Source organism: Corynebacterium sp. MSK204 (assembly GCF_030229885.1).
In the GTDB taxonomy this organism is placed as follows: Bacteria; Actinomycetota; Actinomycetes; order Mycobacteriales; family Mycobacteriaceae; genus Corynebacterium.
This window is the reverse complement of the sequence record NZ_JASPGQ010000004.1, coordinates 1-193,590: the sequence shown is the minus strand read 5'-3', so window position 1 is coordinate 193,590 and position 193,590 is coordinate 1. Positions and strand designations below refer to the sequence as shown.

164 protein-coding genes, 2 tRNA genes and 3 pseudogenes are annotated in these 193,590 nt (G+C 60.8%); 79 read left to right on the top strand and 90 right to left on the bottom strand.

Going from position 1 to position 193,590, the window contains the following annotated elements:
- Positions 1-57: 57 nt before the first annotated feature.
- The 7 genes from QP908_RS04355 to purS form a co-directional block, all read right to left on the bottom strand.
- Positions 58-294, bottom strand: a complete 237-nt coding sequence (locus QP908_RS04355; protein ID WP_284771749.1) for a hypothetical protein — start codon at positions 292-294, stop codon at positions 58-60.
- A 96-nt stretch (positions 295-390) separates the two neighbouring features.
- Entirely contained in the window at positions 391-1,116 is a 726-nt protein-coding gene (locus QP908_RS04350; protein WP_023023847.1) for a type IV toxin-antitoxin system AbiEi family antitoxin domain-containing protein, read from the bottom strand.
- Positions 1,117-1,272: 156 nt separating this feature from the next.
- A complete protein-coding gene (locus QP908_RS04345) occupies positions 1,273-1,524 on the bottom strand; it encodes a hypothetical protein (protein WP_156904628.1) in 252 nt (83 codons plus the stop codon).
- A gap of 105 nt (positions 1,525-1,629) precedes the next feature.
- Positions 1,630-2,913 carry a glycosyltransferase family 87 protein gene (locus tag QP908_RS04340; protein WP_023023850.1) on the bottom strand — a complete coding sequence of 428 codons (1,284 nt, stop codon included), beginning with the start codon at positions 2,911-2,913 and terminating at the stop codon, positions 1,630-1,632.
- A gap of 145 nt (positions 2,914-3,058) precedes the next feature.
- Positions 3,059-5,368 carry a phosphoribosylformylglycinamidine synthase subunit PurL gene (gene purL / locus QP908_RS04335; RefSeq protein ID WP_023023852.1) on the bottom strand — a complete coding sequence of 770 codons (2,310 nt, stop codon included), beginning with the start codon at positions 5,366-5,368 and terminating at the stop codon, positions 3,059-3,061.
- 13 nt (positions 5,369-5,381) lie between these two features.
- Positions 5,382-6,065 carry a phosphoribosylformylglycinamidine synthase subunit PurQ gene (gene purQ / locus QP908_RS04330; protein ID WP_023023855.1) on the bottom strand — a complete coding sequence of 228 codons (684 nt, stop codon included), beginning with the start codon at positions 6,063-6,065 and terminating at the stop codon, positions 5,382-5,384.
- The gene (gene purS / locus QP908_RS04325) at positions 6,066-6,308 is read right to left on the bottom strand and encodes a phosphoribosylformylglycinamidine synthase subunit PurS (protein ID WP_005279580.1); all 243 of its coding nucleotides are present in this window, start codon (positions 6,306-6,308) and stop codon (positions 6,066-6,068) included.
- Between the two features lie 246 nt (positions 6,309-6,554).
- On the opposite strand from purS, the gene QP908_RS04320 reads away from it, so the two are divergent.
- Both QP908_RS04320 and QP908_RS04315 read left to right on the top strand, forming a co-directional pair.
- Entirely contained in the window at positions 6,555-6,752 is a 198-nt protein-coding gene (locus tag QP908_RS04320) for a hypothetical protein (RefSeq protein ID WP_023023857.1), read from the top strand.
- Positions 6,718-9,318: an ExeM/NucH family extracellular endonuclease gene (locus QP908_RS04315; RefSeq protein ID WP_284771748.1), complete on the top strand. Its 2,601-nt coding sequence runs from the start codon at positions 6,718-6,720 to the stop codon at positions 9,316-9,318. Before QP908_RS04320 ends, QP908_RS04315 begins: the two co-directional genes overlap by 35 nt.
- A 6-nt stretch (positions 9,319-9,324) precedes the next feature.
- Here the strand turns inward: QP908_RS04315 and QP908_RS04310 are convergent, their stop codons facing one another.
- From QP908_RS04310 to purD, 6 genes are all read right to left on the bottom strand, one after another.
- Positions 9,325-9,558, bottom strand: coding sequence for a helix-turn-helix domain-containing protein (locus tag QP908_RS04310; RefSeq protein ID WP_023023861.1), 234 nt, complete (start codon positions 9,556-9,558; stop codon positions 9,325-9,327).
- Positions 9,559-9,585: 27 nt separating this feature from the next.
- Positions 9,586-10,269 carry a DUF2334 domain-containing protein gene (locus QP908_RS04305; protein ID WP_023023862.1) on the bottom strand — a complete coding sequence of 228 codons (684 nt, stop codon included), beginning with the start codon at positions 10,267-10,269 and terminating at the stop codon, positions 9,586-9,588.
- An 89-nt stretch (positions 10,270-10,358) separates the two neighbouring features.
- The gene (locus tag QP908_RS04300; protein ID WP_023023864.1) at positions 10,359-12,482 is read right to left on the bottom strand and encodes a S9 family peptidase; all 2,124 of its coding nucleotides are present in this window, start codon (positions 12,480-12,482) and stop codon (positions 10,359-10,361) included.
- Between the two features lie 106 nt (positions 12,483-12,588).
- Entirely contained in the window at positions 12,589-13,482 is an 894-nt protein-coding gene (locus QP908_RS04295) for a phosphoribosylaminoimidazolesuccinocarboxamide synthase (RefSeq protein WP_198010514.1), read from the bottom strand.
- A gap of 53 nt (positions 13,483-13,535) precedes the next feature.
- Complete coding sequence (gene purB / locus QP908_RS04290) at positions 13,536-14,975, bottom strand: adenylosuccinate lyase (protein WP_198010518.1); 1,440 nt, start codon at positions 14,973-14,975, stop codon at positions 13,536-13,538.
- A gap of 33 nt (positions 14,976-15,008) precedes the next feature.
- Positions 15,009-16,283, bottom strand: a complete 1,275-nt coding sequence (purD, locus tag QP908_RS04285) for a phosphoribosylamine--glycine ligase (protein ID WP_034659601.1) — start codon at positions 16,281-16,283, stop codon at positions 15,009-15,011.
- Between the two features lie 34 nt (positions 16,284-16,317).
- Here purD and QP908_RS04280 point away from each other — a divergent pair, with 34 nt between their 5' ends.
- The gene (locus tag QP908_RS04280; RefSeq protein ID WP_023023872.1) at positions 16,318-16,746 is read left to right on the top strand and encodes an HIT family protein; all 429 of its coding nucleotides are present in this window, start codon (positions 16,318-16,320) and stop codon (positions 16,744-16,746) included.
- Here the strand turns inward: QP908_RS04280 and QP908_RS04275 are convergent.
- From QP908_RS04275 to QP908_RS04265, 3 genes are all read right to left on the bottom strand, one after another.
- The gene (locus tag QP908_RS04275; RefSeq protein WP_023023874.1) at positions 16,743-18,272 is read right to left on the bottom strand and encodes a sensor histidine kinase; all 1,530 of its coding nucleotides are present in this window, start codon (positions 18,270-18,272) and stop codon (positions 16,743-16,745) included. The two genes, QP908_RS04280 and QP908_RS04275, sit on opposite strands and share 4 nt — an antisense overlap.
- A gap of 14 nt (positions 18,273-18,286) precedes the next feature.
- The gene (locus tag QP908_RS04270; RefSeq protein ID WP_005279568.1) at positions 18,287-18,991 is read right to left on the bottom strand and encodes a response regulator transcription factor; all 705 of its coding nucleotides are present in this window, start codon (positions 18,989-18,991) and stop codon (positions 18,287-18,289) included.
- Positions 18,992-19,207: 216 nt separating this feature from the next.
- Complete coding sequence (locus QP908_RS04265) at positions 19,208-20,953, bottom strand: pyruvate dehydrogenase (RefSeq protein WP_284771747.1); 1,746 nt, start codon at positions 20,951-20,953, stop codon at positions 19,208-19,210.
- Between the two features lie 159 nt (positions 20,954-21,112).
- Here QP908_RS04265 and QP908_RS04260 point away from each other — a divergent pair, with 159 nt between their 5' ends.
- Positions 21,113-22,636, top strand: coding sequence for an MFS transporter (locus tag QP908_RS04260; protein ID WP_284771746.1), 1,524 nt, complete (start codon positions 21,113-21,115; stop codon positions 22,634-22,636).
- 67 nt (positions 22,637-22,703) lie between these two features.
- Here the strand turns inward: QP908_RS04260 and QP908_RS04255 are convergent.
- Positions 22,704-22,776 (bottom strand) — tRNA-Thr (locus QP908_RS04255).
- Between the two features lie 152 nt (positions 22,777-22,928).
- On the opposite strand from QP908_RS04255, the gene thrE reads away from it, so the two are divergent.
- The 5 genes from thrE (at position 22,929) to otsB (ending at position 27,850) form a co-directional block, all read left to right on the top strand.
- Positions 22,929-24,659: a threonine/serine exporter ThrE gene (gene thrE / locus QP908_RS04250; RefSeq protein WP_284771745.1), complete on the top strand. Its 1,731-nt coding sequence runs from the start codon at positions 22,929-22,931 to the stop codon at positions 24,657-24,659.
- Positions 24,660-24,721: 62 nt separating this feature from the next.
- Positions 24,722-25,078, top strand: coding sequence for a hypothetical protein (locus QP908_RS04245; RefSeq protein WP_023017948.1), 357 nt, complete (start codon positions 24,722-24,724; stop codon positions 25,076-25,078).
- Between the two features lie 14 nt (positions 25,079-25,092).
- Positions 25,093-26,562 carry an alpha,alpha-trehalose-phosphate synthase (UDP-forming) gene (locus tag QP908_RS04240; protein ID WP_284771744.1) on the top strand — a complete coding sequence of 490 codons (1,470 nt, stop codon included), beginning with the start codon at positions 25,093-25,095 and terminating at the stop codon, positions 26,560-26,562.
- Positions 26,562-27,080 carry an META domain-containing protein gene (locus tag QP908_RS04235; RefSeq protein ID WP_284771743.1) on the top strand — a complete coding sequence of 173 codons (519 nt, stop codon included), beginning with the start codon at positions 26,562-26,564 and terminating at the stop codon, positions 27,078-27,080. The genes QP908_RS04240 and QP908_RS04235 overlap by 1 nt, the downstream gene beginning before the upstream one ends.
- An 11-nt stretch (positions 27,081-27,091) precedes the next feature.
- Positions 27,092-27,850, top strand: a complete 759-nt coding sequence (gene otsB / locus QP908_RS04230; RefSeq protein WP_284771742.1) for a trehalose-phosphatase — start codon at positions 27,092-27,094, stop codon at positions 27,848-27,850.
- Here the strand turns inward: otsB and QP908_RS04225 are convergent.
- Positions 27,822-28,961, bottom strand: a complete 1,140-nt coding sequence (locus tag QP908_RS04225; protein ID WP_239268390.1) for a LacI family DNA-binding transcriptional regulator — start codon at positions 28,959-28,961, stop codon at positions 27,822-27,824. The genes otsB and QP908_RS04225 overlap by 29 nt on opposite strands.
- Positions 28,962-29,000: 39 nt before the next feature.
- Here QP908_RS04225 and QP908_RS04220 point away from each other — a divergent pair, with 39 nt between their 5' ends.
- The 5 genes from QP908_RS04220 (at position 29,001) to QP908_RS04200 (ending at position 33,616) form a co-directional block, all read left to right on the top strand.
- On the top strand, positions 29,001-30,008 hold the full coding sequence (locus QP908_RS04220) for a metal ABC transporter solute-binding protein, Zn/Mn family (protein WP_502868867.1): 1,008 nt from the start codon (positions 29,001-29,003) through the stop codon (positions 30,006-30,008).
- A complete protein-coding gene (locus QP908_RS04215; protein ID WP_239268395.1) occupies positions 30,008-30,709 on the top strand; it encodes a metal ABC transporter ATP-binding protein in 702 nt (233 codons plus the stop codon). The genes QP908_RS04220 and QP908_RS04215 overlap by 1 nt, the downstream gene beginning before the upstream one ends.
- Entirely contained in the window at positions 30,702-31,601 is a 900-nt protein-coding gene (locus QP908_RS04210) for a metal ABC transporter permease (RefSeq protein ID WP_239268397.1), read from the top strand. Before QP908_RS04215 ends, QP908_RS04210 begins: the two co-directional genes overlap by 8 nt.
- Positions 31,602-31,612: 11 nt before the next feature.
- Positions 31,613-32,443, top strand: a complete 831-nt coding sequence (locus tag QP908_RS04205) for a CE1 family esterase (RefSeq protein WP_284771740.1) — start codon at positions 31,613-31,615, stop codon at positions 32,441-32,443.
- Between the two features lie 69 nt (positions 32,444-32,512).
- Positions 32,513-33,616, top strand: a complete 1,104-nt coding sequence (locus QP908_RS04200; RefSeq protein WP_284771739.1) for an HNH endonuclease signature motif containing protein — start codon at positions 32,513-32,515, stop codon at positions 33,614-33,616.
- Positions 33,617-33,804: 188 nt separating this feature from the next.
- Here the strand turns inward: QP908_RS04200 and rlmB are convergent, their stop codons facing one another.
- The 5 genes from rlmB to QP908_RS04175 are packed head-to-tail and all read right to left on the bottom strand — an operon-like array spanning position 33,805 to position 38,061.
- Entirely contained in the window at positions 33,805-34,755 is a 951-nt protein-coding gene (gene rlmB, locus QP908_RS04195) for a 23S rRNA (guanosine(2251)-2'-O)-methyltransferase RlmB (RefSeq protein WP_237792359.1), read from the bottom strand.
- Positions 34,756-34,815: 60 nt separating this feature from the next.
- Entirely contained in the window at positions 34,816-36,267 is a 1,452-nt protein-coding gene (locus QP908_RS04190) for a cysteine--tRNA ligase (RefSeq protein WP_284771738.1), read from the bottom strand.
- Positions 36,268-36,298: 31 nt separating this feature from the next.
- Entirely contained in the window at positions 36,299-36,787 is a 489-nt protein-coding gene (gene ispF / locus QP908_RS04185; RefSeq protein ID WP_284771737.1) for a 2-C-methyl-D-erythritol 2,4-cyclodiphosphate synthase, read from the bottom strand.
- Positions 36,780-37,505: a 2-C-methyl-D-erythritol 4-phosphate cytidylyltransferase gene (gene ispD / locus QP908_RS04180; RefSeq protein WP_284771736.1), complete on the bottom strand. Its 726-nt coding sequence runs from the start codon at positions 37,503-37,505 to the stop codon at positions 36,780-36,782. Before ispD ends, ispF begins: the two co-directional genes overlap by 8 nt.
- The gene (locus QP908_RS04175) at positions 37,477-38,061 is read right to left on the bottom strand and encodes a CarD family transcriptional regulator (protein WP_005279544.1); all 585 of its coding nucleotides are present in this window, start codon (positions 38,059-38,061) and stop codon (positions 37,477-37,479) included. Before QP908_RS04175 ends, ispD begins: the two co-directional genes overlap by 29 nt.
- Positions 38,062-38,253: 192 nt before the next feature.
- On the opposite strand from QP908_RS04175, the gene QP908_RS04170 reads away from it, so the two are divergent.
- Complete coding sequence (locus tag QP908_RS04170; protein ID WP_284771735.1) at positions 38,254-38,853, top strand: hypothetical protein; 600 nt, start codon at positions 38,254-38,256, stop codon at positions 38,851-38,853.
- Between the two features lie 80 nt (positions 38,854-38,933).
- Positions 38,934-40,298, top strand: a complete 1,365-nt coding sequence (radA, locus tag QP908_RS04165; RefSeq protein ID WP_284771734.1) for a DNA repair protein RadA — start codon at positions 38,934-38,936, stop codon at positions 40,296-40,298.
- 151 nt (positions 40,299-40,449) lie between these two features.
- On the opposite strand, the gene QP908_RS04160 is transcribed toward radA, so the two are convergent.
- Positions 40,450-41,160 carry a hypothetical protein gene (locus QP908_RS04160; RefSeq protein WP_284771733.1) on the bottom strand — a complete coding sequence of 237 codons (711 nt, stop codon included), beginning with the start codon at positions 41,158-41,160 and terminating at the stop codon, positions 40,450-40,452.
- Between the two features lie 10 nt (positions 41,161-41,170).
- The gene (locus QP908_RS04155) at positions 41,171-41,830 is read right to left on the bottom strand and encodes a carbonic anhydrase (protein ID WP_284771732.1); all 660 of its coding nucleotides are present in this window, start codon (positions 41,828-41,830) and stop codon (positions 41,171-41,173) included.
- A gap of 35 nt (positions 41,831-41,865) precedes the next feature.
- On the opposite strand from QP908_RS04155, the gene QP908_RS04150 reads away from it, so the two are divergent.
- The gene (locus QP908_RS04150; protein WP_284771731.1) at positions 41,866-42,720 is read left to right on the top strand and encodes an HhH-GPD family protein; all 855 of its coding nucleotides are present in this window, start codon (positions 41,866-41,868) and stop codon (positions 42,718-42,720) included.
- A 40-nt stretch (positions 42,721-42,760) separates the two neighbouring features.
- Here QP908_RS04150 and QP908_RS04145 read toward each other — a convergent pair whose 3' ends face one another.
- Positions 42,761-42,931 (bottom strand): DUF4236 domain-containing protein, encoded by a 171-nt coding sequence (locus tag QP908_RS04145; protein ID WP_081443674.1) that lies wholly within the window; start codon positions 42,929-42,931, stop codon positions 42,761-42,763.
- Positions 42,932-43,212: 281 nt separating this feature from the next.
- Positions 43,213-46,077: an ATP-dependent Clp protease ATP-binding subunit gene (locus QP908_RS04140; protein ID WP_284771730.1), complete on the bottom strand. Its 2,865-nt coding sequence runs from the start codon at positions 46,075-46,077 to the stop codon at positions 43,213-43,215.
- A gap of 216 nt (positions 46,078-46,293) precedes the next feature.
- Here QP908_RS04140 and QP908_RS04135 point away from each other — a divergent pair, with 216 nt between their 5' ends.
- Entirely contained in the window at positions 46,294-47,586 is a 1,293-nt protein-coding gene (locus tag QP908_RS04135) for a serine/threonine protein kinase (protein WP_284771729.1), read from the top strand.
- 97 nt (positions 47,587-47,683) lie between these two features.
- On the opposite strand, the gene QP908_RS04130 is transcribed toward QP908_RS04135, so the two are convergent.
- Positions 47,684-49,105, bottom strand: coding sequence for an MDR family MFS transporter (locus QP908_RS04130; protein ID WP_284771728.1), 1,422 nt, complete (start codon positions 49,103-49,105; stop codon positions 47,684-47,686).
- A gap of 97 nt (positions 49,106-49,202) precedes the next feature.
- Between QP908_RS04130 and QP908_RS04125 the strand changes: the two genes are divergently transcribed.
- The 3 genes from QP908_RS04125 to crtI are packed head-to-tail and all read left to right on the top strand — an operon-like array spanning position 49,203 to position 53,168.
- The gene (locus QP908_RS04125) at positions 49,203-50,639 is read left to right on the top strand and encodes a GuaB1 family IMP dehydrogenase-related protein (protein WP_284771727.1); all 1,437 of its coding nucleotides are present in this window, start codon (positions 49,203-49,205) and stop codon (positions 50,637-50,639) included.
- Positions 50,640-50,670: 31 nt separating this feature from the next.
- The gene (locus tag QP908_RS04120) at positions 50,671-51,540 is read left to right on the top strand and encodes a phytoene/squalene synthase family protein (RefSeq protein WP_284771726.1); all 870 of its coding nucleotides are present in this window, start codon (positions 50,671-50,673) and stop codon (positions 51,538-51,540) included.
- A gap of 53 nt (positions 51,541-51,593) precedes the next feature.
- On the top strand, positions 51,594-53,168 hold the full coding sequence (gene crtI / locus QP908_RS04115; protein WP_284771725.1) for a phytoene desaturase family protein: 1,575 nt from the start codon (positions 51,594-51,596) through the stop codon (positions 53,166-53,168).
- Positions 53,169-53,174: 6 nt separating this feature from the next.
- Here the strand turns inward: crtI and QP908_RS04110 are convergent, their stop codons facing one another.
- Both QP908_RS04110 and lysS read right to left on the bottom strand, forming a co-directional pair.
- Positions 53,175-54,098 (bottom strand): hypothetical protein, encoded by a 924-nt coding sequence (locus QP908_RS04110; RefSeq protein ID WP_284771724.1) that lies wholly within the window; start codon positions 54,096-54,098, stop codon positions 53,175-53,177.
- Positions 54,099-54,543: 445 nt separating this feature from the next.
- On the bottom strand, positions 54,544-56,121 hold the full coding sequence (gene lysS / locus QP908_RS04105; RefSeq protein WP_284771723.1) for a lysine--tRNA ligase: 1,578 nt from the start codon (positions 56,119-56,121) through the stop codon (positions 54,544-54,546).
- 1,523 nt (positions 56,122-57,644) lie between these two features.
- On the opposite strand from lysS, the gene QP908_RS04100 reads away from it, so the two are divergent.
- From QP908_RS04100 to QP908_RS04075, 6 genes are all read left to right on the top strand, one after another.
- Entirely contained in the window at positions 57,645-58,136 is a 492-nt protein-coding gene (locus tag QP908_RS04100) for an ASCH domain-containing protein (RefSeq protein WP_284771722.1), read from the top strand.
- A gap of 433 nt (positions 58,137-58,569) precedes the next feature.
- A complete protein-coding gene (locus QP908_RS04095) occupies positions 58,570-60,282 on the top strand; it encodes a carbon starvation CstA family protein (protein WP_284771721.1) in 1,713 nt (570 codons plus the stop codon).
- Positions 60,266-60,523, top strand: coding sequence for a cory-CC-star protein (locus QP908_RS04090; protein ID WP_284771720.1), 258 nt, complete (start codon positions 60,266-60,268; stop codon positions 60,521-60,523). Before QP908_RS04095 ends, QP908_RS04090 begins: the two co-directional genes overlap by 17 nt.
- On the top strand, positions 60,514-61,455 hold the full coding sequence (locus tag QP908_RS04085) for an ArsA family ATPase (protein WP_284771719.1): 942 nt from the start codon (positions 60,514-60,516) through the stop codon (positions 61,453-61,455). Before QP908_RS04090 ends, QP908_RS04085 begins: the two co-directional genes overlap by 10 nt.
- Before the next feature lie 78 nt (positions 61,456-61,533).
- A complete protein-coding gene (locus QP908_RS04080; RefSeq protein WP_284771718.1) occupies positions 61,534-62,853 on the top strand; it encodes a C1 family peptidase in 1,320 nt (439 codons plus the stop codon).
- A gap of 13 nt (positions 62,854-62,866) precedes the next feature.
- The gene (locus QP908_RS04075; RefSeq protein ID WP_284771717.1) at positions 62,867-64,168 is read left to right on the top strand and encodes a C1 family peptidase; all 1,302 of its coding nucleotides are present in this window, start codon (positions 62,867-62,869) and stop codon (positions 64,166-64,168) included.
- 154 nt (positions 64,169-64,322) lie between these two features.
- On the opposite strand, the gene QP908_RS04070 is transcribed toward QP908_RS04075, so the two are convergent.
- The 13 genes and pseudogenes from QP908_RS04070 to dacB form a co-directional block, all read right to left on the bottom strand.
- Positions 64,323-64,934 (bottom strand): GNAT family N-acetyltransferase, encoded by a 612-nt coding sequence (locus QP908_RS04070; protein WP_239268440.1) that lies wholly within the window; start codon positions 64,932-64,934, stop codon positions 64,323-64,325.
- Positions 64,934-65,875 (bottom strand): pantoate--beta-alanine ligase, encoded by a 942-nt coding sequence (locus QP908_RS04065; RefSeq protein WP_284771716.1) that lies wholly within the window; start codon positions 65,873-65,875, stop codon positions 64,934-64,936. The genes QP908_RS04070 and QP908_RS04065 overlap by 1 nt, the downstream gene beginning before the upstream one ends.
- Positions 65,872-66,546, bottom strand: coding sequence for a Rossmann-fold NAD(P)-binding domain-containing protein (locus QP908_RS04060; protein ID WP_284771715.1), 675 nt, complete (start codon positions 66,544-66,546; stop codon positions 65,872-65,874). The genes QP908_RS04065 and QP908_RS04060 overlap by 4 nt, the downstream gene beginning before the upstream one ends.
- The gene (locus QP908_RS04055) at positions 66,547-67,647 is read right to left on the bottom strand and encodes a DUF6779 domain-containing protein (protein ID WP_023023949.1); all 1,101 of its coding nucleotides are present in this window, start codon (positions 67,645-67,647) and stop codon (positions 66,547-66,549) included.
- 5 nt (positions 67,648-67,652) lie between these two features.
- The gene (locus QP908_RS04050) at positions 67,653-68,126 is read right to left on the bottom strand and encodes a DUF3180 domain-containing protein (protein ID WP_023023950.1); all 474 of its coding nucleotides are present in this window, start codon (positions 68,124-68,126) and stop codon (positions 67,653-67,655) included.
- Entirely contained in the window at positions 68,123-68,608 is a 486-nt protein-coding gene (gene folK / locus QP908_RS04045) for a 2-amino-4-hydroxy-6-hydroxymethyldihydropteridine diphosphokinase (protein WP_023023952.1), read from the bottom strand. Before folK ends, QP908_RS04050 begins: the two co-directional genes overlap by 4 nt.
- A gap of 83 nt (positions 68,609-68,691) precedes the next feature.
- Positions 68,692-69,066, bottom strand: a pseudogene (folB, locus tag QP908_RS04040) (dihydroneopterin aldolase); the annotation flags it as partial.
- 2 nt (positions 69,067-69,068) lie between these two features.
- Positions 69,069-70,028 (bottom strand): dihydropteroate synthase, encoded by a 960-nt coding sequence (folP, locus tag QP908_RS04035; RefSeq protein ID WP_023023957.1) that lies wholly within the window; start codon positions 70,026-70,028, stop codon positions 69,069-69,071.
- A gap of 41 nt (positions 70,029-70,069) precedes the next feature.
- Complete coding sequence (gene folE, locus QP908_RS04030; protein WP_023023959.1) at positions 70,070-70,678, bottom strand: GTP cyclohydrolase I FolE; 609 nt, start codon at positions 70,676-70,678, stop codon at positions 70,070-70,072.
- Positions 70,679-70,689: 11 nt separating this feature from the next.
- Positions 70,690-73,065 carry an ATP-dependent zinc metalloprotease FtsH gene (ftsH, locus tag QP908_RS04025; protein ID WP_284771714.1) on the bottom strand — a complete coding sequence of 792 codons (2,376 nt, stop codon included), beginning with the start codon at positions 73,063-73,065 and terminating at the stop codon, positions 70,690-70,692.
- Between the two features lie 12 nt (positions 73,066-73,077).
- Positions 73,078-73,665 carry a hypoxanthine phosphoribosyltransferase gene (gene hpt / locus QP908_RS04020; RefSeq protein WP_005284864.1) on the bottom strand — a complete coding sequence of 196 codons (588 nt, stop codon included), beginning with the start codon at positions 73,663-73,665 and terminating at the stop codon, positions 73,078-73,080.
- Positions 73,666-73,677: 12 nt separating this feature from the next.
- On the bottom strand, positions 73,678-74,658 hold the full coding sequence (gene tilS / locus QP908_RS04015; RefSeq protein ID WP_284771713.1) for a tRNA lysidine(34) synthetase TilS: 981 nt from the start codon (positions 74,656-74,658) through the stop codon (positions 73,678-73,680).
- Positions 74,659-75,945: a D-alanyl-D-alanine carboxypeptidase/D-alanyl-D-alanine endopeptidase gene (gene dacB, locus QP908_RS04010; RefSeq protein ID WP_284771712.1), complete on the bottom strand. Its 1,287-nt coding sequence runs from the start codon at positions 75,943-75,945 to the stop codon at positions 74,659-74,661.
- Between the two features lie 82 nt (positions 75,946-76,027).
- On the opposite strand from dacB, the gene QP908_RS04005 reads away from it, so the two are divergent.
- Together QP908_RS04005 and QP908_RS04000 are read left to right on the top strand one after the other, a co-directional pair.
- Positions 76,028-76,501 (top strand): inorganic diphosphatase, encoded by a 474-nt coding sequence (locus QP908_RS04005; protein WP_035108560.1) that lies wholly within the window; start codon positions 76,028-76,030, stop codon positions 76,499-76,501.
- Between the two features lie 412 nt (positions 76,502-76,913).
- The gene (locus QP908_RS04000; protein ID WP_284771711.1) at positions 76,914-77,627 is read left to right on the top strand and encodes a putative endonuclease domain-containing protein; all 714 of its coding nucleotides are present in this window, start codon (positions 76,914-76,916) and stop codon (positions 77,625-77,627) included.
- Between the two features lie 74 nt (positions 77,628-77,701).
- On the opposite strand, the gene QP908_RS03995 is transcribed toward QP908_RS04000, so the two are convergent.
- Both QP908_RS03995 and QP908_RS03990 read right to left on the bottom strand, forming a co-directional pair.
- Complete coding sequence (locus QP908_RS03995) at positions 77,702-79,102, bottom strand: FtsX-like permease family protein (RefSeq protein WP_284771710.1); 1,401 nt, start codon at positions 79,100-79,102, stop codon at positions 77,702-77,704.
- Positions 79,099-79,785 carry an ABC transporter ATP-binding protein gene (locus tag QP908_RS03990; RefSeq protein ID WP_284771709.1) on the bottom strand — a complete coding sequence of 229 codons (687 nt, stop codon included), beginning with the start codon at positions 79,783-79,785 and terminating at the stop codon, positions 79,099-79,101. Before QP908_RS03990 ends, QP908_RS03995 begins: the two co-directional genes overlap by 4 nt.
- Between QP908_RS03990 and QP908_RS03985 the strand changes: the two genes are divergently transcribed.
- From QP908_RS03985 to QP908_RS03965, 5 genes are read left to right on the top strand one after another with little or no spacing between them, the layout of a single operon-like run.
- The gene (locus QP908_RS03985; protein WP_284771708.1) at positions 79,784-80,593 is read left to right on the top strand and encodes a sensor histidine kinase; all 810 of its coding nucleotides are present in this window, start codon (positions 79,784-79,786) and stop codon (positions 80,591-80,593) included. The genes QP908_RS03990 and QP908_RS03985 overlap by 2 nt on opposite strands.
- Positions 80,590-81,258, top strand: coding sequence for a response regulator transcription factor (locus QP908_RS03980; RefSeq protein ID WP_005279481.1), 669 nt, complete (start codon positions 80,590-80,592; stop codon positions 81,256-81,258). The genes QP908_RS03985 and QP908_RS03980 overlap by 4 nt, the downstream gene beginning before the upstream one ends.
- A gap of 24 nt (positions 81,259-81,282) precedes the next feature.
- A complete protein-coding gene (locus QP908_RS03975; protein WP_284771707.1) occupies positions 81,283-81,579 on the top strand; it encodes a rhodanese-like domain-containing protein in 297 nt (98 codons plus the stop codon).
- Between the two features lie 37 nt (positions 81,580-81,616).
- Positions 81,617-82,075 (top strand): MarR family winged helix-turn-helix transcriptional regulator, encoded by a 459-nt coding sequence (locus QP908_RS03970; protein ID WP_284771706.1) that lies wholly within the window; start codon positions 81,617-81,619, stop codon positions 82,073-82,075.
- Positions 82,076-82,077: 2 nt separating this feature from the next.
- Positions 82,078-85,989 carry a Pls/PosA family non-ribosomal peptide synthetase gene (locus QP908_RS03965; protein ID WP_284771705.1) on the top strand — a complete coding sequence of 1,304 codons (3,912 nt, stop codon included), beginning with the start codon at positions 82,078-82,080 and terminating at the stop codon, positions 85,987-85,989.
- A 1-nt stretch (position 85,990) separates the two neighbouring features.
- Here the strand turns inward: QP908_RS03965 and QP908_RS03960 are convergent, their stop codons facing one another.
- From QP908_RS03960 to groL, 6 genes are all read right to left on the bottom strand, one after another.
- Positions 85,991-87,511 (bottom strand): metallophosphoesterase family protein, encoded by a 1,521-nt coding sequence (locus tag QP908_RS03960; RefSeq protein WP_284771704.1) that lies wholly within the window; start codon positions 87,509-87,511, stop codon positions 85,991-85,993.
- A 247-nt stretch (positions 87,512-87,758) separates the two neighbouring features.
- Entirely contained in the window at positions 87,759-88,907 is a 1,149-nt protein-coding gene (locus QP908_RS03955; RefSeq protein WP_239268481.1) for an alpha/beta hydrolase, read from the bottom strand.
- A gap of 264 nt (positions 88,908-89,171) precedes the next feature.
- The gene (gene ppk2, locus QP908_RS03950; protein WP_023023989.1) at positions 89,172-90,071 is read right to left on the bottom strand and encodes a polyphosphate kinase 2; all 900 of its coding nucleotides are present in this window, start codon (positions 90,069-90,071) and stop codon (positions 89,172-89,174) included.
- Between the two features lie 150 nt (positions 90,072-90,221).
- The gene (locus QP908_RS03945) at positions 90,222-90,353 is read right to left on the bottom strand and encodes a hypothetical protein (protein WP_023023991.1); all 132 of its coding nucleotides are present in this window, start codon (positions 90,351-90,353) and stop codon (positions 90,222-90,224) included.
- 45 nt (positions 90,354-90,398) lie between these two features.
- Positions 90,399-90,578 carry a hypothetical protein gene (locus tag QP908_RS03940; protein WP_023023993.1) on the bottom strand — a complete coding sequence of 60 codons (180 nt, stop codon included), beginning with the start codon at positions 90,576-90,578 and terminating at the stop codon, positions 90,399-90,401.
- Positions 90,579-91,209: 631 nt separating this feature from the next.
- Positions 91,210-92,853 (bottom strand): chaperonin GroEL, encoded by a 1,644-nt coding sequence (gene groL / locus QP908_RS03935; protein ID WP_284771703.1) that lies wholly within the window; start codon positions 92,851-92,853, stop codon positions 91,210-91,212.
- Between the two features lies 1 nt (position 92,854).
- On the opposite strand from groL, the gene QP908_RS03930 reads away from it, so the two are divergent.
- From QP908_RS03930 to QP908_RS03890, 9 genes are all read left to right on the top strand, one after another.
- Positions 92,855-92,998 (top strand): hypothetical protein, encoded by a 144-nt coding sequence (locus QP908_RS03930; RefSeq protein WP_156904629.1) that lies wholly within the window; start codon positions 92,855-92,857, stop codon positions 92,996-92,998.
- Between the two features lie 211 nt (positions 92,999-93,209).
- Entirely contained in the window at positions 93,210-94,577 is a 1,368-nt protein-coding gene (locus tag QP908_RS03925) for a dipeptidase (RefSeq protein ID WP_284771702.1), read from the top strand.
- Between the two features lie 248 nt (positions 94,578-94,825).
- Positions 94,826-97,834 carry a Na+/H+ antiporter subunit A gene (locus tag QP908_RS03920; protein ID WP_284771701.1) on the top strand — a complete coding sequence of 1,003 codons (3,009 nt, stop codon included), beginning with the start codon at positions 94,826-94,828 and terminating at the stop codon, positions 97,832-97,834.
- Positions 97,835-98,335, top strand: a complete 501-nt coding sequence (locus tag QP908_RS03915) for a Na(+)/H(+) antiporter subunit C (RefSeq protein WP_284771700.1) — start codon at positions 97,835-97,837, stop codon at positions 98,333-98,335.
- Positions 98,328-100,163, top strand: a complete 1,836-nt coding sequence (locus tag QP908_RS03910) for a Na+/H+ antiporter subunit D (protein WP_284771699.1) — start codon at positions 98,328-98,330, stop codon at positions 100,161-100,163. The genes QP908_RS03915 and QP908_RS03910 overlap by 8 nt, the downstream gene beginning before the upstream one ends.
- Positions 100,156-100,683, top strand: a complete 528-nt coding sequence (locus QP908_RS03905) for a Na+/H+ antiporter subunit E (protein ID WP_284771698.1) — start codon at positions 100,156-100,158, stop codon at positions 100,681-100,683. The genes QP908_RS03910 and QP908_RS03905 overlap by 8 nt, the downstream gene beginning before the upstream one ends.
- Positions 100,683-100,958 carry a monovalent cation/H+ antiporter complex subunit F gene (locus tag QP908_RS03900; protein ID WP_005279460.1) on the top strand — a complete coding sequence of 92 codons (276 nt, stop codon included), beginning with the start codon at positions 100,683-100,685 and terminating at the stop codon, positions 100,956-100,958. Before QP908_RS03905 ends, QP908_RS03900 begins: the two co-directional genes overlap by 1 nt.
- Positions 100,955-101,335 carry a monovalent cation/H(+) antiporter subunit G gene (locus tag QP908_RS03895; protein WP_005279458.1) on the top strand — a complete coding sequence of 127 codons (381 nt, stop codon included), beginning with the start codon at positions 100,955-100,957 and terminating at the stop codon, positions 101,333-101,335. The genes QP908_RS03900 and QP908_RS03895 overlap by 4 nt, the downstream gene beginning before the upstream one ends.
- 15 nt (positions 101,336-101,350) lie before the next feature.
- On the top strand, positions 101,351-102,853 hold the full coding sequence (locus tag QP908_RS03890) for a glycosyltransferase 87 family protein (RefSeq protein WP_284771697.1): 1,503 nt from the start codon (positions 101,351-101,353) through the stop codon (positions 102,851-102,853).
- A 128-nt stretch (positions 102,854-102,981) separates the two neighbouring features.
- Here the strand turns inward: QP908_RS03890 and QP908_RS03885 are convergent, their stop codons facing one another.
- From QP908_RS03885 to QP908_RS03875, 3 genes are read right to left on the bottom strand one after another with little or no spacing between them, the layout of a single operon-like run.
- Positions 102,982-104,121 carry a glutamate--cysteine ligase gene (locus QP908_RS03885; protein WP_284771696.1) on the bottom strand — a complete coding sequence of 380 codons (1,140 nt, stop codon included), beginning with the start codon at positions 104,119-104,121 and terminating at the stop codon, positions 102,982-102,984.
- Between the two features lie 44 nt (positions 104,122-104,165).
- Entirely contained in the window at positions 104,166-105,098 is a 933-nt protein-coding gene (locus QP908_RS03880) for a LytR C-terminal domain-containing protein (protein WP_239268502.1), read from the bottom strand.
- 23 nt (positions 105,099-105,121) lie between these two features.
- Positions 105,122-105,397 (bottom strand): DUF3263 domain-containing protein, encoded by a 276-nt coding sequence (locus tag QP908_RS03875; RefSeq protein WP_239268504.1) that lies wholly within the window; start codon positions 105,395-105,397, stop codon positions 105,122-105,124.
- Here QP908_RS03875 and QP908_RS03870 point away from each other — a divergent pair.
- Together QP908_RS03870 and QP908_RS03865 are read left to right on the top strand one after the other, a co-directional pair.
- Positions 105,396-106,019: a peptide deformylase gene (locus QP908_RS03870; RefSeq protein WP_239268507.1), complete on the top strand. Its 624-nt coding sequence runs from the start codon at positions 105,396-105,398 to the stop codon at positions 106,017-106,019. The genes QP908_RS03875 and QP908_RS03870 overlap by 2 nt on opposite strands.
- A gap of 2 nt (positions 106,020-106,021) precedes the next feature.
- Positions 106,022-107,023, top strand: coding sequence for an N-acetylglutamate synthase, CG3035 family (locus QP908_RS03865; RefSeq protein ID WP_284771695.1), 1,002 nt, complete (start codon positions 106,022-106,024; stop codon positions 107,021-107,023).
- Here QP908_RS03865 and QP908_RS03860 read toward each other — a convergent pair.
- The gene (locus QP908_RS03860; protein ID WP_284771694.1) at positions 106,973-107,107 is read right to left on the bottom strand and encodes a hypothetical protein; all 135 of its coding nucleotides are present in this window, start codon (positions 107,105-107,107) and stop codon (positions 106,973-106,975) included. The genes QP908_RS03865 and QP908_RS03860 overlap by 51 nt on opposite strands.
- On the opposite strand from QP908_RS03860, the gene QP908_RS03855 reads away from it, so the two are divergent.
- Both QP908_RS03855 and QP908_RS03850 read left to right on the top strand, forming a co-directional pair.
- Positions 107,106-107,915 carry an exodeoxyribonuclease III gene (locus QP908_RS03855; protein ID WP_284771693.1) on the top strand — a complete coding sequence of 270 codons (810 nt, stop codon included), beginning with the start codon at positions 107,106-107,108 and terminating at the stop codon, positions 107,913-107,915. The genes QP908_RS03860 and QP908_RS03855 overlap by 2 nt on opposite strands.
- Positions 107,916-109,379 (top strand): phospholipase D-like domain-containing protein, encoded by a 1,464-nt coding sequence (locus tag QP908_RS03850; protein ID WP_284771692.1) that lies wholly within the window; start codon positions 107,916-107,918, stop codon positions 109,377-109,379.
- 346 nt (positions 109,380-109,725) lie between these two features.
- On the opposite strand, the gene QP908_RS03845 is transcribed toward QP908_RS03850, so the two are convergent.
- From QP908_RS03845 to QP908_RS03830, 4 genes are all read right to left on the bottom strand, one after another.
- On the bottom strand, positions 109,726-110,253 hold the full coding sequence (locus QP908_RS03845) for a CAP domain-containing protein (RefSeq protein WP_239268516.1): 528 nt from the start codon (positions 110,251-110,253) through the stop codon (positions 109,726-109,728).
- A gap of 317 nt (positions 110,254-110,570) precedes the next feature.
- On the bottom strand, positions 110,571-111,347 hold the full coding sequence (locus QP908_RS03840; protein WP_284771691.1) for an ABC-2 transporter permease family protein: 777 nt from the start codon (positions 111,345-111,347) through the stop codon (positions 110,571-110,573).
- Positions 111,348-111,353: 6 nt separating this feature from the next.
- The gene (locus QP908_RS03835) at positions 111,354-112,364 is read right to left on the bottom strand and encodes an ABC transporter ATP-binding protein (RefSeq protein WP_284771690.1); all 1,011 of its coding nucleotides are present in this window, start codon (positions 112,362-112,364) and stop codon (positions 111,354-111,356) included.
- 30 nt (positions 112,365-112,394) lie between these two features.
- Positions 112,395-112,889 carry an NUDIX domain-containing protein gene (locus QP908_RS03830; RefSeq protein ID WP_023024031.1) on the bottom strand — a complete coding sequence of 165 codons (495 nt, stop codon included), beginning with the start codon at positions 112,887-112,889 and terminating at the stop codon, positions 112,395-112,397.
- A 70-nt stretch (positions 112,890-112,959) separates the two neighbouring features.
- On the opposite strand from QP908_RS03830, the gene QP908_RS03825 reads away from it, so the two are divergent.
- Genes QP908_RS03825 through QP908_RS03815 form a run of 3 tightly spaced genes read left to right on the top strand, consistent with a single transcriptional unit; the run spans position 112,960 to position 118,336 of the window.
- Entirely contained in the window at positions 112,960-114,405 is a 1,446-nt protein-coding gene (locus QP908_RS03825) for a GlnX family signal transduction membrane protein (protein WP_284771689.1), read from the top strand.
- Positions 114,405-115,424 carry a glutamate ABC transporter substrate-binding protein gene (locus QP908_RS03820; RefSeq protein ID WP_284771688.1) on the top strand — a complete coding sequence of 340 codons (1,020 nt, stop codon included), beginning with the start codon at positions 114,405-114,407 and terminating at the stop codon, positions 115,422-115,424. The genes QP908_RS03825 and QP908_RS03820 overlap by 1 nt, the downstream gene beginning before the upstream one ends.
- On the top strand, positions 115,421-118,336 hold the full coding sequence (locus tag QP908_RS03815) for a serine/threonine protein kinase (protein ID WP_284771687.1): 2,916 nt from the start codon (positions 115,421-115,423) through the stop codon (positions 118,334-118,336). Before QP908_RS03820 ends, QP908_RS03815 begins: the two co-directional genes overlap by 4 nt.
- Before the next feature lie 16 nt (positions 118,337-118,352).
- Here QP908_RS03815 and QP908_RS03810 read toward each other — a convergent pair whose 3' ends face one another.
- Positions 118,353-119,576, bottom strand: a complete 1,224-nt coding sequence (locus QP908_RS03810; protein WP_284771686.1) for an acetate kinase — start codon at positions 119,574-119,576, stop codon at positions 118,353-118,355.
- Entirely contained in the window at positions 119,577-120,944 is a 1,368-nt protein-coding gene (pta, locus tag QP908_RS03805) for a phosphate acetyltransferase (protein WP_284771685.1), read from the bottom strand. It abuts the gene before it with no gap.
- A gap of 235 nt (positions 120,945-121,179) precedes the next feature.
- Between pta and QP908_RS03800 the strand changes: the two genes are divergently transcribed.
- A complete protein-coding gene (locus QP908_RS03800) occupies positions 121,180-122,541 on the top strand; it encodes an FAD-dependent oxidoreductase (RefSeq protein ID WP_284771684.1) in 1,362 nt (453 codons plus the stop codon).
- Here QP908_RS03800 and purT read toward each other — a convergent pair.
- The 3 genes from purT to QP908_RS03785 form a co-directional block, all read right to left on the bottom strand.
- A complete protein-coding gene (gene purT / locus QP908_RS03795) occupies positions 122,538-123,890 on the bottom strand; it encodes a formate-dependent phosphoribosylglycinamide formyltransferase (RefSeq protein ID WP_284771683.1) in 1,353 nt (450 codons plus the stop codon). The genes QP908_RS03800 and purT overlap by 4 nt on opposite strands.
- A gap of 157 nt (positions 123,891-124,047) precedes the next feature.
- Positions 124,048-124,785, bottom strand: a complete 738-nt coding sequence (locus tag QP908_RS03790) for a class F sortase (RefSeq protein WP_284771682.1) — start codon at positions 124,783-124,785, stop codon at positions 124,048-124,050.
- 135 nt (positions 124,786-124,920) lie between these two features.
- A complete protein-coding gene (locus QP908_RS03785) occupies positions 124,921-127,458 on the bottom strand; it encodes a VaFE repeat-containing surface-anchored protein (RefSeq protein WP_284771751.1) in 2,538 nt (845 codons plus the stop codon).
- Between the two features lie 1,835 nt (positions 127,459-129,293).
- On the opposite strand from QP908_RS03785, the gene QP908_RS03780 reads away from it, so the two are divergent.
- A complete protein-coding gene (locus tag QP908_RS03780; protein WP_239269991.1) occupies positions 129,294-129,740 on the top strand; it encodes a hypothetical protein in 447 nt (148 codons plus the stop codon).
- A 136-nt stretch (positions 129,741-129,876) separates the two neighbouring features.
- Here QP908_RS03780 and QP908_RS03775 read toward each other — a convergent pair whose 3' ends face one another.
- Positions 129,877-131,169, bottom strand: a complete 1,293-nt coding sequence (locus tag QP908_RS03775) for an adenylosuccinate synthase (protein ID WP_239269992.1) — start codon at positions 131,167-131,169, stop codon at positions 129,877-129,879.
- 88 nt (positions 131,170-131,257) lie between these two features.
- On the opposite strand from QP908_RS03775, the gene QP908_RS03770 reads away from it, so the two are divergent.
- Complete coding sequence (locus QP908_RS03770) at positions 131,258-132,073, top strand: hypothetical protein (protein WP_284771681.1); 816 nt, start codon at positions 131,258-131,260, stop codon at positions 132,071-132,073.
- 52 nt (positions 132,074-132,125) lie between these two features.
- Here the strand turns inward: QP908_RS03770 and QP908_RS03765 are convergent, their stop codons facing one another.
- Complete coding sequence (locus QP908_RS03765; RefSeq protein ID WP_284771680.1) at positions 132,126-133,340, bottom strand: FUSC family protein; 1,215 nt, start codon at positions 133,338-133,340, stop codon at positions 132,126-132,128.
- 179 nt (positions 133,341-133,519) lie between these two features.
- On the opposite strand from QP908_RS03765, the gene QP908_RS03760 reads away from it, so the two are divergent.
- A complete protein-coding gene (locus QP908_RS03760; protein WP_284771679.1) occupies positions 133,520-134,578 on the top strand; it encodes an HNH endonuclease signature motif containing protein in 1,059 nt (352 codons plus the stop codon).
- A gap of 230 nt (positions 134,579-134,808) precedes the next feature.
- Here the strand turns inward: QP908_RS03760 and fbaA are convergent, their stop codons facing one another.
- The 8 genes from fbaA to QP908_RS03720 form a co-directional block, all read right to left on the bottom strand.
- A complete protein-coding gene (gene fbaA / locus QP908_RS03755) occupies positions 134,809-135,843 on the bottom strand; it encodes a class II fructose-bisphosphate aldolase (protein ID WP_023024081.1) in 1,035 nt (344 codons plus the stop codon).
- Between the two features lie 189 nt (positions 135,844-136,032).
- Positions 136,033-137,238 carry a glycoside hydrolase family 76 protein gene (locus QP908_RS03750; protein ID WP_284771678.1) on the bottom strand — a complete coding sequence of 402 codons (1,206 nt, stop codon included), beginning with the start codon at positions 137,236-137,238 and terminating at the stop codon, positions 136,033-136,035.
- A 53-nt stretch (positions 137,239-137,291) separates the two neighbouring features.
- Positions 137,292-137,900, bottom strand: coding sequence for a TrmH family RNA methyltransferase (locus tag QP908_RS03745; RefSeq protein ID WP_284771750.1), 609 nt, complete (start codon positions 137,898-137,900; stop codon positions 137,292-137,294).
- Positions 137,901-138,204: 304 nt separating this feature from the next.
- Positions 138,205-138,759, bottom strand: coding sequence for an orotate phosphoribosyltransferase (pyrE, locus tag QP908_RS03740; protein ID WP_005279411.1), 555 nt, complete (start codon positions 138,757-138,759; stop codon positions 138,205-138,207).
- 77 nt (positions 138,760-138,836) lie between these two features.
- The gene (locus QP908_RS03735) at positions 138,837-140,900 is read right to left on the bottom strand and encodes a TtfA family protein (protein ID WP_284771677.1); all 2,064 of its coding nucleotides are present in this window, start codon (positions 140,898-140,900) and stop codon (positions 138,837-138,839) included.
- Between the two features lie 73 nt (positions 140,901-140,973).
- Positions 140,974-141,831 (bottom strand): sulfurtransferase, encoded by an 858-nt coding sequence (locus QP908_RS03730; protein WP_284771676.1) that lies wholly within the window; start codon positions 141,829-141,831, stop codon positions 140,974-140,976.
- Between the two features lie 44 nt (positions 141,832-141,875).
- Positions 141,876-144,431 carry an ATP-dependent chaperone ClpB gene (gene clpB, locus QP908_RS03725; RefSeq protein ID WP_023024094.1) on the bottom strand — a complete coding sequence of 852 codons (2,556 nt, stop codon included), beginning with the start codon at positions 144,429-144,431 and terminating at the stop codon, positions 141,876-141,878.
- Between the two features lie 298 nt (positions 144,432-144,729).
- On the bottom strand, positions 144,730-146,106 hold the full coding sequence (locus QP908_RS03720) for a sodium/glutamate symporter (RefSeq protein WP_284771675.1): 1,377 nt from the start codon (positions 146,104-146,106) through the stop codon (positions 144,730-144,732).
- 131 nt (positions 146,107-146,237) lie between these two features.
- On the opposite strand from QP908_RS03720, the pseudogene QP908_RS03715 reads away from it, so the two are divergent.
- Positions 146,238-147,564, top strand: a pseudogene (locus tag QP908_RS03715) (NAD(P)-binding domain-containing protein).
- Positions 147,565-147,621: 57 nt separating this feature from the next.
- Positions 147,622-148,860 carry an FAD-binding oxidoreductase gene (locus QP908_RS03710; protein ID WP_284771674.1) on the top strand — a complete coding sequence of 413 codons (1,239 nt, stop codon included), beginning with the start codon at positions 147,622-147,624 and terminating at the stop codon, positions 148,858-148,860.
- On the opposite strand, the gene QP908_RS03705 is transcribed toward QP908_RS03710, so the two are convergent.
- On the bottom strand, positions 148,857-149,672 hold the full coding sequence (locus QP908_RS03705; protein ID WP_284771673.1) for a carbon-nitrogen hydrolase family protein: 816 nt from the start codon (positions 149,670-149,672) through the stop codon (positions 148,857-148,859). The genes QP908_RS03710 and QP908_RS03705 overlap by 4 nt on opposite strands.
- 91 nt (positions 149,673-149,763) lie before the next feature.
- Here QP908_RS03705 and QP908_RS03700 point away from each other — a divergent pair, with 91 nt between their 5' ends.
- Positions 149,764-150,027, top strand: a complete 264-nt coding sequence (locus tag QP908_RS03700; RefSeq protein ID WP_284771672.1) for a hypothetical protein — start codon at positions 149,764-149,766, stop codon at positions 150,025-150,027.
- Positions 150,024-151,202, top strand: coding sequence for an alpha/beta hydrolase (locus QP908_RS03695; RefSeq protein WP_284771671.1), 1,179 nt, complete (start codon positions 150,024-150,026; stop codon positions 151,200-151,202). The genes QP908_RS03700 and QP908_RS03695 overlap by 4 nt, the downstream gene beginning before the upstream one ends.
- A gap of 14 nt (positions 151,203-151,216) precedes the next feature.
- Here the strand turns inward: QP908_RS03695 and exaC are convergent, their stop codons facing one another.
- The 5 genes from exaC to dnaK form a co-directional block, all read right to left on the bottom strand.
- Entirely contained in the window at positions 151,217-152,737 is a 1,521-nt protein-coding gene (gene exaC, locus QP908_RS03690; RefSeq protein WP_284771670.1) for an acetaldehyde dehydrogenase ExaC, read from the bottom strand.
- A gap of 333 nt (positions 152,738-153,070) precedes the next feature.
- Entirely contained in the window at positions 153,071-153,607 is a 537-nt protein-coding gene (locus QP908_RS03685; protein WP_284771669.1) for a heat shock protein transcriptional repressor HspR, read from the bottom strand.
- A gap of 20 nt (positions 153,608-153,627) precedes the next feature.
- Positions 153,628-154,833 carry a molecular chaperone DnaJ gene (dnaJ, locus tag QP908_RS03680; RefSeq protein ID WP_284771668.1) on the bottom strand — a complete coding sequence of 402 codons (1,206 nt, stop codon included), beginning with the start codon at positions 154,831-154,833 and terminating at the stop codon, positions 153,628-153,630.
- 99 nt (positions 154,834-154,932) lie between these two features.
- Positions 154,933-155,655 (bottom strand): nucleotide exchange factor GrpE, encoded by a 723-nt coding sequence (gene grpE, locus QP908_RS03675; RefSeq protein ID WP_284771667.1) that lies wholly within the window; start codon positions 155,653-155,655, stop codon positions 154,933-154,935.
- On the bottom strand, positions 155,655-157,517 hold the full coding sequence (gene dnaK, locus QP908_RS03670) for a molecular chaperone DnaK (RefSeq protein ID WP_284771666.1): 1,863 nt from the start codon (positions 157,515-157,517) through the stop codon (positions 155,655-155,657). Before dnaK ends, grpE begins: the two co-directional genes overlap by 1 nt.
- Positions 157,518-157,977: 460 nt before the next feature.
- On the opposite strand from dnaK, the gene QP908_RS03665 reads away from it, so the two are divergent.
- From QP908_RS03665 to QP908_RS03640, 6 genes are all read left to right on the top strand, one after another.
- Entirely contained in the window at positions 157,978-158,163 is a 186-nt protein-coding gene (locus QP908_RS03665; RefSeq protein WP_023024121.1) for a hypothetical protein, read from the top strand.
- A gap of 205 nt (positions 158,164-158,368) precedes the next feature.
- Complete coding sequence (locus tag QP908_RS03660) at positions 158,369-159,547, top strand: sensor histidine kinase (protein WP_284771665.1); 1,179 nt, start codon at positions 158,369-158,371, stop codon at positions 159,545-159,547.
- 91 nt (positions 159,548-159,638) lie between these two features.
- Positions 159,639-159,794, top strand: a complete 156-nt coding sequence (locus tag QP908_RS03655) for a hypothetical protein (RefSeq protein ID WP_284771664.1) — start codon at positions 159,639-159,641, stop codon at positions 159,792-159,794.
- Positions 159,779-160,453 (top strand): response regulator transcription factor, encoded by a 675-nt coding sequence (locus tag QP908_RS03650; RefSeq protein WP_284771663.1) that lies wholly within the window; start codon positions 159,779-159,781, stop codon positions 160,451-160,453. Before QP908_RS03655 ends, QP908_RS03650 begins: the two co-directional genes overlap by 16 nt.
- 606 nt (positions 160,454-161,059) lie before the next feature.
- Positions 161,060-164,500 carry a bifunctional proline dehydrogenase/L-glutamate gamma-semialdehyde dehydrogenase gene (locus tag QP908_RS03645; RefSeq protein ID WP_284771662.1) on the top strand — a complete coding sequence of 1,147 codons (3,441 nt, stop codon included), beginning with the start codon at positions 161,060-161,062 and terminating at the stop codon, positions 164,498-164,500.
- A gap of 143 nt (positions 164,501-164,643) precedes the next feature.
- The gene (locus QP908_RS03640; RefSeq protein ID WP_284771661.1) at positions 164,644-166,104 is read left to right on the top strand and encodes an AI-2E family transporter; all 1,461 of its coding nucleotides are present in this window, start codon (positions 164,644-164,646) and stop codon (positions 166,102-166,104) included.
- Positions 166,105-166,171: 67 nt separating this feature from the next.
- Here QP908_RS03640 and QP908_RS03635 read toward each other — a convergent pair whose 3' ends face one another.
- Positions 166,172-166,762: a nucleosidase gene (locus QP908_RS03635; protein WP_284771660.1), complete on the bottom strand. Its 591-nt coding sequence runs from the start codon at positions 166,760-166,762 to the stop codon at positions 166,172-166,174.
- Between the two features lie 216 nt (positions 166,763-166,978).
- Between QP908_RS03635 and QP908_RS03630 the strand changes: the two genes are divergently transcribed.
- Both QP908_RS03630 and QP908_RS03625 read left to right on the top strand, forming a co-directional pair.
- The gene (locus QP908_RS03630; RefSeq protein WP_284771659.1) at positions 166,979-167,617 is read left to right on the top strand and encodes a hypothetical protein; all 639 of its coding nucleotides are present in this window, start codon (positions 166,979-166,981) and stop codon (positions 167,615-167,617) included.
- A 206-nt stretch (positions 167,618-167,823) separates the two neighbouring features.
- Positions 167,824-168,453, top strand: a complete 630-nt coding sequence (locus tag QP908_RS03625; protein ID WP_284771658.1) for a hypothetical protein — start codon at positions 167,824-167,826, stop codon at positions 168,451-168,453.
- 140 nt (positions 168,454-168,593) lie between these two features.
- On the opposite strand, the gene QP908_RS03620 is transcribed toward QP908_RS03625, so the two are convergent.
- Genes QP908_RS03620 through QP908_RS03610 form a run of 3 tightly spaced genes read right to left on the bottom strand, consistent with a single transcriptional unit; the run spans position 168,594 to position 171,561 of the window.
- Positions 168,594-169,877, bottom strand: coding sequence for a sulfate adenylyltransferase subunit 1 (locus tag QP908_RS03620; RefSeq protein ID WP_284771657.1), 1,284 nt, complete (start codon positions 169,875-169,877; stop codon positions 168,594-168,596).
- Complete coding sequence (cysD, locus tag QP908_RS03615; RefSeq protein ID WP_284771656.1) at positions 169,877-170,776, bottom strand: sulfate adenylyltransferase subunit CysD; 900 nt, start codon at positions 170,774-170,776, stop codon at positions 169,877-169,879. The genes QP908_RS03620 and cysD overlap by 1 nt, the downstream gene beginning before the upstream one ends.
- The gene (locus tag QP908_RS03610; RefSeq protein WP_284771655.1) at positions 170,776-171,561 is read right to left on the bottom strand and encodes a phosphoadenylyl-sulfate reductase; all 786 of its coding nucleotides are present in this window, start codon (positions 171,559-171,561) and stop codon (positions 170,776-170,778) included. The genes cysD and QP908_RS03610 overlap by 1 nt, the downstream gene beginning before the upstream one ends.
- Before the next feature lie 173 nt (positions 171,562-171,734).
- Between QP908_RS03610 and QP908_RS03605 the strand changes: the two genes are divergently transcribed.
- The 3 genes from QP908_RS03605 to QP908_RS03595 all read left to right on the top strand — a co-directional run bounded on the left by QP908_RS03605 (position 171,735) and on the right by QP908_RS03595 (position 175,968).
- The gene (locus QP908_RS03605; RefSeq protein WP_239269254.1) at positions 171,735-172,151 is read left to right on the top strand and encodes a methylenetetrahydrofolate--tRNA-(uracil-5-)-methyltransferase; all 417 of its coding nucleotides are present in this window, start codon (positions 171,735-171,737) and stop codon (positions 172,149-172,151) included.
- Positions 172,152-172,261: 110 nt separating this feature from the next.
- Positions 172,262-174,004, top strand: coding sequence for an ABC transporter ATP-binding protein (locus tag QP908_RS03600; protein WP_239269255.1), 1,743 nt, complete (start codon positions 172,262-172,264; stop codon positions 174,002-174,004).
- Positions 174,004-175,968 (top strand): ABC transporter ATP-binding protein, encoded by a 1,965-nt coding sequence (locus QP908_RS03595; protein WP_284771654.1) that lies wholly within the window; start codon positions 174,004-174,006, stop codon positions 175,966-175,968. The genes QP908_RS03600 and QP908_RS03595 overlap by 1 nt, the downstream gene beginning before the upstream one ends.
- Before the next feature lie 20 nt (positions 175,969-175,988).
- Here QP908_RS03595 and QP908_RS03590 read toward each other — a convergent pair whose 3' ends face one another.
- The 3 genes from QP908_RS03590 to QP908_RS03580 all read right to left on the bottom strand — a co-directional run bounded on the left by QP908_RS03590 (position 175,989) and on the right by QP908_RS03580 (position 177,950).
- Positions 175,989-176,516, bottom strand: a complete 528-nt coding sequence (locus tag QP908_RS03590; protein ID WP_239269257.1) for a hypothetical protein — start codon at positions 176,514-176,516, stop codon at positions 175,989-175,991.
- A gap of 98 nt (positions 176,517-176,614) precedes the next feature.
- On the bottom strand, positions 176,615-177,382 hold the full coding sequence (locus QP908_RS03585) for a DUF6114 domain-containing protein (RefSeq protein WP_239269258.1): 768 nt from the start codon (positions 177,380-177,382) through the stop codon (positions 176,615-176,617).
- Positions 177,372-177,950 carry a DUF6230 family protein gene (locus tag QP908_RS03580; RefSeq protein ID WP_200288567.1) on the bottom strand — a complete coding sequence of 193 codons (579 nt, stop codon included), beginning with the start codon at positions 177,948-177,950 and terminating at the stop codon, positions 177,372-177,374. Before QP908_RS03580 ends, QP908_RS03585 begins: the two co-directional genes overlap by 11 nt.
- A 410-nt stretch (positions 177,951-178,360) precedes the next feature.
- Here QP908_RS03580 and QP908_RS03575 point away from each other — a divergent pair, with 410 nt between their 5' ends.
- The 9 genes from QP908_RS03575 (at position 178,361) to QP908_RS03535 (ending at position 190,689) form a co-directional block, all read left to right on the top strand.
- Positions 178,361-179,437 (top strand): oxygenase MpaB family protein, encoded by a 1,077-nt coding sequence (locus QP908_RS03575; RefSeq protein WP_284771653.1) that lies wholly within the window; start codon positions 178,361-178,363, stop codon positions 179,435-179,437.
- Positions 179,438-179,515: 78 nt separating this feature from the next.
- Complete coding sequence (locus tag QP908_RS03570; RefSeq protein ID WP_239269261.1) at positions 179,516-181,102, top strand: succinic semialdehyde dehydrogenase; 1,587 nt, start codon at positions 179,516-179,518, stop codon at positions 181,100-181,102.
- A gap of 167 nt (positions 181,103-181,269) precedes the next feature.
- Positions 181,270-182,076 carry an NAD(P)-binding protein gene (locus tag QP908_RS03565; protein ID WP_239269262.1) on the top strand — a complete coding sequence of 269 codons (807 nt, stop codon included), beginning with the start codon at positions 181,270-181,272 and terminating at the stop codon, positions 182,074-182,076.
- Positions 182,076-182,975 carry an oxygenase MpaB family protein gene (locus QP908_RS03560; RefSeq protein ID WP_239269263.1) on the top strand — a complete coding sequence of 300 codons (900 nt, stop codon included), beginning with the start codon at positions 182,076-182,078 and terminating at the stop codon, positions 182,973-182,975. The genes QP908_RS03565 and QP908_RS03560 overlap by 1 nt, the downstream gene beginning before the upstream one ends.
- 106 nt (positions 182,976-183,081) lie before the next feature.
- Positions 183,082-185,952 carry a (Fe-S)-binding protein gene (locus tag QP908_RS03555; protein ID WP_284771652.1) on the top strand — a complete coding sequence of 957 codons (2,871 nt, stop codon included), beginning with the start codon at positions 183,082-183,084 and terminating at the stop codon, positions 185,950-185,952.
- 34 nt (positions 185,953-185,986) lie between these two features.
- The gene (locus QP908_RS03550; RefSeq protein WP_284771651.1) at positions 185,987-187,294 is read left to right on the top strand and encodes a cation:proton antiporter; all 1,308 of its coding nucleotides are present in this window, start codon (positions 185,987-185,989) and stop codon (positions 187,292-187,294) included.
- 75 nt (positions 187,295-187,369) lie between these two features.
- Positions 187,370-188,020, top strand: coding sequence for a DUF1707 SHOCT-like domain-containing protein (locus QP908_RS03545; RefSeq protein ID WP_239275409.1), 651 nt, complete (start codon positions 187,370-187,372; stop codon positions 188,018-188,020).
- A gap of 55 nt (positions 188,021-188,075) precedes the next feature.
- The gene (locus QP908_RS03540; protein ID WP_239275407.1) at positions 188,076-189,305 is read left to right on the top strand and encodes a pyridoxal phosphate-dependent aminotransferase; all 1,230 of its coding nucleotides are present in this window, start codon (positions 188,076-188,078) and stop codon (positions 189,303-189,305) included.
- A gap of 256 nt (positions 189,306-189,561) precedes the next feature.
- Entirely contained in the window at positions 189,562-190,689 is a 1,128-nt protein-coding gene (locus tag QP908_RS03535; protein WP_239269341.1) for a YibE/F family protein, read from the top strand.
- Here the strand turns inward: QP908_RS03535 and QP908_RS03530 are convergent.
- On the bottom strand, positions 190,686-192,002 hold the full coding sequence (locus tag QP908_RS03530; RefSeq protein WP_239269268.1) for a UDP-glucose dehydrogenase family protein: 1,317 nt from the start codon (positions 192,000-192,002) through the stop codon (positions 190,686-190,688). The genes QP908_RS03535 and QP908_RS03530 overlap by 4 nt on opposite strands.
- 42 nt (positions 192,003-192,044) lie before the next feature.
- Positions 192,045-192,614 carry a dCTP deaminase gene (gene dcd, locus QP908_RS03525; RefSeq protein WP_023018083.1) on the bottom strand — a complete coding sequence of 190 codons (570 nt, stop codon included), beginning with the start codon at positions 192,612-192,614 and terminating at the stop codon, positions 192,045-192,047.
- A 63-nt stretch (positions 192,615-192,677) separates the two neighbouring features.
- Here dcd and QP908_RS03520 point away from each other — a divergent pair.
- Positions 192,678-192,751: transfer RNA gene (locus QP908_RS03520), tRNA-Gly, on the top strand.
- Between the two features lie 96 nt (positions 192,752-192,847).
- On the opposite strand, the pseudogene QP908_RS03515 reads toward QP908_RS03520, so the two are convergent.
- A pseudogene (locus QP908_RS03515) lies at positions 192,848-193,521 on the bottom strand (integrase core domain-containing protein); the annotation flags it as partial.
- Positions 193,522-193,590 lie beyond the last annotated feature (69 nt).

Below are 193,590 nucleotides of genomic sequence, written 5' to 3'. Positions count from 1 at the left end.
AAACCGGCTACCGGGCGGCTACCGCCACCCCGGTACCTGGTACCGCCTTACCGGTCCCTAAAACAAGCCCGCGTCACCTGGCACGTAGAAGCTGCGGGAGCCGAACCTTCCTAGCACCGCAAGGACTAGGAGAAATAGGGAAAAGATAACAACCGGACCGACATACTGCGGGCCGATGAGCGCACCCGCGCCCCAATAGGGAATATGCGGCGTAAACGGCGCCACCGCAAGCCACAGTGCGAGGAAAGCGACAAGCGCAAGCGGGACGGACAGCAACCGGGCAACGATCTTCATACCGGCAACGTTAGTCCTCGTTTCTGGGAATTCGTGGTGGTGATTGCAGCTCCAGTGGGCGCATTTTCTTCTATGCCGTTTCACTGCACTCTGCGGCTAACGAGAGTCTCTAAAACTCCTTGTCTCCACACCAGTGCCCGCGCTGATGAAGAAGCGATCTCGGAACTCTTCATTATCTTCGTCAGCCCCTGCTTCTTCCCAACACGCAGCCAAAAGATCGTTACCAGAATTGAATCCATAGGCTGCTGACACTGGTTCAAGCCGCTTTGCCAAGCTCTTTAATCGAACGCCTTCTTTTCGCAAGGAGTCTACGACGAGAGTCGCCAAATAATTGAATTCCATTATTTGGGAGGCCAGGTCCTCCACCGTCTTTTCTACTGAGGTTACGAGCAATCCGTCGATATTTTCTATATCCCCGACCCCTATTTCACGATCGTCATAAATGTGGATATCATTCTGACTGGTTTGTTTCCGCAAAGAAGCCGAGAAAGTCTGTGTATTCGGAATCAAATCACCAATGCTATGGATAAGTGCTGCGGACTCATGAGACACAACGATCTTATTGTCGGCTTCTATACGTTCTACCGCAAATAGATTTGGTTCAAGGGATATCCAAGCTTCCCTGACATCCGTTAATGGACCAAGCTGAACTGAGGGAAGAAGGTAGATGCCTCTGCGTGCGCGCGTTAGGATCTCGCTCCCTGCCAAGCGATTTATGTGGAGGCGAGAAATACCTTCGCGTTGAGCCTGAGCCGTAGTGATAATGCCCCACTGATTTGCCGCTAAGGATTCTAGCCACGCCAGAATTTCTACAGCTTTCATTTCGGCACCGAACCCCTCTACCCTTGGCCTCTTTCTTTACTTGTATCAACCAGAGGGATACAAGTAAAGACGGATTGAGTACCTACGTTGCACAGGCTTGAAAGCAAAAAGCCCGGCTTAAAGCCAGGCTTGAGCTAGGCGATGCTAGAGGCCGGCTTACCCCACAACAGAATTAGCGCCCACGACGGCGTAGCCGAAGAGCTCACGCAAGGTGGAGAACCATGCCTCAACCAGCTGGGAGATGGCCACGGATTCGCTGCCTAAGGAAAGCGCCTCGGTTTCAGAAGTCTCACCCACGATGGCCGCGATGGAGGCATCCTCGTCCACGGCGGAGAGATCGAGGCCGAGGCCGGCGGCATCGGCAAGCGCATTCAGCACCGCCTGACCGCCGCGGACATACACCATCACTGAGTGGGTGCCACCATCATCGGGCGGAGAGCAGCCGGGCAACGATCTTCAAGTCCTCGGTTCCGGAGGTGCGTGGTGGCGGATTTAGTGGAGAAAAGCCGCCTACTAACTCGCCTTTTTGAAGGAAAGGCGGCGGTCCCGCAGAGGCAGGGCGTCCTTCCGGCTTAGCTCCGCGATACACAGTGCGATGACAAAACCCACCAAGACGATCAACGAGGACCACGACAACCACATATCAGAATCTGCCTTGGCCAGTGGTGGGAAGAAGAAGAGCCCCAAGACCGGCACAACATAAATGATACGATTCTGCCCGCGGGCCAGAACGCCTAGCAGTGGCAATACGGCACACAAGACGTAATGGTCCCACAAGATATTGGCGGTAGCCGTAAGAACCGTAAAGATGCCGACGGCAGCAATGCGCCACGGCTCCTGTGACCGCAAAGCGGTAACAATAACCAGCGCAATCAATGCCAGGGCTACAAAAGGCGGAATAAGGCTGGCAGCCAGTGAAGGATCATGGACGATGGTGACAAGAATGCTGTCATCTTCAACGCGGTTGGTACTCAATTGGGAAGCAATCGATCCGTTGACAGGAGCGACCATTATTGCCGCCTTGATGTCCTGAAGGGTATCCCACCACGAGGTAAACACGTTCCAGCCAGAAACGACGATTGAGTAGAGCACAGCAACGGCTCCTGTCCCGAGTGCTACCACTCCCGTTTTGCGCGCCCGCGGGAAAACCACGCAGATGAGCACGAGGATAATGGGGGTTAGCTTCACTGCAGATACAAGTCCTAGTGCAATTCCCGCGCGCACTGGGTGCACGCGAGCAGCAGCAAGGCCGTAGGCAACTCCCGCAAAAATCAGCGGGCTCGTCTGGCCAAGTAGCAACGATGATTGAAAAGCTACCGATGCCCAGCCCAAGAGGATTCCAAAAAGCAAGGCCATGGTTGGTATCTCTTCTTCAAACCACAAGAACCAGGCGGAGACTATCAGCACCACCAACGCCCAACCGGAAGCAATCGCGAGCAATATCACGGAGACATCAAAACTCATGACCCGCACGACCAAGCTCATCACATCCGCGAGAAATGGGATGTGAACATAAGGGTGCGGGAACTCAGTGACATCAGAGTGGGCGATGGTGTCTAACCACACATCACCACGTGGCAGTGCGAAATCGCGTTCATCGATTCTATATAAATGCTCCCGATTTCCATCGCGAACGAGCAATCCAGCAATCCATAGCGCACCCCAGTCACCGTAATTCAGTTTTCCGGCAGAAATTACGGCAACCACGAGGCCAAACACCAACCCAATACAATGGTGATACCACCGCAGCACTGTTGATGCGGGCGCGGAGGCTTGATGGCGGGAATGCGCGCTCATGGGACTCCTAATATAAAAATTTCGATTCGAGACAGAGAGAAAGGGCGATGCTCATTGGGCAACGGCCCCGATCACCGAAGATAGTCTAAATGCTCCTCAAGCCCGGCCAAAGCCGGGCTTGAGCTAAGCGGTGACAGGGGCTGGCTTACTCCACAACGGAGTTGGCACCCACGGCGTGACCGAAGAGGTCAGGCAAGGTGGCAGACCATGCCTCAACCAGCTGGGAGATGGCCACGGATTCGCCGCCCAGGGTAAGGGCACCGGTTTCGGTGGTCTCGCCCACGATGGCCGCGGGGATGCCGAGCTCTGCCGCACGGGCAAGCACCTTATCGGCGCGGTCAGCGGTGGTGGCCACGAGCGCGCGGGAAGCGGACTCGGAGAAGGCCGCGGTGAAGGCGTCCTCGTGCACGGCGGTGAGATCGAGGTCGAGGCCGAGGCCGGCGGCATCGGCAAGCGCACCGGCGCGCTTGGCCATCTCAAAGGCGGCGACGGCAAGGCCACCCTCGGAGACATCGTGTGCGGCGGTGAGCAGATCGTTGCCGTGGAAGAAGTCCGCGAGGCGCTTCTCATTGGCCATGTCCACCTGGGGTGGCAGGCCGTTGAGGTTGTCCTTGTCGGCGCCCTCGGCGCTCACCAGCTGCCAGATGGAACCGCCGAACTCATCCTTGGTCTCGCCCAAGGCGATGAGGACTTCCTTCTCATTGACGGTGCCCAGGTTATTGCCAATGGCCTGGTGCACATCGTCGATAACGCCAAGCACGCCTACGACCGGGGTGGGCAGGATGGGCTCGGAGCCGGTCTGGTTGTAGAAGGAGACGTTGCCGCCGGAGACGGGGATGGACAGTTCCACGGCGGCATCGGCAAGCCCATGCACGGATTCGCGGAATTGCCACATCACGTCCGGGTTTTCCGGCGAACCGTAGTTCAGGCAATTGGTAATCGCGACGGGCTTGGCGCCGGTGACCGCGACGTTGCGGTAGGCCTCCGCCAGGGCCAGGCGCGCGCCCATGTTCGGGTCCAGCTTGGTGTAGCGGCCAGAAGCATCGGCGGAAACGGCGACGCCGCGGCCGGTCTCCTCATCGATGCGCAGCACGCCCGCGTCCGCGTGATGGGACTGGACGGTATTGCCGCGCACGTAGCGGTCGTACTGATTCATGATGAAATCGCGCGAGCACAGCGAAGGCGAAGAGACGAGCTTCTGCAGGGATTCCACCAGGCCGCGCTTGTCCGTGCCCTGGTATTTCTGCAGCTCATCCTGCCACTCGGGGCGGGCGTAGGGGCGCTCGTAGACGGGCGCTTCATCTGCGATGGTGCCAGCTGGGGCATCGACGACGACCTCGCCCTGGTGGCGAATGACCAGGTGGTCACCCTCACTAACCTCACCGATTTCGGCACAGGTGACCTCCCAGTGCTCACAGATTTCGCGGAACTTCTCCACGTTTTCCGGTGCCACGACGGCGCACATGCGCTCCTGGGACTCGGAGGCGAGGATTTCCGCGGCGGTCATGTTTTCCGCGCGCAGCGGCACGGCATCGAGGTTGACCTCCATGCCGCCATCGCCGGACGCGGCCAGCTCAGAGGTGGCACACGCCAGGCCGGCACCGCCCAAGTCCTGGATGCCCACCACAACACCGGCGTGGTAGAGGTCCAGGCAGCATTCGATAAGCACCTTTTCCGCGAAGGGGTCGCCCACCTGCACGGCAGGAAGCTTGCGCTCCGCGCCGTCTTCAAAGGTATCGGAGGCCAGTACGGATACGCCGCCGATGCCATCCAGGCCGGTGCGGGAACCGAAGAGCATGACCTTATTGCCAGTGCCGGAGGCGAAGGCGAGCTTGAGGTCATCGACCTTGAGCGTGCCCACACACAGGGCATTGACCAGCGGGTTTCCCGCATAGGTTTCATCAAAGACGGTTTCTCCGCCAATATTGGGCAGGCCCAAGGAGTTGCCGTAGCCGCCCACGCCGGAGACGACGCCGGGTAGCACGCGCTTGGTATCGGGGGCATCGGCAGGCCCAAAGCGCAGCTGATCCATCACGGCAATCGGGCGCGCACCCATGGCCATGATGTCGCGGACGATGCCGCCCACGCCGGTGGCCGCGCCTTGGTAGGGCTCCACGTAGGAGGGGTGGTTGTGCGATTCCACGCGGAAGGTCACCGCATTGCCATCGCCGATGTCCACCACGCCGGCGTTTTCACCAATGCCGGCGAGGATCTTCTCCCCCATCTCCTCCGTCATGGTCTCACCAAAGTAGCGCAGGTGCGTCTTGGAGGACTTATAGGAGCAGTGCTCGGACCACATCACGGAGTACATGGTCAGCTCCGCGTCGGTGGGGCGCCGGCCCAGAATATCGTGGATGCGCTGGTATTCGTCATCCTTCAGGCCGAGCTCAACGTACGGCTGCTGCTCATCCGGGGTGGACTGCGCCTTGTCTACGGTGTCATTAGAAACGGTCATGTAGGTGGCCTCCTTAAACCGCCGGCGCTTCCGCGACGGCCTTGATGGCGGATACGAATAGTCCCAATCCGTCGGTGGATGGGCCGGTCAGCGGGTCAATGGCGTGCTCGGGGTGCGGCATGAGGCCCACAATCCGGCCGGTCTCATCGCTTACCCCAGCAATGCCATTGATGGAGCCGTTGTAGTTATCGGTATAGCGGAAGACCACGCGGCCTTCGCCCTCGATGCGGGCGATATCGTCATCGCCTGCTTGGAAGCGGCCCTCACCGTGCTTGGCGGGCACCAAAATCTTTTGGCCCTTTTCAAACTCGCTGGTCCAGGCCGTGGTGGAGTGCTCCACCTCCAGGTAAGTATCGGTGCAATGAAAATGCAGGCCCTTATTCCGGGTCAATGCGCCCGGTAAGAGGCCTGCTTCAGTCAAGATTTGGAAACCATTGCAAATGCCGAGCACCGGCATTCCCGCCTTGGCGCGGTCGATGACGCTGCGCATGACGGGGGCGAGCGCCGAAATAGCGCCCGAGCGCAGGTAGTCACCATAGGAAAAACCGCCCGGCACGACTACCGCGTCCACGCCGTGCAGATCAGCATCTGCGTGCCAGAGGTTAATGACCTCGGCGCCGGCGGTGCGGGCCGCGCGGGCGGCATCCACATCATCCAGGGTGCCGGGGAAGGTGATTACTCCGATTTTTGCGGTCACTTACTTGACCTCCAGCTGCGTAACCTCGTAGTCCTCGATGACGGTATTAGCCAGCAGCGTTTCTGCCACCTTATCCAGTTCCTCTGCGGTAACGGAATCATCTACCTCGAGTTCGAAGCGCTTTCCTTGGCGCACATCGCTGACACCGGATACTCCGATGCGACCCAATGCGCGGACGACAGCTTGGCCCTGCGGATCCAGAATTTCCGCCTTGGGCATGACATTGACAACTACACGAGCCATGAAATTTTTGCCTTACTGTATGGGGCTTAGGTCTGCCCGATTCAGTGTAGTCATACCCCCGCCCAATCCCTAGATATACCCCCACTGCAGGGTTTTCACCCCGGTAATGCAAACTCCGCGTAAATTACGACCAACAGGAAAACGAATTTTGCGCGGCACCCAGGTTTCACCGCCTGCTCGCGCACACCCCACCGATTGCGACCCTGGGTACACCGATTGTTCAGCGAGTAAAAATAAAAGGCGTCCATGACAACTTTCTCTATGATTAAGGTGACTTCTATGGCTCTTCGCCGCCTTGGCAGGGTAGCCCTCGCTGCCAGTTTCTCCACCCTCTCCCTATCCGTCGCGGTGCCTACCGCCTTGGCCGCCCCGGATAATTCCACCGCGGTCATCTCTGAGGTCTACGGCGGTGGCGGAAATAAGGGGTGCGAGCTTTTCCAATGATTTCATCGAGCTTTATAACCCCACCGATGCTGCAATCGATCTCACCGGCTGGTCCGTGGAGTACTTCGCCTCCAACGGCAGTAGCGGCGGCAAGATAACCCTGTCTGGCACCATTGCTCCCCACGGTTACTACCTGGTGCAGGGTGCGGCCGGCAATGGTCAGGCCCAGGCTCTTCCCACCCCGGATGCGCAAGGCAAGGTCAATATGTCCGGCACGAAGGGCTCGGTGCAGCTTGCCGATGCCACCGGCAACACCATTGACCTAGTAGGTTACGGCGCCGCCTCCAAGTCTGAAGGAGCTGCCACCGGCTCGCTGTCTAATGACACCTCTGCTTCCCGCAACGCGGCGGGCGCCGATACCGATGACAACTCCGCAGACTTCACCATCGGTGCACCGTCTCCTACCAACTCTGGCAACGAGTCCCCGGCCCCGCAGCCGGGTGGCTCCGATAATTCCGCAGGTTCTGAGAATCTTCCCGCGCCCGAAGGCATAACCCCGATTGCGGAAATCCAAGGCCCCGGCGATACCTCCCCGCTCGAGGGCCAAAACGTTGCTACCCAGGGCGTTGTCACCGGCGTGTGGAGCGAGGGCGGGCTCAACGGCTTTACCATCCAGACCGGCGGCACCGGCAAAGAAGCCACCGATGCCTCCCAGGCGCTATTTGTCCACATGGGTAAAAAGGGCGCCGATAAATACCCCAGCATCGGTGATTCCGTAGAGGTCACCGGCCAGGTTTCCGAGTATTACGGCGCCACCCAGGTCAGCGCTTCTTCCCTCAAGCAGCTCGATACCGCGCTGGAGGAGGTCACCCCGCTCGCCGTGGATGAGCTGCCCCAGGGCGACAGCGCCCGCGAGTCCTTTGAGCACATGCTCATCCAGCCCGGCACGCACACCGTGACCAATAACTACTCGCTCAACCAATACGGCGAGGTCGGCCTCGCCCCGGGCGATGAGGCCTTCCGCCAGCCTTCCGATGTCCACTCCCCTTCCACCGACCCCAATTCCGATCTGCAAAAACTGGCCAAGGACAACGCGGAAAAGCTCGTTACCTTAGATGATGGCCGCACCCGCGATTATTTAAGGACCGATAAGGACACCCCACTGCCCTATATCGCCCAAGATGGCGGCAAGACCATCAAGTCCCTGCGCACCACCGATACCGTGGAATTCCAGCACCCAGTCATCGTGGGCTACTCCCACGATCAGTGGCGCTTCCAGCCCACCGAGCCGGTCACAGGTGAGACCGCCGGCACCGATCTCCCCATCTCCTGGGAAGAATCCCGCGGTGCGGAGCTGCACGCCGTTGATGACGTCAAGGGCGAATACACCATTGGCGCCTTCAACGTGCTGAATTACTTCACCTCTTTGGGCGAGGAATTCGGCGGCAGCGCCTATACCGACCGCGAAGGAAATAAGGTCACCGTCAACCGCGGCAAGACCCGCGGCGCCTATACCGAATCCGCCTTAAAGGACCAAGAGCGCAAGATCGTCGCCGCCATCAATGGCCTCGATGCAGATGTCATTGGCCTTTCCGAAATCGAAGATGGCTACGCGGTTACCGGGGACTTTAACCAGCGCGATAAGGTACTGAAACGCCTGACCGAAAAACTCAACGAGGCCGCGGGCTCCGAGAAGTGGTCCTTCGTTCCCTCCCCGTCCAAGGATCAGGTCCCCGCGCACCCCGATGTCATCCGCACCGCGTTCATTTATCACAAGGACGTGGTCAAGCCCGTGGGCGAATCCCGCATCTTCCAGGATCCGCGCTTTTCCGGCACTGCCCGCGAGCCGCTGGCCCAGGAATTCCAGCCGCTCAATAGCGATGACGAGTCCTTCGTCGCCGTGGCCAACCACTTCAAGTCCAAGGGCTCGGTGGCCAAGAGCGACGAGGATTCCGGCGATGGCCAGGGCAATAACCCCAACGTCCGCAATGCCCAAGCCCAGGCCGTGCTCGATGCCCTGCACAAGCAGGACGATTGGAAGGATAAGCCGCTTTTCGCCCTGGGTGATTTCAACACCTACACCCACGAAACAGCGCTCGATGTCTTCCGCAACGATGGCTTTACCGTGCCTGCGGAAAAGTACGGCGCCGATACCTCCTACCAGTTCGGCGGCCTGCTCGGCACCTTGGACCACGTCCTGGCCAATGAGATTGCGTCGGGCGCGCTTGACGATGCCCAAGTGTGGAACATCAACGCCGACGAGCCCGTCGCCTTTGAGTACTCCCGCCGCAACTACAACGCCGTAGATTTCTACGACGATTCCCCCTTCCGCGCCTCTGACCACGACCCCGTCAAGGTCGGTTTCACCTTGGGAGAGGACGAATCCACTGACGCTCCCAGCGGAGACGACCAAGGAAACGATGACAACACCGATGACCCAGGCTTCGGGTTCGGCCCCAGCTCCTGGGGCACCGGCACCATTATTGGCTTTGCCATCCTGGCCGGCCTGCTCGCTATCCCCGGCTTCATGGCGGCCACCGGCAACCTGCAGAAGATCATCCCCGCTGGTATCTGGGGCATGCTCCCCCAGCAGGCGAAGGACTTCATCAACGGCCTGAGCAAGTAGGAGCGCCTACTCGTATAAGCCCATCTCGTCAGAAAGCACCGCGAGCTCGTCTGCAGCAGCACGCTGCTCAAGGTCTCTCTGGCGTTTATAGCCCTGCACGCTGGAGGCATACAGATGCCGGTGGGCGTATTCTGTATGTCCCTCCAGGGCTCCTTCGTCCATGAGCTCGATGACTCGCGGCCGAGAGACATTCAGAAGGTCTGCCGCCTGTTGCGTTGTTAGTTCATCTGTTCGTTTCATGTGATCTACTATGAGGCCTCCACCGGACTAACGCGGCAGGTAAATGCTGTAATCAGCGGGAGTAGCGCCCGCGTCGAGGGCGCGGCGGGCTGCCTTTACAAAGTCCTTGATGACCTTGCGGTCATCTAGGTTGCGGGCGGAGACGGAAAGACGCACGGTATTGCCGCGCTCGGCGGAGCGCTCGGCCGCGCGGATGATGTTTTTACGCCACCACTTGGCGGAACCGAAGCCCTCACCAAAAGAAAGGTTGCGGGCTTGGTGGAATTTGCCGGTGGGCACCTCCAGGATGCCGCGGGTAGAAGCCGCCGCCTCAAAGGGGAATTTGGGCAGGACCTGCAACGTTCCGGGAGACATGCGCCAGCGCGGGGGCGCGAAGATGGTAGGTTCGAAACCAATCTGCGCCATCTGCCGGGTCGCACCGGCTAGGCGCAGCTTCGCCTCATGCGAATTGAGGTTGGCAAACTCCGCGCGGCGGCCTTGGACTGCCTGGTCAAAACCATTGAGGATAAGCGGACGGCCCGCGGCCGCCTGATCCTTCAGCCACTGTTGAGTGTCCTTGTCCTTGGCCAGGTGCCAATTGCCATCAATGTGCGGGGCGATGAGCAGGGAGACGGGAATTTCCTCCCGGTCCAGAACCGACAGGAAGCTTGTAGCCTGCTTCCGAGTGTCCTCAAAAATACTGGAGATAGAAACCAGAAGGTGGCTAGTCATAGCTCAAATTATCGCACAGTACCGCCAGATCCGCGCGCTGGCCAGAACGCAGGCCAGGGTGCCGGCCAGCGCGTGACCGTGCTGCGCGGTTATTCCGTAAGACCGGTGGCCTTATTGATGGTCCAGGCGTATTCGAAGGCGTTTTGGCGCCACTTATCGTAGCGGCCGGATACGCCACCATGCCCGGCGGCCATTTCCGTCTTGAGCAGGAACTCGCCGCCGGTGGCGGTAGCGCGCAGCTGCGCAATCCACTTCGCCGGTTCCACATACAGCACGCGGGTATCATTCAGCGAGGTGATAGCCAAGATGTCCGGATAGTCCTTGGCCTCAACATTCTCGTAGGGAGAGTAGGACTTCATGTAGTCGTAGTATTCCGGATCGTGGTACGGATCGCCCCACTCTTCCCACTCGGGAACGGTAAGGGGAAGCTCTGGCATGAGCATCGAGGTCAGCGGGTCCACGAAGGGGACCACGGCTTGGATAGCGGTAAAGCGGTCAGGTGCCATATTCGCCACGGCGCCCATGAGCATGCCGCCGGCGGATCCACCTTCGGCCACCATTTGGTCCGGGGTGGTCACGCGGCGCTCGATGAGGTCATCAGCCACAGCGATGAAATCGGTGAAGGTGTTTTTCTTCTGCAGCATCTTGCCGTCGTCGTACCACTGACGGCCCATCTCGCCGCCGCCGCGCACGTGGGCAACCGCATAAATCATGCCGCGGTCCATGAGCGATAGCCGGGTCGCGGAGAAGTACGGGTCCATGCTGGCCTCGTAGGAGCCGTAGCCATACAGCAGCGTCGGATTGGGTTTGGTGCGGTCCAAGTCAGAACGGTGCACCACGGAGACTGGGATCTTGGTGCCATCGCTGGCGGTCGACCAGATGCGGTAGGCCACGTAATCATCCGGAACATAGCCGCCGGGGACTTCCTGTTCCTTTAGCAGCGTGTACTCGCCGGTATCCACGCGGTAATCAAAAAGCTGCGCGGGCTGGATATAGGACACGTAGTTCACGCGGACTACCGGCGCGTCCCATTCCGGGTTGCCGTCCACGGCGACGGTAAAGAGTTCCTCGTTGAAGTTGAGTTCTTCGAATTCCCCGAAGTCATCGCCAACGCGCATGATGGCGGCGCGGCCGATGCCACCGCGGCGGTAGCCCACCACCATGTGGTCGCGGTAGGTGTCCACGCCCTCGATTCGGGTGGTGTCATCGTGTGCCAAAAGCTCCGGCAGTTCGCGCAGGGCGGGAAGATCCTCATCGACCTTGGCATAGCCCACCGCGAAGTTCGGGCCGGTGGCATTGTGGGTGACAATCCAGTAGTCTTCGCCGCCCACCACGGCATGGTCTACGTCGTAGTCAACGCCGGTCTCGCGCGTCCACAGCGGGCGGAATTCGCCTTCTGGGTTGTCCGTATCTAGCACCCAGGCTTCCGAGGTAATCTTCGACCCCACCCCAATGAAGAGGTATTTATCGGAGCGGGCACTGCCGATGCCCACGTTAAAGTGCTCATCCTCCTCATGGAAGACGCGCACATCCGCGGATTGCTCGGTGCCTACCTTATGGCGCCACACCGCATCCGGGCGCCAGGCATCATCCACCGTGGAGTAAAAGATATAGCCGTCGCCTGCCCAGGTAGCGCCGTAGAAAATGCCGGTGAGGTGATCGTCCAGCAGCTCTCCGGTATCGAGGTCCTTAATGGACAGTTCAAAGCGCTCATCGCCAGCGAAGTCCACGGAATAGGCCAAGTAGCGGCCGGAATCTGAGATGGAGGCCGCACCAAGGGCGAAGAAGTCCCTTCCCTCTGCCAGGGCATTGGCGTCCAAGATAATTTCTTCGCCTTCTGGGCTTCCTTCTTCCGGAATCACCGGTGCGGTCCAGGGATCGCTGCCTTCTTCTACCGGGATGCGGCAGGAATAGCCGTAGTTCTTGCCCTCCTCGGAGCGGCCGTAGTACCAGTACTTACCGCGGCGGGCTGGCACGGACATATCGGTTTGTTTAATGCGGGATTTAATCTCTTGGAAGATATTCTCCGTCATCGCATCCAAGTGCCCGGTATGCGCCGCCGTGTAATCGTTTTCGGCATTGAGGTAATCCAGGGTTTCCTGCGATTGCTTATCGCGTAGCCACTCGTAATTATCCACGAATTCGCGGCCGTGAAATTCGCGCTTTACGGGGTGGACTGGGGCTACCGGTGCGGTCGTCTTTTCATCACTCATGCCCTACCACTGTACGCGTCACCGGTTATGCCCCAGCGGCGGGCAACAGCCGTGGGCAACCAGCTAACGCGCGGTTGCCCTATCCGGCCTAGACCGGCCTGGGCGGCTAGGAACGCGGCGCAAGGAAGTCCGCGAAGCGCTCACCCGATAGCTTTTCGTAGGCCTCGATATAGCGCAGGCGGGTGGCGGAAACGACGTCATCGGGAAGCGCGGGCGGGGTGGTCTCAGAGGACTTATCCCAGCCGGAGGCATCAGAAGTCAGCCAATCGCGCACGTACTGCTTATCAAAGGAGGGCTGGACCTCGCCTTCCACGTAGGAATCTGCGGGCCAGTAGCGGGAGGAATCGGGGGTGAGGACTTCATCGGCAAGCACGAGCGTGCCATCCGCATCGAGGCCGAACTCGAATTTGGTATCGGCCAAGATGATGCCCTTCTCCTCCGCCAGCTGGGCTGCCTTGGCGTAAATGCGCAAGGTAGCCGCGCGTAGCTCCTCGGAGCGCTCGCGGCCGAGCTTATCTGCCACGTGTTCGAAAGAGACGTTCTCATCGTGATCGCCCTGCTCCGCCTTCGTAGCAGGGGTGAAAATGGGTTCGGGCAGGCGGGAGGCCTCGACAAGGCCTGCGGGCAGCTCGATGCCACAGACGGTGCCGTCTGCCTGGTATTCCTTCAAGCCGGAGCCGGTAAGGAAACCGCGCGCCACGCACTCGAAGGGCAGCATGTCTAGCTTCTTGACCACCATGGCGCGACCCAAGCATTCTTCCGGAATGCGCTCATCATCGAGGGGCCCGGCGAGGTGGTTGGGAAAGTCGATGGCATCGAAGAAGAACTTCGAGGTAGCCGTGAGAACTCGGCCCTTATCAGGGATGGCCGGTTCCAAGGCAAAGTCGTAGGCGGAGATGCGGTCAGAGACCACCATCAGCAGGGTGGTGTCATCCACATCGTAAATATCGCGGACTTTACCGGAGGCTACATGGGTATAAGAAGAAAGCTCAGGACGCATGGTCTTCATCATAACGCGCGGGCGTGCGCGGGAACGTAAGCCCGCGCACAGCGCTAAAGGATTTCGCCCGGTGTATAAGCCGCGGCCTTGGGGTGCTCGCCCACAAGGGCCTTGATGCGGTTTAGGACCTGGGAGACTTGGGATTCGGCGGCGCCGATGAAGGCGTGCTTATCCTCGAGGACCCTTTCGAGCTCGGCCTCGTCCATGGGCAGGCGGTCATCTGCGGCAAGGCGCTGGACCAAGTCCTGGTTGCCGCCGTTTTCGCGCATATTCAGGGCCACGGCCACGGCGTTTTCCTTGATGACCTCGTGGGCGGTCTCGCGGCCCACCCCGGCGCGCACCGCCGCCATGAGGATGCGGGTGGTGGCGAGGAAGGGCAGGTAGCGCTCCAGCTCGCGGTCGATCATGGCGGGGAAGGCTCCGAATTCATCGAGCACGGTAAGGAAGGTTTCGAATTGGCCGTCGATGGCAAAGAAGGCATCGGGAAGCGCCACGCGTCGCACCACCGAGCAGGAGACATCGCCCTCGTTCCACTGGCTGCCGGCGAGGTCTGCGGCCATGGTGAGGTAGCCACGCAGGATGACCTGCAGGCCGGTCACGCGCTCGCAGGAGCGGGCGTTCATCTTATGCGGCATGGCGGACGAGCCCACCTGGCCTTCCTTGAAGCCCTCGGTGACGGTCTCGTTGCCGGCCATCAGGCGGATGGTGGTGGCAAGCGATGCCGGGGCGGTGCCCAGGGAGACGAGGCAGGAGATGGCATCGAAATCCAGCGAGCGCGGGTACACCTGGCCCACGGAGTTGAAGATGCGGCGGAAGCCCAGGTAATCCGCAATATTGGTCTCTAGGGAGGCGAGCTTATCCTCGGAACCGCCCATGAGATCCAGCATGTCCTGCGAGGTACCCATGGGGCCCTTGATGCCGCGCAGCGGGTAGTGCGACAGCAGGTCTTCCACGCGCTCGATGGCCAGCAGCATTTCATCGCCGGCGGTGGCAAAGCGCTTGCCCAGCGTGGTGGCCTGCGCGGCCACGTTGTGCGAGCGCCCGGCCATGACCAGGGATTGGTACTCGGCGGCGTGGCGGCCGATGCGCGAGACCACGGCGATGGCCTTATCCCGGATGATTTCCAGCGAGGTGTGGATCTGCAGCTGCTCCACGTTCTCGGTGAGATCGCGGCTGGTCATGCCCTTGTGGATGTGCTCGTAGCCGGCCAGCGCATTGAATTCTTCGATGCGGGCCTTCACATCGTGGCGGGTGACGCGCTCGCGCTCAGCAATGGATTCGAGGTTCACGTCCTCGATAACGGCTTCATACGCGCTAATGGCCTTGGCGGGGATGTCCACGCCCAGGTTCTTCTGGGCGTGCATCACGGCGATCCACAGCTTGCGCTCGAGGATGATTTTATGCTCCGCGCTCCAAATATTGGCAAGCTCCGCAGAAGCATAACGGGAGGACAGGACGTTGGGGATATTCTTCTTCTCAGCCACGTGGCTTATTATTCCATGCCTGCCCTCCCCCGTGGCTACTTGCTAGATAGAAATTTCACCGGCTGCCGCACGCTTGCCGATGTCCCCACGGACAAACCCTCCCGCAAATTCAATGCCCTGAGCGGTGGCGTAGGCATTCTCGCGCGCGGCATCTAGCGTGTCTCCCTTGCCCAGCACGTTGAGCACGCGGCCACCATTGCTTTGGAATACCCCATTGGAGCGTTTCGTGCCGGCGTGCAGCACGCGCTCTGGATCCTCGAGGCCCTCGCCCGTGATGGCATCGCCCTTGCGGGGCGAGGCGGGGTATCCCTCGGCTGCCATGACCACGGTGATGGCATAGCCATCTTCCCACTGAAGGGGCTCGAGTTCTGCCAGCGTGCCGGTGGCAGTGGCGTTGAGCGCTTGCGCCAGCGGGGACTGTAGGAGCGAGAGCACCGCTTGGGTTTCTGGGTCACCAAAGCGACAGTTAAATTCCACCACCGCTGGGCCCTCGTCGCCCCAAGCTAGCCCGGCATAGAGCAGGCCGGAATAGGGGGTGCCGCGGCGCACCATTTCCTTGGCAACCGGGGTACATACCTCGTCGACGATGCGCTGCACGTCGTCCTTGCCCAGCCACGGCAGCGGTGTGTACGCGCCCATGCCGCCGGTATTGGGGCCTTCGTCGTTATCGTAGGCGCGCTTGTGGTCCTGGGCGGGCAACAGCGGCACGACGGTCTCGCCATCGACAAGGCAAAATAGCGATACCTCGGGGCCGTCGAGGAACGATTCCAAGAGCACCGGATTGCCGGCGCCTAAGACCGCATCTACATGCGCGCGGGCGGCGGCGCGCTCGCCGGTGACTACCACGCCCTTGCCACCTGCCAGCCCATCATCTTTGACCACGAACTGCGGGCCAAAATTATCCAGCGCGGCCTCAATATCGGTATCGCTAGCGCCTGGGCGCAGCTGCTCCGCGCGGGCCGTCTTGACCCCAGCGGCTTCCATGACTTCCTTGGCAAAGGCCTTGGAGCCTTCAATTTGGGCCGCGTCCTTATTCGGCCCAAAGACGGCGATGCCTGCTGCGCGCAGCGCATCCGCCACGCCGGCGACCAGCGGCACCTCAGGGCCGATGACCACGAGCTCGGCAGCGATCTCCCGGGCCAGTTCCACCATGCGTTCTGGATCATCTACCTGGGAGTATTCCGGGTGCAGGGTAGCCAGCGGTTCCATGGCCGCGCTGCCGGGCGCGACGTGGATCTCCGTAGCCTGTGGATCAGCGTGCAGTCCTTTCACGAGGGCGTGTTCACGGCCGCCCGAGCCAATTACGAGAATGCGCATGCCCACTATCATAGCTGGGGGTAGCCTGGCAGCTATGGCTTCTGTATTTAGCAAAATCATCACTGGTGACCTACCCGCCCGCTTTGTCTACCGCGATAAGACCTGCGTGGCATTTCTCTCCATCGAGCCGCTGCGCTACGGCCACACCCTGGTCGTGCCCGTAGAGGAAGTGGATAAGTGGACCGACCTGGATCCGCAGACCTGGGCGCACCTGAACGAGGTGGCCCTGGAAATCGGTGAGGCCATCAAGAACGCGTACGACACCCCGCGCACCGGTTACGTCATCGCCGGCTTCGATGTGCCGCACACCCACATCCACCTCTTCCCCACCGAGAAGATGGAAGAGTACGACTTTTCCAAGGCCTATGCCGCCGAGGACACCGACGATGCCGCCATGGATGAGGCGGCCGCGCGCATCCGCCAGCACCTAGGCACCAACGAGGATGGCTACCGCGAGGACTAATCCTCTGGTTCCTCCAGCGCGGGCAGGCGCACCGTAAAGGTGGTGCCCTGGCCCAACTTGGAGTCCACGCTGATGCTGCCGCCGTGCTGTTCCACCAAGGAATGCACGATGGCAAGGCCCAAACCGGATCCGCCGGTATCGCGCGTGCGCGAGGAATCCGCGCGGTAGAAGCGCTCGAAGATGTGGGCGGCGTCCTCGGACGACATTCCCTTGCCGTCATCGATGACATCCACAAGGATGTCCTTGTTGTCGCGGCGCAACTGCAGGGTGACCGTGGCATCCTCGCCGCCGTGGCGCAGCCCATTGGTAATCAAGTTGAGCAGAACTTGGTGGAGGCGGTCTGCATCGCCATTGACCACGGGGATGGACTGCGCATTATTGACCACCTTGACCTCGCGCTCGGGGAAGGCAGCGCGCGCGGACGATCCCACCGAAAGGGAAAGTTCCAGAAGGTCCACCGGCCGCAGGTCTAGACGCGTTCCTTCCGCGCGGGTAAGCGCAAGCAGATCCTCTACCAGCAGCGACATGCGCTTGGATTCCTTATCGATCTTGGAAAAGACCAGATCGACATCGTTTGTCGCCCCGGAGCGATAGAGCTCCGTGTAACCGCGCAGGCTGGTCAGCGGGGTGCGCAGTTCGTGGGAGGCATCGCCGACAAAGCGGCGCATCTGTTCCTCTTTTTCCTGCGCCGTAACGACCGAGCGCTGCAGGTGGCCCAGCATGATATTGAGCGCGGCGGCCAATTGGCCAACCTCCGTATGCAGCGGCCATTCAGGCACGCGCTTGTCCAGATCGCCGGCCGCGATTTCCGATGCCGTCGATTCCACCACCCGCAGCGGCCGCAACGCCCTACGGATAAACCAGAAGCCCACGCCGGCCATGGCTGCCAAGGCAATCGCTGCAATGGATACCTGCACCATGGCAAGGCCGTGCAGGATCTCCTTTTCATGGGTCATGTCCTTGGCAATGACGGTGATAACGCCATTGGAATCCGCAAAGGCCAGCGCGCGCCACTTGGTGTTATTTTCAATCGAGCCCACCGTCGTGGGGTACCCGCCCAAGGGAACGCCCTCCACGTCCGGGGTGGTGGACGTGGGCCCCGAATAGCGAATGGTGCCATCCGGAAGGTAATTGAGCACCACGTATTCCGTGGGCGGGCGCTTGGTGTGATCACCTAAAAAGAAGTCATTGCCCACATCGCGTGCCCAGGAAGACGACGCTGAGCGCAGTTCGCTATCGACGTTGTTATACAGCACGTTGCGCATGATCGAGTTCACGGCAAAGGACGAACCCGTCAACCCGAGGCCGGAGATGACCACGAGGAGAACCACAAGCCAGGTACGCAGGGGCATCGCCTGCGGAATCTGCTTGATGTAGTCGCGCTTGGAGCGCTTCTTTTTCTTTCCCTGCCCCTGCTGTGGCAGCTGATCCAGCTGCTCATGCCACTTCTTTGGCGGCTGCTGCGGCTGCTGGGGCTGGGACTGCGCGGTCCTTCCCGCAGCGGGGTTCTCCTGTGAATCTGCCATTATAAAACGTCAGTTTAGGATCGCGGAGTGCGCAGCACATAGCCAACGCCGCGCACGGTGTGGATAAGCTGCGTATCGCCGGTATCGATCTTGCGGCGCAGGTAAGAAATATAGGATTCCACGACGTTGCCATCGCCGCCGAAGTCATAGTGCCAGACGTTGTCCAGGATCTTGGACTTGGAGAGCACCACTTCCTTGTTTTGCATGAGGTAGCGCAGGAGGTTGAATTCCGTGGGAGAAAGCTCAATGAGCTCGCCGCCCTTGGTGACCTCGTGGGTATCGTCATTCAAGGTCAGATCGGCATAGCTCATGGTGGCGTCGTTAGAAGACTCCTCGGCAGCACCGCCGCGGCGCATGATCACGCGCAGGCGGGTGATGACCTCTTCGAGGCTAAAGGGTTTGGTGACGTAATCATCTGCGCCGATGGTCAGGCCGTGAATGCGCTGATCCACGCCGTCCTTGGCGGTCAGGTACAGCACTGGGCCATCCAGGCCTTCCTGGCGCAGCTTGCCCAAGAGCTCAAAACCGTCCATCCCCGGCATCATGACGTCCAAAATGTAGGCATCCGGGTTGACCTCGCGCGCCACGCGCAGGGCCTCATTGCCCGAGTTGGCGCTGTAGACCTCAAAATTTTGGAACTTCAACGATACCGTCAAAAGCTCCACGATATTCGGCTCGTCATCAACGACGAGGACTTTGGCAAGTTTATTGTCTTCCATGCGTCCTGTAGCTCCTATTACTTCCTGTCATCTGCACACCTGCGTGCGTGCAAGCTTCACTAAACCATCATGGCAAACCCAGTTTCTAGCCTACTGATAAGTTTCTGACTGAAACCTGTGAAAGCAAAAAAGCCACGCTTCCCCTTCCCAACCGTGGAACGGAATCCGCGGTAAGAAAAAGGAAGCGTGGCTAGCGCGCTATTTGGCAGTTATAGCTTAGAAGTCCTGCGGGCGCGGGATATTGCGCAGGTTGGACTTGGCCATGGACAGCATGGAGCCCACGCCGCCGCCGAAGACGGTGCGGGTAGCGGCCTTGGAGAAGCCCAGGAGCTGATCGAAGGTCAGCGTCGGTGGCAGGGACAGGGCGTTGGGGTCAGTGACGACATCGATAAGCGCAGGGCCGTTATAAGCCAAGGCCTTCTTGATCTGCTTCGGAGCCTGCTTCGGATCCTCGATTCGGAAGGTCTTGATGCCGGCGGCTTCTGCGATCTTGGAAAAGTCCACGGACTCGTGGTCGGTCTCGTGCTCTGGGATGCCGCCTACCAGCATCTCCAGCTTGACCATGCCCAGCGAGGAGTTATTGAACACGAACATCTTGACCGGCAGCTGGTGCAGCTTGACCGTCAGCAGCTCGCCCATGAGCATGGACAGCCCGCCGTCGCCAGAGAAGGTAATGACTTGGCGGCCAGGATTAGCCTGCTGCGCGCCGATGGCCTGCGGCAGGGCGTTTGCCATGGTGCCGTGGCGGAAGGAGCCGATCTGCTCGCGCTTGCCATTCGGGGTGATGTAGCGCGCGCCCCAAACGTTGCACATGCCGGTATCGACGGTGAAGATGGCGTCATCGTCGGCCTCTTGGTCAATGAGATCCGCAATGTACTCGGGGTGGATCGGGGTGTGCTTTTCCACGTTGGAGGTATAAGCCTCCACGACGTGCTCCAGCTTGTCGTAGTGCTTCTTCAGCATCTTATCCAAGAAGGAGCGGTCCTTCTTCTCCTCCACGTGCGGCAGGATGTTGTCGATGGTGGCGGCAACGTCACCGGTCACGGGGTAGGAGATCTTGGTGCGGCGGCCGATATGGGCACCGTTGATATCCACCTGTGCCACATTGCCCTTAGGCAGGAAGTCGTTATATGGGAAGTCCGTGCCCAAGAGGATCAGCAGGTCTGCCTCATGGGTGGCCTCATGCGCGGCGCCGTAACCCAAAAGGCCGGACATGCCCACGTCAAACGGGTTATCGTACTGGATGTACATCTTGCCGCCGAGCGCGTGACCGATGGGGGCCTTGACCTTTTCCGCCAGCTGCAGCACCTGCTCACGGGCATTTTTCGCGCCGGCGCCGACAAAGAAGGCGACGGACTCGGCTTCATTGATGGCCTGGGTCAGCGCTGCGGCCTCGGCCGGGTCCGGGTAGACCACGGGGCGGCCGGAGGAGATCTTGGATTCTACGAAGGTGTCATCATCAACCTCTTCGGTAGAAACGTCGCCAGGGATAACCAGCACGGACACGCCGTTGCCGGCCATGGTGGACTGGATGGCGTGGTGGAGCACTACCCCGCCCTGGTCACCGGACATGACCATTTCGCAGTAACCGGAGCACTCCTGGAAGATCTGCTCTGGGTGCGTTTCCTGGAAGAAGTGGGAACCAATCTGGCGGGAAGGAATGTGCGATGCCAGGGCCAGCACCTTGGCGCCATTGCGGTTGGCATCATAAAGGCCCTGGATGAGGTGGGTATTGCCCGGGCCACAGGAGGCCGCGCAAACGGCCAGCTTGCCGGTGGTCAGCGAGTCCGCCTCGGCGGCAAAGGCCGCTGCTTCCTCATTGCGCACGTGGATCCACTCGATGGAGGAGCGGCGCACCGCGTCCACGATCGGGTTGAGGGAGTCTCCCACGAGGCCATAAATGTGCTCGACGCCCTGCTTTTCTAGCGTCTCAACAAGTTGTTCTGCGTAATTGCGTGCCATTAAACATCATCCTTAACTCTTTAACTGTTCTAGTACCACTGTGCTACTAAACGTGCAGGAAAGTCCAGCAATTCCTGCATACTCACACCACCGGCCTATCTGTGAGGAAGGCAATACTAACCTGAATTATCACACACTGATTCGCTACGGTTTCTAGCGATGAGCATCGAGTCACCTGATACTGCCACTAAGCCCCCGCACCGCGCGGCCGCGGCGCCCTCCACCCCAGCACAGCGGTGGTCCTTCTTTGCCGTGGTGTCCTTGGGGCTGCTCATGGTGGGCCTGGATAATTCCATCCTTTATACGGCACTGCCTCAGCTAACGCAGCAGCTGCACGCGACAGACATGCAGCAATTGTGGATCATCAATGCCTATACGCTGTTTTTATCGGGCTTGCTCCTCGGTACCGGCACGTTGGGCGATCGCATTGGCCACCGCCTGATGTTCCTCATTGGCCTGGCCACCTTTGGCACCGCCTCCCTCGTTGCGGCTTATTCGCCCAATGCCTGGTTGCTCATCGCCGGCCGGGCTTTATTGGGCTTGGGCGCTGCCATCATGCTGCCTTCTACCCTGGCGCTTATCCGCCTGACCTTCCCCAATGAGGTAGAGCGCAATAAAGCCATCGGTATCTGGAGTTCTGTCGCCGTCGTGGGCGCTGCCGCTGGGCCCACCGTGGGCGGATTCCTCCTAGAGCATTTCTGGTGGGGCTCCGTCTTTTTGATCAACGTGCCCATCGTGGCCCTCGCCATCATCCTTACCTTCCTCCTTGGCCCACCCAACCTGCCGAATCCGCACAAGCACTGGGATTTCCCCTCCTCGTTCTATGCGCTTATCACCCTGTCCAGCCTGGTCCTAGCTATTAAGACGGCGGCGGCCACCCAGATCAATGTCGCGCTGCTGGTCTGTTCCATTGCCGCTTTCTTACTCGGCGCCGCAGCCTTTGCCCACCGGCAAAGCCGGCTTAATGATCCGCTTTTGACCTTTGACATCTTCCACTCACCCACTTTTACCGGCGGCGTGCTTACCGCCGGTGGCGCCATGTTTGGCCTTACGGGGCTTGAACTGCTTACCACCCAAAAGCTCCAGCTTGTCGATGCCCTCTCGCCCCTCGACGCCGGCCTTTTCATCTCCGCCATGGCGGTTGCGGCCATCCCCACCGCCATTGTGGGCGGCACCATCTTGCACCGCGTGGGCTTTTTGCCCATCATCAGCGGCGGTTTCCTGAGCATGTCCATCGGCATGCTGGGCATCATCTGGGCCGACCGCGCCGATAACCTCGCGGTATTTATTACCGGCCTCATCCTTACCGGCTTAGGTGCTGGCTCCTCGATGTCTGTTTCTTCCACCGCCATCATCAATGCCGCCCCGTCCCACCGGGCGGGCATGGCCTCTGGCGTCGAAGCCGTCTCCTACGAATTCGGCACGCTGCTTTCCATCGCCATAACCGGCTCCCTCGTGCCGCTACTGATGACGCACAAGCTTCCCGATGCCCTCGCCCCGCAAGGCACCGACGCACTCCTATCACCCGCCACGCACGACACCGCCGCGGCGGCGTATGACTCCGCGTATTTCCTGACCGTCGGCGGGCTTGCCTGCACCACCTTCATCTTCGCGGTGCTTACTGCGTGGTGCTTCCGCGGTAACCCGAGGTCCGGGGCGCTGTCTGCGCAAAGTGGCGGGTAAATGGAGACCTAGCTAACTTGTAAACTTTTACCCCCTAACTGTTTGTGCAGTTAGGGGGTGGTTTTTGAGCTGGAGACGAGACTTGAACTCGCAACCTACGCATTACAAGTGCGTTGCGCTACCAATTGCGCCACTCCAGCACCGCGGATTTTCTTCCGCTCGTTGCATGGTACCCGAGGACCTCTCCCAAGTGGAAAGCTGGTCCCCCTTGTATGCATTTGCGCCCCACAAGAGTTAGAGTTCAGGCTGAAATTATTACTAGTGTCCCACCGCTTTTTCGAGGGTTATTTTCGTGTCACTACTGTCCGCTATGCGGGAGCGCCTGCGCGTATCCGCAGGCCAAGTCGCCATCATTGACGCGGCCAAAGCCGCACCCCCACCATCGCCACTCGCCCCGGTCGATCTGACCGATGCCGCCCAGGTCACGGGCGTGATGGAGATTGCCGCGCGCATCGGCGAGCTGCTCATTAGCGCAGGATCCGCCAACTCGGATGCCCGCGCGCAGGTGCACCTGGCGGCGTCGTCGTATGGTCTGCACTACTGCCACGTGGATATTTTGATGAATACCATCACCATCCACACCGCGATTGGCACGGGCGATAAGCGCCAGAACCTCCACGTCTTTCGCGTGGTGCCGGATGTGGGCGTGAACTTTTCCAAGCTTTCGGAAGTAGACCGCCTCATCCGCGATATCCACTCCGGTAGGGTGCCGCCCGCGATGGCGGAAAAGCGACTGGATGACATCGACCGCATGCCAGCGCCTTATAAGCCGTCCACGGTGATGCTCGGCTGGGGCGGCATGGGTGGCCTGATTTCCATGATGCTCGGCGGCGATCTCCTCGTCGGCCTCGTTGCCTTCGTGGTTTCCGCGCTGATTATGGGGCTCAATGATTGGTTGGCCAATTACCGCCTGCCGCCCTTTTATCAAAACGTCGTCGGCGGCTTCTTGGCCGTCTTCCCAGCAGCGATTTTGTATAACGTAGCCGCCGCCTTTGGCATTAGTATGTCGCCGGCGCAGATTATTGCGTCCGGAATCATCGTGCTGGTGGCGGGGCTGACGCTGGTGCAATCGCTTGTCGATGGCATCACTCGCTCCCCCGTGACCTCTTCCGCGCGTTTTTTCTCCGCGCTGTTATCAACGGGCGCGATCATCGCCGGCGTGGGTGTGGGCATCCAGCTGGCCTCCGCCATGGGCTTTGACCTGCCCCCAATGGGTACCTTGGCGCCGCCGGTCTATCACAAGATTCCCCTCTTGGTGCTGCTCGGCGGCACGGGTTCGGCCGCCTTCGCGCTGGCCTGCGGGGCTAATTGGATAGAAATTACCCTCTCAGGCCTCACGGCGGCCGCCGGTATGATTTTCTACTACTTCGTGGTCGTACCCTTCGGCGTCGGCCCGGTGATTGCCTCCGGTATATCCGCCATCGTGGTGGGCCTGGCCGGCGGTTTGATGTCGCGCCGGTGGGGCATCCCGCCGCTCATTACGATGATCGTGGGCTATACGCCCATGCTGCCGGGCCTCATGCTGTACCGCGGCATGTACGCCTCCATCAACGAGCAGATGATTACCGGCTTTACCAACCTAGCCACCGCGCTGGCCATCTCCGGCGCGCTGGCAGCCGGCGTCGTTTTTGGCGAGCGCGTCGCCCGCCGCCTGCGCCGCCCGAAGTACTTCCGCCCGTACTCCGCCTTCAAGCGCATCGGCCGGTTCTCCTTCCACAAGGCAACTCACCTGGCGCGCAGGGCCCCGCGCATCCCGCGCGTGCCGATGTCCCCCTTTGCTCCCCGCGTCAACCGCCCCGAATTGCCGCCCACGCTGGGGCCAAAGCCACCACAACACGCGCAGGCTCAGCAGCACGCGCCGGGGACCACTCCGGCGGAAGATTTGTGGCCGGCAGACTCCCAGTGGCCGGCCCAGCCGCAAGAAACTGAGCGCACCACCTATACGGTGCCCGGGCAGAAATCGCCCACTCCGGAGGAATCCGATCACACCAAGCCCGGCGGGGAGGAACCCAAGGAGCCCTAAACGCCGCCGGTAGCGTACAATATTCAGCCTGATAGCTTTCCCAACATTCAGGAGGACTCGCCGTGCCACCCAAGGTCCAAGACACGCACCCACAGGCAGAACAAGACATTGCCCTGGCAGAGGAAACCGCCCGTGCCGCCCGCCGCGTGGTGGCCACCTACTCCCAAGACTTCTTGGACGGCGTGACCTTGATGTCCATGCTGGGTGTCGAGCCGAAGGGCCTGGTGCACAAGAAGGTATTGGCGGAACAAGCCGATGCCGCGCCGAAAAAGTCCACGAAGAAGGCCACCAAGAAGTCGACGTCCAAGGCCTCGAAGAAGTCCACTAAAAAGTCGACCAAGAAGACCACTAAGGCGGCCAAAAAGTCCACCAAAAAGTCGACAAAGAAAGCAACAAAGAAGTCGACCAAGAAGTCTTAAGCTAGTCTTGGACTATGAGTGAGCGCGGCAATGACTTCGTAGTAGTGGCAAACCGCCTGCCGGTAGATTTAACTACCGCGGCCGATGGCAGTCAGGAGTGGACGGCCTCGCCGGGCGGTCTGGTCACCGCGCTCTCACCGGTGCTCGAAGCGCACCAGGGCTGCTGGGTGGGGTGGCCCGGCGTCGCCGATGCCGCGCCCGAGCCCTTCCGCACCGAGGCCGGGGTGTTATTGCACCCGGTCAAACTTACCGAGGCCGATTTTGAGGCCTTTTACGAGGGCTTTTCCAATGCCACGCTGTGGCCGCTCTACCACGATCTCATCGTCACCCCTGCCTATCACCGCGACTGGTGGGATGCCTACCGCGAGGTCAACCTCCGCTTCGCGGACGAGGTAGCCCACGTGGCCGCAGAAGGCGCGACGGTCTGGGTGCAGGACTATCAGCTGCAATTATTACCGGGCATCCTGCGGCAAATGCGCCCCGATCTCACCATTGGGTTCTTCCTGCACATCCCGTTCCCCTCCCCCGATCTTTTCCGGCAGCTGCCTTGGCGGGAGGAAACGGTGCGCGGCATCTTGGGGGCAGACCTGATCGGCTTCCACTTGGAGGCCAATGCCCGCAATTTCTTGGAATTGGCCCGCCGCCAGGGCCTCGAGGTGCGTGGCGAGGCCACCACCCGCGATGTCACCGCCCATATCCGCCTCCCCGGTGGCCGCACCGTGGGCGTGGGCGCGTTCCCCATTTCCATCGCCGCGCAGGATTTCGGCCAGTTTAGCGACGAGGATAAACGCCGCGTGGCCCAATTGCGCAAGGATTTGGGCAGCCCCAAGCGCATCATTTTGGGCGTGGATCGCCTCGATTACACCAAGGGCATCCTGCAGCGCCTGACCGCCTTCGAGGAGCTCTTGGAAACCGGCGCCCTGGATCCGGAGGAGGTCACCTTGGTGCAGCTGGCCACGCCCTCGCGTGAGCGCCTCGACCACTACAAGGCCACCCGCTCCCAGGTGGAAGAGGCCGTCGGCCGCATCAATGGCCGCTTTTCCCGCATGGGCCACCCCGTGGTGCACTACCAGCACCGCGGTGTGCCCAAGGATGTGCTGCGCTGCTATTACCGCATGGCCGATATCATGCTGGTCACCCCCTTTAAGGACGGCATGAACCTCGTAGCCAAGGAGTTCGTGGCCTGCCACGACGACGGTTCTGGCGCCCTAGTGCTCTCGGAATTCGCCGGCGCCGCCGCGGAGCTGGATGAGGCCTACCTGTGCAACCCCTTCGATATCGAGTCCGTCAAACGCGCCTTGCTTAACGCAGTGCGGGCGCTTTCCGATGCCCCCTCCACCATGACCCAGCGCATGCTCACCATGCACGATCAGGTCATAAGCCACGATGTGCAGCTGTGGTCGCAGTCCTTCCTGGGCTGCCTGCGTACTACCCGGACCGACACCACCTCGCACGCTCCCGACCCACACGGAAAGGACTCCTAATGCTTCCTTCCCACCCCCGCGCACGCACCGCTGCAGCGGCCGCGCTGGGCGCCGTTATGCTGCTTACCGCCTGCGGTTCCGAAGACGACGCCCCGCAGCCTGCGGGCGATGAGCGGATTGTGGACAAGCAGTGGCAGGTCGTCTCCATCAATATCGCGCCGGATGCGGCGTCCACCATCCCGGAGTCGATTCCCCACGCGCCGGAATTTAGCTTCGGCGAATCCACCATGGTGGGCACCACCGGCTGCACCCGACTTGCGGCCCGGCTGAGCTACACCGCCGATGACGAGCGCGAAAATATCCGCGATGGCAACAAGCTGCACTTCGATGAGGTCAAGTACGACGACACCGATGAGGACTGCGAGGGCGGTTCCGTATGGGCCGATAACCTGCTGCGCAACCTGATTAGCTCGGATAATGATTTTATCTACACCGTCAACAGCAATAACCAGCTCATCCTGGAGCTGGATACCGATGAGGTAGATTCACCCTCCATCAAGCTAGTCTCCCGCGGGTAGCATGTGAGGCTATGACGCTTTCTACCACCATTAAGGCCCTGGCCGCGGCAGAAGAGCTCGCCGTGGTCTCTGATTTTGACGGCACGCTGTCCCCGTTTGCCACCGCCATTTATGACGTGGAAATCAACGCTGATGCCGCCCGCGCCCTCGACCACTTGGCCCACCTGCCGCGCACCACGGCCGCGGTGCTGTCCGGGCGCCACCTCGAGGGCCTCCAGCGGGTGTGCCCCCTGCGCGAGCCCGTCCTCTTCGGCGGCTCCCACGGCGCCGAATCCTCCTGGCAGCAGACCGAACTCACCCCCGCCATGCACGAGCACCTTGCGCGCAAGGAGGAAGAAATCCGCGGCATCGTAGACCGCTTCCCCGGCGCAGAGCTGGAGGTCAAGCCCTTCCAGCGCGTGCTGCACCTGCGCTCGCTCGAGCTGGGCAACCCGGAGCAGGCCGCGGCCGCCTATGAGGCGGGTCTGGCGCTAGATACCGCCGGTTTCCCGCGCACCGCCGGCAAGTCCGTGATCGAGTTTTCTGCCACCACCGCCACCAAGGGCACGTGGCTGGAGGCCCTTCGCGAGCGCACCGGCGCCACCGCCATGGTCTTCTTGGGCGATGACGTCACCGATGAGCACGGCTTCCGCGCCCTCCACCAGCCGCCAGACGTGGGCGTCAAGGTGGGCGAGGGCGACTCCATCGCCGCCGTGCAGCTTGCCGATGTCGACGCCGTCGCCCACTTCCTCACCGAGCTGGCTACCGCCCGCGCGGCCGCGGTGCAATAACCGACTTACCCGGCGCGAACCGCGTCTGCAACACCCGCCGCGGCACCTCCTCCGCTTCTTCGGCGCCGACCTTCGCGCTGCCTGCACCGGCAGAATCACTTGTCGCGCTAGCGATGAGCTTTTCCAGCATGTGGCCGGCCGCGGCGCCCTTCGCCTTATTGGGCTGGATAACGGTAGCCAGGTCGAGGCGCTGCGCCGCATCGATGCCGTCAAAGCCGGTCACGGATAAATCTTCTGGCACGCTCAGCCCGCGCTCGCGGGCATAGGCCAGCACGCCGAGCGCCATGGAGTCGGTCGTGCACAGCACGGCCGTAAGCTCCGGGTGCGCCTCGAGCAGGAGCTCGGCGGCGGCGCGGGTGGTGTGGGCATCGTTAATGTGCTGCGTGACCACGGGCACGGACTCGGGCGCGATGCCCGCCTCGGCGAAGACGTCGAGCGCGCCCATCACCCGCGAGCGCTGCACGTGCATCTCCGCATCCTGGACTTCCTGCCAGGAAATCGGGCCGTCGTGGCGCTGCAGGCGCAGGCGGATGGCGAGGATGCCGATGTGGCGATGCCCGGCATCGATAAGCGCACGCGCCGCCGGGGCAATCGCCGCGCGATCATCAATGCCCACGAACGGCAGCCCCGCATCGGTGGGCTGATCGCAGACCACCAGCGGCAGGCCCCGGCCCCGCGCGGCCGCGAGGTAGGCATCGCCCGCGGCGACCGAATAGACCACGAAGCCATCGACCGCGGCCGAACCCACCAGGCTGGTCGCCTCCGCCTCGCCTTCTGGGCCGGCGGGAATCAGCGTCAGCGTAGTCTGAGCGCCTGCCGATGCCTCCGCCATGCCCGCCAAGAAATCCACCGACGCCATGTCTTCGAAGGCATAGGACAGGTGCTCGGTCAGCAGCACTCCCACCGACCCGGCGCGGCGGGTACGCAGGCTGCGCGCCGTGGGATCGGGCCCCGGGTAACCGCGCGCCTTGGCCGCCGCCAAAATGCGCTGCCTCGTCGCCGAGGAGAGCTGGTCAGGGCGGCTATAGGCATTGGATACGGTTGTGCGCGAAACGCCCAACTCCGCGGCGAGGGAGGCCAATGTCTTCCGGGTGGGGCTGCGTTTAACCATGCCTGTTACCTTACCCTGCACCCCACCGCCCGATTTTCAGTGCATGTTCAATTGACAACGATTGCCAGCAAACGCACACTGGAGGGTATGCACACGTCATTACGCGCAACAACAGCCCTACTCGCAGCAAGTGGCCTCCTATTTACCGCCGCATGCTCTACAGATTCTGATTCCGACTCCGGCGACTCCGGTGATAAGAAGATTTCCATCGTCGCCTCTACCTCCATCTGGGCCGATGTTGCCCAGGCCGTGGCCGATACCGCCTCCGGCATCGACATCGAGGTCGAGCCCATCGTGGAGGGCAATGACACCGACCCCCACCACTTCGAGCCCACCGCGGCCGATGTAGCCAAGGCCAACGACGCCGACATGCTCGTGGTCAACGGCGGCGGCTACGACGCCTGGATCTACCAGGCCGTCTCCGATCAGGACAACATCATTTCCGCCCTGCCGCTGACGGACCACGGCAAGCTGGACGAGGACCCCGATGTCATGACCATCGATGCCGCGAAGGCCACCGCCAAGGATGACCCGGACAAGGTCACTAATATCGAGGGCAACGAGCACATCTGGTACGACCCCGCCGCCCTGGAGGAGGTCGCCGGATCCATCGCGGACCAGATCAACGAGAAGTACTCCGACGCCGGTGCCACCACCGAGAAGATCGACTCCCACGTGGACCAGCTGCGCGATAAGCTCAAGGAGCTTCCCGATGGCCTGAATTACGCCCAAACCGAGCCCATCGCCGATTACCTCATGAAGTACACCGACGGCAAGGACGTCACCCCCGAGGGCTACCGCAAGGCCACCATCTCCGAGGGCGAGCCCGCTACTGCCGATGTCGCCGCCTTCATCAAGGCCATCGACGATGGCGAGGTCGATCTCCTCATCTTCAACCCCCAGACCGAAACCGATACCGCCGGCCGCATCAAGTCCGCCGCAGAGGACAACGACGTCGATATCGTAGAAATCGGCGAAACCCCGCCGGATGGCAAGAAGTTCTGGGAATACTACGACGAAGTCACCAGCAAGCTGGGGAAGCACTAGTGCTCGTTGAATTCCATGAGGCCGCAGTAGACCCACTGTGGTCGCAGCTTAACCTCGCCGTGGACCGCGGCGAGTTTATCGCCGTTTTAGGCCCCAATGGTGTGGGCAAGTCCACCCTGCTGGGCACCATCCTCGGCACCCGCACGCTCACCAGCGGCCGCGTCGATGTCAACTGCCGGGTCGGGTTCATCCCCCAGCAGCGCATGTTCCCCGCTGACCTTCCCCTGCGCGCCCGCGACTTGGTTTCGCTCTCCGTGGCGCACGGGGTATTTCGGCACCGGCACCCACCCCGTGGACGGGTGGACGAGCTTTTGGAAGAGGTGGGGGCCACGGGGCTGCGGGACCGGCGCGTCGGCCAGCTATCCGGCGGCCAGCAGCAGCTCATCCGCCAGGCCCAAGCCCTGGCCAATGACCCAGACCTCATTCTTGCCGATGAGCCCCTGCTCTCTCTCGACCCCGCCCGGCAAAACGCCACGGTCAACAAGCTGGACTCGCTGCGCCGCGAGCGCGGGACGTCCATCGTCTTTGTCACCCACGGCATCAACCCCGTGCTCGGGGTGACGGATAAGGTCCTCTACATCGCGCCCAATGGCCACACCTTCGGCCCAGTCGATGAGGTCATGCGCTCCGAGGTGCTTTCAGAGCTGTACGGTTCCAAGGTCAATGTCTTAAACGTCGACGGGAGGCTCATCGTTGTCTAATTACTGGGAAGATACCCAATACCTGCTCAGCGTGGACTTCGTGCAGTCCTCGCTCATCGCCTCCGCGCTGCTGGGCATCTTGTCTGGCGTGATGACCTCGCTCATCGTGCTGCGCCAGATGTCCTTTTCCGTCCACGCCACCTCTGAGCTGGCGCTCATGGGCGCCTCCGCGGCGCTGCTCTTCGGCCTCAACCTGGGCTTCGGTGCGGTCGCCGGCGCCATCGTCGCCGCCATCATCCTGGCCATGCTGGGCTTTAAGGGCCAACAAGACAGCGCCATCGGCGTGGTCATGAGCTTTGGCCTGGGCCTCTCGGTGCTGTTTTTACACCTCTACCCCGGCAATTCCAATACGGCGATGACGCTTCTGACCGGCCAAATCGTCGGCGTATCCTCCGCCTCGGTATGGCTGCTAGCCGCCACCACGGTCATCATCGTCGCCGCCGTCGGCTTCCTCTGGCGGCCCATGCTCTTTGCCTCCGCCGATCCTGATATGGCCCGCGCCGCCGGCGTGCCCACCCGCGCCATCTCCGTCGCCTTCGCCGTCCTCGTCGGCCTCGCCGCAGCGCAGTCGGTGCAAATCGTCGGCTCGCTGCTCGTCATGGCGCTGCTTATCACCCCCGGCGCGGCGGCGGTACAGATCACCTCCTCGCCCCTGCGCGCGGTGCTGTGGTCCACCATCTTCGCCGAGGTCTCCGCCGTGGGCGGTTTCATCCTCTCCCTCGCCCCAGGCCTGCCGGTTTCCGTCTTCGTGACCACCATTTCCTTTGTGATCTACCTGGTGTGCCGGTTCATCGGCTGGCGGCAGGGCAAGCGCGCCATCCGCGATGAGGTAGCGGCCAAGCATTTCCACGCCGATAACCGCACCGCCGCAGAGGCCCACCACGCCGACTAAACTCGGCGGGCATGCATATTCATCGCCGCACCGCGGATGTGGCTGGCCACACCCGCCGCTTCATCGTCATCGAGCCCGAGAACCTCGGACCCCAGCCGGATCTGCTGCTGTTTTTCCACGGCTCCCACCAGTCCGCCAACGTTATTCGCCGCTTTACCAACGGCACGGTGGACGCGCTTGCCGATGCCACCAATACCCTCATCGTCTACCCCGATGGCATCGACCACCATTTCAACGACACCCGCGCCAACCTGCCGGTCCGCGCCCGCGAGCTCGGGGTGGATGACGTTGCCTTTAGCACCTTCCTCATCGAGACCATGCAGCGCGAGTACTCCACCGCGCGCACCTTCGCCGCCGGCTATTCCAATGGCGGGCAAATGGTGCTGCGCCTGCTTTACGATGCCCCCTTTACCCTCACCGGCGCCTGCGTCTTCGCCTCCACGCTGGGCGAGGGCTCCAATCACGCCCCCACCCACCCCGATGGCTACCGGCCTACCCCGCTGCTGTTTATCCACGGCACCGAAGATCCGATTGCGCCCTATGCTGGCGGGCTTGCCGCCATCGATGGGCAGCAAACCCGCGGGTGCGTGATTTCTGCCCCCGCCACCGCGGAACACTTCGCACTCGCCAATGGCTGCCGCCCGCCCCGCGAAACCCAGCCCATCCCCGGGATAACCTCCATCTACTACGACGGCGACTACCCCGTGGAACTGTGGACCATGGAGGGCCTCGGGCACGTCATTCCCTCTAGCAAAGAAACGCCGGCGAGCATAGGGCCAAATACGGATTCCTTCAATGCTGTGGATAAAGTCCGCGATTTCTTCGGCTTAGGTGACGCTTAAGGGTAGTTGTCCACAGGGAGGTGGGGCATCGGCAAGCGCGGGCTTGCGGGGCCCTTTAGTCTCTGGGTCATGAACGCGCTGCAGACATTTCTCAAGGGCCTGGCACCCGGCATGGATATCATCGCCGACTGCCACGGCCTCTCGCTGCGCGCGCTGATTGCGGCCGGGTGCCCCGATACCACCGCCACCCGCTTGCTCACGCTTGCCGATACCTACTTCGGCACCACCGCCTTCCGCCGCCAGCAGCGCGACTCCATCGCCGCCAGCCGCGCCAACGGGCACAGCCTGACGGCCCTGCTCACCATCGAGCGCCACGCCGCCAAGCTGAAGAAAAAGCGCGATGCTTGGGCGCTGCGGCGCGAATTGTGTGGGATGAAGGGGAAAGTCTCGGATATTGATAAGCGGGGCCGCGCCCGCGTCAAGGAGCTCAAAGGCCCCGTGAAGCGCCAGCCCGGCGTGAAGATTTATCGCCGCGCCGACGGACCGTGGACCATGTCCATTACCGGCCCGTCCGCCGATATCGCCGATATGCACGCCGCGATTGATAAAGATGCCCCGCTTGCTTCCGTGCAGAATATCTTCCACGGCGAGGCCGCCGCCCGCCCCAGCGTGACAACCAATGTCGTGCTTCGCCTCGACGAGCTCGATCGCATCGTCGATTTCGGCTCCGGTTCCTCCCCTGCCGGTTCCGGCTCCACCGCTGGTTCACACTCCAACGTCAGCGCTGGCTCTGGCCCAGGCTCTACCCGTAGCGCTGACTCCCAGGGCGATGTCGTGGTCCAGCTGACCAATGGCGCCACGATGACCGGCGCCGAGCTGGTGCGACGGGCGTTTACCGAGCACGGATACGTCACGCTCATCCACCCAGTGGAAGGTCCGGTCAACCTCTACCGCACCTCGCGCTTTGCTTCTGCAAAGCAACGCCTGATGGCGGCGGCCGAAAACCCGGTCTGCCCGTGGCCGGAGTGTCGTTATCCCGCCGATGAATGCCAGGTTCACCACCTCAATGCCTGGAAAAATGGCGGCGAGACTAACCCGCGGAACTTAACCATCGCCTGTCCGTACCACAATGGCGTGAACGACGATGATCCCAACGCCCCGCCCCTGCGCGGGCACTTAGCCCGGGTCAACGGAACCATCCGGTGGCTGCCACCCTGGGCAGATAATGGTTAATTGTTGCGGGCCACAACGATTCGCACCCAGAACGTTGTGTCGCCTCAAAGGGCCCAACGCGCCTTTGACGCTAGCTGCGCCGATAACCGCACCGGCGGCTGGGGAGGCGGTTCTGCGCGCTCGACGTTGCCAGCACCGAACGTGGGTGGCGCTTATCCGTCGCGGCGAGCTGGCGCGGCGGGAACGGGTTATTTTTCGGCGGCGCGGCGTTGGCGCGCGAACTCGGATAGCACCGAGCCCGCGGCGACAGAGGCGTTGAGGGATTCGACCCACCCGGTCATGGGGATGGACATGAGGACATCGCAGGTCTCGCTGACCAAACGCGAAATGCCCTTGCCCTCGGAGCCGATGACGATGACGACGGGATCCGTGCCGCCTTCATAGGTATCCAGCGTGTGATCGCCGCCGGCATCAAGGCCGACGACCTGGTAGCCGTTTTTCTGGAATTCCTTCACTGTGCGGGTGATATTCGTGGCGCGGGCGACCGGCAAACGGGCAGCGGTGCCAGCCGAGGTGCGCCAGGCCACCGCGGTGACAGAAGCCGAACGACGCTCTGGAATGATCACGCCATCGCCGCCGAAAGCGGCCACGGAACGGATGACGGCACCCAGGTTGCGCGGATCGGTGATGTTATCCAGGATGACGAACATGCCGGGGCGCGGGTTCTCGGCGGCGTTGGCGATCAAATCCTCCACCGCGGCGTACTTATATGGCGGGATCTGCAAGCCGATGCCCTGGTGCATGCCATTTCCCGTCATGCGGTCCATCTCGTGGCGTTGAACCTCGATGATGGGGATATTGCGGGTATTGCACATGGACACGGCCTCGGAAAGCCGCTTATCGTTGCGCGTTCCGGCGGCGATGTAGAGCGTGGTGGCCGGCACCTTGGCGTGCAGACACTCGATGACCGGGTTGCGGCCCACCACCATCTCTGCGGTTTCTTTCTGGTGGCGGCCAGAGTTGCGGCGCTCGCGCTCCAGCTTCGCCTTGTGCTTGGCGTGGTAAACGCGGTCCTCGGCCTTCGGGGTGGGACCCTTGCCTTCTAGGCCCTTGCGGCGCTGGCCGCCGGAACCTTTGGTAGCGCCCTTCTTATTCGTCTTGCGGATGCCCGCGCCACCGCGGCCATGGGTTCGTGCCATCGTTTCAGTCCTTTCGAGGAAACCGTTCAATAACCAGCGAAAATAACAGCGGAAAGCTGTCTAGCGCTGGGTCAACGACCACGTGGGGCCGTCTGGGGTATCGGTAATGGTGATGCCGGCGGCGGTGAGGCGGTCACGCACGGCATCGGCAGTAGCGAAGTCTTTTTCCGCGCGGGCCTGCGTGCGCCGTTCCAGTTCTGCCTGGACCAGCGCATCGAGCGCCGCGTCTGCTCCGCTAGCTTCGCCTCCATCTTCCCACTCCAGCGGGTCAAATCCAAGTACGTGCGCCATCCCGCGCACCTGAGCGGCCTTCGCGCGGGCGGCGTCCTCGTCCCCGGCGGCCAGGTCCTTATTGCCCGCGCGCACGGTGGTGTGAATGGCGGCCAAAGCCTTCGGCACGGCGATATCATCGTTCATGGCGTCCTCAAAGTCCGGCGTCCAGTCGCCGCGTTCGACACCTGCAAAGCGCTTGACGAAGCCCTCAATACGCCGGTAGCCCGCCGCCGCCTCCGTCAGGGCGGATTCGGAGTATTCCAATACGGAGCGGTAATGCGCAGAACCCAGGTAGTAGCGCAGCTCTACCGGGCGCACGAGCTCCAGCATGTTGGAGATGGAAAGCACATTGCCGAGCGATTTCGACATCTTCTCGCCGGCCATGGTGACCCAGTGGTTGTGCATCCAGTAATTGGCGAACTTATCACCGGCCGCGTGCGATTGCGCGATCTCGTTTTCGTGGTGCGGGAATTGCAGGTCCAAGCCGCCGCAGTGGATATCGAAATTGGAGCCCAGGTAGTACGTCGACATGGCGGAGCACTCGAGGTGCCAGCCCGGGCGGCCGCGGCCCCACGGGGTGGGCCAACTCGGCTCGCCCGGCTTGGCGGCCTTCCACAGGGCGAAGTCGAGCGGGCTGCGCTTGCCCGCGTTGTCTGATTCGCCCTGTTCCATCTCCTCGACGCGGTTGCCGGACAGCGCGCCGTAGTCGGATCCCTCCGCCTTGGTCCAGGCCTCGACATCAAAGTACACGGAACCAGCCGTGTCAGCTGCGGTGCCAACCGCTTCATCCGCCGTGGCTTCGGTGCCCTGGGCGGGCGCGGGGACGGGGTAGGCAAAGCCGGCATCGATAAGCCGCTGCATGTACTCGACCATCTGGGTAACAAAGCCCGTCGCGCGCGGCTCCACGGACGGCGGGAGCACGCCGAGCAGGTTATAGGCCTTGGTAAACTCGCGCTCGTAGGTGGACACCCACTCCCACCAGGGGCGATTGTTCTCGGCGGCCTTGGTGAGGATCTTGTCATCGATATCGGTGACATTGCGCACGAGCGCGACGTCATAGCCTTGCGCGAGCAGCCAGCGGCGCAGGATATCGAAAGCCACGCCGGAGCGCAGGTGGCCGATATGCGGCTGCGCCTGCGGGGTGGCGCCACACAAGTAGATGGAGGCGTGGCCGGGGCGAATCGGCTCGAAGTCGCGTTGGCTGCGGGTGGCTGTGTCAAAAATGCGCAAAGTACTCACGCCACCCAGTCTAAATCACCCGTGCGCGGGGTTAGTGTTGGCGCCGCCAGACAACGGCCGTTGCCACCGCCGCGCGGCCCTCTTTGCGGCCGGTAAAGCCCAAATGGTCGGTCGTCGTGGCGGAAATGGACACGTCGGCACCGAGGATTTCCGAAAGCACGGCCTCGGCCTCCTCGCGGCGCGGGCCCATCTTGGGTGTCTGGCCAATGAGCTGGGCGGCGGCGTTGCCGATGATAAAACCTTCCGCTTCCAGCAGCTCGCGGCACTCGAGCAGGAGCTGGGCGCCGGACACGCCATCGTATTCGGGGCGGCCCACCCCCACGAAGGAGCCGAGATCGCCGAGGTGGGAGGCGGAGAGGAGGGCATCGACAAGCGCGTGGGCTACGACGTCGCCGTCGGAGTGGCCTTCGCAGCCGGGGGCGCCATCGAAAAGCAGCCCGGCAATCCAGCAGGGCTTGCCGGCTTCGATCTGGTGGGCGTCGGTCGCGATGCCGACGCGGGGGATGATGGGCTCAGTCATGCTGCTCCTCTGCAAGGGCGCGGGCCAGGGTCAGGTCCGTGGGGGTGGTGATTTTGAAGGCGAGGATATCGCCGGACACGGTCTCCACGCGCTGGCCGTGCCATTCCATGAGGCTGGCATCGTCCGTGGCGGTGAAATCCGGCTGCTTGCGCCAATAATCCAGGTTGGCCTGGCGCAGCGCGGCGAGGCGGAAACCCTGCGGGGTCTGCACAGCGCGCAAGCGGGCGCGATCGGGGGTGCCCACCACAGCGTTACCGGCGACTTCCTTGATGGTATCGGTCACGGGAACCACCGGAATGACGGCGGGCGCGCCCGCAAGAACGCGCCGCGCCACGCGCTCGACCATTGCGGTGGGCGTGAGCGCGCGGGCGGCATCGTGAATGAGCACCACGGCATCCTCGTCCGGAATGGCCTGCAGCCCGGCCCAAATGGAATCGGCGCGCTCGCCGCGCCCATGCACCAGGCGCACCGGGATATCTGCGCCCACGCGCTTGACGATGCCCTCAGCTTCCCCCTCCATAGCCGGGCTCACCACCGCGATGACCTCGTCCACGAGGCCGGAGTTGGCCATGGTGCGCACGGACCGCTCCAAAAGGGTGCGGCCGCGCAGATCGACGTAGGCCTTGGGCACCTCGGCGCCGAGGCGGGTGCCTTGCCCGGCCGCGGCGATTAAGGCGATAACGCGGGGTTTAGTCTTCGTCGTCGAAGGAGAGGTCATCGAGATCGATGTCGTTGTCGATATCGGTGGTGATGGACTGGTCATCGACTAGACCTGCGGCGCGGTGGCGCTCGATGGTGGCGTCGATTTCTTCCATCATGGTATCGGCCTTTTTATCATCGACCGGCTGCGCCAGCGCCAGCTCGCCCACCAAGATGGTGCGGGCTTTGCCCAGCATGCGCTTCTCGCCGGCGGATAGGCCGCGGTCCTGATCGCGGCGCCACAGATCGCGCACTACCTCTGCGACCTTGTTGATATCGCCGGAGGCCAGGCGCTCCTGGTTGGCCTTGTAGCGGCGGGACCAATTGCCGGCCTCTTCCACGTCTTCATCGCGCAGCACGGAAAAGACCTTTTCCAGGCCCTCCTTGCCCACGACATCGCGCACGCCGACGTTATCCGCATTCTTCTTGGGCACGCGGACGACGAGATCGGATTGGTTAATGTGCAGCACGAGGTATTCCAGCTCTTCGCCGCCCATTTCGCGGGTTTCGATATCCTCGATGACCGCCGCGCCGTGGTGCGGGTAGACGACGACCTCGCCGACCTTATATTCCATTGCCACTCCTTATAATCCCGTGAATATGCCGATAACTAAGGCCGCCATTTTATCACGCGCGGCACGCCTACCACCGGATGCCCCCGATTACCCCCACGGACTACCCGCTAGGTTAGCGAGAAACTGTGTACTTTATATCGAAAGGGACTAAGCTAAAGATTTGATAAGCCCTGAGATCGCAATTGATGGAGGATGCTCAACGTGCAGTCCCTGAAGTCCGCCGCCCGCCGCGGTGCCATTATTTCCGTTACCGCCGTCTCCGCTTTGGCGCTGGCTTCTTGCTCGGCAGGCCACATCGCCCAGACCGCAGAGAAGGTAGCTGCGGTTGATGGCGCTTCTGCCAGCACCGATGACGATAAGATTGCCGTCCGCGATGTCACCATCCTGACAGAGCCTGACGGTGGCGCCGCGTTGAAGTTCAACGCCGTCAACCAGGGCTATGAAACCGATGTCATCACCTTGAAGTCCGTGAAGGTGGACGGCCAGACCGTCGAGATGAAGCAGACCCAGCCGCTTAAGCGCGATCACTCCATCGTGGCGGACTCCCAGAAGAACCTAGACGCAACCCCGGATCACGATTCCGAGACCGTGCAGTACGTGGCCACCCACCTGGATAACGATGACTTTGGATACGCTGGCCACCGCCCGGTTACCTTCGAGTTCTCCAACGGCACCATCGAGATCGACGCCACCGTCGCCGCCTCCCAGATGGAGTCCGGTAAGTACGACCGCGACGTGGAATCCCCAGAGGGCTACACCACCGACGCGAACACCGGTCACTCGCACCACTAATAGCTCGCCGCATCCGCGCCCTACTCTGCGGAGTACGGGCGCGTTCGTCGTTTTTGCCGCCACGTTCTAGGCTCTACACCATGGCCAAAAAATCTCGCCCCATCCACACCTGCTCCGAATGCGGTTATGTCTCCCCCAAATGGCTCGGGCGCTGCCCGGATTGCGGTTCGTGGGGGACGATGGAGGAAAAGGCGCCGGTGGTGGCGGGGGCATCGGCAAGCGGTGGGCATGCGAGCGTGGCGCCTGCGAACCCGGTGCAGCCCATCACGCAGGTGGGCGCGCAGGCGACGAAGACGGTGGGCACGGGCATCGGCGAGCTCGACCGCGTGCTAGGCTCCGGCATCGTGCCAGGCTCGGTGGTGCTCATGGCCGGCGAGCCCGGCGTGGGTAAATCCACGCTGCTTCTCGAGGTCGCCTCCCGGTGGGCCCAGCTCGGCCGCACCGTCCTCTACGCCACCGCCGAGGAATCCGCTGGTCAGGTCCGCGCCCGCGCCGAGCGCACCGGGGCACTGCAGGAATCGCTGTACCTCGCGGCCGAATCCAACCTGGACGCCGTCTTTGGGCACGTCGATGCCGTAAAGCCCGGCCTCAGCATCGTGGACTCCGTGCAAACCATGCATGCAGTGGGGGTAGAAGGCGTACCCGGCGGCGTCGCGCAATCGCGCGCCGTGACCGCGGCGCTGACCTCGCTTGCGAAATCCACCGGCATCCCCGTACTGCTGGTGGGGCACGTGACCAAGGACGGAAACGTGGCGGGACCGCGGGTTTTGGAGCATCTTGTCGATGTCGTCTTAAACTTCGAGGGCGACCGCCAGTCCAGCCTGCGCATGCTGCGCGGGATGAAAAATCGCTTCGGCGCGACCGATGAAGTGGGCTGTTTCGAGCAAACCGCCGGGGGTATTAGGGAGGTCGCGGACCCGTCGGGGCTCTTCCTTTCCCACCGGGGCACGACGCCGGATGGCTCCGCGGTAACCGTCGCCATGGACGGTGTGCGGCCCATCCTCGCCGAGGTCCAAGCGTTGACCGTGGACCCCGTGGCGAAGAACCCGCGGCGCGTGGTCACGGGGCTCGATGCCAACCGCGTGCCCATGGTGCTGGCCGTGTTGCAGGCGCGCGCTGGCCAGCGCACGAACGATAAGGATGCGTATGTGGCCACGGTGGGCGGCATGCGGATTACCGAAACCGCCACCGACCTCGCGGTGGCGCTGGCCACGTGGTCATCGCTGCACGAGCAGCCACTGCCTGCGAAGACCGTGGTCATCGGCGAGGTCGGCCTGGCCGGCGAACTGCGGCCCGTGCCGAATATTGAGCGGCGCCTGCAGGAGGCGGCGCGGCTGGGCTATAAGCGGGCGATTGTTCCGCGCGGGGAAATCAACCCCGTGGACGGCATGCAGGTGCGCCAAGTCGCGACGCTTGGCGAGGCCCTCGCCGCAGTCCAGCTGTAGTTCAACCGTAACCGGTGGCCGGTTCTAGCCCGGCTGGTGACGAGGAGACGGGTGATCCAGCGGCGCGGGCTGCTTCTGCCCGAGTTGGTTCCGCGTGGCCTGCTTCCGCCCGGGCTGCTTCCGCGCGGCCGACTGCAAGGAGGCCGCGCGCTTAGCGAAGGGTGAAGTCCTGCGGCGGGGAGGAATTATCGCCGATGACCGTGTGGGCGAAGTAAGCGCCCGGATCGGCGGTCGGGCGGTCGGTGCACTTGCCCGGCTCGGACGCCTGGCGGGACCATTCGGCCTCGAATTTCAGGTCCTTGCCCGCGGGGAAGGTCTGCTCGCCGGTCTGCACGGAGGCGTAGCAATCGGTATCGGACCACACGCGCTGGTTATCGGCCATCTTGTAGACCTCGAAGCGCAGCGAGTTCTCATCTAGGTCGATCTTGCAATCCGCGGCGGTGGGGTTGGTGACGGTCATGAAGAACTTCGGCAGTTCGCCGTCCGGCACGGAGTAGTTAAGCATGGAGGTGCGCACCTCCAAGTCCTCAAGCGAGCAGGTGTCCTTCGCGGCGTGCACGGATTCCTCGGGTTCCTTGCTTTCCGATGCCCCATCCTTAGCTTCCGACTCCGAGGCAGATTCGGATTCGGACTCGGATTCGCTCGTCGAATCCGCGGACGTGGTGGAGGATTCGCTGGTGGATTCCGAAGATGTGGTCGCCGCCGAAGATTCTGAGGACGCGGCAACGGAATCGTCGCTTTCACCGCCGAAGGCGGCCACCGCCGCCCAGATCAGCACCACGGCCAGGACGATCACGATGATAAGCGCGGCGACCCGGCGGCGCTTATAGATCTCTTCTGGAAGGGGCTTATTCTGGTTCACGCACTCAATTTTAAGTGGTAGACGCGCCAGGATCCGCTAAGCGGGCTCCGCGTGTCAACTCAACGCCGTAAGAGTGCAACGGCTCCACGCGCGAATCCTCGAGAAGGTAGCGGGCGCCGACGATGCCGAAGGAGCCATCGTCAAGCTGCTTGCGCACGTTGGGAATGCTGGCCACGACCTGGGTGACGGTTTGGAGGGTGTGTTGGCGCTCGACATCGGCAAGCGTAGCGTCAGGGCCCGCAGTCCAGGCGGACGTCGCGACTTTCTCGATGATGGGGCGCTGCAGGCCGATGGGCAGCTCGCCGCCGCGGACAAAATCCACCGCGGCCGCCACCGCACCGCAGGACTGGTGGCCCAGGACCACCAGCAGGTTGGGGTGCAGGTGGTCGAGCGCATAATCCAAGGAAGCCAGCACGGAGGCGTCGAGGATGTGGCCGGCGGTGCGGATGACGAAGGCATCGCCAAAGCCGATATTGAAGATGTGCTCGATGGGCGCGCGGGAATCCGAGCAAGCCAGGACCACCACGCGGGGATCCTGGCCCTTGGTGAGCCCGTCGCGCTCATAAATCTTGTTGAGATCCATGATGGTGCCGTCGATGACGCGCTGGTTTCCGGCTTGGAGGGCCTCCCAGACGGCCTGCGGCTCGTGGGCAACGTTACTTAATGGCATGAAGTATATTTTAATGCCCTAGACTGTCCTGCGAGATGGATACGCACGCACTTCTTTCCTGGTTTGACGCCAATGAACGCGATTTGCCCTGGCGGCGCCCCGGCACCTCCGCCTGGGGAGTGCTGCTTTCCGAGGTCATGAGCCAGCAGACCCCCGTAGCCCGCGTCGCCCCCGTGTGGGAGGAGTGGATGCGGCGCTGGCCCACCCCCGCGGACTTCGCCCAAGCCTCCCGCGCCGAGGTGCTGCGCGCCTGGGGCAAGCTCGGCTACCCGCGGCGCGCGCTGCGGCTCTGGGAGTGCGCGGGGGTAATGGACGAGGTTCCGTCAGACGTGGATGAGCTGCTGGTGCTGCCTGGAATTGGCGACTACACCGCCCGCGCCGTGGCGTGCTTTCACTTTGGCCAGAACGTGCCGGTGGTCGATACCAACGTGCGCCGCGTCTATGCCCGCGCCGAGGACGGCAATTTCCTCGCCCCGCCGCCCTCCAAGCGCGAGCTCGCTGCGGTGGCAGCGCTGTTGCCCGAGCGCAACGGGCCGCGGTTTTCTGCCGCGCTCATGGAGCTCGGCGCGCTGGTGTGTACTGCGAAAAATCCCGATTGTAAGCGCTGCCCCCTGCGCCCGACGTGTGCCTGGCAGCTCGCCGGGTGCCCCGAGCCTTCCGCCGCGGAACAAACGCGCGCCAAAAAGCGCGTGCAAAAATTTGCCGGGACCGACAGACAGGTGCGCGGCAGAATCCTAGACGTGCTGCGCACCGCCGATCACCCGGTGCCGCAGTCCGCTATCGACGTGGTTTGGCCCGATGCCGCGCAGCGTTCCCGCGCGTTGGCTTCGCTGCTTGACGATGGCCTCGCCGAGCAAAACACCGCCGGCCTCTTCCACCTGCCGGACTAACTGGCCGCCGGGCCTGTCAGCGTTAAAACGCAGCGGCTCGCTAACGCCAGCGTCCGCGGAAGTTCAGCCCGCCCGGGAGGTTTACCCACATGCCGCCGCGGGAGTTAAAGGTCACCGGCCCAATCTTCGTGGACATAGAGGCACCGGATCCGGAAATATTAATCCAGCTATTCTTGCCGGTCTTCTTGCGCGAACGATATTGAAGTCCCATAACCGGTCATTCTAGCAATACCCCCGTGCACCACGCTGCGCCGCAGAACCAGCGGGCCGCTGTACCGCCATACCGCCGGAAAGAGATATTCCCCCGCCCCGGCTGGTGAGCAAATTGACCATGGCTGGGCGCATACGAAAACCACCCAGGGTTCGCGGTGGAACCGTGGGTGGTTATGTGGCGTCGCGCGCGGCCGGTAGGCGCGGAGTTGGCGGGCACGGGCCGGGCTAGAGCGCGGCGGGACGAGCCGAGCCCGAGCCGGGGCGGGGCAAGCCGATTAGTTACATCGGCTGGCCAGCGCCTGCTGGCGGCGGGTTCTTGCCATCGTCGTCGGAGTTGCCGAGGCCCGGCTTTTCCGAAGGCACGTCCGGGGAAATGACGTCTGGCTCGCCGTTGGTGTCGATGCCGTCATTGTCAGAACCGGAACCGCCGTCCTTTGGGCCACCATCCTTCGGATCGTCGCCCTCTGGGCCGCCGTTGCCGTCGCCGTTGTCACCGTCGGAATCGGAATCCGAATCGGAACCGTCGGCGGCGTCTTCGGAGGGGTTGTTGTCGCGCACGGAGGCATCGGCAAGCGAGGGCTCATCGATGTCATCCGGCAGCGGCTTCGGGCGCGGGGTGAAGGTGAAGGTAGCGCCGGAGTCGTCCTTGGACTCGCCGTCCCAGCCTTCGACGTCGACTGAGATGATCTCGCCGGCGCCAATCTCGCCGAAGAGGATCTTCTCCGAGAGCTGGTCCTCGATATCGCGCTGGATGGTGCGGCGCAACGGGCGGGCACCAAGAACCGGGTCGAAGCCGCGCTGGGCCAGGAGGTTCTGGGCCTTATCGGTGAGCTCGATGCCCATATCGCGCTCCTCCAGCTGGGTGCCCACGCGGTCAATGAGCAGGTTAACCATCTGCACGATCTGCTCGCGGGTGAGCTGGTGGAAGACCACGACGTCATCGATACGGTTCAGGAACTCGGGGCGGAAGTGCTTCTTCAGCTCGTCGTTGACCTTCGCCTTCATGCGCTCGTACTGAGCGTCCGAATCGTTCTCGCTGGCGCCGGTAAAGCCCAAGCCCACCGGCTTCGAGATGTCCTGGGTACCCAGGTTCGAGGTGAAGATGAGGACGGTGTTCTTGAAGTCGACGACGCGGCCCTGGCCATCGGTAAGCCGGCCATCTTCCAGCACCTGCAGCAAGGTGTTGTAGATCTCCTTGTGGGCCTTTTCGATCTCATCAAAAAGCACCACGGAGAACGGCTTGCGGCGAACCTTCTCGGTCAACTGGCCGCCCTCTTCGTAGCCAACGTATCCCGGAGGGGCACCGAAGAGGCGGGAGGCGGTGAAGCGGTCGTGGAACTCGCCCATATCGATCTGGATGAGGTCATCATCCGAACCGAAGAGGAAGTTAGCCAGCGACTTCGACAGTTCGGTCTTACCCACACCGGACGGGCCGGCGAAGATGAAGGAACCGGAAGGACGGCGTGGATCCTTGAGGCCTGCACGGGTGCGGCGGATGGCGCGGGAGACGGACTTGACCGCCTCGTCCTGGCCAATGATGCGCTTGTGCAGCTCTTCTTCCATGTTGAGCAGGCGGGAAGATTCCTTCTCCGTCAGCTTCAGCACGGGGATGCCGGTCCAGTGCGCCAGGACCTCAGCGATTTGGTCCTCGCCCACCTCGGCGATTTCCTCCAGGTCACCGGAGCGCCACTGCTTTTCCTTCTCGGAGCGCTCCTCACCCAGCTTGCGCTCGTCATCGCGCAAGCCGGCGGCCTTTTCGAAGTCCTGGGCATCGATAGCCGCTTCCTTTTCTCGGCGAACCTCGGCAATGCGGTCATCGACCTCGCGCAGGCCCTTCGGGGCGGTCATGCGCTTGATGCGCATGCGGGCACCGGCCTCATCGAGGAGGTCGACGGCCTTATCCGGCAAGAAGCGGTCATTGATGTAGCGGTCCGCCAGCTGCGCGGCGGCGTGCAGCGCCTCATCGGTGTAGGACACGCGGTGGTGCGCCTCGTACTTATCGCGCAGGCCCTTCAGGATGAGGAAAGTATCATCCAGCGAAGGTTCATCGACCTGCACCGGCTGGAAACGACGCTCCAGCGCGGCATCCTTTTCGATGTGCTTGCGGTACTCATCCAGGGTGGTAGCACCGATTGTCTGCAGCTCGCCGCGGGCCAGCTTGGGTTTTAGCAGCGAAGCGGCGTCGATGGCACCTTCGGCAGCACCGGCACCGACGAGGGTGTGGATCTCATCGATGAACAAGATGATGTCGCCGCGCTGGTTAATTTCCTTAAGAACCTTCTTCAGGCGTTCCTCAAAGTCACCGCGGTAGCGGGAACCGGCAACCAAAGAGCCCAGGTCAAGCGAGTACAGCTGCTTGTCCTTGAGCGTTTCTGGGACCTTGCCGTTGACGATGTCCAGCGCCAGGCCTTCTACCACGGCGGTCTTACCAACGCCGGGCTCACCGATGAGCACTGGGTTGTTCTTGGTGCGGCGCGAGAGCACCTGCATGATGCGCTCAACCTCGGACTCGCGGCCCACGACGGGGTCTAGCTTGCCGTCCTTGGCTGCTTGGGTGAGGTTGCGGCCGAACTGGTCTAGCACGAGCGAGTTGGAGCGCTCGCCCGAGCCGCCGGAACCACCGCGCCCACCGGCACCGGCACCTGCGCCCGCGCCGATGGGGCCTGGGGCCTGGTTCGAGTCACCGCCGCCTTCTTGCTGGCCGCCCTCGTAGCCGGACAGCAGCTGGATAACCTGCTGGCGCACGCGCGGCAGATCAGCGCCGAGCTTCGTCAGCACCTGTGCGGCAACGCCGTCGCCCTCACGGATAAGTCCGAGCAGGAGGAACTCCGTGCCGATGTACTTGTGACCCATCTGCAGGCCCTCGCGCAAGGACAGCTCGAGGACCTTCTTAGCGCGCGGGGTAAAAGGAATGTGGCCGGTGTGCGGCTGGCTACCCTGGCCGATGATCTCCTCTACCTCACGGCGCACGTCCTCCAAGGAAATGCCCATGGACTCTAGAGCCTTGGCAGCTACACCTTCTCCCTCGTGGATAAGGCCGAGCAGGATGTGCTCGGTTCCGATGTAGTTGTGGTTAAGCATGCGTGCTTCTTCTTGCGCCAAAACGATGACGCGACGAGCACGGTCTGTAAACCTCTCGAACATGACTCCCCTAAACTTTCGCTTCTAATGTGGTACCCACTGTAACGCCGCACGCCCCAAAGGATTTCCCCTTTTTGGCCCCCATCGCCCTATAAACGCCCCAAACCGCCCATACTCGCAGCTCACATAGGTGTACGCCGGTAGCGAACAGGCCTTATTTAGCCTAGAATCTTCTTCATTCTCCCTGCCGTCTCGTAGATACAAAGGAATAAAATAGCCGTGCCGCACCTTCCCGAATTCTTTGCCTCCCAGCACAACCTGCATGAAAAGGCAGTGCTGGATGAGGGCCCCACTTCCACCCTTTTTGCCGTGGAGGATGGCTCCACGCACGAGGAATTTACGGTGGAGATCTTCGCGGCGGGGGTAGAGGGCATCGTCAAGGCCTCTACCGCCCTGCACGGCCTGCACCACCCCGCGCTCGCCGCCCTAGTGGGCTCTGGCACCACCGCGGATGGCCAGGAATTTTTGGTCCGCAAGGGCTGTAAGGGCACAGCCTTGCCCGCGCTTGCCGATGCCCCCACCAAGCCCCACACCCAAGAAATCCTCACCCCCGTGGCAGGCGCCGTGGATTTCCTGATCAGCCGCAACCATGCGGATTTCGCCGTCCATGGGCTCAAGGCCGGTCGCGTATTTGTGGATGAGGATAATAAGGTCGCCGTCCTTGCCGCCGCGGGTCCAGGTGGTGCCAGCACGGCGGAGGAATCGGCGGATTCCTCCGCCGAGAACGATGGGGAGAACATAACCGGCGCCGATGCCGTCCACGCCTTCCAAAAACTCGTTGCCGCCACGTGCCCTTCCTTCACTCCAGAGAAGGATTATTCGAGCGCCAAAGAGGTGGTGGCAGCGCTGCGCCCCGAGCGCGATCTCGATACTTCGCAGTTCCCGCCGGTGCAGGCCGAAGAGCCCGAGTCCCAGCCGCAACAACAGTTCCCACCGCAACCGCAGCAGCAGTTCCCGCCGCAGAACCAGGCGGGCCCCCAGTATCAACAGCAATACCAGCAACAGCCGGTACCACCGATGAATGCGGCCCCGCCAAAGAAGAAGGGCAAAGGCGGGCTCATCGCGCTCATTTCTGTTTTGGCCGTCATCGCAGTGGCTGCGGCGGGAGCGTTGTGGTATTTCCTGTCCTACCCCAGCTGGGATGACAAGGAAAAGAACCTAGCGGATGCGTATCCGAGCCTGATTGGCTCGCGCAGCGGCCAAGACGGCGCGCTCGGCGCGGAATGTTCCTCCCGCGCCCCAGAGGATGGTCAAGAAGCGAAGATCACCTGCTCGGGAGACGGTTTCGACTACACCGCCGCCTACTACCCCAGCGTGGAAGAACGCGATGCCGTCCTCCCAGACGCTGACCCAGTAGAGCTGTCTAACGATAGGTGCACCATCCAAAGCTACGAGGCCTCAACGGATCCGCAGACCTACGTTATGGCCGTGGAAGGCACCCAATCCATCTTCATGGTGTGGGGCGACGATGCCGAAGCCGCGCGGCTAAAGCTGCCGCTGTGTGCGCAGTAGGCGCCGCAAGATAACCGGCGGCGGGATGGCCCGGAACGCCCGCGCGGAGGCCACTCCGTCGGCGCGTCGGGCGACGTGCAGCTTCCCGGCACGGGGACTAGTCTTCGGCGGGCACGCGCTTGAGCAGCGGCGCTAGCACGAGCACGAAAACCGAGAGCACGCCGGCGAAAAGGAAGGCCCAGTGCGCGCCTTGGGCGGTGGCGGCGGCCTCGCTCATGCCCTCGGCCAGGCCGGATTTGGTACCGCTGGTCAAAAAGGCCACGAGGAAGGCGGTACCCGCCGCGCCGGCGAGCTGCTGCAGCGTATTTAGAATGGCAGAGCCGTGGGAGTAGAGGTCATCGGGAAGCGAGGACAGCGAGACCGTCATCAGCGGGGTCATCATGAGCGCGATGCCCACGGCGAACAGGATATGCATGCCAATGACCATCCACACCTCGCTATTTTCTGTCAGCAGGGTCATCAGCCAGATGCCGGTAGAAAACATGACTGCGCCGGGAATCAACAGCGGCCGAGGCCCAAGGGCGTCATAAATCCGTCCCACAATCGGGGAAATCCCGCCCTGCAAAAGGCCGCCGGGCATCACCACGAGGCCGGTGACCAGCGAGGATACCGCCAGCGAGGTCTGTAGATAAATGGGCAGGATATTCACCGTGCCCAGCAGCAGGGCGAACATGAGCAGCATGGCGATGACCGCGAGGGTGAAATTGCGGACCTTAAACGGGCGCAGGTCCAAAAGCGCGCGGTTTACCTTAGCCAGCCGGAGTTGGCGCACGGTAAAGGTAATGAGGGTGAGGACGCCGAGGAGGAGCACGAGGGCATCGGCAAGCGAACCACCCTCCACCATCTTCTCGATGGACGATAGGCCATAAATGAGCCCGCCGAAGGCCAGGGCGGATAAGAATACCGACGGAATATCGAGCGGGGTATCCCTGCGCTCGCCCACATTGACCAGGCGGAAGTAGCCGGCGATGCAAATGGCGGCGATGAGCGGGACCATGGTCCAGAAGATGACGTGCCAGGTCGCCATGCTCAAAATGAACCCGCCGACGGTGGGGCCCAGGGCCGGCGCCACGGAGATGACCACGGTGATAATGCCCATGACGGTGCCGCGGCGTTGCGGTGGAACGAGCGTCATGGCCACGGTCATAAGGGTAGGAATCATCAGGGCGGTACCGGCGGCCTGCAGCACGCGGCCGGCAAGCAGCAACCCAAAGGCCGGGGCGAGGGCCGCCAGCACCGTGCCCGTGAGGAAAACGCCGGTGGAGGCGCCAAAAATCTGCCGGGTGGTGAATTTATCCATCAGGAACCCGGTGGTGGGAATGACCACACCCATGGTGAGCAAGAAGCCGGTCAGCAGCCACTGCGCGGAGGTCGCCGGGATGGAGAAATCCGCCATGATGGTGGGCAGCGCCACCGAAAGGGCGGTTTCATTCAAAATCATCACCATCGCGGAGAGCACCAAGATGGTGAGGTTGACTATGACCTCTGCGGAGATTTTCGGAGCGGGATTCTGAGACACCAAATCAGGATACTGACTTGGCTAAACCTGCAAAACTTGGGGCGTATGATTTAGATGTCTTTTCCTGCACCCTCGATTCACGTTAGGCAATCTCACAGTGCATTTCCTCAATGATTCCCGCCCGCCCTACGAGCTGACCTACTCGGATGTATTTATGGTGCCGAACCACTCAGATGTTGGCTCGCGGCAGGCGGTCGACCTCACCGCGGCCGATGGCACGGGCAATACCATCCCGCTCATCGTGGCGAATATGACCGCTGTGGCCGGCCGCCGCATGGCAGAAACCATCGCCCGGCGCGGCGGCATGGCCATCCTGCCGCAGGACCTCAGCCTGGAGGCCGCGGCGGAGACGATCGCCTCGGTAAAGGCCGCCGACCTGGTCTATGACACCCCTATCACCATCAAGCCGCACCATACGGTGGGCTATGCCAGCAACCTTTTGCACAAGCGCGCCCACGGCGCGGCCATCGTGGTCGACGGCGCGCTGCCGGTAGGCATCATCACGCCAAAGGATCTGCGCGGGCAGGATAATTTCACCGCCGTGGGCGAGCTCATGACCACTGATTTGGTCACTTTGCCTGTGGGCATCGACCCGCAGGAGGCCTTTACCCGCCTGCGCGCAACCTCGCGCAAGCTCGCCCCAGTGGTCAATCCGGATGGCACGCTGGCGGGCATTTTGACGCGCAAGGGTGCGCTGCGGGCGACGATGTATAAGCCGGGCATCGACAAGCAGGGGCGCCTGCACATCGGTGCTGCGGTGGGCATTAATGGCGACGTTGAGGACAGGGCGCGGGCGCTTGCCGATGCCGGCGCTGACGTCCTCGTCATCGATACCGCCCACGGGCATCAAGACAGCATGCTGGCGGCGCTGCGCAAAGTCAAGGCCCTGGATCTGGGACTGCCGATTGCCGCCGGTAACGTGGTCACGGCCGCCGGCGTGCGCGAGCTGGCCGCGGCGGGCGCGGATATTATCAAGGTCGGCGTGGGCCCCGGCGCGATGTGCACCACCCGCATGCAAACCGGCGTGGGCCGCCCGCAATTTTCCGCCGTGCTGGAGTGCGCGTCCGCGGCCCGCGAGGTCGGCGCGCACGTGTGGGCCGATGGCGGCGTGCGCGATCCCCGCGACGTGGCCCTAGCACTGGCTGCGGGCGCGTCCAATGTGATGATTGGTTCCTGGTTCGCCGGCACCTTTGAATCCCCCGGTGACCTGCACAAGGACGCTGATGGCTCGTTCTATAAGGAATCGTTCGGCATGGCCTCGCGCCGGGCGGTGCGCGGGCGCAATTCCGCCACCGAAGCCTTCGAGCGCGCCCGTCGGGAGATGTTTGAGGAAGGCATTTCCACCTCGCGCATCTACCTCGATCCGGAGCACGGCGGCGTGGAGTATTTGGTAGACCGCATCATCTCCGGCGTGCGCTCATCCTGCACCTACGCCGGGGCCGATTCGCTGGCTAGCTTCCACGAGCGCGCCACCGTGGGCGTGCAATCGGCAGCCGGTTTTGCCGAGGGCCAGCCGCGGGCCACCAACCGCTAGGGCGCTTTGGGCGCGTGCTACTTTTGCAAGTATGTTGACTCGCTATGACCAGGCGGCCTCGCGCGCGGCCGCGCGGGTTATGGGGCAGTATTCCACCAGTTTTTCCCTGGCCACGCGCCTGTTGCGCGGGCGGGTGCGCGAAGACATCCGCCACCTTTATGCCGTGGTGCGCATCGCAGACGAGCTTGTCGATGGCACCGCACATCAAGCCCGCATCGATGCCGCCGCCGCGCTCGATACCTACGAGGCCGCTATCTTGGCGGCGCCGGAGAAAAGGCTGCACACCGATCCCATCGTGCATTCCTATGCCATTACCGCCAGGCGCTGCGGCTTCCAGCGCGATCATCTCGTGGCTTTTTTCGATTCCATGCGCGCAGATCTCACCCATCGGGAGTATTCCGCTTCCGAGCTCGCCGAGTATATCTACGGCTCCGCCGAGGTCATCGGCTTATTGTGCGTGCAGGTCTTCTTGGCGGAAGAGACCGTCTCCGCCGCCGATCGCGCCACGATGGACCGCGGTGCGCGCTACTTGGGTTCCGCGTTTCAAAAGATTAACTTCCTGCGGGATCTGGGCGAGGACTCCTCGGTCCTGGGCCGGGCCTATTTCCCGCAGGCCGCTGGTGGCGAGCTTTCCGAGGCCGCCAAGTCCGCCCTCATCGCCGAAATCCGCCGCGAGCTCGCCGCCGCCGAAAAAGCTATACACCTCTTGCCGCTATCCGCCCGCGTTGGCGTGCGCGCGGCCGCCGATATCTTTGCCGAGCTCACCAACCAGCTCGCCGCTACCCCCGCCGCGGAGTTAAAAACCACCCGCATATCCGTGCCGAATCGCACCAAGGCGTGGCTGGCCGCCCGCGCGGTGCGTGCGGTGCGTGCGGTGCGAGAGCGCACCGCACGTAGATGAACCCGCACGTAGATGAAGAACCCCGCCGAAGACTGAATACTAAGGAGAACATCATGCACGCTGTCGTCATCGGGGCCGGCATCGCCGGCCTTGCCACCGCTGCCCTCCTCGGAAAAGAGGGCTATGAAGTTACCGTCGTAGATTCCTTAGACGAGGTAGGCGGACGCGCAGGCAGCTATACGGAGGCGGGGTTCCGCTGGGATACCGGACCGTCCTGGTACCTCATGCCGGATGCCTTCGACCACTTCTTTTCCCTCTGCGGTACCTCGACAGAAAAGGAACTGGATCTGGTGGGACTCTCACCCGATTACCGCGTCTATACCGGCGGCCCCGCCGAATCCGCTCCTGGCACCGGCTCGCGCCCTACCCCCGTGGATATTCACTCCGGGACCGATAACGTGGCCCACCTCTTCGAATCGATTGAACCAGGTGCCGGCAGCCAGGTGCGCACTTATTTAGCAGATGCCAGCGACGCCTACCACGTAGCGTTCGATCACTTTTTGTACACCACATTTTCGGCGCCGTTGAACCTGGTGCATGCAGATATTCGGCATCGGCTAGCGCGGATTGCAGCGCTGCTGACTACCAGCTTGCAAAAGCACGTCAACGGGCAATTTTCGGATACGCGCCTGCGCCAGATTCTGAGCTACCCAGCGGTTTTTCTCTCTTCCGAGCCCGCCGCGGCCCCAGCACTGTATTCCCTTTTAAGCCATACCGACCTGGTGGAAGGCGTGTGCTACCCCCTCGGCGGATTCCACGCAGTGGTGCAGGCCATTTACCGCCAAGCAGAAAAATTCGGCACCACATTCCGCTTGGGCGAAGAGGTCACCGCCATCACCACCGCCAGCGGGTCTTCCACACGTGCCACCGGCGTCCGCACGACAACCGGGCATATCGATGCCGATATTGTGGTCTCCGCCGCGGATTTGCACCATACCGAAAATCAGCTGCTTCCCCGGAAACTGCGCACCTATCCGGAGCGCTACTGGGCCCGCCGCAATCCGGGGCTGGGCACCGTGGTGGTACTTGCCGGTGTGCAGGGCAAGCTCCCGCAGCTAGCTCACCATACCTTTTTGTTCAGCCAGGACTGGGACCCCGATTTCCGCGCGGTCTTTTCCGCACCGGACCCAGAACGTCCCCTCGGCGCCTCTGAGTCCATCTACGTTTCGAAGGTTTCTGCCACCGACGCGAATGTCGCACCGGAAGACCACGAAAACCTGTTCTTCCTCATCCCCGTACCCGCTGCAGAAGCCTACGGGCACGGCGATGCCTACCACTCCGAGGCTTCCCCGCGCGTTGCTGCTATTGCCGATGCCGCCCTCGACCAGCTTTCCCGCACCGCCGATATTCCTGACCTCCGCGAGCGACTCACCATCACACGCAGTCTCGGACCAGCCGATTTTGCCGAGCGCTATCACTCCTGGTCAGGTGGAGCTTTGGGGCCAGCGCATACGCTATTTCAATCTGCATTCTTCCGCGGGCGCAATGCCTCGCGCAAGGTGGCCGGCCTCTACTACGCTGGTGCGACCACCGTGCCGGGCGTCGGCGTGCCTATGTGCCTGATTTCTGCAGAAAACATCATCAAGCGCCTGCGCGGCGATACCTCCGCTGGGCCCCTGGCAGGCTAATCGAGGTTACGCGTCGAGCAGCACGACGCGGCTAATCCCGCTCCGGTCCTGACAATTGGGCAATCTGTTGCTTGGCTCAGTGTCATCGAGGAATTTCGGTGCAGCAAAGCTGCATTCCCACTCGCCGATATTCAGGATGCCACGCGTATTGACCTCTTTAGGCTTGAACTCATAGTGCACATAGTAATCCACCACTTCCATTGCCTTGGGACAGTTGGTGCCATCTACCTGCGCATAGACATTCTTAAGGCCCCATTGAGTGTCCATCTGTCCACAGATGGTGCCTGGCGCCGCATAGCCGTTGGAATCCGGTTCTAATGGATAGGTATCGGCGGAGAACTGACCGTTATCTTTAAGAGTGAAGTGATGACCTTTGACGGTGACCGTAAATTCATCCTCATGTGGGGCCGAAAAGGTCACGCCACTGATTTCTACCTCTTCGCCGGCCTTGAGAGGTTGTGCTGGAACAAGATCGCCCGGCTCGACTACAGCCGCAGGAAAGAACCCTGCGCCTTTCTTGTAGCTAACCATATTGGCCTCCCATTGCGGGATTTCCGGGTCCGGCAGAATTGGTGGGTCGGAGAATTGTACGGAGCACCACGGGCCTTCAGATTGCTCATTCAAGGAACACTGAACCTTTCCATCGGGGCTTTTTACTCCCCAGGAGTTCATCTGCTCGTATGCGGGACCGGTCGCGAGAAAGTCTTTGGCATCGCGCTGTTTAAGACCGTGAGAATCTTTCTCCTCCTCCGTCTGCTTAGTCGTTGTGGTTGTCTCTTCCGTTGACTCAGGAGCGGAGGTTTCTTCCGAGGATGCCTGCGTTGTGGGCGAACTAAAGGCCTGGTTCTCCGCGTCATCGTCGGGCGAAGAGCACGACGCGAGGCCGACTGCTAATAAGGGGACGGATAGGAGAGATACGATTCTTTTCATATATTCAGTTTCGCACAGTATGTGCACCATCACATGAGTTTGCAAGCCCTACCGGCGCCGCTGCCTGCGATTGCGAAAACAAAATCCGCCGACCCCAGTGAAGTCGGCGGATTCGGTGATTGCAGCAGCGTTGCGGGCTACTTCTGTTCCTCCAGCAAAGTGCGACCTCCGATGCACAACGTCTGATGCAATAGGTCCTCGGTGATAACTGAGCAAACTCGGCCCTGAAATGTAGCATTTTCCGCTCAGATATCACCGAGGAGGTTGCACTTTTGTGAAGTCGATAGAAGTAGGCAGAAGTAGGCGTGCGACTCGGGCTGCGAGGCACACGCGGCGGGTGCAATGGGCAAACAAAAAGGCTGCAGCCAAAGGAAGGCTGCAGCCGGTGTCGTTGCGCTAACGGTGCCCGCGCAGGTGGGCACCGAGTGGGAGCGCCGGGTATGGACTACTTCTGTTCCGGCTTTACCAGTGGGAAGAGCACGGTCTCGCGGATACCGAGGCCGGTCAGGGCCATGAGCAGGCGGTCCATGCCCATACCGGTACCGGCCGTGGGCGGCATGCCCTGTTCCATCGCGGCGAGGAAGTCCTCGTCCAAGACCATGGCTTCCTCATCGCCGCCGGCGGCAAGGCGGGCCTGATCCTCGAAGCGCTCGCGCTGGACAACGGGATCGACAAGCTCCGAGTAGCCGGTGGCCAGCTCGAAGCCGCGCACGTAGAGGTCCCACTTTTCGGTCACGCCGGGTTCGGAACGGTGCTGGCGGGTTAGCGGGGAGGTCTCCACCGGGAAGTTCTTCACAAAAATGGGGCCTTCCAGTTGGTCCTCGCACAGGACCTCCCAGATTTCCTCCACCAGCTTGCCGTGGCCCCAGCCCTCGCCCTGCGGCACGTCGAGGCCGATGACCTTGGCAATGCCCTTCAAGGTCTCCACGTCGGTATCGATGGTGACCTCCGGCTGGCCGGGGAACTTGCGCTGCAAGGCCTCGTTCAGGGAAGGATACATCTCGATTTCGGGCCATTGCTCGCCGCCGAAGTCGAAATCGGTGCCGTCAGCAAGCGTGACGGTAGTGGAACCAAAGACCTCGCGGGCCACGGACTGGATGGATTCGCGGGTCATGCGGGCGCAATCGTTGTAATCGCCCCAGGCGGCGTAGGTCTCTAGCATGGCGAACTCCGGCGAGTGGGAGCGGTCCACGCCCTCGTTGCGGAAGTTGCGGTTGATTTCAAAGACGCGGTCGATGCCACCGACGACGGCGCGCTTCAAGTACAGCTCCGGGGCAATGCGCAGGTAGAGGTCAATATCGAGCGCATTGGAGTGGGTGATAAACGGGCGAGCGGCCGCACCACCGTGCAGGGTCTGCAGCATCGGGGTTTCGATCTCTACAAAGTCCTGGCCTTCCAGGTAATTGCGCAGCGCGCGCATGACCTTCACGCGCACCATGGCGTTCTTGCGGGCCTCTTCGCGGATAATGAGGTCGTTATAGCGCTGGCGCACGCGGGTATCTTCAGCCATTTCCGCGAAGGACACCGGCAGCGGGCGCAGGGACTTAGCCGCCATGGTCCATTCCTCAGCCATGATGGACAGCTCGCCACGGCGGGACGCAACCACGTGGCCGCTAACGGAGATGAAGTCGCCCAAGTCCACATCGGACTTCCAGGCATCGAGGCGCTCCTTGCCCACCTTGGCCTGCGAAAGCATGGCCTGCATTTGGGTGCCATCGCCGTCCTGCAAGGTGGCAAAGCACAGCTTGCCGGTATTGCGCATGAAGATAAGGCGGCCAGCGATAGCGTGGGTGACCTCGGTTTCCTCACCAGCGGCCAAATAGGTCACGCCCTCTTCATTGCCCGGCTCCTCACCCTCGGCCACTACGCGGAAATCATGGCGCAGATCCTTTAGGGAGGTGGTGCGCTCGACGGATACCGGGTAGGCCTCTACGCCGGATTCCAGCAGGCGGTCGCGCTTTTCGCGGCGGATGCGCAGCTGCTCAGGGACATCATTTACTTCAGTATTCTTCTGCTCGCTCACGTTAGCCTAGGGTAGTCGATCCCAGCTGCTACCCGCGATTTGGCCCAGCTATGTCTACCAAAGCAGCGAAAGGGCGCACAGACCGCAAGCACACACCATGACGTTGTATCGACTGAGAACACTAACGATTCCTACAAAATATCGTTTAAGCCTGCGCTTCCCCACCTATAAAAAAGAATCCGGCCCTGAGATAGTTTCTCAGCGCCGGTATTCTGTAGCTGCGGGTGCTGTCCCGCTTTATAGCTAAGATTTTATACCTATTCTAAAAGAAAGACAAGTGTGTGATGCCTAAACTGACATATCGTGCGGCTAGGCAAATAGAACGGGCTATCCCTCCTGCGCGCTTCCAGACATATAAGCAAGCCACGGTAGGGCTTGTTGAGGCAGCTCAGCTTTATCTATGGAATATACAAGCCTCCAGCGCGGTTACCGAGCTGACGGGGATAGTTGAAGTCTTGCTTCGTGACACAATCGATATGCGTCTCCGTCAATGGAATGCTGCTCTCGGAGGTCATGAAGATTGGATTGTGAATCCGGCTCCAACGATTTTGCAACATCTAGTTCGTCCCAATGTCCCCGCTTCATGGCAGCCCCGAAATGATTCAGACCTATATCCAAGGTGGTGGGAGAAGAAGGCACTAGATAATTATGCTAAGCCCCATCCCGGTAGCCGTTCTGTGAGGTCCGTTCCACCAACTCACGATGATTTGGTGGCGAGTTTGAACTTCGGTTCATGGACTAGCATTCTTCCTTCCCCGAATGCTGGTCCTCGAAACAAACGAGTCGAAATATGGAACTCAGCACTGTCATCAGGATTTCACGGCGTTCGACATGAAGCGGTATATCGCTATGCCCATGAACTACGGTGGATGAGAAACCGAGCTGCTCATCTACGGCCAATGCTTGATATTAATCGTCTCTGGTCTACGCATCGCTACGCGATACGCTTACTTAGGTCTATGGATACTGATTTTGCACAGATCATTGCAGGCCAAGCTACTCTTCCGACCGTTATTAAGGCCAAGCCCCATACTCTATGAAGAAGCCAATAAATCCAAGGGCGAGTGACATGCCTGAATGCCCTGGGCTTGCCTAGCATTTTCTGCGACCCAGCCTTTGAGCATCGGTTTCGAGGTACTTATATCGGGCCACTTTAATTGCACTCTGCTCAGCCAAAGAAGAATAAACCAAGTGATGCCTCGGAGCTAAGGTTTCCTGCGATCAAGCAAACCCAGGAAATCCAGGTTTGATTGGCCCCTGTCTTTAAATAGATCGACGCTGCTAGTAGTTACTACCATTGAAGCGTGATTACTAACGAACTTCGGGAATTAACAGCCAAAGCAACCGCCCATGCGCAGCGTTTCCAAGACTGAGGCGACCACACCGTCGCCGCAGCCCTCCTGACCAAATCAGGAAAACAGGTTCTCGGTTTAAACGCACACCATTTCCTTGGTGGCCCCTGCGGTGAAGTCTCTGCTTTAGCAAACCATGCCGCTAGTTACCCAGAGGATCCCATCCAAGCAATGGTCGCCGTATATGGACCTACCGGACAAGTAATTTCACCCTGTGGTAAATGCCGCCAGGTACTTTTTGATGTCGATCCATCCATCCAGTGTATTGTGCGCGGAAGCAACGGCCTTGAAGCGCTCACCGTGGAAGAGCTTCTTCCATTCGCGTTTAACTGGCGAGATATGGAAAAAGAGCAGCGTATCTACATGTGGGAAGGCTACGAGGATTCCATTCGGAGCGGAGAAAAGCAACAAACAATCCGAGTAGATGATCCCTTCTATGAAGGAAAAGCCCAAATAGTCTTTGAGAAGGAAACCGGAGAAGTTGTCACGCTACCCGCACAGGTCACAGCCGTTGTATCTACCCAGCGCGGGCTACTGTCGGAAAAGCAAGCTAAAAATGACGGGTTCAATTCTCTATCCGAGCTTCACGAAGCTTTAGATACCCACTACCCCGGATTAGCGGATACAGACGAAGTTGACGTTGTAGAATTCGAGCTCCAGTAGACTATCCAGACCGAAAATCGGATCATTCGCTACCTAACCAAAAAGCTGCTGTTCGGAAATTTTTGAGATATTTCGTCAAGATTTACAAGTGCCGCCACCAAAGGGCTCCCAACTGTAGGAAGCGAGCTAACGACTCCTCCATAAGTCCAGTCGATTGAGCCTTCGCCGTTAACCACGGTACTTCGGCACGACTGGCTCCATGCCGCGCCAGCAGAGTCCTTTAATCCCGGCCGCTACCCGCGATTTGACCCAGCCATGTCTCCCAAGCGGCGTCGAGCACGCATAAGCCCCTGCGATCCACTCCCGCGCGTCCACATAGTGGAACACCACCCCCTTAATTTACCCGCACTGCAAGAATTTGTGTGAACCGTGACATACTGTTCAGACCTGTGATACACAACACCTCACCTTCGACGCGCAAGGAGACACAGCCATGAACTCTCTCATCCTTGTCATCATCGGCGTGGCGATGATGCTGGCCGGCTACCTGCTCTATTCCAAATTCCTGGGCAAGAGCATCTTCCGGATATCAGAGAACTACACCACCCCGGCGCACCACCTCAAAGACGGCGTGGATTATGTTCCCACCAATAAATACGTGCTGTGGGGTCACCACTTCACTTCCGTGGCGGGTGCGGCACCGATTATCGGCCCGGCAGTGGCCGTCATTTGGGGCTGGCTCCCGGCATTCCTGTGGGTCACGTTAGGCACCTTCTTCATCGCCGGCATGCATGACCTGGGTGCGCTGTGGGCATCGCAGCGGCACAAGGGTCAGTCGATTGGTACGTTGTCGGGGCGCTACATCGGCAAGCGCGGGCGCAACCTCTTCCTCATCGTGATCTTCTTGCTGCTGCTCATGGTCAATGCCGCGTTCGCCGTGGTGATTTCGAACCTGCTTATTTCTACACCCTCGGCGGTCATTCCCACGTGGGGTGCAATCGCCGTCGCGCTGCTGATTGGCCAGGCCATCTACCGCCTGAACTGGAACCTGCCGCTGGTGTCCCTGGTGGGCGTGGTGGCCCTGTATTCGCTGATGGTTCTGGGTGACCGCTTCCCGGTCGTGCTGCCAGAGACGGTCCTGGGCATTCCCGCCAACGGCGTGTGGATCATCCTGCTATTCATCTACGCCTTCATTGCTTCGCTGCTGCCGGTGTGGGTGCTGCTCCAGCCGCGCGATTACATCAATGGCCTGCAGCTTTTCGTAGGTCTTATCATCTTGTACGGCTCCTTCCTCATCACCCGTCCGGAACTCGCCGCCCCTGCCGTGCGCGAGAATGTTCCTGAGGGCACCCCCGGGATTTTCCCGCTGCTTTTTGTCACCATCGCCTGCGGCGCCATCTCTGGTTTCCACGGCATCGTGGCCTCGGGTACCTCGTCCAAGCAGATTGATAAGGAAACCGACGTTCGCTTCGTGGGTTACTTCGGCGCTGTGGGCGAGGGCCTGCTGGCGCTCGGCACCATCATCGCCACGACCGCCGGCTTTAAGACCCTGGCGAATTGGGAGGAAGTCTACGCCGAGTGGAACGCCGGCGGCGTCAATGCCTTCGTACAGGGCGGCGGCGCGCTGATGAACGAGGGCTTGGGCATTCCCACCTCGCTGTCTGCCACCATCCTGGCAACCATGGCCGTGCTCTTCGCCGCCACCACCATGGACTCCGGCGTGCGCCTGCAGCGCATCGTGGTCCAGGAAATCGGCGAGATCATGGGCATCCGCATCACGGCGCTGGTTTCCACCATCATCGCGGTGGGCCTGGCCTTCGGCCTGACCTTCTCGGCGGGCGCGGACGGGTCCGGCGGCATGACCATCTGGCCGCTCTTCGGTACCACCAACCAGCTCATGGCCAGCCTGTCCTTGGCCATCGTCGTGGTCATCCTTACCCACCTGCGTCGGCCCACCCTGCCGGTTATCATCCCGCTCATCTTTGTCACCATCATGTCGCTGTGGGCAGCGCTGCTACAGCTCAAATCGCTGTTTGCGGATCAGAACTGGCTGCTCTTCGGCATGGACGTCGTCATCGTCATCGCCTCCATCTGGGTCATCGTGGAGTCGATCGGCGCCATCTCCAACGCGCGCAAGGAACCGCCGCTGGAGTGGACCGATGACGATACCGACGCTCCCCTTCCCCAGCATGCTCGACAAGCTTAAGGCCTTCGGCGCGGGGCTCAATGAGTTCTACCAAGCCCCGTACCGCGCCGTATTTGCCAAGGCCCAGCAGCAAGAAGATGACCTATTTATGATGCTGGTGGTCTCGGAGGCACTCGGCATCCCCAACCCCGCCAGCTACTACACGCTGGAGCTATTGCCGCTGGTCTACGAAGATTTCCACGCCTGGCATACGCGCATGGGCATGGATAAATCACCCCTGGAGAATATTCAATGCTGCTAGAAACCGCGCCCATCATGTTCTTTGGCGGCAAGGGCGGCGTAGGCAAGACCACCCTCGCCACCGCCACGGCCCTGTCTCTTTCTCAGGACCACAACGTGCTGTTGGTCTCCACGGATCCGGCGCACAACCTGGGGCATATCTTTGATGCCACGCTTTCCGATGCCCCCACTCACCTCACCCCCTCCCTCTCCGCCATCGAGCTCGATCCTGCCCGGGCCACCGAGGAACACCTTGCGACCGTAGGCGCCTCGATGCGCCGTTTCATGCCGGAGCACCTGCACGGCGAGGTAAAAAAGCACCTGGATTTGGCCCGCCAATCCCCCGGCACGCAGGAGGCGGCGCTCTTAGAACGCATGGCCGCCCTGGTCGCCGCCGCGGACGAGTATGACTACCTCATCTTCGATACCGCCCCGTCCGGGCACACCTCCCGACTGATGGCCCTGCCGGAAATCATGGCGGCCTATACCGATGGGCTGCTTGCCCGGCGCGAAAAGTCCGATAAATTCGGCTCACTGGTGCGCGGGATGTCCGCGGAGTCCGGCGCCGATAATGACCCGGTGGACCGGCGCAATCAGGAAATCCGCGCCACGCTCTTCCAGCGCCGCGAGCGCTTCGAGCACCTGCGCGCTGCGCTGACCTCTCAGCGCACCGTGTTTCATATCGTGCTTACCGCCGAGCGCCTGCCCGTCCTAGAGTCCTCCGAGTTCCACGCGGATCTCACCGGCAATGGCGTGCGGGTGGGCTCCATGCTGGTCAATCGCCGCACCCCGGCGGACCAAGGCGAGTTCTTGGCCTCCCGGCGCGCCGCCGAGGACGAGGCTCTGGCGCTCTTGCACGATAAGCTTCCCGATACCCCAGTCCATGAGATTCCCTGGCTCCCAGAAGAGGTGGGAAGCCCCGAAGCCGTGGCGCGGCTCGCGCGGCATCTATAGCGATCTGTAGCGATCTCTAACGGCCCATCCAGCCCCCAGCGGCCTCGCGTGAGATCGCCGTCTGCTAAAACGGTGAGTATGACTTTGCTCACCAATGACTTCCTGTCCCAATTGCGCGAGGAGGCCGCGGCGGACTCCCAGCTGCGCGTCGCGCGCAATGCCATTACCAGCGTAGGGGTGGCCAAGGCGGCCCTTGACCGCGACCGCATTACCGCGCTCTACCCCACCACCGAGGTAAAGCTCGACAGCCTCGGGGTCACCGACCAGATGCGCTCCGGGCGCTGCTGGATGTTTGCCGCGCTCAACGTGTTCCGCCACCGCGCGGCCAAGGAGCTCAACATCGATGACTTTGAGTTTTCCTTTACCTACCTGCAGTACTTCGACAAACTCGAGCGCGCCAACTTCGCACTCAGCCAGCTGCTGGATCTCACCGAAGACGGCACCGACTGGGATGACCGCGACGTGGCTACTTCCCTCGAGCTCACAGGCGACGACGGCGGCTGGTGGTCATTTTTCACCAACCTCGTGGACAAGTATGGCGTTGTCCCGGCCGAGGTCATGCCGGAGGTGCACTCGTCCGGCCACACCGCGCAGATGAACCGCGATATCGCCACGATCATCCGCCGTGCTGCGCACCGTGCGGTGGAAGGCGAGGGGGATCGAGGGGACATTATCAAGCAAGCCCGCACCGATATCCAACGCGTACTCGCCATTCACCTGGGCACCCCGCCCGAGGAATTTACGTGGAGCTACCGCACCAAGGACGATCAATTCTTCCGTGTGCACTCCACCCCGCGCGAGTTTGCGGATAAGTACCTGCCAAAGTTGGACGAGTACGTCGTGCTTGCCGATGACCCCCGTACCACCAACGACAAGCACCGCCTCTACACCAGCGCCGGCGTGAACAACGTCGCTGGCGGCGCGCCCGCCGGCTACCTCAACGTGGATGTGGACGAGCTGCGCTCCGCCGCGCGCGCCAGCATCGAGGCCGGCGAACCGGTGTGGTTTAGCTGCGATGTCTCCCGCCAGTTCTCCTTCCAGAACGCCGTGTGGGACGAGGGCCTCGTCGATACCGATGGCCTCTACGGCATCGATTCCACCATGAGCAAGGAGGAGCGCTTTACCTCCGGCGAATCTGCGCCCACCCACGCGATGGCGCTGACCGGAGTTGATGGTGCGCCGCGGGCATGGCGCGTGGAGAACTCCTGGGGCACCAAGCCGCCGCGCAAGGACGACGCCGACGAGGTACCCGGCAAGGGCTTTGCCACGATGTCGGATAAATGGTTCGGCGAAAACGTCTTCCACATCGCCGTGCGCAAGGAATTCCTCACTCCCCAGCAGCAGCAAGCGCTAGAGACCGAGCCCATCGAGCTTCCCTTCTGGGACCGGATGAACTAAGGAGCATCGAAAAATGAATGAGATCAATCCACAGGAAGTTCACACCACCAACGCCACGCTTGCCAGCGAGCCGGCCATCAGGGCGGCGCGGAATGCGGTGGCGCAGGAGGGCATCGATAAGCTGAGCGTCGACCGCGACCTCGTGCGCGAGCTCACCACGGCGACCAGCCACAAGCTCGATAAGTGGGGCGCGGCCAACCAGAAGGCCTCTGGCCGCTGCTGGATTTTTGCGGGCCTGAATTCTCTGCGCGGTGGCATCATGGACCGCACCAACATCAAGGATTTCGAGCTTTCGCAGACCTACCTGTACTTCTACGACAAGCTGGAAAAGGCCAATTGGTTCCTCACCGCGGTAGATGAGCTCAAGGACCGCGATATTACGGACCGCACCTTGACCAAGCTCATGGATGACCCCATCGGCGATGGCGGCCAGTGGTCCATGTTCGTCTCCCTGGTGGAAAAGTACGGCGTGGTGCCCAAGTACGCCATGCCGGAGACCGCGTCCTCCGAGGCCAGCGCCATGCTCAACCGGAACCTGGAGACCGTCCTGCGCCGCGCCGCCCACCAGATCCGCGCGGGCAAGTCTGGGGCACAGGAGCAGGCGCTTGCCGATGTCTACCGCATCCTCACCGCCAACCTCGGCCTCCCGCCCACAGAGTTCCAGTGGCAGTACCGCGATAAGGACGATAATTTCTACCGCGAGGGCACTTTTACCCCGCAGGATTTCGCCCGCGAATACCTCACGAAGGACTTGAGCGAGTATGTCTGCGTGGTCAATGACCCGCGCAATTCCTACGGCGAGCTCTACACCGTGGACTACCTGGGCAACGTCGCCGGTGAAAAAGTCACCTACCTCAACGCCCCGGTCGAGGTATTGCGCGATGCCACCCGCTCTGCCGTCGAGGATGGCCAGCCCGTCTGGTTCGGCTGCGATACCAGCCAGCAATCCGATGCCGATAGCGGCGTCTGGGCCAAGCAATTGCACGATTATGAGGGGCTGTATGGGGTTGATATGGGCATCGATAAGCCAGATCGCCTCCGCCTGCACGAGTCCCTGATGACGCACGCGATGGTCTTTACCGGCGCAGATATTGCCGAGGGCGGCGACGTCACCCGCTGGCGCGTGGAAAATTCCTGGGGCACCGAGAAGGGCGACAAGGGCTTTTGGACCATGGCCGATGACTGGTTTGACGAGTACGTCTTCGAGATCGCCGTCCACCCGTCCCGCCTGCCTGAGCAGTACCAAGAGGCGCTCAAATCCTCCGATATCACCACCCTGCCAGCGTGGGATCCGATGGGCGCACTGGCGAATTAGCGCGGCGCGGGTGGCGCGGGGAGGACCCGCGCCGCGAGAGTTCGTGCCGCGAAGTCTGTAGCGTTCGCCGATGTGGCTGCGTTGCGTGGCGTGACGCTCCGTTCGTTTGCGTAGCGTGAAGCTGCGCTCGTTTGCGTGGCGTGACGCGGTAGCCTCACGCCACGTGGCGCACGTACAGCATGCAGGTAAGGTCGCGGTCCTTATCGATGGAGATTTGCTTCTCCCCCACCCGCTCAAAACCGCGGGAATCGTAGAACTGATAGGTGCAGCCATCGTCGGTGTAAAGGTAAATATCCTTGCCGGGGTGGCGCTCCTCAAAGGCCTCAATGAGCGCGGTGCCCACGCCTTTTACACCCGAGTTCGGGTCAGCGACGAGAAAGCCGATCTCTCCGTCCACGGTATTTTCGGCCAGGTAGCTGACCAACATGTCCTCGTTCGCGGCATCATAGTCACCGCGGTGCCCGCCAGGGCGCAGGCTATTGAAGAGATCCACGGCCTTGACATAAGCCTTGCGCCACCACGGATACGGCAGCGCTGGTTCGCCTTTAATCGATGCCAGAATCACGCCGAGGAAACGCCCATCATCGGCATAGGCGGCCAAAATATCGGTGGCCTGGGCCCGCTCTAAATCCCAAAAGTAACGGCCGTAGGCGCGCTCGAAGCGCGGGTTCTTCACAAACCAATGCAGGTGCATGCCTTCGATGGCAAACTCAATCGCCTTGGGCTCATCGCGCGGGTCGAGGTCGCGGATGTGGATTTCGGTCATTAGCCCTCCGGGGATTGGTCTTGTTCGCGCTGCTTTTCGCGCTCGAGCTCGGCCTTAGCCTCGTGCTCTTCAATATTAGTGAAACCAATCCCCAACGGCAGGCCAACGTTGTCAATTAATCTAACTCCGCCAATGGTGGCCGCAACGAGCAGGCGGGCATCGCCCTCGGCGGGTGGCTCGCCCAGATCGCGGCCGCGCACCTCTAAGTATTCCGGTTCAACGCCGGCGGCTTCTAGGACACCTGCGGCAACCTCGCGAACCTTGTCTGCCCCCGCCTCTGCGGCATGTGCCCCGGCGGTAAGCGCGGCGGACAGGGCGGCTACGTCCTCCCTCTTATCTTCGGGCACGCGGGTATTGCGCAGGCTCATCACCACGCCATCGGGCATGCGCACGGCGGGTACGCCCTGCACGCGAACCCCGAGGTGCAGGTCCTGCACCGCATGGTGAATGGCCAAGAGGAGCTCGTAGTCTTTTTCCCCGATGAGGACATCGGTGGGCGACAGTGCCATCATCAGCGTGAGGTAGAGGGTGAGCTCGCCTGATAGATCGGGCTCTAAGCCTTCAGGTGCAGATTCAGCATCAGGCGTCTGCTCGGCAGCGGCGGAGTTCGCGGCGTCGCGTTCGACGGCGACGCCGCGAGCCGAGATAGTAATCCGGCGACCATGAGGCCAGAGCTTCTCGGGAGTGTAATCCCAGATGACGTCCACGCCCTCGGCGCGCAGGAGATCTACATCCTCGGCACGAGGTTCTTGGAGCGCCACGACAGTCACCGCGCCGCGGATGCGGCGGGCCGCACGCACCAGCGCGATATGCCCAGCATGCACGCCGGTGGTCAATGGCACGAAGGCCACAGGGCGGCCGGTCTTGCGCAGCGCGCTACCCACCATGCGGATGCGGTCGACCTCGCTGATGACGGTGGCTTGTCCCATCTTCAAGCTCATCGGGATTCCTCCTGCAAGGCCCACATTTCCAATTCGGTGCGATCTTCTACTTCACCCAAGCGCCGAGCGGTTTCTAAGTAGTGGCGGCGCATTCCGGGATCCGTGGCACCGCGATAGGCTGCGATGATGTCTTCTGAATCGATGTCGAATTCAGACGGTGGGATCTCATCAAACTCGGCAAAGAAATTGGCTTCTACGGCAGCTGCTAGGTGCAGGCGGCTAAGCATTTCTATGTAGTAGGAGCGGGCGGCGAAGGCGGGACGTTCGGCATCGGAAAGCGGCACTGCCTGCCCCCGGAATTCGCTCACTACGAAGTCAGCGATGTTTTCTCCCAGCTCATCTAGCGTGGATACTGCCCAGCGCCCGCCCGCCATGGGTGCGACGGCCGCCACGATGCAGCCGTGGGTCTCCAGCGGGTCAAGGCCTTGCACGCCTCGGGACAGGCACGTGTGGAAAGCGATGAGACCCTTGTGTACGTGGTCCTCAACAAGCTCTACAGCAGCATCCAGCCGTGCCTCACCCACGGCAAGAATCAGTGCCTGGAAGGAGCCAAGCTCGGCCGGATCATCAAGCATCTCCACGGTATGGCCGGCGCGCTCCATGGCAGTGGCCAGGGAGATCCCGGCGAGGCTGCGCCCGAAAAGGGCAACGCGCATGCGCGGTGGACGCATTTATTTATCCTTCTTCATCTGTGCCAATAGCTCCGACACGGACACGGAACCATCGCGCTGTTCATCGCTGCGGCGGCGGCCGCGGGTCTGCTGCTGGCGGCGCGAGGCCGATTGCTTCTGCTCGGCGGCCACGTGGTGTCCCGAGCCCTTATATTCCTCGCGCGCATCCTTGCCTGTGGTTTGCTGCGGGATGTTCTGGGTCACCGCATCGGAAGCGGGCTCGGCTGCGGTATCAGCCTCTGGCTTGCGGTGGCTACCTCGTGCGCCAGAGTGAGCTGCGTTGCCAGAGCCCGACTGCCGAGAGCCTTGGCGCTTGATATTGGAGTCCCCACCCGAATCCCAGCGCACGGCCTGGAAGCTGCCGGTATCGAAGGAAACGTCCTTCGGCTCCTTCGCCCCCGCGGCCTCGCTGGACGTGGCGGGCTTGGGGGCATCGGCAAGCTGCTCGGAGTGGGCGGGCTTAGCGGCATTATCGGTCCGGGAAGAGCTGCGCTGCGCGCGGGTGTTTTCGCTGATGATGTCATTGAGCGGGTTAGAGTCCGCGTGCTCGCCGGAGGGTTGATTGCCCAGGCGGCCAGCGATGGCATCGGCAGACGGCGCGCCGGTAGACGTTTGCTCAAAGTCGACGTTTTCTTCCCTGTGGTGGGACGCCGCGGCGGTCTGCGCCTCCAGCTCCATGATGCGGCGCGCCTCCGCGTGCAAGGCGGCTGGCTCGTAGGTGAAATCGTGGCCGGACAAATCCTCGATCTGCTTCCGGATAGAGGCCAGCTCGGTGCGGATCTCATCGAGGATTTGCTGATCCGGCAGCTCCTTGCCTTCGGCTGCGCGGGCCTGCTTGAGCTCCGCGCGGTGGGCGCGCTCCTGCAGCTCCAGCTTGGTCACGGATTCCTCGGCCTGGCGGCGGTAGCGCATCACCAAGAAAAAGCCCACCACTGCGGCCCACAGGGCGGCAATCAGCGCAATCTTGAGCGCCGCTGCGGAGCCGGAAATGAGCATGACGATGCTGGCGATAACGGCCAAGATGACGAGGGCGATAATCCCAATTTGTCCCCAATCTGGCGAGGACGACGAGTTTTTGGAAGAAGAGCGCGGCTGAGTCATGTTCCCTAATGTACCGCTTGAAGCCCGTCCGGTGGCGGCGGGGTCTCACAGTGTCGCTCCAATCGCAGGCCAGCCGCAGACATGGCGATGCCGCCAATCGCGGATGCGAGCACTCCCACCAGATCATCGGAAGCCGCGACAAGGGTGCCCGCATTCGGGATGACATACACCGCCACCCCTGCATAGAGCCCGCCGACGATCGCACCCGTCCACGCCGAAGCCTTGCCCACCAGCATGAACTGCGCGATGGTCATCGGATTAAGCTGCGAATTATCTAGCCCGATGCCGTGATCCTCATCGGTGGCCTTATCCACTTTCCAGGTAAGCCCCAAGCACACCACCACCATGAGCCATAGCGTGGCAGATACCGTAACCGGGATGGACATCATGGAGCCATAAAAGCGCGTGGTGAGGATGGCCGCCGCGGCTGCCATGAATATCCCAACACCGATAAGCGCACCGAGCGAGGTCCGTTTCATAACTCCTCCATCAGGCCCAAGCGGTGGATATTGACGGTTTCCTGCGGGTCCAACGCGGCAACCAGCGCGGAGACATCCTGTCCCTTCAACTTAGCAGCCGGCTCGGCGGCCAACCAGGGTATAAGCACGAATGCGCGCTCGTGGGCATAGGGATGCGGGACGATAAGTTCCGCATCGGAGGAGCTATAGCCCTCGATATCGACGATGTCCACGTCCAGGGTGCGCGGGCCCCAGTGGCGCACGCGCACGCGCTCAGCCGCCTCTTCCAGCTTCTGGCCGCGCCGTAAGAGCTCCAGCGGGCTCTCCTCGACGTCCACGATGAGCACCGCATTCAAGAATTCATCCTGGTCCGTTACTCCCCACGGCGGGGTGGCATAGACGGGCGAGGCCGCCACGATGTCCTCGCGGAACTCGGTAAATACCGTGCGCAAAAGCTCCACGCGGTCATCCATATTGGAGCCGATGGATAGTACCGCGCGCATTACTGACTCCCGGGGTTCGTGCCGGGGCGCTGCGCGTCGGCTCCCTGCGGAGTTCCCACCTGCGGAGCGGGCCGTGGGGCTCCGGTGCGCGCGTGCTTGCGGGAGCGGCGGGCGACGACGGCGACATCGGCAAAAGTGCGCGGGATCGGCGCCTTGGGCTTGTGCACGGTCACTTCCACCGCGTGCAGGTCGGCGAAGGATTCCATGATGGTATCGGCCACCTCGCTGGCGACGGTCTCAATGAGATCGCGGGAGGGGCCTTCGACGATGCTGGCGGCGACATCGGCAAGCTCGGCGTAATTGATGGTCTTGGTCAGATCATCGTGAGCTGCGGCCTCGGCAAACTCGGACCAGCAGGTGATATCGACGATGAAGGGCTGGCCGGTGCGTTTTTCCTCATCAAAGACGCCGTGGTAGCCAAAGCATTCCAGGCCGGTTAATTCGATGCGATCTGCCATGGTTAATTCCTTTCCGTACCCATCGCGGTAGAGGTCACTGTGCCCGTGCCGGTGGCGGCATTGCGGTAGCTGCCGGTGGCATTGGCGCCGCCTACATAGGACTCGCCGGCGTTCCACGCGGCGGCCACGTCGACGGCATCGCGGGATACGCCCACCTCGTGCACGCGCACGCCCCACGCGCCCATCTGGGCGGAAATGGCGGTCACGGCGGCGGTGGCGGGATCGGCAAGCAAAGGGCTCGCCTCTACCCCGCGGTCTTCCCGGATAGCGGCGAGGAAGCGCTTGCGCGAGGCGCCCACCAGGATGGGGAACTCGCCGTCCAGGAACTCGGGCAGGGCCTTAAGCAGCGCCCAGTTATCCTGTGGGCTCTTGGCAAAGCCGAGGCCCGGATCCAGCACGATATTGTCCTTTTTCACGCCTGCATCCAGGGCGTTTTGGCTCAGCTGGGCGAGGGTCTCGTGCACGTCGCGGACCACATCGCCGCCGTGATCGGCCGTGCCCGCCGCGGATCCGAACGCGCCTTCCTGGAGAGTGCGCCAGTGCATGAGGCAAACGGGCACGCCGGCATCAGCCATGGCGGCATACATTTCAGGATCGGCAAGGCCGCCGGAGACATCGTTAATCATGTCCACCCCGGCCGCAGCCGCCGCGGCGGCAACCGAGGCGCGCATCGTATCCACCGAGGTGCGAATGCCCTGCTCGTGCAGCGCCTGGATGACCGGGACCACGCGGTCGGCCTCTTCCTGCGCCTCCACGCGCACCGCACCCGGGCGGGTGGATTCGCCGCCCACATCGATCATGTCCGCACCCTGTTCCACCAGCTCACGGGCATGAGTGGTGGCGGCGTCGAAGTCGAGCCACCGCCCGCCATCGGAAAAGGAATCCTTCGTAACATTCACGATGCCCATGACGAGCGTGCGCTTCGGGATGGTCAATTCTCCAACTGAGGAAGCCGGGTGCACTGCGTTCTCCTTTTCGCTCGACAAACTCGACTGCGTACGCGCTACGTACGAATGAAGCTGAGCACTTCCGCGCGGGAGGCCGCGTTATTTTTAAACCCGCCGCGCACCGCGGAGGTCGTTGTGGTCGCGCCCGGCTTGCGGATGCCCCGCATGGCCATGCACAGGTGCTCGCACTCGATGACCACGATGACGGATTGGGCCTCGAGGACATCCACGAGGGCATCGGCAATCTGCTGGGTCAGGCGCTCCTGAACCTGCGGGCGCTTGGCGTACATATCCGCCAGGCGCGCCAGCTTGCTCAACCCGGTCACGTGCCCGTCCTTGCCGGGGATATAGCCAATATGCGCCACCCCATAAAACGGCACGAGGTGGTGCTCGCAGGTGGAATAGATGGGAATATCGCGCACCAAGACCAGTTCCTGGTGGTCCTCCGCAAAGGTCTTGTGCAGCACCTCCGTCGGGTCCTCGTGCAGGCCGGCGAAGACCTCGCGGTAAGCGCGGGCCACACGGGCCGGGGTTTCGCGCAGTCCTTCGCGGTCAGGGTCCTCGCCCACGGCAAAGAGTAGCTCGCGGACGGCCGCCTCCGCCCGCTCCTGGTCATACGGTGCGCGGGCGGGCACCTGCTGGTTATCAGTGTGATTTTCAGACATGCACGTACTTCTTACTCTTTATCATCGCGCGGCTTTTCCGCATCGCGCGCGTAGGGGTTATCGCGGCGGGAAGACTCATTCCAGCCTGGGGTGAACCATTGGCTGGTTTCTCCCTCTGGCTTGTGGTGCTTGCCCCTGCTTTCCGATGCCGAATCCGCTCGCCCTTCTCCACCGTCATTGCTGGTGTCGCGGTCGCTGCTGCCGTGGTCGCTCTGGTCCGCGCGGTCGTTCTGGTTGTCTCGGCCGCTGCGGCCGCTCTGGTCAGTTCGACCATCGCGGTGGCTGCTGTCACCGCCGTGCAGCTCACGCACCGTTTCCGGGTCCACGTAGTCCCCGGCGTGCTGACCAAAGTTGAAGCCAACCTCGCCCTTGATCTCCTCGCCGGCGAGGCGGCGCTCGCGGGCGGCCCGGGAGGCATCGAGAAGCGTCATGCGTTTAGGAAGTTCCTCGCCGCGCTCCTTGGCCAGCTCAACCGGGGTCTTGACCGGCGCGTAACCAATCTGGCGCGGGAAGCGATCGTCTTCGCCGGGGAAGACATCATAGGCATCGCGCGGCACGATGCCGTCGAAGATGCTCTCCAGATCCGGTCGGCGCAGGGTCTCCTTTTCCAGGAGGGCCTCGGCCAGCTTGTCCAAGAACTCGCGGTTGGTGCGCAGGATGTCGTAGGCCTGCTCGTGCGCGCGCTCGAGGAGGTAGCGCATCTGCTCATCGATCTTGGCGGCAACGTCATCCGAGTAATCGATGGAGCCGCCACCCCCGCCCATCTGGCTGAACGGATCGCCCTGCTCCTGGCCGTACTTGACGGTGCCCAAGTCAGGAGAAAAGCCGTATTCGGTCAGCATCGCGCGGGCGATCTTGGTGGCGTTCTCGATATCGGAGGACGCACCCGTGGTGGGAGCACCGAATACCAATTCCTCGGCGGCGCGGCCACCCATGGCAAAGACCAAACGGGAAAACAGCTCGTCGCGGGTGTACATGCCCTTGTCGTCTTCCTGCGAGGTCATGGCGTGGCCACCGGTGCGGCCGCGGGCCAGGATGGTGACCTTGTACACGCGCTCGATATCCTTGAGTGCCCACGCGGACAGGGTGTGGCCGCCCTCGTGGTAGGCGGTGACCTTCTTCTCGTGCTCGGAGATGATCTTGCCCTGGCGCCGTGGACCGCCCACCACGCGGTCGGTGGCTTCTTCCAGCGCGTCATAAGTAATGACGTTGCCGCCGATGCGGGCGGTGAGAAGCGCGGCCTCGTTAAGCACATTGGCAAGGTCCGCACCGGACATGCCGGCGGTGCGCTTGGCCAGCTGCGCCACATCGACCTCTTCCGCCAAAGGCTTGTCCTTGGCGTGGACGCGCAGGATCTGCTCGCGGCCGGCCAGATCCGGGTTGGTGACCGGAATCTGGCGGTCGAAACGGCCCGGGCGCAACAGTGCCGGGTCCAAGATATCTGGACGGTTGGTGGCCGCGATGAGGATAACGCCCTCGCGATCGCCAAAGCCGTCCATCTCCACCAGCAGCTGGTTCAGGGTCTGCTCGCGCTCATCGTGCCCGCCGCCGGTTCCGGATCCGCGCTGGCGCCCCACGGCGTCGATCTCGTCCACGAAGATAATGCACGGGCTGTGCTCCTTGGCCTGCTTGAACAGATCACGCACGCGGGAGGCACCCACACCGACGAACATCTCCACGAAGTCCGAACCGGAGATGGAATAAAAAGGCACGCCGGCCTCGCCCGCAACGGCGCGGGCCAACAGGGTCTTACCGGTACCCGGAGGGCCATAAAGCAGCACGCCACGCGGAATCTTCGCGCCGAGCTCGTAATAACGGGAAGGATCATCAAGGAAGTCCTTGATTTCCTGCAGCTCATCCACGGCCTCATCGACGCCGGCAACATCCTCGAAGGTATTGGTCGGCATATCCTTGGTCAGCTCCTTGGCCTTGGAGCTGCCGATGCCGAACATGCCGCCTGCACCCTGCTGCATGCGGGACATGAGCCAGAACAGCAGGGCGAAGAGGATGACCATCGGCAGCAGGAAGCTGAGCATGGAGCCCAAGAACGAATCCTGGGTGACGTTGGTCTGATACTTCTCCGCACCCGAATCCTTGACCGCATCAAAGACCTGCTCGGAGGCGCGCGCGGGGTACTGAGACACGATCTCTTGTACGCCCTCGCGCTCTTCTACCGTGATTTCGTCCTTGAGCTTGATGCGCAGGCGCTGCTCGCGGTCATCAATTTCTACCTCGTCAACGTTTTTATCCTGCAGCTGTTTCAGGGCCACGGAGGTATCCGTGTCCACATATCCGCGGGTCTCGTTGCTAAAAAACGTAAAGGCGTACAGCGCTACGAGGATCAGTGCCGCAATGCCGCCGTAGCGAAGGAGTTTATTGTTTTTCATTACTGCGCGATTTTAGTTGGTGGTATAGACATCAGGGTGAAGGGTGCCCACAAAGGGCAGGTCGCGGTAGCGTTCCGCGTAGTCAAGGCCATAGCCAATGACGAATTCATTGGGGATATCAAAGCCCACATCGAGCAGATCGATCTGCGCTTTTACCACTTCCGGCTTGCGCAACAAGGTCACCACGTTGAGCGACTTCGGGTTGCGCCCCTGCAGATTGCGAATGAGCCAGGATAGCGTCAGGCCCGAGTCGATGATGTCTTCCACGATGACCACATCGCGCCCGGCGATATCGCGGTCCAAGTCCTTCAAGATGCGCACCACCCCAGAAGAAGACGTGGAGGCGCCATACGAGGAGACGGCCATAAACTCCAGCTCCGAGGGAATAGATAGCTTGCGCGCGAAGTCCGTCAGGAAAAAGGCCGCACCCTTTAATACGCAGACCAAAAGCAGGTCTTGCTCGGCGTCGGCATATTTTTCAGACACCGCATCCGCCAGCTGCTGGACGCGGTCTTTGATTTCCTCTTCCGTGATGAGGATTGCTTCTACATCGTCTCCGTAGCGGTTTGCGGGGACGGCGAAGTCTTTCTTGTCGTGCACGTGTGCGCTCCTTTAATGACCAGACAATAGTGCCAGTTTGCCACCTATACGTGCTACTTCCAACCTCTGCCCCGCTTGCCGCGCCGAACTCACAGCCACCGGCCCTTGTCCGTGCCAGTTGGTACACAGCTTGCCGATGCCCCCAATCCCCTCCCTTGTCACCTTCACTCCCCGCTCGATGAGCCAGGCCGCAATAGCGCGCCGGCGTCGCGGCTCCGGCAGCGCGGCCAATTCCGCACAGTCCGCGGTGGTCGGCGTGGCGAGGTATTCTTCATCGCGCGCGGTATCCATCGCCGCTTGCGCCAACGCCGGTACCGCATCACCGCCGATGACCCGCGATAACTCCGGGATGATTTCCTGGCGCAGCGCTACCCGCCGAAAATCCGTATCCGCATTCTGTGGATCCTGCCACACGTCCAGCCCCAGCTCTGCGCACGCGCCCTCCGTATCGGAACGGCGCACCTGCAGGAATGGCCGCACAATCCGCGCGCCTTCCACTACTGACCGCTCCGGCATGCCGGCCACCCGGCCGCGCAGGGCGCCAAGAAGGAGCGTTTCCGCCTGGTCATCGGCCGTATGCGCCACGGCAATCTCCAGCGCCCTTTCTCCCCCGCGCGCAGCTGCGCCTTCGCGCGCGGCTGCGGACATCGCTCGGTAGCGCTCTTGCCGAGCCGCCGCTTCCAGCGAATTCCCCGCTTCCTCCGGCACCCGTACCACGAGCACCCGCGCCCGCGCACCCAAGCTTTCTGCTTGCCGAGCCGCCTTCTCAGCCTGCTCACGCGAACCGTCCTGCAAACCGTGGTCGACGCACAGCGCGATGACATCGTGGCCCTCTGCGATCATCGCCGCGCACAGTGCCAAAGAATCTGCGCCGCCAGATAGCCCCACCGCCACGGTGTGTTCCATCTTTGCCGCGCGGACCGCGCGTCGGCAGGCCAAAAAATGCGGTGAGACCCGCGGCCAAAACGGCGTTACTCCAGGCTGTGGACTCATTTAGAACTCGTGCAGCGCCGCGGCGAGGTCGTCTTGGGCCGCGCGAGCCGCCATAATCTCGCCATCATTGACCAAGAACGCAAAGGAATACACGCGCCCGGATTGGCCTTGCGCGGTGCCCGCCAGCGCGGATACGCCGGTCAATGTGCCGGTCTTCGCCCGAACAAATCCGCGCGCCGTGGATTCCCCGTAGCGCTCGTGCAGCGTGCCGTCACCTCCTGCTACCGGCAAATACGCAGCCAAGGGACGCAGCTGCGGGTCCTCCACCGCGCCGTTGACAATCTCAGCCAGCACGCTCGCGCTCAACCGGTTATCTACCGAAAGACCCGAGTTGTCCTTGATATCCACGCCACTCACATCGAACCCGTGCTCGCGCAGCACGTCCAGCGTGGCTTGGGTATCGGCTTGGAAGCTGGGCTGCTTGCCGCGGGCATCGGCAAGCTCGCGGGCAATTGCCTCTGCCATGACGTTATCGGAATGCCGCACCATCTCCAGCGCACGCTCGCCCAGGGGATCCGACTCGACGCTGGCCAGCTCCTCCGCACCGTCAGCCATCGTGCCCGCGGCGAATTTATCCGTGCCCAGGCGCTTGGCCAGCTCGCCCGCAACGTCGAGGGCCGGGGTGTGGCTGCGCGGCACATCCCCCTCCGTAGCGCCAATGCGCCCGCCGTACAGCATGGCCGGTTCCATGGGCGCGACGAAGCCCTCATCGACGTTTTCCGGATCCCAGCCCGGTGCCTGCGGCTCGCCCGCCCACGCGGAGGTATCGATGTACACGCCCGCGACCTGGGTACCGGTCTTTTTAATCTGATCCGCCAGGTCATCGAGCTGCTCGTTGGTCATCCAGACATCGCCAGCCGCCTTGATCACCACATTGTTCGGGTCCTTGCCGCGGTAGACCTTGGTGGTAATCCGCTTCGACTCATCCAGGGCGAGCGTTGCCGCGGCGGTGGTGAGCACCTTCGTCGAGGAAGCCGGGGTCAGCGCCTTATCCGCGTCGCGCTCCCAGACCACCGTGCCGGTCTCACTATCGATGACCTGCCCGCCAAAGTTGGCCAAATCCTCGCTCTTGCCCAGCTCAGCGAGCTTTGCGCTGAGCGCCGCAAAGTCCACGTCCTGCGCCTTAGCCGGCAGCAGGGGATTTTCCGGAGCCTGCACCGTTTCGGCCTCGCCATGCGAAAGATCGCCGTACTCGCGCTGGATGCTAACCCCCAGCGCAGCCGTACCCCCGACCGCCGCCGTGACCACCAGCGCGGTTACTGACCACCAAACCTTCTTTGCTTTCATCGCCACCAACCCTAGCGCGGATGGGCAACGCGCTAGACTATTGACGGTAATTAACACCCAATCCCACATGGAGGACATCGCCGTGAGCGTTGAAGTAACCATTGAAATCCCAAAGGGCTCCCGCAATAAGTACGAGGTGGACCACGAGTCCGGCAAGGTCTACCTGGACCGCTACCTGTTCACCCCAATGGCCTACCCCGCCGACTACGGCTTCATCGACCACACGCTTGGCGAAGACGGCGATCCCCTCGACGCCCTCGTCATCCTCCCCGAGCCCGTTTTCCCAGGTGTCATCGTTGAAGCCCGCATCGTCGGCGTGTTCAAGATGACCGATGAGGCCGGCGGCGACGACAAGCTGCTTGCCGTCATCGATGACCCACGCTGGGAGCGCTACCAGGACATCGACGATGTGGAACAGCACATCAAGGACGAAATCGAGCACTTCTTCGTCCACTACAAGGACCTCGAGCCCAACAAGGAAGTTTCCGGCTCCGGCTGGGGCGACAAGGCCGAGGCCGAGAAGATTCTGGAAGAGGCCAAGGCTCGCCTGAAGTAGGCTGCTGGGTTTCTCGGGGGTTCGGGGTTTGGCCGCGGATTTTCGCGGCCAACTGGGCCGTTTTGGCGCGTGACTGGCCTGTTTTGAGGCCCAGCTGATGCGTTTTTGGCGGCCACCTGATGCGTTTTTGCAAATAGGCCATGGAAACCGTGAGGTTTGGGGCCACTATTTGTTAAAACGCATCAAGCAAGCATCAAACGAGCACCAACCAGGCTCCAACCAAGCACCCAACCGCGCTGAATAAGCGCCTAAACGGACCACACAACCTTCGCTTCGGGGGGATCGAGGGATACAAATGGAAATTTTTCGGGGGAAAAGTGCCGCTCAGCAAGCGGTACGCCACGGCGCCGTCCGGATTGCGAACGGCTTCTGCCTGTCGGAGGAGCCGACGCCGAACCAGCTCGCGCGCATCATGAGCGAGCAATGGCCGGATTGCGCGCTCGACGGCTACTCGGCGGCGCTCAAGCACGTCGATAAGCCGCTGCGCTTTCCACTGGAGTTCTTGCGCAGCTCATCACTGCCGTCGAGTAAGTACTTCACTTCGCGCCGCGCCCGGCCGAAGGGCGCGTTGACCTGGGACGGCGTCACCGTGTGCAATCCACTGCAGGCGGTCGAGGCGATGCCGGAGGATGATGCGGTCGCCTTCCTCGAGGACTTTTACTCCGGCAAGGACGGGCTCCAACGGCTGGAGCTGAATAAGCTGGACTACCAGCGGTTTCCGCGCCCGGTAAAGCGGGCGTTGGACAGGGCGATCATCGGCACGGATAGCGTGCCGGAGCGCCAGATTACGCGCGCCCTCGCGCCGCATTTCACGGTGCATAACAACATAAAAATAGGCCCTTACCACTGGGATCTGGTGATTGAGGAGCACAAGATCGCCATCGAGGTCGATGGCTACGCCTACCACCGGGGCGAAAATCGCCGCCAGTTTGAGTTGGACCGGCACAAGCTTAACGATGCCGTCCATCGCGGCTGGAAGCCCCTCCACTTCACCGCGACGACGATTGACCACTACCCGGATTTCGTGGTGCAGCAGGTAATGGCCACGGCGAAGAATAAGCGGCCCTTTGCGCGGCCGCCGTGGCAATGGCACCGCTTGTGGCGGCATGAGGGCGCGCGGCGCTAGGGCCAAAGGCCGGGCCCAGGGCGAGCTAAGCTCAGTAAAGCAAAGCCCAAGGCGACCGAAGCGCAGGAAACCGGTTATTCCTTGCGGCGGCCGCTGCGGAGAACGTGGCCGCGCAGGGGCTCGACCAGCGCGATGGCGAGAAAGGTCACCGCCCAGCCCACGGCGAGGAAGCTGAAGGAAATGAGGAGCCGCCCGGCGAGGTCGACGCCTTCCTCCCAAACGGTGCTAAAAAACATCAGGCCGGCGATGCCGCCGCCGAAGAGGAAGCCGAAGAGGCTGAGCGCGACGATGGGTCCCATCACGGCGAGGGCGTTCGTGCGGAATTGGAAGCGGCGCGGCACGCCCATCAGGTCGAGGGAGCGGATGAGTTCCTTGTCCTCGAAGGCGGACGATACTTGGCCGAGGAAGATGGACATGCTGGTCAGCGCGAAGCCGAAGAACAAGGTCAGGACGACGCCGGTGGAGACGTCTCGGAACATGATGCCCGTTTCTTGTTCTTCCTTCATCGCAGTGGCAAGCGCGTCGGTGCCCATGGGCGCGCCCATGAGGAAGCCGGCGAGAAAGCCGAAGAAGCCGATGGCCGCGCTTTGCCGCCAGGCGCGGCGGGCGTTGGCGCCCACGCGCTGGCAGGCCACGAGGTGTGCGGTGCCGGGGAGCAAAGCCAAAAGGCGGGCGCCGATTTGCAGGAGGTAGGGCGCGACCAGGTTGATGCTCATGACCACCGCGAAGAGCACGACGGCCACGGAGATTTCGGGTGCGCCGGATTTGCCTTTGAGCAGGGCACCGCCGACGGTGACGATGAGGAGGAAGGCGATGAGGCGCCACCACCTAAAAGCAGCGGGCATCTGGCGCTTGGCCACGCCGACGGGGCTGACGCGCACGCGCCGCATGCCGGCAAGGGCCGCGGCGAGAGCGAGGAGAAAGAGGACTACGGCCACCGCGAGGTATCCCCACCAGGGCAGGATGATTTCCTCGAAGGCGACGGGGCGGTCCTGGAATTTCACGTGCGTGAAGACGGGGGCGATGAGCACGCTGATGAGCCAGCCCAGCACGATGCCGATGAGGGCTTGGATGCCGGTCTCCACGGCGGCCATGCGCTCAACTTGGTGGGAGCTTAGGCCCAGAAGGCGGAGGGTGGACAGGCGCTGTTCCCGGCCGGAGGCGCCGAGGACGGCGGCCTGCGTGGTCAGGTTAAACAGGGCGGGAACGATAAAGGCGCAGGCCATGAGCGCGAGGACGAACCAGGGCAGGAAGTAATTTTCCGGGTTTTCGCCGGCGGCGGCGCGCAGGGCGGGCACGGCGTCTTCTGGGTGGTGGGCGCGCTGCCAGAACATCCAGGTGCCGCCGGCGACGAGGAAGGCGATGGCAGCGCCCAGTGTCAGGCTCACGATGGCCAGCACGCTGACGATGCCCGCACCGGAGCGGGCGCGGACGGATTCGCGCTGGAGGCCGAGGACTAGGGTCGCGGTGTTCATGGCTGCACCCCTAGGCGGCGGTCATCGTGAATGATGCCGTCGCGGATTTCCACGCGGCGCTGCATCCAGTCCGCCACCTTGGGGTCGTGGGTGACCATGACCAGGCTGGCGCCGGATTGGCGCACGGTGGTGGTCAGCATCTGCATGACCTCGTGGCCGGTGGCTTGGTCGAGGGCGCCGGTGGGTTCATCGGCAAAGACGACGCCGGGGTTGGCCACGAGGGCGCGGGCGATGGTCACGCGCTGGGCTTGGCCGCCGGAGACTTGGGCGGGGCGGCGCTCTGCGAGATCGCCGAGCCCCAGCTGGTCCAGCAGCGACAGCGCCTTCGCGCGGGCCGCACGCCGGCCCAGGCCGTTGAGCATCGCGGGCAGCGCCACATTGTCCAGGTTGGTCAGCTCCGGCAAAAGCTGTCCGTCTTGGAAGACAAAGCCGAAGTGGCGGAGGCGGGTGCGGGAGCGGGCGGCATCGGAAAGCGTGGAGATGTCTTCGTCACCGAAGTGGACGCTGCCGTCGGTGGGCGTGAGCGCGCCGGACATGCAGTGCAGCAGCGTGGATTTGCCGGAGCCGGAAGGCCCCATGATGGCGACGAGCTCGCCCGGGGTGATGTCCAGGGTGATGCCGGCCAGCACGGGGCCGCCGCCGAAATCCTTCGTGATGTCGTGGAGGGAAAGTGTCTGTGTCATGCTGTTCATTTCACCGTGCCGGGCGCGCTATTCCTACAGCGCTAAGGATACTTTCCGGGTAGTGCTAGCTTTACCCCTGCCCGGGGCGCGCGCGATTAGGCTTGGGGGCGTGTTTTTCAGCAAGAAGCAGGCCACCAGCAATGAGGAGCGGCAGGCGCGGGTCATCGCGGAGCTGACGGCCTCGCGCCGCGCGATTGCGGATGCCTACGAGGTAGAGCGCGCCCGCATCGAGCGGGATCTGCACGATGGCGCGCAGCAATATTTGGTGGCGGCAAGCATGAAGCTCGGTGAGGCCCTGCTGGATGCCACCGGCTCTGAGGCCGAGCTGCTCACCGCCGCGAAGCGGGACGTGGATCGCGGCCTGCGTTCGCTGCGCGCGACGGTGCACGGCATTCACCCGCAGGTCCTCCAGGATCACGGTTTGGTGGCCGCGCTTGCCGATGCCGCCTCCGCCCACGGCCCCCACGTCAGCGTCTACGCCCCACACCCGTTGCCGCAACTTTCCGCCAGCGTGCTGGCCTGCGGTTATTTCTTCGGCACAGAGGCGTTGACCAATGCCGCGAAGCACGCGCCCGGCGCGCCGGTTTCGGTGCTCATCACCTCGGATGCGGCGCTGCATATCTCGGTCGTGGATGAGGGCCCGGGCGGGGCGCGGATTGAGCCGGGGCGCGGGCTGGCCGGCATGGCCGAGCGGCTGGCGGCCTTTGGCGGGGAGATGTCGCTGTCCTCGCCGGAGGGAGGACCGACGCGGGTAAGGTGCACGATTCCGCTCCTTTTGGAGCGTGGGCAGACGGGAGTATCAGCATGAGTGGATTAAGGATTGTGATTGCGGATGACTCCGCGATCCTGCGCGAGGGGCTTGCCGGGCTCTTGGAGCGCCGTGGCCACGAGGTTGTGGGCAGGGCGGGAACGGCGGTGGAGCTGGAGGGGGTCATCGGCAAGCTGAGTGCCCAATTGCCGGATGTGGTGATAACGGATGTGCGCATGCCGCCGGAGATGGGCGATGATGGGCTGAAGGCGGCAGTGGCACTGCGCCGGGCTTATCCGGGCCTGCCGGTGATGGTGCTATCGCAGTACGTTGCGCCGGCGTATGCGGTCGCACTGTTTGATTCCCCGGATGCGGGTACTGGGTACCTGCTTAAGGATCGCGTCTCTGAGGTGCGCGATTTCCTGGCCAGCCTGGAGGTGGTGGCCCAGGGCGGCACGGTCATCGATCCAACGGTGGCGCAGGCACTCATGCGCTCTGGGCGCAGCGGGTTGGGCGAGCTCAGCCCGCGCGAGCGCGAGGTCTTAGAGCTGATGTCGCGCGGGAAGTCCAATAAGGACATCGCCGCCGAGCTGGTGCTCTCGAACGCTGCGGTGGCCAAGCACGTGTCCAATATCTTTACCAAGCTGCGCCTGGATCCCAGCGAGGATAACCGCCGCGTGAAGGCGATCTTGCAGTACCTGTCCGCGGCCACCTACGGCGGCTAGCGCGCGGCACGTAGACTGCGGGGTATGCAAAACGTACAACCCACCGAAGTTCCAGCGGGCGCACAGCTTATTGATGTGCGCGAAAACGACGAATGGGCCACCGTGCACGCGCAGGGTGCCACCCATATTCCGATGAGTGAGATAACGGGTCGCATCCAGGAAATCGACCCGGACCGCGATATTTATGTGATTTGCCACTTAGGCGGGCGCAGCGCGCAGGTCTGCCAGTATTTGGAGAACTCCCTGGGCTGGGACGTTATTAATGTTGAGGGCGGCACCGATAAGTGGGAGGCGGATGGCCTGCCCGTCGTTCGCGATTAATTGGCCTTTACCCATCTTTTGAGATTATGATGATGGTATGGCTTCCACTAATAATTCTGGCATACCAACCTCCCTGCTCGAATCCCCGTCCTTCCAGCTAGAGCGCCTGCGCCGTCGCACCCGCGATGGCGTCGAGGTGGCTCTGCAGACCAAGCAGACGACCATCCGCGAGTTCTGGGTGCTCACCTGCCTCGTCGAGGCGGATGCCGCCTCCCAGTCCTTCCTGTCTGACACCTTGGCCATCGACGCCTCCGATATGGTGCGGCTTATTGATGCCCTCGAGGAGCGCGGCTGGGCCAAGCGCGAGCGCGATCCCAAGGACCGCCGCCGCCAAATCGTGGCGTGCACCAAGAAGGGCACCAAGACCCACAAGGACCTGGCGGAGCTCGTCGCCAACGCCGAGGATGATGCGCTCGACGTATCCACCAATAAGCAGCTCAAGCACCTGCGCAAGCTGGCCAAGGCCATCATTGCAGCGGACGAGGACGAGGCATAAACATGGACGAGCCCGAAGATAGTACAGATCTTCCCAGCGTCCCGCAGCAGTACCTCCTGCGCGATCTGGCCCCGCGCCCGCGCACGTTGTGGGACATCATTACCACCACCGCTGAGATTCACCCGGAAGCCGCGGCGCTTGACGATGGCGAGATCATCACGTACGCCGAACTCGTCCACGAGGTCCAGCTGTGGGCCACGGAGCTGCACGTCAATGGCGTGCGCCGTGGCGATCGCATCGGCATCCGGATGACCTCTGGCAAGCGGGATCTTTACCTTGCTATCCTGTCCACCCTGGCCGCCGGTGCGGCTTACGTGCCGGTGGACGCGGACGATCCGGATGAGCGCGCGGAGATGGTCTTTGGTGAGGCCGATATTGATGGCCTGTTCAGCGATGACGGCTTCCGCTTCCTGCGCGAAGAACCGCGCCACGCGGCCGAGGAGATCGAGGCCCCGCGGCCAGAAGACACCGCGTGGATCATCTTTACCTCCGGATCCACGGGCAAGCCGAAGGGCGTGGCCGTAAGCCACCGCTCTGCGGCCGCCTTCGTGGATGCGGAGGCCAGCCTCTTCCTCGTCGATCATCCCCACGGCCCGCTCGGACCGGAAGACCGCGTGCTGGCCGGGCTTTCCGTTGCCTTCGACGCATCCTGTGAAGAGATGTGGCTGGCTTGGGGCCACGGCGGCTGCCTGGTTCCGGCCCCGCGCTCCTTGGTGCGGTCTGGCATGGACCTTGGACCGTGGCTGATTCGCCGCGATATCACCGTCGTCTCCACGGTCCCTACCCTGGCGGGCCTGTGGCCTGCAGAGGCGCTGGATAATATCCGCCTACTCATCGTCGGCGGCGAGGCCTGCTCCCAGGAGTTGGTGAACCGCCTGGCCACCGAAGACCGCGAGATGTGGAATACCTACGGCCCCACGGAGGCCACCGTCGTCGCTTGTGCGCAACGGATGATTCCGGGGCGCGCGGTTTCGATCGGGCTGCCGCTGAATGGGTGGGATTTGGTGGTCATCGATAAGCAGGGCCGACCCGTTGGCTTGGGTGAGACCGGCGAATTGGTCATCGGTGGCGTGGGCCTGGCTAGCTACCTGGACCCGCAGAAGGATGCGGAGAAATACGCGCCGCTGGAATCTATGGGCTGGCAGCGCGCCTACCGCACCGGCGACCACGTGCGTCTGGAAGAAGACGGCCTGTACTTTGTGGGCCGCGTGGATGACCAGGTAAAGATTGGCGGGCGCCGCATTGAGCTGGGTGAGGTCGACGCGAACGTCGCCGCGCTAGATAACGTCTATAACTCCGCCGTGGCTGTGCAAAAGACCCCCGGCGGCGAATCCGTGCTGGTGGGATACGTCTCGCTGGAAGATGAGGCGCGCGGCTTTAACCACGGTGTGGCCCACGAGCGCCTTGCGGAAACCATGCCTGCGGCGCTGGTCCCGCGCATCTGCGTGATGGATGAGCTGCCGGTGCGCACCTCCGGCAAGGTGGATAAGAAGGCGCTGCCGTGGCCGCTACCCGGCGTCGGCGTGGAATCGACCACACTGACAGAGACCGAGAAGTGGCTGGCCGAGCTCTGGGTCGAGACCCTTGGCGTATCCGTGGAGGATGAGAACGCCGATTTCTTTGACCTCGGCGGCACCTCCCTGGCCGCGGCGACGCTGGTGGGCCACATCCGCGATCGCTACCCCACCGTGGCCGTCCGCGATCTCTATGATCACCCACGTCTTGGTTCGCTGGCAGAGCTCATCGCCGGCGCCGAACCGCGCCCAAAGGCGGAGCAACAGGTACCGCTGCGCGAGGTCGCCCCGGTGGGCGCGAAGACCCGCGTGACCCAAACGCTGCTGCAAATCCCCGCCATGACGCTGGCTGCGACCACCTGGCTGGCCTGGCTCATGCTGGGCTCGACGGTGGCTTCTGCCTTGGGCGTTAATTGGGCGCAGCCCTTCCCGTGGTGGCTGGTCATCGCCCTGGTACTCATCTTTGCCACGCCGCTGGGCCGCATCCCCATCGGCGGCTTTGGCGCGCGCCTCATTACCGCCGGCATCACGCCCGGCGATTACCCGCGCGGTGGTTCGACCCACCTGCGCATTTGGGCCGCGGAAAGGTGGGCCGATGCCTCGGGGTCGCGCTCCATTGCGGGCGCCACCTGGGTCAATAACTATGCCCGCGCCCTGGGCGTGAAGATGAAGCGCGGTGTGGACCTGCACTCGCTGCCACCGGTGACGGGCCTGCTCACCCTGGGCAAGCACGCCGCGGTGGAACCGGAGGTCGATCTCACCGGCTACTGGCTGGACGGCGACGTGCTCCACGTCGGCGCCATCGACATCAAGGAAGGCGCCCGCGTGGGCGCGCGCTCCACCCTGCTGCCTGGCACCGTGGTGGGCAAGTACGCCCACGTGGAGGCGGGGTCCACCGTCACCGGCCGCAAGAAGATCAAGGACGGCCAGCGCTGGTCCGGCTCGCCCGCCAAGAAGGTGGGCCGCTCCAAGCACCGCTTCCCCTCCAAGCCGCCGAAACGCCGCCCCTGGTGGGTGGCAATTTACGGCGCGACCTCCTTGTTCCTGGCCGCGCAGCCGCTCATCGCGGTGCTTGTCGGCTCCATCGTGGATTTGGCGCTGGTCCACTCCACGGACGGCAACCGCTTCATCGGCGCGGTGCTCTTCGCTCCCCTTGCGGCGCTCGCGGCCTTTGCCACCTACATGCTGCAGACCTGGCTGGGCGTGCGCATCTTGTCCATCGGCATCTCGCCCGGCGTGAACCCAGTGCGCTCTGCCGCCGGCTGGCGCCTGTGGGCCATCGAGCGCCTCATGGATGAGGCCCGCACGCAGCTCTTCCCGCTGTATGCATCGCAGCTGACCCCGCAGTGGCTGCGCGCTTTGGGCGCGCGCATTGGCAAGGACGTGGAGATTTCCACCGCCGTGATGATCCCCGCGCTCACAGACGTCAAAGACGGCGCCTTCCTTGCCGATGACACCATGATCGGCGGCTACGAACTCGGCGGCGGCTGGATTCACTCCGGCGAAGCCAAGGTGGGCAAGCGCTCCTTCGTAGGCAACTCCGGCATTACCGCGCCCGGGCGCAAGCTGTCCAAGAACTCCCTGGTCGCGGTGCTATCTTCCACCCCGAAGAAGACGAAGTCCGGCGCCAACTGGTGGGGTTCCCCGCCAGAGCGCATGCGGCGCGTTACCGCGCAGATCGATGCCCCCGCCGAGTCCGCCGAGGCCCTGACCTATAACCCGGGTTTCAAGCTCAAGGCCGCCCGCGGCGTGGTGGAGACCATGCGCCTGCTCGCGCCGATGTTCTCGGCCATGCTGCTCGCCGCCACCCTGGAGATGCTGTATTACCTGCTTGCCGATGTCGGCTTCCTCGCCACCTGGGTCCTTTCCGGCCTTGTGCTCATGGCAATGGGCGCTATCGCCATGGCCGTGACCATCGCGGTGAAGTGGATCTGCGTGGGCAGGCACAGCGCGGCCGACCACCCGCTGTGGAGCGTATTCGTCTGGCTCAACGAGCTACAAGATACCTTCGTGGAGGTCGTCGCCGCCCCGTGGTTCTTCCAACACACCTACGGCACAGGAGAGATCAACCTGGGCCTGCGGGGTCTGGGTGTGGACATCGGCAAGGGCGCCTGGATCGATTCCTACTGGTTCCCAGAAACCGATCTCTGCCACGTCGGCGCCGGTGCCTCCGTGGGGCCCGGTACCGTGGTGCAGACCCACCTATTCCAGGACCGCGTGATGAGCCTGGATACCGTCACCATCGAGGCCGGCTCCACGCTCGCCTCTCATTCGGTGGCGCTGCCCGCCTCGCTCATTGGTGAATCCAGCACCGTCGGCCCCGGTTCGCTGGTCATGCGCGGTGACCGCGTCCCCGCCAACGCCACCTGGCAGGGTAACCCCATTGAGCCGTGGGGTTAGGCTACCGCGCGAAATCCTGATACTTAATCAATTCGCCAGCCTTAAAATCCCAAGCCTCTACTCGGACGCGGTCAGCAAAAACCTTGACCCGAAGTCCGGTAGAGGCTTCTTCCTTTTCTTTAACGATTTTTTCGTCATTATCGCCATCCGGCATGTACTCGTTGAGGATGGCGCCGGTATTAACTACTGGGAAACCAGTGCGGCCGGGCTCACCGGTACCATCGTAGCGGCGGGTACCCCACCAGTTATTCTGGCGCAGCGAAGAGTGGCTATGGCTGCTAAACCAGACGATGTTGTTGTACTTATTGACCACATTGGACAACGCCTCAAGATCTTCAAAGTCATTCTGGTACCACGCCGAGTGAGACATGGACACCGTTTGCGGAAGCAGCGGGTGGCTAAAGACCAGTGCCGGTATCCCTTTGGCGTCCCAGTAGGCTAGGCGCTCATCTAACCAGTTGAGCTGTTCATTGCTAATACGCTGGAACGGCTCCTTGCCGTGGCGCAGGAGATCGGAGTAGAACTCAGTATTGATGGAAATCATCGGTACCCCATCAACAATTTCTTCTTTCCACGGCTTGTCCTGCCCGGAGTGTTTAAGGAAGCGGTCCATGTATGCCTTGGAGCCTTCCTTGCCATACATTTCATGATTACCGATGGTCCACAATTCCTTCCCAGAATCATGAGGTTCTTCCTCATGAGCGGCTAGGAAGGTATCCCACTGTTCCTGCGAGCCATCGTCTACTAGATCGCCATTAAGGACCAGCGCCCCAGCCTTATCCTCCATGCCGTTGAGTTGGCGCACCGCATCTTTATAATCCTCCGGGTCACCCTGAATATCGCTGAGTACGTCCACAACAGCTTGCGGTGATCCGATCTCCTGGCCTAGCGGTTTAACAACTCCTACGTTATCTACCGCCCACCACCAATCATCGTTGCCGTGGTTGTACTTAAAGCTCACCTGCATCTTCTTGGTTCCTGCAGGTACGTCTACCCCGATGGATTCGTGCTTGGAAAAGACATCCTTATCAAATAGCGCTATCTCCTGCGGCTTTCCGCCATCGAAGGAGACCTGCACCGTGGCGTTTTGCCTGTCCTTGCCTTGGCGGTAGTGGTGATCAAATTCCACATTTACGCGGTCTTGACCAGCAACTGCAATCTCCGGGCTGGTCAACTCCGCATTCATCGAATCGCTCTCTGCCAAGCGCTGCTGTTTATTATCGATAATGGCAAACTTATCGTGCGCTTGGGTGAAATAGTGGCGCATATCGGTTCCTGAGGCCCAAGTCCAGTGGCGCATATCCCCAAAAGTCCAGCCCTTCCACCGAGCCTCGCCCGAATCAACGCCCGCGACATTCGTCTTCCATCCATCCGGTGCGCGGTGTGTAAACCACGCTGGGGTGTCAATCTCGTCAAAACTTTCCTGCCATAACACTCGCGATGGCGATGCTAGGTGTTCCCCTTCCTCGCCACTGTCATCTTCTGCGGCCTCATCCTTCATATGAGGTGACCGCGAAGACATGCCTAAGGGGCCTTGTGAGGAGAGTGAAGAGCCAGAGGACAGCGCGTTCAGCGGCGACTGCGCCACCGCATACGGTGCGCATGCAATTGTAGAAAGGGCCAGGATAGACGAGAAAGCACAGAATTGACGTTTCATAACTATTTTTGTATCCAACCCGGGCAACGAAGGGGTTACATATGCGTAAACTCTTGGCAATCACTGTGGATATGCCAAGAGTTTCAGCTAGAAACGCGTCACAAGAACTGTGCTACACGTGGCGGTCCAGCCAGTCCACCACGGTGTCGAGGGCCTGGTCAGCGGCTGGCTCGTTGAAGACCTCGTGCTTCTGGCCCTCCCAGTTGATGTATTCCACGTCATCAGAGGAAATGGAGTTGTACCAGTCCTGGGAGAAGTACGGCGGAACGATGCCGTCCTTGGTGCCGTGCATGATAAGCGTCGGCGCGGTAAACAGGTCCGCGTTCACAGCATCGTAGGTAGCGATAGCACCCAGCTGCAGCGCGGTACCGGCGCTGGTCTTTTGCGCGATGAGCGGGCTAGACGCGTACTCGTCCTTCACGGCCTGGCTGGTGGAAATGCCTTCCGTGAAGGGGTTGGACAGCATGATCTTCTTCGTGAACTCCGGCGACTGCGCACCAATGTAGGTGCGGTGCGGGATCAGGTTCTGCGCGTAGTTGGCGTTGAAGCTGGTGATATCCGCCAACGGCAGGCGCTCGAACAGGGTGGGGTCGAGCTGCTTTTGCACCTCAGAGATCTCGTCCGGCGTGATGGTCTCGCCCGTTGCCTTCTTACCGGACAGGTTCAACGGTGCACCACCGCCATTGGTGATGATGCCATCGACCTTGCCAGGCTCACGAATGCCGTATGCCTGGACGGTCAACGAGCCCATGGAGTGGCCCAGAAGGAAGGTCTTTACATCGGGGTGCTCACCCTTAGCCATGTCGACGACGCGGTCGAAGTCATTGAGGATGTACTGGAAGTTATCGATGTGCCCCAGTGGCGTGCTGCCGGAGGCAGACTTACCGTGTCCACGGTGGTCCAGGCGGTAGACGTTGTAGCCAGCGTCCAGCAGACGCTTGGCCACGTAGTCATAGCGGCCAGAGTGCTCAGAAACACCATGTGCCAACACGACGTTGCCGCGTGGGTTTTCTACCAGCTGCTTGCGGTAGTAAATCTTCACGCCCTCGCCGTCGTGGCTATCGAAGTAGCCGTCTTCATCGGCGATCTGCTTATCAGAAACGGTGGAGCGACCGAGAACGTCGGTCTTATCTGCCGTTGCTTCTGCTACTGGCTGGCCGCCTTCCGCAAAGGCGGTAGCGGTGAGCGTCCCCGATACTGCGATGGGCGCCATGGATACAGCGGTTGCGGTAGCCAGAACGCACAGTTTCTTCCTCATCATGTACGTACTCCTTTTAGTAGTTTGTGTCACGCATATTGATAGGATGACTTTTAGGTCACCTTGATAGTAGTTTCCCCGGGAACGTAATTCAAGTATTTTTTATTTATGGCTGCCAACTTTTTAAGAAATAGCTGTGAGAATAATCAGGCGCCCTCAGGCTGCCGCTATAAAGGCGGTTGAGCCACCTCAGAGGCCTTAGACATAGCAAAGCGGGAAGACCGATCTCTCGATCTTCCCGCTCAACGGCGCTAGGGATTAACGCTACTAATCACCAATCTGGTCGCGGCCGCGCTTGACGATGTTCCCGTCCGGCTCACCCACCACGTCGTAATCTTTATTGGTGTATTCAAACTTGGACAAGACATACCGCATCGCGTTGACGCGGGCGCGCTTCTTGTCATTGGACTTGATGGTAATCCACGGCGATTCCTCAGTATCCGTATAACGGAACTGCTCTTCCTTCGCACGCGTGTAGTCGTCCCACTTATCCAGAGAAGCCAGGTCCATCGGCGAAAGCTTCCACTGGCGCACCGGATCAATCTGGCGGATAGCAAAGCGCGTGCGCTGTTCCTTCCGGGTAACAGAGAACCACAGCTTGGTCAGCGAAATGCCCGATCCCAGGATCATGTTTTCTAGCATGGGCACCTCGCGCAGGAACTCCGCGTGCTGCGACTCGGTACAAAAGCCCATCACCCGCTCAACGCCGGAGCGGTTGTACCACGAGCGGTCAAAGAAGACGATTTCGCCGGCAGCCGGGAAGTGCTCGATATAGCGCTGGAAATACCAAGAGGTAGACTCACGTGGGGATGGCTTTTCCAACGCGACGGTGCGCGCACCACGCGGGTTCAAGTGCTCGTTGAAACGCTTGATGGTTCCGCCCTTACCGGCAGCATCGCGACCCTCAAATAAAATGATGTGGCGCTGGCCAGTTTCCTTGGTCCAGTTCTGCCACTTCAATAGCTCAATTTGAAGTGCGCGCTTAATGGACTCGTATTCATTGCGAGTCATACGCTCTTCATAAGGGTAATTCTCGCGCCACGTCTGCACCGGAGAGCCATCCGGCATGATCAGCGACGGATCATCCTCATCCGTTCCGTCAACGACGAAGCCGTCGGTTTTTGCAAGGTCAATCTCAGGAAGGTCGTCGTCTTTAATATCAGCCATGCACCAAGTGTAACCCGAATGTAGACATCTAGCGCGCTAACTTTTCGCAGGTGCACCCCAAAAATAAAGGAAAGAAAAACGAAAAAAGACCTACCGAAACCGGTAGGTCTTCCTTGTTTAGTAAGCCTTAAGGCTCACCCGAGGATGCTCTTAGACGAACATGCCGATCAGCTGGGATGCACCGTTAGCAATGTCGATGAACGGGCTAACAATGTCGTGGCCAGCTTCTACGATGGTGTTAGCTACGCCGTTTGCCTTGGAGGAAAAAGTGATGATTTCCATTATGGTCTCCTTAAAATGGGATGGAAAGTAATCCGGTTTAGATTACTAGGAAGACAGTTCGGTGATTGCGTCCGGCAAAGCTGCCTCAGTAGCAGTCTCAGCTGCGTTCTTCAAGTTACCAAAGGAAAGAATCTCGGTAACGCCGGACAGTACCTTGTACCAGCCTTCCTGGGTGTTTACGAAGTTGTCTAGGTGCATCTGGATGGTGGCGAGATCCACGTTCATGTTTTTCTCCTCGAATAGGTCCGAAGCTTGTACCCCGAAAGGGCTGTGCAATGTGCAGGCACCCTCGGTGGGCGCTACGAGGAGTATTTTGCCATAGGGCTTCAGCGAAGCAACCCCAGATTTCTAGAAACCTTCTCAGCGCCTTAAGTTTTCATAAAAATTTTACACTGGATTTTTACTTCAATCGTTTACCGTAATTACAACTGTATGCCGCTGAACTGGGACTACCGCGCCGCCGCCTCGCCGCAAGGTTAAGAAAAAATTAACCCCGTAAAGATTGGTGATGAATTTTCCTATCAATGCAGTACCGGAGATTTATATGGAAGTAGTTTTCATTACCACGGTTTTTGCCCACTTTTTACCCTAATACGGGGTTAGTTCCGGTAACTAAAGGCGAGTGAGAAGGCTGCCGATGTAACGAAAAGTAGATCCCAAGCTATACAAACGGATCCGTTCGTATCCCCTGTCCCCTCAAAGGGACCCCCGCCTCACCGCCTCACGGAAGGGGCATAAAACACCGCTGCGCCCCTCGCCGCGTGCGTTCAGCACACAGTGAGGGGCGCAGCTTTCGCCAGACTCAAGCGCATATAAGAGCGGGAGCTCAGTATGCGCCAGGCGTGGTGGAGGGCGCTTAGAAGCCCATGCCACCCATAGCGTCAGCGTCAGGCATAGCGTTGTTGGAGTCGGCAGGCTCTGGCTTATCAGCCACAACAGCCTCGGTGGTCAGGAACAGTGCCGCAATGGAGGCGGCGTTCTGCAGTGCAGAGCGGGTGACCTTAACCGGGTCGTTGATGCCGGATTCCATGAGGTTGACGTACTCGCCGGTAGCGGCGTTGAGGCCCTCGCCGGCGGGCAGGCCGGAGACCTTATCTGCGACGACGCCAGGCTCCAGGCCGGCGTTGTGAGCGATCTGCTTCAGCGGTGCAGACAGTGCCTCGCGGACGATCTTTACACCGGTTGCCTCGTCGCCTTCGGCCTCGATGGAGTCAAGAACGGTAGCGGCCTGCAGCAGGGCAACGCCACCGCCGGCAACGATGCCTTCTTCCACGGCTGCCTTGGCGTTGCGCACGGCATCCTCGATGCGGTGCTTGCGCTCCTTGAGCTCAACCTCGGTAGCGGCACCGACCTTGAGCACGGCCACGCCGCCGGAAAGCTTAGCCAGGCGCTCCTGCAGCTTCTCGCGGTCATAATCGGAATCGGAGCTCTCGATCTCAGCGCGGATCTGCTTGATGCGGCCATCGATCTGCTCCTGGGTGCCAGCACCCTGGACGATGGTGGTCTCATCCTTGGTGACAACGACCTTGCGTGCCTGGCCCAAGTACTCCAGCTCGGCGGTCTCTAGGGAAAGGCCAACCTCTTCGGAGATGACCTGGCCGCCGGTCAGGATGGCCATGTCCTGCAGGGTGGCCTTGCGGCGGTCACCGAAGCCCGGGGCCTTCACGGCAACGGACTTGAAGGTGCCGCGGATCTTGTTGACCACGAGGGTGGACAGGGCTTCGCCTTCAACGTCCTCAGCAATGATCAGCAGCGGCTTGCCGGACTGCATGACCTTTTCCAGCAGCGGAACGAGGTCCTTGATGTTGGAGATCTTGGAGGAGACCAGCAGGATGTACGGATCCTCCAGGACCGCCTCCTGGCGCTCCATATCGGTAGCGAAGTAGCCGGAGATGTAGCCCTTATCAAAGCGCATACCCTCAGTAACCTCGAGGTCCACGCCAAAGGTATTGGACTCTTCCACGGTAATAACGGAGTCCTTATTTACGGAACCGTTACCCACGGTGTACATAGCCTCGGCAATCTTTTCACCGATTGCCGGGTCCGCGGCGGAAATGCCAGCGGTGGTAGCGATCTGCTCCTGGGTTTCTACTTCCTTGGCGGAAGACAGCAGGGAGTCCACAACCTTCTTGGTTGCGGTCTCGATGCCGCGCTTGATGCCCATTGGGTTGGAACCAGCGGCTACGTTGCGCAGGCCTTCGCGGACGAGTGCCTGTGCCAGAACGGTTGCGGTGGTGGTGCCGTCGCCGGCGACGTCATCGGTCTTCTTGGCAACTTCCTTGACCAGCTCGGCGCCGATCTTTTCGTAAGCATCCTCGAGCTCGATTTCGCGAGCGATGGAAACGCCGTCGTTAGTAATGGTCGGGGCGCCCCAGGACTTTTCTAGGACGACGTTGCGGCCCTTGGGTCCCAGGGTGACCTTGACTGCGTCAGCCAGAGTATTCAGGCCGCGCTCAAGGCCGCGGCGGGCCTCTTCATCAAAAGCGATAATCTTTGCCATAGTGTTTGTGCTCCTTGGATTTATTGAGGACGACACTCACGTCTTTCTCGCTGCGGACGCCCGCGACGGCATGGCTGGTGAGTGTGGACCAACCTCAACCACAACGATGGAGATTTATCTAGCACTCATCCTGTCCGAGTGCTAACGCCCATTCTGGCACTCTCCTACCCCTACTGCAAGAAACAACGCGCTTGCCTGTAGCGATCTTTTGCCCGCCGCACACCGCGGTGACACTTCCCCCGGGAGGGGTGGCGAAGGCGGAAGGAAGGGGGCATCGGCAAGCGCGGGCAGGAATGTATAGGGATTGTCGCGCGGATCTGTATTGCGGCCCAAACGCTCAAGGTACCGTGGATTGCATGACAGATATGATTGACAGCATTCGTAGCGACCGCGACACCATCTTCCGCCAGCTCAGCGAGCTCGTGGAATTCAACTCCGTGCACAATGAGCCGGGCTTGGAAGACCAGGCCCAAGGCGCGAGCCAGTGGGTGAAGGCCGCGCTGGAAGAAGCAGGGGCAACGGTAGAAACCATCACCACCGCGGATGGTTCCACCGCTATTGTGGGCGAGCGCAAGGGCGAGGAAGGCGCCAAGACCGTCCTGTTGTACTCGCACTACGATGTCGTGCCCGCAGGAGACCGCGCGGCCTGGGAATCCGATCCCTTCACCCTGACCGAGCGCGCCGATGCCGAGGGCACCACCCGCTGGTACGGCCGCGGCGCGGCAGACTGCAAGGGCAATGTGGCCATGCACTTGGCGGCCCTGCGAGCACTGGAGGCCAATGGCGGCACCAAGGTGAACCTGAAGTACCTCATCGAAGGCTCTGAGGAGCGCGGCGGCGAGGGCCTGTCCCAGCTCATCAAGGACCGCCCGGAGCTTTTCACTGCCGATGCCATCCTGATTGCAGATGCCGGCAATGCCGCGGTGGGCCAGCCCACCTTGACCACCTCCCTGCGCGGCGGCGCGCAGATTGAGGTCGAGGTCAATACCCTGGCCGCGCCCGTGCACTCCGGCCAATTCGGCGGCGCGGCCCCAGATGCGGTGAAGGCGCTGATGCGCACGCTGGATTCGTTCACGGATGAATACGGCCGCACCATCATCGATGGCGTGGATACCAGCGCCCACTGGCAGGGCCAGGAATACCCGGCCGAGGCCTTCCGCGGCGATGCGCAGCTGCTCGAGGGCACCGAGATCATGGGGTCCAAGGATCCGGAGGGCGCTACCCCGGTGGCAGACATGGTGTGGTCCCGCCCGGCCATTTCCGTGACCGGCTTTACCTCTACCCCGGTGGCTGAGGCCGTCAATGCCGTGCCCGCTACCGCGGCCGCCAAGCTGAACCTGCGCGTTCCGGCCGGAACCGATGCCCGCGCCATTGGCGAGGCCGTCTGCGAGCACGTAAAGAACCACGCACCTTGGGGCGCGCACATCAAGGCGGAGGTCGTGGAGGCCAATGCTGGTTTTTCCACCGACCCGGAAAAACCCGCCGTGGCGCTTTTGGGCCAGTGCCTATCCGAGGCCTATGGCAAGGACACCGCAGCGCAGGGCATGGGCGGTTCCATTCCCCTGACCACCGAGCTGCAGGAGGCACACCCCAACGCGGAAATCGCGCTCTACGGCGTGGAAGAGCCCAAGTGCACCATTCACTCCGCCAATGAGTCCGTCGATCCCACCGAGATCGAGCACGTCGCCGCAGCGGAGGCGCTTTTCTTGCAGCGTTACGCGTAGCGGTAATGCGTGTAACGGCAACATATAATACTGTGCGCTAAAAATAATCTTTCGAAGTTGTGGGAAAACCGGTAAACTTTCGACGAGTTGACCCCGTTTCCGGCCACGCTGCTTGCACAAGTGGGACAGTTCGTACTCGGCCAAGTACGGACTGTCTTGGTGTGTATATGTTCCCGGCGCATATCGCCACGCGCCGCGGCAATGAGGGTCTGAGAACTTGACACAACCTAAGGAGCGCAGATTCCAACGTGCTAATACTTCTGGGTGCCCTCATCGTTGCCACCGTGGTTGCACCGCTGCTCATTATGAATGTGGGCCGCCCAGCCTTTGGTTTATTGGCAATAGTTCCCGGTGTCGGTTTCGTGTGGACCCTCGCGCACTTTGCCCGGGGTACCTTCCGCGATGGCGGCGCGCTGAATTACACCATCGAGTGGATGCCGGCCGCGCACCTCGCCGTGGATTTGCGCATGGATGCCCTGGGCGGGCTCTTTAGCCTCATCATCTTAGGGATGGGCGCCTTGGTCCTGCTGTATTGCTGGGGCTATTTCGATTCCACGCGCCGCCGCCTTGCCATGTTCGCCGGCCAGATGGTGGGCTTTGCCACCGCCATGTTCGGGCTTGTGACCTCCGATAGCCTGCTGCTCATGTACGTCTTCTGGGAGATCACCTCCCTCTTGTCGTACCTATTGGTCAGCTACTATGCCGAGCGCGCCTCCTCGCGCCGCGCCGCACAGCAGGCACTTATGGTCACCGTCATGGGCGGCCTGTCCATGCTGATGGGCATCTGCCTGCTCGGCCGGCAGACCGGGGCGTGGACGTTTAGCGAAATCAGCGCCTACGATCACTTCCCCCAAACGCCGTACGTCACGGTCGCCATCGTGCTCATCCTGGTCGGTGCGCTCACCAAATCCGCTATCGTGCCGGCACACTTCTGGCTGCCGGGTGCGATGGCAGCGCCAACCCCGGTCTCGGCCTACTTGCACTCCGCGGCCATGGTCAAGGCCGGAATTTATCTGGTCGCGCGCCTGGCACCGGATATGTACGAGGTGGCCACCTGGCACCTCGTGGTCATTTCCTTGGGCGTATTTACCATGCTGCTCGGCGGCTGGATGGCGCTAAAACAAAAGGACCTCAAGCTGATCTTGGCCTATGGCACGGTCTCCCAGCTGGGCTTTATAACCTCCATCGTGGCGGTTGGCTCCCGGGAGGCCATGCAGGCGGGCCTGGCGCTGACCTTTGCCCACTCGCTCTTTAAGGCCGCACTGTTCATGGTGGTTGGTGCCATCGATCACTGCTCGGGCACGCGGGATATTACAAAGCTATCCGGACTTGGCCGCAGGCAGCCCTTCCTCTACGGCCTCGCCGTTATCTCGGCCCTATCCATGGCGGGCGTTCCCCCGCTCTTTGGCTTTGTATCCAAGGAGGCCGTGCTGGAATCCACCATGCACGAAGAGCTGCTCATCGGCATGCCGCGCAATATGATCCTGGTGGCTTATGTGGCAGGCTCCATCCTCACCATGGCCTATGCCCTGCGCTTTTTGTGGGGCGCCTTTGCCACCAAGAACCTGCCGGACGATAAAGACGGCGTCTCCAAGGCCGTGGCCACGATGCACAAGGTCAACGTGGGCCTGTGGCTCGCCCCGGCCGTGCTCACCGCGCTGACCATCGTGCTCGGCATCGCGCCGCAGGCGCTCTCAGCGGCCATCGATCAGCACCTCGATTCCACCTTCGGGGCAGGCGATCACCACGGCCTGGCCCTCTGGCACGGATGGTCTGTGACCTTGGGCGTATCCGCCATCATCATCGTGGCCGGAATCATCGTGCACTGGCGCCGCCAGGTCCTAGAGCAATGGCAGTTTGCGTACCCCGCGCTTGGTGATGCCGACGCTGTCTACGACAAGGTCATCTCCACCCTGCGCAAGCTCTCCCTGCGCACCACGGCCGTTACCCAGCGCGGTTCGCTGCAGCTCAACCTGACCGTCATCTTCGCCACCTTGATGGTGCTGCCGCTGACGATGCTGATTACCGGTGATCTCACGGATATCCGCATGGTGGTTGCAGAAAACCCCTGGCAGGTCGTCGCCGCCATCATCATGATGGTGGCCGCCATTGCCGCGACGGTCACCGATAACCGCCTCTCTGCCGTCATCATCGTCGGCATTACCGGCTATTCCTTGTCCTTCGTCTTTGCCATCCACGGCGCCCCGGACTTGGCGCTGACCCAGCTGCTCACAGAAACCATCATCATGGTGCTATTCATGCTGGTACTGCGCCGCATTCCGGCGTCTACCGAGTGGAAGCAGGACCCGAAGATGGGCCGCCTGCGCGCCTGGCTCTCCGTTGGCACCGGCCTGACCGTCACCATCGTGGCGATGTTTGCCATCAACGCGCGGTCTGCCGAGCCCATCTCGCAGTACATGCCGGAACTGGCTAAGGAGATAGGCCACGGCGCCAACGCCGTCAACGTCTTGTTGGTGGACCTGCGCGCCTGGGATACCTTTGGTGAGATCACCGTCATTATCATCGCCGCGCTCGGTGTGGCCTCCCTGATTTACCGCACCCAATCCTTCTCCAGAGACAGCCGCCGGCCTACCCTGCAGGTCACGGGCCGGCGCTGGCTGGCCGCGGGCTCGGAATCGGAGCAGGCGCTCAACCGCTCGCTGATGATCGATGTCTCCACCCGCGTGCTTTTCCCCTCCATGATGGCGCTGTCGTTCTACTTCTTCTTTGCTGGGCACAATGCGCCAGGCGGCGGCTTCGCTGGCGGCCTTGTGGCCGCACTCGCGCTCATCCTGCGCTACTTGGCCGGTGGCCGCGCAGAGCTCGATGAGGCCCTGCCCATCGATGCCGGGCGCACCATGGGCGCAGGCCTCTCCTTGTCCGCCCTGGCGGTGGTGGTGCCGATGTTCTTTGGCTACCCGCCGCTTACCAGCGGATACACCTCGCCCGAGATCCCGCTTATCGGTGCGGTCTCACTGCCTTCAGCGCTGGTCTTTGACTTGGGCGTCTACCTCATCGTCGTGGGGCTGACGCTCTACGTGCTCAGCTCGCTCGGCGCCAAGCTGGATGAGGAAGAAGAGATGCGTAAGCAGCGCGCCCGCGACCGCGCCCGTTCGCTTGCGCGGAAGAACCGGGAGCGCAGCACCAAACAAAAGGCCCAGCGGGCGCAAAAACAAGAGAAGAAACAAGAAAAGGTACCAGCCTCAACGAGCTCCTCCGGCACGGGTTCCGGGGACAACGCAGGAAAGGAGAAATAAATGCAAGCCAACCTCTTCCTCCTGCTCGCCGCCGGAGTGATGGTTTCTGCGGGCATCTACCTCTTGCTCGACCGCGCCATGACCAAGATGATGCTCGGGCTGCTCTTGCTGGGCAATGGCGCCAACCTCTTCATGCTGCAGGCCGGCGGCCCGGCGGGCTCGCCGCCCATCGATGGTCGCGAGGCCCAGCCCTACGGCAGCGATATTGCAGATCCCCTCACCCAAGCGATGATCCTTACCGCCATCGTCATTTCCATGGCTCTGACGGCCTTCATCCTCACCTTGGCCTACCGCCAGTACCGCTACCGCACCGCCGACGTCATTGAAGATGACGCCGAAGATACCGCCATTGCGGCCAAGGCCTCCAAGCCTGGCAGCGCAGCGGCGAGCGCGGATCATGATGCCTCCAATGACCCCGCCACTGGGCGCGCTACCAAGGAAGGCGATAATTTCGGCCCCGAGTCCTTCGAGGAGCCGGTGAAGGGAGCCGACGATGACTGAGCCATTCCACCAGGCGGCCGAGACGATGTACCCGTACGTCGGCGCGCTTATCCCGCTGCCCATTATCATCCCGGCGGTGGCCGCAGCACTCTCGCTGCTCTTTGCCCGCATGCCTAATGTGCAGCGCCAGATTGCCTTTTTCTCCTTGCTGATTACGGCTGCGGTCAATGCGAGCCTGATCATGATAGTGGATTTTCATGGCATACAGACCCTGCAGATAGGCGGCTGGGACGCGCCCGTGGGCATTACCTTGGTGGCGGACCGGCTTTCCACGATGATCCTCTTTACCTCGTCTGTGGTGCTGTTCTCCGTCATTTGGTACGCCATTTCCCAGGGTGTGCGCGATGGCACCAAGGATGAACCGGTCGCGGTCTTTTTGCCCACCTACATGTTGCTGACCATGGGTGTAAACATCTCCTTTTTGGCCGGCGACCTATTTAATCTGTACGTCGGTTTCGAGGTCTTCCTCGTGGCCTCGTATGTGCTGTTGACCTTGGGGGCATCGGCAGGCCGCGTGCGCGCCGGCGTGGGTTATGTGATGGTCTCGATGGCCTCGTCCATGATCTTCCTTCTGGCGCTGGCATATGTCTATGCCTCCGTCGGCACCATGAACATGGCCCAGATTGGCCAACGCATGCACGACATCCCGGAGGGCACCCGCACCGCCATCTTCGCTACCTTGCTCGTGGCCTTTGGCATCAAGGCCGCAGTGGTGCCGCTGGCCGCCTGGCTGCCGGACTCCTACCCCACCGCGCCCTCGCTGGTGACGGCCGTGTTCGCCGGTCTGCTGACCAAGGTCGGTGTGTATGCGATCATCCGCGCGCGCACGTCCATCTTTACCAATGGTGGGCTCGATACCGTGCTGATGTGGGTGGCGCTGGCCACCATGCTGGTGGGCATCTTGGGCGCCATCGCGCAGACCGATATTAAGCGCCTTTTGTCCTTTACGCTGGTCAGCCACATTGGTTATATGATTTTCGGCGTCTCTTTGGGCACCGCCCAGGGGCTATCCGGCGCCATTTTCTACGCCATCCACCACATTCTGGTACAGACCGCGCTCTTCTTGGTCGTCGGCCTTATCGAACGCCAAGCCGGTACGTCCTCCCTGCGCCGCCTGGGCTCGCTGATGTATTCCGCCCCGCTTATCGCCGTGCTGTATTTCATCCCAGCCATCAACCTGGGCGGCGTGCCGCCGTTCTCTGGCTTTTTGGGCAAGATCATCCTCATTCAGGCGGGCGCCAACGAGGGCTCTTGGCTGGCGTGGGTGCTCATCGGCGGCGCGCTGGTGACCTCGCTGCTGACCCTTTATGTCATGATGCTGGTCTGGGCCAAGGGCTTCCAGCGCGACCGCGCCGATGCCCCCGAAGGCAATGTCGCCCTGGCTCGCCCGGCCCCGCTTTCTGATATCACCGATGAGGTCGAGTTTTCCTCCCGCCAGGACGTCGGCCGGGTGCCGTTCGGCATGGTGGGCGCCACGGCGCTGCTGGTCATCGCCTCGACCTCGATTACCTTCCTGGCCGGCCCGATTTCCGGTGTCACCTCCCGCGCTGCCGAATCCGCGCAGGATACCTCCATTTATCAGTACGCCGTACTGGGCGAAAATGCCGATAACCCCACCCGGCACCTTGACCAGAAGGACCGCTACGAAGGCGGCGCGGACTCCTACAAGGAGCGCAGCCAACGGCTACCGGATCCCGGCCCCGCCCACGATCCGAAATCAGACGCCACGGCGACGCCGAGCGCGGAGACGTCAAAATCAGACGCGCCGGCGAAATCGGGCACATCGGAAAGCCCTACCCCAGTAAAGAAGGAGGACCGCGATGACTAAGAGCCGCTTTGCCGGTGTGCGCTACCGCTTCCGGCCGTGGTTTACCGTCTGGATTACGGTCATGTGGTGCATGCTCATGGGAGAAATCACCGTGGGCAATGTGGTGGGCGGCCTCCTCGTCGCCCTGGTCATCGTCTTCGCCCTGCCGCTGCCGGCGATGCCCATCGCCGGCGTCGAGGTCGCCTGGGGCAAATTCCTGCGCTACATGCTGCGCTGGTTCTGGGAGCTATTTTATGCCTCCCTCAAGGTGGGCTGGCTGGCCTCCCGGCCGCAGCCGCTGCCTCAAACCGCCATCCTGGAATTGCCGATGCGCCTGGAAAACGAGTTCATCCTCTCCCTCGCGGTGACGCTGTACAACCTGCAGCCGGGTGGAACGGTGACAGACATTGACATCGCCAATCGCATGATCACCATCCACATCCTGAATGCCCGGGATGAGGCGCAGATCCAACGCGAAATCGATGCCGTGTCCCGCCTAGAATCTTCCATGATCGAGATCTTTGAAAGGAGCCACCCATAATGGATCCGCAGATCTATCACGCCATCCTGCTGGTTCCCGCATTCCTGCTGTGGGTCTCCGTATTAATAACCGTCTGGCGCATTATTGTAGGGCCCAATTCCCTCGACCGGCTGGTGGGAATGGACGGTTTTACCGCCATGTTCCAATGCGCGCTGGCGACCTATATGTGCTGGTCACTTGATACCTCCGTGGTCTCGGCCATGCTGGTCATCGCGCTGCTCGGCTTCATCTCCACCGTGTCTGTTACCAGGTTTAGGAAGAGGGATAACCAATGAGCTGGTCACTAATCGCGGATATCCTCTCGCTCATCCTCGTCATCAGCGGCAGCCTGCTCATTCTCGCCGCCGCCATTGGCTTGGCGCGCTTTAAGGACACGATGTCCCGCGTTCACGCCGTGAGCAAGCCGCAGACCACCGGGCTCATCCTCACCATCATGGGCGCGTTCATCCGCATTACCGGCGCCGAATCTTTCAGTATGGCCGAGCGTGGTGATTTGGGTATGCTTATTTTGCTGGTACTGTTTGCGATGTTTACCAGCCCGGTAACCGCGCAGCGCACCTCACGCATTGCACGCCGTGAAGGTCTGTATGGTTCCGAGGAATCGATGTCGCGCAATGACCGCCCCGCCGGCCGTTCGCTGCGCCGCAAATAGGAGGCACCTTTAACCGTGAAAAAGCTATACGGACTGCCTACTCTGGCCACACTTCTGGCTGCCTTCTTTATTTTCAGCATCTCCCGCTATAGCCAATACGACGGTCCCAATGCCTTCATCTGGCGCGTGCCGCTGGATCTGAAGATTTACTGGCTCGCCGGCGGCGAGGTGGCTAACGGCGCCAACCTTTATGACAACGCCTATATTGGCAACCTTCCTTTTACCTACCCTCCCTTTGCCGGCACGCTGTTCAAGTGGATTTCTTCGCTTGCCGATGACCCCCTTATCATCCTCTGGCAAGGCGGCACCATCCTTGCCTTATTGGCAGTCATCCTCATGGTCTTCCACGAGCGCGGCCTCAAACTTTCGCCGTTGAACTGGGGCGTCGCCATCCTACTAGTGCTGTGCGCCCCGGCTGTGGAGCCGATGTACGGCACCTTGTTCTACGGCCAGATCAACGTCTTTCTGATGTTCTTGGTCGCCCTCGACGTCATTCCTAAGAAACGGGCCCTGCCCGGTATTGGCATCGGCCTCGCCGCAGGCTTAAAGCTCACGCCGGCCTTTATGGGCCTAGTGCTCCTATTCCAGAAACGCTGGTGGCAGGCGGTTATCTCCGTCCTTACCTTTGCGGTGACCGTTGCGATTGGTTTCGTCACCATTCCGGATGCCGGGGTGTTCTGGACCGATGCCATCTTCAATTCCTCCCGCGTGGGTGAACACACCAACCCGGGTGCGCAATCCATCCGCTCGATCATGGTGCGCGCGTGGGGCATCGAGGGCGGTTGGATGTGGCTCGCCGCCGTAGCGGTGGTCTTCGTCTTGACTTGCTTGGCCCTGCGCACCGCGATGAAGCACAAGAATAACTCCGCCGCCATGTCCCTTGCCGGCATTAGTGCGTGCTTGGTTTCGCCCTTTTCCTGGTACCACCACTGGGTCTGGGTCTTCCCGTTGGCCATCGTGGTCCTTATCTCCATCAACCAGGCACTGGGCAAGCGCCTGCGCGGGGTCATCGGCGCGCAAGTAGCAGCACTCATTTCCTTCGCGGCCATGTGCGTGGTGCTGCTGCCGTACGTCTCCGCAGCCTTCTGGCTCGAAGGCTCCAACCGCTCTTTGAACCAGTTGGACTTCCAGCCCTGGGCCATGCTCCTTTTCACTGCCTCCGGCATCCTCTACATCGCCTTTTATGCCCTGTGGGGATTTATTCCAGGTACCCAGCCCAGCGAGGAAGACACCCGCAGCGGCCGGCACGCGGCACAGCGTGCTGCTCATCCGCAGCACGCCCAACAGCACCGCGCCCGGCCCCAGCATGCTCAGCCGCAACATGCCCGGCCGCAGCGCACTCAGGCAGCCGGCGCTCACGCGTCTGGCGCTGCCACACGGGGTTCTGCCACCACCGACGAAACCGCACAGTTCCCGGTATTTAACCCTGAGACCCGCGAGTTTCCCTCCACCGAGGGCTATACCGATATTCCGGCTCCCCCGTCCTACGGTGGCCGCCACGCCCTAGATAACGACTAAGCCGCACGCAGCCGCCGCATGCCGGCAGCCATCTGCGCACCACCGCGCCGGCCTCGTACAGCTTCCTCCAGTGCGACCCTAGGCTTGCGCTCACTAAACGCACGCCTAGCCGATCATCGCTTAGCTGATTAGCGCACCGGCCGGAAGGTATGAAGCTCGCGGCAGGTTTCTTCGACGACATCGCGCCAGCTGCCGGTTTCTTGGAAGAGGCGGCGTTGGCGTTCGTATCCGGCGCCGCCGTCGATGATTTCATGCACCAAGGCCAGTTCTTCCGCACAGCCCAACTCGCGGGCTAGGGGCGTTAGCTCTTCTACCATCTGGGCCAGTTCATCTTTGACCCAGGCCTCGTCCGTGTCGCGCGAGGTAATAACGAGGGCATCCATGCCGTAGCGCGCCCCGCGCCACTTATTTTCCGCCACGTGCCACGGCTGCAAAACGGGTAGTTCCTCGCCCGCATCAATCATGCGGTCATAGTACACGACCAAGCAGTGCGTGAGAGCGACGACGGCGGATAGCTCCCGCAGGTTCGAGGTGGCGTCGGATACGCGGACCTCCACGGTGCCCCACTTCGAGGCTGGGCGGATATCAAAGTGCATCGAGCCGGTGTGATTGATAACCCCGGAGATGGCCTGATCCCGCATATAGGACTGCCACTCGTCCCACGTGAAGAATTGATACGGCATGCCAGCGGTAGGCAGCTGTTGATAGAGCATCGTGCGGTTGGAGGCGTAGCCCGTATCGAGGCCTTCCCACCCGGGCGAGCACGCAGAGATAGCCAAAAGGTGGGGGTACTTCGTCATCAGCGCATTGATGATGGGCCAGACGCGATCCTCGTGACTGATGCCAACATGGACGTGGGTGCCCCACAGCAGCATCTGCTTTCCCCAATACTGGGTGCGGGCGATGATCTCTTGATAGCTGGGTTTATCTGACAGCGGGTTTTCCCGGAAATCCGTAAACGGGTGCCCGCCAGAGGCCCACACATCGATGCCGAGCTTGGCAGCTGCTTCTTCCACGGCAGCCAACGAGGTTTCTAGCTCCGCGATGGCTTCTGGCACCGTGGTGCAAATGCCCGTGACTAGTTCCACCGTATTCTGGAGGAATTCCTTTTCCACGTGAATATCTGGGTGGGCGGCAGCGGCGAGATCAATAAGCTCAGCCCCGCGCGGGACAAGATCGCGCGAGTCGCGGTCCACGAGCGCGACTTCCCATTCCACCCCGAGCGTGGGCTCGGGGGAACGGGCGAATACTTCTGCCGGAATCTTCACTGGTCCAGCTTAACGGGTGGCAGGTAATATTCCATGAATTTTATTTAGGCCTGGGGGACGGCGAGGGCGACCACAACGGCGCCGTCATCGGTAGCTTCCTTGGGCAGGTCCTTATTCATGGGCTTGATTTCCGCCTGGTAGCGCGCGGCAACTTCCTTAGCCAAGGACTCCGCGGAGGTATCGCCTTCTGGGTAGAAGACGGTGGTCTTGGGCACGGTCAGGACGTCGCCTGGCAGGTTGCCCACATAGCCCACCTTGAAGCCGCCGTCCTTCAACACATCGGCTTCGTTCTTGGCCTTATCGGATTCACCGGAGTTATTGAGCACGCTGACCTTAATGTCATTGCGGTCGCGCGCAGCGGACGGCGCATCGTTGCCACCGGCACGGGCTTCATCCCCGGCGCGGCCTTCCTCGTGCGGATCGCGCGCGTCGGCATCGCGGTTAGCCTCGCCCTCGGCACCGCCGTTCGGGTGCGCGTTATCGCCCTCGCCTTCGCGAGGCGGCTGGTTATTAGCCCCGTCGCGGGAGCCATCGCCGCGCGCGCCATCCGCGGCAGGACCGCCCGCGCCATTGCCCTCTTGGCCGCCATTTGCGGAGCCGTCTGACTTCGACTGCTCGGAATCGGAAGCGACGGTCGAGTCATCATCCTCCGAAGTCATGGCATAAAGGCCCCACAGGCCGAGCATCACGGCCACGGCGATAAGCACCATGGCGAGCCCGCGCAGCGGTAAACCGCCCTTCTTGGCGTGGGCGCCTCCCCCACCGCCAGTTCCAGCCGCAGCGGCTCCCGCTCCGGCACCTGCAGCGCCAGCGGCAGCAGCATTTTCGCCGCCTATCTCATCGTCATAAGCGCCCTCGTAGGCGTCGTCATAATAAGCATCGCCATAATCGGTCGCGGCGGCATCCTCCGCGGCGGCACCGTCTGCGGCGTCGTCGAATTGCTGGTCGTATAGATTATCCGGATTCCCTTTAGTCACTTCAGTAACATTAGTAGCTAGTTCTAACGCGGTGGGGTATTTCCCCGCGCGGCGCGCCGCGTGTTTTCGCGCTCCTCCCGCAGGCGTTTTAGCCGGGCCACCAAGAGGGGATGGGATTCGGCGGCAGCGGGGACATCAAGAAGCAGGTTGAGGCGTTGGTGATAGCGCACCGGCGAGATATCCAGCTGCGCACGAATGGCCTCTTCCTTGCGGCCAATGCTGCGCGGAGCGGTTTCCTCAAAATCTAAGATGGCGGCGTCTAGGTCAGACAAGGGGTTCATGCCTAAACTGTAAAGCATGACTATTCGCCCCATCGTTATCCACGGCGACCCCGTGCTTCATCAGCCCACCACGCCGGTGGAAGAATCCGAGATTTCCAGCCCTGAGATGCAACAGCTCATCGCGGACATGTACGAGACCATGGAGGTCGCCCACGGCGTGGGCCTGGCTGCGAACCAGGTGGGCATCGGCAAGCGGCTCTTCGTGTACCACTGCCCCGATACCGAAGGCCCAGACGGCACCGAGCTGCCCGCCGATAAGGCCGGCATGCGCAAGGGCTGTGTTATCAACCCGGTGCTGGAGACCTCCGAGATTCCAGAAACCATGCCTGCCGATGACGGCTCCGACGACGAAGGCTGCCTGTCCGTGCCGGGCGAGGGCTTTCCCACCGGCCGCGCCGATTGGGCGCGCGTAACCGGCAAGGACGAGCACGGCAACGACATCACTGTAGAGGGCTACGGCTTTTTTGCCCGCTGCCTGCAGCACGAAACTGGCCACCTCGATGGCTACGTCTATACCGATACCCTCATCGGCCGCTACAAGCGCCAGGCCAAGAAGGCCATTAAGCGCAATGGCTGGACCGAGCCGGGCTACACCTGGATGCCGGGTGAAGACGAAGATCCCTTCGGGCACGACGATTAATCATGTCCCGCATCTTTCGTTCCGATGACGTGCAGGTAGGCGATCGCGTCGTGGCCCGGCGCGATTTTGGCGATGTGCACAGCGATGTCATTGGCCACGTCCTCAGCCTTAAGCCGCTGGTCATCCGCCCACAGCAGGTCGGCGGCTATCCCTCTGACCTCGAGGCAGTGGAGATCGCGCCCGAGCAGCTGAAGATCATCAAGCGCCTTTCGCCGCGCATGGTGCGCAATTCCGATATTCGCGCCGTCGAATACGCCACCGCCCAGGCCTTTCCCGGCAAGGAGCACACGTGGACCGCGGACGGTTCCTGGCTCATGCGCGCCGGCGATGGCGTGACGGGCCGGTCCAATTCCGCCGTCCCGCTCGGGCCCTCCGCGGGCTTTAATCCGGTCCCGCTCGAGGAAATCACGGAGTTCTACCGCCGCCACGATCTGCCGGTGCGCCTGCTTATCCCGGAGCGCATTGGCAAGCCTGCAGAGCGCCTGCTTGCCGATGCCACCTGGGAGACCGAACCCGAAATCCTCGTCATGGTCCTGCGCGATCTCGAGGGTCTATCCGCCGAGGTCCCGGGCTCTCACCCCAGCGGCGCGGAGTTCCGCATCGATGACCAGCCCGATGACGCGTGGTTAGAGATGTACCACTTCCGCGGCCAGGCGCTACCCGCCCAGGCCTTGGAATACCTGCGCGCCCGCATCGAGGGCACGATGGGCTTTGGGCGGCTGATTATTGGCGGCGAGACCGTTGCTATCACCCGCGGCACCATCACCGAATCCGGCGACGGCACCGCCTGGCTGGGATATTCTGCCGTGGAGGTAGCGCCCTCGCATCGCCGCCAGGGCTTAGGCGCCCTTTTGGGCCAGCACATGCTGCGCTGGGGTCGCGAGCAGGGCGCGAAGCACGCCTACCTCGATGTCTTGGCATCTAATACCGCCGGCATTCGCCTGTACGAAAAGCTAGGCTTCATCGAGCAGCACCGCCAGCTCTACGCCCGTTTGCGCGACTAGCCCCAGCTGGGTTAGTCCGCCTAGCCCGCCGGCCGCGGCCTGGACTAGTCCGGGCCATTGCCCGCGCGGTACTGTATTATCCATGCGCATCACCACGTGGAATATCAACTCCGTTCGCACCCGCATCCAGCGGGCGCTGGATCTTCTCCACAAGCACGATATTGACGTGCTGTGCTTACAAGAAACCAAGGTCAAGGACGATAAATTCCCCCGCGAGGCCTTCGAGGATGCCGGCTACCATGTCACCTGCCATGGCCTGAACCAATGGAATGGCGTGGCCATCATTTCCAAAGAAGAACCGGAAGAAGTCTTTACCGGATTCCCCCACCAGCCTGGCTTTGCCAAGAACCCTGAAAAGCCCCAGGACCGCGAGGCCCGGGCGCTTGGTGCGCGCATCCGCGGGGTAGAAATCTGGTCGCTGTATATTCCCAACGGCCGCGAGATTACGGACCGCCACTACGACTACAAGCTGGATTTCCTCTACCAGCTCTCCCACTACGCCGCGGGGCGCGCCCAATCCAAGCTGCTTTTAACCGGCGATTTCAATATCGCCCCGCGCGATGAGGACGTGTGGGATATCGAGGCCTTCCGTGGCAAGACGCATGTCACCGAACCCGAGCGCGCCGCCTTCCAGATGCTTGAGGAGGCAGGCCTCGAAGAGGTCACGCGCTGTTTTACCGAGGATCAGCGCTATACCTACTTTGATTACAAGGGGATGCGCTTTCACAAGAACGAGGGCATGCGCATCGATTTCCAGCTGGCCTCACCGCTGCTGGCCAAGCACGTCACCGGCGCGCACGTAGACATGGAAGAACGCGCTGGCGAAAAGACCTCCGATCACTGCCCGCTTCATGCAGATTTTGATCTGCCCGATTTCGATTCCGTGCGTTAAATGACCTGGTCGCTCGATCTCAGCTTCTGGCAGCTGCTCTTCCTCATCATTGATTATTCCATCAAGATCATCGCCGTCGGCTTCGTGCCAGAAGGTCGCCGGCCCTCCAATTCCACCGCATGGTTGCTGGCCATTCTGGTGCTGCCCGTCATCGGCCTGCCGCTGTTTTTGCTCATGGGCTCGCCGTATATCAACCGGCGTCGCCACCGCATCCAGCAAGAAGCCAATGAGCGCCTCGAGGATATTTCCGCCCGCACCCCGGATCATCCCAAGGGCATCCTGTCGGCCGAGGTGGAATCCGTCATCAAGCTCAACCGCGAGCTGACCGGTTTTCCGGCGCTCATTGGCCACAATCTGGGCCTGCATGCGGATTATGATGAATGCATTCGCGCCATCGCCGCGGCCGTGGACCGCGCCGAAAAGTACGTCTCCATCGAGGTCTATATCCAATCCTGGGACGAGACCACGGATGTATTTTTCCAGGCCCTCGCCCGCGCCACCGCCCGCGGCGTCAAGGTACGCCTTTTGCTGGATCAGATTGGCAGTTTTAAGTACAAGGGCTATTCCTCGCTGGGGGACAAACTGACAGAAATCGGCGTGGACTGGCGCCTCATGCTACCCATCCAGCTGCACAAGGGCCGCTTCCGCCGCCCGGATCTGCGCAACCACCGCAAGCTCGTCATCATCGATGGCGAGGTAGGTTTTATAGGTTCCATCAACCTGATCAAGCGCCAATATAAAACCAATGACCGCTTCTGGATCGATTACATGGTGGAACTGTCTGGCCCCATCGTCACCGCCATGACCGCGGTTTTCGCGGTGGATTGGTACACCGAATCCGGCGAAAACCTCCCGCTAGATGAGCTGCCCTATGACGATGCCCAAACCGTCGACGCCAATTACCTGCAGATGATCCCATCCGGTCCCGGATATACGACCGAGCCCAACCTGCGCATGTTTAACTCCCTGGCGCACCACGCCAAGCAGCGCCTCGTGCTGTGCTCGCCGTATTTCGTGCCGGATGAATCCCTCTTAGAGGCCGTAACCACCGCCTGCTACCGCGGGGTGGACGTGGAGCTTTATGTCTCCGATACCGCGGACCAATTCATGGTCAACCACGCCCAGTCCTCGTATTACCAGGCGCTGCTCGAGGCCGGGGTGCATATCTACCAGTTCCCCTACCCGTATGTTTTGCACTCCAAGTTCATCATCACGGATCCGGATAACCAAGAGTTCAATCCGCTGTGCATGTTCGGCTCGTCCAATATGGACCCGCGGTCCTTCGGCCTCAACTATGAGACCACCATGCTCGTGGCCAAAGGCGATCTCCTCGCCCAGTTCAACCAGCTCGCCGCCAATTACCGCGCGGTCTGCCACGAGCTCACCCTCGAGGAGTGGAACCAGCGCGGCTTTGTCCGCCGCTACGTCGATAACGTCATGCGGCTGACCTCGGCCCTGCAATAAGCTTTGCTTGCCGATGTCCCAATAGTCCGCTCATAGGCTATCTAAACACAAGCTTTCTTTTGCAGAGCCAGAGTAGAACATCCCGCGTTGAACCGTGCACGGTGTTACCGCAGAGATGAGTTTGTAGTCCACTTAATTGACTCCGGCTCGGCGTTAATTATTGGAACTAATTGCGAAAGATACGCCGAATCCTCCGCAGATTACCCTCTTGTCTATTGCTTTTTACCGTAAAGCTTAATCCCGGCTTTTGACATTGCCTATGTACGAAGGCGTACGAAAAGCTTAAGGAATACAAGGGGGGATAAAATCGCGCCTACCCCGAAGAGGAATATTAAAAAGCGCTTCTTTAACGTCCAAAATTCTGTACGGCAAAAAGCTCACCATTCGCCCCAACAGCGATGCCCGTGCCAACCGTTTTCGCCTCTGGGTCCAGCAAAATCTTCCTGTGGCTGGGAGAATTCAGCCACATGTTCACCAACTTCGCATCTGCGAAATCGTCCCATGCTTGAAGGACGTTTTCGCCACCGGCAGGAATGCTATCCGGATAGGTTTCCCAATGATTTGGCCGATGCTGCAAATCCCCTGTTCCCACCAAATGGTCGGCCCAGTCTTGAGCGATATTGTTTAACGCAGGGTTTTCTGTCACGGGATTTAAACCATGATCCGCCCTTGCTGCATTGACTTCGTTAACAATAGAGTGCGCACGGGCCCCATCGGGCTTCATGTGGCTAACTACTTCAGCAGCGTTACCGATAGGTCCTTGTGCCTTAGCTGGAGGGGTAGTTGCGGCTACCCCTCCTCCCACTAATGCGGCACCCGCGATAGTCGGGGCTACAAACTTTTCAACAGAATCTGGAAGCATTTCATTGGACACACTTACCACTCCCTCGGATAAACTTGACTACATTACTCTACACAATTTCTTTTTCTTCACCCCCAACCCTAACGCAAAAGAAAAATATTGTCAGTACATAAATAATATTTAAACTGCATTTCCGATAAAATAGAATTATATTTAAAGACGTTTAGAGTTTAATTTGCGATATGCGCCCATCCATAGGGTTCTCAAATATTCTCCCACCTGGAAAGGCTGTTTTCTGAGGCAGCCATTAATCACCACCAATAAAAGTAACCGGCTGATCACAATCAGCCGGTTACCAGTCATGTCTCAAACAACAGACCTACCCTCGCCTAAGCATCGCGCTTGTGCAGCACCAGCACGCCAAGGGCCCACAGCACTGCGGCCCAGATGAAGAACACGATGCCGCTGCCTGCGGATTCCGTCCACAGTGCGTTATCCACTGGGACATTGAATAGCCAGTTCTGGAAAGCGGTAAAGGGCATGAAGCTACCGATCTTATCGCCTACCACGGGCATCATGCTGACGATTTGATCCACGCCCAAGTACAAAATAAGGCCTAGCGCCACAGAGCCCGCGGTCTGGCGAATGAGCATGCCGATTCCTTGGGCGAAGGCCACCACGAGGACCGCAGCCAGTGGGTACTTCCACAGCTGCTCGCGGCCCACTTCATCGTTCCAGGGGTCGAAGGTGGCGGAAATGGAGCTATCCGCAAGCAGATCCGTAAGCAGGTACGCGCCCACCACGCCAATGAAGGTCAGCACGGCCGCGATGACCGCGTATAAGACCAGCTTGGCCACGGCCACGCTCCAGCGCCGCGGGGAGGCCATGAAGGTAATGGCTTGGGTGCCGAAGCGATATTCGGTGGTCACCAGCATAATGGCCTGAATCATCAGCACCGGCAGGCCCAGGGTTACCAGGAATACGACGGTGAACTCGGCCCCAATAGGCTGAAAGCCCATATCAACGGCTTGCGGATCGAGCGGCTCCGTAAACGCAGCGGTGACACCGGCCCAACCCCAGGAAAATAGGAGGAATAGCGCGGTAGTCCACCAGAAGGAGCGGGTGGTACGCAGCTTAATCCACTCGGATTTCAAGATATTCAACATGGCGGATTAAACCTCCTGCTCGTTGGGGCGGGCGAACCCACCGGACTGACCGGGCTGACCTGCCTGGCCCGACTGACCTGCCTGCGCGCCCGAGACACCGGGCGTGCCTGCGTGATACTGCACGGCATCGCCAGTGAGATCCATGAAGGCATCCTCCAGCGAAGCGCTTTTCAGGGTGAGCTCGTGCAGCGGCACCCCGGTGGAATAGGCCAGCTCGCCTACGAACTCGGTGGTCTGGTTGATGACCTCTAGCCGCGGGCGGCCCTCCTCATCCTTGGATTCGGTAAAGGAAACGCCCTCCTTCTTTAGGGCCTCACCGAATTCCGGGAGGTGGTTCGAGCGCACATACACCAAGGACTGCGAGTGGCCGCGGACGAACTCGTGGGTGGGCTTATCCGCAACCATTTTCCCCTTGCCAATGACCACGAGGTGGTCGGCCGTCTGGGCCATCTCGGACAAGAGGTGGGAAGAGATCAAAATGGTGCGGCCTTCTGCGGCTAGCGCGCGCACGAGCTGGCGCACCCAGCGGATACCTTCTGGATCCAGGCCGTTGACCGGCTCATCCAGGATGAGGATTCCCGGATCGCCCAATAGCGCGCCCGCAAGGCCCAAGCGCTGGCCCATGCCGAGGGAAAAGCCGCCGGCTTTCTTACCGGCGACATCGGAAAGCCCCACCAGCCCCAGCACCTCATCGACGCGGGAGGCAGGAATGCCATTGGACGCCGCCATCCACTTCAGGTGATTCGCGGCCGTGCGGTTGGGGTGCACCGCCTTCGCATCCAAAAGCGCGCCCACCTCACGCAGCGGGTGCGCCAAGTCGCGGTAGTGCTTGCCGTTCACGCGAATCTCACCCGCCGTGGGCTCGTCCAAGCCCACGATCATCCGCATGGTGGTGGATTTGCCGGCGCCATTGGGCCCCAAGAAGCCGGTGACCACACCGGGCTTTACCTGGAAGGTGAGATCCTCAACGGCGCGGACAGACCCGTAATCCTTAGTCAGTCCCTGTACTTCAATCATGAGCACTACAGTGCCATAATTTTGGATACTTTACCGGTACAGTTTTTCCACCCGCTGCCGCAGGGCGGGAAAGGCATGGCGGAATGGCGCGATAAGCGGCAGGTTTTCCACCTCATCCAGGCCCACCCAGCGCAGCTCGTGCGATTCTTCGTTGGCGGTGGTGGGCAGGCGCAGGCCGCTGCGGGTGCGCGCCAGCACGGTGGTATAGGTCCATTCCCCCGGCAAATCCCCCGCCGGAGGATAGGGCCCGGCCGTCACTTGGGTGTCGAGCACCTCGACATCGGCAGGCGCGATGGCGCATTCTTCGTGCGTTTCCCGCAGCGCGGCCTGGGTGGGGCTTTCTTGTAGGTCCCGCGCCCCGCCGGGAATCCCCCAGGTATTGCCGTTATTGGTCCACGCGGCGCGGTGTTGCAGCAGCACCTCGCGCCCGGCGACGAGGAAGAGGCCGGCGGCACCGAATTTTCCCCATACGCGAATGCCACTGGGGCCCGCCGCCCAGCCGTCTCCACTGTGAGGGTTATGCATATTTCCTATCCTAGCCACACACGCGGGTAAATGGTGGCGCCTAGCACACTGGGGGCGTTATTCTAAGTAAATGACTGAGCAGGCAGTGCGGGTAGAGTCAGAGCGCGAAGAGGACGCTCACCCCAGCGATCACTGGCTGGATGAGGTTACCGCGCCCTCTCGCCCGGCCCTAAGCGGGCTGACCCACCGCGCCATGGAATGGTTTGCGGGCCCGGCGCGCCTACTGCGGCGGTTTTATTACTTCGCCTCCACCACCCCGGGCAAGCTTTTTACCGTCACCCTGATCCTCACGGTGGCATTGGGAGCCGCCGGCTTATCGATGTCCCAATCTTCCGCCGCCCGCCACTCCGACCTCGACGAGCTGCTCAATACCACCGAGCCGATGTCCAACGCGGCCCACCACCTCTATAGCTCGCTATCGGTGGCCGATACCATCGCCACCACCGGATTCGTGCAGGCCGGCGTGGAATCAGAGGGCAACCGCGAGCGCTATAACGATGCCATCGATGCTGCCTCCATCGCCGCGACCGAATCCGTGCTGGGCACCACGCCTGACGATGCCCGCGTGCGTGACCTCGTTACCTTCATCCAGCGCGAGCTGCCCATTTATACCGCGATGATCGAAAAGGCGCGCTCGAACCACCGCGCCGGCAATGCCGTGGCTAATTCCTATATGTCCAATGCCTCCTCGCTCATGCGCGAGCACATTCTGCCGGCGGCATCCGAGCTATTCCAGCTGACCACTGCAAAGGTCAACCAGCAGCAGCAAAAGCTCACATCGCCGCAATGGGTGCCGCTCTCTGGCCTTTTAGCTGCGGTTTTCTTCCTCATCGTGGCGCAGTGGTGGCTGTGGCGCCAGACGCGCCGCCGGTTTAACCGCGGCTTTTTAACCGCAACGGTGCTGCTCTTCTTGGCCGTTTTCTGGGTCGCGCTGTCTAACCTAGCCACCTGGTCCACCGGCCACCAAGGCTTTGAAACGGCCTCGCGCCCGTGGGATTCGCTGACAGCCTCGCGCATTGAGGCGCAGCAGGCGCGCACCTCAGAAACCCTCGCGCTGGTGCTGCGCTCGTCTGAGGAAGATACGCTCGAGCGCTTTTCCGGATCGGTAGATTCCATCGAAAAGGCGCTGGGGGATTATGAAAGCGCGCTGCATGATGATGACGTCGAGGTCAACGATCCCGAGCTCATCCACAGCGCCCGCGCCGCCACCGAAAAGTGGCAAGACTCGCACGAAAAACTCATGAAGGCGCTGAGCGAGGGCGACTACGATGAGGCCGTCTACCAGGCCACCATCACGGATCCTGAGGATGGCGAGACCACCGCCGCGCAGTCCTTTAATGAGCTCGACAGCGAGCTTTCGGAGCTCATCGGCCAGGCGCGCATCGCCATGCGCACCTACTTAGAGCGTGGGCTGACCGCCATGACCGCGGTCTCCTCCGCCGTCTTCCTGCTCACCCTGTGCGCCATCTTCGCGGTGTGGCTGGGCATTCGTCCCCGACTGCAGGAGTACCTCTAATGCGCTACCGAGCACGGCTTACCGCACCGCTGACCGCCATCGTTGCCACCTGCAGTGTCTTCGCGCTGGCCGGCTGCGATATTCGCTCCGCCCCGCCGCTGGAATCGCCCGAACAGCAGGCACTCGATGCCAGCCCCGGCCCGCCGCTGCCGGAGGGCTCCACCATAGAAGAAGCCGGTAGCACCGCGTCCAAGAAGGAAGACGATACCGAACTCAGAGGCACCTACCGGCCGGATGGCAAAACGGCGAAGGAGCGGGTGCCGGACATCGTCAAGCGCGGGCGCCTTATCGTGGGCGTGGACCGCTCCAATAACCTGCTGAGCTACCGCGATGCCGCCTCCGGCGATGTCCGCGGCTTCGAGGTCGATATCGCTCACGAGATTGCCCGCGATATCTTCGGCGATCCCAATAAGGTGGATTTCCGCTTCGTCGAATCCTCTGACCGCACCGCCGCGCTGGATAATGGCACCGTCGATATCATCGTGCGCACCATGACCATTAGCCCCGAACGCGAGAAGGAAGTGGCCTTTTCCATCCCCTATATGACCACGCAGACCCGCATACTGGTCCTTACCAGCGCTGGGATGAATTCCATCGATGATGCGGAAGACAAAAGGCTGTGCGGGGTGCGCGGTTCCACCGCGCTGGATACCATCCGCGAGCGCGCCCCCAAGTCCGATATCCTCATCACCCGCTCCTGGGGCGATTGCCTCATGGCGCTGCAGCTCAACCAGGCCGATGGCGTGGTGGTTGATGATGCCCTGCTTTCCGGCATGGCCGCGCAGGATTCCTATACCTCCATCGTGGGCGAGCCCCTAAAGACCGAGAACTACGGCGTTGCCGCGCGCCGCCCCAGCAAAGATCATGACACCCGCCCGCTGCTGCGCCAGGTTAATTCCACCTTGGAACGTATCCGCCGCGACGGGACATGGTCCGACATCTTTGATAGGTGGCTCGGCGCTTATCTAGACGAGCCCACCCTGCCGTCGGGTACATACATCGAGGAAGATAAGTCATGAAGCATAACCCGAATTTCAGCGAAGACGAGCTCGAATACCTAGAGCCCGAGAACCTCGATACCCAGCGCCAATTCCGAAAGCCAACTACGTCTTCTTACCACGACGCTGACCACGGCCAAGACCCTGACCAAGACCGCAGCCAGGACCGAGGTCTCGGCGCTGCCGACTCCCCTGACGCAGCTAACACAGGCGACGCCGCCGACCCCGCTGGTCCGGATACCGCCGCTGCTCGCCCCAACGCTGACCATAGCGATAAGGGCACTAGCGAAGCTGATGTTGATACTGCCGCGGCGCAGGTTCCCGGCACGGCCCCCGCCGCTGCCTTCCCGAGTACGGAGGCCACGGGCAGGCGCGCAGCGCCCGGCAGCACGGCTGGCCAAAACGCTGCTGGCCAGGACACCGCAGCCCAGGGCGCGCGGAACGGCAACGACGCCAATGCGAGCGACGATCAAGTCACCACCGGCACCACTGGCGGACCCGGCGGCCGCAGCGACGACGGCGATACGGGCGATACCGGCGACACCGGCGGAGTGGGCACGGCAGCCGTGGCGTATGATCCGTTCGCCAGCGAACCCATCGAGCACCGCGAGGATCCGGGAACCTCTGCGGTGGCCTTCGATCCGTTTGCCGATGACGATGAAGACGACGACGGTTCCATCGACCCGGATCACCTCTCCAGCCTGCTCGCGGACTTAGAGAATATCCGTGCTCAGCGCGAGAGCGAACGCGATGAGAAAACGGCGCAGGAAAAGTCCTCGGAACGTTCGCGCCAGCAGGCGATCGATACCTTCCGCGAGCGCCGCGGCACGCAGCGCACCGAGCGGCCGGTTGCTGATGGCATGGTGCGCCTGCCGTTTATTACCCCGGCCGATCCCACCGCCGCCCTCATCGATCCGAAAGAGAAGATCAAGGGCAAAAAGGTCCCGCCACCGCAGCTAGAACCGGGCGATATGGTCGCGGAGCAATACGAAATCCTCGGCGTCATCGCCCACGGCGGCATGGGCTGGATTTACCTGGCCAATGACCACTATGTCTCCGGGCGCGTGGTGGTGCTCAAGGGTATGCAGGCCCAAAAGTCCGCCGATGAGACGGCCGCTGCCGAGGCCGAGCGGGAGTTTCTGGCAGACATTACCCACCCGGGCATCGTCAAGATTTTTAACTTCATCGACGATGACCGCGTGCCAGGTGGCTTCATAGTCATGGAGTACGTGGGCGGGCCATCATTAAGAAGCAGGCGCAATAAGCAGCCCAACGAGCTTCTGCCCGTCGATATCGCCATTGGCTATATCCTGGAAATCCTGCCGGCGCTGGAGTATCTGCACTCGCGCGGCGTGGTCTATAACGACCTGAAGCCGGATAACATCATCGTCACCGAGGACCAAGTCAAGCTCATCGACTTGGGCGCGGTTTCCGGCATCGGGGCATTCGGGTTTATCTACGGTACCCAGGGATTTCAGGCCCCGGAAGTCGCCTCCAAGGGGCCGTCCATCGCCAGCGATATCTACACCATCGGCCGCACCCTGGCCGCGCTATGCCTCAAGCTGCCTAGCGAGGATGGCGTCTTTCTCCCCGGTATCCCCAACCCCTCCAAGGAACCGGAGCTGCGCCGCTTCCTCTCCCTCTACCGCCTGCTGTTGCGCGCTACTCACCGCGATCCCCAGCGCCGGTTTAGCTCCATCAAGGAGCTGCGCACCCAGCTCTACGGCGTGCTGCGCGAGGTGCTTGCCATCCGCGACGGCCGCCAGTACCCCTCCCAGCACTCGCTCTTCTCGCCGCAACGTACCACGTTTGGAACCAAGCACCTGGTCTTCCGCACGGATCAGCTTATCGATGGCATCGACCGCACCATCCAAATCACCGCCCCCGAGGTCGTCTCCGCCTTGCCAACGCCCCTGGTAGACCGCGACGACGTCGGCGCCAGCCTGCTGCAAGGTACCTCCTATGCCGAGCCGCAGGAAGCCCTCGAGACCCTGCGCCAGGCCATGCGCACCCCGGAATACGAGCATTCCGCCGAGATTCCCCTCGGCGTGGTGCGGTCCATGATTGACCTGGGCTATACCGACGAGGCGCGCCAGTGGTTGGGCTCCATCGAGGACCGCCTGGGCCAAGACTGGCGCTACCAGTGGTACGCCGGCATTACGGAGCTCTTGCACGATGATTACGTCGACGCCCAAGAGTACTTCGCCACCGTCCTAGATTTATTGCCCGGCGAGGCCGCCCCCAAACTGGCCATCGCGGCCATCAATGAGCTTATCCTGCAGCAGATTGATTACAGCGAAACATCGCTTATCGATGCCACCGTAGCCCGCGCCTGCTCCAACCTCTACACCACCCTGGCGGATCTTCCCTCTTCCGCCTTTGAGGGCCAGCCGGAGATTTGGTCGCACGTCACCCAAGACCCGGGCGCGCTGCGGTTTAATTCCATGCGCCTATACGGCATCGTTTGGGCCACCAACCCCACGACGGTGTCCTCCGCCTTTGGGCTTGCCCGCCAATTGCGCGCGGAAGGGCAGGTGGAGCTGTCCGTAGCCACCTTGGATAAGGTGCCCAATGCCTCGCGGCACTTCCGCATGGCGCTTCTGACCACCGTGCTGCAGCTCATCGTGCACGACTTATCGGAGTCGCGCATTCGCCGCGCTGCCCGACGCCTCGAAGAAGTCCCCACCAACGAGCCGCGCTTCCTCCAAATCAAGATCGCCGTCATCTCCGCGGGCCTTAACTTCCTGCGCAACGCCGATCTCGCGCGGGCATCCTCGCCGAATGATCTCTTCGAGTATGCCTTTACCCAGCGCGGCCTGCGCACCGGCCTTGCTGAGACCCTACGGGCACTCGCCCGCCAGGCCCCGTTTAGCCGCCACCGCTACGCGCTGGTGGACTTGGCCAACCAAGTCCGGCCCATCACTACCTTCTAACGCTTACTTAAATGGCCTACTCAAATAGGCCTTCCTCGCGCGCCTTGGCGGCTACGTCTGCGGACTTCTGTGCGATGGCCAGCTCCTCATTGGTGGGAACTACCAAGACCTTGACCTGGGAGTCATCGGTGGAGATGACCCGCGGCTCATCGGAGCGGACGAGGTTGCGCTCTTTATCAAAGTCGATGCCGTACATATCCAGGTTGTACAGCGCGTCCTGGCGCACCTCGGTGTCGTTTTCGCCCACGCCGGCGGTGAAGGTAATGGCGTCCACGCGGCCCAGGGCAATCATGTAGGAGCCGATGAAGCGGCGCAGCTGGTGGATGTAGATGTTATACGCCAGCCATGCGTCTTCATCGCCATTATCGATGTGCTCGCGCAGCGTACGGAAATCGTTAACGCCCGCGATACCCTTGACACCGGATTGCTTGTTGAGCAGCTTATCGATCTCATCGATGCTCATGCCCGCCTGGCGCACCAAGTGGAAGATGATGCCTGGGTCGATATCACCGGTACGCGTACCCATGGCGAGTCCAGCCAGCGGGGTAAGTCCCATCGAGGTATCGATGGCACGGCCATTGCGGATGGCCGCCGCCGAGGCACCATTGCCCAGGTGCAGCGTGATCTGGTGGGTGTGCTCCGGATCGCGGTCCAAAACCTTCGGCACCTGCTGGGAGACGAACTCGTGGGAGGTGCCGTGGAAACCGTAGCGGCGGATATCGTATTTGGAGGCGATCTCACTATTGATGGCATAGAGCGCTGCTGCCGGCGGCAAGGTATTAAAGAACGCGGTATCGAAGACCGCCACGTGCGGAATATCCGGCAAGATCTTGCGCGCCACGCGGATGCCGTCCAGGTTGGCCGGGTTGTGCAGCGGGGCCAACGGGATGAGGTCCTCGATCATCGATTCAATTTGATCCTCGATGAGCTGCGGCTGCGAAAAGAGACGGCCGCCGTGCACCACGCGGTGCCCCACGGCGATGATATCGACATCCTTTGTGCCCACCTGATGATCATCCATCAATTCAAAGGCGCGCTGCAGGCCAAAGGAGTGATCGGGAACTTCTAATTTTTCGGTGAACTTTTCCCCACCGACCTTGAGGGTAATGGCGCCGCTTGGCTCACCAACCTGTTCCACCAGGCCAGATACGAGTGGATCATCCGTGGCACTAGCGGTTGGGTCCACTAGCTGAAACTTGATGGATGAGGAACCCGAGTTGAGGACCAGTACGTATGACATTTATTTCTCTCCAGCCTGGATAGCGGTAATGGCAACGGTATTGATGATGTCCGGAACGGTAGCGCCGCGGGATAGATCGTTGACCGGCTTGTTCAGTCCCTGCAGGATGGGGCCCACGGCCAAGGCGCCGCCGGTGCGCTGCGCGGTCTTATAGCCGATATTGCCGGCATCCAGATCGGGGAAGACGAAGACATTGGCCTTACCCGCGACATCGGAATCCGGCATCTTCTTTGCGGCAACGCCGGGATCGCAGGCGGCGTCGAACTGCAGCGGGCCATCCACTTTCACCGAAGAGTCCAGCTTCTTGGCGGCCTCGACGGCCGCGATCGCGCGCTCGACATCCGGGCCGGTGCCGGAAGCGCCGGTGGAGTAGGACAGCATGGCTACGCGCGGGTCGATACCAAACTGGGACGCGGTCTGCGCGGACACCACGGCGATTTCGCCCAGCTGTTCCGCGGTGGGGTTCGGGTTTACGGCACAGTCGCCGAAGGCCCACAGGCGCCCGCGCATGATCATCAGGAAGATGGAAGAGACCACCGAGGCATTCGGCTTGGTCTTGATGATCTGGAAGGACGGCTTAATAGTGTGCGCGGTGGTGTGGGCGGCGCCGGACACCATGCCATCAGCAAGCCCCTTGTGCACCATCATGGTGCCAAAGTAGGAGATGTCCTGCATGGCCTCGCGGGCCTGTTCCAGAGTCAGGCCCTTCTTCTTGCGCAGTTCCGCGAAATCGGCAGCGAACTCCTCTGCAAGCGGCGATTCCAGGTGGTCGATGATTTCAGCGCCCGAAATATCCAGCCCCAACTCCTTGGCGCGGGCCTGAACATCGGCTTCTTTGCCCAGGATGGTCAGCCGGGCGACCTCATCGCGCAGCAGGGCATCGGCGGCTTCAAGGATGCGGTCATCATCGCCCTCTGGCAGGACGATGTGGGATCCAGTCGTCTTGGCTTGGTCAATGAGCTGCTTCTGGAAGAGGTCTGCGGACATGACGGGCGCGGTTTCCTCTGCCGCGCTTAACGCACCGGGCACGGCCTCCAGGTCAGTGAAGACGCCTGCCACGGTGGCGCCGAGGGACTCTGCCTTGCGCCGTGCCAGCTCCGCGGCGCGCTCTGGGGCGCCGGAGATAATGACCAGCGGCAGGCCCAGCGCGGCGGCGACCTCCGCATCGAAGGAGATCTCGCCGGTGCCTTGGACCAAGAGGGCACCGGCAGTAGCGGTGGGCGCGTGGGCCAATACATCCGCCACCGTGGGGTCGAAATCTTCTAAGCGGAGCAGTTCAGCGCCAAGACTTTCCGCCAAGGCGGGAATATCGAGGCCATCGAAGCCGCGGCCGATGGAGCTTAACACTGTGGACTGGGATGCAGACATGCGGATTACCTTTCCTTTGCCGTCACGGGAACACTGGGAACACGCGCCGTAACATTATGCCGTACATCACAGTTACTAGCACGTGGTGACGACTCCACTGTACGTGAATCACCCCCTCCCCCGCCCTTCCGCAACCTCCTAAACTGGGGGTAGATAGCTCAGAGCAGTGTGGCATTTATCGCACTGCCACCGCGTAGAATGTGAGAAAAACCTAAAGAAAGGACACCCTAAACAGATGACTAGCCCCATGCGTGTCGCCGTGGTCGGCTCCGGACCGGCCGGCATTTACGCCTCTGACCTCCTCGTAAAGTCCGATGTGGACGTGCAGATCGATCTCTTTGAAAAGATGCCTGCGCCCTTTGGCTTGATTCGCTACGGCGTCGCCCCGGATCACCCGCGCATTAAGGGCATCGTGCAGTCGCTGCACAACATCATGGAGAAGGAAGACATCCGCTTCCTGGGCAATATCGAAGTGGGCAAGGACATCACCGTCGAAGAGATGCGCGAGTACTACGACGCCATCATCTTCGCCACCGGCGCCACCGCCGATAAGGAAATGGGCATCCCCGGCGAGGACCTCGAGGGCAACTACGGCGCCGGCGAATTCGTGGGCTTTTATGACGGCAACCCCAACTTCGAGCGCGACTGGGACCTATCCGCTGAGTCCGTCGCCGTCGTAGGCGTGGGCAATGTCTCGCTCGACGTGTCCCGCATCTTGGCCAAGACCGCAGATGAGCTGCTGGTCACCGAGATCCCGGATAACGTCTACACTTCCCTGAAGGAAAACCGCACCAAGGAGGTCCACGTCTTTGGCCGCCGCGGCCCGGCGCAGGCAAAGTACACGCCGAAAGAGCTGAAGGAGCTCGATGAGTCACCCACCATCGAGGTCATCGTCAACCCAGAGGACATCGAGTACGACGAGGCTTCCGAGGAAGCCCGCCGCTCCGCCAAGTCCACCGACTTGGTCTGCCAGACCCTAGAGTCCTACGCCATGCGCGAGCCTGGCGATGCCCCGCACAAGCTCTACATCCACTTCTTCGAGTCCCCAGTAGAGGTGCTTGGCGATGCCGGCCACGTCACCGCCATCAAAACCGAGCGCACCCAGCTCAACGGCGATGGCTCCGTGAGCGGCACCGGCAAGTTCACCGAGTGGCCGGTCCAGTCCGTCTACCGCGCGGTGGGCTACCACCCACAGTCCGTCGAGGGAATTCCCTTCAACGACGACACGGCCACCATGCCCAACGACGGCGGCCACGTCCTGACCGATGTGGACGGCGAAAAGCTTCCCGGCCTCTACACCACCGGCTGGATCAAGCGCGGCCCGGTGGGCTTGATTGGCAATACTAAATCCGATGCCAAGGACACCACCGGCATGCTGCTTGAGGATTACAAGGCGGACAAGCTCGACTCCGCCACCAAGCGGGATCCGCAGGATATCCTCGACCTGCTCAGCAGCCGCGATATCGCCGTCACCACCTGGGACGGCTGGCACCGCCTCAACGCCGCCGAGCAAGCCGCCGGCGAGCCGCACGGCCGCGAGCGCATCAAGATCGTCGAGTGGGACGAGATGGTCAAGCACGCCGGCCCGCAGGACTAGTCGGTATCGTCCACCCCTGAGGTCAGCTTGGGGTCGAGTTCGACCCCACCCTCGTATTCAACGACCTCGATATCAGGCACGTTTTCTGACTGCGGGTCGATGCCGCGCGCACCGCCCTGCGCGAGCAGGCCAGGCGTAGAGGTCACGCTCACCTTATGCGCCGCCAACGCGGCGCGGTCGCGGGCCTCTTCCACCGTTTCCGCCGTCGTGGTCACAAGCCCCATGCGCCGGCCCTTATAGGCATCGGGCTTGCCAAAGAGCTTGACGTCCGTCTCGGCATAGTGGAGAGCGGAGGCGATGCCGGTAAAGGCGACATCGGCAAGCGGCTCTGGCGCGTGTAAGAAAACGCTGGCGCCCGGGGTTATCAACGTGGCGTCGATGGGGTAGCCCAAAATGGCGCGGGCGTGCAGATCGAACTGGGAAAAGCGCTGCGTATAGGTGGTAAGCATCGCCGTATCCGAAGGCCGCGGGGAAACCGAAGAAAAGTAAACATCATCGCCGGCGACGAAAAGCTCTACGCCATACACGCCGCGCCCGCCCAGCTCATTGGAAATGCGCGCCGCAACCGACCGCGCGTTCTCCAGCGCAATCTCGCTCATGCCGGTAGGCTGCCACTCCTCAACCAAATCGCCCTTTTCGTGGCGGTGACCAATGGGCTCGCTAAACCAGGTGGCCAGCTTGCCCGTGGCCGGATCGATGGACCGGATGGCCAAGAGCGTCACCTCCAGGTCGAAATCCACGAAGCGCTCCGCCACCACGCGCTGCGAATCCGAGGACACGCGGCGCACCGTCTCCCACGCCTCGCGCACGTCTTCCACATCCCCCGCCAGCATGTGGCCCTTGCCCGAGGTGGACACGTCCGGCTTCACGATGCACGGAAATCCCAGCTCCGTCGCCGCTTCCTCCAGTTCTTCCACAGAGGAAGCAAAGCGGTAGGCGGAGGTCGGCAGCCCAATATCTTCTGCCACCGCGCGCACCCGCTCGCGGTCCTGGGTGAGCGCGCAGGCGCGCGCCGTGGGCACGACGACGGCATCGGTGGACTGCTCAACCTGCTCGAGGGCCGCTACCGCGCCGGTTTCCACCTCCGGCACCACGTAGTGCGGCTGAATCTGCTGCACCAATTCTGATACCTGCGCGGAGTCAGTAATATCCGCGATATAGCTATAGTGCGCCACTTGGTGCGCCGGCGCCCCCTGGTACTTATCCACCGCGTGCACCTCAAGGCCCAGGGACTGGAAGGAAATAGCCAGCTGCTTTCCCAACTCGCCCGCGCCGAGCAGCAATACCTTCGTGGCATTGCCCGTCAGCGGCGTGCCGATATGACCGGCGATTTTGCCTGGAATATCCATGACTTTGCTCCTTTGATTCCGCTCCGAGCAGCAGATACTTCCCCAAATTATTTCATAGATGCTCGCCGCATCCCGGACACACATGCGTGAAGTGCACAAACGCGAGCGCCCGGCCAAGGATCTTCTTCCTCGGACCGGGCGCTTGCGGGTTCTTATGCTAGGCCTGGGGTGCCTCTGGTGGAACCGGGGCATCGACTGGCTCTGCCACGGTAATGATGTTGTCCTCATACCCCAGCGCACCGCCGACGAACTTGCCGCCGCAGGTGATAAGGACCAGGCGGTTGGTACCGTCCGTGTCATTAACCACGTCCGGGAAATCCCCGCCCTTGGGCAGGCGGTACGGCTTTTCCGTCACGCGGAAGGTGCGCTCCTCACCATCGATGACCACCGTGAATTCCTGGTTTTCCTGCAACCGAGTGAATTTCTCCGCATAGCCGGTGCCTTGGCCCTGGTAATTCACGTGACCGGTGATGACACTGGAGCCGACATTGCCGGCATCGCCAGGCACGGCCGAGGCGGAGTACCAGCCCAGGCGGGAGACATCGTGTGGCGGCAGCAGCACGCCCTGGTCGGTCACCTGCATCGGGTCCACGGCAGCGTACTCGCCATCGATGCCCACAGACATGCCTTCAAAGCCCTGGAACTCGCCCGGCGCCGGCTCGAATTCGTGCTCCTGCGCGCCGGAATCATCGACGTAGGCATCGCCCTTATCGTCCGGAGTGTCTACGGCCGAGACGCTTTCCGATGCCCCCTCACTAGCCTCATCATCTTCCCCACCGGTGGTGAGGTAGAGGGCCAGCTGTATCAACATCAGAATTACGGCCACTACCAGCACGATAAAGCCGATCTTCTTACCCCGGCTTACGGGTTCCTCGCGGCCTGTCTCCTCAGACATTGCCCAATCTCCTCATTGTGGTCTTCTCGATGGTTCATCAGATGGGTTGCCCCCTCCAGCGTGTGCGGTGACACCCTGAAGGGGGACATATTGTGCCCAGGCGCTATGGCCTGTTACCTGACCAGTACGCTCACACTACTGAATGTAGTCCCGCATACCTGGGTCAAGCTTGGTAGCACCGGACGGTACGGACTTGATCTGCGTACGTCCTGCGTCGGACGGTAGCGGTTTACCAGTCTTTCCAGGCTCTTGGCCCATAACCTCGACAGGACGATCGTCCTTGTCAGTACCCTGGTCAACCTTATCCGGCGTATCTTGGCCCTTCACCTCGGTGGGGCGAGGCTCTTCGCTGGAGTTCTGGTTAACCTTATCCGGCGTATCCTGACCCTTCACCTCGGTGCTTGGGTGCTCGCCGTGGCCCTCGGTGTCCTTCTCAGGACGATCCTTCGGCTTGTCGTGATCATGGTGACCGTGGTCGTGATCATGGTGGCCGAAGATAATCTTGCCCAGGCCGATTCCCAAGCCAATGCCCGGAATCAGGATGGCCCACTTAGGAATCTTGCCCTTAGACGGCTTGCCTGGGACATCGGAGTCATCAGAGGTTACGGTCTGATCCTCATCATTGATGTCCTTGTGCTCAGCAACCTTATTCGGCTTCTCAGCATCCGGAGTGTCCTCACCCTCAGCGTCAACCTCAGTAGAAGTCAACTCCTCAAAGGCAACCGCAGCCTCAACCGGCTCCGTCACATCACTATCAACAGTGATCTTCACATCAACCTTGCCAGCAGACTTCTCCGGAGTAAAGGTCGTCTCACCCTTACCCAAAACAGTCTCTTTATCGGCCTTGCTAATCAACTCAGCCTGCAGCGTGTATTCCTTACCAGGAACCAAGCCCTCATAGCTGACCTCATCAACAATCTCAGCACCAGCAACAACCTCATGCGAACCCTGAGCAAAATCAGCATTCGTCGAAATCTCCGGCTTCAGAACCTTCTTAGAATCCTCAGAGATTACCGTCTGATCCTCATCATTGATGTCCTTGTGCTCAGCAACCTTATTCGGCTTCTCAGCATCCGGAGTGTCCTCACCCTCAGCGTCAACCTCAGTAGAAGTCAACTCCTCAAAGGCAACCGCAGCCTCAACCGGCTCCGTCACATCACTATCAACAGTGATCTTCACATCAACCTTGCCAGCAGACTTCTCCGGAGTAAAGGTCGTCTCACCCTTACCCAAAACAGTCTCTTTATCGGCCTTGCTAATCAACTCAGCCTGCAGCGTGTATTCCTTACCAGGAACCAAGCCCTCATAGCTGACCTCATCAACAATCTCAGCACCAGCAACAACCTCATGCGAACCCTGAGCAAAATCAGCATTCGTCGAAATCTCCGGCTTTGCCGAAGTATCAGCAGGCTCTTCCGGCTTTTCCGAAGAAGTCGTGCTCGAAGGCTCAGTGCTGGTCGTAGTCTTCGAAGTGGACGTCTCCGAGTCCGACGGCTCCGAGGTTTCAGATTCCGAACTGCTCTCCGTCGATGGTTCAGAGCTCTTGGACTCCGAGGCGCTTGGCTTCGAGCTAGTCGTTGAAGTCTCCGACGAAGACGACTCCGAAGGCTGGTTGTCCTTCTTAGTGTTTACGGTCTGGTCTTCGTCGTTAATGTCCTTGTGCTCAGCAACCTTATTTGGCTTCTCAGCATCCGGAGTGCCCTCGCCCTCGGCGTCAACCTCAGTAGAGGTCAATTCCTCAAAGGCAACCGCAGCCTTAACCGGATTCTTGACGTCACTATCAACAGTGATTTCCACGTCAACGTTGCCAGCGGACTTCTTCGGAGTAAAGGTCTTTTCACCCTTACCAATTACAGACTCGTCTGCCTTATTAACCAATTCCGCATTCAGGGTGTATTGCTTCCCTGGGACCAAATCCTTGTACTTAACGGTATCGGTTACCTTAGCGCCGGACTCAACCGATTCACCCTTGGCAAGCTTCGCCTTGGTGGAAATCTCTGGGTTCCAGGTGGTATTTACAGTCTGCGCCTCGTCGCTCAGGTCCTTGTGCTCTGCGATGACATTCTTCTTGTCAGAGTCAGAGTTGGACTTTCCTTCCGCATCAACCTCAGTAGAGGTCAAGGTTTCAAAAGCAACTGCCGCGTCAATGGGCTTCTTAAGACCGCTGTCAACAGTGATCTCCACGTCCACGTCGCCGGAGGACTTTTCTGGAGTAAAGGTCTTCTTGCCCTTGCCGACGACCTGGTGGTCTCCAGCCTTATCCTTCAGCTCAGCCTCAAGGGTGTATTTCTTGTTCGGGACCAGGTCCTCATAGTGAACCGTATCCTTCACCTTGGCACCAGCAACAACCTGGTCAGCATCGTCGGCAAACTCTGCCTTGGTGCGAATCTTGGGCTGCAACTTCTTCTCGGATGCACTAGTAGTTGGAGTCGATTCGCTAGGCTCAGTGCTTGGCTGAGTAGTGGTTTGCTCCGTCGAAGGTTCCTCAGAGGAAGTGGTCTCCTCTGTCGAGGTCTCCTCATCGGAAGGCTGCTCTTCCGTGGAGTTCGGAGTGCTCTCTTCCTCCGTAGGCTCATCTTCCGTGGTTTCTTCCTCGGAAGGCTGCTCGGGAGTCGTGGATTCCTCCGGCTCGTCCCCCTCGGTATCAGGTAGACCAGGCTGATCCGGCGGCATCACAGGCTGGTCCCTGCGTGTTTTATCGACCCTACCTTTATCATCGTGAGGACGAACAATCGTGATATAAGCATCTTCAGGCTGTTCCGGAATCTGCACGGATGGATCTTTTTCGAATTTTGGCGGGTCATAGTCGTCTACAATTCGATACCCAGTCAGTTCCGTAAATTCCTCGTGGCTTCCCGTAAAGCTAGGGTATGTAGGCTGACCTGGATCAAGCGCACCGTAAGATGGGTCTCGGCCAGTAATAGTAGCGGCAGCTATAGCCCGTGATGTGTCCTTCTCAGCAATTAAAGCTGCTAAATACACGGAGTAGTTTGCAGCAGCCTTACTATCCTTCCGCTTCGCTGCATCCTTCAATTTCCGTGCAAGATTGATCACACCATCCCTGTATTCGGGTGAGATTTCAAGCCTTTCTGCGTTTTCCTTCGCATATACCCGATTTGTTTGCAGTGGGATTTGGGCGAATGGTTCGATACACCAGCCCCATCCCACGTTGTTGTTCGGGTTTCCTTTACCAGCACCCTCTGGCGGCGTTCCTGCCCAAACAAGTGGCCCCCAAGAAGTATCTACTCCTTTGGGCATAATCTTGTTTACATCTCCCAAACTTACATTTGGCTCAAAATCTGTAGGATTACTTTCCTCAGCATTTGCTTGATTCCAGGGAACAGTGACCATAGCAGCAATAACCGCAAATGCAGCAAAGATTGCGGTTAATACAGTCCACTTTCTCCGGGATAAATCGCGCACTCCGCTCATCTTCTCCCCTTTAAAAGGACATCTTCTTACAATTCGCATCTACACAACTCGAACTTCAGCTGTGTAGAACCTAAATGTGAAACTTGAACACACGATAGACGATCCCTGTTCACTAACCGCTACGATCGCCACCGTTTGTGCCTTTAGGAGAGTACCAGTCCATGCGTTCAAAGAGAATTATTTCAAACTTATCCAAGTGATACGTCAACGAATTTACTATGCCAATTCCGGTTTACCGATAAACGGAAGCTGGCAATTAAAACCGTCATAAATAAACCTTTGTTCGTAGGTGAACTTCACTCCAGAATACTATAGGTTAATAGATAACTTACAGCTTTTAGTAGATTTACCATTTCTATTGACGCTGTTACCAGCATTTTCTGAACTCAGTCTTGCACCCCACTAAATGTCGGTACACTTTTTAAACAGTCACAAACATTGGTTTTACGCAATACGAGCCTTCAATCACCTGAACTCCCAAAATGAAAGACCGCAAACAATGGCGACCACATGTTCGATTCAACTTACCTTCAGACATTATTCAGTTATGTATAACTCCCCTGTAGGCACTGATTAAGAAAATTATTTGCATTTAAGGAAATGCTTTCAAGAAGTATCAAACGTCACAGGAAAACGTGCATACTTCGCGCAAAATTGCACTGTAAATAGAAGTCGTGCAGTAATTGAAGCGTCCACTAAAATGGGGGATAAACCAAAGTTACAGTCTGCTTTTCTAAAGTTTGACAGGAAATGGACGCTACTTTGGCTTAAGCCACTTTAATGAGCTAAATCCCATCAAATGTCAGCTTTTATTAGCGTCAACCTCCAGTGCACCCCTCGCACCCACCGGCGTTGTATTATATTGCACTCCGGTTAAACTTAATAGCGAATGTCACACTTCAAGACGAATAATGCGGGTCTAATGCCACATATTGGACTAAAGCATTTTTTCCGTCAATAGCTTCTAAAACAAAGTTTAATGAACGAATCAACAAGTTGAATTCCATATAGTTACTCGCCTTTTACGGTGCTAGTATTTTTATCGGTTTCAGACACTAACCCAGAAAGGATCGGAAATGTCTATTCCTTCTTTTATTGCTAGCGCCATCGCTGCTGTACTACCGCTAACTGGCAGCACCGGCCCAGTTGACGCCCAGGACCAGCTTGCTGAGCCAGAGGTAACCCAGACCGCTGACGTTGAGCAGTCCACCGACCAGTCCGATGAGCCCGGCGCTCACGCCGAAAAGGGCCATATCACCGGTGACAAGGAAGATGTAATCAACGGAGACCAGGACTATTCTGCACCTATCCTGCAGAGCGGTAAGTTGGCTGTGCAGCGCGAACTCGCGCTCGCTACTGACGAGCTGGGCCACGAGTTCATGAACATCGACTTCAAGGACAGCCACAGCGCACACCTGACCTTCCCAGACACCTATAACCCGGATACTGACCAGGCAGCCGTGGACCGCGTGCTGGAAGCACTCAAGATCAACGGCTACGACAACCTGACCGCCGCTTACTAAAGCTGAACGGTCATAGCCTCGGGGAGCGCCCCGCGGAATCCTAAAGAAGGGGCGAGGTACCTCAGCAAGGTACCTCGCCCCTTCTTACTTTTATGAGCTCGCGGCTAGGCCGAGCTCATCACCGCAAATACGTCCATTACTGGTCTTCCATGACATCGTGGCGCACGATGGTTTGGTCGCGGCCAGGTCCGACACCGATATAAGAGATGCGGCAGCCGGACAGCTCTTCAAGGCGCAGCACATAATCCTGTGCCTTCTGCGGAAGCTCCTCGAAGGTGGCGCACTCGGATATGTCCTCGTCCCACGCCGGCATGGTTTCAAAAATCGGCTCGGCGTGGTGGAACTCAGACTGGGTAACCGGCATCTCGTCATAACGCTTGCCGTCGACGTCATAAGCCACGCAGATAGGGATTTCCCCAATACCGGTCAGCACATCGAGCTTGGTCAAGAAGTAATCCGTAAACCCGTTTACGCGCGTAGCGTAACGAGCAATCACGGAATCGTACCAACCGCAGCGGCGTGTGCGGCCGGTGTTCACGCCGACCTCGCCGCCGGTGGTCTGCAGGTACTCGCCCCACTTATCAAACAGCTCGGTAGGGAACGGTCCGGCGCCCACGCGGGTGGTATAGGCCTTGATAATGCCCAGCGAGGTCTTAATCCTCGTCGGCCCAATGCCAGAGCCAACCGATGCCCCACCCGCAGTCGGATTCGAGGAAGTCACAAACGGATAGGTACCGTGGTCGACGTCCAACATGGTGGCCTGGCCGCCCTCCATGAGCACGTTCTGACCATTGGCAAGCGCTTGGTTGAGCTCAAGCTCCGCGTCAATAACCATGGGGCGCAGGCGCTCGCGATAGCTCAGGAAGTACTCCACAATCTGCTCTGCCTCGATGGCCTTGCGATTGTACATCTTCACCAGCATCTGGTTCTTGATCTCCAGCGCGGACTCCACCTTCTGCCGCAGGATGGATTCGTCGAAGATATCTTGCACGCGAATACCAATGCGCGCGACCTTATCAGCGTAGGTCGGCCCAATGCCGCGGCCGGTGGTACCGATGGCGCGCTTGCCCAAAAAGCGTTCCTGCACGCGGTCGAGGGTCTGGTGGTACGGCGCCACGAGGTGCGCGTTCGCGGAAATCTTCAGGCGAGAAGCATTCGCCCCTCGTGCCTCGAGGCCATCAATCTCATCAAAGAGCGCCTCAAGGTTAATCACCACGCCGTTGCCCAGCACCGGGGTGGCGTTTTCAGAAAGAATCCCGGCGGGCAGGAGCTTCAGCTCGTATTTTTCACCGCCGACCACGACGGTGTGCCCGGCGTTATTGCCGCCGTTCGGCTTGACTACGTAGTCAACTTTCCCGCCAAGTATATCGGTAGCCTTGCCCTTGCCTTCGTCGCCCCATTGGGCGCCGACAATGACGATCGCTGCCATCTTTTAAGTCACTTCCTCATTATTGAAGCCAAAATACGCATTTACCTTACACTTTTCTGGCCGGATTAGCCCACGTAGCATGATGTACATGCGTTTTTTGTTCCTCCGCTGCGGTGCCTCGGACATTGACTTGCCCGCAGAGGCTTTTGACCTTTCGGCCGTTCCTTCCCGCAAGGAGCTCGCGCTTATCGATGCCGCCGCCACCGATCTCCTCCCCCACGATCCCACGCCTTCGCTGGACGAGATCGCCGCGCAGCCCGATGTCCGCCACCTCGGCGCCCCTGCCGCCGCCCCGCAGGAGCCGTACTTGGAGGACCGCCTGCGCATCGTCGTCGCGGGCTCGGACTCGGCGCTGAACGCCGTCATCACCCGGCTCATGCGCGCCGATAACCTGTGGGCCGAGGTCGCGTTCATCCCCACGGGCGAGTCGGCCGCCGCCGCCAATTGGGGCCTTCCCGCCGCGCCGCAGGAGGCCCTTGAGCTCGCCCGCACCGCCCCGGTTCGCCCGGTGCCGCTCATCCGCAACGATTCCGGCCAGGCCGTCGCCGGCTCCGCGACCATCTCGGATTGGTCCAATGGCCCGTTTACCGGTGAAATCATCATCGATGATGACACCCTCGCCGCCTCCGGTCGCGGCACTTTTGGCGCGCGGCTGGTCCCCATGACCGATGCTCCGGGCATCCTAGCGGCCCGCGCGACATCGCCCGTCGAGCCCGAAGGTCGCCTGCGTTCCTTGCTGCGCAAACCCGGCCGCCTCGACCCGGATTCCGTCCACACCGGCCGCGCGGTCCAGGCAGGCGGCCCCCAGCTGCGCGTGCTTGTCGATGCCATCCCCCACAAACGCCCCCTCACCCGCGTCACCTTTTACCGCCATCTGCGCGACCTCCAAGTCGTGCGTGCCTAGCCCTCCTCGCTACTCGCACCCACTTTTTCGCTGGATTTGCGGGCAGGTTCTGCTAATTCTTCCCCTTTTGTTTATCGTCGCGTTCCCATACTTCCGGCGGGAATGCCGGGTGCGTAGAGGTAGGAACCAGGTGCGCAACGGCGGACTCGCGCGAGAGTCCGCACACCATGAGCATGTCCACAACGATGGACCTCGTCTGCGCGAGGATCGTATAGGCAGAAAGCGTTGCGCCTTCTTCGATAAGATCCATGCCCGCTTGACCGCCCACGTAGCGCAGCCGCTGCACAAGTTCGGGAATCTCTATCGCCTCATCGTGGTCTCGCTTTTGCCGGCCGTAGAGCTCTCCTACCGCCAGGATAATTTCTGATAATTCCTCCAAGAGCTCTAGCTGCTTATCGGACACGGTATCGCCGTCTTCGGTAAGCACGAGCGCGCGGCGCGATAGCACCCGCACCCCGCGCACCGCGTTATCTACTGGCAACAGGATGCGTTCCAGGGACCGAATGTTCCTGCGCGAGGTCCACAAAAGAGGCGATACTTCCGAGGCCTCCCTGCCCGATTGTGCCGCGCTCAACAGCGTATTCACGTCATTTTGCGTGCCCCGCACCGCATCGCGGGCATCGCGAATGATCTCGGGATTGGTATCGCGGATGCCATGCGTGACGTCGTTAAGAATGCTGGACGCAATCCTCAGCACTTTTGATACCTCCCGCCGAGCTTCCTTCAACGGCGAATTCGGGATGAGCGCAATCGTGATAAGCCCAATACCAGAACCAATCATCGCGTCGATGGCCCGGTGCAGGCCACCCGGCCCCTCGGTGGGTGGAAAAATCGTGGCAATAAGGATAGAGCCAAAGACAATCTGGTTGGACACCAGCGGCGATTTGGTAATAAAGGAACCCACCACCAGTCCTGCCCCCACGATGAACAGGATCTGGAACGGCCCCTGCCCCACCACTTGGAAGAGCAAATCACCCAAGGCCACACCGACGATGCCGCCCAGCGACATCTCCACGGCCCTTTTCATCCTGTCTCCGCCCGAAAGGCCCAGGATAATAACGGCCGAAATAGGCGCGAAGAACGGCTGCGGATGCCCAACGACGGAGCTAGCCACCCAATACGCCAATGCGGCACCGACGGTGGCTTGGATTATATAAACGAAGCGCGAACGGATGCGTTGCAGGCGCGATAATACTGAGCGGTCCACCACCCGCAGCATTTGCCTCGTTGAGACTCTTTGTTTCGCTTCCGACATGACCTCCAGCATAGAAGACCGCTCTTTACCACCGCCCCCGGATACCCGCATCTCGGCCCCGCTGCAGGTTGTGGATAACACGCTCTATATGCGCGATACCGACCCCCTCCGCGCGAGAATTCCACAGATTCGCCGTTTCGCCTTGCGCATCCATTGCCGCATACCCCGTCGCGCTTCTACGGTCAGGAGCCGTGAACACAGAATTTTTGCAACTTTGCCGTCGCGGTGTGGACCTCGTCGCCGAGTTTCAGGGATGCTCCGAACAGCAGCTCATCGAGGCCGGCGCCAGCCAGATCCTCGCCGCGCAACTCGCCCGCCTCCAGCACACGTATTTCGGCCGCACCTCCAATAGCCGCAAGCAGCGCCTCGCCTGCGAGGCCGCTCGTTCTCGTGGCCACGATCTCTCTGTGCTTGAAAGCATCGAGTCTTTCGCCCAACGCGTTAAAGACACCAACCGCAGTTGGGATCTCCGCCTAGAGCTCTGCCGCGCGGAGGCCCACCTGATTCCGGCAATTGCGAAAAAGCGCCTGAAACAGCTCAACCCCACCAAGCGTCCCTCCCACGGCGTGCGCTATACCCGACGCCCCGACGGTCCCCACACCATCTCCATCACCGCGGATCCCACCGATATCGCGGATATCAAGGGCGTTCTCGCCTCCGTGGATAAAGAAAACCCGCTCGCAGCCGCCAAGCAGATCATCCTCGAAGGCAATCCCGGCGCGCTCCCCACGGTGCATACCAACGTGATCATCACCCTTGACCAACTAGATCGCATCACTGCTGGCCAGGGCGATGACATCATGCTGCAACTTTCCAACGGCGCGCGCATGTCCGGCGCCAAGCTCGTCGCCCGCACCCTCGCCCAGCGTGGTTACGTCAGCTTGATTCATCCTGAGCACGGCGCGGTGAACCTGTATCGCACGGAGCGTATAGCCAACTGGAAACAGCGCATGCTAGCCCGCGCTGAGCATCCTATTTGCGCTTGGCCCGGCTGCTCCACGCCTGCCGATGACGCCCAAGTCCACCACCTCACCGCCTGGGCCGCTGGCGGCCCCACGAACCAAGAAAACCTCGTAACGCTCTGCGCTCATCACAATGCGGTGAATCAAGATGATGATTCCCGCCCCACCGCACGTGGGCGCATGGTTCGCATCAAGGGCCGCATCGCCTGGATCCCGCCGTGGAGCGGTAATCCGCGCTTTATCCCCTCACCCGCCCATTCATCACGACCAACGAGGAGTTCTACCTAATCTGCCATCCTCCCATTCTGCCTAATCTCGCTGGCATAGCTTGTCTGGCTGATCTGATTTAGCTGACTGATCTGACTCATCTCCGGCAAGGCCCCACCGCATCCTTGCGCCCCACAGATAGGCCTGGATATAGGACTCAAGATAGAACCAGGGATAGGCCCAGAAATAGGAAAAGCCGCCTCCCGCACAGGGGGAAGCGGCTACTTCGTCGTGCCTAGTTTAGGCTCATCCTACTTGGCCGTGGTCTTGCCCACGGAGTGGAGGTCCTGGCATGCCTCGATGACGCGCTCGGACATACCCTGCTCTGCCTTCTTCAGGTAGGAGCGTGGGTCGTAGACCTTCTTGTTGCCCACCTCGCCGTCAATCTTGAACACGCCGTCGTAGTTTTCCATCATGTGGCGGGCCACTGGGTTGGTAAACGCGTACTGGGTATCGGTGTCCACGTTCATCTTGATGACACCGTAGCGCAGCGCCTCTTCAATCTTCTCCTTCTCGGAGCCGGAGCCGCCGTGGAAGACGAAGTCAAAGGCGTGCTCGCCCTCGCTCAGGCCGAGCTTCTTCTGCGCAACCTTCTGGCCCTCCAGCAGGACCTCGGGGCGCAGCTTCACGTTGCCCGGCTTGTAGACGCCGTGCACGTTACCGAAGGTAGCGGCCAACAAGTAGCGACCCTTCTCGCCGGTGCCCAGGGCATCGATGGTCTTTTCAAAGTCTTCCGGAGTCGTGTACAGGTTATCGCCGGCCTTGGCCTCGACACCGTCTTCTTCGCCGCCAACGACACCAATCTCTGCCTCGAGAATGATGTGTGCCTTCTTCGCCTTTTCCAAAAGCTCCTGGGCGATGACCAAGTTTTCATCGATCGGAATAGCAGAGCCGTCCCACATGTGGGACTGGAAGAGCGGGTTCTCACCGCGGTCAACGCGCTCCTGAGAAATAGCCATCAGCGGACGAACGTAATCGTCCAGAACTTCCTTCTGGCAGTGGTCGGTGTGCAGGGCGATATTGACGCCGTAGTGCTTCGCGGCCTCGTGCGCGAAGGCGGCTAGGGCCTGAGCACCTTTAACCTTGTTCTTGACCGCGAGGCCAGAGCCGAACTCTGCGCCACCGGTGGAGAATTGGATGATGCCGTCAGACTCTGCCTCGGCAAAGCCCTTCAGTGCTGCGTTGATCGTTTCAGACGAGGTGCAGTTGATGGCCGGGAACGCGAAGCCGTTCTGCTTCGCGGTGTCCAGCATCTGGTTATACGCCTCAGGGGTTGCAATTGGCATGAAATTCCATCCTTAAAGTGGGATTGCGGTCAAACACGTTCCAACACCCAATTATGCCCACATTTCCGGAATCCCGCCGTAAAATTTGTGTGACATTTCCTGTGTTTACAATCCGCCTCTCAACACTGCGGTGTCCCCCTCGGCAAACCCCACAGAGAAGATCACCCACAAAGAGGAGCAACAGCGCGGTTAATCGCGGCCCGATTTTTCGTGCAGGTCACGGGTCACCCGGGCGCACGCCTCCAAAAGCATCCAGCCCGACAGCTGCACGGATAGGTCGCGCTCATCCACGCGAATAATGCCCATCTTTTCACTCACGGTCGTGTGCCCGAAGCCGTAGTTGTGGGGAAGCCGGGCATCGGCAGTCCAGTCAGAGCCAAAAATTGGCAGGCCATCAACCTCGAGCCGGTGCTCCCACACGGATTCGGCAGACGCCACGACCATCCGGGTCGCCAGCTTCTTGGTAGCCCGGTTGGCGGGCGAATCCCCGGGCAGGCGCACGGCGACATCGGCAAGATAGCGCATCAGGATGCCCTTAAACAGGCCGCCGTCACCATCACCGGTCTCCCAATCCACGACGCCGGAGGGCGTCGCCATGCCGGAGGCAATAGCCTGAACCAGGCCACGGATCTTGATGATGTAGCTCATCATCTCGGAGGCCAATTCGGCCTCGTAAACGCTGTCGATCTGCTCCAGCTTGCCGATGCTCGACTCCTCCCGCATCGCCAACACAATCTCCAGGCATGCCCCGAGCATCACGCCCTGGCAGTACGGGTGGACCTGTTTGACGATCTCGGGGCCATCCATGCGCATGCGCACGCCGTCCATGATGAAACCGTCTTCATTGACCAAATTGTCGTAGACCCAGTCAACGATGCGGCGAGCCGCGGTGATTTCTCCCATCCGCGCGAGCATGATGGCGCCGGGCCCGTTGGCGGGCACGTTCATGAAGTTCTCGCCATCGCGCCACGGCAATATCCCCAGCGAGTCATCGAGCCCCTCGGTGATATTGCGCTGCAAAGACGCCAACGCCTTGGGCGGTTTCATCTTCTTCACCTCGCCCACACGCCCGAAGGCAAGAGCGAGCCAGGCCTTGTCATCGAAGTACTTATTCTTGGTCAGCTGCGTCAGGTTCCGGACGCGAATCCCGCGCGTAGTGTCAAGGATGCGCTGGCGGAGGACCTTGGTGTTCTTCCGCTCCGCCGCATCGACGAGGCAATCGAGGTAGTGCGCCTGCCACCAGTAGTGCCAGTGCACGAGGAGTTTTTCTTTCGTGGTGGGCGGCCAACTGACGATGGCGAGGTTGGTTCGCGGCAGGCCCCATACGGAATGTGCATGGCGCTCATCAATGGCGGTTTCCGCGAGTTCGGCGCGGTGGGCCCACTTTTCTTCCACGATTTCTTTATCACTCCAGTAGCAAGGTTTATTACAGTTAGTGTAACGGTCTCTTACCAGGAATTGTGCAGATCGGCGTGCTGCCGAATCCAGGCGTGCATGGCGATGCCCGCGGCCACACCAGCGTTGATGGACCGCGTGGAGCCAAATTGCGCGATGGAGCAGGTCATCAAGGCAGCATCTTGCGCGGCGGCGCTTACTCCGGGGCCTTCTTGCCCGAATAGCAGCAGGCTGCGCTCCGGTAGTTCGGCGGTTTCGAGGGGCACGCAACCGGGGGTGTTATCAATGGCCACCACGGTCAGGTTTTCCTCGGCCGCCCAGGCAATGAGCTTATCGACGCTCTCATGGTGCCGCAGATGCTGATACCTATCCGTCACCATGGCGCCGCGGCGGTTCCACCGGCGCCGCCCCACAATGTGGACGGTATCGACGGCAAAGGCATTGGCTGTGCGCACGACGGTGCCGATATTGGCGTCATTTTCAAAGTTCTCGATGGCGATATGCAAGCTATGCCGCCGCTTATCGATGTCCCGCCTAATCGCCTCCCGCCGCCAATACCGATACGCGTCGACAACATTGCGCCGGTCGCCCTCACGTAGGAGCTCCGGATCGTATTTTTCCGCCTCCGGCCCTTGTGGCCAGGGCCCTTCCCAGGGCCCCACGCCGTGCCGGCCCTCATTCCATTCGGTCGGCCCCTTCGCCTCTTCGGACCGTTCTTGCTGTTCTCGCTGCTCCTGCTGCTCCTGCTGCTCATGCTGCGCAGCACTCTCGCCCTGCGCGGCCCGCGCAATACTCTCGCCGCGCGCAGTCTGCTCGGCCGACTCGGTGCGTGCAGCTACGTCTGCTGGTTTGGTCTGCCCCGCTGGTCGCGCCGAACCGGTCGGCTGTGCCTGACCAGCGGGCGCTTCCTGGCCAGCCGGCCGCGTCGGACCAGCAGGCGCCTCCTGGGGTGCCTGGTCCATTGCGTTACGCGAGTCCAAGATCGTCCAAGCCAAGCAGGGAACGGTACTCAAGGCCCTCGGCCGAGATGACGTCCTCGGCGCCGGTAGCGCGGTCAACGACGGTAGCCACGCCTACTACTTCTGCCCCGGCCTCGCGCAATGCGGCGACTGCCGTGAGCGGCGAGTTGCCGGTCGTGGTGGTGTCCTCGACGACCAGCACCTTCTTTCCAGCCACATCCGCGCCCTCGATGCGGCGCTGCATGCCGTGCTTTTTGGCTTCTTTGCGCACGACGAAGGCGTCGATATCGCGGCCATCGGCATGCATGATGGAGGTGGCAACCGGATCCGCGCCGAGGGTTAGTCCTCCCACGGCCGCGAAATCCCAATCGGCGGTGAGCTCGCGGAGCAAGGATCCGATGAGGCGGGAGGCTTCGTGGTGCAAGGTCGCGCGGCGCAAATCAACGTAGTAATCGGCCTCTTTGCCCGAGGACAAAGTCACCTTGCCGTGCACAACGGCAAGCTCCTTGACCAGTTCCGCGAGACGCTTCTTCTTGTCTTCTTGCAGGTGCACTTCAGTCATCGCATTGCTCCTTCTTTAGAGTTTTCTTCGGCATATGAGGAAAGTCCTGGCTATGTGGGCCAACGCAACATTCTAGGCTACTCCCCCTGCCGCGGCCCCGACTCGTCCTGGCGGTCTTTATCGCGTGCAGCGGCTGGGCCACTGGCGTTTCTGGAACGACCTCGAGAAGAATCTCTGGATGGGCCCGTGGACGAGCCTTTGGTCGCACCTTCGGCCGCGTCTTTGGCCGCGTTCTTGGCCGCGTCTTCGGTCATGTCTTTCGCCCCGTCATTGCCCGGGCCTGGGGAGGCATCGCCGAGGCCGCCGCTGAAAGAGCCGCCAAAAGCGCTGCCAAAAGTGTCACCGAAGATGGAAGCCTCCCCGAATTGCCGGCGCGGCAGGCGGGCGCTGCCTGAATCGGGGGTGGGGCGCTCATTGCCATCGGCAATGGCATCGACTTCGTCGGCTCCAATCGCCGTGTGCTCAACCGGGCCGCGGGTCTCGGAGTACGTGCGCGATGGCATATCCAATGGTTCCTCCGGCCTTTGTATGACCGGTCGGGAAAACTCCGGTTGCCCCACCGACGTTGTGCCTCCCACTGCTTCAACCACAGGCGCGGCGGGAATTTCCCTGGCTGGGTCTAGATCCTCGAAGTGAATGGTATGCACGGAAGAGGAACGGGGTGGGAGGACGCGGGCGGCATCGGCAAGCAATGCCAAGGGCGGGAGCATTGCTTCCCAATCCGCGGTGCGCGAATGCTTGGTGGTTTGCGCCAAAACCCACTCGGTCTCCAGCCACAGCGCCGACACCACTTCCGGCATGCGCTGCAGCGCGATGCGCACGCGCTCGTCCACCATCCGCTCCGTCACGCCGCGATCGGAGGAATATACCTCAAACCCCTCGATGTTCATGGCCAAAAGCAGGTCCTCCGACATCTCGGGCTCTTGGCTGTCGAAGCGCTGGAAATCAATGACCACATCCGATGCCGCCCCCGTCCTCATCGCCATCACATTGACGCCGTCGATATCCATCAGCAGCATTTCGTGGCCGTACACGTTGCCGGCGACGATGTCTTTCGGCGCGGCGCCAGAGGAGGCGACTCCCCTCGTCCATTCATCGACAAGGTACTGGTCCGACTTCATGTACTCAAAGCCCCGGGTTTCCGCCCAATTCTTGCGCTCCCGGCGAATGGTGCCAGGGATAAGCGGCCGCGGCCTTCCCATAGGTCTAGTCTTCGCGTGAGCTTCCGGTTGCTCTTCAGTTCCCTTCTGGACCGCCTCGTCGGAGGAGGCATCCGCATCCGATTCCGTATCTTCAGCTGAGCCCGCGGCAGGGTGAATGCCAGAGCCTGCGCCAGTTTCCGCGGCCTTTTCAGTGTTGCCTGCGGTGTGAGCACTGTCGACGCTCTCGTTAGTGCCGTCAGTGTCGTTGCTGTCGTTGCTGTCGATACTGCCGTTGCTGCTGGCCCTGCCGGCACCGTCTGCGCCGGATGCAGGGCCTACGGTTGTGGCGTCGGTTGTGTTGCCCTTTACGACATTATTTTCCGAAAGAGCTTCGGACACGCTGGCGCGGGGGTCGTCGCTGGCGCTGCGGTGCGCATCGTCTGCAGTGCGATGGTGACGCCCTGAAGAGGTAGCTGAGGAAGAATCGGATTCAATATCGGGGGACGGCGAGTACTTTGCCGCGAAACTGGAGGAGGATTCAGTAGCGGCTTCATCTTCAGGTTCTGCGACCGTTTTAGCGTCCGGGGTGCCTTCGGCGTCTGGGGCGCCTTCGGCATCCTCGTCACTGCCGTCAGCATGGTCAGTGTCGTCCGTGTGGTCAGTGTGGTCCGTGCGATCAGTGTCGGTAGCTGCGCGGAAAGGCGCACCCTGGCCTTCCCGAGTGCCCAATTCTGCCCAGGTGTCCTGGTCTCCTTGGGCGTCCCGGTCTTTCCCGTTGTGTTGGGGCTTCTCGCCTTGAGATTGTTCCGCCGCCGAATTATCGGAATCGCCTGCAGCGGTGTCCTGCCGCTGGGTATCCGTGTCGTGGTGGAAATCGGTGTCCTGCTGGGATGCGGTGTCTCGCTGGGCATCGGCTGCGCGCTGGGTGCGGTCGTAGTACAGCAAAAAGCCACCGGCGATGCCGAGTACGAGCGCGAAAATCAGGAGTAAAGAAGCCATCATCTCCTGATAATAATAGGTACCGGCACCCCACGGTGCCGGTACCAGTCGGAGTCGGAGCGATTAATTGGAATTAATCGTTAACCGAGGTCCTATCCCCGCGTTCCACCGGGTTGGTCGGGTCTGCAGACCACTGCGACCAGCCCCCGATGTAGTGGCGCAGGCCGGTGAATCCTGCGTCCTCCATCGCCGCGAGTGCCAGTGCGGAGTGGTTGCCCGAACCGGAATAGATGATTGCGTCCTTGGTGTTTTCCTGGGTCAATCCGGCCGCGGCCAACACCTCACGGATTTCATCCGGGGTCTTCAACGTGCGCACCCCATCGTTGTGGAAGAGGCGCTCGGGAACATTGACCGCACCGGGGATGTGGCCCGCCTTCAAGTCCAAGTTCTCGCGACGGCCGGCAAAGCGGTTGCTCGAACGGGTATCGATGAGCACGCCCTCGTGCTCGCGGACGTCATCGATCGTAGCGGTAGGCAGCTGGCCGGGAGTGACCTCGAACTTCGAGCCGACCGCAATATTGCCCGGTCCCGTCAGGGTTTGGTAACCGTGCGCGAGCCAGTTTTCCAGGCCACCATCGAGGATGCGCACATCAGTCAGGCCTGCCCACCGCAGCGTCCACCACGCGCGGCCGGCAAAAAGCCCGCGGCCCTCGTCATAGACCACCACGGGGCGGTCTTCCTGCAGGCCCCAAGAGCGGATCCAGGCTTGCAGCTTATCTTCGTCAGGCAGCGGATTGCGGCCATTGCGCGAACCAGGAAGGCCGACGAAGGCCGCGCCGGTATCGCCAAAAAGTGCGGTGGGAATGTGCAGAGAAGCAAAGTCGATGAAGCTCTGGCCCGTCTTGGGCTGCCAGTGGGTGCCGAGGAGGGTGAAACGATCGCCGTGGTAGATGGATTCTTTGAGTTCCTGCGGGGAAACTAAAATGCTCATGCCTTCCAGTCTAAAGGCATGAGCATTATTTTTCGCCCGGTAATTTAGCGAGCGGAAATATCCAGCTCAGCACCGCCATCGGCGACGTCGACGTGGACGGTATCGCCATCGGCAATGTCACCAGCCAGAAGCTTCTTCGCTAGCTTGTCACCAATAGCCTGCTGGATGGTCCGGCGCAACGGGCGGGCACCGTAGGCGGGGTCATAGCCGCGGTCGGCCAACCAGGACTTGGCGGAATCGGATACCTGCAGCGTCAGGCGGCGGGCCTCCAGGCGCTCGGTGAGACCGCGCAGCTGGATGTCCACGATGCCGCGCAGCAGTTCCTCCGACAACGGCTCGAACATCACCACATCATCGAGGCGGTTGATGAACTCCGGCTTGAAGGCACGCTTCACGGCCTCCATGGTCTCGTCCTTCGTACCGCCGGCGCCCAGGTTGGACGTCAGAATAATGACGGTATTGCGGAAGTCGACGGTGCGACCCTGGCCATCGGTAAGTCGCCCCTCATCGAGTACCTGGAGGAGGACGTCGAAGACGTCGGGGTGGGCCTTTTCCACTTCGTCGAAAAGCACGAGCGTATAAGGTCGACGCCGCACGGCCTCGGTGAGCTGGCCACCGGCTTCGTGGCCGACGTATCCCGGAGGGGCACCGACGAGCCGGGAGACGGAGTGCTTCTCGCCGTACTCGGACATATCGATGCGCACCATGGCGGATTCATCGTCGAAGAGGAAGTCCGCCAACGCCTTGGCCAGCTCAGTCTTACCCACGCCGGTGGGGCCGAGGAAGAGGAAGGAGCCGGTCGGGCGGTTCGGGTCAGCCACGCCCGCGCGGGAGCGGCGCACGGCATCGGAAACGGCGGTGACGGCCTCGCGCTGGCCGACGACCCTCTTGCCCAACACCGATTCCATGTTCAGCAGCTTCTCGGTCTCACCCTGCAGCATCTTGCCGGCGGGAATGCCGGTCCACGCGGAGACGACCTCAGCGATGGTATCCGGGCTAACCTCCTCATCCAGCATGGTATTGCGCTGGGCGGCGGCCTTTTCTTCGGCCGCGGCTAGGTCCTTTTCCAGTGGCGGGATCTTGCCGTAGTTGATCTCGGAGGCTAGGGCGAGGTCGCCGTCGCGCTCGGCAATTTCTGCTTGGCGGCGGAGATCGTCGAGCTCCTCCTTGATATCCTGCACGTCATCGATGGCCTTCTTCTCGTTGGCCCAGCGCGCCTTGAGCTCGCCGAGCTTTTCGCGCTGGTCCGCGAGCTCGCCCTGCAGGGCGGCCAGGCGGTCCTTGGAGGCGGCGTCGGATTCCTTCTTCAGCGCGAGCTCCTCGATCTCCATGCGGCGAACGATGCGCTCGAGCTCATCGATTTCCTGCGGCGAGGAGTCGATTTCCATGCGCAGGCGGGAGCCGGCTTCATCGACTAGGTCGATGGCCTTATCCGGCAGGAAGCGGTTGGTGATGTAGCGATTCGATAGCTCCGCTGCCGAAACCAAGGCGGAGTCCATGATGCGCACGCCGTGGTGCACCTCGTAGCGCTCCTTGAGCCCGCGCAGGATTCCGATGGTGTCTTCCACGGACGGCTCTGCGGCGTAGACCTGCTGGAAACGGCGCTCGAGGGCGGCGTCCTTTTCGATGTACTTGCGGTACTCATCCAACGTGGTTGCACCAACAAGGCGCAGCTCGCCGCGGGCCAGCATGGGCTTAATCATGTTGCCCGCGTCCATGGAGCCTTCGCCGGTAGCGCCGGCGCCGACGATGGTGTGCAGCTCATCGATGAAGGTGATAATTTCGCCCTCAGACTGCTTGATTTCATCCAGGACAGCCTTGAGGCGCTCCTCGAATTCGCCACGGAACTTGGCGCCGGCAACCATGGAACCAAGGTCGAGGCTGATAAGCGTCTTGCCCTTCAGAGACTCGGGGACATCGCCAGCCACGATGCGGCGAGCCAGGCCCTCAACGATCGCAGTCTTGCCGACGCCCGGTTCACCAATCAACACCGGATTGTTCTTCGTCCTGCGCGAAAGCACCTGGACGACGCGCCGGATTTCCTGATCGCGCCCAATGACCGGGTCGATCTTGCCCTCGCGCGCCCGCGCGGTGAGGTCGGTGGCGTACTTTTCTAGGGCCTGGAATTGGTCTTCCGGGTTCTCCGAGGTCACCTTGGCGGCCCCGCGCACGGAGGGGAAGGCGCCCTTGATGGCGTCGTAGGTTGCGCCGCGGCCGGTCAGCAACTCGGCAGCGTCGGTCTTCGAACCGGCGATGGCGGCGAGGAGGACTTCGGTGGACACAAACTCATCGCCAAGCTCGCCCGCCAATTCCTGCGACTTGGTCAGTACGTTTAAGCCATCCCGGTTGAATTGCGGGTTGGACATATTGGCGCCCTCGGCGCTGGGATAAGAGTTAACCAGCTCGCGTGCTTCTTTCAGCACGGTATCCGGGTCAACGCCGGTGGCCTTGAGCACTGGCGCGGCAATGCCGCCTTCCTGCCCAAGGATGGCCGCCAGCAAATGCGCCGGGCGGATATCCGGGTTGCCATTCGCGGAAGCGGTCTGCAGGGCCTCCTGCAGTGCCTCTTGTGTCTTGGTGGTGGGGTTAAAAGAACTCATGTGTATGTTTCTCCTTCTAAGATTTATTCGTCCATTTTAAGGATTCACTTGGTATAACGCACATAAAGTTGAGCCTATTCCACTCAACCCAAATTTTTTGAGTCCACCCGGCTCAACTTCCCGTTTTCTGCCACAACAGCCTTCCCGAAGCCCGGCCGCCCCAAGAGTGGAGAGCACGGTGCAATCGAGGTGGGGCTGAAAGGGGCATCGGCAAGCAAGCGAATTGGCGGCACGCCAAAGCCGGGCCTCCACAGCAGAAGTGTGGGAGCCCGGCTTGCGCAGAGTGGATTTGTGAAGGCTAGGTTTCTTGTTTCTGGCCCACGTGGCCGATGCCCTCTTTGAAAATCGTGCCGCGCGGCGGAAGCAAGCCCATGAATTTGAATGTCAGGTACACGCCGATGGAAATGGCCAGCGAGACGGCACCGAACGCGCCGGTAAACCCGTACATCACGGCCATCGGCGCGATGATGGTCCACGAAATCTCGAACGGGCCGAAGCCGATGTAGGCCATGCCGTATTCGGAAAGCGTTCCGGACTTCAGCTTCGGGTCGACGATCTTGAGTACGGCGATGCCGGTGGCCACGGTGGCCGTCGCCCAGCCCCAGCCGAAGATGCCGCGCTCGATCCAGCGCTCGCCAAAGAACTCGGCGGGGAACCACATCAGGAAGAAGGTGCAGAAGATCGTGCCCAGGATGAACAGGACAAGCAGCGCCTGCCAGTAGGAAGCGATAGCGGCAGGAACGATGGCGGCCACACCGAAGGCGATGAGGTAATCGGTAGCGGCACCGGAGATGGAGGATACGGAATCCTTATCCAGGTAATCCTCGGCGCCGACGAAGTTCATGATGGCGCGGAAGATGAGGCCGATAACCATGGACATCGCAAAGAGCGGGATCGAAACATTTTCCCAAATGCTGGAAATACCCTGATTGACGCCATAAGCCGTCATGACCGTGAGAATGATGAAGCCGAAGTGCAGCGCGAGCGGCTCGATGGAAGAAGGGTTGGTGGTCGCGCGGCCGAGAGAGGGGCGATCATCCAGGTTCTTGATGTAGCCGCGGCGAATCTCTTCCGGCAGCTCCTTGGGAACGTAGGATACCTTGCCCTTGCGGATGCCCCAGTTACCAGCGATGACACCGCCGATAATCGCGGCCAGCGTGCCGACGGTCGCAGACGTAAAGCCCAAAGACGCAGCCGCCTCGGCGCCGACGCCCTCCAGCGCGCCACCCACAGCGGCGGCCGTGCCGAAGCCACCGGTAAAGCCAACCGGCAGCATCATGCCGAACCAGTTCGGGGTATCAAAGACCGGGGCGAAGAAGAGCAGGCCCAGCACGATGAAAAGGCCCCACTGGCCGGTAAACATCATGGTGGAATAGCCCCACATATTGCGCGCGCCCTTGCCCATGTTGCCGCCAACCTCCATGGAATAGGCCATCGAGGCAAAGACCACGGCGATGAGGATGGAGGTGTAATCGCCGAGGTTATCGGAGAAGTTGATCCAGCCCAGCACGTTGGGCCCGACGAGCAGGCCGAGCAAGCCGGCGGTAATGGGGGCAGGCAGCAATAAGTCCTGGAAGATAAACTTCACTTGGTGGCGCAAAATATTGCCGATGACCATGAGTAAGGAAATCCAACCCACGTCCAGCATGAGGGTATAAGCGGAAAAATCTTCCATGGGAATCCTTTCTAGCTGTGCAATTATGGCAGGCCGCTCACGCGTAGCGAGCGCGCAGATAAAAAGTACATTACCTATCATGTAGTGAGCCACAACATACGGCGGATTTTCACCCCCGCTACAATGGCACGGTGGAGCACTATCTCAGCATCATCATCGGCGCGGGCCAGGCAGGCTTGGCGACGGCCCACCAGCTCACCTCCCGCGGCCTTATCCCGGCCCAAGACTTTTTGCTTATCGATGCCAACCCTGCCCCCGGCGGTGCCTGGCGTCATCGCTGGGATTCCCTGACGCTGGGCAAGGCCCATAACATCGCGGATCTGCCGGGCATGCCCGCCCCGCTTGCCGATGCCTCCTCCCCCGCCTCCCTCGTAGTCGCCGACTACTACGGCGCCTACGAGGACAAGTTCCAACTTCGGCCCTACCGCCCGGCGCGCGTCCGCAGCGTCCGCGCCCTGCCCGGAGGGCACGGCACACGCGGCGCGCGCAATCTCCACGGCCCGCGCGATGATCGCGCATCAGGGAACCCAGACGAGCCACGCAGTACGCACGCCTCGCACGGCGAGCGCGAGCCGCGCGGCGCGTTTCTCGTGACGTTGGAATCTGGCAAGCAGTTTTCCGCGGACACCATCGTTAACGCCACCGGCACGTGGGATAGGCCGTATATTCCTTACATTCCGGGTATTAGCAGTTTCGGCGGGCGCCAATTGCACACCAAGGACTATTCGTCGGCGGAAGATTTTGCAGGCCAGCACGTGTTGGTCGTCGGCGGTGGGCTATCCGCGGTGCAGTTTTTATTGGAACTTGAGGGCATCGCCCAGACCACCTGGGCCACGCGGCGGGCACCGGATTTTACGGACACGGAGTTCGATAAGCAGTGGGGCTTGGATGTGGAAAAGAAGGTCCGCGAGTGGGTCTTTAGCGGAAATCCTCCAGCCTCGGTGGTCTCGACCACCGGGATTCCGCCCTGGCAGGAATACCTGGATGCGGTCGAGCGCGGCGTTCTGGTCTCGCGCGGCATGTTCAATGCCATTGACGCGACCGGCGTGCGGTTTAGCGGGTCTGCGAGCGGCGGGGCCGCCGCGAGGGGTGACGCTGCGGCGGACCACTCGACGGTGACAGACGGCGAGACGGCGGCCGGCGGCAGAACTGCTGTGAGCAGTGAGGTGGCGGGGGCATCGGAAAGCGTGGCGGCATGGCAGCCGTATCCGGCGGGCACGCACTTGGCGGTGGACGTCATCTTTTGGAATACCGGTTTCCGCCCGGTGCTGGACCACCTGGCACCGTTGCGATTGCGCTCACGCAAGGGCGGGATTGTTATGCGCAACGAGGTCTCGCCTGTGGCGAACCCGCGGGTCTTTCTCGCCGGCTATGGATCGACCGCTTCGACGGTGGGGGGGGGCGACGCGCGCGGGTCGTTTGGCAGCGCGCGAGGTTATCAAGGTGCTGGGACTGTAGCGCGGGGACGAAAATGCGCACGCTAAAAGGCAGGCAAGCACACTAGGATGGGAAAACATGTGGGAATTGGGCGAGCACTTCCGGAAGTATGCAGACGACTACCGCGATGCGGTGCATGAGCAGTTTTTCCTCATGGTGCCGGAAGCGCGGCAGGTCTTTTCCCTTTCTATGCAGGACACCCACCGGTCCATGGTGCACGCATTGGCGTGGGTGATTGAACATGCGGAGCCCGACAGCGCCGGCGCGAAGGCGGGGTCCGGGGTTGGAGCTGCGTTGCCCGAGGCAGTCCGGGAGAAGATCGCGCAGCTCGGCCGCGATCACCGCAGGCACGGCTTCCCGGCAGAGGTCTACGCGCGGTTCGAGGATGCGCTCATCAAAGGCCTGCGAGTGTTGGCGCTGACGCGGTACCAATACGACTTCGCCTGTGCCGTCATCCACCAGGTTTGCGAGGAGATGGCCACTGCGGCGCGCGAGGCGGACCTGGCTGGAGAGGCGCCGGCGTATTCGGGGCAGGTGGTTGCGGTGGAGCGGCCGACGCGCGAAACCGCGGTCATTCGCGTCGAGGCGGGCATGCCCGCCACCTTTGAGCCGGGGCAGTATTTCCCCGTCACCACCCAGTACCTTCCCGGCCAATGGCGCATGCTCACCCCCGCGCAGCCAAGCGATGCCACCGGCCAGTTGGTCTTCCACGTCGCCGCGGTGGGCGCGGCTTCGCGGTCGCTTGCGCATACCAAGCCGGGCGATTGGTGGACTTTGGGCCGGCCCACCGGGTCCATTTGGCAGGATCTGCGCGCGTTGCGCGGCGGAAGGTTGGTCATCGTGGCCTATGGCACGGGCTGGGCGGCGGCGCGGTGCTTGGCGCTGGCGGCCCGCCAGGCCGCGGATGCGGGCGAGGAGGGACTCGCTAAGAACCTGGCCCTGCAGATTTTTGCCGTTGCGGATAGCCCCGGCGCGCACTATGACACGCACTTCCAGCGGAACCTTGCGGCCCTCTACCCCGATCTCAGCCTGCGCCGCATCATCCGGCAGGAAAACGACCCATGGCTACTGGGGGCACGGCCGCTTGCCGATGCCGCCACCCTCACCCTTTCCCCCGACCCGACCGATGTAGTAGTCAACGAGGTCGAGTTATCCACAACCACTCCCACCTACTTCGCCCTCTTCGGCAGCGCCGAGGAGGTAGCGGAAGGGAGGAAGGGGTTGGAGAAAAGGGGCATCGGCAAGCAGTGGATCTTAAGCCACAGCTGGGGCCGCGACCGGGAGTGGCTGCCGGAGGATTATGCGGCGCAGTCTTAGTCGTTAAGTTCTAGCACCGGCAGGGAGCGGCGCGTCTTCGCTACTTCGTGCGGATCGATGTCGGCGTAGAGGATCTCGTCTTCGTAGCCGGCCTCGGCCACGCGCACACCGTTGGGATCGACGATGGTGGAGTGCCCAATGCCGGTCGGTCCCGAGGGGGACCCGGCCTCAGCGTTGCCGCCTGGGCGGGATTGGCCCGCGGCGAGGATATAGCTGGTGGAATCCAGCGCCCGGGCCGCCGTGAGTAGGCGCCACTGCTCCAGCTTGCCGGGGCCATCTGCCCAGCTGGTGGGCACGACGATGAGCTGCGCCCCCTCGCGCGCAAGCTCCTTGAACTGCTCCGGGAAGCGGATATCGTAGCAGACCACGACGCCGACGGTAAGGTCATCGACGTCAAAGGTCACCAAGGACTCCCCGGGCTGCACCGTATCGGATTCGCGGTAGTCAAAGGCATCGTAGGTGTGGATTTTCTCGTAGCCGCCCAGCACGCCCGGGCCCGCGACGAGCGCGGTATTGGATACGCGGTTGATGGTCTTGTCCTCGCGCTCGACTGTATCGGCTGGGCAGAACATGCCGACGACGACGGTGACCTCCAATTCCTCCGCCGCTTCCTGGATCGCGGTGGCGAACGGACCTTCGAGGTTCTGCGCCTGCTCATCTAGGCGGCCCGAGCGGAAGTTCTGCGAGGTGGCCTCGGGCAGCACGATAAGGCGCGCGCCCGCCGCCGCGGCTTCGCGGATTTTATCTAGGGCGAGTTCTTGGTTTTCCTCGATGCTGCCGGTGGAGGTCAATTGCACTGCTGCTACTTTCATAAATCCCAACTTAGTGCAGCGTCACCTAGTTATCCACAGGTTTGCGGTTTTGCCCTCGCGGCTACAGCCCGCAGCGGCCACGCTTTAAGGCATGAGTTATGTAGATATTCCTGAACACCTTCCCGCACATGTACGCACGTTGAAGGCGCGGCCGGCGGCGGCGTTGCCGGGGGCACACTTAAGCGTGGCCTCCCGGACGTCAGCCTCCCTCCAGCGCGCGGTGGCGCAATGGTCCGAGACGCAGCAGCTTAGCGATGCCACCGTTTCCGAGCGCCTGCGCAGCCTCCACTCCTTCCTGGACCGCAGCGGCGCGCTCGATTCCTCGCTCGCCGCGAGCTTGGGGAGGACGCGATGAATTTATCGACCGCCCTGCGCCACAGCGCCGCGCAGCTCGCCGCGGACCGCGCTGGTCTGCATAATCACTATGTGGACTCGCACCACGATTGGCTGTCTCTATCGCTGGGCGGGCCCGCGGGCGTGGCGGCGCGCTCCGGTTTGGCGGAGGCGACCGAGTGGCTGAGTAGCCCGCTTGGGCAGATGGAGCACGTCATCGAGGTGCTGGACCGGCACGCGGATCTGCAGGCCTGGCGCGAGGGGGTGGAGGCGCGGATCATTTCTTTTCTAGGCAAGGTTGATGAGTTTTCTGGCCCCGCCGCGCTAGCTGGCGGCGTGCTGCTGCGGGAGGTGCGCGCGCTTGGCGATGCCCTCGATTGGCTCTGCTCCCAAGAAATCGACGCCCTCTGCACGCCCGCGGGGGTGGAACCGCCGCAGCGGCTGGAAGATTTTGCCGATCTTCCCCTCGATACCATCCACGAGATTAACCTCGTCCAGGCCAGTGACCGCGTGGCGCAGCTGGCCGCGGATAACCCCGATATGCGCATCGTGGAGACCAGCCCCGGCCGGCTGGTGGCACTGGTGGATCCTGAGGGCTTTCGCACGGAGCCTGCGTCCGTGACCACGTTTGTCGAAGGCGTGCATTCCTCCGACCCCACTACCTGGCAGCGCGCCGTGGACCGTGGCCGCAATATCGCCAAGGCGAGCGGTGGTCCTGCCGCCGTGTGGTTGGGCTACCAGGCCCCGTCGAGTTTGCCGCGCGCCGTGCATGCCGATCCCGCGCGGGCAGCGGGGCAGGAGCTGGTGCGGTTTCAGCGGGGCATCGGCAAGCGGTATCCAGGCGCGAAGCGAACGGTGGTGGGCTATTCCTATGGCTCCGTCGTGACCGGATATGCGGCGCGCGAGGAGGACATCGCCTCCGATATCGTGCTCGTGGGAAGCCCCGGCACCAGCGCCCAGCATGCCCGCGAGCTGCACGGCACCGTGTGGGCGGCGACCAATGACAATGACCCCATCGCTATCGCGACGGGGCCACTCAGTGGAATCCATGGTCCGGATCCCACCACCCAGTCCTTTGGCGCCACTCCCCTGCCCGGCGCGGATGGCCTGCCCGGGGACCACGGATCTTATTGGGAGGATCCGCAGTTCCTGCGCGGTTTGGGCACGGTGGCTTCCGGGGAATCGAGGGCGGATTAAAGCAGGCTGTGGGTTTAGAAGAGTCCTGCGGGGGCGTCGGAGTACGAGACCAGCATGTTCTTGGTTTCCTGGTAGTGGCCGAGCATCATCAAGTGATTCTCGCGGCCCAAGCCGGATTCCTTGTAGCCGCCGAAGGCGCTGTGTGCTGGGTAGTCGTGGTAGTGGTTGACCCACACGCGGCCGGCCTGAATATCGCGCCCGGCGCGGTAGCAGATGTTTTGCTGGCGCGACCACACGCCGGCGCCGAGGCCGAAGTTGGTGGTATTTGCGATCTCGATGGCCTCGTCGTAATCCTTGAAGGTCGCCACAGACAGCACTGGCCCGAAGATTTCCTCCTGGAAGATGCGCATCTCATTGCTGCCCTTAAAGACCGTGGGCTCGATGTAGTAGCCGTTTTCGAGGCCTTCTACCTTGTTCACGTGGCCGCCGGTGAGCGTTTCCGCGCCTTCTTCTGGGCCGATCTTGAGGTATTCGGTAATCTTGTCCATCTGTTCCTGGGAGGCCTGGGCGCCCATCATGGTTTCGGTATCCAACGGGTGGCCGATCTTGATCTTCTTGACGCGTTCGATGGCGAGCTCCAAGAACTTATCGGCAATATCCTCATGGACCAGGGCGCGCGATGGGCAGGTGCAGACTTCGCCCTGGTTGAGTGCAAACATGACGAATCCCTCGACGCACTTTTCCAGGTAGGAGTCATCTTCATCCATGATGTCTTTGAAAAAGATGGACGGCGACTTACCGCCGAGCTCCAGGGTGACCGGGATGACCTTGTCCGCGGCGGCCTTATTGATGAGCTTGCCCACTGGGGTGGAGCCGGTGAACGCGATTTTGGCGATGCGATCCGAACCCGACAATGCCGCACCGGCTTCCTCGCCCACGCCGTTGACGATATTGAGTACGCCATCTGGGAGGAGGTCGCCGATAATATCCATGAGCAAGAGGATGGATGCAGGCGTTTGCTCCGCGGGTTTCAGCACGATGCAGTTACCAGCGGCCAGGGCCGGTGCGATCTTCCAAGAGGCCATGAGCAGCGGGAAGTTCCACGGGATGATTTGGCCAACAACGCCGAGTGGCTCGTGGTAGTGGTAGGCCACGGTGTCTTCGCTGATTTGGGACAGGCGGCCCTCCTGCGCACGGATGGCGCCCGCGAAGTAGCGGAAGTGGTCAACGGCCAGCGGGATATCGGCAGCCAAGGTCTCGCGGACGGCCTTGCCGTTTTCCCAGGTCTCCGCGACGGCGATCTTTTCGAGGTTTTCTTCAATCCGGTCCGCGATGCGGTGCAGCAAGAGTGCGCGCTCTGCCGGCGTGGTCTTGCCAAAGGTTGCAAACGCCTTTTCCGCGGCATCGATGGCTGCGTTGATATCGGCTTCCTTGCCGCGGGCCACCTGACAAAATACCTCGCCGGTCACGGGACTGATGTTGTCCATGTATTCGCCATCGACTGGCGGCACCCACTTTCCACCGATGTAGTTGTCATAGCGGTCGCGGTAGTTGACGATGGCCCCTTCGGTTCCGGGTGCTGCGTACAAAGTCATGATGGTGGTGTCCTCTCGTGCAGAAATCTCGACTGTGGTTCTTGCCAGGTATAGTCCTTGCCGTGTATGGCTCGGACCACTGCAGGCGTTCTACTGTGGTGTACCTCACCTGCTTTCCAGACATAGTAATGCAATTTTTCGCATTCCGCACTAAATAGGGGTGAGAAATTAACATTTCTTCACCGCCCAAAGTCCGGTTGTGCGGGTGTGGCATTTCCGGGGTGAGGGACTTTTAGGCAGAGATAAACCCTCCATTCCTGTGCGGGCGCTACGCCGTAAAAGGTATGGAGGGTTTTAGTTGAGGTTTCTCGTCCGCAGGACGAGTTAGGCGGTTTATCCGGTTTCGCTACCGTTGTTTCGGCGATTGCGTTTGCGATCGCGCGCGGTGCGCGGGCTCCACATCACCACGGAGGTAGACCGCGGAACGTGGACGAGCTCACCGCTGCGTTGAGAACGCACCGGGGTCCGCGAGCCTTGTGGGCCTTGTGCGCCGCGGGCGTGCTGCCCCTGGGCTTGGGGGTGCTGTGCCCCCGGGCGCTGCCCGGCGGCGAGCTGGTCGCGGAGGGTGCGGACCTCATCGGCAAGCGCATCGCGTTCGGCCTCGAGCTGGTCGCGCTCTTCGGTTAACTCGATGATGGATTTGATGCCGGCAAGGTTGACGCCATCGTCTTGCGACAGCGCCTGAATCTTGCGGAGCAATTCAATATCGCGATCCGAATAACGGCGGCCACCGCCGCGAGTGCGGGCCGGGGAGACCAAACCCATGCGGTCATAGGTGCGCAGGGTTTGGGCGTGCATCCCGGAAAGCTCGGCGGCCACGGAAATGACGTAGACCGCAGTGGCGGAGCCTTCTGCCTTTCCAGTACTCATTGTGCAATGCACCTCCTGCCTTAATTGCTCTCCGCGCCGGCCCAGTCTGCGCGGGGATTAAAGCCAGAGTCCTTTTCGGCTTGTGCATAGGTACGCAGGGCGCTGGAGGCCGCGGCATCGAGCTTGGAAGGCACGGTGACCTGCACGCTCACCAAGAGGTCGCCAGCCTTGCCGGCGCGCTTGGCAATGCCGCGCCCACGCACGCGCAGGGTGCGGCCATCCGGGGTGCCAGCCGGGATCTTCACGCGGACCGGGCTATCCAAGGTAGGAACCGTGATGGTGTCACCAAGGGCGAGCTCGGCAAACGAGACGGGGACGGTGATGTGGATATCGTCGCCGTCGCGGGTAAAGACCTTGTCAGGCCTGACGGTGACCGCAACGAAGAGGTCACCGGCCGGGGTGCCATTCGGGCCTGCCTCGCCTTGGCCGGCGATACGGACCTTTTGGCCGTCGATGACGCCGGCGGGGATGCGGACCGTGATGTTCCGGGTGCGGTGCACCGTTCCGGTGCCGTTGCAGTCTGGGCACGGATCTGTGATGCGGCGGCCCGTGCCATCGCAATCCTTGCACGGCGCGGAGAAGCCGAAGGCACCGCGGTTTTCCGAGGTGTATCCGGAGCCATTGCAGGTCCCGCACGTTGAGGTCTTGCCGGAGGAAGAACCCGAGCCATGGCACGTGGTGCACGGCGCGTTACCGCTTAAGGCCAGCGGGATGGTGGTCCCCTTGGCGGCCTCGCGGAAATCGAGGGTTATTTCCGTTTCGACGTCGGCCCCCCGCGACGGTTTAGCTGAGTGGCCAGCACTACCGCTGCGGTTGAAAACGCTACCGAAGATATCCCCAAAACCGCCGCCTTGAGACGATCCTCCAGTGGCACCTCCGAAGAGGTCCGAGAGGTCGAAGTCTTGCGCACCTTGTCCACCCATGTTCGTGGATCGAAACCCGCCGGGAAAGCCGGCGCCTCCGTTCCGTCCGAAGCCACCGCCATTGCGCAGCATGGCCTTGAACTGGTCGTATTCTTTGCGTTCGGAGGCATCGGAAAGCACATCGTATGCTTCCGCAACCCGCTTGAACCGGTCCGCTGCCGCGGGGTCATCGGGGTGGGTATCGGGGTGGTTTTCGCGGGCAAGCTTGCGGTACGCGCGCTTGATCTCGCTTTGGTCTGCGGACGAGGAGACCCCCAGATCCGCATAATAATCTTTGTCTGCCCATTCGGGTTTAGCGCTCACTGGGCATCTCCTCCTTTCAAGAAGAATCGGTTGTAATTAGTAAAAAAGGGCGCCGGGGGAAGTTGAATCAGTCAGTTCCCAAGGCGCCCTTTTCCCGGATTAATCGGCTTGTTCGGTGCCTTCCGAACTGCCGGAATCCTCACCGGGGTCCGCGATGATGACCAGCGCGTTGCGCACCAGCCTCTCGCCTACGCGGTAGCCCTGGCGCAGCACGGTGCCGAGCACCTGCTCATCGCCGGAGGACAAATCCTGCACGGCCTCGTGCATCTCTGGGTCGAAGGGTTCGCCCTCTTCACCAAAGGCGGTGAGGTTGTGCTGCTCAAGGCGGTTGCGGAGCTTATCCGCAACCGCCTTGAGCGGGCCCTCCAGGTCACCGTGCTGCTTGGCCAAATCGAGGTCATCGAGCACCGGCAGCAAGTCACTAATGACCTTTGCCTTCGCGGTTTCGATAACGGATTGGCGGTCACGCTCGGTGCGGCGGCGGTAGTTGGTGTATTCCGCATTCAGACGCTGCAGGTCTTCCGTGCGTTCTGCCAACTGCGCCTCCACATCATTGGTGGCAGCGCCGGTGGAGGTGAGCTCATCGCCCTCCTCCTCGGCCTCGACCTCATCGGCGTTGACATCAGCCAGCGCGTCTTCGAGGTCAGCATCAAGGGTGGGATCCAATTTGGCTTCTTCGGAGGCATCAGCCTGTGCGTCGTTGGCAGCCTGTGCTTCCTCGGCCTTTTCGGCGGCAGCCTCAGCGCGGTCAGCCGAGGTAGCCTCCGGATCCGTGTTTTCCGGGTCGCCTGGGTTTTGCGGCATTCCGCTGTCCTGAGTCATTACTTGTCGCCGTCCTTGTTGTCGTCGGAGTTCTCGTCTTCGTCCACAACTTCAGCGTCGACCACGTTTGGGTCGCCCTGTGCGGCGCCGGCATCGCCAGCACCCTCGGCGCCGCCCTCTGCAGCCTGTGCCTCGTAGATCTGCTTGCCCATCTCCTGGGATTCGGTGGACAGCTTCTCTACTGCGGACTTGATGGCATCGAGATCATCGCCCTTCAGTGCCTCGTCCACGGCGTCAGCAGCCTCGGTGACCTTGGTCTTGGTGTCCTCAGAGACCTTGTCCTCGTTATCCTCCAAGAACTTGCGGGTCTGGTAGGAGGTGGACTCTGCGTTATTGCGCAGCTCCTGCTCCTCGCGACGCTTCTTGTCTTCCTCAGCGTGCTGCTCGGCGTCCTTAACCATGCGGTCGATATCTTCCTGCGAAAGGCCGGAGCCTTCCTGGATCTTGATGGTGTTTTCCTTGCCGGTGCCCTTGTCCTTGGCGGTCACGTGGACGATGCCGTTGGCGTCGATATCGAAGGTGACCTCAATCTGGGGCACGCCGCGAGGTGCCGGTGCGATGCCGCCGAGCTCGAAGGAACCCAGCAGTTTGTTGGCGGTAGCCATCTCGCGCTCGCCCTGGAAGACCTGAATCTGCACGGAAGGCTGGTTGTCTTCTGCGGTGGTGAAGGTCTCGGACTTCTTGGTCGGGATGGTGGTGTTGCGCTCGATAAGCTTGGTCATCACGCCGCCCTTGGTCTCAATGCCGAGGGAAAGCGGGGTGACATCGAGAAGCAGCACGTCCTTAACCTCGCCGCGCAGCACGCCTGCCTGGAGGGCAGCACCTACTGCAACGACCTCGTCCGGGTTAACGCCCTTGTTCGGTTCCTTGCTGGTCAGCTCCTTGACCAGGTCAGATACGGCCGGCATACGGGTGGAACCGCCGACCAGCACAACGTGGTCGATATCGCCGACGGAAAGGTCAGCATCCTTGATGACCTGGTTGAATGGAGCCTTGGTGCGGTCCAGCAGATCCTGGGTGATCTTCTGGAACTCGGTACGGGTCAGGGTCTCGTCCAAGAACAGTGGGTTCTTGTCGGAGTCAACGGTGATGTAAGGCAGGTTGATGTTGGCCTGCTGGGAGGAGGACAGCTCAATCTTGGCCTTCTCTGCAGCCTCGCGCAGACGCTGCACGGCGCGCTTATCCTTGGTCAGGTCAACGCCCTGGGAGCTCTTGAAGCGGTCCACCAGCCAGTCAACGATGCGCTGGTCCCAGTCATCGCCACCCAAGGTGTTGTCACCTGCAGTAGCCATAACCTCAACGACGCCATCGCCGATTTCCAGCAGGGACACGTCGAAGGTGCCGCCACCCAGGTCAAAGACCAGGATGGTCTGCTCTTGCTCGCCCTTTTCCAGGCCGTATGCAAGTGCAGCCGCGGTGGGCTCGTTGACGATGCGCAGGACGTTCAGGCCGGCAATCTGGCCGGCTTCCTTGGTGGCCTGGCGCTGTGCGTCCTCGAAGTATGCAGGGACGGTAATAACGGCGTCCGTAACATCCTCTCCCAAGTAGGACTCTGCATCGCGCTTCAGCTTCATCAGCGTGCGAGCGGAAATCTCCTGGGAGGTGTAGTCCTTGTCATCAATGTTGACGGTCCAGTCAGTACCAATGTGGCGCTTGACGGAGCGGATGGTGCGGTCCACGTTGGTCACGGCCTGGTTCTTGGCGGACTGACCAACCAGGATTTCGCCGTTCTTAGCAAACGCTACAACGGAAGGCGTGGTGCGGGAGCCTTCGGAGTTAGCGATAACGGTGGACTCGCCACCTTCCAGTACGGAAACGACGGAGTTCGTCGTACCAAGGTCAATACCTACTGCGCGTCCCATGATTCATTCTCCTTTTTATCGAGTGCAGTTAATAAAGTTGATTGTGAGTGACTCAACTTCTCGTTGCGTCCGAGCGCTACTCTAACAGAAGTTGCAAACTCGTTCATAAATTCTTGAGCCTGTGTCACTCAATCTTTATAACCTCCCACACTCAAATCTTATTCCCGCCGGCTCAACCCTCCTCAAAAATTGTTCCATTTTCCCAGCTCTTAGCCTCAAACTCCACTCCCTCCTACTGCTTCAAACAGGAGTGAACTACCTTTTAAAACAAACTCTTCCACACCCAAAAGCTCCCCAAAGGGCCGTAAAAAGGTGGCCAAAAGTTACCTCACAAAGGATCCAAAAGAGGCTTGGCAGGCGTATTTAACTCGCACATACTGGAAACCACAGCAGCCACTGGTTGCTACCCAGAGAGAGATTGATTTGTAGTTTCACTCCGCCAATTCGAAAGGAAACGTCCATGCTCGACACCCTCGTAAACCTCAGCTCCTCCCTCGATTTCGAGGCAATCTTCAAGGCCATCAAGGGCGCTGCTGAGCTGTCCTCCGAGTCCAACTCCGACTCCGTGGACCTGTCCTCCGTAATCGAGGGCCTGTCCTCCAAGGACAACGCTGACGCTGCTACCGAAACCGCAGCTAACGCTTAAGTAAACCTTCGCGTTTACACTCCTTCATGAAGACCGACTAAACCCCCGCACTTTTCCACGCAGGTTTTAAACCTCGCACCGGAAGGTGCGGGGTTTAGTTGTTTTCATTTGCTGGTTTCACGCTTCCAGGCCTTAAGCTAGGTGCGAGACGCCACAAGCTTTTTCACAACTATTCAGCCTGAGCCCCAAAGAGGCGCATTCCACCGTGACTTTCACCCCGCCACTTCCATTTCGCCACCGCCTTCGGGCGGCGATGACCCTACAGCGCACCGCAGCGCTGATCGCCATCATTTGCTTGGCCCTTACCCTTTTCGCCGCATTTCTCACCCCAACTAAACACCAACTTTCAGCGGCAATCGTCGGGTTAATTTTGACGGCCATCACTACATCTGCCTATCGATACCCGAAGACGATGGCAGTGGGGTTTCTGGCAATTTGGATTATTGCCATCCTTACCGTGGGTATCCCCTACGCCAGTTCCGTTTTCTTAGCCCCGGTATTCCTTGCCGTATTCGCTTTTCGCAGCACCAAGTGGCAGTCGATTCTTCTCTGCGTAGTGTTTTGGCTGGTAGGACTGGTAGATCCTAGTACGTTGCGGCCAGTCCTCAATCCAACACCGGCACTGGTCTGGGGAATTTTCTTGGTCATTAGCACCTTCATCGGCAGCTCACTCGCCCATTCCGCACGGCGCTATAAAACCGCCATGGTGGAGTGGAATAACGATGTCAAGCGCCGACAGTCCGACCTAGCTGAAACCCTGCATAACTCAGTAATTTCCAGCCTTACCGTCAATACCATGCAGCTAGAAGCGCTCAGCTTGGAATATGCCAGCACACCGGGGCTCAGCCGCCGCCTCGATGAATTAAGCGATGCAATGCGCTCGTCGATGTCTGAAATACGCACTTTAACCAAAGTCTTGCGTTCCAATATTGACGGCATCAACGACGAATTCAGTTTTAATCAAGCACCACGCCCTACAAGCCTTGCACAGGTACTGGCCTGGGAAGAAGAACAGCTATCAAAGCTCAACCGCACGCCAATCATTAAGGTAAGCGGAGAAGATTTTTGCCCCCAGTTTTCTCCTTCTGTTCTTGACTCGGTCGTAGCCATCACCAGGGAGGCTTGCCTCAACGCCGTCAAGTACTCGCCACCTGGGGCGGAAATTACCGTATCGGCCCAACCACATTTGGGATGGACGATTCTTACTATCCGCAACCCTATTGCCAAGCCAACGAGCACCACGCCGGAGACTTCCTCCGGCATAGGAATTAATTCGATGACGCGCCTTGCGGCAACTATCGATGCTCGGCTGGAGGCAGGTCGTGTCGATGAATACTGGGAGCTCACGCTCGCGCTGCCCCCGTCTGCGCATGAAGAACGTTAGTTCAGCCACCTTCGCTGGCAGCGCCACCATTCCTTTACTACACTTACGTATGTTTCTTATAAATCCGGTTTTTATATAAAGGAGTCGTGCAATGCAGGCTGCCCTCGCTAGCTTTCTCGCGCCCCTCATGCTGTCCGCCTCTCTCTTTGGCGCAGACCTCACCCCCGGCGATCTTCCGCAAAACAATAAGTACGAGTCCTCGGCAGAGCTCGTCTTCGGCTGCCCAGCCCCATGGTGCTTCAAGTAAAAACTTCGCTGCTCCTAGTCGATGATGATCCACTAGTCATCGAGGCACTCGGCCACTATTTCGCTGCGGCCGAAGATATGGAAATCAGCGCCGTCGCAGAAAATGGGAAAGCCGCATTACAGCAGCTAGAACAACACGATGTCGATGCCGTCATCGCGGATATTCATATGCCGGAGATGGACGGCACAGCATTGCTGCGCGAGCTTAATGAGCTGCCTAATCCACCGGTATTCATTGCTATGACCGCAATGGATAATGACGACACCCTAAGGGAAGTCCTGTCCAATAAGGCGGCAGCCTATATCCTAAAAAGCTCGAAGCCGGCCTATATTTTGGACACGGTGCGCGAGGCCGTCCGCGGCGGCACGGTCGTGGCTCCCCAACCTTTAACGCGCTTATTCCAACAAATGCCTGGCTGGAGCGAAAACGATACTCAATCTACGTCTGCGGTTTCCGCCTCTGAGCACCATATTTCGCCTGCTCAAGCTCAGATTCTCGATTTAGTATGCGAGGGAAAATCCAACGAAGAGATCGCAAAAAGCACTCACTATGCTCCGGGAACGGTAAAGAAATATGTTTCTAGCCTGTTAACCGAATTTCACGCCAAGTCTCGTCTCGAACTAGCGGTCAAGGCACTAAAAGCGGGGTACGGCAAATAGCTGTATAGGCGTGAATGGCTCTCACCCCTAATCGTGGCCCCACCCCCCTTAAAACCCCACATGCTGGGGTTTTCTTTTTTACCTTTATACCCCCACTGCCGATTTTGCTACCGAGACTAGCATCACTATATCGACAACCCTATAATTGATTTCACACACAACTACATAGCATTTCCCGCGCATCATTCGGCGTCATTCGGCCGGTGATGCCCTTGCTAGGACCGGTATAGGAAACCACTACTGGGCTTTCATTCCTGCCTCCCCCCTAGCTCCACATCGCCATAGTGTAGAAAGCAGGTGAGTGTTGAACACCAACTTGGCACGCGTCCGCCGCCATAGCGACAGGCCCCCGGTCCTCACTACCGGTAGCACTATGGCTTGCTGATTCGCTTGGTTTAAACCACCGAGCAGCGGCGCGCGCAACCCGCGTGTTCCACTCATTGCCAGGTATGCGGAGACCTAATCGCCGCATGCTTTCTAACTTTCATAGACTTACCAGCCACTTTCTGCCCCCGGCGCTAAAAGTCACAGAACAAAGGCCACACCGCGGTGTGGGTTGGCCACCAACCTGGAAGTACACGTTTCGAAAAAGAGGTTGAATTTCACATGACTTCTCCCGCATACACCCGCACGCCACTATCTGATGATGTTGAGGCCGTACTGCCTGCCGCCATTAAGCGCGCACAAGGCTGGCTCGATTCGACCGCGGATGAAAAGGACAAGGCCACCGAGCAGCTCGCGGAGCTGTTGCGCGATGACAATGGCGTGAAGTTCACCATGGACTTCGTTGACCGCGTCATGCGCCCAAAGGATGACAAGGTTGCAGCCAAGGCGCTGAAGGACATTTCTTCCCAGTACGATCCTTCCTTCTTGGGCAGCATCAATGGCGCGCTCGTCGGTGCCGGCGGTTTCTTCGGCCCGATCCTGCCTAACCTGGTTATGCCGGTAGCGCGCCTGTACATGCGCAAGATGGTTGGCCACTTGGTGCTGGACGCGGAATCGGATGCACTCAATGACACCCTGGAAAAGGCCGCCGCTTCCGGCGAACAATTGAACCTCAACCTCCTGGGTGAGGCCGTCCTTGGTGAAGAGGAAGCACAGTCCCGCGCGCGCCGCACGCTGGACCTCATCAAAAACCCGCGCGTGACCTACGTATCCGTCAAGGCGTCCTCGATGGTGGCGCAGCTGAACAACTGGGACATCGGCAGTTCCGTAGAGCGATTGAAGGACCGCCTGCGCCCGCTCTACCAGGAGGCCGCACGCCGCAACCCACAGGTCTTTATCAACATGGACATGGAGGAATACCACGACCTCCACCTGACGCTGCGCCTTTTCAAGAGTCTTTTGAGCGAGCCGGAGTTCAAGAACCTGGAATCCGGCATCGTATTGCAGGCTTACCTGCCCGATACCTTCGATGCCCTCCAGGACATCGCGGAATTTGCCAAGCAGCGCGTGGCAGAGGGCGGCGCCAAGGTCAAGGTGCGCATTGTAAAGGGCGCCAATCTATCTATGGAGACCGCAGAAAGCGAGGTCCACGACTGGCCGTTGGCTACCTACACCAACAAGCTGGACGTAGACGCTAACTACTACCGCCTGCTGGATTACATCCTGCAGGAGGAATTCGCGGACTGCATCCGCATCGGCGTGGCCAGCCACAACCTGTACACCGCCGCCATGGCCTACGAGCTGGGCGTAAAGCGCGGCGTGCTGCACATGCTGGATTCTGAGATGCTGCAGGGCATGTCCCCGGCACAGCAGGCAGCGGTGCGCAAGGTCTACGAGGGCCGCCAGATCCTCTACACCCCCGTGGTGCACGCGGATGATTTCGACGTCGCCGTATCCTACCTGGTGCGCCGCTTGGAGGAAAACTCCGCGCCGCAGAACTTCCTTTACGCCCTCTTCGCCCCGGGCGAGGAGCCACTGGCAAGCCAGGAAGAGACCTTCCGCAAGGCAGTTGCCAAGCGCTGGGATACCTTCGCTGGATCGCGCCGCACCCAGAACCGCCTCGAGGATTCCGGGCGCCAGGCACCGGATTCCGGGCGCTTCAGGAACGAGCCTGATACGGACCCGGCAATTACCCCGAACCGCACCTGGGCCAAGCGTGCGCTTGCAAATGACCCCGGTGAGCACGGCGTCCAAGAGGTCACCGACCCATCGGCTGTTGAAAGCTACGTCGCCCGCGCCAAGGAATTGGGCACCGAATGGGGCAAGCGCCCCGCCGCAGAGCGCGCCGCAGCCCTGGACGCCGTCGCGGATCAGCTGGCAGCCAAGCGCGGGGACTTCATCTCAGTGGCAGCCTACGAGGCAAATAAGACGGTCACCCAGACCGACCCGGAGGTCTCGGAAGCCATTGACTTCTGCACCTACTACGGCCAGTCCGCCCGCTTCTTGGAAGAGGCACACTCCGAGTTCCACCCGCACACCGTCACCGTGGTGACCCCACCGTGGAACTTCCCCATCGCCATTCCTACCGGCGGCATTGCGGCCTCCTTGGCGGCGGGCTCGGCGGTCATCGTCAAGCCTGCTCCCCAGGTGGTCCACTGCGGCAAGATGGTGGTTGAGGCCTTCCGCACCGCACTCGAAGCAGAAGGCCTGGACCCGGATCTGGTGCAGCTGGTGCTTACTGATGAAGGCGATGCCGGCAAGGCCCTGCTCTCCCACGATGACGTGGACAACATCATTTTGACCGGTGCGTCCGATACCGGCGCGCTCTTCCGCTCCTGGAAGCCCAAGATGAACCTGATGGCAGAGACCTCCGGTAAGAACGCGCTGGTCATCACCCCAGCCGCCGACCCGGACCTGGCCATCCAGGACCTGTACAACTCCGCCTTCGGCCACTCCGGCCAGAAGTGTTCGGCCGCCTCGCTGGTGATTTTCGTCGGCGCTGCGGGCAAGTCCAAGCGTCTGCGCGAGCAGCTCCTGGATTCCGTCAAGACCCTGAAGCCTGGCCCGGGCTATGACATCACCACCACGATGAATGGCCTGGCGGAAAAGCCGAGCGAGAAGCTGCTGCGCGGCCTGACCCAGCTGGAGCCGGGCGAGAAGTGGCTGCTGAAGCCGGAAAAGCTCAACGAAGAAGGCACCCTGTGGTCCCCGGGCATTCGCGATAATGTCCAGCCGGGCTCCTGGTACCACAAGAATGAGTGCTTCGGCCCCATCCTCGGCATCATGTACGCCGATACCTTGGAAGAGGCCATCGCTTGGCAAAACAGCACCGGCTATGGCCTGACCGGCGGCATCCACTCCCTGGATGACAAGGAAATCGAGTACTGGATCGACAACGTTGAGGTGGGCAACGCCTACGTCAACCGCGGCATTACCGGCGCGATTGTCCAGCGCCAGTCCTTCGGCGGCTGGAAGAAGTCCGTCATGGGCCCAGGTGCGAAGGCCGGCGGCCCGAACTATGTGGCCCAAATGGGTACTTGGACCGATGGCGAGCTCAAGCCGCGCGACGTGGATATCGCCCCAGCCAGCGTAAAGATTCTGCAGCGCCTGCGCGATGAGCTTTCTGATGAGCTCAGCAAGGACGATCTGGAATGGCTCTGGCGCTCCGCCGAGCTGGACCGGATTGCATGGCTCGAGGAATTCGGCCGCACCCACGACCGCACCGCGCTGGTTTCTGAGGCCAACCGCTTCCGCTACCGCCCGCTGCTCACCAAGCTGCGCATCCGCGTGGGCGAGGACTACAAGCTGCGCGATGTCGCCCGCCAGGTACTTGCCTCCGGCATCACCGGCACCGAGACGGAAATCTCCGCTGCCCCAGAGGTTGCCGCCCAGCTGCAGGAGCTCGGCTTCGATGTGAAGTCCATTTCTGATGGTTCCTTCGCCGCCGCCGTGGCCAATGACGAGTCCTCCCGCGTGCGTGCCCTGGGCACCGTGCCGGATTCCGTCTACGAGGCAGCGGTGCGTTCCAACTCCGTGGTGCTGGACCAGCCCGTGCTTGCCGATGGCCGCCGTGAGCTCATGCCTTACCTCCTCGAGCAGGCAGTCTCCGTGACCATGCACCGCTTCGGCATCATCCGCAACGTGGGCAACCTGCGCGACTAATACGCCGCTTGCCGCCCGTTACGGCACCGAGGGACTAAGCGCCCCACCTTCTCCCCTTTCTGCTGGGAGTTGGGTGGGGCGCTGCCCTTTACTCTGCTTTTCCGGCGCTATCTCTAGGTGGTTTGGTGTGGCATAGTAGATGAATGACTACGCCAGATAACCACTCCCCTAACGGTGCCGGGCAGCACCCGGGCCAGGACGCGGCGCAGCGCGCGCAGTACCCGTCGGCGCTCGAGCAAAACTCCGTCAACCGCAAAGCCGATGCGAAGAACCCCTATGCCGCGCCGCTAGTCTCCCCCGATGAGTCCCAGTTAGGCGCGGAGGTAGCCACCGCCGATCCCGCCAATCGCGATAATAAGTCCGCCGTGCTGGCCAAGGACTTCCGCAGCATGGCCAAGATTTCGGTGTGCTTTATCCTCATCGTCGCAGGATTGGGGCTAGCGGGTTTCCTGCTGCGCTTTATTTGGGTGGGCCTGCTGCCGGTTATCCTCGCCATCTTGGTCTCGACGGTGCTTTATCCGGTCAGCGCCTGGCTGCGCTCCAAGGGCTTTCCCCGCACGCTGGCAGCGGTCACGACGCTTTTGGGCTTGGTGGTTATTTTCGGTGGCATCTTTGCTGCCATGGCGCCCATGGTCACCGCACAGTCCAAGGTGCTTATTAATGAGGCCGAAGCCGGCATTATGCAGCTGACCAAGATGGTCAATGATTCCCCGCTGGATATTGAGGTGGACCAACTGCAATCGGTCCTCGAGGACATCGTGTCCTTTGCCAAGGGCCAGGCCTCCACCATCGCCACCGGCGTGCTTTCCGGTTTCTCCATGGCCAGCTCCATTGCGGTAGCCACCGTCATCATGCTCTTTATCACCTTCTTCATCATTAAAGACGGCGATAGGTTCCTGCCCTGGTTGCGCAAATACACCGGTAACTCCGCCGCCTGGCACATCACGGAACTTACCTCCCGCGTGTGGAAGACGCTGTCTGGCTTCATTCAGGCCCAAGCCCTAGTCGCGCTTGTCGATGCCGTCTTTATCGGCCTCGGCCTCTGGGTTCTCCAGGTCCCACTGGCACTGGCCATCGCCGTCATCACCTTCTTCGCGGGCTTTATCCCCATCATCGGTGCCGTCACCGCTGGCGCCTTAGCCGTCATTATCGCCTTGGTATCCAACGGCCTGACCAATGCGCTGCTCGCACTGGCGCTCATCATCATTGTCCAGCAGGTAGAAAGCAACGTCCTCCAGCCCATCCTGCAATCCAAGGCCATGGGCCTGCACGCGGCCATCGTCTTGCTCTCCATCACCGTGGGCTCCACCCTGGCCGGCATCGTCGGTGCTTTCCTCGCCGTGCCAGTCGCCGCCACCATTACCGTTGTCCTGCGCTACCACGCAGAGATGGCCGCCCTGCGCGCCGGTGAGGTCTCCCCCGATGACATTGACATCGTCACCGGTTCCAAGTCCACGTCCAAAGACGACGAAGCTGAGGACGCGGACAATACAGACCCTGAGACCAAGCGCACCGGCGAAGAAGGCGACAGCGAGAGCCCCCTCGAAGAGTCTCCTCGCAAAAAGGTAAAACAGCTTTTCGCAGCCATGAGCCCGCTGACTTAAAGAATCCGCCCTTCCCCCGCCCTTCCTCCGCCGTGCGAAACGGCGAGGAAGGCAATGGTGGTACCTTTTAGCGCAAGAAGCCTAAATCGGCTGCGGCGGCGGCCAACTGGCGGGCGCTGCGGTCCAAGACGCCAGCCCAGGTGCCCATCGATTCCTCATTAGCGGAATCAGAGACCTGCTTCAATAGCGTGCAAGGCACACCAAAGCGCTGGCAGGTAGCGGCAATAGAATAGCCCTCCATATCGCACAGCTGGGATTTTTTCACCAGCTCATTGCGCATTGCGGTAGTAGAGACAAACATGTCACCGGTGGCCAGCCCGCGTGCCGGAAGCTCGCCGGAGGTCTCCAGCTCAATGAATTCTGGCAGGAGGTAACGGCTGATATCGGTAAGCACTTCTAGCTTGAAATCGTGTTTGGTTACTTTATTGATCTCGAAGACGCCATCCATGCCATCGACAAGCGCGCCTGCTGTACCGATATTGACCACGCGCTCGGGCAATGCATCGTTAGCGCGGGCCTCTGCCAGTACCTCGGTCAGGGAAATCGCGGCTGGAACCGTGCCGATACCTGTAATGAGCAGCGCTTCACCGTCTGGAATGTGCGCAGCTTCGGCGTCCACAGCGGCGACGAATAGTGTTCGTCCAGATAAATTTTCCATGCCTGCGACAATACCTGCACCCCACGTGGTCGATGGACTCGCCTGCACAGATGCTTTTCCTTCCGCACCGTTGGCAGCACTGTTTTCGGCTGCGCCCGAGTTCTAGAATTCGAGCGACAAGCCCCCAATGTCCCAGCTATGGTTTAAGGACAGTCTTTTCCGTACACCCATTCATATCTCTAGCTTGAAGCTGCGCTTTAGTCTAAGGAACCTCTCGTGAGCAAGAACAACCCTTCGCAGGAACCAGAATCATCCCCCGCCGCAAAAGCAGGCTCGTCGCCGGACGCTGGGCCGCGCGCCAAGGCCCAGGAAGGCACCGAAAAAAGTAAAGGCAAGCGAATCGTGATGATCACCATCGCTATCATCGCTGTTATTGCCTTGGTGGCGGGAGTGACCTTTTCCTTTAATAGACCGGCAAGCTCTACCAATGAGGCTGCGGAGCCTGCATTTTCTGATTTACAAGAATCTTCCGCTAAGAATGCGCCCGGTCCGGAGGAAGATGAATCCACCGCCACCGCGGACGACCCAGCGCCTCAAAAGCAGGAAGAGGGGGCTTCCACGAAGGAAGAATCGAAAGAAAAGAACATATCCACGGAAGAAAAATGTGGCAGTTACTACGGGGAAGCAATTGGCCAACTCCATCGGCCCATCCAGTTACATTGCGATGACAGCTGGCTTTATGTGGCCGAATCTGGCACCTCGCATTTCTCGCTCTTCCAGTGGAGTGGCAACGGCTGGGATAGGCTGCGCCCGGATGGCATGATCCATCCAGCGGAAATTGCATGCTATACCCGCAGCACTTTGGAGGAAGAAAATGTGCCAGAAGATCTTATCGAGAAAATCGAGCCATGCTAGTGACAACCTGCCTAGTTACTAGGACACACCCACCGTACAAAAGTCCAACTTCTTAGTTGGCCCTAAGGCACTGAAAATCGCGCTGCACCTCTTCGACCAAGATGAATTCATGCACAGCAGATGGATATAGTATGGCGCGACTTAATTAATTCTCATCAAGTTTTCTACTTCATCCTCCAACCAAAGCATGCAAAGGAGCTCCTTCGTTGGCTAATAATTCTTTGAGTCAGCCGGATCCCTCTCAGCACCAATCGTGGAATTCCTCTTCCCCCACCGGAGATTCGACAGGTAATGCTGGGAAAAGTGGCAAGGCCGCACGCTTGGCGATGATCGTCCTCGCCATCATTGCCATCATCGCAATCACTGCCGGTGTCACGTGGGCGCTCACGAATAACAGCGATTCGGCTGATTCCACTGACCTCGACGCCTTTGTCCCTGTCACCACGTCTCAAGAAGAAAACGAGGATGAGGACGCGGCGGCAGAGAAACCTGGACCTGCGACAAAGACGACAACGGAAACTCAGATCCGCTCCGATCAATCCACTGGGAATGATCAATGCGATGGCCGCTACATCATGATCGTCGAGTCTGCCATCATTCCGTTGGGCGAAGATCCGTCAGCAGAGACGCAACGCGTACAAAACAAATACCCGGGTTCTAAGATTCTTTCCGGTAATGCCTGTAGTTCTCTCCGCGGCCAAGTCGACGGCGGCACAGCATATGCGATCTACTTCGACGCCGGCCACAGCGTGGACAAAGTCTGCGAGCTCAAGGCGACGTACGGCGGCAACGCCCGATCCCTAAATAACAACGCAGACTTCAGCGATCCCTGTTAAAAGGGGCTTCTGCCTTTTCGGCGATGCCTTCATGAAGTGCGCACTACAAATGTCTACAGCTACCGCGTTCTTCTCGGAATCACCCTAGCATCGAGCGAATCGCGGTTGCTGTAGACGTTTGTGCGCTTGGTACACGAGCCTTAGCGCAAACGGTGACCTACGAAGCCGGCGGCCAGGGTATTGCCGGAGGATTGATCAATGAGCAGGAAGTTTCCCACGGCGCCGCGGGCGGCGTAGTCCTCCACGGGCAGTTCGGCCTGGGTCTGGATGGTGGTGTGGGCGATATCGTTCATGGCGACGGACTCGGGATCTTCCACATCGGAAACGCCATCGAGATCCAGGGTGCGGGTGACGGCGGAGACGCGGGCCTTAATCAGGGAAGAGCCGTAGCGCAGCTTAAGCATCTGGCCGGGCTTAATGTCCTTTTCGGTCAGGCCCACAACGATGGCGTCGAATTCGCGGGTGGCCGCGGGGCGTTGGGGTCCGGCGAGGAGATCGCCGCGGGCGAGATCGACATCGTCGGCAAGCAGGAGCGTGACGGAGTCACCGGTAGCGGCGGTGTCGGCGGGGCCATCGGCAGTGTCGATCTGGGTGACGGTGCTGGTGCGGCCTTCGGGCAGGTGCACCGTATCGCCCACGGAGATGGACCCAGCCTTCACGCGGCCGGCGTAGCCGCGGTAATCGGTAGCGTGCTCGCGAATGACGTACTGGATGGGAAAGCGAAAGTCCAGCTCATCGGCGCGGCCGGTGGCGACGGGGATGGTCTCGAGCACCTCAAGGACGGTGGGGCCGGTGTACCAGTCCATGGTGGTAGAGCGCTCGACCACGTTATCGCCCTTGAGCGCGGAAATGGGCACGACGGTGGTATCGGTAATGTCCAGGCGCTGCGCAATCTTATGGAATTCGGCTTCGATATCGCGGAAGACCTGCTCGTCGTAGTCCACGAGGTCGATCTTGTTGACCGCGAGGACGACGTGGCGCACGCCCAAGAGCGCGGCCACGTTGAGGTGGCGGCGGGTTTGTTCGACGACGCCGTGCCGGGCATCGATAAGCAGCACCACCACCTGCGAGGTGGACATGCCGGTGACCGTATTGCGGGTGTACTGCACGTGGCCGGGGGTATCGGCGAGGATGAAGGTGCGCTTATCGGTGGCGAAGTAGCGGTAGGCCACGTCGATGGTAATACCTTGCTCGCGCTCGGCACGCAGGCCATCGACAAGCAGGGATAGGTCCATGCCGTCGAAGCCGCGATCGGAGGAGGAACGCTCCATGGACTCGACCTGGTCCGCGAGCACGGACTTGGTGTCATAGAGCAGGCGGCCGACGAAGGTGGATTTGCCGTCATCAACGGAGCCGGCGGTGCATAAGCGCAGGGTATCGCGCTGTTTGAGGGCGCCGACATTCGGCGCGAGGGTCGTGGTCATCAGAAGTAGCCTTCCTTCTTGCGGTCCTCCATGGCGGACTCGGAAAGTTTGTCATCGGCGCGGGTGGCGCCGCGCTCGGAAAGGGTGGAAATGGAGATCTCCGCGAGCACCTCGTCCGGGGTCGATGCGGTAGATTCCACGGCGCCGGTACAGGACATATCGCCCACAGTGCGGTAGCGCACGGTGCGGGTTTCCAGCTCCTCCCCCTCTGCGGGGCCGCCCCATTCACCAGGCGCTAGCCACATGCCATTGCGCTTGAATACCTCGCGCTGGTGGGAATAATAAATGGGAGGCAGCTTTAAATCGCGCGCGCCGATGTATTCCCAAATATCGGATTCGGTCCAGTTGGAGATGGGAAAGACGCGGACGTTTTCGCCGGCCATCTTGCCGCCGTTGTATAGATCCCATAGCTCGGGGCGCTGGCGGCGAGGGTCCCACCCGCCAAAGGAGTCGCGGATGGAAAAGATGCGTTCCTTGGCTCGGGCGCGTTCCTCATCGCGGCGGGCCCCGCCCAGCACGGCGTCGTACTCGCGCTTGGCGATGGTCTCTACCAGCGGCACCGACTGCAGCGGGTTGCGCGTTCCATCGGGCCGTTCCTGCAGCTCGCCGCTATCGATCCAGTCTTGGACGTGAGCGACGTGGAGGCGGGCACCGGATTCCGCGACCAGGTCATCGCGGAATTTGATGACCTCGGGAAAGTTATGGCCGGTATCCACGTGGAGCAATTCAAAAGGCACCGTGGCCGGGGCGAAGGCGCGGCGGGCTAGCTCGAAGACGACGACGGAGTCCTTGCCACCGGAAAAGAGGATGCCTACCTTGTCGAATTGCCCGGCCACCTCGCGCAGGATGTGGATGGATTCATTTTCTAAATCTTGTAGGTGTGGGGAAAGTGTGCTCATTATTCGTGTAACCCGCATTCTGTCTTGCCATCTGCAAATACTCGCCCGGAGCGGGCGTCCTCACCGTCGCCGACTGGGAAGGTCAACGGCGCATCGCCGATGGACCGGTATCCCTGCAGGGTCAGCGGGTGGATGATGAGGTCATTATCTGCGATGTATTTATCGGTATCGTCCAAGTCCCAGGTAATGATCGGCGAAATCTTTAACCGCCCGGTGCGGTCCAGGCTGAGCGCTGGGGCGTGGGCGCGGTGCTCAGAATCGGCCCGGCGCAGGCCCGTGACCCACCCTGCATAAGGATCCATGGCCATGTTCAGTGGCTCGACCTTGCGCATGCGGTTATAGGCGGCGGTATCGCGCGCGTACAGGCGAGGGCCGTACACCTCGTCTTGTTCTTCCGGGCTAAGCAGCGGCAGCACGCGGACTAGGGGGAGATCCGGGTATCGCTTGTCCACCTCTTCGGCCACCTGGAGGGTCTCCGGGAAGTGCCAGCCGGTATCGATAAAAAGCAGGTCAGCAGCGAGCCCGGCGCGATGGGAGAGCTCTGCCAGCACGGTATTTTCCATGGACATGGTGACGGCAAGCTGGCCAGGGGCATGCTCGGCGGCCCACTCGGTGATGTTGTCTGCGGATTCGGCGTAGAGCTTGTCCGCCCACGTGTCCACTAGCTGTTCATTGCGCGCGGCCACCTCGGTGGAAAGCGGCGCGGTATCGCGCGTGCCTTCGGGCGAGATATGGGGATCGCGGAAGGAGTGTCCACCATCCAGCAGGTTCGTCGTTGGGTTCATGAGCTCACACACTAGGCAACCCCGGTAGCTCACGCAGCACGTTTTTCTGGAAACGGCGCTGAGCTTGGCAGAAAGGGAGAATAAAATGTTTTATTTCTAGACCAAGCCGACCTAACTTTATAGACAATGTAGTCTATTGCGGGCCGACCAGACTTGCCCGAGGAGGAACTTTTATGCAGCGTGTCGCCATCATTGGAAAAGGTCCTGCCGCCCTATCCACCGTGGAAAGACTCCTAAGCGCCGGCATGTGCGTAGACCTCATCTCAGAAAAAACTGCACCGTTCGGTCTACTTCGCCGCTTCGCGGGGCTTGCCGGCGTGGTCGATGAGGCCGTGCCGCACGAGTGTGCACCGGGTACGACCCCGCGGCTGCGCCTACTGGGAAACGTACGCGTGGGAGTAGACGGCGATATCACCCATAACGAGGTCCACCAGCTGGCCACCCACGGGGACCGCGAGCTCATCGTCATGGAATTAAAGGCCCGCGGCATTCCCGTTACCACGTGGGAGGGGCTGTGCACGCCAATTACGGATTTTGAGGACTGGGCCAGCGTCATCGCCAGGGCACAATTGGCGCACGTCTTGGTCTAGGTTCGGCTACGAGGTCAGGTGCCTAAATATAAATACCGTTCGCCCCATCTGCGCCGACCAGATATGCTTGCAGGTTAATCCCTATTCTCCCTCGAAAGAAGCGCAGGTTTATGGATCTGGTCCGAATCCTCTTTACCCGCTCGGCACCCTATACGCCCTATGTCCTAGCGGTACTTATCCTGCAGGCGCTGTCCACCGCGGCCACCCTGTATCTGCCGTCCTTGAACGCCAAGATCATCGATGAGGGCGTGTCCAAGGGCGATATCGACTATATCTGGGACACCGGCGCAATCATGCTCATCGTAGCCTTTGTCCAGGTCATTACCGCCATCGGCGCGGTGTGGTGCGGCAGCCGCACGGCCATGGGCGTGGGCCGGGACCTGCGCAGCGAGGTCTTCCGCAAGGTCACCACGTTTTCCGCGGAAGATATGAGCGAGTTCGGCACGCCCACCCTTATTACCCGCGGCACCAATGACGTGCAGCAGGTGCAGATGGTCTACATGATGATGCTGAACTTCATGGTCACAGCGCCCATTATGTCCATCGGCGGCATCATCATGGCCATTCGCGAGGACGCCGGACTGTCCTGGTTGGTGTGGGTTTCTGTCGCGGTGCTGCTCGGCACCATCTCCGTCCTCATCGCGCGGCTCATGCCGCTTTTTCGTTCCATGCAGGACAAGCTGGACACCATCAACGGCACCCTGCGCGAGCAAATCACCGGCATCCGCGTCGTGCGCGCCTTTGTGCGCGAGGCCTATGAAACTGAGCGTTTTACCAAGGCCAATAAGGACATTACCCAGCTTTCGCTGAAAATCGGCCAGCTTTTTGTTCTCATGTTCCCGCTTATCACCGTCATCTTGAACGTGGCCACGGGCGCAGTGCTGTGGTTTGGCGGCCAACGCGTGGATGCCGGGCTTGTCGATGTCGGCGGGCTCACCGCCTTCCTGCAATACCTGCTGCAAATCCTCGCCGCCGTCATGATGGGCACGTTTATGGCGATGATGCTCCCGCGCGCCCTTGTGTGTGCCCGCCGCATCACCGGGGTTTTAAGCCACGAGCCGTCCATTACCCCGCCGAAAGATACCGTCACCCCGGAAACCATGTCCGGCACCGTAGAGTTTCGCAATGTCAGCTTCTCCTATGCCGGCGCGGATGCCCCGGTGCTAGAGGATGTTTCCTTTACCGCCACTCCCGGCACCACCACCGCGATCATCGGTTCTACCGGCGCGGGCAAGACCACGCTGCTGTCCCTTATCCCGCGCCTCTACGTCCCGAGCGAGGGCGAGGTGCTTATCGATGCCACCCCTACCACCTCCCTCTCCCGCCCGGACATCGTCAGCCGTGTCTCGCTGGTGCCGCAAAAGGCCTACTTGTTTAGCGGCACGGTGGCCTCCAACCTGCGCTTGGGCCGCCCCGAGGCCACCGACGATCAATTATGGGAGGCGCTGCGCGTGGCGCAGGCGGACTTCGTCGATGACCTGGACATGCCCATTGCACAGGGCGGCACCAATGTATCGGGCGGGCAGCGCCAGCGCCTATCCATTGCCCGCATGCTCGTGGCCCAGCCGCGCATTTACCTCTTTGATGATTCCTTCTCCGCGCTGGATGTGGTCACGGATGCCAATGTGCGCGCCGCCATGCACCAGTCCTTTACTCAGCGCGGCGAGGCCGTCACCACCATCATCGTGGCCCAGCGCGTGGCCTCCATCCAGGATGCCGATCAGATTTTGGTCATCGATAAAGGGCGCATCGTCGCCCGCGGCACCCACACTGAGCTACTGAAATCCTCAGAGGTGTACCAGGAAATCGTTGAATCCCAAGAAACCGCTGGAGTAGCTGGAGGAGAGCACTAATGGCCAAGGACACCGCACACAACTCCTCCGCTGAGGACGCCGAGCTCCAGGAGCTTGAGGCCAAGGTCGCCGCCGATGAATGGTCCGGTTCCGCACCGCGTCAGGCCAAGAATTTTTGGCCTTCTGCCAAGCGCTTACTGCTGCTACTCATGCCCTATAAGCGCATGCTAGCGGTAGTGGCGGCGATGGACGTAGTCTGTGTTTTCCTCGCGGTCTTTGCCCCTAAAATCTTGGGCGATGCCATGGACGTCATCTTTTCTGGCGTCATCTCCCGCGAGCTGTCATCTGGCATCTCGGCGCAGCAGGCCATCGACGGTATGCGCGCCCAGGGCCAGGATCAGGTGGCCGATATGGCCTCCGGCATGGATTTCACTCCCGGCGAGGGCATCGACTTTACCCGCTTGGGTACGCTTATCATCGCGGTGATCGCGATGTACATCGTCTCTGCCGCCTTCGAACTCTGGCAGGGGCTCATCTTAAACCGCCTGACCATCGACACGGTCTACGAGCTGCGCAAGCGCGTGGAGGCCAAGGTGCATGCCCTGCCGTTAAATTACTTCGATTCCCACCAGCGCGGCGATATCCTCTCGCGCACCACCAATGACATCGACAATGTGCAACAGGCCCTCCAGCAGGCACTTTCCCAGCTGTTCTATAACATCCTGATGATCCTGGGCATCACCGTGATGATGTTTAGCATCTCTTGGCAACTTGCCCTGGTGGCACTCTTGGCGCTGCCGCTAACCGCGCTGATCATCGGGGTCATTGGCGGGCGCTCGCAGCGCCAATTTAAAACCCAGTGGCGCGCTACCGGCCAGCTCAATGGCCAAGTGGAAGAGTCCTTCTCCGGCCACGATCTGGGCATCGTCTTTGGCCGCACGGAGGATATGACGCGCCAATTTGATGAGCGCAATGACAAGCTCTTCCGCTCCTCTGCACTGGCGCAATTCCTCTCCGGCATCATGATGCCCATCATGCAGTTCGTGTCCTACCTGTCTTATGTGGCCATCGCTGTGCTTGGCGGCCTGCGCGTGGCCAACGGGCAGATGACCCTGGGCCAGGCCACCGCCTTTATCCAGTACTCCCGCGAATTTAACCAGCCGCTGGGCCAATTGGGCGGCATGATGCAACAGGTGCAATCCGGCGTGGCCTCTGCGGAGCGCGTCTTCGAATTCCTCGATGCGGAAGAGCAATCGCTGGAGGCTACCAGCGATGAGCTAGTAGGCCGCGCCCGCGGCCGCGTAGAGTTTCAGGACGTTGGCTTTTCCTATTCGCCGGAGAAGGAACTTATTACCGGGCTCAACCTACGCGTGGAGCCGGGGCAAACCGCGGCGATCGTGGGGCCCACCGGCGCGGGCAAGACCACCATGGTCAACCTGCTCATGCGCTTTTATGACATCGATTCAGGCCGCATTCTTATCGATGGCCACGAAACCGCCCACATGCCCCGCACCGCCCTGCGCTCCCAGGTGGGCATGGTGCTACAAGATGCCGTCCTCTTTGAGGGCACCATCATGGACAATATCCGCTACGGCCGGCTCGATGCCACGGACGATGAGGTTATCGCCGCGGCCAAGGCCACCTACGTCGATCGCTTCGTGCACTCCCTACCGGAGGGCTATGACACCGTTATCGACCAAGATGGCGGCGCCATCTCCGCCGGTGAGCGCCAGTTGATTACCATTGCTCGCGCCTTTTTGGCCCAGCCTGCGCTGCTCATCTTGGATGAGGCGACCTCGTCCGTGGATACCCGCACCGAGGTGCTTGTCCAGGAGGCCATGAATGCCCTGCGCGCCGAGCGCACCTCCTTCGTCATCGCCCACCGCCTATCCACCATCCGGGATGCTGATCTGATCTTGGTGATGGAAAACGGGGGCATCGTCGAGCAAGGTTCGCACGAAGAACTGCTGCGCGCCCAAGGCGCTTATTGGCGCCTGCACCAATCGCAGTTCAACGAGGCTTAAGGGAAGGAGCCGCTGCGTGGTTACTGCACGTTGAGCTGGACCTGCGGGGCGTGCAAATTAGCGCCCTGCAGGTTGACCAGCTCCATGGTGACATCTTGCAGCGAAATGTGCTCCATCAAAACGTTCGGGATAGGAGCATCGGGCACCACGTGCGGGTCAGGAACGCCCAATTGATCAAGCACCGCGTTGAGATCGCCGTTGGATAGATCGACGTTTACCGGAATGGTGGGGTGATCCACCACTGCAGGCGTTGTCTGCAGTCCAGTGGTCAGGACGGTGACCGGCCCGTCCGTGACGGTGGTTTCTACATCACCAGTGGTTAGCTTGCCTTGCCCCATAGCAGCGGGCAGGGTCAACGCGAGGTTACGCGCCGCCAACTTATCACCTACGAGTTTCAGTGCTCGTTGTTCACCTTGTGCGGTAGGCACAGTGATGAGCGAGGCGCTTACGTTTCCAGTCAGGGTGACATTATCAGCAGTCACCGTGCTGAGTTCAGATTGCGCTAAGGCCAAGCCTTCCTGCGCACGGGTTTCCTCAGGTTGGTTCACCGCACACACCGCTGTAAAAGCGCAGAGCACTGCGAGCGCACTACCTTTTACCACACGAGCGGAGCGACGACGCGGTAGCGAGCTCAGCCTGAATAGCTTCATGCTGAAACCGCCAGTTCTTTGGCCTGGGACTTTTTCTTCTTCTTGCGCTTCTTAGGAGACTTCTGGCGATCCTGTGGCTGCCAAGCAAATGCGAGCGCACCACCGATAATGCCCAAAAGGCTGCCTATAACGAAGCCACCCAGGTTGGTGGTGGGAAGCGCGACGATCGCTACCAAGATGGCTAAAACACCCAGGTAAGACGATGTCTCCTGCCTAAACCAAGATCCTAGGCCGAACATGATAAGTGCCGCACCAATAAGGAGCGTCGAAACGCCAGACACCGTGGAAATCATGACCAAAAGATCTGAAATGCGCACAGTAATATAGGCCGGCGCAGCGATGGCGATGCCGGACAAGATAAGCAACAAGCCACCCGCGAACGGACGACGCTTGCGCCAGTGTTTAAACCGCTTCCACCAGCTCTCTTTAGGGGCCACTCTGGTTACGGCTTTGTCATTCTTGTTATTCGCTGCGGAATCCTGCGGTTCATTAGCACCTTTGACCGCATCCGCTACCGACTGCGATGTGTTCTCTCCATCGCTTTCCGCCGTGGCCGTGGCTTCAGCACCAGCATCAGCGGTGTCCTCGGCCTTCGTCTCCGCAGCACTAGCGTGATCGGTGCCAACGGCGGCCTCACCAGCGGTATTTCCGGCCGACTCCTGGGAGGAATCTTGGGCGCTGCGTGCAGCTTCGCCGTTATCGGTATCGGTTTCGGTCACCGCAGGCATGCGCAAAGTCTCATCATCAGAAGACTTAGCAGCCATTGTTGTTGCTTCCCCTCTTCACCGTCACATTCACACCAGAGGCAGCGAGCCTTTCTGCTCCCACCGAGGTCGTACGAATATCATCCGCGCTCAGGGTCACCTTCTGCGCGTACAATCCCCACGAACCTGGATCTGCCTTGTCATTGACCTGGCTGGCGTCGACACCCACGTTGGCGTTCGTCAGATCGAGCTGACCCTTAATGTCGGTAGCACCAACCAAGAGGTTTTCTACCTCCACACTGTCATCACCATTCGCACGGAGGGCGAAGGTGGTCTCGCCAATCCCTGGGACATCAGGAAGATTGGCAGACAGGCACAAGTTGGAAGCCACGGCGTGCTCAAACTTCAAGCGCGCGGCCGGGATGGTTTCCTCTCCCATCTTGTCCCTATCAACGAAGATCGACAATCCTTCGCCCTCTAGGTGGCTCATGTTCACCTTAAAGAAGGTTCCTGAAAGTGCGATATTAGCGGTCAAGCCACCTTGGGCTACCGCAAAACCTGTTACACCAAAAGCCGCAAGCCCGGCAGCCAGTGCGGTTGCAAACTTTGGAATACTAATCCTGCCCATGAAGGAACCTTTCTGTGGAATTGAAAAGGCGGGGTAGCAGCCTGTTTTAGCGGCATCCCCCGTCTACGGTGAATTTTCAGCCCACTCTTTACCGCGGCCAGAGGTACACAAGCCGACGATGAGTATTGGACCTACGCAATCCACTGATTAAATGAGCTTGAACACACGTTAACACTACCTGAGACACGTCACACAAATAGGGGTGCAATTAAATACGCCCGCAACAGTGTAGCCCAGGTCATATGTTTAATGAAGATTATCGCACCCCCTGCCGTTGTCAACTTCCGATCCCCCACTAAACCCGCAGCGCACATCGTTGCACCCCCAAATTTGTGCGCCATGTAATAGGTGCGCACCGGTGTGTGTTACGCTACACAACCATCAGATTTTATCGACTAAGGAGGGTCGAATTGTCCAACTCACTGAAACCCGAAAATGCACAGGCAAACGAAGAAAATACCCACATTGATTCCTCTCAGTCCGGAGCAGAAGAAGTAAACGCTCAGGACAAGAAGGAAGAAAAGCGCGAACTGCGCCGCGCTCCTTTGGGCCCGGATTCCCTGTTGTGGAAGTGGGGCTCGGATAACCGCCTGCAGCTGCTGCGCGGTTACACCGGCATTTTGCAGAATATGCACCCTGCGATTGGTCAGTCCCTTTTGGACCACTCGAAGTTCTTCGACGAACCTTTCGCCCGTCTGCAGCGCTCTACGCCGCAGATTATTCAGTCCATCTACGATGATGGGGACATCGGTGAGCGTATCCGCGACTACCACGTCACCATTAAGGGCACGCTGCAAAATGGCGAGCGTTACCACTCCCTGAACCCAGAGACCTACTACTGGGCACACGCTACCTTCGTCTACCGCGTTATCTACGCCCAAGATCTCTTCGGTACTCCGTTCACCAAGGAAGAGCGCGACCAGATCGTTCGCGAGGGCGTGACTTGGTGGGACAAGTACGGCATGTCTGAGCGTCCGGTCATTGATAACTACGATGACTTGATCAAGTACATGGATGACATGGCAGACACCGTGCTCGAGCGCAACCAGACCGTTGACTTCGCACTGCGCACCGCACGCGTAGAGCCGGTCAAGACTCCGGAAGGCGTTCCAGAGGCCGTATGGAAGGTTATCTGGAAGCCCATTATGCGCAGCGCCATCTGGTTGACTGTGGCTACCCTGCCGCAGAAGTACCGCGACATCTTGGATCTGAAGTGGACCAAGCGCGACCAAAAGCGCTTCGACCGCATCGCCAAGTCCGTTCGCTTCATCATGGACCACCTCCCAGAGGACAAGCGCTACATGGAGCCTGGTCGTTCCTTGATGATCAAGAACGGCATGATTGAGGGCAAGTACAAGGAGCCGAAGAAGATCCAAGGCTACAACGCCGCCCAGGCTAAGGACTCTGCTGCCACCGCGGAATCTACCGACAAGCCGGATTCCGATGATGCAGTAGCCGCACGCCGTGCTGCCGGCTGCCCGTTCTAAAACACACCGGCTTCCCAATTGTTCGTGAGCTTTTTAGCTCACGAACCTTTTCATTGATCTTTCTGGAGCGTGCATTACATGTCTTTACCACGCCGTCTACAAGAACGGCCCTTGCCACAGCATTTACTGACTGAGCTACAACATCTCACCACTAACTACTCCACTGGTTCGCTGGATAAAGGCGAGCACCAAGCAGTCCATTCCCCCCTATTCGAAGAAAAATTAGGATGGGTTGGAGTAGGTTCCGAAGAAGACGTAGATGAGGCTTTCCGCCGTTCGCGTCAGGCCCAAAAGGCCTGGGCCGACACCGACGTTAAGCAGCGCGTAAAGGTAATGAAGCGCTTCCACCACCTCGTGGCTAAACACCGCGAGCTGCTGGCGGATTTCATCCAACTGGAAACCGGCAAGGACCGCACGGCCGCTTTTGATGAGGTACTCGATGTACTAAATAACGCGCGTTATTACTCAAATAATGCGCCAAAGCTACTGGCCACTCAGAAGCAGCCGGGCGCATTTCCGCTCATCACCAAAACTCACTTGCAGCGAGTTCCTAAGGGCGTTGTGGGGCAAATCAGCCCGTGGAACTACCCATTAGCATTGGGCATTTCCGATGCCGTTGCGGCACTACTTGCCGGCAATGGCGTTGTGGCCAAGCCCGACGGATCCACCCCATTTTCTAACCTGATTTCCCTCTACCTCTTGAAGGAAGCAGGACTGCCGAAGGATCTGCTGCAGATCGTCACCGGCTCCGGCCGAGTTGTCGGCTCCGCCATCTCCGAACGCTGCGATTACCTGATGTTTACCGGTTCCACCAAGACCGGCAAGATTTTGGGCACCACCGTAGGCGAGCGCCTCGTTGGATACTCCGCAGAACTGGGCGGCAAGAACCCAATGATCATCGCGCCGGATGCGGACATCGACAAGCATATTGACACCATCGCTACCGCCTGCTTTTCCAATTCAGGCCAGCTGTGCGTGTCGATTGAACGCATCTACGTGCCCGATGCCATCTTCGATCAATTCATTACCGCATTCCGCCGGGCAACCGAATCCATCAAACTTGGTTCCGGTTTGAACTGGGACTACACGATGGGTTCACTCATCGGCCAAAACCAATTGGATGTGGTGCAGCACTTCGTCGATGATGCGGTAGAAAAGGGTGCCACCGTTATTACCGGCGGCAAGCCCCGCCCGGATATCGGCCCCTACCACTTTGAGCCCACGGTTCTCACTGATTTGGGTGAAGGCACCGAGCTTGCAGAGCAAGAGGTCTTTGGCCCCGTGGTGTACGTGCAACGCGTGCGCGATGTTGAAGAGGCCATCGAGCAGGCAAATAAATTGCCCTACGGCCTGAACTCCTCTGTATTCGGCCAACCCGAAACCGCGCAGGGCATCGCCGAGAAAATCGATGCTGGCAGCGTGACCATCAATGATGGCTACGCCTCCACGTGGGCCTCGATTTCCACCCCGCTGGGTGGCGTCAAGGAGTCCGGCGTTGGCCGCCGCCATGGCCACGAGGGGCTGACCAAATATACGGAAGCGAAGAATATTTCCTCGCAAAGGATCATGCCGATGCGCGGGCCAAGTTGGCTTCCCAATAAGTATTACGGCACCCTGCTGAGCTCCGCGTTGCGCTTAGGAAAGGCCTTGCGCTTCCTCCCCTAAGCACTGCGCAGCATAACCAGCCAGCTTTTAAATCCAGTAATCCACTTCACAATTGTTGGGGATATGTGTACTATCACAACATATCCACAAATTGTGTTCTCTCTGAGTACATAAATTGCCAATACACAGCGGCCGGTAAGTGCCCTGTGAAACTCGAAAGGAACAGTATGTTCAAGCCATATCGCCGACCGACCGTCGCAGTCGTCGGTGCCGGAGTAGCCGGATGCGCCGCGGCTTCTGAATGCGCATTCTCTGGATTCGACACCGTTCTTTTTGAACAAGAACCACACATCGGCGGTCACTTCAATTCCGCTGATGCCACCGAGGTCTCCCGGAAGTACCACTTCCGCACCCCGTACCTCCGCCTCACGAAAACTGACGGCTCGCCAGCTTCTGTAGTACGCCACCTTGAAGAGGCTGTTGCTGCCAGTGGCGCCGAGTTCCGCGGTTCCACCGCCGTTACTGGTGCCGAATTCGACCGCGCAGAAGGCAAATGGGAAATCTCCTACCTCGGTGATTCCGGTCAGGAAACCCAAGCTTTCGATGTGTTGATTCGCGCCACCGGCGAGGAATCCCCGTGGATTTCCGTTCCGGGACGGTCAAAGGCCAGCGTCGATGACATGTACCTGCACCACGGTGTAGAGGTATTTGGGCTGCCTAATGCCCTCTTTGTTGACGGCCCTACCCCGCGCGACTCTTACCTCAAGCGTCGCCCACTGGCTGTCATCGAAGCCCGCGCCGATCACTGCCGCCGTTACGTCCGCCAGCTAGAGATTCGTGGACCAGGAGAACTAACCGTCAAGCACGATAAGTGGTTGGTTCAGCCCGGTACCGTACGCGGAATCCGCGAAGTGCTCGCAGGGTTCGATGCACCGGCCCACGATTTCAAGCGAGCATCCAACTACGCCCCTGAGTCCGCCTCGTCCGAACGCCAGAATCAACAAAAGTCCGCTACTGCCCTTAAGGAGGCATAATGACTACTCTGAGCAATCCTGAAAGCACTGTAAACGACAAGCACGCCCAACCTGCAGATAACAACACCGATAACCTGCCTGAGCTGGGTCCAGATTCCATCCTGTGGCAACGCTTTGGTGACTGGCGCTCCGCATTCGTCGCACTGTCTGCTGGTCTTTTGCAGATTGCCCAGCGTGACGTCAGCCGGTCCTTGGTGCAGCACTCGAACGTTTTCGATAACGAGGTTGCACGCTTGGTTCGCTCCGCCTTCCCGATCATCCGCACGATCTATGAAGGCCCTGAAGTTGGCGTCATGATTCGTGACTTCCACAAGGACATCAAGGGCACCCACCCAGATGGAAGCCGCTACCACCCGCTGAACCCGGATGTGTACTACTGGGCACACGCCACCTTCGCTGCAATGCCGTACCAGCTGGCCGGCAACTTCATGGATCCTCTGACCCCAGAGGAGCGCGAGCAGCTCTTCCAGGAGACCCGTACCTGGTACACCTTCTACGAGGTTGCAGAGCCCGACGATGCGCCAAAGACGTACGCTGAGTTTGAAGAGTACGTAGACAACATGATCGATACCCTCGATATCAGCGAAACCATCGAGCGCTCCCGCATCATCAACGGCCTTACCCTCGACACCCCAGATCCCAAGGTGCCCAACTGGCTGTGGAAGCCCATTGCACCTTACGCATCTCGTCTGCTGTTGTGGGTTGCTATCGGCATGATTCCGGACAAGCTGCGCAACAAGCTTGGCTGGGAGTGGACCAAGAAGGATGAGCGCAAGCTCAAGATCTTCTCCCGTGCCGTCCGTGGAGTCTTCTCCGTCCTCCCGCGTAAGGCACGTATGGTTCCTATCGCTACCCGCGCCTTTGAGAAGGCGGAAGCTGAAGGCGGCTTCCACTACTAAGGCCAATATCCCTTCACTCATAGTTACTGAATACTGACTCCCACGATGACGCCTTGAGGCTTTAAGGTAGATAACAACGTGGAGCATCAGTAGTGAAGGAGCACGAATGACAACCGTGTCCGGTTGGATTGCTATAGCCACATCGATTCCGGTGTGGCTATACTTTTTCGCCCGCATAGGCGCGCTCATTAAGTTCATCCGCTCGGGCGGACCAACCCAACTAGAGCGCACCAATAGCCCTCTAAAACGCCTCGGGCGCGTGCTGGTAGAGGTCTTCGGCCACACCCACTTCAAGGGAAAGCCATTGGTCAATGCCGCTCACTGGGCGGTCATGGTGGGCTTTTTATTCGGCATCCTGGTGTGGTTTGAGGCCTATATCCAAACCTTCGCCCCGGATAAAGGGTGGCCTGGCTTAAGCACCTGGCCGGTGTATCACTTTGTAGAAGAAATACTCGGCATCGGCACGTTGCTGGGCATCTGCTTCCTCATCGGAGTGCGCCTGAAACTAGGCGATACCGAGCGCGGCAGCCGCTTTTTCAACTCCCAAACGGCGGCGGCCCGGTGGGTAGAGGCCATTGTATTCATCGAGGGCCTCAGCATGCTCTTGGTCAAAGCTTCCAAGATCGCGGCCTTTGGTGGCGGTTCCGCAGTCGCGGATTTCTTGACCGTTCACTTAGCTAAGGCACTGCCTGAGTCCCCGGCACTGGTCAGCTTCTTCGCCTTGGTCAAGCTGCTATCCGGGCTCCTCTTCATCTTCTTTATTGCCCGCAATTTCCAGTGGGGTGTCATGTGGCACCGCTTCATGGCGTTTTTCAATATCTTTTTCCAGCGCAATACCTCTGGGGATAAGGCGCTTAAATCCCTGCCCACCCCGGACTTGGAAGAAGACATCACCCCTGGCAGCTGGAAGTTGCTGCTGGATTCAACCGCGTGCACTGAATGCGGCCGCTGCCAAGAGCTGTGCCCGGCTTGGAATACCGATAAGCCGCTCAGCCCCAAAAAGGTCATGATGGACTTGCGCCAAGGTGCGCTAGATAATTACAGCCCGCACGAGGGCCTCGATGTGCTCTCGATGGCTGGTGTCATCGACGATGACGTCCTGTGGTCCTGCACCAACTGCGGGGCCTGCGTGGATCAATGCCCCACTGATATCGAGCACATCGACCATATTGCAGACCTGCGCCGCTTCAAGGTCTTGGCGGAATCCGATTTCCCCTCAGAGCTCACCGGCCTATTTAAGAACATGGAAACCAAGGGCAACCCCTGGGGCCGCAATAATTCCGAGCGCCGCGCTTGGATTGATGAGGCGCGTGCCGATGGCATCGAGGTACCCATCATTGGCGAGGACGCCGCGGATTTCTCCGATATGGAATACCTCCTCTGGGTCGGCTGCGCCGGTGCCTATGATGACAATGGTCGCCGCACCACCCGCGCCGTCGTGGATCTTCTCCACACCGCCGGCGTGAAATTCGGTGTGCTTTCTACCGGCGAGACCTGCACCGGCGATCCCGCTCGCCGCGCCGGCAATGAGTTCTTGTTCCAAATGATGGCGCAACAAAACGTGGAAACCCTCAACAACGCTTTTGAGGGCGTGCCGGAAGGCCAGCGGAAAATCATCACGACCTGCCCGCACTGCTTTAATACCATCCGCAATGAGTACCCGGACTTCGACGGGCATTTCGATGTCTTCCACCACACGCAGCTACTCAACCGACTAGTACGCGAGAAGCTGCTGCAGCCGGTTCCGCGCACCCCAGAAAACCGCAAGCCCATCACCTATCACGATCCGTGCTTCTTGGGCCGGCACAATAAGGTCTTCGATCCCCCGCGCGAGCTTCTCGAGGCCACCGGCGTAGAACTGCGCGAGATGGACAAGTCCCGCAATGAGGCCTTTTGCTGCGGCGCCGGCGGCGCGCGCATGTTCATGGAAGAAAAGTTGGGTTCTCGCATCAATGAGTTCCGCACGGAGCAGGCACTAGAGACCGGCGCCGAGGAAATCGCCACTGGCTGCCCATTCTGCAATGTCATGATGACCGGCGGCGTGAAGTCTTTGGCCGCCGAGTCCACCCCCACCACCCAGGTCAACGACGTGGCCACCATGCTGCGCAATTCCATTTCCCTGGATGACAAGGGCACCCTTCCAGAGCCTCTCCCCAAGGCGTTCTTGGCCACCCCAGTGCGCCACCGTGCGGCCTCAGCTACCACCACCGCTGAATCCCCCAAGGCACCCACGCCTGCCGATGCCCCCTCCTCCAGCAATACCCCCACCGCTGCCACTCCACCTGCTACACCCTCCGCGCCTTCTGCTCCTTCGGCATCGGCAGCTCCAGCCGCGCCTTCGGCACCGGCGGCCCCCAAGGCTCCTTCGGCACCCAACGCACCCAGCTCACCGAGCGCGCCGCAATCCACTAATGCACCGTCGGCGCCTACTCCACCTTCTGCACCGAGTGCCCCCTCCGCGCCCAGCGCGCCAGCCCCACCGGGTGCTCCCACGCCGCCAAAGGCTCCTAAGGCCCCTGCGGCTCCGGGTTCTTCTTCGGCACCTAGCGTCCCGGCGGCGCCGAAGGCTCCGGCAGCACCAAGTGCCCCGGCAGCTCCAGGTGCCCCGACTCCGCCGGCTGCTCCAAATGCGAAAGCACCCGCGGCACCCCAACCGCCTAGGGCCCCGCAGCCACCCGCTGCATCGCAAGCACCAGCTGTGCCGGAACCACCTGCAGCTCCACAGCCGCCAAAGGCTCCACAAGCTGCCCAGGCACCACAGACTCCAGCAGCGCCAAAGCCACCGCAGGCTGACAAGAAACCCGAGGCAGCTGCGCCGCCAGCCCCGCCGGCTCCGCCGGCATCGTCCGCGCCATCCGCGCCATCCACTCCGCCTGCACCACCGGCGCCATCGGCAAGCGCGGAGGCTCCCAAGGCCCCCAAGCCACCGGAACCGCCGAAGCCACCCACACCGCCGAAGGACACGAATACCGAGTAGGCATGTGCAGGGGTGAGTGCGTACGCTGTGATCCATGCATTTAGATGTGGGATGGGCTGCGGATACTGTTGTTCTCGCAGCGGGTGCGACGGAAAACACCACTAGCCTCGTTTCCTTTGCCTGGATCATGCTCGCGGCGCTACTGGCGCCCATAGTGTCGTTCATGTTGGGCAACCGGCTGCCGGCCGTTGCCCTTCTGATCATCTTTGGCATGGTCATCGGCCCATCGCTTTTGGATGTAGCGCATGAGGATGCCGGCATCAGCATGCTGAAAGAGCTGGGCGTTGGTGCGCTGTTCTTGCTCGCAGGTTTTGAGATCGAGATTTCTACGCTCAAGACCAAAGAGGCGGGAACCGCGCTGTCCACCTGGCTTATCTGCCTCGTGGCTTGTGGCGTCGGTGCGTACTTCTTGGTCGATAATGTCCCAGGTGCCATCGTGGTGGCGCTGGCGCTAACGTCCACGGCGCTGGGCACGCTCCAGCCCATGCTGAAACAGGACCGTGTGCTCGAGACCAAAGTGGGCAAATCGGTCATGATTCACGGCGCTATTGGTGAGGTCGCACCCATTACCGCGATGGCGCTGCTGCTGAGCACGCGCTCCACGTGGACCACGCTGCTGATTATGCTCGCGTTCATCGGCATCGCCGTGGCCGTCGCCATCATGCCGGCTGCCATTGCCACGACGATTCCGTGGGTTAAAGCGGCGTTTATCTCCGGTGCGGGGTCTACCAACCAGACCATTCTGCGCCTTATCATCCTGATCCTTGCCACCCTCATGGCCGTCACGGCGGTCTTTGAGCTCGACATCGTGCTGGGCGCCTTCGCCGCCGGCATCATCTTGAACCGCATCATTCCGGATGAATTCCATCGACGGCTAGAACACCGCCTCGATGTGGTCTTTCACTCCATGCTCATCCCGGTCTTCTTCGTGGTCTCCGGCATGACGATTAACTGGGATACCATCGCTAATAACCCGGGGAAGGTACTGGGCATCCCGGCGCTTATTCTCGTCACCCGCGGCCTGCCGGTATTCCTGCGCGAAAATGTGGGCCACACCGGCTCCGAAATTGAAACGGTGCGCGAACGCCTCCAGGTCAGCCTGTACACGGCGACCGGCCTGCCGATCATCGTAGCCGTGACGTCGCTGGCCGTTAATTCGGAATTGATGAAGCAAGAAACCGCATCCATCTTCGTCGCCGGTGGCGCATTGACCGTTGCCATCTTCCCGTTCTTGGCCAACCTGGTGGGAAGGAAGAACTCCAAGACGGTTGATGAATCCGATCCAAAGAAAAAATCGGATTCTAACGAGGACGACAAAGAAGATGAGTCGCAAGAGCTCTAGCCTGTGTACCCCGCACTAGAAGCTATGCCCTGCCACCGTGGCAGGGCATATTCTTTTTGAATCAGGTTGTCTATTATGGTGGCTGTGACTAATAGCTACGGATCCTCCCCCTATGACCGGACACTGCGTCTATCTGATTCAGAGCGCAACGATGCCCTGACGGATCTAGCCCGCGCAGTGGGCGAAGGCCGCTTATCTATGACCGAGTTTGAGGAGCGCTCCGATAGCGTCATGCAGGCCGTCACCCACAAGGACTTGGCGCCAATTTTCAGTGATATCCCTGCGACCGGATCGCAAGAGGCAAAAATCTACTCCCAGGGCGATGTGGAGCGCGCCTTTAATGCCGCGAAAAAGCCCCGCATCGCTACCGCGCTGACCAGCTCGGTGGTTCTGCTCGCGGCATCGCCTACTCTTGTCATGCTCAGCGCCACCATGAATAGCCCCTGGTTGCTAGCGGGCGGTGCCGTAGCCGCAGCGCTCATTCCCATCGTGTGGATCCTCTTGTACGTGGCCAAGGTGGGCCCGCAATCGTGGCATGCCCCCTCGGTGCGGCAGATTGAGCGCCAACAACAGCGCGAAATCCGTGCACTGACGGCACACGAGCGGGCGCACCAAAAAGAATTAGAGAAGAAAATGTGGGCCGAGCGCCGCCAGCAGGCCGGTGAAATTACTGGTCAAGCTATGGAAATGGCGAAGAAGCAAATCAGCAAGTGGAATAAAAAATAGCACTGAGTTGCGCTGCAATCCTTCTTAGCGCTGTGAAAGATGGCACAATATGGCCATGACTTCTCCCACACCCCGCATCTTTGACCAGTCCGAAAAATTAAAGGGCATCGCTTACGATATTCGCGGTGAGGTCTCAGCGGAAGCGGAGAGAATGGAGCTGGACGGCCACACCATCCTCAAGCTCAATACCGGCAACCCCGCCGTCTTTGGCTTCGATGCACCCGATGTCATCATGCGCGATATGATCAGCGCCTTGCCCACCTCCCAGGGCTATTCCACCTCTAAAGGCATTACCTCGGCCCGGAGGTCCATCGTCACGCGCTATGAGCTCGAGGACTTCCCGCATTTTGATATCAACGATGTCTTCTTGGGCAATGGCGTATCAGAACTTATCACCATGACCACCCAGGCGCTGCTCAATAATGGCGATGAGATCCTTATCCCGGCGCCCGATTACCCACTGTGGACGGCGGCAACCTCGCTGGCCGGTGGCACCCCGGTGCACTACCTGTGCGATGAGGAAGACGAGTGGAACCCGTCCATCGAGGATATTAGGTCCAAGGTCACCGAAAAGACCAAGGCCATTGTGGTCATCAACCCCAATAACCCAACGGGTGCGGTGTATTCGCGCGAGGTCCTGCAGCAGATCGTGGACATCGCCAGGGAGCACAACCTGCTGATTTTGGCCGATGAGATTTATGACCGCATCCTTTATGACGATGCGAAGCATATCTCCATCGCCTCGCTGGCCCCCGATCTTTTGACCTTTACCTTTAATGGCCTATCCAAGGCCTACCGCGTCTGTGGTTACCGCGCAGGCTGGATGGTTATTACGGGCCCGAAGCATAATGCGCACGGGCTTATCGAGGGCCTCGAATTGCTGGCAGGTACCCGCCTGTGCCCGAATGTCCCCGCCCAACACGCCATCCAGGTGGCGCTGGGCGGGCGCCAATCCATCTACGAGCTCACCGGGGCTGGGGGACGATTGCTGCGCCAGCGCGATATCGCCTACGACAAGATCAATGAGATTCCGGGTGTTTCCGCGGTAAAGCCCAAGGGCGCGCTGTACCTCTTCCCGCGCCTGGATCCCAATGTCTATGAGATTCACGATGATTCCAAACTCATGTTGGACATCCTCAAGGCGGAAAAGATCCTCATGGTCCAAGGCACCGGCTTCAACTGGCCGCACCCGGATCACTTCCGCGTGGTCACGCTGCCTTGGGCCTCCCAATTAGAAAACGCCATCGAACGCTTGGGCAATTTCTTAGTAAGCTACCGCCAATAGCACCCCAGCAGACGATTGGTAATTGCAGTAATAATCGTTGACAATACATCGTATGGGACGACATTCCTCGGTTTCTAATTCGACGACGGGCGCCGCTTCGCGGCATCGGCAAGCGCAGGGTCGATCGGAGTCCAGCGGGCACGCGCAGGGCCGGTCGAGGTTACAACGCCTAAAGCCACGTCAGTTGGCGCACTCGGTATCCGGTCACCCGTGGCGCATTGGGCTAGTAACCGCCATCGGTGCGGCCCTTATCGCCATGCTGGTCGGCCTCGTCCTGCTCTGGCCCACTAGTGCTGCCTCTGAGCATACCTCGGAGGAGTTCGAGTCCACCTACGCGTTGAACCACCCGCAGGTGGAAGGCACCGTGGAGAAGACCGATCATTCGGCGTGCCAATCGGAGCAGACCGGCTTGGCCTTTGATACCCCGCCGCTTATTCCGGAAAAGGAAGAAGTGGACTGTGACCGGGCGCTGGTGAAGATCACCTCCGGCGAGGACGAGGGAAAGATGACCCAATTGGTCACCTACGGCAACGCGGGCGACCCAGAATTGCAGCCGGGCGATGACATCGTGCTATCCAAGGCCACCGATCCTGCCGGGGCAGTATCGTATGCCTTTGCCGATTATCAGCGCAGCCATAGCCTCCTGCTCTGGGGAGTGGTCATCGCGATCGTCATCATTGCTTTCGCGGCGTGGCATGGGGTGCGCGCGATCATCGGCTTGGGGTTGAGCCTTGGTATCGTCTTCAGCTTCCTCATCCCAGCGCTCATTGCGGGCACCAATCCCCTGTGGGTGGCCCTCGCCGCCTGTACCGCCATCATTCTCCTTGCCGTGCCGCTTGTCCACGGCGTGAATTGGAAATCCGCTTCTGCGGTCGGCGGTTCACTGACGGCGCTCGCCATCGCCGCGTTTTTGGCTTGGGCGGCCATCGATAGTTCGCAGCTGCAAGGCTTTAGCTCCGAAGATAACCTCAAGCTGCTGCTATATATGCCCAATGTCTCCATCCTGGGCGTGCTGCTGTGCGGTTTCGTCGTGGGTGCGTTGGGCAGCCTTGCCGATGTCGCCATCGCCCAAGCCTCCACCATCACCGAGCTGCATGAATCCGACCCCGCTGCCACACCGCTAGAGCTTTTCTTATCCGCCATGAGGGTCGGCCGCGACCACATTGCCTCGATGGTCTATACCCTCATTTTGACCTATACCGGCGCCGCATTACCCCTGCTCCTGCTCATCACCGCCGCTGAACGCCCCGCGGGGCAAATACTTAGCAGCGATCTCGTCGCCACCGAACTCCTGCGCTCCGGCGTCGGCGCCATGGCACTGACCCTCGCAGTCCCAATTACCACGCTGATTGCCGCGTTTACGGTCCCGTCACGCCGCCGTTAAAGCGTGCGCCCCAGCGCCTGTATCTTCCAGCCGGCGTTGGACCAGGCCGCAACGTCCAGCACATTGCGGCCATCGATAATGCGCTTATTATCTACCAGCTCGCCGGCCTCGTTCGGGTCCAGTTCCTTAAACTGCTCCCACTCGGTAGCCAGGATGACAAGTTCCGCCTCCCGCAAGGCGGTTTCCGTGTCGGCGGCATAGTCCAAGGTGGGAAAAACCTTCTTGGCGTTTTCCATGCCCTCTGGGTCATAGACGGTGACCGCCGCACCCGCCAAGGACAAGGATCCAGCCACCGAGAGCGCCGGCGAATCCCGCACATCATCCGAGTTCGGCTTAAAGGCACAGCCCAGCACGGTGACGCGGTGGCCCAATAGCGAGCCATTGAAGGCTTCTTTAGACATATCCACCATGCGGTCGCGCCGGCGCATATTAATCGCATCCACCTCGCGCAGGAAGGTCAGCGCTTGATCAGCGCCGAGCTCACCGGCGCGCGCCATAAAGGCGCGGATATCCTTGGGCAGGCATCCACCGCCAAAGCCCAGGCCCGCGCCGAGAAACTTGCGACCAATGCGCTTGTCTATGCCAATGGCATCCGCCAACGCCACCACGTCCGCCCCCGCGATCTCACAAATCTCGGAAACTGCATTGATGAAAGAAATCTTGGTCGCCAAAAAAGCGTTGGCGGATACTTTTACCAGCTCCGCGGTCTGCAGATCGGTCGCGATGAAGGGCGTGTCCTGCGCTAGCGGCTGCGCGTAGATCTCGCGGGCAAGCTCTTCCGCGCGGGATTCTGATTCGCGGGTGCCAATGACAATGCGGTCCGGGGTAATGGTGTCGTGCACCGCATAACCTTCGCGCAAAAATTCTGGATTCCACGCGATTTCCATGCGAGTTCCCTCGGGCGCTAAACCGTCCGCAAGTTCTTGGAGTTCCGCCGCCGTACCTACCGGAACGGTGGATTTGCCAAAGATGACGTGCTCCCCGCGCAGCTTGGGCACCAAGTCCGTGATAACGGCCTTAACGTAGGTCATATCCGCTGCATAAGAACCGCGGCGCTGCGGGGTTCCCACGCCGAGAAAGTGCACGTTGGCAAACTGCGCGGCCTCGTCATAATCCGTGCTAAACCCTAAGCGCCCAGCATCAATATTGCGCTCGAGCACCTCCGGCAGCCCCGGCTCAAAAAAGGGAACCTTGCCCGATTGCAAGACGGAGATTTTATCCTCGTCTACATCGACGCCTAATACTTCATGCCCCAATTCCGCCATGCAGGCGGCGTGGGTAGCACCCAGGTAACCGGTGCCAATAACAGTCATCCGCATAAAACCTCATCCTAGAGATTTTATGTAAATACCAGATTAATCCCTGCGGAAGTTCAGGTAAGACTTTGATGGCGTTGGGCCGCGCTGACCTTGATATTTCGATCCCAAGGCACCCGTGCCATAGGGGCTTTCCGCCGGCGAGGTCATCTTAAAGATGGCCAGCTGGCCCACTTTCATCCCCGGCCATAGCGCAATGGGCAGGTTCGCGGTATTGGAAAGCTCCAGGGTGATATGCCCGGAAAAGCCGGGATCGATAAAGCCCGCGGTGGAGTGGGTTAAAAGGCCCAGCCGTCCCAGCGAGGATTTACCCTCCAAACGCCCGGCAAGGTCAGCCGGGAGGGTGAATTTCTCCAACGTGGCACCAAGAACAAACTCGCCGGGGTGAAGAATAAAGGATTGATCCTCTTCTACTTCCACCAAGGTGGTAAGCTCCGGCATCTCCTCTTTGGGGTCAATGTGCGTATAGCGGGAGTTATTGAATACGCGGAAGTACTTATCCAAGCGCACGTCAACGGAAGAAGGCTGGATAAGCTCACTATCAAAGGGCTCGATGCCCAGCTCTCCGGAATCAATGGCGGAACGAATATCACGATCTGAAAGAAGCACGGACCCGATTCTACTCAATCGCCTACCCAAGGTGTATAGTAGGGAAAGCGCATTTAGCGCAGCGCCGACGTAGTTTAATGGTAGAACTGCAGCTTCCCAAGCTGCTGGCGCGGGTTCGATTCCCGTCGTCGGCTCCACTGTCATGAGTCGCGACATGCTTGACGGGTGAGTCGCGACATCGTTGACAAACCGGCATCTCAGTTTCTTTTTGTTCTGGGATGCCGGTTTTGTTGTTATTTGGGGTCTAGGGGTGGGTCTCCTTGTTTCCAGTAGGGCTTTTGGTAGTTGCGGCTGGTGTCGATGTAGTGTTCGGTGATGACTTCGCCGGTTTCGGCTAGTGATGTGATGACGTGGTTGTCGGCGATGACCATGAGGATTTTCTTTCTCTTCCATTTGCGGCCGATGCCTAGGTGGAAGAGTTTGCCGGCGTAGCGCACGGTGGTTTTGCCGTTGTCCCAGACGACGTCGTTTCTTGTGCGCCATTCTTGTGTCGGGTTGTGGGCTGGGTTGGCTTTGGTGCCGGTGGTGTAGGCCTGGTGTGGGGTGCGTCGGCCTAGGGCTTTGTGGGGGCGTGTGGTGTTGTAGTAGTCGCGGAATTCATTGAGGAGTGTCTGCAGTTCAGCGACGGCTTTAGCGGGTGGTCGGGCGTTGATCGATTTTTGAGTGTTTGGTGGAAGCGCTCGATTTTTCCTTGAGTTTGGGGATGGCCTGGACGACCATTTTTCTGTTGGATGCGGTGGTGGTTGAGGGTTTTCTCGAATGCGTTGCGGCCTCCTTTTCGACCTGTGAGTCGTGCCGTAAAGACCAGTCCGTTGTCGGTGAGTGTGGATGCGGGTGGCCCGTAGGTGTCGATGAGGTGTTGGAGCGTTTCTGCGACTGCAGTGCCTGTAAACGCGTGCTGTGAAGTGTCCCAGGTTTTGTTCCGTTTGAGTAGATGGGAAAATCTGGAACGTGCCGAGAAAATTTGACCAGGATG

Excerpts from the sequence above, each read along its gene's own strand:
- QP908_RS03605 (WP_239269254.1), top strand. The coding sequence starts at position 171,735 with ATGCAGCGTGTCGCCATCATTGGAAAAGGTCCTGCCGCCCTATCCACC.
- QP908_RS03960 (WP_284771704.1), bottom strand. The coding sequence starts at position 87,511 with ATGTCTTCGCGGTCACCTCATATGAAGGATGAGGCCGCAGAAGATGAC.
- QP908_RS03650 (WP_284771663.1), top strand. The coding sequence starts at position 159,779 with ATGGTGCTTCAAGTAAAAACTTCGCTGCTCCTAGTCGATGATGATCCA.
- QP908_RS03550 (WP_284771651.1), top strand. The coding sequence starts at position 185,987 with ATGCATTTAGATGTGGGATGGGCTGCGGATACTGTTGTTCTCGCAGCG.
- QP908_RS04260 (WP_284771746.1), top strand. The coding sequence starts at position 21,113 with ATGAGCATCGAGTCACCTGATACTGCCACTAAGCCCCCGCACCGCGCG.
- QP908_RS04170 (WP_284771735.1), top strand. The coding sequence starts at position 38,254 with ATGCTCAACGTGCAGTCCCTGAAGTCCGCCGCCCGCCGCGGTGCCATT.
- purL (WP_023023852.1), bottom strand. The coding sequence starts at position 5,368 with ATGACCGTTTCTAATGACACCGTAGACAAGGCGCAGTCCACCCCGGAT.
- QP908_RS03895 (WP_005279458.1), top strand. The coding sequence starts at position 100,955 with ATGAGCTGGTCACTAATCGCGGATATCCTCTCGCTCATCCTCGTCATC.
- QP908_RS04155 (WP_284771732.1), bottom strand. The coding sequence starts at position 41,830 with ATGCCATTAAGTAACGTTGCCCACGAGCCGCAGGCCGTCTGGGAGGCC.
- QP908_RS04350 (WP_023023847.1), bottom strand. The coding sequence starts at position 1,116 with ATGAAAGCTGTAGAAATTCTGGCGTGGCTAGAATCCTTAGCGGCAAAT.
- QP908_RS04205 (WP_284771740.1), top strand. The coding sequence starts at position 31,613 with ATGCATATTCATCGCCGCACCGCGGATGTGGCTGGCCACACCCGCCGC.
- QP908_RS03825 (WP_284771689.1), top strand. The coding sequence starts at position 112,960 with ATGACTGAGCAGGCAGTGCGGGTAGAGTCAGAGCGCGAAGAGGACGCT.
- QP908_RS03565 (WP_239269262.1), top strand. The coding sequence starts at position 181,270 with ATGTTCAAGCCATATCGCCGACCGACCGTCGCAGTCGTCGGTGCCGGA.
- cysD (WP_284771656.1), bottom strand. The coding sequence starts at position 170,776 with ATGAGCACACTTTCCCCACACCTACAAGATTTAGAAAATGAATCCATC.
- QP908_RS04280 (WP_023023872.1), top strand. The coding sequence starts at position 16,318 with ATGGCTTCTGTATTTAGCAAAATCATCACTGGTGACCTACCCGCCCGC.
- radA (WP_284771734.1), top strand. The coding sequence starts at position 38,934 with ATGGCCAAAAAATCTCGCCCCATCCACACCTGCTCCGAATGCGGTTAT.
- QP908_RS03765 (WP_284771680.1), bottom strand. The coding sequence starts at position 133,340 with ATGCTGGAGGTCATGTCGGAAGCGAAACAAAGAGTCTCAACGAGGCAA.
- QP908_RS04305 (WP_023023862.1), bottom strand. The coding sequence starts at position 10,269 with ATGACTAGCCACCTTCTGGTTTCTATCTCCAGTATTTTTGAGGACACT.
- ftsH (WP_284771714.1), bottom strand. The coding sequence starts at position 73,065 with ATGAAAAACAATAAACTCCTTCGCTACGGCGGCATTGCGGCACTGATC.
- QP908_RS04200 (WP_284771739.1), top strand. The coding sequence starts at position 32,513 with ATGAACGCGCTGCAGACATTTCTCAAGGGCCTGGCACCCGGCATGGAT.
- QP908_RS03860 (WP_284771694.1), bottom strand. The coding sequence starts at position 107,107 with ATGGATAATACAGTACCGCGCGGGCAATGGCCCGGACTAGTCCAGGCC.
- QP908_RS03865 (WP_284771695.1), top strand. The coding sequence starts at position 106,022 with ATGTCCCGCATCTTTCGTTCCGATGACGTGCAGGTAGGCGATCGCGTC.
- QP908_RS03620 (WP_284771657.1), bottom strand. The coding sequence starts at position 169,877 with ATGACCACGACCCTCGCGCCGAATGTCGGCGCCCTCAAACAGCGCGAT.
- QP908_RS03560 (WP_239269263.1), top strand. The coding sequence starts at position 182,076 with ATGACTACTCTGAGCAATCCTGAAAGCACTGTAAACGACAAGCACGCC.
- pta (WP_284771685.1), bottom strand. The coding sequence starts at position 120,944 with ATGTCTGCATCCCAGTCCACAGTGTTAAGCTCCATCGGCCGCGGCTTC.
- QP908_RS03940 (WP_023023993.1), bottom strand. The coding sequence starts at position 90,578 with ATGAACGTGGATCTCGCCACCATCCAGATGCACCTAGACAACTTCGTA.
- QP908_RS03705 (WP_284771673.1), bottom strand. The coding sequence starts at position 149,672 with ATGAAAGTAGCAGCAGTGCAATTGACCTCCACCGGCAGCATCGAGGAA.
- QP908_RS03535 (WP_239269341.1), top strand. The coding sequence starts at position 189,562 with ATGCTGGTCGGCCTCGTCCTGCTCTGGCCCACTAGTGCTGCCTCTGAG.
- QP908_RS03780 (WP_239269991.1), top strand. The coding sequence starts at position 129,294 with ATGTCTATTCCTTCTTTTATTGCTAGCGCCATCGCTGCTGTACTACCG.
- QP908_RS04100 (WP_284771722.1), top strand. The coding sequence starts at position 57,645 with ATGGTCGCCGTATATGGACCTACCGGACAAGTAATTTCACCCTGTGGT.
- QP908_RS03540 (WP_239275407.1), top strand. The coding sequence starts at position 188,076 with ATGACTTCTCCCACACCCCGCATCTTTGACCAGTCCGAAAAATTAAAG.
- QP908_RS04240 (WP_284771744.1), top strand. The coding sequence starts at position 25,093 with ATGAGTGAGCGCGGCAATGACTTCGTAGTAGTGGCAAACCGCCTGCCG.
- QP908_RS04060 (WP_284771715.1), bottom strand. The coding sequence starts at position 66,546 with ATGCGTCCACCGCGCATGCGCGTTGCCCTTTTCGGGCGCAGCCTCGCC.
- QP908_RS03580 (WP_200288567.1), bottom strand. The coding sequence starts at position 177,950 with ATGGGCAGGATTAGTATTCCAAAGTTTGCAACCGCACTGGCTGCCGGG.
- QP908_RS03925 (WP_284771702.1), top strand. The coding sequence starts at position 93,210 with ATGACAGATATGATTGACAGCATTCGTAGCGACCGCGACACCATCTTC.
- QP908_RS03975 (WP_284771707.1), top strand. The coding sequence starts at position 81,283 with ATGCAAAACGTACAACCCACCGAAGTTCCAGCGGGCGCACAGCTTATT.
- QP908_RS03655 (WP_284771664.1), top strand. The coding sequence starts at position 159,639 with ATGCAGGCTGCCCTCGCTAGCTTTCTCGCGCCCCTCATGCTGTCCGCC.
- QP908_RS03635 (WP_284771660.1), bottom strand. The coding sequence starts at position 166,762 with ATGGAAAATTTATCTGGACGAACACTATTCGTCGCCGCTGTGGACGCC.
- QP908_RS03595 (WP_284771654.1), top strand. The coding sequence starts at position 174,004 with ATGGCCAAGGACACCGCACACAACTCCTCCGCTGAGGACGCCGAGCTC.
- QP908_RS03820 (WP_284771688.1), top strand. The coding sequence starts at position 114,405 with ATGCGCTACCGAGCACGGCTTACCGCACCGCTGACCGCCATCGTTGCC.
- QP908_RS04065 (WP_284771716.1), bottom strand. The coding sequence starts at position 65,875 with ATGAGCTTGAAGATGGGACAAGCCACCGTCATCAGCGAGGTCGACCGC.
- groL (WP_284771703.1), bottom strand. The coding sequence starts at position 92,853 with ATGGCAAAGATTATCGCTTTTGATGAAGAGGCCCGCCGCGGCCTTGAG.
- QP908_RS03955 (WP_239268481.1), bottom strand. The coding sequence starts at position 88,907 with ATGATGAGGAAGAAACTGTGCGTTCTGGCTACCGCAACCGCTGTATCC.
- ispF (WP_284771737.1), bottom strand. The coding sequence starts at position 36,787 with ATGACTGAGCCCATCATCCCCCGCGTCGGCATCGCGACCGACGCCCAC.
- folE (WP_023023959.1), bottom strand. The coding sequence starts at position 70,678 with ATGTCTGAAAATCACACTGATAACCAGCAGGTGCCCGCCCGCGCACCG.
- QP908_RS03815 (WP_284771687.1), top strand. The coding sequence starts at position 115,421 with ATGAAGCATAACCCGAATTTCAGCGAAGACGAGCTCGAATACCTAGAG.
- QP908_RS04340 (WP_023023850.1), bottom strand. The coding sequence starts at position 2,913 with ATGAGCGCGCATTCCCGCCATCAAGCCTCCGCGCCCGCATCAACAGTG.
- QP908_RS03810 (WP_284771686.1), bottom strand. The coding sequence starts at position 119,576 with ATGTCATACGTACTGGTCCTCAACTCGGGTTCCTCATCCATCAAGTTT.
- QP908_RS04225 (WP_239268390.1), bottom strand. The coding sequence starts at position 28,961 with ATGGTTAAACGCAGCCCCACCCGGAAGACATTGGCCTCCCTCGCCGCG.
- QP908_RS03800 (WP_284771684.1), top strand. The coding sequence starts at position 121,180 with ATGACTAGCCCCATGCGTGTCGCCGTGGTCGGCTCCGGACCGGCCGGC.
- QP908_RS04320 (WP_023023857.1), top strand. The coding sequence starts at position 6,555 with ATGACAACTTTCTCTATGATTAAGGTGACTTCTATGGCTCTTCGCCGC.
- QP908_RS04150 (WP_284771731.1), top strand. The coding sequence starts at position 41,866 with ATGGATACGCACGCACTTCTTTCCTGGTTTGACGCCAATGAACGCGAT.
- purT (WP_284771683.1), bottom strand. The coding sequence starts at position 123,890 with ATGGATATTCCAGGCAAAATCGCCGGTCATATCGGCACGCCGCTGACG.
- rlmB (WP_237792359.1), bottom strand. The coding sequence starts at position 34,755 with ATGGCACGAACCCATGGCCGCGGTGGCGCGGGCATCCGCAAGACGAAT.
- QP908_RS03945 (WP_023023991.1), bottom strand. The coding sequence starts at position 90,353 with ATGGAAATCATCACTTTTTCCTCCAAGGCAAACGGCGTAGCTAACACC.
- ppk2 (WP_023023989.1), bottom strand. The coding sequence starts at position 90,071 with ATGGCTGATATTAAAGACGACGACCTTCCTGAGATTGACCTTGCAAAA.
- dnaK (WP_284771666.1), bottom strand. The coding sequence starts at position 157,517 with ATGGGACGCGCAGTAGGTATTGACCTTGGTACGACGAACTCCGTCGTT.
- QP908_RS03790 (WP_284771682.1), bottom strand. The coding sequence starts at position 124,785 with ATGTCTGAGGAGACAGGCCGCGAGGAACCCGTAAGCCGGGGTAAGAAG.
- QP908_RS04145 (WP_081443674.1), bottom strand. The coding sequence starts at position 42,931 with ATGGGACTTCAATATCGTTCGCGCAAGAAGACCGGCAAGAATAGCTGG.
- QP908_RS03665 (WP_023024121.1), top strand. The coding sequence starts at position 157,978 with ATGCTCGACACCCTCGTAAACCTCAGCTCCTCCCTCGATTTCGAGGCA.
- QP908_RS03770 (WP_284771681.1), top strand. The coding sequence starts at position 131,258 with ATGCGTTTTTTGTTCCTCCGCTGCGGTGCCTCGGACATTGACTTGCCC.
- QP908_RS03870 (WP_239268507.1), top strand. The coding sequence starts at position 105,396 with ATGACTATTCGCCCCATCGTTATCCACGGCGACCCCGTGCTTCATCAG.
- QP908_RS04175 (WP_005279544.1), bottom strand. The coding sequence starts at position 38,061 with ATGGAATATAAGGTCGGCGAGGTCGTCGTCTACCCGCACCACGGCGCG.
- QP908_RS04120 (WP_284771726.1), top strand. The coding sequence starts at position 50,671 with ATGTTGACTCGCTATGACCAGGCGGCCTCGCGCGCGGCCGCGCGGGTT.
- QP908_RS03710 (WP_284771674.1), top strand. The coding sequence starts at position 147,622 with ATGTGGGAATTGGGCGAGCACTTCCGGAAGTATGCAGACGACTACCGC.
- crtI (WP_284771725.1), top strand. The coding sequence starts at position 51,594 with ATGCACGCTGTCGTCATCGGGGCCGGCATCGCCGGCCTTGCCACCGCT.
- QP908_RS04235 (WP_284771743.1), top strand. The coding sequence starts at position 26,562 with ATGCTTCCTTCCCACCCCCGCGCACGCACCGCTGCAGCGGCCGCGCTG.
- clpB (WP_023024094.1), bottom strand. The coding sequence starts at position 144,431 with ATGAGTTCTTTTAACCCCACCACCAAGACACAAGAGGCACTGCAGGAG.
- QP908_RS03830 (WP_023024031.1), bottom strand. The coding sequence starts at position 112,889 with ATGCATAACCCTCACAGTGGAGACGGCTGGGCGGCGGGCCCCAGTGGC.
- QP908_RS03905 (WP_284771698.1), top strand. The coding sequence starts at position 100,156 with ATGACTAAGAGCCGCTTTGCCGGTGTGCGCTACCGCTTCCGGCCGTGG.
- QP908_RS04295 (WP_198010514.1), bottom strand. The coding sequence starts at position 13,482 with ATGCGTCCTGAGCTTTCTTCTTATACCCATGTAGCCTCCGGTAAAGTC.
- QP908_RS04070 (WP_239268440.1), bottom strand. The coding sequence starts at position 64,934 with ATGACCGAAATCCACATCCGCGACCTCGACCCGCGCGATGAGCCCAAG.
- QP908_RS04000 (WP_284771711.1), top strand. The coding sequence starts at position 76,914 with ATGAGCGAGCAATGGCCGGATTGCGCGCTCGACGGCTACTCGGCGGCG.
- QP908_RS03640 (WP_284771661.1), top strand. The coding sequence starts at position 164,644 with ATGACTACGCCAGATAACCACTCCCCTAACGGTGCCGGGCAGCACCCG.
- QP908_RS03965 (WP_284771705.1), top strand. The coding sequence starts at position 82,078 with ATGGACGAGCCCGAAGATAGTACAGATCTTCCCAGCGTCCCGCAGCAG.
- QP908_RS04300 (WP_023023864.1), bottom strand. The coding sequence starts at position 12,482 with ATGAGTGATGAAAAGACGACCGCACCGGTAGCCCCAGTCCACCCCGTA.
- QP908_RS03840 (WP_284771691.1), bottom strand. The coding sequence starts at position 111,347 with ATGTTGAATATCTTGAAATCCGAGTGGATTAAGCTGCGTACCACCCGC.
- QP908_RS03835 (WP_284771690.1), bottom strand. The coding sequence starts at position 112,364 with ATGATTGAAGTACAGGGACTGACTAAGGATTACGGGTCTGTCCGCGCC.
- QP908_RS03610 (WP_284771655.1), bottom strand. The coding sequence starts at position 171,561 with ATGAACCCAACGACGAACCTGCTGGATGGTGGACACTCCTTCCGCGAT.
- QP908_RS03985 (WP_284771708.1), top strand. The coding sequence starts at position 79,784 with ATGCTGTTCATTTCACCGTGCCGGGCGCGCTATTCCTACAGCGCTAAG.
- QP908_RS03995 (WP_284771710.1), bottom strand. The coding sequence starts at position 79,102 with ATGAACACCGCGACCCTAGTCCTCGGCCTCCAGCGCGAATCCGTCCGC.
- QP908_RS04270 (WP_005279568.1), bottom strand. The coding sequence starts at position 18,991 with ATGGAAGACAATAAACTTGCCAAAGTCCTCGTCGTTGATGACGAGCCG.
- QP908_RS04090 (WP_284771720.1), top strand. The coding sequence starts at position 60,266 with ATGCTCGACAAGCTTAAGGCCTTCGGCGCGGGGCTCAATGAGTTCTAC.
- pyrE (WP_005279411.1), bottom strand. The coding sequence starts at position 138,759 with ATGACTGAAGTGCACCTGCAAGAAGACAAGAAGAAGCGTCTCGCGGAA.
- QP908_RS03685 (WP_284771669.1), bottom strand. The coding sequence starts at position 153,607 with ATGAGTACTGGAAAGGCAGAAGGCTCCGCCACTGCGGTCTACGTCATT.
- QP908_RS04055 (WP_023023949.1), bottom strand. The coding sequence starts at position 67,647 with ATGACTCAGCCGCGCTCTTCTTCCAAAAACTCGTCGTCCTCGCCAGAT.
- QP908_RS03600 (WP_239269255.1), top strand. The coding sequence starts at position 172,262 with ATGGATCTGGTCCGAATCCTCTTTACCCGCTCGGCACCCTATACGCCC.
- QP908_RS04275 (WP_023023874.1), bottom strand. The coding sequence starts at position 18,272 with ATGGCAGATTCACAGGAGAACCCCGCTGCGGGAAGGACCGCGCAGTCC.
- QP908_RS04085 (WP_284771719.1), top strand. The coding sequence starts at position 60,514 with ATGCTGCTAGAAACCGCGCCCATCATGTTCTTTGGCGGCAAGGGCGGC.
- QP908_RS04355 (WP_284771749.1), bottom strand. The coding sequence starts at position 294 with ATGAAGATCGTTGCCCGGTTGCTGTCCGTCCCGCTTGCGCTTGTCGCT.
- QP908_RS03980 (WP_005279481.1), top strand. The coding sequence starts at position 80,590 with ATGAGTGGATTAAGGATTGTGATTGCGGATGACTCCGCGATCCTGCGC.
- folK (WP_023023952.1), bottom strand. The coding sequence starts at position 68,608 with ATGCGCGCGGTACTATCCATCGGCTCCAATATGGATGACCGCGTGGAG.
- dacB (WP_284771712.1), bottom strand. The coding sequence starts at position 75,945 with ATGAAAGCAAAGAAGGTTTGGTGGTCAGTAACCGCGCTGGTGGTCACG.
- QP908_RS04265 (WP_284771747.1), bottom strand. The coding sequence starts at position 20,953 with ATGGCACGCAATTACGCAGAACAACTTGTTGAGACGCTAGAAAAGCAG.
- QP908_RS03695 (WP_284771671.1), top strand. The coding sequence starts at position 150,024 with ATGAATTTATCGACCGCCCTGCGCCACAGCGCCGCGCAGCTCGCCGCG.
- QP908_RS04075 (WP_284771717.1), top strand. The coding sequence starts at position 62,867 with ATGAATGAGATCAATCCACAGGAAGTTCACACCACCAACGCCACGCTT.
- QP908_RS03570 (WP_239269261.1), top strand. The coding sequence starts at position 179,516 with ATGTCTTTACCACGCCGTCTACAAGAACGGCCCTTGCCACAGCATTTA.
- ispD (WP_284771736.1), bottom strand. The coding sequence starts at position 37,505 with ATGACCTCTCCTTCGACGACGAAGACTAAACCCCGCGTTATCGCCTTA.
- QP908_RS04310 (WP_023023861.1), bottom strand. The coding sequence starts at position 9,558 with ATGAAACGAACAGATGAACTAACAACGCAACAGGCGGCAGACCTTCTG.
- QP908_RS03875 (WP_239268504.1), bottom strand. The coding sequence starts at position 105,397 with ATGCTTTACAGTTTAGGCATGAACCCCTTGTCTGACCTAGACGCCGCC.
- QP908_RS03545 (WP_239275409.1), top strand. The coding sequence starts at position 187,370 with ATGGTGGCTGTGACTAATAGCTACGGATCCTCCCCCTATGACCGGACA.
- QP908_RS03910 (WP_284771699.1), top strand. The coding sequence starts at position 98,328 with ATGACTGAGCCATTCCACCAGGCGGCCGAGACGATGTACCCGTACGTC.
- QP908_RS04080 (WP_284771718.1), top strand. The coding sequence starts at position 61,534 with ATGACTTTGCTCACCAATGACTTCCTGTCCCAATTGCGCGAGGAGGCC.
- QP908_RS03700 (WP_284771672.1), top strand. The coding sequence starts at position 149,764 with ATGAGTTATGTAGATATTCCTGAACACCTTCCCGCACATGTACGCACG.
- QP908_RS03970 (WP_284771706.1), top strand. The coding sequence starts at position 81,617 with ATGGCTTCCACTAATAATTCTGGCATACCAACCTCCCTGCTCGAATCC.
- QP908_RS03915 (WP_284771700.1), top strand. The coding sequence starts at position 97,835 with ATGCAAGCCAACCTCTTCCTCCTGCTCGCCGCCGGAGTGATGGTTTCT.
- QP908_RS03730 (WP_284771676.1), bottom strand. The coding sequence starts at position 141,831 with ATGAGCATTTTAGTTTCCCCGCAGGAACTCAAAGAATCCATCTACCAC.
- QP908_RS04110 (WP_284771724.1), bottom strand. The coding sequence starts at position 54,098 with ATGAAAAGAATCGTATCTCTCCTATCCGTCCCCTTATTAGCAGTCGGC.
- QP908_RS03555 (WP_284771652.1), top strand. The coding sequence starts at position 183,082 with ATGACAACCGTGTCCGGTTGGATTGCTATAGCCACATCGATTCCGGTG.
- QP908_RS03720 (WP_284771675.1), bottom strand. The coding sequence starts at position 146,106 with ATGGAAGATTTTTCCGCTTATACCCTCATGCTGGACGTGGGTTGGATT.
- purS (WP_005279580.1), bottom strand. The coding sequence starts at position 6,308 with ATGGCTCGTGTAGTTGTCAATGTCATGCCCAAGGCGGAAATTCTGGAT.
- tilS (WP_284771713.1), bottom strand. The coding sequence starts at position 74,658 with ATGAGTCCACAGCCTGGAGTAACGCCGTTTTGGCCGCGGGTCTCACCG.
- QP908_RS03775 (WP_239269992.1), bottom strand. The coding sequence starts at position 131,169 with ATGGCAGCGATCGTCATTGTCGGCGCCCAATGGGGCGACGAAGGCAAG.
- exaC (WP_284771670.1), bottom strand. The coding sequence starts at position 152,737 with ATGACTTTGTACGCAGCACCCGGAACCGAAGGGGCCATCGTCAACTAC.
- fbaA (WP_023024081.1), bottom strand. The coding sequence starts at position 135,843 with ATGCCAATTGCAACCCCTGAGGCGTATAACCAGATGCTGGACACCGCG.
- QP908_RS03585 (WP_239269258.1), bottom strand. The coding sequence starts at position 177,382 with ATGGCTGCTAAGTCTTCTGATGATGAGACTTTGCGCATGCCTGCGGTG.
- purD (WP_034659601.1), bottom strand. The coding sequence starts at position 16,283 with ATGCGCATTCTCGTAATTGGCTCGGGCGGCCGTGAACACGCCCTCGTG.
- QP908_RS03530 (WP_239269268.1), bottom strand. The coding sequence starts at position 192,002 with ATGACTGTTATTGGCACCGGTTACCTGGGTGCTACCCACGCCGCCTGC.
- QP908_RS03785 (WP_284771751.1), bottom strand. The coding sequence starts at position 127,458 with ATGCCGCCGGATCAGCCTGGTCTACCTGATACCGAGGGGGACGAGCCG.
- QP908_RS04095 (WP_284771721.1), top strand. The coding sequence starts at position 58,570 with ATGAACTCTCTCATCCTTGTCATCATCGGCGTGGCGATGATGCTGGCC.
- QP908_RS03850 (WP_284771692.1), top strand. The coding sequence starts at position 107,916 with ATGACCTGGTCGCTCGATCTCAGCTTCTGGCAGCTGCTCTTCCTCATC.
- QP908_RS03645 (WP_284771662.1), top strand. The coding sequence starts at position 161,060 with ATGACTTCTCCCGCATACACCCGCACGCCACTATCTGATGATGTTGAG.
- QP908_RS03900 (WP_005279460.1), top strand. The coding sequence starts at position 100,683 with ATGGATCCGCAGATCTATCACGCCATCCTGCTGGTTCCCGCATTCCTG.
- QP908_RS04140 (WP_284771730.1), bottom strand. The coding sequence starts at position 46,077 with ATGTTCGAGAGGTTTACAGACCGTGCTCGTCGCGTCATCGTTTTGGCG.
- otsB (WP_284771742.1), top strand. The coding sequence starts at position 27,092 with ATGACGCTTTCTACCACCATTAAGGCCCTGGCCGCGGCAGAAGAGCTC.
- grpE (WP_284771667.1), bottom strand. The coding sequence starts at position 155,655 with ATGACTCAGGACAGCGGAATGCCGCAAAACCCAGGCGACCCGGAAAAC.
- QP908_RS03855 (WP_284771693.1), top strand. The coding sequence starts at position 107,106 with ATGCGCATCACCACGTGGAATATCAACTCCGTTCGCACCCGCATCCAG.
- QP908_RS04050 (WP_023023950.1), bottom strand. The coding sequence starts at position 68,126 with ATGAAACGGACCTCGCTCGGTGCGCTTATCGGTGTTGGGATATTCATG.
- QP908_RS03990 (WP_284771709.1), bottom strand. The coding sequence starts at position 79,785 with ATGACACAGACACTTTCCCTCCACGACATCACGAAGGATTTCGGCGGC.
- QP908_RS03735 (WP_284771677.1), bottom strand. The coding sequence starts at position 140,900 with ATGGCTTCTTTACTCCTGATTTTCGCGCTCGTACTCGGCATCGCCGGT.